Genomic DNA, 230,686 nt, shown 5'->3' with positions numbered 1-230,686 from the left:
CTTTGATCCGAACTTGTTCGTGCGCGGGATTTCCGGCGCCGATTACGGCGCGCTGATGGAAAACGACCACCGGCCGCTGGCCGACAAGACGGTGCAGGGCGTCTATCCGCCCGGCTCGACCTTCAAGCTGGTGACGCTGCTCGCCGCGCTCGAAGCCGGGGTCGTCAGCCCCGAGGAGACCGTCTATTGCCCGGGCTACATGACCGTGGGCGGGCGGCGCTTCGGCTGCTGGAAACATTCGGGCCATGGCCGGGTGAATGCGGTCTACAGTCTCGAGCAAAGCTGCGACACCTATTACTACGAGGTCTCGCAGCGCGTCGGCATCGAGGCGATCGCGGCGATGGCGAAGCGGCTCGGCATCGGCGTCAAGCATGACCTGCCGATGTCGGCGGTGGCCGAGGGCAATGCGCCGACGAAGGACTGGAAGCTGAAGCGGCACGGCAAGGACTGGCTGATCGGCGACACGATCAACGCCTCGATCGGGCAGGGTTACGTGCTTGCCTCGCCGTTGCAGCTGGCCGTGATGGTGTCGCGCGTCGCCTCGGGCCGGGCGGTGGTGCCGCGGCTGGTGCGGGCGCGCAACGGGGTCGAGGTGCCCGCCCCCGAGGCGCCGAAGCTCGACATCGATCCGGCGCATCTGGCCGTGGCGCGGCGCGGCATGTGGGCCGTCGTGAACGGCTCGCACGGGACCGCGGGCGGATCGAAGGTCGTCTTGCAGGACTGGCTTATGGCAGGCAAGACCGGCACCTCGCAGGTGCGCTCGGCCGTGGTCAACAACAAGGCCGTGCCCTGGGAGCAGCGCGACCATGCGCTCTTCGTCTGCTTCGCCCCGGTGGCCGATCCGAAATATGCGGTGGCGCTGATCGTCGAACATGGCGGCGGCGGCTCGTCGGCGGCGGCGCCGATCGCGCGCGACATCCTGCTGTTCGCGCTGGCGGGCGGGCTGCCGCCTCTGGCCGCCTATCCGGCGGCGCAGCGCGAGACGGTGAAAAGCCGCTTCGAGGGGCTGGACCTGATCGATCCGGCGCATTTCGCCGCGCCGACCCGTGGCCGGGCCTGAGGGGGCGCGATGAGTTACCTTGAAAACAACCTCAAGACGATCCCCTCCGGGCCGACGAAGATCCTGTTCCTGAACTGGCCGCTGATCTTTCTTTTGACCGCGGTGGCGGGGACCGGCTTTCTGATGCTCTATTCCGTCGCCGGGGGCAACGTCGAGACCTGGGCCGAGCCGCAGATGAAGCGCTTCGGCGTCGGTCTGGTGGCGATGATCGCGGTCGGGCTGACGCCGATCTGGTTCTGGCGCAACGTCTCGGGGGTGATCTACACGATCGCGCTGTTGCTGCTTCTGGCGGTGGAATTCGTCGGCGATATCGGGATGGGGGCGCAGCGCTGGCTCGATCTTGGCCCCCTGCGGCTGCAACCTTCGGAGATCATGAAGATCGGTCTGGTGATGCTTTTGGCGGCCTATTACGACTGGCTGCCCGCCGAAAAGGTCTCCAGCCCGATCTGGGTGGCGCTGCCGGTGGCGCTGATCCTGATGCCGACATTCCTCGTGCTGACCCAGCCCGACCTTGGCACGGCGGTGATGCTGACCTTGGGCGGCGGTTTCGTGATGTTCGCGGCCGGGGTCAGCCTTTGGTATTTCGGCACCATCATCGCGCTGGTCGTGGGGCTGGTGGCGGCGGTGCTGGAAAGCCGCGGCACCTCGTGGCAGCTGCTGCATGACTATCAGTTCAAGCGCATCGACACTTTCCTGGACCCATCCGCCGATCCCTTGGGCGCGGGCTACAACATCATGCAGGCACAGATTGCGCTGGGCTCGGGCGGCTGGTCGGGGCGGGGCTACATGCAGGGCACGCAAAGCCATCTGAACTTCCTGCCGGAAAAGCACACCGACTTCATCTTCACCACGCTGGCCGAGGAATTCGGCTTCATCGGCGCCTTTGGGCTCTTGTCGCTTTATGTCGGCATCATCGCCTTCGCCACCTATACCGCGCTCTCGACCAAGGACCGCTATGCCTCGCTCGTCTCGCTCGGCGTCGCGGGGACGTTCTTTTTCTTCTTCGCCATCAACATGGGAATGGTGATGGGGCTGATGCCGGTGGTGGGGGTGCCGCTGCCGATGGTCAGCTATGGCGGCACCGCGATGATGATCCTTCTGGCCGCCTTCGGCCTTGTGCAAAGCGCCCATGTCCACCGACCGAGGTAAATCATGCTGACCGTCCTTTTCGCCGACCGGATCGAGAATTGGCCCGCCTATGAGGGGGCGCTGACCGCCGCCCTGGCCGAAGCGGGCCTCGCCGCGCGGCTGGTGCTGCCGCCGGTCGATCCGGGATCGGTCGATTACATCGTCTACAGCCCGCGCGGCCCGGTGCAGGATTTCACCGCCTATACCCGCACGAAAGCGGTGCTGAGCCTTTGGGCCGGGGTGGAACGCGTCGTGGGCAACCCCACGCTGACGCAGCCCTTGTGCCGGATGGTCGATCAGGGGCTCGAACGCGGCATGGTCGAATGGGTGACGGGCCATGTGCTGCGCGCCCATCTGAACATCGACTTTTTCCTGTCGCATCAAGACGGTATCTGGCGGCAGGCGGGGCATGTGCCGCCCTTGGCGCAAGATCGCTCGGTCGTGGTACTGGGCCTTGGCGCCCTGGGTGGCGCCTGTGCGACGACGCTTGCGGCGCTGGGCTTCAAGGTGACGGGCTGGAGCCGGACGCCGAAGATCCTGCCCGGGATCACCTGTCTTGCGGGGGCCGAGGGGCTGCGCGAGGCGCTCTCGCGCGCCGAAATCCTCGTCACCGTGCTGCCGAACACGCCCGAGACGACCGACCTTCTGAACGCGACAACGCTGGCGCTGCTGCCCCGCGGCGCGGTGATCCTGAACCCCGGCCGCGGCACGCTGATTGACGATGCCGCGCTTCTGGCGGCGCTGGAGACCGGACAGATCGGCCATGCGACGCTGGATGTGTTCCGGGTGGAACCGCTGCCGCCCGAACATCCCTATTGGGCGCATCCGAAAGTCACCGTCACCCCGCATATCGCGGCGGAAACCCGCCCCGCCTCGGCCGCGCGGGGGATTGCGGAAAACATCCGCCGTTTCGAGGCGGGCGAAGTGCCGCTGCATCTGGTCGATCGCGCCCGCGGTTACTGAGGGCGGGGGGCGCTGCCCCCCTCGGCCTGCGGCCTCCCCCCCGGGATATTTGTCCCAAGGTAAAAGCCGGGGTCTTTTCAGAGCTTCGGCGCGTTCACGCCAAGCTGCGCGCACAGCGCCGCAAAGGGGGTCTCCAGCCCGGTCCAATCGGCCGCCCGCGCCGCAAAAAGCGTCGCCTGGCTTTGGTGGATCAGCCCGTCCGACAGGATCCTCAGGTGATTGGCGCGCAAGGTCTCGCCCGAGGAAGTGATGTCGGCCACCGCCTCGGCGGTGAGGTTCTTCACCGTGCCCTCGGTCGCGCCCTGACTGTCGACCGACTGCCAGTCGGCCACGCCCTCGCGCGCCAGAAACTCGCGCAAGAGCCGATGATATTTCGTCGCGATCCGCAGCCGCTGCCCATGCGCGGCGCGAAAGGCATGCGCCACGGCATCGAGGTCTTCGAGCGTGTCGACATCGGCCCAACAGGCGGGCACGGCGATGATCAGATCGGCATGGCCAAAGCCCATCGGCGCCAGATCGGCGACCTGGGTTTCCCAATCGGCCAGTTTCTCACGCACCAGATCCGAGCCGGTGACGCCCAGATGAATGCGCCCCGCGGCCAGCTCGCGCGGGATTTCGCCTGCCGAAAGCAGAACAAGTTCAACGGCTTCCGCGCCCTCGACCGCGCCCGCATATTCGCGGTCTGACCCGGTGCGCTTGAGCCGCAGCCCGCGCGCGGCAAACCAGTCGAAGCATTGCTCCATCAGCCGCCCCTTGGAGGGCACACCGAGTTTGATCGCGCTCATGCAAGCCCCCCGAGATCTGCGACAAGGCCCGGACGGATCACGCCGCCCACCGCCGGGATCGCGCGCCCGCCGCCCAGCACCCGGGTCAGCGCGTCATAGCGCCCACCCGAGGCGATCGGCGGAAAGCCCGGATCGGCGGTCTCGAAGCTGAAGACGAAACCGTCGTAATATTCCATCGTGGCGCGGCCGTGGCTGGCTTCGAAGGCGAGCGCCGTCAGGTCGATGCCGCGCGCGTCCAGCGCCGCCAGCCGCCGTTCCAGCCGGGTGATGGCCGGGGCCAGCGCCGCGATACCAAGATCGTTGAGCTGCGCGGGCGCCCGGTCGGCGGTGCAGCGCAGCGCGAAGAGCGCATCAAGCCGGGCCACATCCGCGGCGGCAATCGGCGCGGTTTCGGCATCGGCCTGCAGCACGGCGATGCGGGCGGCCATTTCCTCAGGCGCGCGCAGCCCGATCCAGGGGGCGTCAGAGCGCGCCCCCAAAAGCAGCGCGGCGCGGCTTTCCGGCACCGGGCTCAGCCCCGCATAGCGCTCCATCAGCCGATGAAAGCGCTGCGGGCGCCAGATGTGCCGGGCCAGCGCCGCCTTGCGCGCAGGCAGGGTATCAAGCCCCCCGACCGCCGCACGCAACAGGCCGATATCGCCGATGGTGGCGGACAGATCGAGCGGTTTCAGAAGTTTGGCGAAAAGCGCGAAAACCTCGGCATCGGCGGCTTCGGGGTCTTCGCGGTCAAAGATCTCGTAGCCTGCCTGAAAATACTCGGCCACGCGGGCGCTGCCGCGATGATCCTGCTTGCGGAAGACCTCGCCCATATAGGCGTAACGGGCGGGTTCCGCCCCCTCGGCCATATGGGCCTGCACCACGGGCACGGTGAAATCGGGGCGCGCCATCATCTCGCCGCGCAGGGGATCGGCGGTGACATAGGCGCGGGCGCGGATGTCCTCGCCGTAAAGGTCAAGCAAAGCCTCGGCCGGTTGCAGGATGTCGGGGGTGACTTCCACCGCCCCCGCAGCCTCGAAAGCGGCCAGAAGCCGCTGCCCGACGGATCGCGCCTCGGCCTTGGATGCCATCACTTCACCCCGTAGCGCGCAAGAACCTCTTGCACTTTTGCAACCATTTCCCCGGTCGAAACCTCGAATTGCGCCGGTTGCGCTCTCCATTCTTCAACACTGGCAGAAGCCGCGATCTTGGCGCCCAGGATCAGGTCCTTGATCTGCACGACACCGCGGGCGGCCTCGTCGGCGCCCTGGATGATCGCCACCGGGCTTTGCCGCTTGTCGGCATATTTGAGCTGGTTGCCGAAATTTTTCGGATTGCCCAGATAGACCTCGGCCCGGATCCCCGCCCGGCGCAGCGTCGCGGCCATGGCGAGATAGTCGCCCATCCGGTCGCGATCCATCACGGTGACGACGACCGGCCCCTGCGCCGTGCCGCCGATCCGCCCCTTGGCGCGCAGCGCCGCCAAAAGCCGGTCGACGCCGATCGAAACGCCGGTCGCGGGCACTTCCTGCCCGGTGAAACGTTTCACCAGATCATCATAGCGCCCGCCGCCCGCGACCGAGCCGAAGCTGCGCTTGCGGCCCTTTTCGTCCAGGATTTCAAAGGTCAGCTCGGCTTCGAAAACCGGGCCGGTGTAATAGCCAAGGCCGCGCACGACCGAGGGGTCGATCACGATCCGGTCCGGGCCATAGCCCTGCCCGTCAAGGATTTGCGCAATGAATTCAAGTTCATCAACGCCTGCCGCGCCGAGCGCCGAGCCCGCAACCAGCTCGCGCAAACGCGCGGCCGTGGCGGCGCCGGTGTCGCGTTTGGCCGCCATGAAGCCCATCACCACATCGGCCTGAGCATCAGAAAGCCCCGCGCCCTTGGTGAAATCGCCCGACTCGTCCAGCCGACCCTTGCCCATCAGCGCGCGCACGCCCGCCTCGCCGAACTTGTCGAACTTGTCGATGGCGCGCAGCACGATGCCGCGTTCCTCGGCGAAGCGATCCGGGTCGGAGGGGTCCAGCACCCCCGCCACTTCCATCACGCCGTTCAGCACCTTGCGGTTGTTCACCCGCACCACATAATCGCCGCGCGGAATGCCCACGGCCTCCAGAGCGTCCGAAAGCATGCCGCAGATCTCGGCATCCGCGGCGACCGAGGCCGCCCCGACCGTATCCGCATCGCATTGATAAAACTGACGAAACCGCCCCGGACCGGGCTTTTCGTTGCGCCAGACCGGGCCCATCGTGTAGCGCCGATAGGGGCTGGGCAGGTCGTTGCGGAACTGCGCCGCGACGCGGGCCAAGGGCGCCGTCATGTCGTAGCGCAGCGCGAGCCAGTCGCCGCCCTCGTCCTGCCAGGCAAAGACGCCCTCGTTCGGGCGGTCGACATCGGGCAGGAACTTCCCCAGCGCCTCGACCGTTTCCACGGCCGAGGTTTCCAGCGGATCAAAGCCATGCGCGCGGTAGACCTCGGCGATGGTGGCGAGCATCGCGGCCCTCTCGGTCACCTCGGCGCCGAAATAGTCGCGGAACCCCTTGGGCGTCTCGGCCTTCGGACGGCGCGGTTTCTTCTCGCTGGACATGGTCTTGCACCCGATCGTTTCTCGGGCGAGGGTGTAGCGGATGGGGGCCACCCCGGCAAGCACGAGAGGGCAAATGAGCGACAGGATCGAGCGCGCCGAGGAAGAACTGGCGCATCTGCGCAAGACCGTGGACGAACTCAGCGACGTTCTGGCGGCGCAGGGCCGCGAGATCGCGCGGATGTCGCGGCTTCTGGGGCTGTTGATGGAGCGCGAGGCCGAGCGCGAATTTGCCGCAGGCGGGGCGATCCCGCTGGCGGATCAGAAGCCGCCGCATTGGTGAGCGGGCTCAGACCTCTTCGACCTGCACGACACCGCGCAGGCTGCGCAGCGCGCCCTTGACCTGCGGGTTCACCGGCAGCTCGCGTCCGGCGGTGATCTGGTAGCGGCGACGCTTTTCCGGGTCGAAGACGGAAAAGGTCACTTGTCCGCGCGATTTCACCCGCCCTTCGGCGGCGATACGTTCGAAAAGTGCAGCCACCGAGGAGACCGCCTCGGGCGTTTCAAGGTGGATCAGCAGCCCCGATCCGGCCCCGGCATCGCTGGCCACGGTGTCGATCGGCGCCGCAGTCTGGCACAGCATCTTCACCGTCTCGCCCTCGACATCGACCTTGACCGTCAGCACCACCGCCAGCCCGGGCTCCAGATGCGCGCGGCAGGTTTCGAGCGTGTCGGAAAAGACCGTGACCTCGTAAGGCCCGGTGGGGTCGGACAGCGAGACGAAGGCAAAGCGGTTGCCCTTGGCGGATTTGCGTTCAGACCGCGCCGCCACCTGCCCCGCGATTTTGCCGATGAAAGGCCCCTGCCCCAGCGCCTTGGCCGTGACCTCGGCCAGGGTCAGCACTTTTTTGCGTTTTAAAGCAGGCAGATAGTCATCGAGCGGATGGCCCGAGAGATAAAAGCCGATGGCCTTGTGCTCCTCGGCCAGACGTTCGCCCGGCAACCAGTCGTCGGTATCGGCCAGCCGCGGCGGCGGCAGATCGTCGCCCGCCTCGCCAAACAGCGAGACCTGCGCCGAGGCTTTCGCCTCGGCCACCGCCGCCGACCAGGCCATCAGCGATTCGAGGCTCTCGAACACGCGTTTGCGGTTCGGATCAAGCTTGTCGAAGGCCCCGGCCCGCGCCAGCATCTCCAGCGGCCGCTTGCCGATCCGCTTGAGGTCACAGCGCCGCGCAAACTCGACCAGATCGCGGAAGGGCTTGTCCTCACGGGATTTTTCGATCAGCCGCATGGCCTCGACGCCGACATTTTTCAAAGCGCCCAGCGCATAGATCAGCTTCTGATCGACGACATCAAAGGTGGCGAGCGAGCGGTTCACGCAGGGCGGAACCACCTCGATCCCCAGCCCCCGCCGCGCCTCGGCGGTGTAAATGGCGAGCTTGTCGGTCAGATGGATATCGCAGTTCATCACCCCCGCCATGAATTCGACGGGGTGGTTCGCCTTCAACCAGGCGGTCTGGTAAGACACGATCGCATAGGCGGCGGCGTGCGATTTGTTGAACCCGTAGTTCGCGAATTTCTCAAGCAGATCAAAGACTTCGCCCGCCTTTTTCGCCTCGATGCCATGCGTGGCCTTGGCGCCTTCGATGAATTTCGGGCGCTCCTTCGCCATTTCCTCGGCGATCTTTTTCCCCATCGCGCGGCGCAAAAGGTCGGCGCCGCCAAGGCTGTAGCCCCCCATGACCTGCGCGATCTGCATCACCTGTTCCTGATAAACGATGATGCCCTGCGTCTCTTTCAGGATCGGGTCGATGGTCACATGCAGCGATTCGAGCGGCCGTTGCCCGTGTTTCACCTCGCAATAGGTCGGAATGTTCTCCATCGGGCCGGGACGATAGAGCGCCACCAGCGCCACGATATCCTCGATGCAGGTCGGTTTCATCCGCCGCAGCGCATCCATCATGCCGGTGGATTCGACCTGGAACACCGCGACCGTCTTCGCCGCGGCGTAAAGCTCGTAGGTCTTCGCGTCGTCGATCGGGATCAGGTTGATCTCGTTCGCGGCCCCCTCGGCGGGCGTATAAAGTGTTTCCCCCAAAGGGTTTACATGCAGCGGACGGCCGGATTTCAAAATCAGGTTGACGGCGTTCTGGATGACCGTCAGCGTCTTGAGCCCCAGAAAGTCGAACTTCACCAGCCCCGCCTGTTCGACCCATTTCATGTTGAACTGGGTCGCGGGCATGTCGGAGCGCGGGTCCTGATACAGCGGCACCAAAGCATCCAGCGGCCGGTCGCCAATCACCACACCGGCGGCATGGGTCGAGGCATTGCGCAACAGCCCCTCGATCGCCTGCGCATAGTTCAGCAGCCGCGCCACCACCTCTTCGGATTTCGCCGCCTCGCGCAGGCGCGGCTCGTCGGCCAGCGCCTTCTCGATCGAGACCGGCTTCACCCCTTCGACCGGGATCATTTTCGACAATTTGTCGACATGTCCGTAAGACATCTGCAAGACGCGGCCGACGTCGCGCACCGCGGCCTTCGACAGAAGCGCGCCGAAGGTGATGATCTGCCCCACCTTGTCGCGGCCATATTTGCCCTGCACATATTTGATCACCTCCTCGCGGCGATCCATGCAGAAGTCGATGTCGAAGTCGGGCATCGAGACCCGCTCGGGGTTGAGGAAGCGTTCGAACAGAAGCGAGTAGCGCAACGGGTCAAGGTCGGTGATCGTCAGCGCATAGGCGACCAGCGAGCCCGCCCCCGAGCCCCGCCCCGGACCCACCGGAATCCCCTGCGACTTGCCCCATTTGATGAAGTCGGCCACGATCAGGAAGTAGCCGGGAAAGCCCATCTGCTCGATGATGCCAAGTTCGAATTTCAATCTTTCTTCGTATTCGGCCACCGGCACCGCATGGGGGATCACGGCGAGCCTTGCGCGCAGCCCCTCCCAGGCCTGACGGCGCAATTCCTCCACCTCGTCATCGGCGAAGCGCGGCAGGATCGGCTTGCGCTTGAACGCGGCAAAGGCGCAACGTTTGGCGATTTCGACCGTGTTTTCAAGCGCCTCGGGCAGATCGGCAAAAAGGGCGGCCATCTCGGCCTCGGTTTTCAGATAATGCTGCGGCGTCAGGCGGCGACGCGGCTCGATCTGATCGACATAGGCGCCCTCGGCGATGCAGATCATCGCATCATGCGCCTCGTACATGTCGGATTTTGGAAAGTAGACGTCATTCGTGGCCACCAGCGGCAGGCCGAGGTCATAGGCCATTTCGACAAAGGGCCGCTCGGTCATCCGCTCGCCCTCGGTCAGCTGACCGCCCTCGCCCGGATGGCGCTGCAGCTCGACATAAAGCCGGGTCGGGTAACAGGCCGCCAACCGCTCCATCAACAACCGCGCCTTGCCCGCCTGAGACTGCTGCAAAAGCTTGCCCACCGGCCCTTCGGCCCCGCCCGAAAGGCAGATCAGCCCTTCGGCATGGGCCTCCAGATCTTCAAGCGTCACCTGCGGCAGCTGCCCGCCCTTGTCGACGTAAAGACAGGACGAGAGCTTCATCAGGTTCATGTAGCCCGCTTCGTTCTGCGCGAGCAGCACGACCGGCGCGGGCAGACGCGGCCGCTCGCCGGGCGCCGCGACCTCATAGGCGACCGAGACCTGGCAGCCGACGATCGGTTGCAGCCCAGCCCCTTGCGCCAGAACGGAAAATTCCAGCGCCGCGAACATCGCATTGGTGTCGGTCACCGCAACGGCGGGCATGTTCATCGCGTCGCAAAGCTTGATCAGCTTCTTCACCGGAACCGCGCCCTCAAGCAGCGAATATTCGGTGTGCACGCGCAGGTGGATGAATCGGGGATCACGCATTGCCGCAGACTACGGGCAGCAAAGGGGCGGGGCAAGCCGCCCAATAATTGACCATGCGGTGCATTTTCAGCCCCCCGCCGCCCGAAATCCTTGCCAGAGCGTCCCCCCTGCGCAAAGCTGATTGCAGGAAAGCCCCCCGCTCTACGCCGCATCGGGCGGGGGAGGCCGGAAACCGGTATCGCGGCGGAAGACGCCATGGAAATTGCGTTTCTTCTCAATGGAGAAACCCGGCGGTTGCGGATCGGGGATCCGACGCAAAGCCTGCTGGACTGGCTGCGCGCCGAGGGTCTGACCGGCACCAAGGAGGGCTGCAACGAGGGCGATTGCGGCGCCTGCACGGTGATGGTGACCGACGCGGCAGGCCCCCGCGCCGTCAATGCCTGCCTGATGATGCTGCCGCAGATCGCGGGCAAGGCGCTGCGCACCGTCGAGGGGATCGCCGCGCCGGACGGCCGCCTGCACCCGGTGCAACAGGCGATGATCGACCATCACGGCAGCCAATGCGGCTTTTGCACCCCCGGTTTCGTTGTCTCGATGGCCGCGGCGCATGGCCAAGGCCGCCGGGATTACGACGACTTTCTGGCGGGCAACCTCTGCCGCTGCACCGGCTACGCGCCGATCCTGCGCGCCGCCGAAGCCGCCGAAGCGGAACCGCCCGCCGAGTGGCTGCAAGCCGATGCCCTTTTCACTTTGGCGGAAATATCCTCGGGCGTGCGGGGGCAGACAGCCCCCGCGGTCCTGCCCGAAACCGGGGATGCGCTGGCCGCATGGTATCTCGCCCATCCCGAGGCAACGCTGATCGCGGGCGGAACCGATGTCAGCCTCTGGGTGACGAAAGCGCTGCGCGACCTGCCCGAGGTGGCGTTTCTCAGCCATTGCAAGGACTTGGCGCAGATCCGAGAGACCGCTGATGGGGTCGTGATCGGCGCGGGGGTCACCATCGCCGCCCTGCGCGCCTGGGCCGAGGGGCCGCATCCGGCGCTGGCGGATCTGTTGCGCCGCTTCGCTTCGGAACAGGTGCGGCAGGTGGCGACGATCGGCGGCAACATCGCCAACGGCTCGCCGATCGGCGACGGCCCGCCGGCGCTGATCGCGCTGGGGGCAAGCCTGACACTCCGGCGCGGCGCCGAACGCCGCACGATGCCCCTTGAGGCTTTCTTCCTCGATTACCGCAAGCAGGACCGGCGTCCGGGCGAGTTCGTCGAAAGCGTCACCCTACCGAAATCCGCGCCGGGTCTGCGCTGCTACAAATTGTCGAAAAGGTTCGATCAGGACATTTCTGCGGTCTGCGGATGCTTCAATCTGACCCTGAAAGGTTCGATAATTGAAACTGCGCGCGTGGCATTCGGCGGCATGGCGGGGATCCCGAAACGGGCCGCAGCCTTCGAAGCGGCGCTGATCGGGCAGGATTTCAACGAAGACACGATCGCCGCGGCGCTGCCGCTGCTGGAGCGCGATTTCACGCCGCTTTCCGACATGCGCGCCTCGGCCGCCTATCGGATGAATGCGGCGCAGGCGATGGCCTTGCGCTATGTCCGCGACCGCGCGGGCCTGCCCGTCTCGGTGCTGGAGGTGACGCCATGAGCGTTGGCAAGCCGCTGCCGCACGACTCGGCGCGGGCGCATGTGACCGGGCAGGCGCGTTACCTTGACGACCTGCCCTGCCCCGCGACCACGCTGCATCTGGCCTTTGGCCTGTCGACCGAGGCCTTTGCCGCGATCACCGCGCTGGATCTGGACCCGGTGCGGCAAAGCCCCGGTGTGGTGGCCGTCTTCACGGCAGCCGATCTGCCGCATGACAACAATGCCTCGCCCGCGCCCAGCCCGGAACCCGTTCTGGCGACGGGCGAGGTGCATTTCATCGGCCAGCCGATCTTTCTGGTCGCCGCCACCAGCCACCGCGCGGCGCGGATCGCTGCCCGCAAGGCGCGCGTCATCTATGCGCCGCGCCCGGCGGTTCTGACGCTTGATCAGGCACTTGCGGCCAATAGCCGGTTCGAGGCCGGGCCGGTGATCTGGGCGCGCGGCGATGTCGAAACCGCCCTGGCGGGGGCCGCGCATCTGGTCGAAGGCATGGTCGAGATCGGCGGGCAGGAGCATTTCTACCTCGAAGGTCAGGCGGCGCTGGCCCTGCCTTCGGAAAGCGGGGTGGTGATCCAGTGTTCGAGCCAGCATCCGTCGGAGATCCAGCACAAGGTGGCGCATGCTTTGGGGCTGGCGTTCCACGATGTGCGGGTCGAGATGCGGCGGATGGGCGGCGGCTTTGGCGGCAAGGAAAGTCAGGGCAATCACCTGGCCATCGCCTGCGCGGTGGCGGCACAGGAGACCGGGCGGCCCTGCAAGATGCGCTATGACCGCGACGACGACATGGTGATCACCGGGAAACGGCATGATTTCCGCATCCGCTACCGGATCGGCGCGGATGCTTCGGGCAAGCTGGTGGGCGCCGATTTCCTGCATCTGGCGCGCTGCGGCTGGTCGGCGGATCTGAGCCTGCCGGTCTGCGACCGCGCGATGCTGCATGCCGATGGCAGCTATTTCGTCCCCGCGCTGCGCATCGAAAGCCACCGGCTGCGGACGAACACGCAATCGAACACCGCCTTTCGCGGCTTTGGCGGACCGCAAGGCGCGCTGGGCATGGAACGCGCGATCGAGCATCTGGCGCGGAGGATGGGCCGGGATCCGGCCGAGTTGCGGGCACTGAATTTCTATGATGCACCAGAAGCGGGGGGGCTGTCTGCCCCCCCGAGCCCCCCCGAGCGTAGTGAAACCAAGAAAAAGCAGACGACGCATTACGGCCAGGAAGTGGCGGATTGCGTCCTGACAGAGCTGGTCGCGCGCCTGCAGAAATCTGCGGATTTTGTGGCGCGAAAGGCCGAAATTGCGGAGTGGAATAGCAGAAATCGAACCTTGGCGCGGGGTATTGCACTTTCGCCGGTGAAATTCGGGATTTCCTTCACGCTGACCCATCTCAATCAGGCCGGCGCGCTGGTGCAGATCTATACCGATGGCTCGGTGGCGCTCAATCATGGCGGCACCGAGATGGGTCAGGGGCTGCATGCGAAGATGGTGCAGGTGGCGGCGGCGGTGCTGGGCATTGATGCCGCGCAGGTGCGGGTCACCGCGACCGATACGTCGAAAGTGCCCAATACCTCGGCCACCGCGGCCTCTTCGGGCGCCGACATGAACGGCATGGCGGTGAAGGACGCCTGCGAGATCCTGCGCGGGCGGCTGGCCGGTTTTGTCGCTGCGCGCGAGGGTTGCGCGGAGCCCGAGGTGGTTTTCGACGCCGGGCAGGTGCGGGCGCAGGGCAAGCGCTGGAGCTTTGCCGAGACCGTCGCGGCGGCCTATATGGCACGGATTTCCCTTTCTGCGACAGGGTTTTATGCGACGCCCAAGCTGTCCTGGGACCGGCTGCGCGGTCAGGGGCGGCCGTTTTTGTATTTCGCCTATGGCGCTGCGATCACCGAGGTGGTGATCGACCGGCTGACCGGCGAAAACCGCATCCTGCGCACCGATATCCTGCACGATGCCGGGGCCAGCCTGAACCCGGCGCTGGATATCGGGCAGATCGAGGGCGCCTATGTGCAGGGCGCGGGCTGGCTGACGACCGAGGAACTGGTCTGGGATCAGCGCGGGCGGCTGATGACCCATGCGCCCTCGACCTACAAGATCCCGGCCTTTTCCGACCGCCCGCGCATCTTCAATGTCGCGCTGTGGGACCAGCCGAACCGCGAGGACACGATCTTTCGCTCGAAAGCCGTGGGCGAACCGCCCTTCCTGCTGGGCATTTCGGCCTTTCTGGCGCTGAATGACGCCTGCGCCGCCTGCGGGCCGCATTGGCCTGACCTGCAGGCGCCCGCCACGCCCGAAGCGGTGCTGGCCGCCGTGCGCCGCGCCGAGGGCCGGGCATGAGCCTTGATCTTCAAGGACTTGCGCAGGCGGCGGCCAAGGGGCCCTTTGTCCGGGTGCTGGTGGTCGAGACGAAAGGCTCGACCCCGCGCGAGGTCGGCGCCGAGATGCGGGTCTGGCCGGATCACATGCAAGGCACGATCGGCGGCGGCACGCTGGAGGCCGAGGCGATCACCATCGCCCGCAGCCTGCGCGCCCCCGCCCTGCGCCGCTTTCCGCTGGGCCCGGCGCTGGGTCAATGCTGCGGTGGCGCGGTGACGCTGGCCTTCGAACCGCTGGACGCCGCAACTCTGACGCGGATCGAGGGGCCGTTTCATGCCCGCCCCCTGACCCGCCCCGCGATGCCGCTTTCGGTGCAGCGCGCGCTGAGCCGGGCGCGCAACAGCGGCGAAGCCCCGCCGCTGCTGCTCGACGGCTGGTTGATCGAGCCGCTCACCCCCCCGGCGCAGGAGCTGTGGATCTGGGGCGCGGGTCATGTCGGGCGCGCGCTGGTCTCCACGCTCGCCCCCCTGCCCCACTGGTCGATCCGCTGGGCCGATATCGACGAAAGCCGATTCCCCGCGGCGATTCCCGACGCAGTCACCCCGGTCATTGCCGAAAATCCCGCCGATCTGGTGCCGCTTGCCGCAAGGTCAGCACACCATCTGATCCTGACCTTCTCGCATGCGCTCGACCTCGAGTTGTGCCACCGGGTTCTGCGCCACGGCTTTGCTGCCTGCGGGTTGATCGGTTCGCAGACCAAATGGTCAAGATTCCAGCGCCGCCTGCGCGATCTGGGGCACGCCCACGCGCAAATTTCGCGCATTGCCTGCCCGATAGGCGATCCTGCATTGGGAAAGGAGCCGCAGGCCATTGCGATTTCCGTCGCCGCCGCGCTACTGAGAGAGCGGGTCGGCCATGCCGGGCTGACCGTCAACACGGAAGGACAGACCGGGTGACAGGGTCGCTGCTCAAGATCGAGGGCCTGACCAAGGCCTATCCCGGGGTCGTGGCGAACGACGGGGTGGGTTTCGAGGTCGCGCCGGGCAAGGTGCATGCGCTTTTGGGCGAAAACGGCGCGGGCAAATCGACGCTGGTGAAGATGATTTACGGGCTGGTGAAGCCCGACGCCGGGCGGATGGAACTTTCGGGCCGCCCCTATACGCCTGCCGAGCCGCGCGCCGCGCGCGCCGCGGGCGTGGCGATGGTGTTTCAGCATTTCTCGCTGTTCGAGGCGCTGAACGTCGCGGAAAACGTTGCCCTTGGCATGGAAAATCCGCCGCCGATGCGCGATCTGGCGGAGCGGATCCGCGCGATCTCCGCGGCTTACGGCCTGCCGCTGGATCCGGCGCGGATCGTTGGCGATCTCTCGGCGGGGGAACGCCAGCGGGTCGAGATCATCCGCTGCCTGCTGCAGGATCCGAAGCTTCTGATCATGGACGAACCGACCTCGGTGCTCACGCCGCAAGAGGTCGAGATCCTGTTTCACACCCTGCGCAAGCTGGCGGCCGAGGGCACGGCGATCCTTTATATCAGCCACAAGCTGGAGGAAATCCGCAGCCTCTGCGACGGCGCGACGATCCTGCGCGGCGGCAAGGTGGTGGCCAGCTGCATGCCCCGGGAAAAATCGGCGCGCGAGCTGGCCGAGCTGATGGTGGGGGGCGAATTCGCCGCGACCGACCGGGCCGGGCGGAAAAGCGGCGCGGTGATCCTTGAGGTCGATCACCTGAACCTGCCGCCGATGACGCAATTCGGCCCGGCGCTGAAAGACGTCTGTTTCACCCTTGCGGCGGGCGAGGTGCTGGGCATCGGCGGCGTCGCGGGCAACGGGCAGGAGGAATTGCTGGCGACGCTTTCGGGCGAGCGCCCCTCGGGGCCGGGCACGGTCAGCCTGCACGGGCAGGACATTTCCGATCTGGGGCCGAACGACCGCCGCCGTCTGGGGCTTCTGGCGGCGCCCGAGGAGCGGCTGGGCCATGCCGCCGTGCCGAACCTGAGCCTGACGGAAAACGCGATCCTCACCGGCACCGTGCGCAGGCCCCTGACGCGCAACGGGTTTTTGAACATGGGCGCGGCACGGCGCTTTGCCGAGGAGGTGATCAAGGGCTTTGACGTCCGCACGCCCGGGCCGCATGTGGCGGCGCGGGCGCTGTCGGGCGGCAATCTGCAGAAATTCGTCATCGGCCGCGAGGTGCTGCAGGCGCCCGAGGTTCTGGTGGTGAACCAGCCCACCTGGGGCGTCGATGCCGCCGCCGCCGCGGCGATCCGGCAAGCGCTGCTGGATCTGGCCGCAAAGGGCGCGGCGGTGATCGTGATCAGCCAAGACCTTGACGAGCTTATGGAAATCGCCGATCGCTTCTGCGCGTTGAACGAGGGGCGGCTGTCGGACCCGCGCCCGACCGAGGGGCTGACGATGGAAGAGATCGGGCTGATGCTGGGCGGCGCCCATGGCATGCAGGAGGCGGCGCTGTGATCACGCTTGTCAAACGCCCGATGCCCTCGCGGTTCTGGTCCTTCACCACGCCGGTTCTGGCGGTCATCGCGACGATGATCGCGGGCGGGGTTCTCTTCGCCATTCTGGGCAAGGATCCGGTCGCCGCGATCAAGGTGATCTTTTACGACCCGCTCTTCGGCCCGAATGCCGCCTATTTCCGCGGCCAACTGCTGGTCAAGGCGGGGCCCTTGATCCTGATTGCGGCGGGGCTTGCCGTGGGCTTCCGCGCGGGGATCTGGAACATCGGCGCCGAGGGGCAATATATCATCGGTGCGCTGGCCGGGGCCTCGGTCGCCCTTGCCGCCTTTCCCGCAGAAAGCCACTGGCTTTTCCCGGCGATGGTGGTGGCGGGCGCGCTTGGCGGCTGGATCTGGGGGATGATCCCGGCGGTGCTGCGGGTGCTGTTCGGCACCTCGGAAATCCTTGTGTCCTTGATGCTCGTCTATGTGGCGCAGAGCTTTCTGGCCTGGGCGGCCTTTGGCCCGCTGAAGAACCCCGAGGGCTACGGCTTTCCGGGCTCGCGCAACCTGCAGCAATATCCGTCCGCGCATAACCCCGAACTGATCGCGGGCACCGGCATGCATTGGGGCGTGGTCGCGGCCTTTGTCGCGGTCATCGCCACCTATGTGCTGATGAGCCGCCATATCGCGGGCTTTCGCATCCGCGTCGCGGGCGAGGCGCCGCGAGCGGCGCGGTTCGCAGGCGTGCTGCCCGCGAAACTGGTGATGTTCTGTCTGGGGCTTTCGGGCGCACTGGCGGGGCTTGCGGGGATGTTCGAAGTGGCGGGCCCCTCGGGTCAGATCACCGACAGTTTCAACGCGGGCTATGGCTTCACCGCGATCATCGTCGCCTTTCTGGGGCGGCTGAACGCGATCGGCATCCTGCTGGCGGGCCTTTTGATGGCGCTCACCTATATCGGCGGCGACATGGCGCAGCTGATGCTCGGCCTGCCCACCGCGGCGATTCAGGTGTTCCAGGGCATGTTGTTGTTTTTCCTCTTGGGATTCGACCTGCTCACGCAGTACCGTCTGCGCGTCGGAAAGGGCTCGAAATGATTGGCGGCATCGATATCGTCACCCTGATCGCGGCGCTGATGGCGGCCTCGACGCCGGTTCTTCTCGCGGCGACGGGCGAGCTGGTGGCGGAAAAGGCAGGCGTGCTGAACCTCGGCGTCGAGGGGATGATGATCGTCGGCGCCGTCGCGGGCTTTGCCATGGCCGTCACCACCGGCAGCCCGGTGCTGGGCTTTGCGGGCGGCGCGCTGGCGGGGGCGCTTCTGGCCTGCCTTTTCGCCCTGCTGACGCAGGTTTTCCTGTCGAACCAGACCGCCACCGGCCTGGCGCTGACGCTGTTCGGGCTGGGTCTTTCCGCCCTTGTCGGCAAGGGCTTCGAGGGCGTGCGCCCGCCGCCGACCGGCAAGATGCCCTTCGGGCCGCTGGCCGATCTGCCGGTGATCGGCCCGATCCTCTTTGGTCATGACTGGATGGTCTATGTCTCGCTCGCGCTGGTGGCCGGGGTCTGGGCGTTCCTGAAATATGCCCGCCTTGGGCTGATCCTGCGCGCGGTGGGCGAGAACCACGATGCCGCCCATGCGCTGGGCTACCGCGTCATCGCCCTGCGCTGTGCCGCGCTGGCCTTTGGCGGCGCGCTGGCGGGCCTTGGCGGCGCTTACCTGTCCCTCGTGCGGGTGCCGCAATGGACCGAGGGGATGACCGCGGGGGCGGGCTGGATCGCGCTGGCCATCGTCGTTTTCGCCAGCTGGCGGGCCGAACGCGTGCTGATCGGCGCCTATATGTTCGGCGGCATCACCGCGCTGCAGCTGCAGCTGCAGGCGGCGGGCTATGCGATCCCGGTGCATTTCCTGACCATGGCGCCCTATGTGATCACCGTGCTGGTGCTGGTGATCCTGTCCGCAACCCACCGCCACGGGGCACCGGCCGCGCCGGCGGCGCTGGGGCGGTCGTTCCACGCCTCGAGCTGAGGCCAAACCCGGGCATCCGCCCGCAAAAAGGAAGCTCAAATGGACCGCAGATCCTTCCTGAAGACCACCGCCGCCACCGCGACGCTTGCCGCCGTCGGCCTGCCGGTGGCCGCCGCCGATCCGATCAAGATCGGCTTCATCTATGTCGGCCCGGTGGGCGACATGGGCTGGTCGTATCAGCATGACGTCGCCCGCCGCGAAATGGAAACGGCGCTGGGCGGCAAGGTCGTCACCTCCTTCATCGAGAACGTGCCCGAAGGTCCGGATGCCGAACGCGCCCTGACCCAGCTGGCGCTGGAGGGCAACCAGCTGATCTTCGCGACCTCGTTCGGCTTCATGGATGCGACGGTGAACGTGGCCGCGAAATTCCCGAACGTGAAATTCGAACACGCCACCGGCTACAAGCGCGCCGAGAACCTCGCCACCTATGACGCGCGCTTCTACGAAGGCCGCGCCGTGCAGGGCACGATCGCGGGCCGGATGACGAAGACGAACAAGATCGGCTATATCGGGTCGTTCCCGATCCCCGAGGTCATTCAGGGCATCAACGCCGCCTATATCCACGCGAAAAAGGTGAACCCGGATGTCGAGATCAAGGTGGTCTGGGCCTACAGCTGGTTCGACCCGGCGAAAGAGGCCGACGCCGCCGCCGCGCTGATCGCCGAGGGCTGCGATTTCATCCTGCAGCACACCGATTCGACCGCGCCGCAGGCGAAGGCGCAGGAAGCGGGCACGGTCTTCACCTTCGGGCAGGCCTCGGACATGGAAGCCTTCAAGCCCAGCCCGCGCATCTCCTCGACGATCGACAACTGGGCGCCCTATTACATCAAGCGCGCCCAAGCGCTGGTCGATGGCAACTGGAAATCCGAAGGCACCTGGGGCGGCATCGGCACCGGCATGGTGGGCATCGGCGAGATCACCTCGGCCGTGCCGGCCGAAGTGAAGGCCGAGGCCGAGGCGCTGATCGCGAAGATCTCCGACGGCTCCTATCACCCGTTCACCGGCCCGCTGAAGAAGCAGGACGGCTCGGACTGGCTGGCCGAGGGCAAGACCCCCGAAGATGCCGAGCTGGCCGGTCTGAACTTCTTCGTCGAAGGCATCTCGGCCGAAATGCCGAAGTGACCTGACGCAAATTCATGCTAAGGTTGTGGGGCGGACGCTTGTCCGCCCCTTTCTTTTTCGCCGGTTCCGCGGGCGCGATCTTCCCGCTTGACAGGTCATACTTTCATATTCCCATATATGCATCTGAGGGCTGCGGCCCGACAGCCAGTTCGGGGAGGGACATATGGCTCATATCGTGGTTCTGGGCGCCGGTTTGGGCGGTGCCATCATGGCGTACGAGTTGCGCGAACAGGTGCGCAAGGAAGACAAGGTCACCGTCATCACCAAGGACCCGATGTATCACTTCGTGCCCTCGAACCCCTGGGTGGCGGTGGGCTGGCGCGACCGCAAGGAGATCACCGTCGATCTGGCACCGACGATGGCCAGGAAGAACATCGACTTCATCCCGGTGGCGGCGAAACGCCTGCATCCGGCCGAAAACCGGGTCGAGCTGGAGAACGGCCAGTCGGTCAGTTATGACCAGATCGTCATCGCCACCGGCCCGGAACTGGCCTTCGACGAGATCGAGGGCTTCGGCCCCGAGGGCCACACCCAGTCGATCTGCCATATCGACCATGCCGAGGCGGCAGGAGCGGCCTTTGACCGGTTTTGCGAAAACCCCGGCCCGATCCTCATCGGCGCGGCGCAAGGCGCCAGCTGCTTCGGCCCGGCTTACGAATTCACCTTCATCCTCGACACCGCGCTGCGCAAGCGCAAGATCCGCGACAAGGTGCCGATGACCTTCGTCACCTCGGAGCCCTATGTCGGGCATCTGGGGCTGGACGGGGTGGGCGACACCAAGGGACTGCTGGAAGGCAACCTGCGCGACAAGCACATCAAATGGATGACCTCGACCCGGATCAAGCGCGTCGAGAAAGGCAAGATGGTGGTCGAGGAGGTGACCGAGGACGGCACGGTGAAGCCCGAGAAAGAGCTGCCCTTCGGCTATGCGATGATGCTGCCCGCCTTTCGCGGCATCAAGGCGCTGATGGGGATCGAGGGGCTGGTCAATCCGCGCGGCTTCGTCATCGTCGACCAGCACCAGCAGAACCCGACCTTCAAGAATGTCTTCGCGGTGGGGGTCTGCGTGGCGATCCCGCCGGTCGGGCCGACGCCGGTGCCCTGCGGCGTGCCGAAGACCGGCTTCATGATCGAAAGCATGGTCACCGCCACCGCCCACAACATCGGCCGGATCGTGCGCGGCCTTGAGCCCGACGAGGTCGGCAGCTGGAACGCCATCTGTCTGGCGGATTTCGGCGACAAGGGCATCGCCTTCGTCGCACAGCCGCAGATCCCGCCGCGCAACGTGAACTGGTCGAGCCAGGGCAGATGGGTTCATTGGGCCAAGGAGGGCTTCGAGCGCTATTTCATGCACAAGCTGCGCCGCGGCACCTCCGAGACCTTCTACGAAAAGGCCGCGATGAAGCTTCTGGGCATCGACAAGCTCAAGGCCGTGAAGAAGGGGTAAGCTCGCCCCGCTCCCCTTGTCACGGAGGCGAGGGACAGGCGCGGGACACCGCGCCTGTTTGCTTACCGTCAGTTCGCAGGCGCCGAATTGGCGGGAGCGGATCTGGCGGGCGCCGGTTTCGCCGTCGCGGCGGCAGTGGCGGCGGCGGCGGCCTGGGCCTTGGCGCGTTCCTCATGGCGCCAGATGCCGAAGAACTCGAACCCGCCCAAGGCCAGGGCCACGCCGATCGCGATCAGGTAATTCTTCGAGGTGCCAAGCGGCGAGGGCGGCAGGTTCGACATGATCTTGCTCCTTTCGGGCCGGGATTTGCAACTGTCCCAAGGATAGGGCGGCCGCAACGAAAGGACAGGGGACGAAAAGACTGGGGACGAAAGGGGGGCCTAGGCCGCCGGACGCAGGAACCGCGCCTCGAAGGCGGCACGGGCCAGCGGCGGCGACAGCAGGAACCCCTGCCCCATGTCGCAGCCCATCGCCGCCAGCGTCGCCGCCTCGGCCTCGGTCTCGATCCCCTCGGCGAGCGTCGCATAGCCGAAACGCCGCGCCAGCCCGGTGATCGCCTCGACGATCAGCCGGGCATTGCGGTCCGCCTCGATGCCGCGCACGAAATGCGCGTCGATCTTCAGCATCGAGACCGGCAGCCGCGCCAGATAGGCGAGACAGGAATAGCCGGTGCCGAAATCGTCAATCGCCAGCCGCAGCCCGCGCGCGCGCAGCCGCCCCAAAGCCTCGACCGCGCCCGGAACCCGGTCGGCCAGCTGATCCTCGGTCAGTTCGATCTGCAGCCCGCTGCAGGCGCAGGCGCAGCCCGCACAGCCCGTCAGCGCCTCGGCCCAGTCGGGCGCGACCAGATCGGCGGCGGTCTGGTTGATCGACATCAGCCAGTCCGCCCCCACCAGCCCGGACTTGCGCCAGCGGCACAACGTCCGCGTCGCCTCGGCAAAGACCCAGCGGTCAAGTGCCGGCATCAGCCCCGCCCGCTGCGCGACGGGCAGGAAATCCCCCGGGGGGATCAGGCCGCGGCCGGGCCGGTTCCAGCGGATCAGCGCCTCGCAGCCGCGCAGGCCCCGGTCGGCCAGCGCGAAGAGCGGCTGGAACTGCAACACCATCTCGCCGCGCTCGACCGCGCCCGCCAGCGCATTGCGCAAATCCAGCTCCCGCGCCGCCTCGACCCCCATCTGCGGCTCGTACAGCATCACCGTGCGGCGGCTCATCTTGCCCGCGTACATCGCCAGATCGGCATTGCGCAACAGCGCGTCGCGGCTTTCGCCATGGGCGCCGAAACAGGCGATCCCCACCGTCGCCGCCGGGCGATACTGATGCAGCCCCGGCAGGTCGATCGGCACCGCCAGCGCCTCGAGCAGCGCCAGCGCCTGCCGCTGCGCCGCCTCGGCGCCGGTGTCGCCCAGAAGCAGCACGAATTCGTCGCCGCCGATCCGGGCGATGAAATGATCCGCCCCGGTGCCGATCCGCAGCCTTTGCGCCACCGCCGACAGCAGCATGTCGCCGGTCTCGTGGCCCAGCGTGTCATTGACCGCCTTGAACTGGTCAAGATCGATGAACAGCACCGCAAAGCCGCGCCCGCTGCGCGCCGCCAGATCGATCCAGCCGTCGATCCGCTCGCCCAGCAGGTTGCGGTTCGGCAGGCCGGTCAGCAGGTCGTAATTCGCCAGCCGCAGATTGTCCGCCTGGGCCTGCCGCAGCGGCGTCAGGTCGGAGAACATCGCCACATGGCCCAGCACCCGCCCCGAGGCATCGGCCAGACGGGTGATCCGGCTCCAGCAGATCACCGACTTGCCCTCGGAGGAGCGCAACACCGCCTCGCCGCGCCAGATCCCCCGCGCCTGCAGCTCGGCCAGCCAGGCCTCCTGCGGCCCGGCCGCCTCGGGCAAGGCCCCCAGACCCGGAGCGGCCATCGCGCCCCAAAGCCCCTCCAGGAGCCGCCCGACCAGCCGCGCCTGGCCAAAGCCCGCCACCTGTTCGAAAGCGACATTGGCACGCAGGATCCGCAGATCGGGATCGGTCAGCACGATCGCCTCCGAGGACTGGTCAAAGACCATCTCGGCCAGCTCGCGGGCCCGGACCTCCTCGGTCACGTCATGGCTGCGGGTCACGACGCCGACAACAGCGCCGAAATCGTCGAAAAGCGGCGTCTTTTCCGTGCGCAGCCGCTCCCATCCGCCCGTCGTCTCCGCCCCGGACGGCGTCACGCGCCCGTCGGCCGGGCGCTGCCGCGTCTGTTCCAGCGTGATCCCGCTTTGCGTCTTGCGCACCCGGGCATCCAGCTGCGCCCCGTGCAAGGCCTCGATCAGCGGCAGGAAATCCTGCGGCAGCTGGCCGATCACCTCGGCCTCGCTGCGGCCGTTGGCGCGCAGGAAGGCCCGGTTCGCCAGGCTGATCCGGCCGTCGGCATCGGTGACGCTGACCGGGTCGGGGAACGTGTCGAGCAACAGCCGCCGCAGATCCGCGCCCGCCTGCGCCAGCGCCGGTCCGGTCCCGGCTTCGGGCAGCAACATCAGCCACCACAGCCCCGCCGTCCCGGCCTGCGGCTTGCGCGCCCGCAACAGCGTGGCCTGCGCCGTCCGCGGCTGCCCCGGCGCCGGGCTGAAGACCAGGGTCAGATCGCGCCCGGGCGCCGTCGGCTCGCAGGGCTGCGCCAGCGCCGCCGACAACCGCCCGATCTGCGGCCGCGTCAGCGCCCGGCGCAGCGCCGCGCCGCCGTTCTGCTCGAAGCTCTCGCCCAGAAACCGCCGCGCCGCCTCGTTCGAATAATGCAGGCCCAGCGTCGCATCGATGCTGAGGATCGGCACCGGGGCGTCGCGCAGGAGCTTGTGCACCGCCTCCAGATCGGCTTGCTGGCGCGCCCCCTCCTCGATCAGCTGACCCAGCGCGGCGGCCTGTTCCACGACGCCCAGACGCAGCCGGTTGAAGACCAGAAGCACCGTGTCATCAAGACCGGCCGCCGTCAGCGCCGCCGCGACCTGACGGAACTGCAGTTCGGTCAGCGTCACCAGATCGTGGCCGAAGCCCCCCGCCAGATCGGCATCGATCATTCCGGCCGAGGGCCTCATGCGCGCGGCGCCCCCCCATCCGCTTCGGGCGCATCCGGTTCGGGTCCAGCAGATCCGGCCGCGCCCTGGGCCTCGGTCTGGCTGTGCCAGCGGGTGATCTCGATATGGCTGACCACGGCGCCGCCGCGGGCGCCATCGAGCGGGCGCGCATGCATCACGAACCAGCGCGGCAGACCCGGCGCATCGCAGGGATATTCCATGGTGAAATGCCGCTGCTTGCCGGTCAGGACGCTGCGGATCCCCTCGACCGCGCGTTTCGCATAGCTCGAATCGACCGCCCCCTCGCCGATGTCGCAGCGGCCGACGTAATTCGTGCCGACCCCGGTATGGGCCAGCGCCGGATCGCCATTGTCGGTCGCAAACCGGGTCCAGGCGGCGTTCACCAGCAGAATGTCGCCCTGCCCGTCCAGCACCGCCACATGTTCCGCCAGCCCGTCGATCACCGCCTGCAAAAGCTGCAGATTGCGGGTCTGGGTGATGTCGACAAAGGTCACCACCGCGCCCTGCGCCGAGGAGGACGGCACCCGGTAAGGCAGCATCCGCACCAGATAATGCCGCCCGTTCAGCCCCGAGACCTCGCGCTCGGTGCGCGACTGGCCCTGCAGCGTGCGGCGCAGATCATCGAGCAGCGCCGGATAATCCAGCCGATGCGTCAGATCGCCGAGCGGGCGGCCGACATCGACATCGCGGATGCGGAACAGCTCGGCCGCGTCGGGGCTGAACCGCGTCACCGTCAGCTCGCTGTCGACAAAGATCGTGCTCATCGCCATGATCTCGGTCAGGCTGTCCAGATCGGCATTCGAGCGGTTCAGAAGGTCGATCTTTTCCTGATATTCCGCATTGAGCGAGTTCAGCTCCTCGTTGACCGACTGCAATTCCTCGTTCGCCGATTGCAGCTCCTCGTTCGAGGCCATCATCTCCTCGTTCGTCGCCTGCAATTCCTCGTTCGAGGTTTCCAGCTCCTCGATCATCGCCTGCAGGCTTTCGCGCGTCATCGCCAGCTCGGCTTCCAGCATCTCGATCCGCGCGCCGACCTCGCGGTCGATGTCGATGCCGGAAATGCCGTCATCGACGCCTTCGTCGGGTTCGAAGGCGAGGATGTAAAGCCGCCCCTCGTCGCTGTCGGCGCCCTGCTTGACCGGCATGACCCGCAGCCGCAGCCGGGTCGGATCGGGGCCGATCACCCCTTCAGCCAGCGGGATCGAATCCGAGGCCGCCTCCTCGCCCAGCCGCGCCGATTTGAACAGCAGCGCCGAGGCGACGGGCAGAAGCGGCTCGACCAGCATCCGGCCGATCTCCAGCGAGGCGGCGCCTTCGCGCATCTGCATGAAGCGGCTGACCTCGCCATAGGAATGCAGGATCTCGTGGTGGCTGTTGACCAAAAGCGCGGGCGGCGGCGCATAGCTGCGCGAGAGCGTGGCAAAGCCGCGCTCGACCGCGGTGAGCGGCGCATTGTCGGCCCGCGTGCGCGGCGGGCGCGGCGTGACGTAAAGCCCGGCGCGACGGTCGGTCAGCGGCGCTGCGCCCGGGCGCAGCGCCTGCCAGATCCGGTGCCGCGCCGACATCACGGAAAAATCGTCCTGCACCTGCACCAGCGCCTCGGAGCCGCCGAGGAACAGATAGCCCCCGGTGCGCAGCGCATAATGCATCCGCCGCAGCGCGCGTTCCTGCGCCTCGGGGCGGAAATAGATCAGCGTGTTGCGGCAGGTGACCAGATCCATCCGGGTGAAGGGCGGGTCCGACAGCAGGTTGTGACGGGCGAAAACGATGGTTTGCCGGATTTCGGGGCGGATCGTGTATTGGCCGCCGCGGGTGGTGAAGAAACGTTCCAGAAAGGTCGTCGGCAGATCGGCGGCGATGGTTTCGGGGAAGAACCCGGCCGCCGCCGTCTCGATGTTCACCGGCTCGACATCGGTGGCAAAGATCTTCAGCGTCGGCCAGCGCCCGGCACGCTCGAAGGCGTCAAAGAACAGCATCGCCAGCGTATAGGCTTCCTCGCCCGTCGCGCAGCCCGCCGTCCAGACCCGCAACGTCGAGCCCACCGCGGCCTGCGCCACCAGCGGGTCGATGACCTTTTCGGCCAGTTCGGCAAAGGACTCCGGGTCGCGGAAGAACGAGGTGACCGGGATCAGCATTTCCCGGCGCAGGCAGGCCAGTTCGGTGCGGTCATGCGTCAGCAGTTCCAGATAGGAGGTCAGGTCCGGCACCTGCCGCACGCCCATCCGCCGCTCGATCCGGCGCTGCACCGTGCCGGGCTTGTAATCCAGAAAATTGACCTCGCCCGAGAGCGACAGGATCTCGACGATCCGGCCCAAAGCCTCGGCCGGTTCGAGCCCGTCGAACTGCCCCACGGCGACGCGGTCATCATCCACCGCCACCCCCGTCGCGGCATCGGGACGTTCGGCCCCGGTCAGCTGCCCCAGCCGCGGCCGGCGGATCAGATAATCGGCGATCCAGGGGCCGATCCGCTCGATGCCCAGCGCGGAATCGATGAAGCCCGTCGCGATGGCCGAACGCGGCATGCCGTCAAAGCGTGCGTCGCGCGGGTCTTGCGCGATGGCGACGCCGCCCGCCGCATGCACGGCACCGACGCCGCGGGTGCCGTCCGAGCCGGTGCCCGACAGCACCACCGCCACCGCGCGGCTGCCAAAGCCCGCCGCCATCGAGGAAAAGAACGCGTCGATCGGCAAGGACAGCACGCGCCGATCCTTGGGCGCCAGCCGCAGATGCCGCCCCTCCAGCGTCATGATCGTCGCGGGCGGGATCAGAAACACCGTGTCGGCGGCCAGTTCCATCTCGTCCTCGACGGTGACGACCGGCATCCGCGTATGCCGCGCCAGCAGCGAGGCCATGATCGACTTGTGGTCGGGCGAGAGGTGCTGGATCACCACATAGGCCGCGCCGGTATCGGCCGGCAGCCCGTCGAAAAGCCGCTCGAGCGCGTCAAGCCCCCCGGCCGAGGCGCCGATGGCCACCACCGCCCGCGGTCCCGGCGCAGCCGAAACCTCGGCCCCCGGCACGCTCTGCATGTCCGTCTCTGGCGCAGGAACGTCCATCATGATCGCTCCTTTCCGGGCCCCGCCCTTGCGTCTTCGCCGGATCCGAGCGCCTTCGCTTTCTGCGAAGACCCTGCGAAACCAACAAATTTTCCTCGAATGAGAGGCCTTCGGCCCCTCGCTGCAACGTCTTTCGATCTGCCTCCGGCGCAGCGCCCGCCGCCCCGGCCCGCCGCTCAACAAATCCGCGGCAACTGCTCACCCACCAGCATGTCGACGATCCTTGCCCCGCCAAAGGCCGTGCGCATCCGCACCTGTCCCGCGTGGTCTGCCACCGCCCGCCCGACGACGCAAGCCCCCGCGCCCTCGGGTCGCGCCCGCATCGCCGCGAGCGCCGCGGCGGCCTCGGTCTCGGGCACGAAAACCACCAGCCGCCCCTCGTTCGCCAGATAAAGCGGGTCCAGCCCCAGGATCTCGCACAGGCCCACCACCTCGGGGCGCAGCGGCAGCGCGGTTTCCTCGATCACGATGCCGCAGCCCGCCGTCTGCGCGATTTCATTCAGCGCCGAGGCAAGGCCGCCCCGGGTCAAATCCCGCGCCGCGCGGATCCCCGGCGCCGCCGCGATCACATCGGCCATCAGATGGCCCAGCGCCGCGCAATCGCTCTCGATGTCGGAGCGCAGCGCCAGATCGCCCCGCGCCGCCAGAATCGTCGCGCCGTGATCGCCCAGCACGCCATTGACGATCGCCACATCGCCCGGCCGCACCCGCCCCGCCGCGATCTCGCGCCCCGCAGGGATCACGCCCACCCCCGCGGTGGTGACGAAGACGCCATCACAGGCGCCGCGCCCCACGACCTTGGTGTCGCCGGTGACGATCCGCACCCCGGCCGCTTCCGCCTCGCGCGCCATCGTGGCGACGATCCGGCGCAACAGCGCCACCTCGGTTCCCTCCTCGAGGATGAAGGCGGCCGACAGCCACAGCGGCCGCGCGCCGCCCACGGCCAGATCATTGACCGTGCCGCAGACCGCGATCTTGCCGATGTCACCGCCCGGAAATTCGACCGGCGTCACCACATAGCTGTCGGTGGTAAAGGCCAGCCGCGCGCCGGGCTCGGCCAGCGCCGCCTCGGTCAGCCGCGCCTGATCCTCCATCCCCGGCGGCTGAAAGACCGAGGTGAAGACCTCCTCGATCAGATCCCGCATCGCCTTGCCGCCACCGCCATGGGCCAGCGTCACCCGCTCATCTCTCAACGCCATCTCATCTTGCTCCAGATTTCGCAGGGGTCCGGGGGAGATCGCATCTCCCCCGGTCGGTGGGGGGCCCGGGGGGAGGCGAGGCCTCCCCCCGGTTGGGGCGGGGGGTGCGGGGGGCGGCAGCCCCCCGCCGGGTCGGGGGCGACGCCCCCGAAACCTACTCCGCCGCCCGCGCCCCGCCATATTGCCAGTAGGCCGCACAGGCCCCTTCCGAACTCACCATCAAGGCGCCCAGCGGCATCTCGGGCGTGCAGCCCTTGCCGAATTGCGCACAGGCGACGGGTTTCATCCGCCCCGTCATCACCGCGCCACAGGCACAGCCCTCGGCCTCCGCCACCTCGGCGCGCTGGCCCGCATAACCCACGCCGAATTTCTCCTCGGCATCATGGGCGCGATAGGCCGCCCGGATCCGCAGCCCCGAGGCGTCGATCTCCCCCAGCCCCCGCCATTCGAACGACGGCCGCCGCTCGTAGACATCGGCGATCGCCGCCAGCGAGACCTTGTTTCCATGTTCGGGCACGACGCGGGCATATTGGTTTTCCACCGCCGCCCGGCCTTGCGCGATCTGGCGCAGCACCATCAGCACCGACTGCAGAAGATCGGTCGGCTCGAACCCCGCGACAACCAGCGGCTTGCCATAGTCTTGTGCAATGAAATCATAGGGATGAATGCCGATCACCATCGAGACATGGCCCGGCCCGATGAAGCCATCGAGCCGCATGTAAGGGTCGTCAAGCAGCGCCCTGATCGGCTCGGGCACGGTGATATGGTTGCAAAAGACACTGAAATTCGCCAGCCCCTCGCGCGCCGCCTGCTGGATCGCGAGCGCGGTCGAGGGCGTCGTCGTCTCGAAGCCCAGCCCGAAGAACACCACCTCGCGCCCGGGGTTGCGCCGGGCCAGTTCCAGCGCATCCAAGGGCGAATAGACCATGCGGATATCCGCCCCCGCCGCCTTGGCCTGCAAGAGCGACAGTTTCGAGCCCGGAACCCGCATCGCATCGCCGAAGGTGCAAAAGATCACCTCGGGGCGCCGGGCGATCTCGATGCATTCATCCACCCGCGCGCGGGGCAGCACGCAGACCGGACAGCCCGGCCCGTGGATGAATTCGATGCCGGGATGAATGAGCTTGTCGAGCCCGTAGCGAAAGATCGAATGCGTATGCCCGCCGCAGATCTCCATGATATGGACGGGCTTTTCCGCCGTCGCGCCGATCTGCCCGGCCAGCCGGGCGATCTCGGCCAAAAGCCCCTTCGCCAGCGCGGGATCGCGAAATTCCGAGGCGAATTTCATCCCCGCCCCTCCAGCGCCGCGGCGCCCTCGGCGATTTGCGCCAGCGTCTCCTGCGCCTCGCCCAGATCGCGCAAGGCCTCCAAAGTCCGCGCGGCCTCCGCCTCGTCAATCAGGCTCATCGCGAAACCGACATGGATCAGCGCCCAATGCCCCAGCAGCGCGTCAAGCGGACCCTCGGCCACGCAGGCCACGTTCACCTCGCGCTGCACCCCCGACACATCGGCCAAGGCCATCATCCGACCGGCGTCGGTGATCGCCACGATCTGCCCCGGAATCCCCAGACACATCAGTCTTCCTCCTCTTCCTGCACCCGGCCCGCCGGATGCTCGATGCCGTAGCGGTCAAGCTTCGCGCGCAGGCCGACCCGGCTCAGCCCCAGCTCCGCCGCCGCCCGGCTCTTGTTCCAGCGGTTGCGGGTCAGCGTCTCGCGCAGGATCCGCATCTCGATCAGCTCGATGCGATCCTTGAGCGTGCCATCCGCCGTCATCACCTCCTCGGCCGAGCGGTCGGCGCCGCTGTCCGAGGGCGCGGCCTGCAGGATGTGGCGCGAAATCAGCTCGGCGCCGAGCACATTGTCCTGCGCGAAAATCAGCATCCGCGTGACTTCATTGTGCAATTCCCGCAGGTTGCCGGGCCAGTCGTAGTTTTCCAGAAACTCGAGCGCGGCCGCGTCGAAGCCCAGCGCCTGCTTGCCATGCCGCACCGCCGCCTCGGCCAGCATCGATTGCGCCAGAACCGCGACATCGCCGCGCCGCGCCCGCAAGGGCGGCAGCGCGATTTCCCCCGCCGACAGCGCATAGTAAAGATCGGCGCGAAACCGCCCCTCGGCCACCATCGCGCGCAGATCGGCTGCCGCGCCAGTGATCAGCCGCAGGTTGGTCGAGGCGGTTTCCTGCCCGCCGAGCGGCGTGATCGCGCCATCGGCCAGCATCCGCAACAACGCCAGCTGCAGCGCCGGGCTGGCCGCCTCGACCCCGGCGACAAACAAAGTGCCGCGGTCGGCCTTTTGCGCCAGACCGATCTTCGCCACGCCGCCGGGCAGCACGCCGCGGCGCGCGCCGAAGAGCTCGATCATCGCCAGATCCTCGGGCAGACCGGCCAGGTTCAGCTCGTAAAACGGCTTGTCCGAACGCAGCGACACGTAATGCATCGCCCGCGCCAGCTGCGCCCGCCCGGAGCCCGGTTCGCCGCGCAAAAGCACCGGCACGTCGAAACTGGCAAATTGCCGCGCCAGCGCAATGGCCGCATTCATCGCGGAATTCGGCGTGCGCAGGATCGTCTCGAACCCCATCCCCTCGCGCAACGCGCGGCGGCGCTTCTCGACCCGGCTTTCCGAGGTCGAGTTCAACAGCCGCATCTCCAGCGAGAGCCGCTCGTTTTCCCGCGCCAGGGTGAACATCCGCGCCGCATTGCGCGCCGAGGACAAAAGCTGCTCGGGATGCCAGGGCTTGGTCAGGAACTGATGGATGCCCGCATCGTTGATCGCCGCCATCATCGAGGCGCTGTCGGTATAGCCGGTGATGATGATGCGCACGGTTTCGGGCCAGCGCTCGCGCACCTCGGTCAGGAAATCGACGCCGGTGCGGCCGGGCATGCGCTGGTCGCAGATGATGACCTGCACCCATTCCTCTTCCAGAATGGCGATCGCCGCCTCGGCGCCCTGCGCGGTCAGCACGTCGAAATCGTCTTCCAGCGCCAGCTTCATCGCCGCCAGCGAATGCGGCTCGTCATCGACCAGAAGGATCGCGGGGGCCGTGGCAGCCATCACCGCGCCTTCCGCGCCAGACCCGCGCCGAGCCAGTCGATCCAGGCCGCCATGCCCTCGCCGGTGCGCGCCGAGACACGCAAGACTTCGATGTGCGGATTCACCCGGCGGATATTGGCCTCGTAAAGATCCAGATCGACGTCGCAATAGGGCGCCAGATCGACCTTGTTGAGGATCGCCAGCCCCGCCGCGGCAAACATGTCGGGGTATTTCAGGGGCTTGTCCTCGCCCTCGGTGACGGACAGGATCGCCACCTTGGCATCCTCGCCCAGATCGAAGGCGGCCGGGCAGACCAGATTGCCGACGTTTTCGATGAACAAAAGCGCGCCCTCGGGCAGCGGCAGATGCGCCAGCGCCTGTTCAACCATCGCCCCGTCCAGATGGCAGCCCTTGCCGGTATTGACCTGAATGGCCGCCGCCCCGGTGGCGCGGATGCGGTCGGCGTCATTCGTCGTCTGCTGATCGCCCTCGATCACCGCAAGAGGCTGCGCGCCCAGCATCTCGATCGTCCGCACCAGCAGCGTGGTCTTGCCCGAGCCGGGCGAGGAGACGAGGTTGGTTGCAAAAATGCTCTTTTGTGCCAGTGCGGCCCGGTTTCGCGCCGCGTATTGGTTGTTTTTCGACAAGATGTCGGCCTCGATCTCGATCAGCCGCGCCTGGCTCATGCCGGGCACTTCGGTGCCCGCCGGGCCATGGCCCAGATGGATGTCATGGGCGCAAGCGCCATGGGAATGGCCGTGATCGTGACCATGCGCATGCGGGTGATCGCTGTCGGCCTCGGCGCCGTGACCGGCGGCGTGGCTGTGGCTGTGCGCATGGCTGTGGGGGCCCTGCGGCTCGGCCAGCACGGCAAAGGGGGCGGGCTTGTGCGCCGCGTCCTTGCCGGTCTTCTTCAGATGATCCTTGAACTGGTCCTCGACGCTGTGACCGCCACAGCCGCATACCGTGCACATCAGAGCACCTCCAAATCCTTGATCCGCATCTCGTCACCGCCCTGCACCAGAAGCCGCGTGCCGCCGCACTGCGGGCAGATATCCAGCCGATGATCGATTTCGACAGTTTTTCCGCAGTCAAAGCACGCGGCCTGCCCCGGAATGTCGAAAATCTGCACCTCTGCCCCCTCGGCCAAAGATCCGCGCAGCACCACGTCGAAGGCGAAGTCCAGCGCCGCGCGCTCCACCCCCGCCAGCCGCCCGATCTCGAGCCGCACCCGCGTCACCTTTGAAAACCCGTTGGCGCGGGCAGACTCCTCGATCGCCGTGCGAATCCCCTCGACGATCGACATTTCATGCATGCGCCAGCTCCTGCAGCGAGACTGCCACACAGGGGTCGAGAATGTCGATGACCAAAACCGCCAGACCGGCCTTGGCAGCGGGCAAGTTGGCCAGCGACAGCGTCAGCGCGCCGCCCGGGGCCAGCAGGTGATCGGTGGGGGTGACGCGGGAAAGCGCCGTGACCATCCCCGCCTCGGCCCGGGCCGACAGCGCATAGGTGCCGCGCGCCGCCGCCACCAGCGCCAGCCCCGGCCGCGGCGTTGCTGCGGCCAGCGGCGCCAGCGCCAGAGCATGCAGATCGACGACCCGGCCCAGCGCGCGCCAAAATGGGCCCCGGCCGAACCGCGCCTCGGCCTGGCGCATCAGCGGATCATCGGCCACCCGTCCGGCGGGGGAATTTTCCTGCGCCGTCAAGGCCATGGGATCGGTGAGCGGGGGCAGGACCGCCACCGCCTCGCCCGGCGCAAAGGCATGGCCCAGCGATGCCAGAAGCGGTGCCACCCCCTGCCCCGAGGTCAGGAACGGCCACAGATCACCGGGTTTCGCCCCGCCCCACAGCCAGTGTTGCAGCGCCGCGCCACCCTCGGCCCAATGATCGGGCAAGGGCTGCGGGGCAAGGCCCAGCAGCTTCGGCCAGATCAGGCAGAGCTTCGCCAGATGATCGCGCAGGATCTCGCGGCGCGACGGCGTCTCGTCCGCCGCCAGCCCCAGCGCCAGCCGCGCCGCATGGCCCTGCGCCGCGCCGCACAGATTGAAGAGCCGCGGCAGCAGCTCTGCCACCTCTTCGGGCGGTCTGCCCAGCAGCAGCGCCGCCACCGGCAAGGGATCGGGCGGGGTCAGGTTGACCGCCAGCCGCGCCCCCTCGGGACGCAGCACGATGCCCAGCGCCGCGCTCATTCCGTCTCGCCCTCGCCCGCAAGCCCCGCCGAGATCAGCCGCCGCCGCGTCGGTTGCGCCAGCGCCTCGGCTCGGGCGGCAGTCTCGGCCGCCTCGGCCGCGGCCGCCTCAAGCGCCGCCAGTTCCGCCGTGCGGGTGGCGCGGATTTCCGCCGCCCGGTCGGTCTCGGCGCGGTTTTCCGCTTTGAAGAGTTCGATCATCACCGCCCGCGCCAGATCGACCGCCTGCATCTGGGTCTGGAAATCGCCCATCGTCGGATAAAGCGAGCAGGCCTTGTAGCCGCCCACCATCTCGCGCCGGTTGTGGATGAATTCATAGATGCCCGAGGGGAATTCCAGGTCTTCCTTGGCGCCCGGAATCAGGCCCGACCAATCCTCGCCCTCGGCGGGCAGCTGGATCAGGTTCATGAACCAGGGGCTGACGAGCACGCCAAGGCCGCGCCCTTCGTGGCTGCGAAAGCCCACGGCTTCGATCGACAAAGCCTTGTTCACCAGCGGCACGTCGCGCATTTTCGCATGCCAGATCTCGCGGAAATCGGCGACCAGCGCCGACACCTGCGCATCAATGCGGTTCTGTTCCAGCAACGCGGGGGCGCCGGGGTCGCTTTGCACGATGAACTGCGCTTTCGGCGCATCGCAATTCGGGCAGTGCCAGTCCTCGGGCAGGTGGGTGAAGGGCGTGCCGGGCAGAACCTGGCGGAACTCGTCGCCCGAGGCCGGATCATAGGGCGTCCAGCAGATCTTGCATTCCATGATCGCCAGATCGGAAATCCGGTCATTGGCACCCAGATACGACCCCTCGAACCCGGCGCGGGGCGCATTTTCCCCGCTCAACGGCCCGCTCAACGGATCGCCTCCAGCACTTCGCGGATGCGGTCCGCCGAATCCTCCAGATCTTCGCGCGCGGCGAGCGCCACCTCGGGCATCGTCGTCACCTCGATCGTGTCAAGGATCAGCGCATCGGTCGAATTGTAGAACTGCACGCGCCAGACATGCGGCGTCGCCGTCGCGGTGATCCGGCAATTGCCATAGCCGCGCGACAGGATCGTCACCGCGCCCTCGCCCAGCATGGTGTCCAGCAGCGTCAGGTCTTCTTCCGTATGCGGCAAGAGCGTCAGGTTGATGACATCGGCCGCGCCGCCGACATAAGCCGCGGATTTGTCGAAAAGTTCCGCGATCAGCGCCGGGGCGTTCACCACCCCGTCCGCCAGCGGCGGCAGCGCGGTCTGACCCTTGCGGAAGGGCTCGAAAGCGCGCGACAGCGCCGCGGCGGGCACCGCCCCCACCTCGATCCGGTCGACGCCCGCGGCCGCCACCGACCAGACCCCGGCAAAGACCGATTCCTGCACCATCAGCGCCGGGATGCCGCGGATCTTCATCGCGACCTCGCCCTGCCCCATGGTTTCCGCAATCAGCGCGCGGTTTTGCGCATCAAGCCCCGCCAGCTCAAAGCTGGCCATGCCGCCCTGCACGCAGGCCTCGGCCGCCGCGGCGATGTCGGAGAGCAGCTTCAGCGCCGGGGCCACGGAAGACGTATCCTCGACCTCGGGCAGATGCGCCGCATAGGTCCGCATGCCGGAGGGCAGCTGCATGTAGCCCAGTTCCTCGTCCTCGTCGCTCTGCGAGCCGGGGCCGAAACCGACGGGGGGCAGGTGGAAATTCGAGACCATGGCTCAGCCTTTCGCGGCAAGGATATGAGAGGTGCGGGCGATGTAATCGTCCCAGTCGCGGATCTTCTCGATGCCGCCCAGAAAGTCGCCGTCGCGGAAGAACAGGAACGAGGGGGTTTTCAGAACCCGCGTCGTCTCGCGCAGCTCGGTCTCGATGCCGTCGCCGACCACGGCGCAGTCAAAGGCGTTCTGGAAGGCCTGGCGCAGTTCGGGCAGCACCACGGCGGCATCGGGGGTTTCCAGATTGCGCGCGCCGTCGCCCGGCACGAAGAGGCAATGCGCCCCCGGCCGGGTGGTGAATTCGCGCAGGTCATGCGCATTGTCGAGCCGCGGCCAGCCGAAATCGGTGGTCAGCCGCGCCACCAGCGGATGGATCTTGCCCGAGGGCGGCGCGGTGTCGGGCATGGGGAAGTCGTGCATCGGAACCTCAGGCGCGGGTCTTGCCGGCGTCAAGCGCGGCTTGAAGATGGGGGGGAAGCTGGGGCGAACGGGCTTCGAGATCGGCGAAGGCATCGCCAAGATCGCCGCCCGCCATCAGCGACCGCAGCCCGGCAAGGGCGGCGGTGATCTGCGCGGCGGCCTCGGGCGTCAGCACCTCGCGGGCGGCGCCGAGAAAGGCCAGAACCCAGTCGCCGGGCCGCGCCTCGGGGGTGAGCGACAGATCGACAAGGCCCGGACGGCCGTCCTCGATCACGTCACCGCGGATGCCATCGACCGACAGCAGTTGCACGGGAATGCCGACGCACATCAGGCGCGGACCTTGGCGGCCGAGGGGAAGAAGCGGTGATCGCCGATCCGGCAGGCCTCGTCCTCGGTGGGGCGGCCGCGCTCATAGACATCGCGGGAAAGCGAGGGATCGAGCAGATCATTGCTGATCGTCGCGCCCTTGCCCACCTCGATCCCCCAGGCGCGCAGCTCGCGCACCGCCTCGGCGATCGCAGGATCGACCTGTTCCGCCACGGCCGGGCGCAGGGAGCCGCCGTAATCTTCCAGCTCGACCGGCTGGCAGCCGATCAGCGTCATATGCGCGGGGCAATAGCCCATCAGTTGCGCCGTCGCGATCACGTCCTGAAAGCCGGTCTGATGCAGGCTCATCTTTTTCGCGCCCATGAAGGCGGGAACATCGCCGTCGCGCAGGGTGAGCAGCCTGCCCGGCGCAAGGCCGAAATCGACCGCGTCAAAGACGATCAGCGCCTCGGCCTCTTCCAGAAACGGCAGCAGGTAAAGCCCCTGCGTGCCGCCATCGAGCAGCCGGACATTGGCGGGCAGCGCATGGGTTTCGGCCATCCGCTCGACGCAGCGCACGCCGAAGCCCTCGTCGGCCCAAAGCACATTGCCGATGCCCAGAACGAGCACCCGTTCAGGTGTGAATGCTGGCATGGTTCCCTCCCTAGACCGTGGCTCGCGCGGGCGCTCGGCCCCGATGATGATCCAGCCCCCAGACCGGCAAAACCCGGCAAGAGAGTCGGAACATCGCGAATTTCGGAAACTTTCTTACCAGTTTTATGATGTATTTGGAAGAACTATTTCCACAAAAAACCGGGCGCAGAGCCTTCTGCGCCCGGTTCCGCCCCTGGTCGGGGTCACTCGATCCGGTCGTCCTTGAAGGTCCGGTGCCCCGAGATCATCGTCGAGACCATCGACTGACGGCTCATCACGTCTTCGCGGACGGCGGCGTAGATATGGATGATCGCGAAGATCACGATCGCCCACATGCCCAGATGGTGCAAAGTGTGCAGCCGCTGGCTGTTTTGCACATAGCCCAGCACCCAGCCGAACAGGCTGTCGGTCACGCCGCCCTGCCCGGCGCCTTCGGCATAAAGCGCCCAGCCGGTGATCATCATGAAGGTGATGCCCAGCGTGATGAAGGTGAACATCGCCGCATGCGCCAACGGGTTGTGGCCGATGTATTTCTTCGGCTCTTCTTCCAGGAAGAAATACCAGCGCAGCTCGAAGACGAATTCCTTCCAGTAGCGCTTGTTGAAGATCGGGATGTAGAACATCTGCCAGGCGTGGCGGTTGCCCACGAAAGCCCAGTAGATGCGGCCGAAAAAGCCCACCGACATCACCACCCCGGCGGCGAAATGGGCAAAGCGGATGTAGCCCATCACGAACTGGTCGGTGGCCTCGCCGATCTGCATCGAGGGCAGCGGCGAGGCGATGAGATAGCCGGTGACCACCAGAATGGTGATCGCCAGCGCATTGACCCAGTGCCAGACCCGCACCGGCGCCTCGTAGACATAGACGGAGGTGCGCCGCCGGATGCTTTCAAGGTCTTCGCGGGTGGCGTCGCCGGTCAGTCGCGAGGCCTCGAAGATTTCATCCGGGCCACGGACGGGGGCATTGATCCTTTCGTCGGAAACTCCCTTCATGGCATCCCCCTACCGGACCTTGACGGTGGTCAGGGGGGCGCCTTCGGCCGACATCACATGCGTCGAACAGGCAAGGCAGGGATCGAAGCTGTGCAGCGTGCGCAGGATTTCGACCGGCTCCTCGGGGCGCTCCATCTTCGTGTTCAGCAGCGAGGCCTCGAAGGCGCCGATATTGCCCTTGCTGTCGCGGGGCGAGCCGTTCCAGGTCGTCGGCACGACGCATTGATAATTCTCGATGCGGCCGTCCTTGATCCTGACCCAGTGGCCGAGCGCGCCGCGCGGCGCCTCGGTCATGCCCACGCCCTTGGCTTCCCTGGGCCAGGTCGAGGGATCCCATTTTTCGACATTCGCGGTCGAGCTGTCGCCGTTCTTGATGTTGGTCATCATCTTGTCGAAGAAGTGCTTTTGCAGACGGCAGCAGTATTCCGCCTCCAAAGCCCGCGCCGCGGTCCGGCCCAGCGTCGAGAACAGCGCCGAGACCGGCAGGTTCATGTCGCGCAGCAGGCCCTCGACCTGGTTCTTGATGTCCTCGTGACCCTTGGCATAGCCGACGATATAGCGGGCGAGCGGCCCCACCTCCATCGCATTGCCGCGCCAGCGCGGCGCCTTGATCCAGGAATATTTCGCGCCTTCGTCGATGTTCTCGATATTGGTGCGGGTGCCTTTCAGGTTCGGGCCCAGCTCGAATTTCGGCTCGGTCCGGCCATCCCAGGGATGCAGCCCCATCCCCGGCTCGCCGTAATCATACCAGGAATGGTCGACGAATTCCTGCACCTGTTCGGGGTCGGTCGTGTCGACGTCATGCACCTCGTTGAGGTTGCCGTTGATGATCGCGCCCCGCGGCAGATGCAGCTGTTCGGCGCTGAAATCATTCGGGTTTTCCGGGATGTCGCCATAGGACATCACCGATTGCCCCGCCAGACCGCCGCCGTAAAGCCAGTCCTTGTAGAAGCCGCCGATGGCTTTCAGGTCGGGCAGATAGACGTTGCGGGTGAATTCGGTGCAACGGTCGATGATCGAGGAGACGAGGTTGAGCCGCTCCATGTTGATCGCGCCGACCGCGCCGACGCCATGGACGTTGATCGGACAGGGCACGCCGCCCACCAGCCAGTTCGGATGCGGGTTCTTGCCGCCGAAGATCGTGTGGACCTTGACCACTTCCTTTTGCAGATCAAGCGCTTCGAGATAATGCGTCGTCGCCATCAGATCGGCTTCGGGCGGCAGCTTGTAGGCCGGATTGTCCCAGTAGCCGTTCTTGAACAGACCGAGCTGCCCGGATTCGACGAATTTCTTCAGCCGGTTCTGCACGTCGCGGAAATAGCCGGGCGAGGACAGCGGATGGCTGGGCGAAACCATCTGCTGCAGCTCGGACGTCGCCTTCGGATCGGCCCGAAGCGCATTGACCGGGTTCACCCAGTCCAGCGCATGCAGGTGATAGAAGTGCACGATATGGTCGTGGATCTGCAGGTTCAGCTGCATCATGTTGCGGATCGAATTGGCATTGTCCGGGATGGTGATCCCGAGCGCGCTTTCGACCGCGCGGACCGAGGTCAGCGCATGCGTGCCGGTGCAGACGCCGCAGATGCGTTCGGTGAAGGCCCAGGCGTCGCGCGGATCGCGGCCCTTCAGGATGACTTCAAGGCCGCGCCACATCGTCCCGGTCGAAACCGCATTGGTGATGATGCCCTGATCGTTGACGTTCACTTCGCAGCGCATGTGGCCCTCGATCCGGGTGACCGGATCGACGACGATGCGTTTGCCCGCATTATCAAGGGTAAAGCCATTCGGCGTCTGGGTCGTCATGGCTTACGCCTCCTCGTTCTTTTTCTGCGCCCGCTTGAGCACGGAGACCGCGGCATGCGCGGCGACACCGGCGCCCACAAGGCCGGTGGCGGTCCAGCCGATCTTGTCGGCGGTGGCCTCGATGCCGAATTGCTTGATCGTGGTCAGCCGGTCATAGAAGCTGCCCTGATCCCAGAACCCGTCCTCGGAACAGCCGATGCAGCCATGGCCGGACTGGATCGGAAAGCTGACGCCGCCGTTCCAGCGCACGGTCGAACAGGCGTTGTAGGTGGTCGGGCCCTTGCAGCCCATCTTGTAAAGGCAATAGCCCTTGCGCGCGTTTTCGTCGTCCCAGTGTTCGACGAACTGGCCCGCGTCGAAATGCGGGCGGCGGTAGCATTTGTCGTGGATGCGCTGGCTGTAGAACATTGCCGGGCGGCCCTGACGGTCCAGTTCCGGCATCCGGTCGAAGGTCAGCATGTAGGTGATGACGCCGGTCATCACCTCGGCGATCGGCGGGCAGCCCGGGACCTTGATGATCGGCTTGTCGGTGATCACCTTGTGCACCGGCGTCGCCCGGGTCGGGTTCGGCGCCGCGGCCTGCACGCAGCCATAGGATGCGCAGGCGCCCCAGCTGATGATCGCCTTGGCCCCTTCCGCGGCGTGGCGCAGCTTCTCGACAAAGGGCTTGCCGCCGGTGATGCAGAACATCCCGTCTTCATTGAGCGGCGGGTTGCCCTCGACGGCCAGGATGTAGTTGCCCTTGTATTTGGCGATGGTTTCCTCGAAGGCCGCTTCGGCGGCATGCCCCGCGGCGGCCATCAGCGTGTCGTCGTAATCGAGCGAGATCATCGACAGCACGACATCCTTGGCCAGCGGATGCGCCGAGCGGATGAAGCTTTCCGAACAGCAGGTGCATTCCAGCCCGTGCACCCAGACGACCGGCGTGCGCGGCTTCGTCTCCATGGCTTCGGCGATTTTCGGCACGAAGGAGGGGCCAAGACCCAAGGCTGCCGCGGTGAGCGAACAGAACTTCATGAAACTGCGCCGGGTGATCCCCTGACGCCGCATCACGTCATAGAAAGTTTCGATGTCCGACAATTGTCCCTCCCTTGCCTTGTGACGTCCGTGACCTCCTCGGCCGCCCATGGGTAGAGTGGAATTCTCATGGTTGGGCCGGTTTCCGCCAATGAGAAACGGCAAATTGTCGCAGAAAAATTTTTCCTTGCCTTTCAAGGGTGTGTGATTTTGTCACGCAAAAAATCCGAAAGGAATTTGATCGATTCCATTTCCACTTCGATCAGAAGCTTTCCAATTTTGCCGCCGCGACAAGGGCCTGACCCAGCGCCAGCCCGCCATCATTGGCCGGGATGCTGCACTGCGTCAGAATCCTTTGATCGGCAAGGATTTTCCGCGTCATGGTTGCAATTCTGGAATTCTGAAAACAGCCGCCCGTCAGCGCCACCGCCGCGGCCCGTCCGCTGTCGATCAGCGCCACGGCCTCAGCGGCAAAAGCCTGCGCAAGGCTGGCGTGCAGCGCATGGGCGACGTGGTCGGGGCGTTCGCCTGCCGCCAGAAGTTGAAACAGCGGCGCCGGGTCGATTGCGCCCGCAAGGACCGGCAGATCCAGCACCGGACCGGTCTCGGCAGCAAGTGATTCCAGCCGCATCGCCGCCTCGCCCTCGTAGCTTTGGCGCATCGGGCAGATGCCGAGACAGGCGGCGACGGCATCGAAAAGCCGCCCGGCAGAAGACGACAGCGGCGCGTTGATCCCCTTGGCCGCCATCTGCCGGGCCAGATCGCGCGGCGCTTCGCGGAAGAACCGGTCGGCCAGATCCGGCAGCCCCGCCGCATCCAGCCGCACCAGCGCATTGCGCCAGGGCTCGCTCTGCGCCCGGTCGCCGCCGATGAGGGGCGCGGGCTTCAGCCAGGCGATGCGCTCGAAACCCGCGTAATCGCCCAGCAGCAGCTCGCCCCCCCAGACCGTGCCGTCAGGCCCAAGGCCAAGCCCGTCGAGCACGATCGCCGCCACCTTGCCGCCGTCCTTCGGCCAGAGGTTTTCGCCCAGACAGGCGGCCAGATGGGCGTGATGGTGCTGCACTGCGATCAGCGGCACGCCAAGCCGCCCGGCCCGGGCGGCACCGTGGCGGCTGGCGCGGAACTCGGGGTGCAGATCAACGGCCACGGCCTGCGGGTGATGGTCGAAAAGCGCCGCATAATCGGCATCGGCCTGAACGAAGGCCTCCCAGGTCAGCGCCTCGTCCAACGCGCCCAGATGATGGCCCAAAAGCGCCTGGCCGGTCTTGATCAGACACAGCGCCGCCTTCATCTGCCCGCCATAGGCGACAACCTGCGGCGCGGTCTCAAACCCGGGCGGCAGCGGCAGCGTGCCGGGCACCTGCCCGCGCGCCCGGCGCAGCACCATCGGCGGATCGGCCCGCAAGACCGAGTCATCCAGCCGCCGCGCAATGTCGCGATCATGCATCAGGAAAGCATCGGCAAAGGCGGAGAGTTTTTCGCGCGCCTCATCGTTGCCGATCACCTGCGGCGCGCCCGAGAGGTTGCCGCTGGTCATCACCAGCACACCGCCGAACGCATCCAGCAGCAGATGATGCAACGGCGTATAGGGCAGCATCACCCCAAGTTCCGTCATGTCGGGGGCAAGGGTCTCGGGCAGCGCGCCCCGCGCGGGCATCAAGACGATCGGCGCCGCGGGATCGCGCAGCGCCGCAAGGGCCGCGGGGCTGACCGAAACGATGCGCGCCAGATCGGCTTCGCGCGCCATCAGCGCAAAGGGCTTGGCCGGGCGGTGCTTCCTTGCGCGCAGCCGGTCGACGGCTTCGGCATTGCCGGCATCGCAGGCCAGATGAAAGCCGCCAAGCCCTTTCACCGCAAGGATTTCCCCGGCCTGCAACCGCGCGGCGGCCTGCGCGATCGCATCGCCCGGCAGCTCTGCCCCGCCCAGTTCCAGCCAGAGCCGCGGCCCGCAATCGGGACAGGCGATCGGCTGGGCGTGAAAGCGCCGGTCGGCGGGGTCTTCGTATTCGGCCCGGCAGGCCGGGCACATCTCGAACCGCGCCATCGTCGTGCGGGCGCGGTCATAGGGCAGGCTTTGCAGAATGGAAAACCGCGGCCCGCAATGGGTGCAGTTGGTGAAGGCATAGCCGCGCCGCCGCCCCTCCCCCCGGATCTCCGCCAGACAGGCCGGACAGGTCGCGGCATCGGGCGTCACCCGCGTCTCGGCCCCCGCGCCCCCCGAGGCGCCGATCCGAAACCCCTCGGGCAGATCGTCAAAGACCGCCGCGACAACCTCGACCGCATCGACCCGCGCCAAGGGCGGCGCCTGATCCCGCAAGGCCGCGGCGAAATCGCCCAGATCTCCCGCGACCCGGATCAGCACCCCCTCGGCATCGTTCAGCACCACCCCGCGCAGCCCGCGCGCCTGCGCCAATTGCCAGACGAAGGGCCGAAACCCCACGCCTTGCACCTGTCCGCGCACCCTGATCTGCCAAGCCTGCATTTCATCTTGCCTCAAATACCTCGGGGGTGTGGGGGCAGAGCCCCCACCGCGCTCAATGCACGGTGCAGACCATGCAGGGATCGAAACTGCGCACGACATGCTGCACCGAAACCGGACTGTCCTCGCCGGGCGCGACCGGGGCGCCGACCAGCGCCGCCTCCAAAGGCCCGGGCACGCCCCGCGCATCGCGGGGGGAAAAGTTCCAGGTCGTCGGCGCGATGATCTGGTAAGACGCGATCTTGCCGCCCTCGATGCGCAGCCAATGGCCCAGACTTCCCCGCGCCGCCTCGACGAGCCCGGCGCCCGCGCCCGCCTCGGGCATTCGGCCCTGCACCATGAAGACCGCGCCGGGATCGAGCGCCGCCGCCCAGCCCTCCATCAGAAACTGCGTCCGCGCCAGCTCCAGCAGCCGCCCGGCGACCCGCGCCAGCACGCCGCCGCCCGCCAACTGAACCGCCAGCGGATGACCGTCGATCAGCTGCCGCGCCAGCGCCCCCACCTCGACCGGCGCGCCCTCCAGCCGCGGCGCCTTGCACCAGCTGTAGGCGCCCGCGCGCATCGTCTCGTCGGGGCGGGTGACGCCGTCAAAGGGATGCGCCGTGCCGCCCAGCATCCAGGCATGGCTGAGGTCTTCGGCAATCGTCGCCATGTCGGGCGCCGTGACCGCGCCCGCCTGCCAAAGACCGGGGGCGAAGCCATGCCCCTCGGCCAGCGGATAGGCGCCGAAACTCAGATAGCGCCCGGCGCCGCGGCCAAGCCGGTCGAGGTCCAGATCGGCGGCGATCTCCACAAAAAGCCCGGCATCGCCGCGATCCCAGCGCATCAGATCGGCGACCGTGGCAAGCGCGGCGAAATCTTCAAGCCGCCCGCCGAAAACCTGCGTTTCCAGATGCTTGCGGAACATCCGCAGCTCGGTCTGAATGCGCAGCACCTCGCGCGGGCCGGGCGTGCGGGTGACACCGCCCGGTTGCAGCGCCAATGTATGCGGCCATTTCCCCGCCACCAGCCCCAGAATGTGCATCAGCCCCGAACGCGCCGCAATCGCCGCCCGGGCCGCCTGCCCCTCGATCGCGGCAAAGCGCGCGACGGCGCGCGGATACCACGGCCGGGCGGCGTAACAGGGCCGGGTGAAATCGGGCATGAAGAACAGGTTGAAATGCACCAGATGGTCCGAGACATTCTCGACCGCATGAATGAGCGCGGCCAGCCGCGCGCCCTGGTCGGTCGGCGAAAGCCCCATCGCCGCGCCCAGCGCCCGCGCGGCGGCAGCCGATTGCGAGATCGAGCAGATGCCGCAGATCCGCGGCGTCAGCGTCAGCGCGTCGCTGGGGTCGCGCCCCTCCAGCATGCGCTCGAAGCCGCGGTACAGCGGGCTGTTGACCCGGGCCGCGGCCACCCGCCCCCCGGCCAGATCGAGATGCACTTCCAGATCGCCCTCGACCCGGTTGAACGGGCCGACGACCAGCCGCGGCCTGTCGCTCATCGCCGCCCCCCGGGTTTGCGGATCGTCGGCGGCACGGCAAGGCGCGGGGCGGTGGCGTTTTGCGCGATCCGCGCGGGCGTGGCGGCTTTCGACAGCGAGGCCAGCGCCATGAACCAGGCCTTCGGCATGTCGGCCGGAAGCCCCACCGGAATGCCCGCGACCTTCGGGGTTTCGGTGAAAGGGTGGCGGGGTTCCTCGAACTCGGGCGCGGTGCAGGCGATGCAGGGATAGCCGCCCCGCGTGCAGGACCCCTCGCCGTTCCAGGGGCGGATGTTGCAATCGCCCACGGCCTGCGTGCCGACGCAGCCCAGATGTTCCATCATGCAGCCCAGATCGGACAGCTGCAGCGCCGAGGCCTTGTATTCATAGAATTCGTTGCGCGGGCAGCCGTGATGCACCAGATGTTGCGCATAGAACAGCGGACGCCCCAGCGCATCCAGATCGGCCTCGGACAGTTTGCGCTGCGCAAGCAGCATCAGCGTCTCGGTGACCCAGCCCGGATGGGTCGGACAGCCCGCGATATTGACGACGGGCAGGCCAGAGCGGCCGCGGAACCCGGGCGCCAGCACGCCGCCCGGATGCGCGCCCTCATAGACCAGCCCGACCGCATCCGAGGGGTTCCCCCCGGCCGAGGTCACGCCGCCATAAGCGGCACAAGACCCCACCGCCACCACATGTCCCGCCAGCGGCGCCAGCGCCCGCACCCAGTCGAGCATCGCGCGCCCGGTGCCCGAGAGCATCTGAAACCGCCCCGTGCCCATCGGCCCGCGGGCGATCGCGCCCTCGATGGCCAGACAATCCAGCGCGATCTCTCCGGCCTCGATCGCCTGCAAAAGCTGCCTCACCTCGCCGCCGGTGGCGAGGCTGAGCGCCGGATGCCACAGGAACTCCACCCCCGCCGTGGCCAAAGTGTCGATCAGATCGGGGGCCTCGGCACAAAGCGCCGACATCGTGCAGCCGCCGCAGCCCGAGGCCTGCAACCACAGAACCTTCATGCCGGTGCCCCCGCCAAGGCCAGATCGAAGCCGAAACAGGCGCCGCCGAGCGGGCTTTCGGGCAAAAGCCGCAGCCGCCCGCCGTGTTCCTCGACGATCTTGGCGCTGATCGACAGGCCCAGCCCGGTGCCCTTGCCGACATCCTTGGTGGTGAAGAACGGGTCGAAAATCGTCGGCGCCACATCCTCGGCCACGCCCGGCCCGGTGTCGGAGACGACCAGCTCGCCCCGCCCGGCCGCGATCCGCGCCTCGATGCGGATGCGGCCGTCCTGAAAATCGCCCATCGCATCAAGGGCGTTTTGCACCAGATTCATCACCACCTGCTGAATATGACCCGGCCGCCCGATCACCTCGAGCGCGGCAAGGCCGGTGAACTCGACCGCCACCGCGGTTTTCGAGCCGCGCCGGACCCAATCCGCCGCCACCCCGGCAGTGGCGACCAGATCGAAGACCACCTGCGCACCGGTGCCCTCCGAGGAGAGCCGACGCAGATCCTCGACGATGGCGCGGACCCGCTCGGCCCCGTCGCGGGCGCCATCAATCGCGGTGCGCAGATTGCCGACCTCGCGTTCCAGTTTCAGCCGCTCGCGCAGCGCCACCAGCTCCGCGCGCGTGGCCCCCGCCTGCACCGCGGCGAAATAGGTCTCGAATTTCGCGGCATAGCGTTCCATCGCATGGGCATTGGCGTAAACGAAGGAAATCGGGTTGTTCAGCTCATGCGCGACCCCCGCCAGCAGACGGCCAAGCGAGGCCAGCTTTTCATTGCGCACCAGCTGCGCCTGTGCCGCGATCAGCGCCGCATGCGAGCGTTCGAGCTCGGAATAGGCCTGGCGCAATTCCCCCAGCGGACGGCCGGTCAGCACATAGCCGATGATGCGATCCCGCTCGTCCAGCCGCGGGCTGACCGAGAGTTCCAGCGGCGCCGGGCCGTCCGGGCCGATCAGCGCTGCCTCGACGGTGACCGGGGCACGGCGGTTCGCCGCCTCGGCCAGCACGCGTTCGAGCCGCGGCCCCGAGGCCGGATCGAACAGCGCCGAGAGCGGCCGCCCCTGCCAGACCCCCGTCCCCTGCCCGGTCAGTGCCTCGACCGAGGCCGAAGTGCCCAGCACCTCCCCCGCGCGCGAGACGACGATCAGCGCATCCGAGACCGAGGCGAAGATCGAACCGAGATAGGAGCGCAGGTCTTCCAGCTCGTGGTTCTGCCGCTCCAGCCGTTCCTGATAATCGACAAGTTCCGCATAGGTGCGATCAACGGCCGACAGCACATCGACCCAGACCGCATCGCCCGCCGCGTGACCGGGCAGCAGACCGGCCAGAGCGGCCGGATCGAAACGGGGCGGACTGTCCTTGACAGGCAGTCGGGACATGGCGCGGCTCCGGTGGGGGGGCTGCGTCAGCATATCGGGCTTGACGCCCCGCGCAAGGGGAGAGCCCGCCCTGCTCCTGCGGGCTCACTCGGCGGCCGAGCGGCGATCGTCGCTGGCGGGGAACAGATCCTCGGCCGGGCCGGTCAGCGCCGCCTGCCAGCGGTCGATCCCGGGCCAGGAGAGCAGCGGGATCAGAAAACCCCAGGCCTGCGCCAGATGCGCCCGGGCCGTGGCGCTGAGACCTTCCTCCAGCGCGAAGCTTTCGCCGCGCAGGCACAGCACGAAGGCGGGCGGCGGCTCGTCATGCATGACCTGGCGATAGGCTTCCAGAACCCCCTCGGGGCCGATGCCAAGGCTGGTCGAGGGCCCCAGAAACCGGCGCGGCATCGCCTGCACAAAAGCGAAGGGCGCGGGTGTGCCCATGCCCGCATCGATGAACAGCGCCAGATCCTGACCGACCAGATCCAGCGCATGTTCAACCTGCAGCTGCGCATCCTCGATCAGAGTGATGTGGCTCCAGCCCGCCCGGGCGATGCGCGCGGCCAGCCGCGGCCCCAGCGCGTCATCGCCGCGGCTTTCATTGCCCCAGGCAAAGACGACCAGACGCGGTCCTAGGATCGAACGCAGCATGACACCCCCCCGTCCGCGCCCCGGCGCAGCCCCGAAACGACCGCCCCCGCGGCATCGATCAGCTCGACCGACAGCGGCATCTGCCCCAGCGCATGGGCGGCACAGGACAGGCAGGGGTCAAAGGCGCGGATCGCCACCTCGATATGGGCCAGCAGACCTTCGGTGACCCGGCTGCCGTCGCAATAGCGCGCCGCCACCCCCTGCAGCGCCGCATTCATCGCCCGGCTGTTGTTGCGGGTGGACAAAAGCAGCGTGCAGCGCCGGACCCGTCCGGCCTCGTCGACCTCGTAGCTTTGCAACAGCGTGCCGCGCGGCGCCTCGATCACGCCGACGGCCGCGCGCTGCGGGGCGCCGCGCTCGGCCATCAGATCGGCGCCCAGCAGCTCGGGATCGTCCAGAAGGTCGCGGATCAGCTCGGCCGCATGCAGCAGTTCGACCAGCCGGGCGCCGTGATGGAACACCGCCCCCTGCAACGGCTTCCCGTCCGCGGGGGCGAGAAGCCGCTGCCGTTCGGTCTCGGCCTTCTCGGAGGTCAGAAGGTCGCAGACCTGCAAACGCGCCAGCGGTCCGACGCGATACCAGCCCATCTCGGGGCCCAGCGCGCGCAGATGCGGACCGCCCGGGCCGGAGGGTTCGGCCAGAACCCCGCGATAGGCCGCGGCGGGGATGGCGTCGAAGAGCGTCGCCCCCCGGGCATCGCGGGCCCGCAGAAGGCCATCGTAGAAATCCACCGCGCCAGAGGGCCCGACCAGCGCCAGCAGGTTGCCGTCGACCGCGCCAAAATCGTCGTAAAACGCCGGATTGGTGCCATGCAGCCGTTCCAGCACCCGCAACGCCCCCACCGCCCAGTCGATCACCTGATCGACATCGGCGCGCAGCTGATCGCGGGCCTCGCGCGCCAGACGGCGCCGCATCCCCCCGGGCACAGCCCCGGCGCCGCGCAACCGCCCGCCGGTGATCGCCCGCACCACCTCCTGCCCGAAGCGGCGCATCAGCACCCCCTCGGTCGCCAGCTGCGGAAAGGCGCGCGCGACATCGACCAGACCGCGCCGGGCGCGCTCGCTGTCGAAGCCCAGAAGCAGGTCCGGCTCGGCCAGATGATAAAGCTGCACCGCATGGCTTTGCACGATCTGGCCGTATTGCATCAGCCGCCGCAGCTTTTCCGCCGTGGGGGTCAGCCGGTCATAGCCCGCGATCCGGTCCATCGCCTTGACCGCGGCCAGATGATGGCTGACCGGACACAGGCCGCACAGCCGCTGCACCGCCTCGGGGATCTCGGCGATCGCGCGGCCCTCAAGGAAGGTCTCGACGCCGCAATGGTCCAGAAGCTGCAGCTGCACCTGCCGCATCCGTCCGCGCGCATCAAGGCGGATCGTCACCCTGCCCTGGCCCTCGCGCTCCGGGCCGGGGCAGGCCGGGCGGAGTGCCGATGTGACCGGGATCGGCGGCAGGCGGACGGGGGGGGCAGTCTCGAAGGCAAGCATCGGGGAACTCGGCGGCAGCAGCGGGCGGGGCCCCGCGGGTCGAAGAAACAGAATCGGCAGGACACGGGACGCGGAACCGGGGCGCCGAGGTCCGGCCGAGGGTCATGGAGAGGTCAGGCACGATCGCCGCGGTTCCGTGGTCGGGCGGGATCTCTCCCGGTCTCGACGCGATGTTCGGGGGCCATGTGTCCGACCCTGACCCCGTCGTCATCTTCCCGGATCTGCGGCCCTCTGCGGCCCGAACCCCTCCATCCTCCACCCTTCCCTTGGGATGGGCCAAAATTGCGCCAACCCGGCAGGCGGGTCAAACGAATTGCCCGCTGCGCCCGAAAGCTTTTCAACATGCTTTCCAGAGGCTTTCCGGGACGGCAACCGCCCGCCCCGGCCGCGCGCCGAATTGGGGAATAAAAGCTGACCCTGATTTGCAGCGAAATCCTCACATCCAAAGACAAAGTGGCCAGCTCGCCGCAGTCCTGCGCCAAAATCCGACATCGACAGGCCATATCGGACAATATCCACGCCCCATACCGCCGGACGAACGCCCCGCACAGGCAGGCCATACCAGGCCGGATCGAAAATGCCGCCAAATCATGGCCGCATCGGCCCTTTATGCCAACGCGAAAATTGCCATGACGGACCCCGCAAAAGGCGATTTTCACAGATGAAACCGCGACCGGTTCCGAGCCTGCCAACGTTTTGCGTCGTCGCCATGACAGCCCGCAAAAGACATCGCGATCAGAGACATGCCAGTCGATCGAAAAAATGGAAACCTGCTTACCATCCCGAATTTCAGCGGGATTCTCGGCCCGCTTTCGGGCCTTTGCCGCCTGCTGCAGGGCTTCGGAATCGGCGCTCGGGGGCGGGGCTCGAAGGCGGGGCTCGGGGGCGAGCGCCCACAGCCGCAGCGGGTATCGCTCAAGCTAAAACAAATCCAGAACTGTAAGAGAAAATTGACGGATGGCTGCCAGATTGGGGGCTCCACTCGGCCCGTTTCCTGTCTTGTCGCGTACCGTACCTGGCCAGGCTTTCACCTTCCCAGACCTCAAGGCCCCATGAAAAACAAATTCTTCGGTATCTCCGCCCGCATCTACGCGATCGTGGCCCTTGCCGCCCTTTCGCTGATCATCCTGTCCGAGACGCTTTTGCGTTTTGCGGTCTCGAACGCTTATGAGATGCGCGAACAGCATCTCAGCGACGTCACCGACACCGCCATCGGTGTCCTGATCGATCTGGAAGCACAGGTGCAGGCGGGCACGCTTTCCCCCGACCAGGCCCGCGCCGAGGGCGCCCGGCGCCTGACTGCGCTGCGGTTCGACAATTCCGGCTATTTCTACGTGCTCGACCACGAAGCGGTGATGCTGGTCCATCCGACGATGCCCGAGTGGATCGGCAAGTCGCAGATCGGCTTCACCGATCCCTACGGCAAGAAGATCTTCGTGGAGATGATCAAGGTCGCCGAGACCGCGGGCAGCGGCGAGGTGCATTACCATTTCAAGAAGCCCGACAGCGACACGCCCGAGGAAAAGATCGGCTTCGTGCGCGATTTCGCGCCCTGGGGCTGGATCGTCGGCACCGGCTCTTATGTCACCGACATCACCGCGGCGCTGGCGCATCTGCGCAATACCTCGCTGATCGCGATGGCGGTGGCGCTGGTGGCGTTGGGCGGGGCGGCGACGGCGCTGGCGCGCACGGTCACCGGCCCCTTCGGCGCGGTGAATGACCGGATGCGGCAGATGACCGGCGGCGATACCGAGAGCCCGGTCCCCTGCACCACCGCGCGCGGCGAAGTGGGCGAGATGGCGCGGGCGCTGGAAGTGTTCCGGGCCTCGCTTGCGGAAAAGGCGGAGCTGGAGCGGCAACGCCGCGCCCAGGAGGCCGAGATCGCCAAGGCCGAGGCCCAGGCCCGCGACCGCGAAGAGGCGCTGCGGCGCCGCGAACAGGAGGCCGAGGCGGAATTGCAACGCGCCGAAGCCGCCCGCCAGAGCGAGCGCGAGGCGGAACGCCAGCGCACCGAGGCCGAACGCGAAGCGCAGATGCGCGAGCAGATGAATATCGTCTCGGCGCTGGCGCAGGGCCTGCAGGCGCTCTCGGCGGGCGATCTGACCGCCCGGATCACCGAGACCTTCCCGCCCGCCTACGAAGGGTTGCGCCATGATTTCAACGGCGCCATCGACAAGGTCGCGGGGCTGATCGCCTCGATCGTGCAGACGACCGACGTGGTCGAGACCGAAGCGGGCCAGCTTGGCTCGGCCTCGATGGAGCTGGGTCGGCGTACCGAAACGCAGGCCGCCTCGCTCGAAGAGACGGCGGCGGCGATGAACGAGATGGCGGCCTCGGTCGCGCAATCGGTCGAGGGGGCGCGCTCTGCGGCGCAGGCGGTGAACCGCACCCGGGCCACCACCGCCACCGGCCGCGAGGTGGTGCGACAGACGCAACGGGCGATGGACGACATCGCGCAAAGTTCGGACAAGATCTCGCGCATCACCCATGTGATCGACGACATCGCGTTTCAGACCAATCTTCTGGCGCTGAACGCCGGGGTCGAGGCGGCGCGGGCAGGCGAAACGGGCCGTGGCTTTGCCGTCGTCGCCTCCGAGGTGCGGGCGCTGGCGCAACGCTCGTCGGAAGCCGCGCGCGAGATCGCCGCCTTGATCGACACCTCGTCGCGACAGGTTGCCGCGGGGGTGGATCTGGCGGCGCGCTCGGACACCGCGCTGGGCGAGATCGAGACGCTGGTGACCGAGCTGGACGGGCTTCTGGACGGGATCGCCAGCGCCGCGGCCGAACAGTCCTCCGGCATCTCCGAGGTGACAGCGGCGGTGAACCAGCTCGATCAGGTGACGCAGCACAATGCCGCGATGTTCGAGGAAAATTCCGCCGCGACCCAGGGTCTTTTGCACGAGGCGCGCACGCTCAAGGAGTTCAGCGCCGTGTTCCGCATCGCCGGCCGCGCAGGCGGCGCGGCCTGGGACCAGCGGATGGCGGGCTGACCGCCGCCCGGTTGCGCGGAACCGCCCCCCGGCCACAGGGCCGGGGGGCGGTTGCCGCATCGCCCGATCCCCGGATCTGACAAAGATACAAGTTTACCAATCTCCGCGCAGCTTCACCTGCCCTTAATTCCTTTGCGTGATTTTGCGGGAGCGATCTTTCGGAGCAACCGCATGGCACGCGCAAGTACATCCCGCAGCTTTCTCTCCTACCTGGTCCGCATGGGCCTCGTCATCGTCGTCTGCACGACGGCGGTCTTGGCCACCGTCTTCTATTCAGCGCTCGTCGACCGCAGGGCCGAACAGCAAAGCCTGGACATTGCGCATCTGAACGGCGAACTGGCCAAGCTGGAGCGCACCCTGGCCTCGGCCCGCGACATCGAAGCGAAGTTCCGCATCGACCGCAAGGAAACGCGAATCGGCGATCACGCGCGGCAAATCCTGGACGCCTCGACGCAGCTCAAGGAGCTGGTGGCCGACGAAGCCGCCCTCGGCCTTGCCGACAGCGCCAGCAGGGCCGGTGCGCTGCAGGATCTGCTCGACAGCTACGAGGAGAATTTCGCCCTCTTTGCCGATACCCGGGTGGTGCTCGGGCTTGATGCCGATTCCGGGCTGGAAGGGCAGCTGCGCGCTTCGGTGCATGCCGCCGAGAAGATGGTGGGCGCGCTCGCCCTGCCGAAGGTCGAGCTGACCTTGCTGAAGATGCGCCGGTCCGAAAAAGACTTCATCATGCGTCTTGATCCGAAATATGTCGAAAAGCTCGACAAGGAGATCGAGACCTTCAAATCCTATCCCGAAACGATGTTCGTTTCGGCGCAGCACCGCGAACGGACCCTGGCGAAGCTGACCGAGTATCAGGACGCCTTCCATCAATATGCCGATCTCGCGCTGCAGATCGACGGCATCCTGCGCGCCTGCGACGAGAGCTATGACGCCATGCCGCTGGCCCTTTCCGCCCTGCGCCAGGACCTTGAAGCCGATGTCCTGCGGATGACGGCGGCGACCGATGCGGCGAAGATGCGCGGCTATATCCTGATGTTGCTGGCGGGCGGGATCGGGATGCTGGTGCTCGGGGTCTCGGCGGTGCGGCTGTTCCGCGCCACGGTGACGCCGCTGCGCGCGGTGACGACGGCGGTGCAGGAACTGGCCGAGGGGCGGACCGAGATCACCGTGCCCGAGACCCGGGTCAGCGAAGTGCGCTCGATCGGGGCGGCGCTTGAAAGCTTCCGGACCACGATCCTCGAACGACAGCGGCTCGAGGCGGAAAGCATCGCCGCCACCGAGCGGGAAGCCCAGGCCCGGATCGCGGCCGCCGCACAGGAACGCGCCGAGATGGCGGAACGGGCCCGCCAGGCCGAGGAAGAACGTGCCGCCGCCGCCGCCGCCCAGGCGCGCGAACATGCCGCCGCCGCGGAAATCGCCGCCGTGGTGGCCGCCTGCGCCGAGGGCGATTTCTCGCGCCGGCTGCGCACCGATGACAAGACCGGCATCTTCGTCGATCTCTGCGCCGGGATGAACCGGATCGGCGAGGCGGCGGATGACGGGCTCAGCGCCGTGCGCGTCGCGCTGGAACGGCTGGCCGAGCGCGACCTGACCCATCGCATGCCCTCCCGCTTCCACGGCATCTTCGCCGAGATCGCGGAGACGATGAACCGCACCACCGAAAGCCTGACCGGCACGCTGGGCGACATTTCGGTGTCCGCCACCGCCGTCGATACTTCGGCGCGCGAGATCGCCGGGGCCGCCGACGACCTGGCGCGGCGGTCGGAACGCAATGCCGCGATGCTGGAACAGACCGCTTCGGCGCTGGAACAGATGTCGGCCACCGTCCGTTCGGCCGCCAGTTCGGCGCAGGTCGCCCGCAGCGCGGTGACCGAGATCTCGAACCGGGCCGGGGCCGGGCATCAGGTGGTGTCGCGGGCCGTTTCGGCGATGGACGAGATCAAGGCCTCGTCCGAGGCGATCGGGCGCATCCTGCAGGTGATCGACGACATCGCCTTCCAGACCAACCTTCTGGCGCTGAATGCGGGGGTCGAGGCGGCACGGGCGGGCGATGCCGGGCGCGGCTTTGCCGTCGTCGCCTCCGAGGTGCGGGCGCTGGCGCAGCGCTCCTCCGAAGCCGCCCGCGAGATCGCCCGGCTGATCGAGACCGCGTCGAACAACGTCAACCAGGGCGTCGGGCTGGTGCATGATTCCGGTCAGGCGCTGCGCGAGATCGTTGCCGGGGTCGAGGATGTGGCGCAAAAGATCGCCGAGATCGTCACCGCCTCGCAGGAAACCGCGACCGGGATCACCGAGATCTCGAATGCGACGACGGAACTGGACCGCACGACGCAGCAAAACGCCGCCGTCTTCGAGGAGACCAATGCCGCGGTGCGCTCGTTGCAGGGCGAGGCGACGGCGCTGGCCGAGGCCGTGGCGACCTTCCAGTTGCAGCGCGAGGAGAGCTGGGCGCCGCGCGCGCCTGAGGCCGAGGAGCCCCGACCGGCGCTGTTCGTGTCGCGCCGCAGCGCCTGAGCCGAGGGGCCCTCAGCGCGGCGCGTCGAGCCAGTCGCGCAGCGCCTCGGAGACGAAAAGCGGCTGTTCGAGCGGCGCCAGATGACCGGCGCCGGGGATCAGCCGGAACGTCGCCTGCGGCATGAGTTCCGCCAGGAATTCATGCCGCCGCGGCGGGCAGATCGTGTCGTGTTCGCCGCAGATCAGCAAGGTCCGCACCCGCAGATTGCGCAGCGCGCGCTGCTGATCGGGGCGGCGCATCAGGGCGCGGGACTGGCTGGTGAACAGCTCGGGGCCAAGCGTTCCGGCCATCTCCAGAAGCATCGCCTGCACCTCGGCCCGGCCCTCGCCCGGGGCCAGCGCGGCGGCGGGAATTTCTTCCAGCATCACCTCGTCCAGCCGTCCGGTGCGGGCGCGGATGATCCGCGGCTCGCGGCTGGCCGCCTGCGCCGGGGTCTCGGCCAGCGGCGAGACGTCGATCAGCCCCAGTCCCGAGACCCGTTCGGGCACCCGGCGCGCCACCTCCATCGCGACAAGCCCGCCCAGCCAATGCCCGACCAGACTGAACCGCGGCGGCGCGACCGCAAGGACATGCTCGGCCATCTCCTCGACCGTCGCGCCGGAAAGCGGCACGGCGATCACCGCGCGATCGGCGGAAAAGGCAATGATCTGATGCCAGTAGAGCCGCGCATCACACATGAAGCCCGGCAGGAAGATCAACGGATCGGCAGACATGCTCACCCCAGCAACGCGCGGTTTCGCGCTTTTTGCCCTAGGTAGCGCGAAGGGGGGGCGAGGGAAAACCCCCCTCGCGCAAAGGTTAGCGCCCCGGATCTGTGCCCGGATCCGCACTCCGGGCTCAGAGCGGCGCGATCTCGTCGATTGCCGCCTTGATCAGCGCCAGATTGTCGGGGGCGGAGAAATTGTGATCCGCGCCCTTCACCAGCGTCAGCCGGATATCGGGCCCCGTGGCATGGTGGAAAAGCTTCACCGCCCAGTCCGGCGGCACGGCGCGGTCCTCCGAGCCCTGCAAAAGCCGCGTCGGGAAGGGCAGCGCCAGGGGCTTGCGCAGCACGAAATGGTCGCGGCCATCGACGATAAACTTGCGGCTGATGCGATAGGGCACCGGGCCGCCGTGATGCAGGTCAAGATAGCCCTGGTCCATCAGCAAGGCCTGCTGCTCGGGCGAGAAACTGGCCCAATAGCCGTCCTCGGTGAAATCGGCCGCCGCCGCGATCGTCACCAGACCCGCGACCTTTTCCGGGCAGTCCCGCGCCAGCAACAGCGCCAGCCAGCCCCCCATCGAGGAGCCCACCAGCACCTGCGGCCCCTCGGCCAGGTTCAAAAGCACCGAGCGCGCGTCCTGATACCATTCCGCGATCGAGGTTTCGGCATAAACGCCCGAGGATTGCCCGTGCCCCGAACAATCAAAGCGCAGGAAACCGCGGCCGGTGTCCGCCGCCCAGGCGTCGAGCGCCGTCGCCTTGGTGCCGGTCATGTCGGAATGCAGCCCGTGCAGGAACATCACCCCCGGCCCCTTGCCCGGACGGCGGTCATAGGCGATGCGGCGGCCCTCGGGGCTGTCGAAGAAATCAGTCATGGCGGTCTCCTGTAAGGTCGGGCCTGAAGGTTTCGGCAAGCCTAATCCGCAAGCGCGCCCGCCCTCAACCCGGCAATGCGGGTCGCGGCAAATCGCCCGCCGCCCGTCGTTTTCAGGATGGACGCCCCCTGCCCCGCAGGCTAGGCGAAAGCATGAGCCATCAAGACCGTATCCTGCCCGGCATCCTTTTGATGCTTGGCTTTTGCATCATCGCGCCGCTGATCGACGTCGCCTCGAAACTGGCGGCGCAGGCGGTCCCCGTCGGCACCGTCACGCTGGGCCGCTATGTCGCGCAACTGCTGTTGATGGTGCCGATCGTGGCGCTTCTGGGCCATCCCTGGGGCATGAGCCGGCGGGCGCTGGCGCTGACCTTTGCCCGCGCCGCGGTCTCGGTGCTCTCGACCTATTCCTTTGTCGCCGCCGTGCAGCACATGCCGATCGCCGATGCGCTGGCCATCGCCTTTGTCGAGCCCTTCGTGATCCTGTTCATCGGCCGCTTCGTCATGGGCGAGGAGGTCGGGCCGCGCCGGATCGGCGCCTCGGTCGTGGGCTTCATCGGCGCGCTCTTCGTGATCCAGCCGTCTTTCGCCGTCTTCGGCGCGGTGGCGCTTTACCCCCTGGGCACCGCGGTCGGTTTCGCGCTTTACATCCTGCTGACCCGGGCGCTGTCGCGGCACATGCATCCGGTGCCGATGAACCTGCACACCGCCTGGGCCGCGATCGTGATCCTGATCCCGATCCTGACGCTGGGCGGGCAATTCGACCTCGGCCAGATGCGCTTCGAGCTGCCCGAGGGGATCTTCTGGCTTTGGTGTTTCTGCGTCGGGCTGGCCTCGACCGTCAGCCACATGTCGATGAGCTATGCGCTGAAATACGCCCCCTCCTCGACGCTGGCGCCGCTTCATTACTTCGAGATGCTGACGGCGACGCTGTTCGGCTATCTGGTTTTCGGCGATTTCCCGAATGCGCTGACCTGGGTCGGCATCGGCATCATCACCGCCTCGGGGCTTTACATCATCCACCGCGAGCGTCTGGCGGCAAAAGCGCGTGCAGCACGGGCGTAAGCTGATCCTTCGGCAGCAGCACCAGCATCGGGCCGTCGATCTCGAGCGTCACCGGCCCCAGCGCCTCGTTCGAGGTGCCGGTGCGGCTTTCGGGGGCGAAAGCGAGCCCGTCGATCGGCCAGCGCAGCCCGGTCGAGCGCCCGGACACCGGCCCCATCGGATGCAGCGACACCCGCGTGCCCGGAGGCAGATCCAGTACCAGCCGGGGCGGGGCGCGAAAGATCACCTCGTCCTCGGCGATCAGGATCACGGTCTGGTCCGGTCGCGCCGTCAGTTCGGTCAGCGCCGCCAGCGTGTGATCGAGCCGCAGCCCGGTGAAGCCAAGGCACAGATAGAACCGCGCCGCGACATGGTGCAGGCATTTGCCGAAATCGGTGCTGTCCTGCTCGGCCACCGGATGCAGCCGGTCCTCCAGCGCCGCCCGGCCCGCAGCCGAGAGACTGTCCATGTCGCCGATCACCGCCGCGGGCGTCAGACCCAGCGCCAGCGCCCGGTCGGCGCCGCCATCGGCCGCCACCAGCACCGGCGCGATCGTCAACGAAATGGCAACATCGGCCGGAGCGGCGATTCCCCCGCCCAGCAGCGTGACCCCGCCTTCACAATGGACAATTTCCGCATTCATGGCATGATTGATGAGGATTAAGGCAAAGACATGCAACCGATATCGCTAAAATTCCCTGCATTTGCCTTTTTTCGTTCACCGGAAAGCACCAGTTCCCAAGCATGGTGAACGCAATGAGGTTCAGGAGAGGCGAAACGCCCATGGTTGGAGCGAGCAAGATCTTAACCGTCTCCTACGGCACCTTCTCGTGCACGCTGGAGGGGTTCGACGAGCCCTTCACGACGATGAAGGCGATTGCGGAATATTTCCGCGATCTGGCCGCGGAAGACCGGTATTTTGGCGCCGAGCCGCCGCAGCCCGATGCCGAGATGCTGCATCGCATCGCCGAGCGCGAAATGGCGCGGCGGGTCGATGCGAAGATCGAAAAGAACAGCGTGGTCTTGCGGCCCGGCGCTGCGGCGACGCCGGAACCGGCGCCTGCCGTGGTGGCGATGCCCGCCGTGGTGCAGGTTGCGGTGACGCCGGTGGGGCCCGCCGCCGCCGCGCCCGAGGGTGTCGGCGATCCGATCAGCGAATCGGTGGCGGCGAAGCTGCAGCGCATCCGCTCGGCGGTGGCACAGGCGCGCGCGGCGCAGGGACCGGCCGACCCCGAGCCGGATCTTCCCGCCCCCCCGCAAGCCGCCCCCGCCGTCACGCCCGATCCTGCGCCCGAAACTGCGGCCGAGCCGATCGCCGCGCCGGAAGACTTCGGCTTTGCGCTGGATATCTCCGGCCCGCTGCGGGCGGAGGAGTTGAGCGCCGAGGAGCCCTCCGCCGAGGCGACGCAGCCCCCGCGCGCCGACCCGGCCGCCGAGAGCGAGGACGAGGACGAAGACGAGACCCCGGGCGGCAGCATGGATCCCGAAAAGATCGAACGCATGCGCCGCCGCGCCGAACGCCGCGCCGCCCGGCAGCTGCAGGCCGAGGCGCAAGGCACCGCCGAGGATGCGGTCGAGGATGCGGCCGAACCGGGGACCACGCCGGAGGCCGAAGCCGTGCCAGCGCCCGCCGCCCCCGTGACGGCTTCCCCCGAGATGGCTTCCCCCGAGACGACCGCGCCCGAGGTGGCGGCTGCGGAAGCCGCCGCATCGCCCGAGGCGCCGCGCCCGGTGATCCGGGCCCGGGTGATCAAGCTGCGCCGCGCCGAGCCGCTGGCCGCCGCCGCGGCGGTGCCCGCGCCCGAAGCCGAAGTCCCCCCCGAAGCTGCCGAAGACATCGACCGGATGCTGGCCTCGGTCAGTGCGACGATGGCCGAAGCCGCTGCCCCCGAAAGCCCGGCCGCGCCGGAACCGGCGGCGCTGAGCGCCGAGGCGGAAGCCGAGCTGATGGCGGATCTGGCCGCGTTGACGGAAGATCTGGGCGATGTCGATTGGGGCATCGAGGGCTGGAGCACCGAAAGCGCCGAAGCCGACCCTGCCCCGGCTGAAACCGAACCTGCCGCAACCGAAGCCGCGCCGGAACCCGAGGTCGACCTCGAGGCGCTGGTGGTCGAGCTGGATCCCGAACCGGAGCCCGAACCGGAGGAAGACGCCCCCGCGGCGGCTGCCGCGCCCGAAGCGCCTGCGGTCAGGACGCCCGCGATCGATCTTGACGCGCTTTTCGCCGAAGACCCGCCGGAGCCTGCGCCCGCCGCCTTGACCGTTGTCCAGGTGCCGCCCGACGCGCTGCCGCCCGGCGTCACCGACCGCCGCACCCACCCGACCGAGCCGCTGATCCTGCCCGCGCGCCCGGCCGCGAAAGCCCCGCCGCTGCCCGAGGGCGACCTGCCGCGGCTGCTGGAAAAGGCCGATGCGCAGATGGCAGGCAACGAGAACCGGCGCCGGATCTCGGCGATCGCGCATCTCAAGGCCGCCGTGGCCGCCACCGTGGCCGAACGCCGGGCCGGAAACGAGGCTGTCGAAAAGGACGAGACCGCGCCCTATCGGCAGGATCTGACGCAGGCGGTGCGGCCGCGCCGTCCGGTGCTGCCCGGGGTCGGCGAAAGCCATCATCAGACCGCCGCCCGCCCGGAAGCCCGCCCGGCGCCGCTGGTGCTGGTCTCCGAGCAGCGCGTCGACCGCGCCCCCGCCGAGGCCGTCGCCAAGGCGCAGGCGGTCCGTCCGCGCCGGATCGTGGCCGCGACCCTGGTGCAGGAAACCGCGCCCGAGGCTGCCGATGACGAGATCGAGCTGCCGCTGAGCCCTGAGGAAGCCTCGAGCTTTGCCGAATTCGCGCAAAGCCGGGCGCCGCAGGGTCTGGCCGAGCTGCTGGAAGCCGCCGCCGCCTATACCGCGCAGGTCGAGGGGCGGCCGCATTTCTCGCCGCCGCAGATCATGAGCAAGGTCTCGGCCGTGGGCGACGCCAGCTTCAGCCGCGAAGACCGGCTGCGGATGTTCGGAACCTTGTTGCGTCAGGGCAAGATCGCCAAGGTGAAGCGTGGCCAATATGCGATCACCGAGGCGAGCCGGTTCTATCAGGCCCGCGCCTGAGCCATCGGAGGACGCGATGCGGAAACGGAGGGGCAAGCCCCTCCGTTTTCATTTCTGTTCAGGCGGTTGCGCGTCCGGGTCGGGTTTGCCGACGCCGATGAAGACGGGCTTCATCGGCGCGATCCAGAGAAATCCCAGCCCGACATAGACCAGCACCGATCCCCACCACGGCAAAACGCCCCAGCGCGCCTCGGCCCAGGCCACGGCGGAAACCGCCACGACGATATAGGCCGGAAGGCCGACGACCAGAACGAACAGCGCCAGGCGGCGGCGGGTCTTGTAGGGGATCGGCACCGGCTCAATCCTCGAAGGGGTCGGTCACAAGGATGGTGTCATCCCGCTCGGGCGAGGTCGAGAGCATCGCCACCGGGCATTGGATCAGCTCTTCGATGCGGCGGACATATTTCACCGCGGCGCCGGGCAGATCGTTCCACGACCGCGCGCCCTGCGTGCTTTCCGACCAGCCGTCCAGCTCCTCGTAGATCGGTTTCGCCTTCGCCTGCAGCGCGGCTTGCGTCGGCAGATAGTCGTAGCGCACGCCCTCGACATCGTAAGCGACGCAGATCTTCAGTTTCTCGAAACCGTCGAGCACGTCAAGCTTGGTCAGCGCGATGCCCTTCATGCCGGAAATCGCGCAGGTCTGGCGCACCAGCACCGCATCGAACCAGCCGCAGCGGCGCTTGCGCCCGGTGACGGTGCCGAATTCATGGCCGCGCGTGCCCAGACGCTCGCCGTCGTCGTCCTTCAGCTCGGTCGGGAACGGGCCTTCGCCGACGCGGGTGGTATAGGCCTTGACGATGCCGAGCGAATAATCGACCGCATTCGGCCCGAGGCCCACGCCGGTCGCCGCCTGCCCCGCGATCACGTTCGAGGAGGTGACAAAGGGATAGGTGCCGAAATCGATATCGAGCAGCGAGCCCTGCGCGCCTTCGAAGAGGATGCGCTTGCCCGCCTTGCGCAGCTCGTTCAGGACTTTCCAGACCGGCTTGGCATATTGCAGGATCTCGGGCGCGATGGCGCGCAGATCGGTCAGCACCGCCTCGCGGTCGATCGGGCCAAGGCCCAGCCCGGCGCGCAGCGCGTTGTGGTGGACAAGCGCGCGATCGACGCGCAGCTGCAGCGTTTCATCATCGGCCAGATCGGCGACACGGATGACCCGACGGCCGACCTTGTCTTCATAGCAGGGGCCGATGCCGCGGCCGGTGGTGCCGATCTTGGCCACCGCGGCATGGGCCTCGCGCGCCCGGTCCAGCTCGCCGTGGAACGGCATGATGAGGGGGGTGTTTTCCGCGATCATCAGGTTGTCGGGATTGATCTCGACGCCCTGTTCGCGGATCGCCGCCACTTCCTTGACCAGATGCCAGGGGTCCAGCACGACACCATTGCCGATCACCGAGAGCTTGCCGCCGCGCACGACGCCCGAGGGCAGCGCATTCAGCTTGTAGACCTTGCCGCCGATGACGAGCGTGTGGCCCGCATTGTGGCCGCCCTGAAAGCGGGCGATCACGTCGGCCCGTTCCGAGAGCCAGTCGACGATCTTGCCCTTGCCTTCGTCGCCCCATTGGGCGCCGACAACCACCACGTTGGCCATTCGCATTCTCCGCAGGTCTGAAAACCGCGCGACATATAGCGGGGTGAGCGCCCGGGGGAAACCGATTTTTCGCCGCAAGGACCCGCCCCGGCCCGGCAGCGGCAGAAAACCGGGTTGCGCGCCGTGGCCCAAGCGCCTAGATAGGCGCGTCGAATGAAAAAAGGCGCGTCCCCCCCATGGAAAACGTCCAGAACGTCATCCTCGTCGTCCACCTCGTGCTGGCGCTCCTCCTGATCGGGGTGGTGCTGTTGCAGCGCTCGGAAGGTGGCGGCCTTGGCATGGGCGGCGGTGGCGGCGGCGGCGTGATGACCGGGCGGCAGGCGGCCAATGCGCTGACCAAGCTGACCTGGGTCTTTGCCATCGCCTTTCTGGCCACCTCGATCACCCTGACGGTGCTGTCGGCCCGGGCGGACAAGGGGACCTCGGTCATCGACATCACCCCGGCAGAGGCGCCGGAAAGCACCGGCAGCTCGCCGCTGATTTCGGCCCCGCCGCCCACGACCGACGAGCCGGTCGTGCCGCCGGTTCTGCCGCCCGCGGCGACCGAGGCCCCGGCCGAAACGCCCGCGGCGACCGAAACGCCGGCGCCGGAGGCGCCTGCCTCGAACTGAGCCCACTATAACTGGGCGTTCGGCTCTTAGTTTACTCCAAGTCTTGCGGTCTGGTTGCGGGCAGGCTGCGAATCGTGTATCAGTCAAATCCCGTGGTTCCGGTCGATCCCGACCGGAACAAGCCTTTTCTTTTGCTTGTCACGGGGGTCTCATGGCGCGTTATGTCTTCATCACCGGGGGCGTGGTTTCCTCGCTGGGCAAGGGGCTGGCTTCGGCCGCTCTGGGTGCCCTTCTGCAGGCCCGCGGCTTCTCGGTGCGACTGCGCAAACTCGACCCTTACCTGAACGTCGATCCGGGCACGATGTCGCCGTTCGAACACGGCGAGGTCTTCGTCACCGACGACGGCGCGGAAACCGACCTCGATCTGGGCCATTATGAACGCTTCACCGGCGTCAGCGCCCGCAAGACGGATTCGGTCTCCTCGGGGCGGATCTATTCGAACGTGCTGGAGAAAGAGCGCCGCGGCGCCTACCTGGGCAAGACGATCCAGGTGATCCCGCATGTCACCAATGAAATCAAGGACTTCATTGGCGTCGGCGATGACGAGGTCGATTTCATGCTCTGCGAGATCGGCGGCACGGTCGGCGATATCGAGGGCCTGCCCTTCTTCGAGGCGATCCGGCAATTCGCCCAGGAACGGCCGCGCGGGCAATGCATCTTCATGCATCTGACGCTGCTGCCCTATCTGGCGGCCTCCGGCGAGCTGAAGACGAAACCGACGCAGCACTCGGTCAAGGAACTGCGCTCGATCGGGCTGCAGCCCGACGTGCTGGTCTGCCGCTCGGAACATCCGATCCCGGACAAGGAACGCGCGAAGATCGCGCTGTTTTGCAACGTGCGGCCCGACAGCGTGATCCCGGCCTATGACCTGCGCTCGATCTACGAGGCGCCTCTGGCCTATCACCGCGCCGGGCTGGATCAGGCGGTGTTGAACGCCTTCGGCATCTCGCCCGCGCCGCGGCCGGACATGAGCCGCTGGGAAGACGTGATGGACCGGCTGACCCATGCCGAGGGCGAGGTCCGCGTCGCCATCGTCGGCAAATATGTGCAGCTGGAAGACGCCTACAAGTCGATCGCCGAGGCGCTGACGCATGGCGGCATGGCAAACCGGGTGCGGGTGAAAGCGGAATGGATCGACGCGGAAATCTTTGAACGCGAAGACCCGGCGCCGCATCTGGAGCCCTTCCACGCCATTCTGGTGCCCGGCGGCTTTGGCGAGCGCGGCACCGAGGGCAAGATCCGCGCGGCGCAATTCGCCCGCGAAAAGGGCGTGCCCTATCTGGGGATCTGTCTGGGCATGCAGATGGCGGTGATCGAGGCCGCGCGGAACATGGCGGGGCTGACGAATGCGGGCTCCGAGGAATTCGATCATGAGGCGGGCGAAAAGCGTTTTACGCCCGTGGTCTATCACCTCAAGGAATGGGTGCAGGGCAACCACCGGGTGGAGCGGAAACTGACCGACGACAAAGGCGGCACGATGCGGCTGGGCGCCTATTCGGCGCATCTGACGGCGGGCTCGCGCGTGGCCGAGGTTTACGGCAAGACCGAGATCGAGGAACGCCACCGCCACCGTTACGAGGTTGACATCACCTATCGCGAAGCGCTGGAAAACTGCGGTCTGGTGTTCTCGGGGATGAGCCCGGACGGCCGTCTGCCCGAGATCGTCGAGCACAAGGACCATCCGTGGTTCATCGGCGTGCAGTTCCACCCGGAGCTGAAGTCGAAACCCTTCGCGCCGCATCCGCTCTTTGCGGGCTTCGTCAAGGCCGCGCTGGCGCAAAGCCGTCTGGTCTGAAACTGTTGCGCCCGCTGTCGCGGGCGCCCCAAAAGGGGGGCTCTGCCCCCCTCGCGGCTGCGCCGCTCACCCCCCGGGATATTTGCGCCAAGGTGAAAGGTGAAACCTTTTCTTAACCAGTTTGGCGAAGGATGGGGTCACGGTACAGGCGGGGACGCCGATGACCATCCAAGGTGAAACGCCCGGTTCCCCCTCCTGCCCGAGGCCCGAGCCGGGCGTTTTCGTATCTGGCTCGACGCGATACCCGCCCTCCCCTTTCACCTTGGCGCAAATATCCTCGGGGGGTGAATGCTCCGCAGGAGCAGAGGGGGGCGGAAAGCCCCCCATCCGCGGCGTCCGCGAGAGCGGGCGCAATCATTCGACGCGCAACGATGCCTCAAGCCAGGGCGCTTCGAGCAGCGCAGGCGCGACGATCCGCTCCGCCAGAAGGCCGCGCAACCGCTGCGCCACCGCGCCGGGCAGCTCCCCCATCGTGCGCGCCCGCGCGCTCAGCACGATGCGGCGGCTCAGCCCCGGCCCTCGCAGCGGCGCCAGCGCCACCCCTGCCCGCTTGCCATGCAGCACGCCCGAAGGCGTCAGGATCGACCATCCCTGCCCCGCCGCCACCATCGCCAGAATCGCCGGGGTGCTGTCGATCTCGAAGCGATGGCCGGGGCTCTCGCCGATCCGCCCGAGATAGGCGGCGATCAGCTGCCCCATCAGCGTGCGGCGCGAATAATGCAAAAGCGGCAGATCGGTCCCCACCATCCTCTCGGGCCAGACCGCGATCAGGGGTTCGGAGAGAAGCGGATGCCGTTCCAGCCCCTCCTGCGCGCCCTCGATCTCGGCCGCCACCACCATGTCAAGCGCCCGCGCCTCGAGCTGCGCCGCCAGCCGATGGCTCGGCCCGGTCTCGAGCAGGAACCGGCAGGCGGTCAGCTCCGCCCCCATCCCCGCCAGCAGAAGCGGCGTCACCTCGGCTTCGAAATCCTCGATCATGCCCAGACGGAAACTGCGCAAGCCCGCCGGATCGGCCAGCCCCACCCCGGCCCGGCCCCGCGCCAGCTCGTCCAGCATCGCCTCGGCATGGGGCAGAAAGGCCCGCCCCGCCGCCGTCAGCCCGAAGGGCCGCGCCGTGCGGTCGACCAGCTCCGCCCCCAGCGCAGTTTCCAGCGCCACGATCTGCTGACTGACCGCCGAGGCCGAGACCCCCAGCCGCCGCGCCGCCGCGGTGATCGCCCCTTCTTCGGCCGTCGCCACCAGCATCTCGACCGCCCAGAGGCTGATCTTCTCGCCCCGCCCTTTTGCCTTGCCCGTCATCACCGCTCCCTGTCGAGGCCAGAATGGGGGCCCGGACCTTGCCTTGGCAAGCCCGGGCGCATGGCAGAGCCCCGGTTTTCAGAAATACGGCCCGGATCCTGGCCGGGGGTCTCGGGGGCCTGCCCCCGAGCGGGGGGTTCCGGGGGGCAGCGCCCCCCGGCCTGCTCACAGTTTCGACAGTTTCGACTGCAACTCGGCCAGTTGCTTCTTGATCGCGTCGAGTTCGTCGCGCCCGCCCGCGCCCTCGCCGCCCGCCTCGGGCGTGGTGCCGACCGTCGCGCCCCAACCCGCCAACATCGTCTTCAGGAACGCTTCCTGCTGGCGTTGCAGCGCCTCGAAGCCGGGCACCGGCGGGAAGGCGGTCAAATTCTCCATCATCTTCGACTGACCCTCGCGCAGCATCTCGAAGCTCGCGGCCAGGAATTGCGGCACCACGGATTGCGCCTGCGTCGCGTAGCTGCGCACCAGATCGGTCAGCACATCCACCGGCAGCACGTTCTCGCCCCGGCTTTCATGTTCCGCGATGATCTGCAGCAGATATTGCCGCGTCAGGTCGTCGCCCGATTTCAGATCGACGATCTGCACCTCGCGCCCCTGCCGGATGAAGGAGGCGATATCCTCGAGCGTGACATAATCGCTCGTCTCGGTGTTATAAAGCCGCCGGCTCGCATAGCGCTTGATCAGCAAGGGCTTCGCCTCTTCGGCCATGGTGTCTCCTCCCGTGGGTCTTATTGGCGCCGCAGCAATGTTTAGGCTGCGCCGCGGCAAAAGCAACAAAAGAAAAGGGCGCACCGAAGTGCGCCCATGGTCAACCCGGCAGGGAGGAGGAAACCGGGCCGATCCGGTTCACTTCGCCGCGACGGTCTTTTTCGCGGCGGCGGTGACTTCGTCGGTCGCCTTTTTCACGGCCGCGGTGGTTTCCTCGGTCATTTCCTTGCCCGCGGCCAGCATCAGCTCGACCGTGTCCATCTGCACCTTCTTCGCCACTTCGGCAAAGGCGGCCAGGTTTTCCGTGGCCATCTCGACCGAGGCCGAGGCGAAATCGCTCATCACCTTGGCGTAATCGGCCGGTTCGGCTTTCGAGGCGGTCAGAGCGCCGACCTTGGCCAGCGAGTCCTTGGCCCATTTCGCCGAGATGTCGGTCGATTTCTCGGCGGCGTCGATGGCGACCCTGGCCATCTTTTCGGTCAGCACGGTCTGCGCCTTGAACGCGTCCTGCATCTTCGACATGTCCATCGGCATCGAGGCCATCATGTCCTGCATCATCTTGGTGAAGTCCTGGGTCTTGGCCATTTCAGTCGCTCCGGTCAGAGGGCCCATCGAGGCGGCGGGGCCCGTTCGCTTGACTCAGATATAAATGCTGCAGTGCAGCATTGCAAGGGAAATTTTCTGCGCCGCAGCGCAATATTCGCGCCCAGGTTGATCTGCGTCATGGAGAATCACCTTAGGAAAGGGGGCCAAAGCCCCCTCTCCGCGCCGTGCGAGCCTAAAGCGGCACAACCTCCACGACATAGGTTCCGGGGGCAGGCGCCAGCGGCGGATGCGTCGCATCGCCCGGCGCGCGCGCGGGAACCTTCTTGCCCGAATGCCCGGCCAGCCATTCCCCCCAGCGCGGCCACCAGCTGCCCCGGGTATAGGTCGCTTGCGCCTTCCAGGCCTGAGGGTCCGCGATCGGCGCCGCCGAGGTATAATGACCGTATTTGTCCTTCGTCGGCGGGTTGACGATCCCGGCGATATGACCCGATTCCGACAGGATGAAGGTCTTGTCCTGCGAGCCCATCTGCGCCACGCCGTTGAAGCTGACGATCCAGGGCGCGATATGGTCGGTCTCGCAGGCGATGGCGCAGAGCGGCACCTTGACCCCCGAGACATGCAGCCGTTCCCCCATCAGCTCGAACCCGTCCTTGGTGAAGGCATCGGCCTGACAGAGCCCGCGCAGATATTCCACCGCCATCTTGCCCGGCAGGTTGGTGCTGTCGCCGTTCCAGAACAGCAGATCGAAGGCGGGCGGCGATTCGCCCATCATGTAGCTGCGGATCGCGGGCTGATAGATCAGGTCATTCGCCCGCAGATAGGAAAAGGTCCGCGTCATGTAATAGCTCGAGAGCACGCCATCGAGCCGCACCTGCCGCTCGATCCCGTCGACGAAATCATCCTGCAGGAAGGGGGTGAATTCGCCCTGATCGGAAAAGTCGGTCAGCGTGGTGAAGAAGGTCGCCGACTTGATCGAGCGGTCCTTGCGCTTCTCCAGCAGCGACAGGACCAGGCTCAGCGTCGTGCCCGCGATGCAATAGCCGACCGCGTTCACCTGTTTCTCGCCGGTGATCGCCTTCACCTCCTCGATCGCCGCCAGATAGCCGTCGCGGATGTAATCCTCCATCCCCACATCGGCATAGGACCGGTCCGGGTTCTTCCAGCTGATCACAAACAGCGTGAAGCCCTGATCGACGATCCAGCGGATCAGGCTGTTTTGCGGTTTCAGATCCAGGATGTAGAACTTGTTGATCCAGGGCGGAAAGATGATCAGCGGGGTCTTGTGCACCTCGGGGGTGGTGGGCTCGTATTGGATGATCTCCATCAGCCGGTTGCGCCAGACCACCTGCCCCCTGGCGGTGCCGATGTTGTGCCCGACGCTGAAGGCCTTCTTGTCGGCCAGCGTCACCACCAGATCGCCGTGGTTCGCCTCGATGTCGCGGACCAGGTTTTCCAGCCCCCGCACCAGGCTTTCGCCCTCGGTCGCCACCGCCTTTTCCAGCGCATCCGGGTTCGTCGCCAGAAAATTCGTCGGCGCCATCATGTCGATGATCTGTTTGGAAAACATTTCCAGCCGCCGCCGGTCGACCGGGTCCAGCCCCTCGATCTTCGAGAGCGCCTCCTCGATCGAGGTCGAGGCGATCAGATATTGCTGCTTGATGAAATTGAAATAGGGATGGCTGTCCCACAGCGGGTTGGAAAAGCGGCGATCCTTGGGCCCCGGATCGGCGGGCGGCTTGAAGGTGCCCTGGGCAAAGGCATGGGTGGCGTCGATGTAATGCGTCATCGCCTGCGACCAATAGCTGACCTGCGCTTCGAAGATCTTCGCCGGATTCGCCGTCATCTCGCGCAAAAGCGCCGTCGAGGAGGCGACGTAAAGATCGAGCCCCGGCCCCTCCAGGGCCGGATTGGGCGCGCGCTTTTGCGCAAAGGCTTCAATCATGCGTTGTGTAAGTGTTTCAATCCGCGCCAGATTGTCCCGCATTTGCTGCGATGCAGCAGATTCGACCTTTTCAGGCGTTGTCATAACGAAATTTCCTCCCTATCCTTTATGATGAAACATAACGTCCGCTTGCACGGGAACAAGCGACGATTGTGCGGTTTCTTGGGGAGTGCCGATGAAGGGCATGATGAGCTACGACCTGATGGAAACCATCAGGAACACCAATGAATGGATGGGCGCGTCGGCCCGTGCCATGGCCTCCTATCCGGTCTGGGGGCTGACGCCCCATCCGATGTTCAAGCTGATGTCGGCCTGGGGCCGGGTCACCGAGCGCAGCTTCGCGCGCATGGTGATCAAGCCCGACTGGGGCATCCGCTCGATCCCCGCCGCCGATGGCAAGGACCACCTGATCGAGATCGAGACGCTGATCGACAAGCCCTTCGGCGCGCTCATTCATTTCAAGGTCCAGGGCCGGGCGCCGATGCCGCGGCGTATCCTTCTGGTTGCACCGATGTCGGGCCATTACGCGACGCTTCTGCGCTCGACCGTGGCCAGTCTGCTGCCCGATGCCGACGTTTACGTGACGGATTGGCACAATGCGCGGGACATTCCGGTCAGCGCGGGCAAGTTCGACATCGAGGATTACACGCTTTACCTCGTCGAATTCATGCGCCGACTGGGCCCCGACATCAACGTGATCGCGGTCTGCCAGCCCGCGCCGCTGACGCTGGCCGCGACCGCCTATCTGGCCGAGGAAGAACCCGAGGCGCAGCCGCGCACGCTGACGCTGATCGGCGGGCCGATCGACCCCGATGCCGCCGCAACCGAGGTGACCGATTTCGGCCGTCGCGTCACCATGGGGCAGCTGGAACACATGGTGATCCAGCGCGTCGGCTTCAAATACAAGGGCGCCGGGCGGCTGGTCTATCCGGGGCTGATGCAGCTCGCCTCGTTCATCTCGATGAACATGGACAAGCACACCAAGGCGTTTTCCGACAAGATCCTGATGGAATCGAAGGGCGAAGGCTCGGAACACGACCATCACAACATCTTCTATGATGAATATCTGGCGGTGATGGACATGACCGCGGAATTCTACCTCTCGACGGTCGAGCGGATCTTCAAGGGCCTTGAGATCGCACAGAACCGCTTCGAGGTCGAGGGCAAGCGCGTCGATATCGGCAAGATCACCCGCGTCGCGGTGAAGACGGTCGAGGGCGCGAATGACGACATCTCGGCGCCCGGACAATGCGTGGCGGCGCTGCGGCTGTGCACCGGTCTGCCCGAGGAAAAGAAGGCGCAGCATCTGGAACCGGGCGCGGGCCATTACGGCATCTTCGCGGGCTCGTCCTGGCGCAACAACATCCGGCCGCTGGTGCTCGATTTCATCGACGCCAATGCGGGCGAGCCGAAATCGAACGTGACCGCGATCCGCGCCGTCTGATCCGCCGGCAAAGCTTTCCGAACGCGCGCCCCCGGGCGCGCGTTTTGCGTTGCGCCCCGCCCTGCCCCCGCCGAGACATGAAAAAACCCGGCCGAAGCCGGGTTTTCTGTCTTTGCTGTGGCGCGGCTCAGTTCAGCCGGGTTTCCACTTGAGCGATCGAGGCGTCGATCATGCCCGACTTGTCGGCCGCCGACATCTGGTTCGCCAGAACTTCTGCCGCGGCGGCAACCGCCACCTGCACGGCCCGGTCCTTGACGTCCTTCAGCGCAGCGGCTTCCGCCGAGGCGATCCGGTCTTCGGCCCCCTTCAGGCGGCGCGCGATGGCCTCCTTCAGGTCGGCCTTGGCCTGATCGGCCGCCAGTTGCGCGTCGCGCTTGGCGGCGACGACGATCTGGTCGGCCTGACCCTGGACTTCGCGCGCCTTGCGCTCGTAGCTCGCCAGGATCTTCTGCGCTTCGTCACGCAGCGCCTTGGCCTCGTCCAGATCCGCCTTGATGCCCTCGGCACGCTTGTCGAGCATGCCCAGCAACATCGAGGGAACCTTGAACTTGATCAGCACGCCGATGAAGATGAGGAAGGCGACGAGGATCACGAAATGCGCGTTGCGCAGCGAGACGAACGGGCCTTCGGAAGCGAAAGCCGGGTTCGCCGCCAGAGCAACGAGCAGGAACGTCAGTTTCTTCATCGCCTTACCCCTTCACCCGCTGACCCACGGCCGCGTTCACCGCGCCCATGTCGGCTTTGCCGCCCAGCGCCGTGACGATGGCCGTGGCGGTCTCGGTGGCGACGATCTGCACCGCCTCCAGCGCACCCGCGCGGATCTCGGCGATCTTCACCTCGGACTGCGCGACCCGTGCCGCGATATCCGCATCGGCTTTCGCCGTGGCGGCATCGAGGTCCTTCTGGATCGCCGCACGTGCTTCGGCGATGATCTTTTGCGCCTGCGCCCGGGCGTCGGCCAAAGCTTTGGCATAGGCCGCTTCCGCGTCCTTGGCCTTCAGCTTGTATTGTTCCGCCGCTTCGAGATCACCGGTAATGGTGCCCGCACGATCGGCCAGAATCCCCGCAATGCGCGGAATGGCGATGTTCTTGAGCAGCCAGTAGATGGCGCCCAGAGCCAACAGCAGCCAGAAGATCTGGTTCGGGAAGGTCGAGAAGTCGAGCTGCGGCATCCCGCCCTTTTCCGCAGCCTCGGCAGCGTGTCCGGCGACAGCAGCAGCGGCCTCGACCGCGTGTGTTTCGTTTGCCATGTCGTCCCCCTGGACCCTTCAGTTACCGGGTGGGTGCGAACACCCACCCGACCGCAAGGTTTCTCAGCAGGGATCAGACGGCGAACATCAGCAGAAGCGCGACGAGGAACGAGAAGATCCCCAGCGCTTCGGCGAACGCGATACCGATGAACATGGTGGCGGTTTGCGAAGCGGCCGCCGACGGGTTGCGCAGCGCACCCGAGATGAAGTTGCCGACAACGTGGCCCACACCGACGGCGGCGCCGCCCATGCCGGTGCACGCGAGACCAGCACCGATGTAGGCACCCATTTGAACGATATCGCCTTCCATGATGGACACTCCTTGAGGTTGGAATTGGCTGAATTGAGGTTTTCAGATCGACCCGGGCTGCGGGTCCGGGCCTCAGTGGCCCGGATGCAGCGCGTCTTTCAGATAGACGCAGGTCAGGATGGTGAAGACATAGGCCTGAACGAAGGCCACGAGGATTTCGAGCGCATACATCCCGACGATCGCCAGCAACGCGAGCGGCGTCACCACAACACCGACGAAGGAGATCAGGATCACCGGTGCGAAGGCGGCAAAGACCTCGATCACGGCATGGCCGGCCATCATGTTGCCCGCAAGCCGGATGGAGTGGCTGACCGGACGCACGAAGTAGGAGATCACCTCGATCACGGCCAGGATCGGGCGCAGCGGCAGCGGCGCGGCCGAGACCCAGAACAGGTTCAGGAAGTGGCTGCCGTGCTTCATGAAGCCCAGCGCGGTCACGCCGATGAACACGCCCAACGCCATCACGCCGGTCACCGCGATATGCGAGGTCGGGGTGAAGGCCATCGGGATCAGGCCAAGGAAGTTCGAGAACAGGATGAACAGGAACATCGTGAAGATGTAGGGGAAGTAGACCAGCCCGTCCTTGCCCGCGACATCTTCGACCATCTTGTGGACGAAACCATAGGCAAGCTCGGCCAGCGACTGGATGCGGCCCGGCACGAGGGCGCGGCGCAGCGTGCCCACGACCATCAGCAGCGCGATCATCACGACGCCGATCGCCATCCACAGGGTCGCGTTCGTCGGCACGAAGAACTCGAACCAACGGATCGGCTCGCCGTCGAACATCGAGTGAATCTTGAACGGTTCCATCGGGTGGAACACAAGGCCGGTGCCAGCTTCTTCTGCCACGACTATTTCCCCTCTTTGCCAGCTGCGGCCGCAGCTGCCTGTGCCTTTGTCAAGTCCGCGGCCGAGCGAAGCATCACCTTCACCCCCGCCGCGAGACCGAGGAAGACGAAGATCAGCATCAGGAAAGGCTGCGTGCCGAAGATGGCATCCAGCCCCAATCCGATGCCGAAGCCGATCCCCAGCCCCGAAACCAGTTCGATGACCATCCGCCAGGCCATGTCGGCCATGCGTAGATCGCCATCCGCTGCGCGTTTGGGCGCCTCCTCGGTCTTCTTCAGTTGCGACAACCGTTTCTCAAGCGCCGCCAAGCGCTCGGGATCAGGTTCTCCGCCAACTTCCTCCGACATGGATGCTCCCCGCAGGTTGAGGCCGTGTGTAACGGTGCAAGCCCGATGAGTCAACGCCGTTGACAGAGTCTTTCCGCGCCAACAAGCTCTTGTTTTCGTTATCGTTTGCGCAACCAGCCGCGGGCATCAAGGCGCGGTTTTGCACGCGCCGGACCAAAGTCATATTCAACCGATCGGTTGACGTTTTGCCGCAGGATGCGCAATGTGGCCGCATGGACCTTTCCGCCTCCCCCCGTCTTGATGCCGTCTTCGCCGCGCTGGCCGACCCGACGCGGCGGGCGATCCTGACCATGCTGCTGGAAGACGACATGGCGGTGACCGACGTGGCCGCGCCGTTTCAGATGTCGCTTGCGGCGATTTCGAAACATCTGGCGATCCTCGCCGAGGCGGGGCTGATCAGTCAGGAAAAGCGCGGCCGGGTGAAATGGTGCAAGCTCGAACCCGCGGCGATGGAGGGGGCGATCATCTGGATCCAGAGCTTCGGCGCCTTCGAGCCGCTGGATCTGGACGCGTTCGAGCGCTTTCTGGAAACCGAGCTGCAGGCGCCGCAAGCGGAGTAAGGGGGGCGCTGCCCCCGTCCCTGCGGGACGCCCCCCGGGATATTTGCCCCAAGGTGAAATCAGATCCGGCTTTGCCTTTCACCTTGGGGCAAATATCCCGGGGGGTGAATTGGCCGAGAGGCCAAGAGGGGGGCAGCGCCCCCCTGCCCGGCTCAGTCCAGATCGCAGCCGTGGGTCCGGTCGTAGCCGTTCCGCGCGGGCGAGACCCAGCCCTCGGGCCTGTCCTGCGGCCGATAGATCTCGACCTTGAGCGGATGACAGGCGGCAGCGTCCGAGGAATGTTCCGAGGAACAATCGCCGCCCGGACAGGCCGAGAGCGCGCAGCCCAGATCGATCTCGGCGAAGAATTCCAGATAATCGCCCGGCCGCACCGGGCTGGCCTTCATGAAATACTGGCCGGTGTCGCGGGTGAAGCCGGTGCACATGAAGACATTGAGCACGTCATGGACGTGGAATTCGCAAGTATGTTTCATCAGCCCGGTTTCCTCGGCCAGCGCGCGGGTCAGGTTCGAATGGCAGCAGTGGTGGTAATTCTCCCCGCCCGAGAGCAGATGATGCGTATAGGGATCGCAGCGGGTGCCGATCACGTCATGCACCGAGCCGCCGTGTTCGTCGATGCCATACCAGTCGAGCGTGTCGTCGGTGATCGTCGCCATCGGTCGCAAGTAAGGGATCGAGGACCAGAGCTGATCGCCGGTCGACAGATGCGTGCCGTGCAGCGCGCGGGTCTTGCCGGAATAGAAGCGCTCGTTCAGATCCTGAGCCGACCAGAGGTTCAGATCCCCGACCTGCGGCCCCTCGATCGAGACGATGCGGAAAAAGCCCCCCGCGGGGACTTCAAAGAACCGCGCCTCACGCGCCGGAACGATCAGTTCGTCGATCTTCGTCCAGCCCTCGCGGGCGGCGCGCAGCGCGGCCAGATCAGGGCGCGGCAAGGTTTCGACCGGGTAGCAGATCACCGGCTTGATCGCGCGGCGGGCGGCGGCATCGGCGGGGGCTTGGTGCTCGGGTCTGGACGGTTTCACGGGGGCGGTCTCCTTTGCCCCAGTCTCACCCGGCCCCGGCGAAAAAGAAAAGCCCCCGCCGACCGGCAGGGGCGCTTTCGCGACAGATCCGGCTCAGGCCGCGTAATATTCGAACATCTGCTCGATCTCGGTCTCTTCGACCAGATCCGCCTTGCCCCGGGCGGGGGTGTAATAGGCGTAAGCATCGGTCAGAATCCTCAGCGCTTCGGCGGCTTTTTCCTGCTCGGATTTTTTCCGGAAGGTGACGATCTTCGACATGGCTTGCTCCTGTGGGTGCGTGGTCTCCCCTGCGACAAACTATCCCATGCGCGAAGCGCCCGACAGCTTAAATGCTGCAACTGCGATATGCATTTTCCGCAACGCAGCAAAAAGGCCCCGGCAGTGCCGGGGCCTTTCGTAGAAACAGAGCCGGATCAGACGTGCCGGCTGACCATCAGCCGCTTGATCTCGGCGATCGCCTTGGCCGGGTTCAGCCCCTTCGGGCAGGTCTTGGCGCAGTTCATGATCGTGTGGCAGCGGTAGAGCTTGAACGGGTCTTCCAGCTCATCGAGACGCTCGGCCGTGGCTTCGTCGCGGCTGTCGATGATCCAGCGGTAAGCATGCAAGAGCGCCGCCGGGCCAAGGTAGCGGTCCGAGTTCCACCAGTAGCTCGGGCAGGAGGTCGAACACGACGCGCACATCACGCATTCATAAAGACCGTCGAGCTTCTTGCGGTCCTCGATCGATTGCAGCCACTCTTTCTCGGGCTTGTTCGTCGTCGTCTGCAGGAAGGGCATGATCGAGGCATGCTGCGCATAGAAATGCGTCAGGTCGGGCACCAGATCCTTGACCACCGGCATATGCGGCAGCGGGTAGATGCGGACATCGCCCTTGATCTCGTCGAGCCCGTAGATGCAAGCGAGCGTGTTGATGCCGTCGATGTTCATCGCACACGAGCCGCAGATCCCCTCGCGGCACGACCGGCGGAAGGTCAGCGTCGGGTCGATCTCGTTCTTGATCTTCAGAAGCGCATCCAGAACCATCGGCCCGCAACGGTCCATGTCGAGGAAATAGGTGTCCACCCGGGGATTTTCCCCGGTGTCCGGATCCCAGCGGTAGATCTTGAACTTGCGCACGGTCTTGGCGCCCTCGGGCCGCGGCCAGGTCTTGCCGACGCGGATCTTGGAGTTTTTCGGAAGCGTGAACTGAACCATTGGGCGTCCTTTCAGTGCGAAGCGGACCGGGCCGGGGGCGGCTCGGCCAAGTCGAGAAGCTCATCGGGGGTGGAAATCTGCTCGATGAGGCGGATGAGATTGGGCAGCGCCTGGGTCACCGGGGCGGCCTGGGCCAAAAGCCAGCGCAGGGCATCGTCCAGCACGGCCGCGCGCCAGGCGTCGTGGTTCCAGTGCCGGGCCAGCGGCACGCCCAGATCGGCGAAGGCGGCGAAAAGCGCGGGCAGATCATAGAAGGTCGCGTAAAGATGGCGCAATTCGCGCGGGGCGGCATGCGCGGGGCCCCGGAACCGGCCCGAGACGGTCAGATGACCGGCCACGACATCATGCGCGCGCAGGCTGCGGCAGCGCGGGGTCAGCACCGCCGTCCAGGCATCCGGCCCGGTGCGGCGGCGCAGGATGTGGATATCCTGATCGAGGCGGCCGAGCAGCTGGCGGCCATGCAGCGCCGAGCCCTCGGCAAAGACCAGCGCCTCGGCCCGGGCATAGGCCTGCATCTGCGCGCGGATCGGCAGGGTTCCGGGGTCGATCACCGTCACGCCCAGCTCGGCCAGAAGCCCGGCCAGATAGGTCTCGCCCAGATGGCCGCCGCGGCCGGTCGCCACCAGCCCGGCCCGGCTGACATAGATCAGCGGCAGGCGCGGTTGCAGGTCGATCCCGTGGCGGCCGGGCAGCGCGTCGAGCAGATCGAGATAGGCCGAATCGGGGGCGGTGCCGCCCAGCATCTCGCCCTGGGCGCAGACCCGCAATTCCGGCGCAAGGCTGGGTTCGGTGACGAAGCGGGCGCGACGCGCGGGCATCGTCAGCCAGTCGAACACCTGATGCACCCAGGGCGCCAGCGCCTCGGGGGCGGTGCCGGTGGGCAGGGTGAACAGCACCACATCCGTATCGCGCTGGCTGACCGCGGGCAGAAGCCGGGTGATGTGTTCGGCGATCAGATGGCCGAATTCATGGCTGAGATAGCCGCCCCAAAGCGCCGGGCGGCGGAACTGCCGCACCGGCTTGCGCAAGGGCGGCGCGGTGTCGGCGGGACGGCCGGAATAGCAAAACCGGGCCGCGGTCTGACGCTCGAACTCGGGCCAGACCGGACCGCCCAGCGGCACATGTTCGCGCATGCGGGTGACCGGCATCACGGGGACATCGCGGAAGCACAGAAGCTCCATCATCCCCTCCCCTGCGGCACGGTGTAATAGGGGCGGTTGGGCGCTTGCCCCGCGCGGGCGCGGACGCAGCGGTCATAGGCCGCGCCGGGATCGCCGCCGCCGCTGCCCATGGTGAAGGTCAGCTTCACGCCGCTTTCGAAAGTGCCGCCCGAGGTGACGCCCATCCGGCCTTCGCCGGAGAGGGGCGCTTTCGGGGCGACGGTTTCGGCGCAAAGCTTCTCGGCTTCGGGCAGGGCCATGGGGCCGCAACCGGCCAGGGCAAGCCCCGCCGCCGCGATCCCATATGCCCAGACCCGCGCCATCTCAGAAGGTCCGCGCTTTCGGCGCGATCTTCGCCAGGCTGATGCCACCTTCCGCCTCGGTGGTCAGCGGTGCGGTGATCACCGGGCGATAGCTCAGGTCAACCTTGTTGTCCTCGACCCGCATGATCGAGTGCTTGCGCCAGTTGGCGTCGTCGCGCGTCGCATGGTCTTCCGAGGCATGGGCGCCGCGGCTTTCCTTGCGCGCTTCGGCGCCGACGATGGTGGCCAGCGCGTTCGGCATCAGGTTGGTCAGTTCCAGCGTTTCCATCAGGTCGCTGTTCCAGATCAGCGAGCGGTCGGTGACCTTCAGATCGGCGACCTTGGCCGCGATCTCGGTCATCTTCGCCTTGCCTTCGGCCAGCGTCTTGTCGGTGCGGAAGACGGCCGCATCGGCCTGCATGGTGCGCTGCATTTCCAGCCGCAGGTCCGCCGTGGGGGTGTGGCCCTTGGCATGGCGCAGCCCGTCGAAGCGTGCAAAGCACTTGTCGACCGAGGCCTGGTTATAGGCCGCCGGACGCGCCTTCGGATCGACGATTTCCCCCGCCCGGATCGCCGCGGCCCGGCCGAAGACGACAAGGTCGATGAGCGAGTTCGAGCCAAGGCGGTTCGCCCCGTGCACAGAGGCGCAACCGGCCTCGCCCACGGCCATCAGACCGGGCACGATCGCGTTCGGATTGTCGGCCGTCGGGTTCAGCGCCTCGCCCCAGTAGTTCGTGGGGATGCCGCCCATGTTGTAGTGAACCGTCGGCAGAACCGGGATCGGCTCTTTGGTGACATCGACGCCGGCAAAGATCTTCGCCGATTCCGAGATGCCCGGCAGACGTTCGGCCAGCGCCTCTTTCGGCAGGTGCGACAGGTTCAGGTGGATGTGGTCTTTATGCTCGCCCACACCGCGGCCTTCGCGGATTTCCAGCGTCATGCAGCGCGAAACATAGTCGCGCGGCGCCAGATCCTTGTAATGCGGCGCATAGCGTTCCATGAAGCGCTCGCCCTGGCTGTTCGTCAGATACCCGCCCTCGCCGCGCGCGCCTTCGGTGATCAGGCAGCCCGAACCATAGATGCCGGTCGGGTGGAACTGCACGAATTCCATGTCCTGCAGCGCCAGACCCGCCCGCGCCACCATGCCGCCGCCGTCGCCGGTGCAGGTATGGGCCGAGGTCGCCGAGAAATAGGCGCGGCCATAGCCGCCCGTCGCCAGCACGACCATCTTGGCGTTGAAGACGTGGAAGGTGCCGTCGTCAAGCTTCCAGCACACGACGCCCTGACAGACGCCATCCTCGGACATGATCAGGTCGAGCGCGAAATATTCGATGAAGAATTCCGCGTTGTTCTTGAGGCTCTGGCCGTAAAGCGTGTGCAGGATGGCGTGGCCGGTGCGGTCGGCGGCGGCGCAGGTGCGCTGCACCGGCGGGCCGTCGCCGAATTCGGTGGTGTGACCGCCGAAGGGGCGCTGGTAGATCTTGCCCGCCTCGGTGCGGGAAAACGGCACGCCGTAATGTTCCAGCTCATAGACCGCGGCAGGCGCCGAGCGCGCCAGATATTCCATCGCATCGGTGTCGCCGAGCCAGTCCGAGCCCTTGACGGTGTCGAACATGTGCCATTGCCAGCTGTCCGGGCCCATGTTGCCAAGGGACGCCGCGATGCCGCCCTGCGCCGCAACGGTGTGCGAGCGGGTCGGGAAGACCTTGGTCACGCAGGCGGTGCGCAGCCCCTGTTCGGCCATGCCGAGCGTCGCGCGCAGGCCCGCGCCACCGGCACCGACCACCACCACGTCATAGTTGTGGGTTTCGTAAGTATAGGAAGCCATTGTCCGGTTGCCCCTGTCAGTTCGTGATCTGTTGCGCCGCGGCGGCGAGGAACATCATCTTCGCCAGCGCATAAAGCACCAGGGCCGAGATCAGCCACGACAGCGAATAGACGAAGATCACCAGCCCCTTGCGCAGGCTGCCCTGGGTGTAGTCTTCCAGCATCACCTGCGCGCCCTTGGCGAAATGGCGCATGCCGACGATGGTGACCAGCGCGGTCAGGATCGCCGGGAAGGGCCGGGCGAAATAGGCCTGAAGCTCGGCCTGGCTCATGCCGATGGCATGACCGAAGACGAAGATGAAGGCGGGCACCAGAAAGGCCAGCGCCACCGAGGACATCGTCATCCACCAGAAATGTTCGGTGCCGGACCCCGAGGCCCCCTTGCCGACGGCGCGTTTGCGATCGGTCAGATAGCGCATGGTGGCCTCCTCAGAAAATCGCCAGAATGATGAGCGTCAAAAGCGTCAGCACGACCGAGCCGATGATCGCCCCCCAGCCGAGTTTCTCGGCGGTTTCGACATCCAGCCCGCGGCCGGTGTCCCACAAGAGATGCCGCAGCCCGGTCAGGTAGTGATACCACATCGCCCAGGCCATGCCCGCGAAGATCAGCCAGCCCAGCCAGGAGGTGACGATCCAGTTCACCACGCCGAAATAGCCGGGGCTGGAGACGGCGGCGATCAGCCACCAGGCGCCAAGCAGGAAGCCCGCAATCAGCGCGTTGCCGGTGATCCGGGTCAGGATCGAGCTCATCGACGTCATCTGCGGACGGTAATACGGGCCGATCATGAAGGGGGAAAGGGGTCGTTCGACCCGTTTCGGTTCAGCCATTTGGGGTCCCTCACTCGCTGGGCCGTCTGCGCGGGCCAGAGAGTGGAGGCAGACGGGTTGGCCGGAATTGTGAGACCTGAATAGGCGGTCACGGCGGGCAAGTCACGCATTCAGATCAAATTTCGCCTTCGCAGTTGCAAAAAAGCGGCGGAAATTTCGCTTTGTGATCACAAAAACCGACGCCGGGCAAATGTCGTCCGGTAACATTCGGATGCCGCTTTTCGTGCCGCACAAGGCAGCCTTGAGCCATCTGCGGGAGAGTGCAAAAGGAAAGGGCGGAAACCGTGCCCCGGTTTCCGCCCCGTCTGTCCGACTCACCCGCGCGCGGGCGGATTTGCGATCACAAAGGCATCAGCGCCCAGTAATCGAGATCCAGAAGCACCTCGGGCGCGTATTTCCCGTCCGCGCCCTTCAGCGCGAAGGGCGCCGCGCCCTGCTTGACCGCAACCAGCCGCAGCCGGATCGCGCCAACGCCCGGGGCCTCGGTCTCGGCCTTGTCCAGCACCTCGGACCAGGCCTTGACGGTATCACCCGCAAAACAGGGGTTGGCATGGGCGCCGCCGTTCAGCGCCACGATCATCTGCGCATTGGCGAGCCCGTTGAACGACAGCGCGCGGGCCATCGAAATGACATGACCGCCATAGATCAGCCGCTTGCCATCCTCGCGGAAGGTGGCGTCGAAATGCACCTTGGCGGTGTTCTGCCACAGCCGCGTGGCCAGCATGTGCTCGGCCTCCTCGATCGTCACGCCGTCCACATGGTCGATCTTTTCGCCGATCTCATAGTCCGAAAGCCGATGCGGCTCGCCCGCCAGGGTGAAATCGTAATCCTCGAAGCTCAGCCCCTCGGGGATCACCAGATCTTCGACCGGAACGACCTTGCGCAGCTCGGGCAGCACCGGCGCGGGCGCGGGGCTGGCGGCGTCGCGCTTGCGCACCATCACCCAGCGGACATAATCCAGCACCACCTCGTCATTCTGGTTGAGGCCCCGGGTGCGGACATAAACGTTGCCCGACTTGCCGTTCGAGTTCTCCTTGATCCCGATCACTTCCGAGACCGCGCGCAAGGTATCGCCCGGATAGACCGGAAGCACCCAGCGCCCCTCGGCATAGCCGAGGTTGGCGACGGCATTCAGCGAGACATCGGGAACGGTCTTGCCAAAGACGGTGTGGAAGGCCAGCAGATCATCGAGCGGCGAGCCATCCAGCCCGCAATTGGCGGCGAAGACATCGCTGGAATACAGCGCATGCCGGGCGGGATAAAGCGCGTGGTAGAGCGCCCGCTCCCCCTCGGCCACGGTGCGGGGAACGGCATGGCCGATCACCTGCCCCACCGCGTAATCCTCGAAGAAACGGCCCGGATTCGTCTTCGTCGCCATCTTACTGCTCTCCCAGTTTCAGATCGGGGTGGTAGTCCCCCGGCACATCCTTCACCACCGCCTGCGCACAGCGCATCACGCCGCGCGCCGCGTCGAAGCCATAGGCGGGGCTGCCGTGCAGCTCCCAGCCCTTCGCCAGCGCCATCGAAACCTTGTGACAGAAGGCCGAAGTGTCATCCTCGGTCAGGAGCCGATACAGTTTCACGGATAGGTCCCCAGAAACAGGCTGTGACCGAGGATCAGCCCATGCAGCCAGACGATGATCCCATAGATCGCCAGCGTGCCGATCAGGTTCTTCAGATCGCCCTTGAGCGAGCCGGGTTTCGGCCGCTTCCACGGACCGGCGCGGTTGATCACGACCATCTCGGCCACGGCCCAGACGCCCAGCGCGCCAAACAGGATCACCGAGACATAATCGCCGTTCACCAACAGATGCGAGACCGACCACAAAAGCATCCCCGTCAGCATCGGATGGCGCATCTTGTCGATCAGGATCGAGCGCGAGCCGCCGACGCCGAACAGATAGATGGCGATCAGCATCAGCAGGTTGTTCAGATGGCCGATCCCCGGCAGCGGCGTGTAAAGGTTGTCGTCGGGCGTCACCTCGACCGAGCGGTAACCGATCACCATCAACGCGGTGCCGGTCAGGATCAGCGCCGCGACGATCGCCTTGATCTGCGGCATCAGCATCAGATGCCGATGCGGCGCCAGGCGCTTGAAGGAATGGGGCAGCACCCAAAGCAGGATGCCGAGGATCATCAGGGACATGGCTTGCCTCTCAACTTGCGAGTGCGGCAATCGCCTCCGCTTTCGCAAGGACTTGCCGCGCCGTCACGATATGCAGGTTTTCGACGATCTTTCCATCCACAACCGCAACCCCCTGCCCCGCGGCCTGCGCCGCGTCAAAGGCGGCGATCTGGCGCCGGGCGAGGTCGATCTCGGCCTCGGAGGGCGCAAAGGCGGCGTTGGCGATGTCAAGCTGCGCCGGGTGGATCAGCGTCTTGCCGTCAAAGCCCATGTCGCGGCCCTGATCGCATTCGGCGCGCAGGCCCGCGTCATCCTTGAAGGCGTTGTAGACGCCGTCGACGATGATCTTGCCAAAAGACTTGGCGGCCAGCAGGCACAAGCCCAGCCCGGTCTGCAGCGGCAGCCGATCGGCGCGGAAGCGGCTTTGCAGCTCCTTCGCCAGATCGTTGGTGCCCATCACCATGCCTTCAAGCCGCGGATGCGCCGCGATGTCGGCGGCGTTCAGCATGCCCAGCGCGGTTTCCATCATCGCCCAAAGCGGCACGGTCGGAATGAGATTCGCAACGGCATCCAGATCGGATTTGGTCGAGACCTTGGGGATCAGCACGGCGTCGATCTTCACGCCGTCCTTCAGCGCCGCGGCCATGGCGAACGCATCGTCGCGGCCCCAGTCGCTGTCGAGCCCGTTGATCCGCACGATCCGCATCCGCGCGCCGAAATCGGCCTCGCGCAGCGCCTTGATCAGAATGGCGCGGGCATTGACCTTTTCATCGACCGCCACCGCGTCTTCCAGATCGAAGATGATCGCGTCGCAGGCAAGACCCGTCGCCTTTTCCAGCGCCCGTTCCTTGGAACCGGGGATGTAGAGCACCGAACGGGTGGGGCGGGCAGCGGTCATGATTCTCTCCTCGCAACAATCTTGCGCGATGAAGCACAAGCCGGACAGAATCAGCAAGCCCAGATTTGCCGCAGCGCAGAGAATTGGCCCCGGCGGTCCGAAAGCGGCCCCGACCGAAGCCGGGGCCGGTCCGTCTCAGGCGTGGATCGCACCGTCGCCACAGGCCAGCGCCGCCTCGCGCACGGCTTCCGAATAGGTCGGATGGGCGTGGCAGGTCAGCGCCATATCCTGCGCCGAGGCGCCGAATTCCATCGCGACGCAGATTTCATGGATCATGTCGCCCGCCGAGGGGCCGATGATATGGGCGCCCAGAATCCGGTCCGTCGCCGCATCGGCCAGAATTTTCACGAAGCCCTCGGCCTGGAACACGGCTTTCGCCCGGCCGTTGCCCATGAAGGAGAACTTGCCGACCTTGTAGGCCCGGCCTTCCTGTTTCAGCGCATCCTCGGTCTTGCCGACGCAGGCCACCTCGGGCGTGGTGTAGATCACCCCGGGGATCACGTCGTAATTCACATGGCCATGCTTGTCCGCGATCACCTCGGCCACCGCCATCCCCTCGTCCTCGGCCTTGTGGGCCAGCATCGGGCCGATGATCGCATCGCCGATCGCATAGATGCCGGGCACATTCGTCGCCCAATGGCTGTCGGTCTTCACCTGCCCGCGCGGCAGCATCTCGACGCCCAGCGCCTCAAGGCCCAGCCCCTTGGTGAAGGGCTTGCGGCCGGTCGCCACCAGCACCACCTCGGCTTCGATCGCATGGGCGCTCTCGTCCTTGCGCAGGCTGTAGCGCACGGTGTTCTTGCCCTTCGCCTTGTCGACGCCCTGCACCGCGGCGCCCAGAACGAATTTCAGCCCCTGACGGGTCAGGATGCGCTGCAGCCCCTTGGCCACCTCGGCATCCATGCCGGGCGTGATCGCATCGAGATATTCGACCACCGTCACCTCGGCGCCCAGACGCGCATAGACCGAGCCAAGCTCCAGCCCGATCACCCCGGCGCCGATCACCACCATCGATTTCGGCACCTTGGCCAGCGACAGCGCCCCGGTCGAGGTGACGACGGTCGCCTCGTCGATCTCGATGCCGGGCAGGCCCGCCGCTTCCGAGCCGGTGGCAATGACGATGTTCTTCGCCGTGTGGATGTCCTCGCCGACCTTCACCTGACCCGGCGCCGGGATCGAGCCCCAGCCCTGCAGGTAAGTGACCTTGTTCTTCTTGAACAGGAACTCGATGCCCTTGGTGTTGCCGTCGATGACGTCCTTCTTGTAGGACTGCATCTTCGCCCAGTCGACCTTCACCTTGGCGCCCATCAGGCCCATTTTCTCGAAGTTCTCATGCACCTCGTGCAGCTCATGCGTGGCATGCAGCAGCGCCTTGGACGGGATGCAGCCCACGTTGAGGCAGGTGCCGCCCAAGGCCCCGCGCCCCTCGACGCAGGCGGTCTTCAGCCCCAGTTGCGCGCAGCGGATGGCGCAGACATAGCCGCCCGGGCCGCCGCCGATGATGATGACGTCGAATTCTGCCATGGTCATTCCCCTGACGAATGGCGGGGGGCGCTGCCCCCCGGGCCCCCCGAGGTATTTTCAGCAAGATGAAAGGGGGGCGGTTTGCGTGAAGGGGGCGGGTTTCCGCCCCCTGCGGCATCGGGCGGGATCAGAGATCCATCAGCAGGCGGCGCGGATCTTCCAGCGCCTCTTTCACCCGGACAAGGAAGGTCACCGCGCCCTTGCCGTCGACGATGCGGTGATCGTAGGAGAGCGCCAGATACATCATCGGGCGGATCACGATCTGGCCGTTCACCACCACAGGGCGGTCCTGGATCTTGTGCATGCCCAGAATGCCCGATTGCGGCGGGTTCAGGATCGGCGAGGACATCAGCGAGCCGTAAACCCCGCCGTTCGAGATGGTGAAGCTGCCGCCCTGCATTTCCTGCATCGTCAGCTTGCCGTCGCGGCCGCGTTTGCCCAGTTCGGCGATCTCGCGCTCGATATGGGCGAAGCCCTTTTGATCCGCGTCACGCAGCACCGGCACCACAAGGCCCGAGGGCGTGCCAACGGCCACGCCCATGTGGACGTAGTTCTTGTAGATGATGTCGCCGCCGTCGATCTCGGCGTTCACCTCGGGGATTTCCTTGAGCGCGTGGCAGCAGGCCTTCACGAAGAAGCCCATGAAGCCCAGCTTGACCCCGTGTTTCTTCTCGAACTGGTCCTTGTAGACATTGCGCAGATCCATCACGCCCGACATGTCCACCTCGTTGTAGGTGGTCAGCATCGCAGCGGTGTTCTGCGCGTCCTTCAGGCGGCGCGCGATCGTGGCGCGCAGGCGGGTCATCTTCACCCGTTCCTCGCGCGCCGCATCTTCGGCCGGGACCGGGGCGCGCGGCACGGTGGCGGGCGGCGGCGCGATCGAGACTTGCGCCGTCGCGACCGGGGCGGGCGCGGCAGGGGCCGGGGCGGCGGCCGGGGCAGCCGCGGCGGCGGCCACGTCTTCCTTCATGATCCGGCCATCGCGGCCGGTGCCGGTGACCTGATCGGGGCTGAGCCCCGCTTCGGCCATCGCCTTTTTCGCCGCCGGGGCATGTTCGACATCCTTCGCGGGCGCCGCCGCCGGGGCGGGCGCGGAGGCGGCCGCGGCCGGGGCGGCAGTGGCTGCCGCGCCCGCCGTCAGGATCGCCAGACGCCCGCCCGCGGCGACCGAAACGCCCTCGGGCGCGAGGATCTCGCTCAGCACGCCCGCGACCGGCGCCGGAACCTCGACCGAGACCTTGTCGGTTTCCAGCTCGCACAGGATCTCGTCCTGCGCGACGGCATCGCCCGGCTTCTTGAACCAGGTGGAGACCGTGGCTTCGGCAACGCTTTCGCCCAGCGCGGGGACCATGACATCCGTCATCTTGACCTCTTGAACAGTCGGCGCGGCTTTTTGAGGGGCAGCCGGGCCTTCGGATTTGGGTTGCGCGGGCGGCATCGCGCCCGCGGACAAAAGCACGGCCAGCAGGGCGTTCACCGCCACCGTCTCGCCTTCCTTGACGACGACCTCGCTCAGCACCCCCGCCGAGGGGGCGCGGACTTCGACCGTCACCTTGTCTGTTTCAAGCTCGCAGAGCATCGCATCGGCCACGACCATCTCGCCCGGTTTCACGAACCAGGTGGCGACAGTGGCTTCCGAGACGCTTTCCCCAAGCCCGGGAACGCGGATCTCGGTCATCTCAGCCCTCCAGCGCGTCTTGGACGAGCGCGTCCTGCTCGGCCTTGTGGCGGGACGCCAGACCCGTAGCGGGCGAGGCCGAGGCGGCACGGCCCGCATAGCGCGCCCGGCCATGCTTGGCCCCGATCTTCGCAAGCACCCATTCCAGGTTCGGCTCGATGAAGCTCCAGGCGCCCTGGTTCTTCGGCTCTTCCTGACACCAGATGATCTGCGCCTCCTTGAAGCGGCCCAGTTCCGTCACCAGCGAATGCGCCGGGAAGGGGTAAAGCTGCTCGATGCGCAGGATGTAGACATCCTCGAGCCCGCGCTTGTCGCGTTCGGCCAGCAGATCGTAATAGACCTTGCCGGTGCACATCACGACACGGCTGATCTCGGCATCGGGTTTCGTCGTCATCTCCGAATTGCCGTGGTGCTGCGCATCGGCATCGTCCCACATCACGCGGCGGAAGAACGAGCCGGTGGTGAATTCCTCGGCCGTCGAGGTGCACAGCGGATGGCGCAGCAGCGATTTCGGCGTCATCAGGATCAAGGGCTTGCGGAAGTTGCGGTGGATCTGCCGGCGCAGGATGTGGAAGTAGTTCGCCGGCGTCGAGCAGTTCGCGACGATCCAGTTGTCTTCGGCCGAAAGTTGCAGGAAGCGTTCCAGACGGGCCGAGGAATGTTCCGGCCCCTGCCCCTCGAAACCATGCGGCAAGAGGCAGACCAGCCCCGACATCCGCAGCCATTTCCGTTCGCCCGAGTTGATGAACTGGTCGAACATGATCTGCGCGCCATTGGCGAAATCGCCGAATTGCGCCTCCCACAGGGTCAGCGCGTTCGGTTCCGCCAGCGAATAGCCGTATTCGAACCCGAGCACGGCATATTCCGAGAGCATCGAATCGATGACCTCGTATTTCGCCTGACCGGGCTTGATGTGGTTGAGCGGATAATAGCGTTCCTCGGTCGCCTGGTCGATCAGCCCGGAATGACGCTGGCTGAAGGTGCCGCGGGTGCAGTCCTGACCGGCCAGACGCACCGGGAAGCCCTCGGCCAGAAGCGAGCCGAAAGCCATCGCCTCGGCCGTGGCCCAGTCAAACCCCTGGCCCTTTTCGAACATCGCCTTTTTCGCCTCGAGCTGGCGGGCGACGGTCTTGTGGATGTCGAAATCCTCGGGGTAGGAGGTCAGCGCCTTCCCCACCTCGGCCATCAGCTCGGGCGAAATCGGGGTCACCCCCGCGTCGTAATCACTGCTTTGCCGGTCAAGGTGCTTCCAGCGGCCATCGAGCCAGTCGGCCTTGTTCGGGCGGAACTGCTTGCCCGCCTCGTATTCCTCGTTCAGCTTCGCCTGAAACGCCGCTTTCATGTCCTCGATCTCGCCCTCGGGGATCAGCCCGTCGGCGACCAGACGTTCGGTGTAAAGCTGCAGCGTGGTCTTGTGGCCCTTGATGTTCTTGTACATCGCCGGGTTGGTGAACATCGGCTCGTCGCCTTCGTTGTGACCGAAGCGGCGATAGCAGAAGATGTCGATGACCACGTCCTTGTGGAATTTCTGCCGGAATTCCGTCGCCACTTTCGCGGCATGCACGACGGCCTCGGGGTCGTCGCCGTTGACGTGAAAGATCGGCGCTTCCACCATCAGCGCGATGTCGGTCGGATAGGGCGAGGTGCGCGAGAAATGCGGCGCCGTGGTGAAGCCGATCTGGTTGTTCACGACGATATGGATGCAGCCGCCGGTGCGATGCCCCTTGATGCCGGAAAGTTGCAGACATTCGGCGACGATCCCCTGCCCCGCAAAGGCCGCGTCGCCGTGCAGCAGCACCGACAGGACCTGGGTGCGGTCCTCGTCATGGGCCTGATCCTGCTTGGCGCGGACCTTGCCCAGAACGACCGGGTTCACCGCTTCAAGGTGGCTCGGGTTCGCGGTCAGCGACAGGTGCACGGTGTGGCCGTCAAACGAGCGGTCCGAGGAGGCGCCAAGGTGATATTTCACGTCGCCCGAGCCGTCCACATCTTCGGGCTTGTAGGAGCCGCCCTGAAATTCGTGGAAGATCGCCCGATAGGGTTTCGCCATCACCGTCGCCAGAATGTTCAGCCGGCCGCGGTGCGGCATGCCGAAGACCACTTCCTTCAGGCCAAGGGCGCCGCCGCGCTTGATGATCTGTTCCATCGCCGGGATCAGCGCCTCGGCCCCGTCCAGGCCGAAACGCTTGGTGCCGGTGTATTTCACGTGCAGGAATTTCTCGAAGCCCTCGGCCTCGACCAGCTTGTTCAGGATGGCGCGGCGGCCTTCGCGGGTGAACTGGATTTCCTTGCCGTAACCCTCGATCCGTTCCTTCAGCCAGGCGGCTTCCTCGGGGTTCGAGATATGCATGTATTGCAGCGCGAAGGTGCCGCAATAGGTGCGCTTGAGCACGTCGAGGATCTGCCGCATCGAGGCCACTTGCAGCCCCAGCACGTTGTCGATGAAGATCATCCGGTCCATGTCGGCATCGGTGAAGCCGTAGGAACGCGGGTCAAGCTCGGGATGCGACTCGCCCGAGCGCATACCAAGCGGATCCAGATCGGCGATCAGGTGCCCCCGGATCCGGTAGGCGCGGATGATCATCAGCGCACGGATGGAATCAAGGACGGCGCGCTTGATCGCCTCGTCCGAGACCTGCACCCCCGCGGCCTTGACGGCGGCGGCGATCTTCTCGGCCGCGGCCTTGTTTTCCCTGGGCGCGACGGGCATCGGCCATTCGCCGGTCATCGCCGCGGTCAGATCGTCCGAGGGCGTCGGCGGCCAATCGGCGCGCGCCCAGCTCGGACCATGCGCCGAGCGCTTGGCGTCCAGTTCCGTATCGCCAAGGCTTTCGAAGAAAGAGGCCCAGTTCGGATCGACCGAGGTCGGATCGGCGGCATAGCGGGCGTAAAGCTGTTCGACATAATCTGCGTTCGCCCCTTGCAGGAAGGACGAAGCGTGGAACTGGTCGTTCGGTGTGTGGTCGTTCATGGGATGATCCTTGCGAGATCGGCTGCGGGACGGCCGGAGGGCCGGAGGGAACGGGGGCCCGGCGCGCCAGCGACGCGCCGGAGCGGATCAGGCGCGGAGGGGACGCGCCGTCGACACCGGGGCAGACCGCAGCCGGGGCGCCGAAGCCGGGGCACGGGCCGCGGCAGGCGGCCGGGGGAGGATCGGACCGAGCGTGAGGGGACGCATCGACTTTCCTTTCATCTCAAGGCCTTGCGTGCCTATTTGCACGCCACCACCAGCGCCTTCATGCCGGGAACGCGGTCGCCGGGATCGGTGACATGCGAGGTTTTCAGGCTTTTGCCATAGTGGCGGCACAGCCGCTCCGGCGCGGCGGCCACTGCCTCCTTGTTGGCGGCGAACAGATCGAAATAGATGTAGGAGCGCGTCGCATCGCCCGAGATCGCGGCGACGGCATCGCTGTTGATGCCGGTCATCCGCGCGAAATCGGCCTTGGCGCGGTTGTCGACCGGGATCGGCGGCGCCAGCGCCGGGGCGGCGGCGGCGACGGGAAGCGTGGGAGCGGTCTCCATGCAGGCGGAGAGCAACAGTGTCAGAAGGGCGGCCAGAAGGGCCGATGCGGTACGGGACATGCTTTGCCTCGGGCAGGTCAGCGACGGTAAGGGCTTGCGGTGCCGGGCAATCCGGCGGCTTCGGAACAGGCGATCTCGTAGCGGCCGCCTGCGCTTTCGGGCCCGCAGGGGGCGGCGGTGCCCGTGATGATGGTGCCGTTCGTGCGCGCGGAATTGGCCAGCGCATAGCCGGTCGCGCCGGTCGGCGTCCTGCCTGCGGGGACCTTTTGCGTCGTCACGATCGGAGTGGTGGTGATCGGGCCCGACGCCTGCGGATCGCCCGGCGTCGGATCGGTACAGCCTGCAAGGGCCAGCGCGAGGGCGTCCCCCCCCGTCGTCAGTGAAAGCTTCATTCGACCCTCCCGTCTGGCTTGCGGCCGCTCGTTGCACTCGTCACGCCTTGGGGGCCCGACAACCCCGCCCGGAACAAAGATGGGACCGCGGCCTCCTCTGCCGCGGCCCCGAAGGGCCTCAGCCCTTGATCGCTTTCAGCACGGCTTCGCCCAGATGTGCGGGGCTGTCCGCCACCACGATGCCCGCGCGTTTCATCGCTTCGATCTTGCTTTCCGCATCGCCCTTGCCGCCCGAGACGATGGCACCGGCATGGCCCATGCGGCGCCCGGGGGGGGCGGTGCGACCGGCGATGAAGCCCGCGGTCGGCTTCCAGCGGCCCTTTTTCTTTTCCGCCATCAGGAATTCGGCGGCTTCTTCCTCGGCCGAGCCGCCGATTTCGCCGATCATGATGATCGAGGTGGTTTCCGGGTCGGCGAGGAACATTTCCAGCACGTCGATATGCTCGGTGCCCTTGATCGGATCGCCGCCGATGCCCACGGCCGAGGATTGGCCCAGACCGACATCGGTCGTCTGTTTCACCGCCTCATAGGTCAGCGTGCCCGAGCGCGACACGACACCGACCGAGCCGCGCTTGAAGATCGAGCCCGGCATGATGCCGATCTTGCAGGCGTCGGGCGTCATCACGCCGGGGCAGTTCGGCCCGATCAGGCGCGATTTGCTGTCAATGAGCGCGCGTTTCACCCGCATCATGTCCAGCACCGGGATGCCCTCGGTGATGCAGACGATCAGCTCCATCTCGGCGTCGATCGCTTCAAGGATGCTGTCGGCGGCAAAGGGCGGCGGCACGTAGATCGCCGTCGCATGGGCGCCGGTGACGTGTTTCGCCTCGTGGACCGAGTTGAAGACCGGCAGGCCAAGGTGCTCGCTGCCGCCCTTGCCCGGGGTCACGCCGCCGACCATTTTCGTGCCGTAGGCGATAGCCTGTTCCGAGTGGAAAGTGCCCTGCGAGCCGGTGAAGCCCTGGCAGATGACCTTGGTGTGTTCGTTGACGAGGACTGCCATCTTCTTAGCCTTTCACCGCTGCCACGATCTTCTTCGCGCCGTCGGCGAGATCGTCCGCGGCAATCACATTGAGCCCCGACTTGGCGATGATGTCCTTGCCAAGTTCGACGTTCGTGCCTTCAAGGCGCACCACCAGCGGCACCTTGAGGCCGACTTCCTTCACCGCGGCCAAAACGCCTTCCGCGATGATGTCGCAGCGCATGATGCCGCCGAAGATGTTGACCAGAATGCCCTTCACCTTCGGGTCCGAAGTGATGATCTTGAAGGCCTCGGTCACTTTTTCCTTCGACGCGCCGCCGCCGACATCGAGGAAGTTCGCCGGTTCGGCGCCGTACAGCTTGATGATGTCCATCGTCGCCATCGCCAGACCCGCGCCGTTCACCATGCAGCCGATTTCGCCATCAAGCGCGATGTAGTTCAGGTCGAACCGCGAGGCTTCCAGTTCCTTCGGGTCTTCCTCGGTCACGTCGCGCAGATCCATCACCTCGGGCTGACGGTAAAGCGCGTTGTTGTCAAAGCCGAGCTTCGCGTCGAGCACCTTGAGCTGGCCCTCGGTGGTGACGATCAGCGGGTTGATCTCCAGCATCTCCATGTCCTTCTCGAGGAAGGCCTTGTAGAGCTTCTTGATCAGCGACACGCATTGCTTGACCTGATTGCCTTCCAGCCCCAGCGCAAAGGCGATGCGGCGGCCGTGGAAATCGCTCAGCCCCGTGGCCGGATCGACCGAGAAGGAGAGGATCTTTTCGGGCGTGTGGGCGGCGACTTCCTCGATGTCCATCCCGCCCTCGGTCGAGCAGACAAAGCTCACGCGCGAGGATTTGCGGTCGATCAGCAGCGCCAGATACAGCTCGCGCGCGATGTCCGAACCTTCCTCGATATAGATGCGGTTCACCTGTTTCCCGGCCGGGCCGGTCTGGTGGGTGACAAGGGTGCGGCCCAGCATCTGCCGGGCCAGCGTTTCGGCCTCGGCCACCGAGCGGGCCAGACGCACGCCACCCTTTTCACCGGCTTCGGCTTCCTTGAAATGACCCTTGCCGCGGCCCCCGGCATGGATCTGCGCCTTGACCACCCAAAGCGGGCCGTCAAGCTCGCTGGCGGCTGCCTTGACCTCGTCCGCCTTGAGCACGATGCGGCCGTTCGAGACCGGGCAGCCGTAGCTCTTGAGCAACTGCTTGGCCTGGTATTCGTGGATATTCATGGCATTGATCCCATGCTGATGTGTTTGGGGTGGTGTGGCATATTCCGCCCCGGCCACAAACCCAAAACTGCGCCTTTCCCCGGCGCCGGGGCAGAAAAATCAGCTTTGTGATCACGGCCCGCAAATGCGTGATCACAAATTGCCGCAGAGCAGCGAACTTGATTGCGATAACGGAATCGGCTTTGCTTTGCGCAAGGAAATTTCAAATCAGGGGTCGGCATGGCAAGCTGGGGCGTGGTGGCGATGGTGGACGAGCCTGCGCCTCTCGTCGCGGCCTTTGTCGGCCATCATCTGGGGCTGGGCGCGGCCGAGGTGCATGTCTGTCTGGACCGGCCCAACCCCGCGGCGCGGGACCTTCTGGCGGGGGTGCCGGGCGCGGTGCTGCACGCGGACGGCGCGGATGGCTGGCGCTATCGCGATTTCGGCCGCCGCCCCGAGACCATGAATGCGCGGCAGAAATATCATGCCAGCCGGATCCTGGCCGAGACCCGGCTGGACTGGATCCTGCATTGCGATTGCGACGAATATCTGCAGCCCTCGGGCGATGCGATCGGCACCCTGCTCGACCGGGTGCCGCACAAGGCCGCCTGGGTGCAGGTGCCGGTGGCCGAACGGGTGGAGATCCGCGGCCAGCCGCTGGCCGATATCTTCGGCGGCGCCTTTCGCCTGCCCTGGGAGAGGTTCGCCGCCGAGGGCGGGCAGGTCTATGACGCGCTGACCCGGCAGCTGCTGCAAAACGGGGTCTGCGGCCACACGATGGGCAAGGCTTTCGTGCGCGCGGGGCGGGGGCTGTTCATCGGCGTGCATCACGGGTTGACGCAGTATTCCGCGGCGCGGCGCAGCCCCGACATGGTCAAGGGCGGCGGGATGCGGCTTTTGCATTTCGACGGGCTGACGCGGCTGCACTTCGCGCTGAAGATGCTGCGCTACGGGCTGGCGGACCGGCCCGACAATCCGGCCGCGCACAGCCGCGCGCGCTGGACGCAGATCCGCGCCATGGGCGAGGATGCCGGAACCGAAGACTGCCTGCTTGCGCTTTACCGCGCGGCGAAGACGATCTCGGAAAAGCAGGCGCAGGCGCTGAGCGACCGCAAGCTGTTGCGCGGCTGGGCGCCGGGCATCGGCCCGCGCGCCGCCAGCCTGCTGCCCCGCCCCCCCGATCTGAGCGCCGCCGCCTTCGACCGGGCGCTGATCGCGCGCGAAGGGGCGATGTTCGATCTGATCCGGGCGCGCACGGGTTTTGACCCGCAAGCGCTGGCCGCAAAATGAAAAGGGCGGGGAAATCCCCGCCCTTTCATACCTTTGGCGCCGATCACGCCAGCGTCGGATCGATCGCCTTGCAGGCGGCGACCAGACCTTTGACCGCATCGACCGATTTGTCGAACATCGCCTGTTCGGCGTCGTTCAGCTTGATGTCGATGACTTTCTCGATGCCACCGGCGCCGATGATCGTCGGCACGCCGACATACATGCCATCAAGGCCAAAGGCGCCATCGACCCAGGCCGCGCAGGGCAGCAGGCGTTTCTGGTCGTTGAGATAGGCTTCCGCCATCTCGATCGCCGAGGTGGCGGGCGCATAAAAGGCCGAGCCGGTCTTCAGCAGGCCGACGATCTCGGCGCCGCCATCGCGGGTGCGCTGGATGATCGCGTCAAGCTTGTCCTGCGTGGTCCAGCCCATCGACACCAGATCCGGCAGCGGGATGCCCGCAACGGTCGAATAGCGCGCCAGCGGCACCATCGTGTCGCCATGGCCGCCGAGCACGAAGGCGGTGACATCGCGCATCGAGACGCCGAATTCGACCGAGAGGAAGTGACGGAAACGGGCGCTGTCGAGCACGCCGGCCATGCCGACGACTTTTTCCGCGGGCAGACCCGAGAATTGCTGCAGCGCCCAGACCATCGCGTCAAGCGGGTTGGTGATGCAGATGACAAAGGCGTTCGGCGCGTATTTCGCGATGCCTTCGCCGACCGATTTCATCACTTTCAGGTTGATGCCCAGCAGGTCATCGCGCGACATCCCCGGCTTGCGCGGCACACCGGCGGTGACGATGCAGACATCGGCGCCCGCGATGTCGGCGTAGTCATTGGTGCCCCTGAAGCAGCCGTCGAAGCCCTCGGAGGGACCGGATTCGGCGATGTCGAGCGCCTTGCCCTGCGGCGTGCCCTCGGCGATGTCGAAGAGGACGACGTCCCCCAGTTCTTTGATCGCGGCGAGGTGGGCAAGCGTGCCACCGATCTGACCGGCGCCGATAAGGGCGATCTTGGGTCGGGCCATGGGTTCCTCCACAGGTCGGGAATGGTGTAAGCGTGGCGAAGGACTAGCGTCTTACCCCCCGGCTGGCAAGGGTGCTGCGGGGCAGCAAAGCCGGTTCCTGCGTGATGTATGCGACTGCATACTTCCCCGGCCCGCTGTTTGCGCTAAACATTTCCTTGCGGCAGGCCCCGGGATGCGGAACAGCCCAAGCCGCGCGCAGATGATTCTCGGAGGGGCGATGGAACTGGATGCGTTTGGCTGGGTCATGGCGGTGCTGGCCGCGGTCAGCGTCGGCATGGCCAAGGGGGGTCTGCCGATGATCTCCTCGCTCTCGGTGCCGCTTCTGGCGGGGGTGATGAACCCGGTGGCGGCGGCGGGGCTTTTGCTGCCGGTCTATATCGTCTCGGACCTGTTCGGGCTGATTGCCTATCGGCGCGATTTCGACGCGCGGGTGCTGAAGATCCTGGTGCCAGCGACGGCTTTGGGCGTGGGCTTCGGCTGGGCCACCGCCTCGGTCGTGCCCGAAGCGGCGGTGACGGCGCTGGTCGGTCTGATCGGCGTCGTTTTCGCGCTGAATGCGCTCGCGCGCCCGCGCCTTGGCGGTGCGCGCACGGCACGGCTGGCGCCCGGGCTTTTCTGGGGCACGATCACCGGCTTCACCAGCTTCGTCAGCCATTCCGGCGGCCCGCCCTATCAGGCCTACACGATCCCGCTCAACCTGCCACGCACGGTCTTTGCCGGAACTTCGACGCTGCTCTTCGCCTGGGTGAATGCGATCAAGCTGATCCCCTATGCGGCGCTGGGGCAGATCAATGTCACCAGCCTCGGCACGGCGCTGAAACTGGCCCCGGTCGCCGCAGTCTCGGTCTTTCTCGGGGTGAAACTGGTACGGCTCCTGCCGCACGAGACCTTTTACAAGCTCGTCACCTGGGCGCTGCTGCTGATCTCGCTCAAGCTGCTCTGGGACCTTCTTCCCTGAGCCCCCCGCTTTCACCTTGGGGCAAATATCCTGGGGGTCCGGGGGCGAAGCCCCCGGCGGGTCGCCCCTGCTGCGCCGGGGCGAAAGGAAAACCCCGCCGTTTCCGGCGGGGCTCTGTCACGGGATCAAAGGCGGCTCAGTGCCGGATCAGATGCAGCAGTTCTTCCAGCGACTTCTTCGCGTCGCCATAGAACATGCGGGTGTTTTCCTTGTAGAACAGCGGGTTCTCGATCCCCGAATAGCCGGTGCCCTGACCGCGTTTCGACACGAACACCTGTTTCGCCTTCCAGCATTCCAGAACCGGCATCCCGGCGATCGGCGAATTCGGATCTTCCTGCGCCGCCGGGTTCACGATGTCGTTCGAGCCGATGACGATCGCCACGTCGGTCGTCGCGAAGTCCTCGTTGATCTCGTCCATCTCCAGAACGATGTCATAGGGCACCTTCGCCTCGGCCAGAAGCACGTTCATGTGCCCGGGCAGACGGCCCGCCACCGGGTGGATGGCGAAACGCACAGTCTTGCCACGGCCGCGCAGCACCGAGGTCAGTTCCGACACCGCCATCTGCGCCTGCGCCACCGCCATGCCATAGCCCGGGATGATGATGATGCTGTCAGCCTCGTTCAGCGCATCGGCAACGCCCTGCGCATCGATCGCCACCTGCTCGCCCGCCACTTCCATCGCCGGACCCGAGGTGTTGCCGAAGCCGCCCAGGATCACCGAGACGAACGAGCGGTTCATCGCCTTGCACATGATGTAGCTCAGGATCGCGCCCGAAGAGCCCACCAGCGCGCCGGTGACGATCAGAAGATCGTTGCCAAGCGAGAAGCCGATCGCCGCCGCCGCCCAGCCCGAATAGCTGTTGAGCATCGACACCACCACCGGCATGTCGGCGCCGCCGATGCCCATGATCAGGTGATAGCCGATGAACAGCGCCAGAAGCGTCATCACCAGAAGCGGCCAGGTGCCATAGCCCAGCATGAACAGAACGAGCATGGCGATCGAGGTCAGCGCCGCCGTCGCGTTCAGCAGATGCCCGCCCGGCAGTTTCTTCGCCTTGGTGTCGACCTTGCCCGCAAGCTTGCCGAAAGCGATGATCGAACCGGTGAAGGTCACGGCGCCGATGAAGACGCCAAGGAACAGCTCGACGCGCAGGATCGCAAGCTCGGTCGGCGTCTTGTGCGCGACAAGCGCCGCGAAGCCTTCAAGCGCGGCTTTCGCCGCCTCGTCCATGCCCGGCACGCGCACCGATTCAATATAGGCGTTGTAGCCGACCAGCACGGCCGCCAGACCGACAAGCGAGTGCATCGCCGCGACCAGCTGCGGCATCTCGGTCATCTGGACCTTTTTCGCGACCTTCATGCCATAGAAGCCGCCCGCGCCCAGAAGCAGCAGCGACAGGACCCAAAGCCCCTGCCCCGGCCCGACCAAGGTCGCCGCCACGGCGAGCGCCATGCCGACGATGCCGTACCAGACGGCGCGTTTCGCGCTTTCCTGCCCCGAAAGGCCGCCCAGCGAAAGGATGAACAGAACTGCCGCAACGACGTAAGCGGCCGTGGTGAAACCGAATTCCATTGTTCTTTCCTCCGCTTACGACTTCTGGAACATCGCCAGCATGCGCCGGGTGACCATGAAACCGCCGAAGATGTTGATGCCCGCCATGAAGACCGACACGGCCGAGAGCAGGATGACGAGGAACGAGCCCGACCCCATCTGCAAGAGCGCGCCCAGAATGATGATCGAGGAAATCGCGTTCGTCACCGCCATCAGCGGCGTGTGCAGCGAATGGCTGACGTTCCAGATCACCTGGAAGCCGACGAAGCACGACAGCGCGAAGACGATGAAATGCGCCATGAAGGACGCGGGCGCCACAAGGCCCAGCGCCAGCAAAGCCACGCCGCCCACGCCCAGCATCAGGATCTGGTTGCGGGTTTCCTTGCGGAAGGCGGCCTTCTCGGCGGCGCGGATTTCCTCGGGCGTCAGGACCTTGGCCTTTTCCTTCGGCTTTTGCGCCGCGATCGCCGCGATTTTCGGCGGCGGCGGCGGGAAGGTGATCGCGCCGTCAAAGGTCACGGTGGCGCCGCGGATCACGTCGTCTTCCATGTTGTGCACGACGACGCCATCCTTGCCGGGCGTCAGGTCGGTCATCATGTGACGGATGTTGGTCGAATACAGTTGCGACGACTGCTGCGCCATGCGCGAGGGGAAATCGGTGTAGCCGATCACCGTCACGCCGTTCGGGGTGACGATCTTTTCGTCCTTCTTCGTCAGCTCGCAGTTGCCGCCGCGTTCGGCCGCCAGATCGACGATGACCGAACCGCGTTTCATCGCCTCGACCATGTCGCGCGTCCACAGGATCGGCGCATCGCGGCCCGGGATCAGCGCCGTGGTGATGACGATATCCATCTGCGGCGCCAGTTCGCGGAATTTCTTCAGCTGCGCTTCGCGGAATTCCGGCGAGGAGGGCGCGGCGTAACCGCCCGTCGCGGCGCCATCCTGGGCCTGTTCCTCGAAATCGAGATAGACGAATTCGGCGCCCATCGATTCGATCTGCTCGGCCACTTCGGGGCGCACGTCAAAGGCATAGGTGATCGCGCCGAGCGCCGTCGAAGCGCCAATCGCGGCCAGACCGGCCACGCCCGCGCCGACGATCAGCACCTTGGCCGGGGGCACCTTGCCCGCCGCCGTCACCTGGCCGGTGAAGAAGCGGCCGAAGTTGTTGCCCGCCTCGATCACCGCGCGATAGCCCGAGATGTTCGCCATCGAGCTGAGCGCGTCCATCTTCTGCGCGCGCGAGATCCGCGGCACCATGTCCATCGCGATCACATTCGCCCCGGTGGCCTTCGCGGCCTCGAGCAGATCCTTGTTCTGCGCCGGATAAAAGAAGGAAATCAGCGTCTTGCCCGCTTTCAGCCGGGCCACTTCGGCGTCAACCGGCGGGCGCACCTTGGCCACCACGTCGACCGCGTCGAAAAGCGCCTCGGCGCCCTTCACCACGGTCACGCCGACGGCTTCGTAGGCCGAATCCTCGAAGCCGGCGGCATGACCCGCCCCCGCCTCGACGAAACAAATGTGCCCCAGCTTTTGCAGCTGGACCGCAGAGTCGGGGGTCAGCGCGACACGCGCCTCTCCCTCGAAAATCTCCTTCGGAGCGCCGATTTTCACTTCTGTCTCTCCCAATGCTGCCCCGGGACGATTTCAGCCCGGGGACAAAACGTGGCGAGACCTCTTAACACCGCGTAAGAAAGTTTCACAAGCGATTGATCACACGTAAGACTTGCAAATCTGTCGCGGCCCCGGGGCTTATCTTCGGCATACCGCGGCATACCATGTTACCGCTCGCATTTCCTGCGCCGTTTCAAGGGTTTGGCGAGGCCCCCTTGCCCCTGCGGGCAAAGCTGCCGGGGGCGGGCAAATGCCCGGCTGCGACGATTTTTCTGCAATGCAGCAAATCGGTCACAGCCAGCGGCGGGTGCGGGCGCGATAGGCTTGGTATTCAGGCCCAAAGAGCGTGGCGATGGCGACCTCTTCGCCGCGGATGTAGCGCCGGGTGATCAGCGCCATGAAGGCGGGCACCAGCGGCGCGGCCAGCGCGGCATCCCAGACCAGCACCAGCCCGGCCAGGATCAGCGCATCGGCAAGATAGATCGGATTGCGTGACAGCGCGAAGACACCCCCCGTCACCAGCCGCCCCGGCTTGCGGCGCGGAATGAGAGGCGTGCGCGCCAGCACCATCTGCGCTGCCGCAACCATCGTCAGCACAAATCCGCACAGAACCAGCGCGTAACCGATCGGATGGGAAAAGGGAATCGGCAGCGGCAGCGCCCAGCCCACGGCCCAGACGGCGGCGGCAAACAGCGCCAGCCAAAGCGGCGGCAGGTCGATCTCTCTCAGCGCATTTTTCACGGTCATGGCACTCCCCTGCCCCAGGGTGACGCGGGTTCCTGCGGCGCGCAACCCCCTTGCGGCCGCCGCGCCCCCGCGCCAGTCTGACCGAAAGGAGACCCTGATGACCACCGATTTCACCGCCACCAAGGCGCTTTTCGATCTGCCCGCGGGCGTGATCTATCTGGACGGCAACTCGCTGGGGCCGCTGCCGCGCGCCGTCGCCCCGCGGGTCGAGGCCGCGATCCGCGCCGAATGGGGCGCGATGCTGATCACCGCCTGGAACAAGGCGGGCTGGATGGACCTGCCCGAGCGTCTGGGCAACCGGATCGGGCGGCTGATCGGGGCGGAGCCGGGGTCGGTGACGCTGGGCGACACGCTCTCGATCAAGGTGTTTCAGGCGCTGGATGCCGCCTTGCAGCTGCGCCCCGAGCGCCGGGTGATCCTGTCTGACAGCGGCAATTTCCCCACCGATCTTTACATGGCGCAGGGGCTGACAGGGTGTCTCGGCCAGGGCTATGAGCTGCGCGTGGTCGCCCCCGAGGCGGTCGCGGCCGCGATCGACGAGACCGTGGCGGTGACGATGCTGACCGAGGTCGATTACCGCACCGGCCGCAAGCACGACATGAAAGCGCTGACCGCCAAAGCCCATGCCGCCGGGGCTCTGGCGTTCTGGGATCTGGCCCATTCCGCGGGCGCGCTGCCGGTCGATCTGGCCGGTGCGGGCGCCGATTTCGCGGCGGGCTGCACCTACAAATACCTGAACTCCGGCCCCGGCGGCCCCGCCTTCATCTATGTTGCCCCCCGCCATGCGGGCCAGCTGCGGCCGGTGCTGTCGGGCTGGCTCGGCCATGACGCGCCCTTTGCCTTCGAGCCCGGCTACCGCCCCGCCCCGGGCACGGCGCGGATGCGCGTCGGCACGCCGCCGGTGCTGCAACTCGCCGCGCTCGAGGCCGCGCTGGATGTCTGGGACGGTGTCTCGATGGCTGAAATCCGCGCCCGCTCGATTGCGCTGACCTCCCGCTTCATCGCCGCGGTCGAGACCGCCTGCCCCGATCTGACCCTGGTCACCCCGCGCGACCCGCAGGCCCGCGGCAGCCAGGTCAGCTTTGCCCATCCCGAGGGCTATGCGATCATGCAGGCGCTGATCGCGCGCGGCGTGATCGGCGATTTCCGCGCCCCCGACATCCTGCGCTTCGGCGTGACGCCGCTTTACATCGGCGAGCCCGAGATCGACCGCGCCGCGGAAATCCTGACCGAGGTGATGGCGACGCGGGCCTGGGACCGGCCCGAATTCCACGCCCGGGCAAAAGTGACCTGAGGTCGCCAAACCGCGACAACCCGCCGCAGCCGGTGCTTGCCGGGCTGCGGCGCATCGCCTAATTTCAAGACATGGAACATCTGACCGACCCTTTCGCGCGGGCGATCACCTACCTCCGGGTCTCGGTGACCGATCGTTGCGATTTTCGCTGCAGCTATTGCATGGACGAGGGCACCCGGTTCCTGCCGCGCGCCGATCTGCTCTCGCTCGAGGAACTGGACCGGCTCTGCGCCGTCTTCGTCGGGCTGGGGGTGCAAAAACTGCGCCTCACCGGCGGCGAGCCGCTGTTGCGCCGCAACGTGATGAGCCTGTTCCGCGCGCTGTCGCGACATCTTGAAACCGGCGCGCTGCACGAGCTGACGCTGACCACGAACGGTTCGACGCTGGCCGCCCATGCCGCCGATCTGGCCGCCTGCGGGGTGAAGCGGGTGAATGTCTCGCTGGACAGCCTGCGGGCGGAGCGGTTCAAGGCGATCACAAGGCGTGGCGATCTGGCGGATGTACTGGCGGGCATCTCTGCCGCGAAATCGGCCGGGCTGCGGGTGAAGATCAACACCGTCGCCCTGCGCGGGGTGAACGAAGACGAGCTGCGCGATCTCGCCGCCTGGGCCGGGGCCGAGGGCCATGACCTGAGCTTCATCGAGGTGATGCCGGTGGGCGAGATGCCGATGCAAGATCGCGCCGCCACCTTCCTGTCGCTGGCCGAGGTGCGGGCGCGGCTGTCCGATCATCTGACCCTGACCGACCTGCCCGAGACGACGGGCGGCCCCGCCCGCTATGTCCGCGCCACCGAAACCGGGCAAAGGATCGGCTTCATCACGCCGCTCTCGCACGGCTTTTGCGCTTCCTGCAACCGGGTGCGGATCAGCGCCACGGGGACGCTTTTCCCCTGTCTCGGACAGGAGGGCGGCACCGATCTGCGCGCCCCGCTGCGCGGCTCGGAAAGCGACACGGCCCTGACCCGCGCGATCCGCGCCGCGATCGGGCGCAAGCCGCGGGGCCATGATTTCGGCTATGGCGCCACCGGGATCTCGGGCCGGGTCGGGCGCGGCATGAACCAGACCGGGGGGTAAGTCCGGAAACGGGCAGAAAGCGTGACCTGCATCAAGGCGCCCGCCTGTTTCCCGGGCAGAATGAAAACATCCGAAACGACGCCTTGAAGGGAGTCCGCCATGTATTCCAACCTCATCGTGCCCGTCGCCTTCGACGAGGAACACAATCCCGACACGGCGCTGAATGTGGCGCGGACGCTGGCCGCGGCGGGGGCGCGGGTGACCATCGTGCATGTGATGGCCGATGTGCCGGGCTATGCGATTTCCTACATGCCCGAGGGTTATGACGCCGAGTTGCGCCGGGCGCTGCAGAACCAGCTCGACGCGCTGGCGGCCGAGTTCGAGAATGGCGCGGGCGTGCTGCGGCAAGGCCATGCGGCGAACGAGATCCTCGATCTGGTGGACGAGATCGGCGCCGATTGCGTGGTGATCGCCGGGCACCGGCCGGGTCTGGGCGATTACCTGATCGGCTCGACCGCGGCGCGGGTGGTGCGCCATGCGCCCTGTTCGGTCATGGTGCTGCGCTAAGGCAAGGGGGGCTCTGCCCCCCGCGGCCTCCCCCCGGGATATTTTTGCCAAGGTGAAAGGAAAAGGGCGCTCCGCGCGGGGCGCGCCCTTCTTTCCGCCTTGGTTTCACCTTGGTGCAAATATCCCGGGGGGTGAATTGGCCGAGAGGCCAAGAGGGGGGCAGCGCCCCCCGCCCCGCTCAGGCCGCGGGCATCCGGCTTTCGACCATCCCGGCATACCAGCTTGACCCGAAGGGGATCGCGTTGTCGTCGAAATCATAGGCCGGGTGGTGCACCATCGCGCTGTCGCCATTGCCAAGGAAGATATAGGCGCCCGGCCGCGCGTTCAGCATGTAGGAAAAATCCTCGCCCCCCATCATCGGCGCCACCGCGGTGTCGACCTGGCCCGAGACCGCCTGCGCCACTGCGACGGCATAGTCGGTGTTCTCGGGCGTGTTCATCGTCACCGGATAGCCGCGGATGTAACTGATCCCGACCGTGGCGCCATGCGCCGCCGCGATCCCCTCGGCCACCGCTTTCACCCGTGCCTCGGCCAGATCGCGAACGCCGGGGTCGAGCGAGCGCACCGTGCCGCGCAGCACCACCGTCTGCGGGATGACGTTGTAAGCCTCGCTTTCCGTGCGGAAGGTGCAGATCGAGACCACTACCTGTTTCAGCGGATCGACATTGCGCGACGCGATCTGCTGCATGGCGACGACGATATGCGCGGCCACCAAGGTCGTGTCGATGCAGTCATGCGGTTTTGCCGCATGGCCGCCCTTGCCGGTCACCACGATATCGAACTGATCGGTCGCGGCCATCATCGGGCCCGGACGGATGGCGAAGCTGCCGACCGGGAAGCCCGGCATGTTGTGCATGCCGTAGACTTCCTGAATCCCCCAGCGCTCCATCATGCCATCGTCGACCATCGCCTTGCCGCCGCCGCCGCCCTCCTCGGCCGGTTGGAAGATGACGACCGCGGTGCCGTCGAAATTCCGCGTCTCGGCCAGATATTTGGCCGCGCCCAGAAGCATCGCGGTATGGCCGTCATGGCCGCAGGCATGCATCTTGCCCGGCACTTTCGAGGCATGCGCCGCCCCGGTCTGTTCCACGATCGGCAGCGCATCCATGTCGGCGCGCAGCCCCACCACCCGGCCCGCCGTATCGCTGCGGCCGCGGATCACGCCGACGACGCCGGTCTGGCCGATACCCTCGACCACCTCGTCGCAGCCGAACTCGCGCAGAAGCCCCGCGACCTTGGCGGCGGTGCGGTGGACCTCGTAAAGCAGTTCCGGGTTTTCGTGGAAGTCGCGCCGCCAGGCGGTGATCTCGGGCAGCAGTTCGGCGAAGCGGTTCTTGACGGGCATGGTCCTGTCTTTCTTGGCAAAGATCGTCGAAGCGTCGCAGGCTTTGACCGCGGCGACAAGGTCAGAAGGTGGGGCCGAGGTCGATTTTTGATCCGTCGGTAAAACGCCGCCAGCGGAAGCGGCTCAGGTCATGGCCGGGGGCCGCGCCGGTCATCAGGCTGGCCATCACCCGCCCGACCCCCGGCCCGATGCCGAAGCCGTGCCCCGAAAGCCCGGTGGCGACGTAAAGCCCGGGCAGCGGCGCGGCATCGAGCACCGGCACGGTGTCGGGCATCACGTCGATCATCCCGGCCCAGTCGCGCACCAGCTTCGGTTCGCCCAGGGACGGGAAAGCCCGGCCAAAGGCGCGCTGCACATTGTGCAGAAAGACCCGGTTCGGCGCGGGGTCCAGAATGCGGCAGCGCTCGAACGGGCTTTCGCGATCCTCGGCCCACATCCGCGCCGTCGTCCAGCCATCGGGCCAGCCCGGTTCGGGCGCGCGCAGATGGATCGCGGTCTTCGACAGGTCGCGGCGCATCTGCGGCGTGTATTTGAGGAAATGCCGCAGCCCATCCGGCCCCATGTAGAAATCATGCGAGGTCCCGGGCGCCACCGTATAGCTGCCATCGAGCCGCCGCCGCCAGGCAAAGACGTCATCGACGCCCGAGACTTGCGTGATCTCGGGCAGCGGCACCGTCTGCGCCACGGTCGAGCGGACCAGCAGCTGCGGCAGGCTCAGCCCGTGGCGGCGCAGGAACAGCGACGACCAGGCCCCCGCCGCCACCAGCACCTGCTCGCAGCGGATGCGGCCGTTTTCGGTGATCACCCCCGCCACCTGCCCCGCGGCAATATCAAGCGCGCGCACCGCGCAATGCTCGATCACCGTCACCCCCGCCCGCCGCGCGCGCTCGGCCAGCATCGGCACCGCCACGAAGGGCTCGGCCCGCGCATCAGACGGCGTGATGAGGCCGGTCACCCAATTGGTGGCATGGGGAATCGCCGCCGCCAGCTGCGCCCGGCCCAGATGGTGGCTTTCGAGCCCATGCGCCCGCGCCAAATCGACCCAGGCGGCAAAAGCCTCGGCCGTGGCGGGCTTGTCGGAGAGATAGGCGACGCCAGAGCGGCGAAAGCCCAGCTCGGGGCCGAGCTCGGCGGCGAGCCCCTCCCACAGCCGCATCGCCTCCTGCATGATCGGCAATTCGGCGGGATCACGGCCCTGTTGCCGGATCCAACCCCAGTTTCGCGAAGATTGCTCGCCCGCGACCCGGCCCTTTTCCAAAACCACGACCCGACGCCCGGCCAGCGCAAGAAAATGAGCCGCCATCACCCCGGCGATGCCCGCGCCCACCACCACCACATCGGCGGCCTCAGGCAGGGCGGCGGAAAAACGGACCGGGTCCTTGAGCGAAATCACAAACGGCATCGGCAGCTCCTTCGGGTCGGGATGGTGCAGGCTTGACCGGCGCGGCCGCAAGGTCAAGCCCGGCGCGCGCAGGGCTGCCGCCGCGTTAGCGCTTGCACTGGGCGCGAAAATCTCTAACAATCGGTCAAATATCTTCACCTATCCGTGAAGAAACGCAGAACAACGCCGGAAAACGGCGCAAGTCAAAGACTGGGGGACGCAATGCGCAACGGCGCGCAGCCCGTGCTCGAGGTGACGAACCTCAAGACCATTTTTCGCACCCGTGGCGGCGAGGTGCATGCGGTCAATTCCGTCTCGTTCGATCTGAAGCCCGGCGAATTGCTGGGCGTGGTCGGCGAGTCGGGGTCCGGCAAATCCGTCACCATGATGTCGCTGATCGGGCTTCTGCCCAGCCCCCCCGCCGAGGTGCGCGAGGGCCGGGTGATGTTTGACGGGCTTGACCTGCTCAAATGCACCCCCGCGCAGCTGCGCGCGGTGCGCGGCCCCGGCGTCGGCTTCATCTTTCAGGACCCGATGACCTCGCTCAACCCGGTCTTCACCGTGGGCTATCAGCTGCGCGAGCCGCTGATGAAGCACATGGGGATGACCAAGCCGCAGGCGCAGGTCCGGGCGCAGGAACTGCTGGAGCTTGTGGGCATCCCCGATGCCGGGCGGCGGCTGAAGGATTTCCCGCACCAGTTTTCGGGGGGCATGCGGCAGCGGGTGATGATCGCGATTGCGCTCGCCTGTGACCCGAAGGTCTTGATCGCGGATGAACCCACGACCGCGCTTGACGTGACGATTCAGGCGCAAATCCTGGAACTGGTGAAGGATCTTCGCCAGAAACTGGGCATGGCGATTGTCTGGATCACCCATGATCTGGGCGTGATCGCAGGCATCGCCGACCGGATCATGGTCATGTATGGCGGCCAGATCGTCGAACATGGCACGGTCAAGGAAGTCTTCGCCAAGCCCCGCCACCCCTATACGCGGGCGCTGTTGCAAACGGTGCCCTCGGTGCGCGGCGAGCGGGCCGAGAAACTGAACGTGATCGAGGGCCAGCCGCCGATCCTGCGCGCCGCCCCCACCGCCTGCCCGTTCCGCGACCGCTGTTCCTTGCGCTTTGCCGCCTGCGATGCCGCCAATCCGGCGCGGTATGAGGTGGGGCCGGGCCATGATGCGGCCTGTTTTTGGGATTTCGAAACGAATGCCCCGCGCCGGGAAGTGACGGAGAAAGCCGATGTTTGACGGCGGCAAGCGGCCTCTGGTCGAGGTCGAAGGGCTGAAGATGTATTTCCCGATCACGGCGGGGCTGTTCCGCGCCAAGGTCGGCGACGTGAAGGCGGTCGATGACGTGACCTTCACCATCTTTGAGGGCGAGACCCTTGGTCTGGTGGGGGAATCGGGTTGCGGCAAATCCACCTGCGGGCGGGCAGTGCTGCGGCTTTACGAACCCACCGCGGGCTCGGTGCTGATCGACGGCGAGGATGTTCTGGCGGCGCCGCCGGGCGAATTGCGCGCGCTGCGGCCGAAGATGCAGATGGTGTTTCAGGACCCGCAGGCGTCCTTGAACCCGCGCATGACGGTGGCGGGGATCATCGGCGAGCCGCTCGATGAACACACGACGCTGAACCGGGCGCAGAAACTGGCCCGGATCTATGAGCTGATGGACAAGGTCGGGCTGAACCGCGATTTCGCCAACCGTTATCCGCATGAATTTTCCGGCGGCCAGCGCCAGCGCATCGGCATTGCCCGGGCGCTTGCGCTCAACCCCCGCTTCATCGTCTGCGACGAGCCGATCGCCGCGCTGGACGTGTCGATTCAGGCGCAGGTGGTGAACCTGCTCGAAGAGCTGCAGGACAGCCTTGGTCTGACCTATCTCTTCATCAGCCACGACCTGTCGATGGTGCGCCATATCGCCGACCGGGTGGCGGTGATGTATCTGGGCCGGATCGTCGAGCTGGCCTCGCGCGATGCGCTTTATGAAGCGCCGCTGCATCCCTACACGCAGGCGCTGCTTTCGGCCGTGCCCGAGCCCGACCCGAATGCCGAAAAGACCCGGCAGCGGATCATCCTCAAGGGCGACGTGCCCTCGCCCGCCAATCCGCCCGAGGGCTGCAATTTCTGCACCCGCTGCCCGAAGGTGATGGATCTGTGCCGCAAGGTGGAACCCGAGTATCGCGAAGTCGCGCCCGGGCATTTCACCGCCTGCCATCTGCACAATCAGACCGCCGGGTAAACGGCGGCGTGACACGCGGGCAAGAGCCCGAGCACACGTGATCCCTGCATCCATGAAGGAGAGGACGCATGAAACTCAAGACCGCTTTGATGGGGGCCGCGGCCCTGCTGGCCTTTGCGCCCGCCGCATTCGCCGAACGCGGTGCCGACGGTGAGCTAAAGATCATCCAGTCGCAGGCCGCCTCGACGATGAACCAGTACCTGTCCTCGGGCACCAAGGACATCAACGCCTCCTCGATGGTCTCGGAGCCGCTGGCCTCCTACAAGCCCGATGGCACGCTGATGGCCCGCCTCGCCGCGGAGATCCCGACGCTGGAAAACGGCGGCGTCTCGGCTGATGGCAAGACCATCACCTGGAAACTGCTGCCCGGCGTGAAATGGTCGGACGGCAGCGATTTCACCGCCGATGACGTGGTCTTCACCGGGCAATATTGCATGGATCCGGCGGGCGGCTGCGCGCAGCTGTCGAAATTCGAGGGCATCGAGAAGATCGAAGCCGTCGATCCGCTGACCGTGAAGATCACCTTCCTGAAGCCGAAGACGAACCCCTATTCCGCTTTCGTCGGCGCGCTGGCACCGATCCTGCAGAAGAAGCAGTTCGAGAAATGCCTGGGCGCCAATGCCTCGAGCTGCACCGAGGCGAACTTCATGCCGATCGGCACCGGCCCGTTCAGGATCACCGACTTCAAGACCAATGACGTGGCGGTGTTCGAGGCGAACCCCCATTACCGCGATCCGGCCAAGCCTGCCTTCGCCCGTGCGACGCTCAAGGGCGGCAACGACGCGATGTCGACGGCGCGCGCCGTGATGGAGACGGCCGAATACGATTACGGCTGGAACACCCAGATCGAGCCCGAAGTGCAGGCGCAGATGATCGCCGCCGGCAAGGGCAAGTTCATGAACGCTTACGGCGGGCTGGTCGAGCGGCTGGAGCTGAACATGACCGACCCCTCCTCGGCGCAGCCCGAGGGCGAGCGCTCGACCACCAAGCATCCGCATCCGGTGTTCTCGGACCTGCGCGTGCGGCAGGCGCTGTCGATGGCGATCGACCGCTCGCTGCTGGTCGAAATCGGCTATGGCGAGGCCGCGCGGCCGACCTGCAACCTGGTGCCCGCGCCCGAGATGTTCGCCTCGGACAACACCGGCTGCCTGACGCAGGATGTCGACGGGGCGAAGAAGCTGCTCGATGAGGCGGGCTGGACCGATACCGACGGCGACGGCATCCGCGACAAGGACGGCAAGAAACTGAGCCTGGTGTTCCAGACCTCGGTCAACCCGATCCGGCAGAACTTCCAGGCGATGATCAAGCAATGGTGGAACGATGTCGGCATCGAGGTCGAGCTGAAACAGATCGACCCCTCGGTCTTCTTCGGCGGCGATGCGGGCTCGCCCGACACGTTCCAGAAATTCTACGCCGATGTGCAGATGTTCGCCAACGAATGGGACGGCACCGATCCGCAAGCCTATCTGGCGCAGCTGACCTGCGAAAAGGCGCCCAAGCCCGAGGATCAGTGGCAGGGGGAAAACATCCCGCGCTTCTGCAACCCGGATTACGATGCGCTGATCAAGGAGATGCTGACGACCGCCGATGCGGGCAAACGCGCCGACATGATCAAGACGCTGAACGACATGGTGACCAAGGATGCGATGGTGACGGTACCGCTGGCGAACCGCGCCCGCTTCTCGGCGGTGTCGAACACGCTTCTCGGCGTCGAGATGAACGCCTGGGACAGCGAATACTGGAACGTGGCCGACTGGTCGCAGGCGAAGTGATCGCGGAATAAGAGACCGTGAGGTCGGACCGGCAGGGCCGGTCCGACCTGGGCGGGGGGGGCGCCGGGCCGCAGGCCCGGCGCCCCCCCCCGCCACCCCCCCGAAGGAAAGAGAGACGAGCCGAGGCGCCGATGTTCCAGTATACGATGCGACGATTGCTGATTGCGATCCCGACGCTTCTGATCATTTCTCTGGTGATCTTCCTGCTTCTGGAGGCCGCCCCCGGCGACCCCCTGGGCGAGGTTCCCCTGACCGTGCCGCCAGAAGTGAAGGCGAAGATGCGGACCGCGCTCGGCCTCGATGCATCGTGGTATGTGCGCTATTTCCTCTGGCTCAAGCAGATGTTCTGGATCGAGCCGATGCATCTCATCGACACGCTCTTCGGCACGCATCTGGCCGATGACATGCAACGCGTGATCTCGTTCCAGTCGCGCCAGCCGGTGATGGACATCATCGCCGAGCGCATGCCGCAGACGCTGATCGTCGTCGGCTCGGCCTATGTGATCGGCGTGCTGATCGCCGTGCCGATCGGCATCCTCTCGGCCTATCGGCAATATTCCTGGTTCGACAACCTCGGCACTTTCATCTCGATGATCGGCTTTTCGGTGCCGACCTTCTTCACCGGCGTCGTCCTGATCGTGATCTTCGCGGTCAAGCTGCAATGGTTCCCGATGGTCTATGACACCACGCTGCAGGTCACCGACTGGGAAAGCTTCACCAAGCAGCTCCGGCAGATGGTGATGCCGGTCACGGTGCTGTCGCTCTTCAACGCGGCGCAGATCTCGCGTTTCATGCGCTCGTCGATGCTCGACAACCTCGGCCAGGATTACGTCCGCACCGCCCGCGCCAAGGGCCTGACCGAGCGCGTCGTCGTGCTGATCCACGTGCTGCGCAACTCGCTCATTCCGGTCGTGACCGTGATCGCGCTCGGCGTGCCCTCGATCTTCGGGGGCGCGATCATCACCGAACAGGTGTTCAAGGTGAACGGGCTCGGCCAGCAGCTGATCCTGGCCATCCACGCCAACGACCTGCCGATGGTGATGACGCTGACCTTCATCTTCGCCGTGCTGATCGTGCTTTTCAACCTGATCGCCGACCTGCTTTACGGCATCCTCGATCCCCGGATCCGCTATGACTGACACCACCGCTGCCAAAATCCGCCCGCCGCGCAACCAGTGGTGGGATGTCTGGGACCAGTTCAAGACCCACAAGGGCGCGCTGGTCGGCCTGACGATCTTCGTCGCGATCCTCGGCCTGATCCTGATCGGGCCGCTCATCTGGCACATCGACCCGACCTATGTCGATTTCCGCGCCCGCAACAAGGGCTTCTCGCTTGCCCATCCCCTGGGCACCGACCAGCTGGGCCGGGATCTGCTCGCGCGGATGATGGCGGGGGGCAAGGTCTCGATTTCGGTCGGGCTCACCGCGATGTCGCTCTCGATCTTCCTCGGCGCCGCCATCGGCGTGCTGGCGGGTTATTTCAGGCGCCTTGACGGGCATCTGATGCGGCTCACCGACCTCTTCCTGGCGCTGCCGCTGCTCCCCTTGCTGCTGTTGATGGTGACGCTGTTCCGCGAGCCCTTGTCGAAGGGCTTCGGCCCCGAGGGCGGGATCTTCCTTCTGATCGTCACCGCGATCGGGGCGACGTCGTGGATGCAGACGGCGCGGATCGTGCGCGGCGAGGTGCTGGCGCTGAAGGAGCGTGAATTCGTGCTGGCGGCGCGCTCGATCGGCACGCCCTCGCATCGGCTCGTGCTGCGCCACATCCTGCCCAACGTCATGAGCCCGATCATGGTGTCGGCGACGCTCGGCATCGCCTCGGCGATCATCACGGAATCGGCGCTGTCGTTCCTGGGCCTCGGCTTCCCGCCGGACTTCCCGACCTGGGGGCGGCTTCTGTTCGATGCCGTCGATCAGATCCAGCTTTACCCCTGGCGGGTGATCCTGCCCGGCATCGCGATCTCGCTGACGGTGCTGAGCGTGAACTACATCGGCGACGGTCTGCGCGACGCGCTGGATCCGCGCATCCGCGGCCGCTGATCGGTCTTGGCCGAGGCCATCGCCTCGGCCAGACGCACCATATCCCCCTGTCTGACCGAGGGCCCAAAGGCCCTCGGTCAGCGCCCGCCCCGCCCTCGGCGGGCGCTTCTCGCCCACCGGGGCAGGCGCTGCCCTCTGTCGCACTTGGGGAAACGGTCCTGCCGCAGCCCGTGCGCACCGGGCGGGGAAAGGCAGTGCCTTTCCTGATCCGCCCGAAACGACTTACACCCCCAGCGACAACTGCCCCGACGGCGCCTCGGGCCCGTCCATCCGCGCGAAGAACCCCTCGGCCTCGGAGACAATTGCCGCCCGCTCCCCCTCCCCCATCGCCGCAAGCGCCTTGTAGGGCAGCGCCATCCGGGGGTTCTTTCCGAACCGGTCCTGATGGGTGATCAGGAAATTCCAGTACAGATAATTCATCGGACAGGCGTTCCGCCCGGTCCGCGCCTTGGCATCATAGCCGCAACCGCGGCAGTAATCCGACATCCGCCCGATATAGGCCGCCGCCGCCGCATACGGTTTCGACCCCAGCCGCCCGCCATCGGCATGGGCCACCATCCCGTGCACATTCGGCAGTTCGACCCACTCGAAGGCGTCCGCATAGACGGCCAGATACCAGTCCTCGATCTGGCCGGGCGCGATCCCGGCCAGAAGCGCGAAATTCCCCGTCATCATCAGCCGTTGAATATGATGCGCATAGGCATTGTCGCGCGTGCCCCGGATCACCTCGGCCAGACAGCGCATCCGCGTTTCGCCGGTCCAGTAGAAGGCCGGAAGCGGCCGCACCGCATTCAGCGCATTCGTCGCCGCATAGCCCGGCATCCCGGTCCAATAGATCCCGCGCACGAATTCGCGCCAGCCGATCACCTGCCGGATGAAGCCCTCGACCGCGTTCAGGGGCGCCCTGCCCGCGTGATATTCCGCCTCGGCCGCCTGCGCGACCTCGAGCGCGGTCAGAAGACCGATGTTCAGCGCGGGCGCGATCAGGGCATGATAGAGGAAATCCTCGCCCGCCTGCATCGCATCCTGCCAGTCGCCAAAAGCGGGCAGCACGGTCAAGAAATCATCCAGCGCCAAAAGCGCCTCAGTGCGCGTCACCGGCCAGCCGAAGCGATCAAGCCTGCCAAAGTGATCGCCAAACCGCGCCTCGACCAGCGCCATCACCTCGGCCGTCAGCGCATCCGGGACGAAGCGTTTGCGCTGCGGGCCTTGATGGCCGCGCGGCAGGGCCTTGCGGTTCTCGGCGTCGAAATTCCATTTGCCGCCAAGGGGTTTCGCCCCCTCCATCAAAAGCCCGGTGCGCCGCCGCATCTCGCGGTAGAAATATTCCATCCGCCCGGTCTTGCCCGCCGCCGTCAGCCGCGCAAATTCGGCGGGGGAACACAGGAAACGGTCGTCCTCGCGGATCTCGACCGGCACACCGATCCCCTCGGCCCAGCCCCGCATCAGCTGCAGCACCCGCCATTCGCCCGGATGGGTGACCACCACGGCCTCGGGCCGGTGCCGCGCCACCGCCCGGGCCAGTTCGCCGGTGAAATCCTGCAGATTGCCCGGATCGTCCAGCCGCACGTAATCGACGGTGATCCCTTCGGCGCGCAGCTCATCCGCGAAATGCCGCATCGCCGACAGGACCAGCAGCAGCTTCTGCTTGTGATGGCGCACATAGGTCGCCTCGGCCGCGACCTCGACCATCAGCACCACATCCCGCGTGGGCTCGATCCCGTCCAAAGACGCGATCCCCCGCGTCAGCTGATCGCCCAGGATAAAAACCAGCCTCATCGCGCGCGGCGGCAGCGGTCAGAGCAGAACCGGACGTTCTCCCAGTCCCGCGCCCATTTCTTGCGCCAGCTGAACGGGCGGCCGCATCCGGCGCAGATCTTTTGCGCCAGATCGCCCTTGCGCAGCATCTTCGCCACTTACGCCCCCGGCAGAAGCGGTTCGAAGGAGGCGCGGATCGCGCTGCTTTCGGGCTTCGTCATCGAGCCCCAGGTGGCGACCACCCGGCCCTCGCCATCCAGCAGCACCTTGTTGAAATTCCAGCGCGGCACGAAGCCCTGCGTCTCCTTCAGCCATTTGAAGAACGGATGCGCGCCCTCGCCCAGAACCGGGGTGATATCGGTCATCGGCACCGTCAGCCCATAGGTCAGGGTGCAGAATTCCGACACGTCCTTGCCGCTCTCCAGCTCCTGCTTGAAATCATCCGAGGGCACGGCGAGCACGATCAACCCCTTCGGCCCCCAGATCTTGTGCAAGGCCTGCAGCCCCTCGAGCTGCGGGGTGAAGCCGCACAGCGACGCCGTGTTCACGACCAGCACCGGATGGCCGCGATAAGCGGCGGTGTCGATCACGCCGCCTTCGATCGAGACAAAGGTGAAGGTCGGCGCCTCGGCCTCGGTCGCGCGGGCAGCGGGGGCGGCAAAGGCGCCGAAGCCGCTCAGCACCGCGGCCGCCATCAGCTTGAGTTTCATTGCAGTTTCCTCCTGCGCAAAAGAAGCGTTGCCGCGACAAGCAAAAGCCCGACAAGGGCGAGAGCGAGCACCGGCCAGTCCCCCGCCCGGGCATTCGACACGATCACCCCAAACAGCGCCCAGCCCGCGCCAAAGGCGTAGCTTGGCACATCGGGGCGGCGCCAGACGACCACAAGCGCGGTCAGGGTGACGCCGGTCAGCGACAGATAGGCCGCCTGCTGGCCGGTCAAGACCCCCTGCCCGCCCAGCGTGATGGCGATGGCGACACCGCAGGCCGCCGTCACCCAGCCCGCATAAAGCCCGACCGGCCCCGCGCCCCAAAGCCCGGCCCCGCCTCGGCCCCTTGGCGCGCGCAAAAACGCCGCAATCGCGGTCGCCGCCATGAAGATCAGCATCACCGTCGCCAGAACCGGCTGCAAATTCGCCACGGTGATCCAGAAACTGCCCACCGCCAGCGACAGGATCAGCGCCGGGCGCATCTCTTGCCAGCCCTCGTCCCGCCAGGCCCGGACCAGCCCGTAAGCCGCCCCGGCGATCAGCCAAAGATAGATCGCCCCCCAGATCGAGAACGCCCAGCCGATCGGCTGCACCGGCCAACGATCCGCCACGACCGGGAATTGCGACGGCGTGAAGCCGCGAAAGCCGTCGGTCAGGAACGGCGATCCGGCAAAGGTCAGCGTCGTGATCAGCACCAGGGGCGCAAGCAGCCTGCGGTCCATCCATGTCCTCCGTTTTCACCATCCTGCGCGTCCGAAGCGACAAGCGCAACCGGGGCGATTGTCATCGCGGCCGGGCTCGTGTCATTCTTCTTTTGACAAGACGCGGCCGACAGGCAAAAGGTTGCGTCCGAAACGACGAAAGCGGCGAAAGGCGACCGGATCAGATGGCGGATGCAGGACAGGATCTGGGGGAATTGCTGGCGCGGGTGGCGCTGGCGGACCGGGCCGCTTTCGAACGACTTTATTCCGTGCAGGGCGCGAAACTTTTCGGCCTCTGCCTGCGTCTCCTCAAGGACCGCCGTGAAGCGGAGGATGCCTTGCAGGATGTCTTCGTGAAGATCTGGATGAATGCCGATCGTTATGTGCCCGCGGTGGCCAGCCCCGCCGCCTGGCTCAATGCGGTCACCCGCAACCTGTGCCTCGACCGGCTGCGGCGACGCAAGGGCGGCGAGGTGGGTGTGGAGGCGCTGGAAGACCTGCCCGCCGAGGCCCCGGGCCCCGAGACCGCAGCGATCCGCGCCTCGGAGGGGCGGCAGATCGAGACCTGTCTGGACCGTCTGGACAATGCCCGCGCCGAAGCCGTGCGCCGCGCCTATGTCGAGGGCGAAAGCTATCTGGAACTGGCGGAACGCTTTGCCGTGCCGCTCAATACGATGCGGTCCTGGCTGCGCCGGTCGCTGATCTCGCTGCGGGAGTGTCTGGAAGGATGAGCGGGCTGACGCAGGACGATATCGCGCTAGCGGGGGAATATGTGCTGGGCACCCTGCCCGGCCCCGAGCGGCTGACCATGACGCGGCGGATCGCGACCGATCCCGATTTCGCCCGCGAGGTGGCGCGCTGGGAAAGCCGCTTCGATCCGCTCGCGGCCGAGGTGACGCCGGTGGCGCCGCCCGCGCGGCTCTGGTCGGGGGTCGAGGCCCGGGTCTTCGGGCGACCGCAGCAGGCGGGCTTTGGCCTTTGGCGCTGGCTGGCCGGGGCTTCGGGGCTGTCGGTGGCGTTTCTGGCGGCGCTTTTGACGCTCGGGCAGCCGCTTCTGCCAGCGCGCGGACCGATGCTGGTCTCGGACATGGTCTCCACCGATGGCACGGTGCGGCTGGCGGCGCTTTATGACAGCGAGACCGGCGAGATGCGGGTGTCGGTGGGGGGCAAGGCCCCTGCGCCGGGGCGCGATTTCGAATTGTGGGTGATCGCGGGCGAAGCGACGCCGATTTCGCTCGGCGTGATGCCGCGGCAGGGCCAGGCGGCGATGCCGATCCCCGAGGCGATCCGGCCGATGCTGGCCGAGGCGGTGCTGGCGATCACTGAAGAACCGCTGGGCGGATCGCCCGAAGGCGTCGCCACCGGCCCGCTGGTCGCCAAGGCGGCGCTGCGCCGGATCTAGGCTGCGCCCGGGCCGAAGCCGCCGGTCATCGGCGTGCCGGGCGCCCGGCGCTGGCGCAGGCTGGCCACAGCCTCCTCGATCTGCGCCGCACAGCCCGGGCAGACGGCGTAATCGACCGCTGTCGGATGCGCTGCGCCCAGATCCTCGGCGAAGGTCCAGCCGCGTCCGGGCAAGTGCACCGCCCCGCAGAACGAGCATTTCCGCGCCGCGGCCGACGCTTCGGCATGCCACGGCGGCAGCGCCTCCTCGAAGGCGCGGGCATCGCGCAGATCATGCACCATCAGCACGCGATCCTCCTTCATCGGCTGAATCGTCAGCTGCACGCGGCGCAGAAGCTTCGGGCTGTCGCAGCGATAGTCGATGCGCAGCGGTGCCGCGGCGTCGCGCACGGCACCGATCATCCGCACCAGCGCGGCACGTGTGGTCTCGCCCGCGACATGGCGCGCAAGCGGCGTGGCCAGCACGCGGTTCGAGCCCGCGCCCGAGCCGCCATTTGCCAGCGCGAATTCGTCCCATTCGCCACCGATCCAGAGGATCCGGTCCTGCGGGTCAAGCACGTAATAAACCTGTTGGAATTTCAAGAGCTTCGTCCGACTGCAAGTCCCGCCCGACCGCGAGACCCTGCCCGACTGTGTCATGGTCAGCTTGTCGCAGGCAAGCCAAATGCACGAACGCGGCGAATTAATGCCTTGTCCGTGCATCTTTGCAGTGTCTCGCGCGGTCTTACGCGCTGTGCACGACCCGCACCGCCTTGGCAGGCCGCGCCGCGGCAAGGGCTGTGTCGCGGATGTCATGCGCCGTCAGCCCGGCCCAGGCATACATTTCCTCGGGCGAGCCGTGGTCGATGTAGCAGTCGGGCAGCGTCATCGTGCGGATGGCGCGGCCCTTTTCCAGCTGGCCGGTGCGGGCAAGGTAATGCAGCACCATCGCGCCGAAACCGCCCATCGCGCCCTGTTCAAGGGTGATCAGCGCCGCGTGGCCCTCGATCAGCCGGTCGATCAGATCGGTGTCGAGCGGACGGCAGAAGCGGGCATCGGCGACAGTGGTCGAAACCCCCTCGGCCTCAAGCATCTCGGCCGCTTTCAGCGCCTGCGAAAGGTGCGCGCCAAAGGACAGGATCGCGACCTCGGTGCCTTCCGTCAAAACCCGGCCCTTGCCGATTTCCAGCACTTCGCCGCGGTCGGGCATCTCGACGCCCCGGCCCTCGCCGCGCGGATAGCGCAAAGCGATCGGCCCGCTGTCATGCGCCGCCGCGGTCACGACCATGTGGCACAATTCCGCCTCGTCCGCCGCCGCCATCACGGTGAAATTCGGCAGGTTCGCCAGCATCGACACGTCGAAGGCCCCGGCATGGGTCGCCCCGTCCTGCCCCACCAGCCCGGCGCGGTCGATCATCAGCCGCACCGGCAGGTTTTGCAGCGCCACATCATGCACAAGCTGGTCATAGCCGCGCTGCACGAAGCTGGAATAAAGCGCGAGGAAGGGTTTCAGCCCCGAGGCCGCCATGCCCGCGGCAAAGGTCACCGCATGCTGTTCCGCGATGCCGACGTCAAAGACCCGGCGCGGAAAGCGTTTTTGCATGATGTCGAGGCCGGTGCCGGTGGGCATCGCCGCCGTCACCGCGACAATCGCCTGATCGCGCGCGGCTTCCTCGGTCAGACGCTCGCCGAAGACGGCGGTGTAGTTCGGCGCGTTCGGGATCGATTTCTTCTGCTTGCCGGTCTCGATGTCGAATTTCGACACGCCATGCAGCTTGTCCTCGGCGCCCTCGGCGGGGGCATAGCCCTTGCCCTTGGTGGTGCAGACATGGATCAGGACCGGACCCGAGGCGCGGGCGCGGGTGACGCGCAGCGTCTCGACCAGTTCCGCCATGTCATGGCCGTTGACCGGGCCGATATAGTCGAAGCCGAGTTCTTCAAACAGCGTCGCGCCGCCGGGCATCGCCGTCACCATCTGCCGGGCACGCCGCGCGCCATCGCGCACCGGGCCGGGCAGATGCATCTCGATCCCCTCGGCCGCGGCTTTCAGCGCCGCAAAGGGCGCCTGCCGGGCGATGGTGTTCAGATAATGCTGCAACGCCCCCACCGGCGGCGCGATCGACATGTCATTGTCGTTCAGGATGACGAACATCCGCGATTTCAGATGGCCCGCGTGGTTCAGCGCCTCATAGGCCATGCCCGCGGTGATCGAACCGTCGCCGATGATGGCAATGGTGTCGCCGACCGGCTGGCCCAGTTCCCGACCGACTGCAAAGCCGAGCGCGGCCGAGATCGAGGTCGAGGAATGGCCCGCGCCAAAGGCGTCATGCGGGCTTTCCGACCGTTTCGGGAAGCCCGAGATCCCCCCCGCCTGGCGCAAGGTCAGCATGCGCGCGCGGCGGCCGGTCAGGATCTTGTGCGGATAGCATTGGTGGCCCACGTCCCAGATCAGCTTGTCGCCGGGCGAATTGAAGACCGCATGCAGCGCGACCGTCAGCTCGACGACGCCCAGCGAGGAACCAAGATGCCCCCCGGTCTGGCTGACCACTTCGACGATCTCGTGCCGGACTTCGGAGGCGAGCGCCGTCAGATCGGCAATGCTCATCGCCTTGAGATCGGCAGGACCGGTCACGCGGTCAAGATGGGGGGTGCGGGATGGCGTGGCGCTCATGGTTGCGTCCTCCGATGAGCTGTCTGGTCCAAAAGGGTGCCGCGGGGGTCGGACCTGCGGCACCAGGTGCCTGTCATCAACAGGGAAGGGATCGGGGCTGTGGGGCCCCGGAGTTTCCGGGCCTTGACCCGGAACGGAATACCCCGGCCGCGCGACACGGGCGCGGCCGGGGAAAGCGGTCTCAGACGACTTCGGTCGCGTGTTGAACGACGACTTCGGTCGTGTAGGGCGAGGGCGCCTGGTGCGCGCGCTCGGGAAGCATCAGGCCAAGGCCGTAGGACCCCAGCACCAGACCCAGACCGAACAGGAACGGGATCGAGCCAAGGAAGGCACCATAGGCCATCTGACGACCGATCCAGATCCCCATCGCGAACTTCGAGCCGTTTTCGTAGTCGAAGGGTTTGTCGAACATGGACATGGTCTCTTCTCCTTACGGGGTCACGGGGGCGTAGCCGTGGACTTGCGCCCAGACATACCAGTTGTCGACAACGGTGCCCGAGAGCAGGATGCCGATACCGCCGGTCAGCGTCACCATCACGGCCATCCAGATCGCCCAGCGGTGGATGCCTTCCATGGTGGCGTTGAAGCCCATCGTCCAGCGCCAGAACAGGGCGGCGCGTTCCGAGGCGGTGCCGCGGTCAGCGATCTGTTCCAGCTCGCGTTCGCCGCCGAAACGGGTCACCGCGAGGATCGTCGCGCCGTGCATGGCGAACAGGAGCGCCGAGCCGTAGAGGGCGGCGATCGAGAGGCCGTGGAACGGGTTGTAGAACAGGTTGCCGTGGTCGAGCGAGAACTGGTTCGTCCAGTCGAGGTGCGAGAAGATGCCGTAGGGCACGCCAACGCTCCACGACCCCATCAGGATCGGACGCCAGAAGCCGAGAACCGACCACAGCCAGATCGCCGACAGGAAGGCCCAGGCCATGTGCTTGCCCATGCCGAGCTGGTCGGCGCGGGTGTAGACACGGACCCACCAGGCAATGACCGAAATCGCCATGAACAGCGACGCGATCTGCCAGACACCGCCCTGTTTCAGCGGAGCAAGCGCAAGACCATATTCGGCCGGCGGCGGCTCCAGGCTGAAGAAGAACAGATCCCGCATGAAGATGAAGGGATCGAACCCGGCCTGATACCAGTACCACACACCGATGGTGAAGAACCAGGCCGCACCGAAGACCAGCGAGACGGTGCCGGCGATGCCGAGATAGATCGGCCCGATCTGGGCGTTCCCCATCCAGCCGAGGATGCTCAACATCCCCGCAGGCGTGCGTTCGTAGGTGTCGACGTCTTCCTTGAGGCCCATTTCGGGCGCACCGGCGACCTGAACCTGGTTAAAGAAGTTCTGATACTCAGCCATTGATGCCTCCTGCCATGTCGACCCAGAACGGCATGTTCACCCACCAGTACCACCAGTCACTCCACAGATCGAAGTAGATGGTGCCGGAGACGAGCATGCACATGGCCGACCAGAACACCGCGTTCAGCGCAAGCAGCAGGCCGAGGCGGTGAATGCCGAGCGTGCCGACCGAATAGCCCATGAGGTCACGGAAGTAGGTGTCCTCGTGGTCCGGCGTCCGCATCGTCTTGCCTTTGACCGGGTTGGCGGCCGAAAGGACCAGAGCCCCGTGCATCGCCAGCGCCCAGGCGGTGGTGAAGAACAGGCTGATGCCCAGCATGTGGAACGGGTTGTAGTGGAAGTTGCCGTAGGTGTAGCCGGTGTTCGACACCCAGTCGAGGTGCGTCCAGATACCATACGGGAAGGCGTAGCCCCACGACCCCATCATCATCGGACGGATCACGACGAGGACCAGATAGGCAAAGATCGCCATCGAGAAGGCCACCGGAATGTGGAAGCCGATCCCGAGCTTGCGGCAGATTTCGACCTCACGCAGAGCCCAGCTGCAGAAGGCGCCCGTCGCGCAGACGGTGATGACCTGCCAAAGACCGCCCTTGTCGAGGGCTGCCACGTTCAGACCATTTTCCACCGGCGGCGGAAAGATGGAGATCAATTGGGGGTTCCACGTGCCCTGCATCGCGGCTCCCCAAAGGATAAGCAAAAAGCCGAGCGTGGCGAAGAAGATGGTGGTGACCCCGAAGAACCCGACATAGAAGGGTCCGACCCAGAAGTCGAAAAGGCTCCCGCCAATCAAGGTGCCGCCCGGCACACGGTATTTTCGTTCGAAGCTGAGCAAAGCCATGCCCGTGTCTCCGCTGTTGCGGGACGGTCCTTGGCCCGGCAAAAGGCCTCAGATCGTGCCGATGGGTTGCGTCTTGCGGTATGGTCGCGGGCGGGGCGAGACTCTCGCCCCGCCCGCAACGCTCAGTAACGCTTACTGGGCAGCAGCCACGTAGCCATGCTTGGCGGTGGCAACGGTCAGCCAGTTGAAAGCGGGGGTCGAGAGCAGGATCAGGTGGATCAGCACCGCGAGCAGGAACAGGAACACGCCCTGAGCCACGAACACGCGACGGGGGTCGAAAACGAGCCAGATTTTGTAGAACTTGGACATTTTCAGTTTCTCCTCAGAACCACGGACGCCAGATCATGACCGCCAGATGGGCGAGCACCGCGACGGCGATGAACGCCGACAGCCCGCTCATGTAGACGGCATGCAGTTCTTGCGCTTGCTCGTCGGTAAGACCTGTGAAGCTCAGGTCGTTCTTATCAGCCATAACAACCTCCGGATTGGCAGACTGACGCCGCATTCCCTGCGGCTGGGCAAACGAAATGGCACCTGCCATCCCGCATTTCCACCACGAGGGGCTCATCCCGCCCGTGGAGAACTTCGACCGACGGGGCTATGGCCCCCGCCGGAATTCCTTACCGGCTCAGGGCCGGAAAATCTCGGGCGTGATCTCGCCGGCCTCGCGCCAGGCGCGGGCGAAGGGCCCGCACTCGGGGACACGGCGTTCCCGCACCAGGGACATGACCCAGCCGACCAGCGCGAAAGGCACTGCGACGATCAGGATCAGCGAAAAGTAAAGAGCGAACTCGGGACGCGGCACACGGTCGACATGTTGGACGCCATGAGCGCGAAGACGCTGGCTTTGCATTTCAGTTCCCCCCCTTCCGATCCGTGGTCGCATCCCCAAGGGCTTCGACCATTTCAAGAACCACTCTTTCAGCCCCCTGATCGAGAGCCGCCTTCTCGGCCGCGTCACGCAGCGACTTGGCCGCCGAAATCCTTGTCAGGATCGGATGCTGCGACACGATCCGATCCAGAGCCGCCTGCGCATCCGCATCCCAGGGCATGTCACGACGCAAGGTTGCCGGTGTTGCCGCGGCGCTGTCCATTTCGGAAGCGAGCGGCAGGATATTGAACAGCGCGTCGAACAGTCCGTTACAGATTTCTTGCAGCAGGTAGACGCTACCCATGTAACCCATGAAGGGGGTGCCCGTCGCGCGGCGGATCGCCGCGCCGGGGAACGAGGCGGGCACGAACGAGGCCGCAGGGCCATGACCGGCCTTGGTTTCAGCCAGATAAATCTTCTCGTTGATCGATCCGAACACCACCAGAGGGCGAGTTTGGCGGATCAAACCGCGAACTTCGTCGCTTTTCGTCTTCTCTCCGGCCTTTCGGGCCACCGCAAAGGCGCAAGGCAGGCCCAGATCGCCCTCGAGATAGGCTTTTATGCCGCGGGCATAGGTCTCGGTGGCGACGATTCCGAAGCTGGCCGTCGCGAAGAAGTCTTGCGTGACAGATCGCCACAGATCCCACAAGGGCTTCAAAGTTGCATGTTTTTCGCGCTCGATGAAGGGCTCGGGGTCAAGACCGAGCAGCTCGCCAAGGCGGCGCAGGAACTTTGTGGTGCTTTCGAGGCCAATCGGCGCCTGCAGATAGGGCTTGCCGAGAATCTCTGCCAGGTTCCGGCCGAATTCGCGGTACATCACCACGTTCACATCGGCATTCACCAGGTTGCGGACCTCGCTCAGATGGGTGCCGAGGGGGAACACCATGTTCACCTCGGCGCCGATTCCCTCAACCAGACGGCGAATCTCGTGCAGGTCCGAGGCCATGTTGAAGGCGCCATACATCGGACCAAGGATGTTGACCCGCGGCTTCGCCCCTTCGGGGCGCAAACGCTCGCCCGGCATCCGGCCTTTGGTCATGCCGTATTCGGTGAAAAGCCAGGTCATCGCGCGATCGGCGCATTGCCACTGGTCCTCGTCGATGGTGCGGGCCAGGAAGCGTTGCAGGTTCGTGCCCTGCGGCGTCACGCCGCCGCCGATCATCTCGGCAATTGAGCCGGTGACAACGACCGAGGGCAGAAGCGGATCCAGCGTCTTCCACGCCCGGCTCATCGCGCCTTCGGTGCCCTCGCGGCCCAGTTCAGCCTCGCCCAAGCCCGTGACGACGATCGGCAGCTCATGCGGCGGCAGCCCGTCGGTGTAGTGCAGCACCGAGGTCACCGGCAGGTTTTCACAGCCCACCGGACCGTCGATGACCACCTGAAGACCCTTGACGGCGCAGAAGGTGTAAACCGCGCCCCAATAGCCCCCTGCCCTGTCGTGATCGAGGAGAAACATCAGATCATCTCCTCGGCTTTGGCCAGTTTCGCGGCTTTTTCCATCTTCTTGCGCTGTTGTTCGCGGAAGTCGGGGTAAAGCTTCGGCGTGTCCTGCCAGATCCCGGCGGTGTCGCCCTCGCCCACGCCCTCGAAGAACGCCTTCATCTTGCCCATGCGTTCGCGGTTGCCCATCGCCGCAGTCATCACCTGCGCCAGCGATCCGGCGCCCGCAGGCCCCATCAGCGGCCGGGCCGAGATCAGGTTGGTGAAGTAAAGCGCCGGAATGCCAAGCGCTTTCGCCTTTTGCACCAGAGGCGTCGTGCCGATCGCCAAATCGGGTTCGAACCCCTCCATCGCGGCGCAATCGTCTTCGAGGCTGGCGCGGTATTTCACCACGACGCCGCGCTCCTCGAGCCAGTCCTTGTCCCAGGCGCTCCAGGGCGTGCGGGGGGCGGCGGTGCCGACATAGGGCACCTCGGCGCCGGATTCGATCAGAAGACGCGCCACCAGCAGCTCCGAGCCCTCATAGCCCGAAACGGTGATCCGCCCCTTGATCGGCGCGCCCGCGATGGCGCCCTTGATCGCGGGACCAAAGGCATTCTGAGCGCTAGCGATCTTGTCGGGCGAGACGTCATAGGCGCGGCCGATATTGGCCAGCCATTCCATCGTCCCGTCATGGCCGACCGGGGCCGAGCCGACGATGGCGCGGCCTGCGGCTTCGAACTGGCGAATGGCCGCGGTGTAGAACGGATGGATGGCGGCGATCACCTTGCTGTCGAGCGCGGCATAAAGCTCGCGCCAGTCGCGCATCGGCACGGTCGGACCGACAGCCAGCCCCATCGGCGCCAGCATCGCGCCAATCACCATCGGATCGGCCGGGAACATCTCGCCCAGAAGCGTCACCGTCGGACGGTCGGACCGGCCCGAGATCGGCGCAGGCACCGGCCCCGCCATGACCTCTTGCCGGGCATAGTTCAGCATCGCGCCCGAAAGCACATCTTTCGCCTCGGCATGGGTCGGCACGCCAAAGCCCGGAACATCGATGCCGACAACGCGGACACCGTTGATTTCGTTCGGCAAAAGCTGCAGCGGCACGCCCGAAGCGGTGGGCACGCAGAGGTTGATGACAACGATGGCATCGTACCGCGCGGGGTCGGCCAGATCATGCACCGCGGCGCGGACGTCTTCGAAGAGCTTGCCCGTCACCAGCGTTTCCGAATCGAAGGGCACGTAGCCCACCGAGCGGCGCGCGCCATAGAAATGCGAGATGAACGAGAGCCCATAGACGCAGCAGGCCGAGCCACACAGCACGGTCGCCACCCGACGCATCCGCAGCCCGACGCGCAGCGCGCCAAAGGCCGGACACATGGTTTGCGGCTTGTCATGCGGCCCGACCGGATAATCGGCCTTGAACCGCGCCATCAGCTCGGCATTGCCCGCGGCGGCGGCCTGCGCAGCCAGACGTTCATTGCCCGCGCCACAGCCGCCTTCGGCTTGCGGAAGATCGGTCATGCCCGGCCCTCCGTGCAAGCGGCCCGGGCTCTCGCAGCAGTGCGGTCACACATCGTCGTAGATCACTTCCAGAGATTTCTTCGGCGCGGCATTCGAGCCACGCAGGTCTTCGTCGGTCGCGGGGACCAGTTCGACGACGCGGGTTTCCTCGTCGGTCTCGAACAGGCCCAGCAACGCATCGGGCGAGAGCGGGCGCGGCCGCAAGGGCGGCGCATCGGCGACATTGCCCGCCAGTTCCTCGAACAGCTTGCCCCAGGGCGTCGCATGGGTGCCGACGATCTGATAGGCGGCCGATTTGCGGCGCAGCTCTTCATCAGCCGGGATCGCGGCCAGGATCGGAATCCCCACCTCGCGGGCGAAAGCTTGCGCCTCGCCGGTGCCGTCATCCTTGTTGATGACGATCCCCGCCACGCCGACATTGCCGCCGAGCTTGCGGAAATATTCGACCGCGTTGCAGACGTTGTTCGCGACGTAAAGCGATTGCAAATCGTTCGAGCCGATCACGATCACCTTTTGGGCCATGTCGCGGGCGATCGGCAGGCCGAAGCCGCCGCAGACCACGTCGCCAAGGAAATCAAGCAGGACGAAGTCGAAATCCCAGTCATGGAAGCCGAGCTTTTCCAGAAGCTCGAAGCCGTGGATGATGCCGCGACCGCCGCAGCCGCGGCCGACTTCCGGCCCGCCCAGCTCCATCGCGAAGACGCCGCCCGACTTGAAGCAGACATCGCCGACTTTCACTTCCTCGCCCGCAAGCTTCTTCTTCGTCGCGGTCTCGATGATCGTCGGGCAGTTCTTGCCGCCGAACAGAAGCGAGGTCGTGTCCGATTTCGGGTCGCAGCCGATCAGCAGCACGCGCTTGCCCATTTCGGCCATCATGTGGGACAGGTTGGCCAGGGTGAAGGACTTGCCCGAACCGCCCTTGCCGTAGATCGCGATGATCTGCGTCTTCTTGGTCGGCGGCTGCTCGGGGATTTCGAGCGTGGGCTCTTCGGCGGCTTCTTCCCGCAGACGGGCGTCAAATCCCTTCAGGTTGGGTGCGTCAGTCATTATTTTGCATCTTTCCAGTCAAGGATCATCTTCAGGCAGTCGGGGTTTTCGAAAGCGGTCTGATAGGCCTCGGCCGCTTCCGCCGCGGGGCGACGGTGGGTGATGAGACCGTCGAGCGAGAGCGCCCCGCTTTCGATCAGCGCGCGCGTCGCGGAGAGATCCGCAGGCTGCCATTCGGCGGCGATGCGCAGGCGCATTTCCTTCATGAAGGCGGGAACGAAGGCGAAGCTGACCGGCACCGTATAGAAGCCGCAGAGCACCAGTTCCCCGCCCTTGCCCAGACGCCCGACGAGCTGGTCGATCAGACCGGGCGCGCCCGAGGCGTCATAGATGGCCTTGTAGTCGCGCCGGGGATCGGCTTCGGGGTCCAGAACCTCATAGCCGACCGCGCCCGAGCGCCGGGCAGGATTGGTTTCCCACACGGTCGGCGGCTTGCCCCCGGCGGCGATGGTCAGACGAGCCAGAAGCCGCCCAAGGGTGCCATGGCCGACGATCAGATCGGGCAGCGCATTGTCGAAGCCCGCCAGCGCATGCCGCGCGGTCGCGGCCAGTGCCAGCAGCGCGCCCTCGGGGCCGATGCCGGGATCAAGACGGCAGACCCGCGAGGCGGCGGTGACAAGACGCCCGGAGGCGCCGCCAAACAGCCCGCGCAGGCCGCCGGTGAAGCAGTTGGCGCCGGGAACGAAGACGTGATCGCCCGGTCGGAAGCCGGTGTCGGGGGCGGCTTGAACGACCTCTCCGAAGCTTTCGTAGCCGGGAACAAGCGGATATCCCATGCCCGGGAAGGGTGGCATGGTGCCGAGCCAGAACAATTTCTCGGTGCCAGTCGAAATGCCCGAATAGGCGATATCCACGACGAGGTCCCCCGGTCCGGGGTCGGTCAGACCGGCGATGCCCGTCGAGATGGCCTTGGGCCCGGACATTATGACGACTTGCGTTTCCATTACGTGCTCCCGGTATGATCACGCCGGAGAGTCGGGCTGATCACGCCTATGTGTATCATTGAACTTACACGCCCGACTGTCAATTTGATTAGACACTTTTGCGACAGACGGATGTGCGACTTTCTGACCCCCGGGTCAGAACCGGGCCCGAACGCAACCGTGTCAGCCGCGTTCGGCCTCGATCACCGAGGTGATGAAGGGGCGCAGGGCACGCGGCTTGGAAACCTTGGCGAACCCGGCCTTTTCAAGCATTTGCTTGATCTCTTCGGGGGATCTTGTGCGCCCCGAACTCATCGCCATCGTGTAGAAGGCGAAATAGACATCGCAGGCGCGGTCGGGTTTTGCGCCCCCCGCCATCGCTTCCGAGATGATCAGACGGCCGCCCGGCGGCAGCGCGGCATGGACCTTGGCCAGAAGCGGTTCCACCACGCTGTCAGGATGATCATACAGCACGCGCACCAAGGTGATGACATCGGCGCCCTGCGGGATCGGATCGTCGCGGAAACTGCCCGGCGCGAAATCCAGCTTCGGGCTGAAGCGGTCCGCCACCGCCAGCACATGCGGCAGGTCAAAGAGCGTCAGCGGCAGCTCGGGATAATGCTTGGCGACCGAGCGCAGGAAAGCCCCGGTGCCGCCGCCCACATCCATCACCCGCTTGGCATCGCGCAGATCGACAAGCCGCAAGGTATCATCGGCGACGACGCGCTGGCTGTCGGCCATCAGCTGCGAATAGCGCTCGGCCAGACCCGCGTCTTCCTGCGCCAAAGGCCCGAAGACATAGGGCCAGAAGCCCGCCAGCTCGGGTTCGATGTCGCCTTTCAGGAAAGCCACCGGATCGGCCAGATCGCGATAGAGAACGGGGTGATGGCGCACCATCGCCTCGAGCCCCGGCACGGTGATGAAGGCGGCGCCGCGCGGCGCGAGTTGCCAGAGCCCGCGGCGGAACTTCACCAGCTTGAGCGCGGCGGCGGCCTGCATCAGCACCGCCAGCCGGTCCTCGGCCAGGCCGGTGCGTTCGGCCAGCGCGGGCAAGGGCCATGAGGCCCCGGCCAGAATGTGCAGCACCCGGAATTCGACGATCGCCAGCAGAACCTGACTTTGCACGAAACCCGAAACGATGTCGAACAGCGCCTCGCCCTCGCGCCGGGTGACGCGGTTCATCAGCGGCAGGCGCTCGAAGATCTCATGCAGCCGTTGCGAGAGCGCGATCCGGGTGAAGAAATTCACCCGCCCCGGCTGCACCGGCACCGCCCCGGGCTGGCCCGGAACCAGCGGTTGCTTTCCCGTTCCCGTCGGCTGCGCGGTCCGGTCGGCCGTCGCGCCCGTGTGGTCGTCCTTCGGCACGATCAGCCCCTCTCGGCGCTGGCCGGGATGTCCATGATCTTGTGGGCGTAAAGCTGCACCATCTGCGCCAGCTTCGCCTCACCGGGGCAGGACGGGATCGAGGCGATCGCCCCCGCCAGCACATCTTGCAGATGTTTGCGCGCCCCTTCGATCCCCATCGTCTTGACCGCATTCGGGCGTTCATTCGCGATGTCCTGCCCGGCAGGTTTGCCCATCGCCTCGGCCGACATCAGCGCGTCTTTCAGATCGTCGGCGATCTGGAAGGCAGAGCCGATCCGCATCCCCAGATCGAACCAGGGCTCGGCCTCGTAGCCCGCCGCAATCGCCCCCATCTGGGTCGCGGCAATGAAGAGCGCCCCGGTCTTCGCCTGATGATAGGCGGCCAGATCGACCTTGGATTCGCTTTCCCAGGCCTGACCGGCACAGATCCCGCCGCGCGCGCCCGACAACTGACCGAGTTTCGAAATCAGCTTCAGCGCCCGCTCGGGGTTCACGGGGCCGACATCGGCCAGAACCTCGAAGCCGCGGATCAGCAGGCTGTCACCCGCCAGAACCGCCAGCGGCTCGTTATAGGCCTTGTGCAGCGAGGCCTTGCCGCGCCGGATGTCGGCATTGTCGAAGGCGGGCAGATCGTCATGCACGAGGCTGGCGCAATGCATCAGCTCCAGCGCCACGGCCGCGGCATCGGTGATGGCCGGGCAATCGTCGCCACAGGCGAGCGCGACCGACACAAGGATCGTCGGCCGGATCCGCGCGCCGCCGGGAAACACCCCGTAAGGCAGCGCGGCGGCAAGCAACGGCGGAGATTCGCCCAAAGCTTCGGGCGACAGCGCCTTGACCAGCGCCGACTCGATACGTTTATCCAGAGACATGACAGAGCCCTCCGCTGCGTCACGACGCACATTGGCATTCGCACCTACCTGTGTAAACTGAAAGTTACACCCAAGAATATGGGACAAAATTGCACTCCCAGGCGGGTGCGGACGGCGGTGCGTGCGGGAGCGAGAGATGCGAAGTGAAACGGACGTCGTGGTGATCGGCGCCGGAATGGGGGGCCTTGCGGCCGCCATCGGTGCGGCGGCGGCGGGCCTTCGGGTCACGGTGGTTGAGGCGGGCGATGCTCCGGGCGGCAAGGCAAGGGCGGTTCCGACGCCGGGCGGCCCTGCGGATACGGGGCCCACGGTCTTGACGATGCGCCACGTTCTGGACGGGCTTTTCGCCGCCTGCGGCACCCGCGCCGAGGAGCATCTGACGCTGATCCCCCTGCCCCGACTCGCCCGGCATTTCTGGCCCGACGGCTCCAGCCTTGATCTGTTCACCGACACCGAGGCCAATATCGAGGCGATCCGCGCCTTTGCCGGCGACAAGGAGGCTGCGGCATTCCGCCGCTTCGATCACCTGACGACGGGGCTGTGGGAGGCGTTCCACCGCTCGGTCATCGCGGCGCCGAAGCCGGACCTTTTGCGAATCGCTGCGGCAACGATGACGCGCCCGCAACTGTGGCCCGCGCTGCGCCCCGGTCTGACGATGCGCGATCTGCTCGCCCATCACTTCAAGGATCCGCGGCTGGCGCAGCTGTTCGGCCGTTACGCCACCTATGTCGGCGGCCGTCCGGGGGCGACGCCCGCGGTGCTCTCGCTGATCTGGCAGGCCGAGGTGCAGGGCGTCTGGGCGATCCGCGAGGGGATGCATGGCGTCGCCGCCGCGCTGGCCCGGGTGGCCGAGGCGAAGGGCGTGCGGTTCCATTACGGCGCCAAGGCCAAGCGCATCGTGCGCAAGGAAGGCCGGGTGAGTGCGGTCGAGATCGAGACCGGCGCCTCGATCCCCTGCGGCGCCTGCATCTTCAACGGCGATCCGGGCGCGCTGCGCGACGGGCTTCTGGGCGCTGCCGCCCGCGCCTCGATGGAGAAATCGCCCCGCCCCGCCCCCAGCCTCTCGGCCTGGGTCTGGGCCTTTGGCGCCACCCCGATCGGCGTCGATCTGGCGCATCACAACGTCTTCTTCACCGCCGATCCGGAGCTGGAATTCGGCCCGATCGGCGCGGGCGAGATGCCCGAGGAGCCCACGCTTTACATCTGTGCACAGGACCGCGAGATGCAGGCCCCGGTGCCGGAGATCGAACGTTTCGAGATCATCATGAACGGCCCCGCAGGCCATCAACCCTTTCCTCAGGAGGAGGCACAATGCAGGGCACGCACCTTCCCGATGCTCGCCGCGATGGGACTGACCTTCAGCCCGGATCCGGAAACCCGGGCGCTGACGACACCGGCGCTTCTGTCGCGGCGGTTCCCGGGCTCGCTGGGGGCGATCTACGGCGGCTCGCCAGAGGGGACGCTGGCGACGTTCCGGCGGCCTCTGGCCCGGACGGGGCTCAAGGGGCTCTATCTGGCGGGTGGGGGAACGCACCCGGGTGCCGGGGTGCCCATGGCGCTGACTTCCGGGACGCATGCAGCACGGGCCTTGCTGGCGGACCGGATTTCCGCCGCGAAGTAGGGCCGAACGGCTACGCCTGGTGGTATTGCGACGGCATCTCGGACGACGGCGAAAAGGCCTTCTCGATGATCGCCTTCATCGGCTCGGTATTCAGCCCGTGGTATCGCTGGTCGGGCCGTCGCGAGCCGCAGAACCACTGCTGCATCAACATGGTGACGACCGGCACCGACGGGCGCTTCACGATGACCGACCGCGGGCGGTCCGCGCTGCGGCAATCGCGCGACGTGTTTCAGGTCGGGCCCTCGAAGCTGACCTGGACCGGCAAGGAGCTGGTGATCGATGTCGATGAATGGGGGGCTTTGCCGAAGCTTGGCAAGCTCAAGGGCCGGGTCGTGCTGACGCCGCGCGCGGTGACCGGGGTCGAGGTACGGCTGACCCCCGATGCGGGCCACACCTGGCGGCCTTTCGCGCCCATCGCCGATGTCGAGGTCGATCTGGCGCCCGGGCACAAATGGACCGGGCACGGCTATTTCGACGCCAATTTCGGCACCCGCGCGCTGGAGGAGGATTTCTCGTTCTGGACCTGGGGGCGGTTCCCGCTGAAGGATCGGACGGTCTGTTTCTATGATGCGACGCGGCTGGACCGGACCAAGGTCGCCCTGGCGGTGCAGATCAATCCGGACGGCTCGGTCTGCGAGATCGACACCCCGCCGCCGCTCGTGAAGATGAAACGCACGCCCTGGTTCGTGCGGCGTGAAACCCGCTGCGATCCGGGCGCGCATCCGGCGGGGGTCCATTCCCTGCTGGAGGCGCCGTTCTATTCCCGCGCGCTGATGCGCACGACAATCGACGGCGAGGAAACGGTGGGGATGCACGAGGCGCTGGATCTGGTGCGGTTCCGCCAGCCGGTGTTGAAGCCGATGCTGGCCGTGCGGGTGCCACGCCGGGCCGGGTGGAAGCACAAGGACTGACGAAAAGGCCCCGCCGGTGCTGCCGGCGGGGCCTTCAATCCTCGGGGTCGGGCCCGCCGGTCAGAGCGTGACCGGCTTTTCGCCCGGATTGAGCCGCCAGACGCTGAAGTTCAGCGCGCCCGCCACCGTCACCCAGATCACATAGGGCACGAACATCAGCCCCGAGACCCAATCGACGCTCCAGAACAGGACGCAGGTGGCAAAGACGCTCAGCCAGAGCAGCGTCAGCACCAGCATCCCCCCGCCCAGACGCCGCAGACCAAAGAAGATCGGCGTCCAAAGCGTGTTGACCGCGATCTGCACCGCCCAGAAGGCCAGCCCCAGAACGGCCAGTTCGTTTTCGCCAGCCAGCCCGGAAATGCGGGCGGCCGAAATCGACATCAGGATGTAAAGCGTGGACCAGGCGACGGGAAACAGCCAGTTCGGCGGCACCCAGCTCGGTTTCTTCAGGCTCTCATACCAGGCGCCCGGGCTGAAGATCGCTCCGGTCGCGCCCGCACAGGCGCAGGCGACGAAATAGACGGCAAACAGGGTCAGGCTCATGATGGCCTCCGGTTGTGGACACGCCCCGTTGTGGACCCGGGGCGCGCACACGTCCAGTGACGAACCGTCGCGGCCCGTCAGGAAGCCCGGTCGATCACCAGCCCGCGATCCCGCGCCTTCAGCGCCATCAGCGCCGAAATCAGCACTTCCGAGCGCTCGGGATTCAGGTTGCGATGCGCCGCGGCATCGACCAGATAGGCCACCTCGGGCTCGGGTTTGGCATGCACCCGCGGCGACAGCGGCAGCATCGAACCCGCCGTCGCCGTCATCGCGGAATTCGCCACCAGCCACAGCTTGCGGCCCTTGGTGGTGTGGGCGCGCCGGGTGATGTTGTCGTATTTCGCCTTCGCCACCTCGGCGCCGATCGCGGCATAGATCTTGCCCGCGGCCATGATCCCCGGCCGACAGTCAAAGGGCAAAAGCCGCACGCCGGTCGCCGCACGCCAGTAAAGCCGGTCGGCGCGGTTCAGCAACCGCTCGGTCACCCGGCGGATGCCCTTGCCGGGCTGCGGATCGCGCAGGAAGGCGTGCGGATCGACGCCCTCCTCGAGCATCCAGTCGGTGGGCAGGAACAGCCGCCCGGCGCGCGCATCCTCGCCGACGTCGCGGGCAATGTTCGACATCTGCATCGCCAGACCCAGATCGCAGGCCCGCGCCAGCGCATCGGGGTCGCGCACCCGCATCAGCACGCACATCATCGCGCCGACAGCGGCCGCCACCCGCGCCGAATAGGACTGCACGTCGGAAAGCGAGTGATACCACCGCCCCTCGGCATCCCAGGCCAGACCCTCCAGCAGCGCCTCGGGCAATTCGCGCGGCATCTCGAATTCCTCGACCACCGCGGCAAAGGCGCGATCGCAAGGCGTGTTGCGCGGACGGCCGGAATAGATGTCCTCCAGCCGATCCCCCAGTTTGCACACCGCCGCCGCCTTGTCGCGATGGCCGACTTCGTCCACCTCGTCATCGGCGATCCGGCAAAAGGCGTAAAGCGCCAGCGCGGGGTCTCTCACCCGCGCTGGCAGAACCCTCGACGCCGCATGGAAGGAGTAGCTGCCGGTGCGGATCAGCTCCCGGCAGACCACCATATCCTCGGTCGAGATCATTGCGCCGCCTTGGCCCGGGGGGTCCGGGCCTTGGATGCCGCCGCCGGAGCCTCCGCCGGGGTCTCGGGCCTCGGCGCATCGGGGATCATCTGCGCGACGATCTCGCCCGAGCCGATCACCGAGGGCACACCGGCGCCCGGATGGGTGCCTGCGCCGACCAGATAGAGCCCGTCCACCTCTTCCGAGGCATTGTGCGGGCGGAACCAGGCCGATTGCAGGATCCGCGGCTCAAGCGAGAACCCGGCGCCCAGCGGCGACAGATAGCGGTCGCGGAAGGTTTCCGGCGTGAAGACCACTTCCTCGGTGATCTTGTCAGTGACCCCCGGCAGCAGCCGTTCCTCGATCACCTTCAAGACCTTGGCCTTGTATTTCTCGGCCTCGACCGACCAGTCGACGCCATTGTCGAAGCCAAGGTTCGGCACCGGCGAGAGGACGTAGAACGTGTCGTCGCCCTTCGGCGCCGCGGTCGGATCGGTGACCGAGGGACGGTGGACATAAAGGCTCATGTCCTCGGCCAGCTCGCCCTTGATGAAGATGTCGGCAACATGTTCCTTGTAGCGCGGCCCGACGACGACGGTGTGGTGGCCCACATCCTTCCACATCTTGGCCGTGCCCTTGGTGCCGAAATACCAGACGAAAAGCCCCATCGACCAGCGTTTCTTGTCGAGCTTCTCGTCGGTCCAGCGCCAGCGGTCGCGGTTGCGCAAAAGCCGCTTGTAGGTGTGGCCCGCATCGGCGTTCGAGACAACGACCTGCGCCGGAAGCTCGGTCCCGTCCATCAGCCGGATGCCGGTGGCCTTGCCCTCGCGCGACACCAGGATCTCGTCGACCTCGGTCGACATCCGCATCTCGCCGCCCTGATCGGTGATCACCTTGGCCATCGCATCGGCAATCGCCTGCACGCCGCCGATCGCGTAATGGACGCCGAATTTCTTCTCGAGCTGGCTGACGAGGATATACATCGACGTCACGTGGAAGGGGTCGCCGCCGATGAAGAGCGGGTGGAACGACAGCGCGAAGCGCAGATGTTCGTCCTTCACCATCTTCTTGGCATGGCCATAGACCGAGCGGTCGGCGCGCAGCCAGCCGAAGGTCGGCAGAACCTTGATCAGGTCCCACAGCTTGCTCATCGGCTTGCGGCCGAGGTTTTCGTAACCGAATTCGTAGCGGGCCTTGGCGTCCCACATGAAATGGCGGAAGCCCTCGACATCGCCGGGGCTGATCCGCGCCACCTCGGCCTTGACCTTGGCGTCATCGCCATAGGCGGTGTATTTCTCGCCATCGGGGAAATCGATGGTGTAAAAGGGCTCCATCGGGACAAGGCTCACGTCCTTGTCGAAATCGCGCCCGCAATCGGCCCAAAGCTCGCGCAGCCGATCCGGCACCGTGACGATGGTCGGGCCAAGGTCGAATCGATATCCGCCCTTGGTGATCGAAGACCCACGCCCGCCGGGCCGATCCAGACGATCGACGACCGTCACCTTGTAACCTTTTGCGCCCAGCCGCATCGCTGCGGCAAGACCGCCAAGGCCGGCACCGATGACAACGGCGCGACCCATACCTTCTGTGTTCTTGGACATGGTCTCTTCGGTAGTTTTTGGTTGCATTGGGGGGATGATAGGTCGTCAATTCCGATTTACAACTGTCGACGCTGTCTCGCGACAAAACGTCTGAGGCCTTCCATTACAAGGGCCCGACATGTAAATATCCCGTTACACTTCATAGGGGAGGACGTAGATGCCTGTCGCCTCACTCAGCCTGTTCCGTTTTGACGGCACAAGCTCGCTGCCGTGGATCATCAGCCAGATGATCCTGTCCCGCCGCCCCCTTCACGACGAGCCGCGGGTCAAGTTCTACAAACTGTGCGGATCGGGCACCGGCGAGGGCTTCACGCCCAAGCCGAACTGGCGCGTCTGGGCGATCATGGCGGCCTTTGACAATGAGGCCGATGCCCGCGACGTGACGACGAACCATCCGGTCTGGAAGCGCTGGCGGGCGCATGCCACGGAAACGCTGGTCTTTCACCTGCAACCGCTGTCGGCGCGCGGCACCTGGGGCGGCGTGAACGCCTTCCTGCCCGAAAAACCCGCCGAACCCAGCCCGGACGAGCCCGTCGTCGCGCTGACCCGCGCCTCGATCAAGCCGCACAAGGCGGGCGCCTTCTGGTCGCATGTGCCGAATATTTCCCAAAAGGTCGGCGAGGATCAGAACTTGATGTTCAAGATCGGGATCGGAGAGATTCCCCTTTTCCATCAAGTGACTTTCTCGATCTGGCCGGATGTGGCAAAGATGAACGCCTTCGCCCGCGGCGACACGCCGCATGGCAGGGCGATCCGCGCTGCGCGTGAAGAAGGTTGGTTCACCGAAGAACTCTATGCCCGGTTCCGTCTGCTCGGGACCGAGGGAAGCTGGATGGGCAAGGACCCGCTCGCCAGCCAAGTCTTGGAAAGGGAAACTGCATGACTACCGCCGACGCTCGACTTCAACCCTCTGCTTCGGGCGCGAAGACGAGACCCGTCTTTCCCTTTTCGGCCATCGTCGGTCAGGAAGACATGAAACTGGCGCTGCTGTTGACCGCGGTTGATCCCGGCATCGGCGGCGTTCTGGTCTTTGGCGACCGCGGCACCGGCAAATCGACCGCGGTGCGGGCGCTGGCGGCGCTTTTGCCCGAGATCGAGGCGGTCGCGGGCTGCCCGGTGTCCTCGCCGAACGTGGACATGATCCCCGACTGGGCCACCGTGCTCTCGACCGAGATCGTGCGCAAGCCGACCCCGGTCGTCGATCTGCCGCTCGGCGTGTCGGAAGACCGCGTGGTGGGGGCGCTCGACATCGAGCGCGCGATCTCGAAAGGGGAAAAGGCGTTCGAACCGGGCCTGCTGGCCCGGGCCAACCGCGGCTATCTTTACATCGACGAATGCAACCTGCTGGAAGATCACATCGTCGACCTGCTGCTGGACGTGGCGCAATCGGGCGAGAACGTGGTGGAACGCGACGGGCTGTCGATCCGCCACCCGGCGCGTTTCGTTCTGGTCGGCTCGGGCAACCCCGAAGAGGGTGACTTGCGGCCGCAGCTGCTCGACCGTTTCGGCCTCTCGGTCGAGGTTCTGTCGCCCCGCGACGTCGAGACCCGGGTCGAGGTGATCCGTCGCCGCGACACCTATGACGCCGATCCGAAAGCGTTTCTGGAAGAATGGCGGCCGAAGGACATGGAGATCCGCGCCCAGATCCTTGCGGCGCGCGAGCACCTGCCGAAGGTCGAGGCGCCCAACACCGCGCTTTATGACTGCGCCGCGCTCTGCATCGCGCTTGGCTCGGACGGTCTGCGCGGCGAGCTGACGCTGCTGCGGTCTGCCCGTGCCTTGGCGGCGCTCGAAGGCGCGGCGGCGGTCGGTCGCGATCACCTGAAGCGGGTGGCGACGATGGCGCTCTCGCACCGTCTGCGCCGCGATCCCCTTGATGAAGCTGGCTCGACGGCCCGCGTGGCCCGGACGGTCGAAGAAACGTTGCCGTAACATGGACCACGAACGCCTGAAGTCGGCCCTTGCGGTGCTGACGGTCGACCCCGCCGCGGTCGGCGGATTGTGGCTGCGCTCGCGCGCGGGTCCGATCCGGCTGGCCTTCACCGACACGCTGGCGAAGCTGCCCTTCCCGATGGCGCTGCGTCGTTTGCCGCCGAACGTGGACGATGGCGCGCTTTACGGCGGGCTGGACGTCGCCGAGACGCTGCATTCCGGCAAGCCCGTCCTGAAGGGCGGGCTGCTGGATCGGCCCAGCGTCTTCATCCTGCCGATGGCGGAACGCTGCACGGCGAAACTGGGCGCGCGCTTAGCGCAGGCGCTCGATCTGCGCCAGCATGCGCTGATCGCGCTCGATGAAGCCGCCGAACCCGACGAGGCCTTGCCGCATGCGGTGGCCGACCGGCTCGGGCTGTTCGTCGATCTCTCCGAGGTGCGGTCGCTTGACGGGCCGGGGCTTTTGCCCGACACCGCGACGGTGGAACGCGCCCGCGCCCTGCTGCCGCAGGTGCAGATGCCCGCCGAGCGGGTGGGCGAGATCGTCGAGGGCTGTCGGCAGCTGGGCATATCGAGCCTGCGCGCGCCGATGCTGGCGCTGACCGCGGCGCGGATCCTGACCGCTCTGGCGGGCCGCACCACGGTCGAGGCCGAGGACGTGCTGCATGCTGCGGAACTGACGCTGGCGCATCGGGCGCTGCCGCTGCAAGAGGCGCCGCCGCCCCCTCCGCCGCCGCCGCCGGAACCGCCCGAGCCGAACGAGGGCGAAAACCAGCAGGACGAGCAGGATCAGATCGACCCGCTTGACGGCATCCCGCCCGAGATCGTGGTCGAAGCCGTCCGCGCGATGCTGCCCGACAACATCTTGCAAACGCTGAACATGGGCAGCCGGTTGCGGGCCGCGTCGGGCGGTCAGGGCGCCGGGCAAGAGCAGATCGGCAACCGTCGCGGCCGCCCCCTGCCCTCGCGCAAGGGCAAGCTCGAAGATGACGCCAAGATCGATCTGGTGGCGACGCTGCGCTCGGCCGCGCCCTGGCAGGGGCTGCGGCGGCGTCAGGCGCCTGCGGGCACGGAACGGGTGCTTCTGGTCGAATCCTCCGACATCCACATCAAGCGGCGCAAGGAAATGTCCGACCGCGTGCTGATCTTTGCCGTCGATGCCTCGGGCTCGGCGGCGGTGGCGCGGCTGTCGGAAGCCAAGGGCGCGGTCGAACTGCTGCTGGGCCGGGCCTATGCGGCGCGGGACCATGTGTCGCTGATCACCTTCCGGGGCACGGCGGCGCAGGTGCTGCTGCAACCCTCCCGCTCGCTGACGCAGACGAAGCGGCAGCTGCAGGGCCTGCCGGGGGGCGGTGGCACGCCGCTTGCCAGCGGGATGGAAATGGCGATGGCGACGGCGAAACAGGCGCGAAGCCGCGGCATGACGCCGACGATCGCGCTTCTGACCGATGGGCGCGGGAACATTGCACTCGACGGCACCGCGAACCGGGAGCTGGCGGGGGAACAGGCGACCAAGGTCGCCCGGGCGATCCGCGCCTGCGGCATGCCCGCGGTGATCATCGACACGGCGATGCGGCCCAATCCGGCGCTGGTCGAGCTTGCCCGCACCATGGACGCCCATTACATTGCCCTGCCAAGGGCGACGGCGCACAAGATGGCCGACGTTCTGGGGGCGGCTCTGGAGGCATAGACATGGACCCACGCGCGTTGCCGGCGAACTGGCCCTATCGGTCGGCGGCGGCGCGACACCGGGTCGGGCCCATCGACTGGTGGGTGATCGACACCGGCCCTGCTGACGGGCCGGTGTTGCTTTTGTTGCATGGGCTTGGCGCCTCGGGGCACAGCTTTCGCCGCATGATCCCGGGGTTTTCCGCGCGCTATCGGGTGATCGTGCCCGATCTGCCGGGGCATGGCTGCTCGCGGTCAACCGCGCGCCACCGCTTTGGCCTGAAACCGATGGCCGAGGATCTGTGGAAGCTCTGCCAGCACATGGGCGTGATGCCCGACGCGGTGATCGGCCATTCCGCGGGCGGCGCCATCGCGTTGCAGATGGCGCTCGACACGCCGGTGCCGCGGGTGGTGGGGATCAACGCGGCGCTGGATCATTTCGAGGGCGTTGCTGGGGTGATCTTCCCGATGATGGCGCGCGGTCTGGCCGCCCTGCCCTTCACCGCGCCCTTGGTGACGCGCTTTGGCGCCTCGCGCCAACGGATCGGGCAGCTTCTCGACATGACCGGCTCGGTGATCGACGCGGCGGGCAAGGCGCAATACACGGCGCTGATCCAGAATCCCGAGCATGTCGATGGCGGGCTGCGGATGATGGCGCAATGGGAGCTGGGGCCGCTCATCGGCGCCCTGCCCCGGATCGCGAAACCGGTGTTCCTGATCGCGGGCAATGGCGATCGGGCGGTGCCCGCCCATGTCTCGGCCGATGCGGCGCGGTTCCTGCCGATGGCGACGCTCAAGCGGATCGACGGCGGGCATCTGATCCACGAGGTGGCGCCGGACGGGCTTTCGGGGATGATTCTGGACTGGCTCGAGGGGTGAGATTTCGCCTCGGGCAGGCCCGAGGCGACCCGCGGGGGGCTCCGCCCCCCGCACCCCCCGAAAAGAAACAAGTGCGTATTTTGCCAAGGAAAAGGCGGGGGTATGGCTGAACCGTCTCAGACGGAAAGTCATTCATTTCATCTTGCCCCAAATATCTCGGGGGTCCGGGGGCGGAGCCCCCGGCGGGTCGCCCGGGGCGCAAGCGCCCCGGGCGAAATCTCAGGCCGTCACCGGCGGAAAGATCATGTCGCGGTGCTGCTCGATATAGATCTTCAGCCAGGGCGTGAAGCGTTCGGGATTGGCGTGGATCTCCGAGCGCAGCGCATCAATGCGCACCCATTCGGTATCGGCCACTTCCTCGGGATCGGGCTGCGGCTCGATCCCCTCGGGCGCCTCGGCGGTGAAGACCTCCACCACCTCATGCTCGATCATGCCGTTGTTCACATCGGCGCGGTATTCGAGCTGCCCCATGTGGCGCAGCTTCAGCCCGACGATGCCCAGCTCCTGCCCCAGACGGCGGGCGGCGCAGGTCGGCGCATCCTCGCCCCAATAGGGATGGGTGCAGCAGGTGTTCGCCCAAAGCCCCGGCGTGTGATATTTCGACAGCGCGCGTTGTTGCAGCAGCACCTTGTTGCCGCGCGTCACGAAAACCGAAATCGCCAGATGCCGCAGGCCCTTGCGGTGGGCCTCCAGCTTCTCGACGGGTTGCAGCACGCCATCCACCCAGGCGGGGATCATATCCTGAGCCATGGTCAGGTCCATTGCGGCGGCACGAGGCCGGAGAGATGCGCCAAGTTCTTGAAGCCGATCTTCAGGTTCTTCATCGGCTGGAACTTCGTCATCTTCTTGTTCATGTAGCTTTCGAACGTCATGCGCTGCACATCGACGTCATGGCAGAGCGAGACGAAACGTTCGCGCCGGTCGTCGGAGTGGTAATACTTGTCCTGCATCATCCGCAGCACCTTGAAGACCGTGCCGTGCTCTTTCATGAAACCCGCCCGCGCGCGTTTCAGATCGGCGGGCTTGCCCGATTTCAGGAAGGCCATCGCGGCCTCGGCGGCGTAGCGGCCACCGGCATGGGCGTAATAGATCCCCTCGCCCGAGGAGGGCGCCACGACGCCCGCGGCATCGCCCGAAAGCACCACGTCGCGGCCATTGTCCCAGACATCGAGCGGTTGCAGCGGGATCGGCGCGCCCTCCTTGCGGATCGTCTCTTCCTTGTCGAGCCCCGACATCTGCCGCAGCAGCGTCGTGCAATCCTTCAGGCTGACATCGGGCAGTTCCGTGCCCATGCCGATCGAGGCGGTCTTGCCATGCGGGAAGACCCAGCCGTAGAAATCCGGGCTGATGCGGCCGTCATAATAGACGTCGCAGCGCGTCGGGTCGTAATTCGCCACCGTCGTCGGCGCCTTGATGATCTCGTGATAGGCGAAAACCAGCGGAATTTTCGTCGCGGGCACTTCGTTGCGCACCTGCGAATTTGCCCCGTCCGCCCCGATCACCACCCGGGTCTCGGCCTTCATTTCCTCGCCCGTGACCTTGTCGCGCCAGACGACGACGGTCTTGCCGCTGTCGCGCTCGATCCGCAGCCAAGTGCCGGTGATCCGCTCCGCGCCCGCCTTGCCTGCGCGTTCGCGCAGCCATTCGTCGTAATCCTCGCGGTCGACCATGCCGACGAAGCCGTTCTCGATCGGGATGTCGACGAAGCGGCCCGTGGGCGAGATCATCCGCGCCGAGGTGATCTTGGCCACCAAGAGGTGATCGGGAATGTCGAAATCGCGGATCAGCCGCGGCGGGATCGCGCCGCCGCAGGGCTTGATGCGCCCTGCGCGGTCCAGCAGGGCCACCTTGAGACCCGCGCGGGCCATATCCCATGCCGCCGTCGATCCCGCAGGACCGCCCCCGACAACGAAAGCATCATATTGCATCTCATTCACCCGCCATGACCGTGGGAACCCGTGCCGCGCCCCGTGCGGCGACCACTCCGGTCGCCATCACGGCCGCGACGATGAAAAGGAGCGCCTGCGCCCCGAAAACCAGCCCGAATGCCGTGGCATCGGGCAGAAAGAGCCGCATCAGATCGGCCGCGCCCGCCCCCAGCAGGCCGCCGAAGCCCGCCGCGATCGCCTGCGCCGCGCCCCAAAGACCCATCCGCGTGCCCTCGCGCGAAGACCGGCCCTCGCCCGCCAGCGCCATCATCGCGCCGATAGCGGCGACGGCGAAGATACCGTTGAAAAAGCCAAGCCCGATCACCGCCGGAACCAGCGCCGCGCCGGGCAGATGGCCGAGCACGACGATTGCGGCAAGCGCGACGGACGACCCAAGGCAGCCCGTCACCACCCAGCCGCGCAAGGAGCCGATCTTCAGCCCCGAAAGCGCAAGGCCCACCGTCAGCATGCCGAAGAACACGCCGCCGTTCTGCATCCCCGAAAGCTTGGTCGTCTCCCCGGCGGTGAAGCCGAAGACAAGCCCCGCATAGGGTTCAAGGATCAGTTCCTGCAGGAAATAGGCGGTCATCGACAGGAACAGGAAAAAGGTGAAGGCGCGGGCCTGCGGTTCGGCCCAGATCTCGCGCAGCCCCTCGAGCAGCCGCGGCGGGGTGTCGGCGGGCACCGGATGGGCCAGCCGACGTTCGATCCCCCAGACGGCGAGCGTCGTCAGCACGACGGCGCCAAGGGTGACGATGCCGACAATCCACAACAGGCGGGCGGGGGAATAGGGGTCGAGGAAATGCCCGACCGTGCCCGCGGTGACGGCGATGCCGAAGATCATCAAAAGCCAGGTGATCGTGGCTGCGGCGGCGCGGCGGCGCGGCTCGGTCGCCGAGGCGAGCAGCGCCAGCAGCGAGGTGCCCGAGGCGCCAACGCCAAAGCCGATCAACACATAAGCGAAGACCGAGAGCAAAAGCGCCTGCCCCCAGGAGAGCGGGAAGAGCACGACGGCGAGCGCGGCCAGAAAGGCGCCAAGCGCAAGAACCGCCATGCCGAGGATGACAAAGAAGGTGCGGTTGCCCTTGGTATCGGAGCGCAGCCCCCAGGCGGGACGGGCGATCTGCAGCCCGTAATGCAGCGCCACCAAAGCGCCGGGCAGCACCGCGGGCAGCGCCAGTTCCACGACCATCAGCCGGTTCAGCGTCGAGGTGGTCAGCACCACCACCGCGCCGATGCACAGCTGCACCAGCCCCAGCCGGAAAATCTGGAGCCAGCCCAAAGTCATACCGTGAAGCCCCGCAGTGCGAAGGCGGTGATCATCATGCCCGAGACATACATCACCACGCCGGTGCCGTTATACCAGGGCGCCTTGCCCTCGGGGTCGCGCATCCAGACCGACATCGCCCAGAACTGGCCAAAGAGCAGGACCAGAACGGCGGTGGCGTGAAAGGGTTTCGAGAACAGATAGAGCATGGTGATGACCAGCGACTGCGCCAGCCCCATCACCGTGCAGGCGATCTTCGCCGCGACCTCGGGGCCGTAGACGGCGGGCAGCGACTTGATGCCCAGCTTGCGGTCGCCCTCGATCGCCTTGAAATCGTTGATCGTCATGATGCCATGCGCGCCAAGCGCGTAAAGCGTCGCCATCATCACGATGGGAAAGCCCGGGGCGCTGTCGGCGGTGGCCAGCAGCACGGCGGCGCCGGTGATCCAGGGCAGGCCCTCATAGGCCAGACCCACCAGCCCCGGCCCCCACCAGCCCGAGCGTTTCAACCGGATCGGTTCCACCGAATAGGCCCAGGCGGCCGCAACGCCCAGAAGCGTCGCCACAAAGCCCCAGCTGCCCAGCTGCCAACCGACGACCAGCGACAGAAGCGACATGGCGATGGCGATATAAAGCCCCCAGAGGCCCGGAATGCGCCCCGAGGGGATCGGCCGGTGCGGCTCGTTGATCGCGTCGACATGGCGGTCGCACCAGTCATTCGCCGCCTGGGACATGCCGCAGACGATCGGACCGGCCAGCACGATGCCCAGCACGACGACGCCTTTGTTGTCCCAGATCGGCACGTTCGACGACACCGCGCCGCACAGATAGGCCCACATCGGCGGGAACCAGGTCACCGGCTTGATCAGTTCCAGCATCGCCCGCGGTTCGGGGATGCTGCGGCGGCTGGGCGAAAGGTCTTGGGCGCTCATGGGGTCAGGTCACCGGAAGTTGCGGGGCAAGGCCCGAAGGGGCCTCAGCCGGAGTGGACAGAGCTGGGCATAGCCGTTTTCTTGCCCTGCGGATGCAGGACAAAAAGGCACGGGCCCCCGCTGACCGAGGCGCAGGAGATTTCCTCCACCGTCACCTCGGGCCAGACGAGCCTGCCGAAAAGCCGTTCGAACACCGCTGCATGCCAGAAGCACGAAGGGCGTTCGGCTGCGTCGGCGCGCAGCGGATTGTCATCGATGCGGAAGGTCAGCGGGCGGAAGCTTTCGACCCGGAACCGCCCCGACCCCACAAAGGTCCAAGCGTGTTTGGTGATCGCCGCCGCCAGAAGGCGTGCGCCCAGAAACCCGGGCAGCACGCGGATGATCGCCTTGGCGAAGCCGGGGATACGGTTCGCCAGGATATAGTCGCCGGTGGCCAGCCCCGAGAGCCACAACAGGCCCTCGGCGGCTTCGCCCTGATCGACGCGCAGCGCCTGATGCACGGCGCGGCACTGGCTTTCCGGCAGCATCCCCGAGTCAGGCGGCGGGACGGGCACGCCCGCCAGCCGCATCACCCGGTCACGCTCGGCACGGCCAAGGTGGCGGTCGAGCACGCCGATCGTTTGCAAGATGGCATTCGGCCCGATCCGGGGCTCGTCATCTTGCGGCGCAGGCGCGGCACCGCTCATGGCCGTCACTCCTTCTTATTCCGCGGCGTCGACCATCTGGTCCTTGCCGCCCCCGCAGGCCATCGCCGCATGTTCGGCGCTGCGCGCCTCGTGCGTCTCGGCCGAGAGGTCGAACTCGTCTTCCGCATCCGCGGGCATCACGAAGTTCGCGGTGTTGCGGTCGGCGGCGCGGTCCTTCATCTGGGCGCGCAGCGCTTCCTGCCGTTCCTTGTGCTTGCGCGACCGGTCGGCGGCGGCTTCCCAGTCGGCGACCTGCGCTTCGGCGATCTTGCGGGTCTCGTCGAAGTGGAAATCGACCGTGTCCTTGGTTTGCGGGCCCCAATAGCCGGCCTTGCCGAGGTCATAGAAGGTGCGCCCCACCCCGGCCTTGAGGAAGGCCTTGAGGCAGCCGAGCAGATAACGGCGGCGGAAGCCGGTGCCGCGCCACGGATAGTGGAACAGCGCCTTGCGCATGTAGAAGCGGCGGTAGTTCTTCATCACGCCATCGAGCAGCTCGCCGCGGGTCAGCGCCTTCGGCTTCATGATCGGGGTCACGAAGTTGTATTTCGAGAAGTCGAAGACCTCGACCTGATCGCGCAGCTCCTGGAACAGCGGCGTGAACGGCCAGGGCGTATACATCGACCAGTTCGCCAGATCCGGCTGCCAGTCCCAGGCCATCTGGAAGGTTTCTTCCAGCGTGTCCTTGGTCTCGTTGTCGAGACCGACGATGAACTGCGCTTCGGTGAAGATGTCGGCTTCGCGCAGAAGGCGGATCGCCTCCTTGTTCTCGGCGACCGTGGTTTCCTTGTTGAACAGGTCCAGCTTCAGCTGCGCCGCGGCTTCGGTGCCGAGCGAAATATGCACCAGACCGGCTTCGCGGTAGAACTTGAGCAGGTCGCGGTCGCGGTAGATGTCGGTCACGCGGGTGTTGATGCCCCATTTGACCTTGTGGTTCAGACCGCGGTCGATCATCTCCTGGCAGAATTCGACGAATTTCTTCTTGTTGATCGTCGGTTCTTCGTCGGCAAGGATGAAGAAGCCCACGTCGTAGTTGTTCACCAGATCTTCGATCTCGTCCACCACGGCCTTGGGCGAGCGGACGCGGTAATCGCGCCAGAATTTCCATTGCGAGCAGAACGAGCAGGTGAAGGGGCAGCCCCGCGCCATGTTCGGGATCGCCACGCGCACGCCCAGCGGGATATAGATATAGTGTTTCCAGTCGATCAGCGACCAGTCGGGCTTCAGGCTGTCGATGTCCTTGACGGTCGGCGCGGCTTGCGTCGCGACGATCTCGGTGCCGTCATGATAGGCCAGACCCTTGATCGAGGCGCGGTCTTCCGGCCAGCGGCCTTCGGAGACGCATTTGGCCAGCTCGACCATGATCTCTTCGCCCTCGCCGCGCACGATCACGTCGACCCAGGGCGCCTCCGAGAGCACCTGACGGAACATGAAGGTCGCATGCACGCCACCCAGCATGCGCACCGCATTCGGCACGACTTCCTTGGCGATCTTCAGCGTCTCTTCCGCCTCGTAGATCGAGGGGGTGATCGAGGTCACGCCGATGATGTCGGGTTGCAGCTCGGCGAATTTCTTGCGCAGCTCGTCATGCGAGACGTTGAGCGTCATCGCATCGATGAAATGGATGTCGTCAAAACCCGCTTTTTTCAGGTGACCCGCAAGATAGGGGACCCACGACGGGGGCCAGTTCCCCGCGATCTCGGCCCCGCCGGAGTGGTAATTGGGGTGGACGAAAAGGATGCGCATGGCTGACCCTCCAGGGCGTAGGTGTAAACCTCAGTTGACATGCATCCCAACCACATTAAATCGCACAGGTCAAATGCAGAAAATTGCCGCACCCCTGTCGCGGAGCGCAAGTCGCGCTCGCAAGCTTTTGATATCCCTTGATTCTGCTTGAGCCCCCCGGCAGGGGCAGGGGGGCCTGCGACGGGGTGGCGCAGCCGGGAAAAGGCGGGGGGAAAGCGGGAACACCGGGGCCGGAAAGCGGCCGCAGCGGCGCTTGCGGCGGCGCGGAATTGCAAAGATGAATCAGGCATGAGGGATTTCGGCCATGGCGGGCCTGACGCCTTGGGCGGAACAGGAAACGCAACGCGTTTCCCCGCCCGTCACGCTTCGGCCGTCGCAAGACCGCTTCCCCAGGCACGACAAAGGCCTGCGCCCAGCCCCGGCGGCGCGAATGCGCCCGCCGATGGCAGGCGCAGGCCGAGGGCCTTTGGGCCCCCGGCGGTCACGGGACTTCTGATCCGCATGACCTCGGCGATGGCCTCGGTCAAACCGGCCGGGGTGTCATTCCGCGTCCTTCGACAAAAGCCCGAACTTGCGCAGCTTCACGTAAAGCGACTGCCGCGACAGCGACAGAAGCTCGGCCGCAGCCACCCGGTTGTTGCCGGTCAGCTCAAGCGCCGTCTCGATGCACATCTTCTCGATGATCTCGGTGGTTTCCGAGACGATGTCGCGCAGCGTCGCATAGCCGACCATCTGCATCACGTTGCGCAGCCCCTCGTTGCTGGCCATCCCCGGCATGATCCGCGTCGCATCGGCCAGATTGCTGTCGCGAATGACCAGCGCGATCGTCGGCGTCGCCCGGTCACGGAACAGCGTCGCCGACAGCTCGACCGTGACCTGCCCCGAGAAATCGGTGTTCAGCCGCGTCACGTAATGGCGCAGATGGCCGATGCGCTTGACGTTGTCCAAAAGCACGTTGAGGTCGATGGCCCCGCGCGACAGGAAATCGGCAAAGGACCGCCCCTGCACCAGCGCCGCCGAGCCCGCATCGGTCAGATACAGGAAGGCATCGTTCGCCGCCCGGATCGTGCCCTCGGCATCCAGAAACACCATCGCATCGATGCCCTTGAGGAAGAGCCGTTCGCTCAGCTCGACCGTGTCGTCGACACGCGTGCGCCGGGCCTCGGCCTCGCCCAGACGGCACAAAAGCAGCCGGTCGCCCGCGGCGCGAAAGAGCGTCGCCGTCACCGTCACCTTGCGGCGCGAGCGGCGGACCGTCAACTCGACCCCGCCCAGCGGGTCCGAGCCCGCCAGCTTGGCCAGGTTTTCCAGGAATTCGCCGCGGCGGCGCCCGTCCAGCTCCTGCCCCACCGGCGCGTCGATCAGTTCCGCGCGGGTGGCGCCGATCATCTCGGCCGCGGCCAGGTTCAGATCGGCAATCCGCCCGGTCGACATCGACACGATCAGAAGCGGCGCCGGATGCGCCTCGAGCAGCACGCGATACCGGGTCTCGATCTCGCGCTGCGCCTCGTAATCGCGTTCCAGCGCCAGCTGCGCCTTGACCAGCTGCTGCTGCAGCTCGGCGAGCGGTTGCATGTCGCGCCCGATCAGCAGCAGCGTTCCGTCCTCGCCCGAACGGGTGATGGTGTAACGCACCGGCAGGGTGAAGGCCTCGGCGGAATGGGTCAGCTCAAGCTGCAGCGAGCGGCCGGGTTCCGGCCCGTCGGCGAGCCGGTTTTCCAGCTTCTGCGCGCTTTCCGGACTGAAGAGCTGCGAGAGCCGCGCCCCCTGCCAGACCGCGAACCGTTCCGCGGATCCGAACTGCGGGCTGACCATCACCGATTCGACGACACGCCCGGGGGAGACCACCAGGGCAATGTCGCAGGCCGACGTCACGATGTCAGCCAACAGGTCGGGAGAGACCCTTTGCAAGGCCTCCCGTCGCATCAAGAAGCTTCCATCAGATGTCACGGCCGCAACCTTTCCACAACCCGTGTCTCTTCGTCAGCCTTCCCTCGTCATCCTCGACCCACAACCGTTTTCAGTCATACCAGAGAAAATTCCGAAATGACGAGCGAAAGATCGTTCGTCACCAGATCCGCCCCGGTTCTTGCGAGTGCTTCGGCGCGTTGCGACACGATGGCGCCACCGATCGCAACCCGCATCCGCCCCTTCGTCAGGCTGGACAGGGTTTTGACAAGTTTGGCGCAGATTTCAACCCTGTCCATGCTGCCAACAGTGATCAAAGCCGCATCAAACCGGGTTGTCGCCATCAAACGCGACAGATCACTCAACCCCGGCGCGAACAGCATCCGCACCGACACCCCCCTGCGACGAAGTTCCATCGCCACGATGAGCGCGCCAAGCGTGTGCTGCTCCCCCGGCGGCACAACCACAAGGACGGTCGCCCCGTTAGCGCAACCAACCGAGTCGGCCGTGACCCTCGTCTGCAGCGCATGCAGCAATTCCTGCAGCCGCGAGATCGCGATCGTCACCTGCGCGAAGCCGATCCGGTCGCTGTCCCAGGCGGCGCCGATCTGGCGGGCCGCCTCGGGGATGTAATGGGGGGCCATCTCCTCGACCGGGACATGTGCGGCACGGAATTCGTCGAACAGCAGGTCCATCGCGCCAAGCTCCGGTCCCGTTGCCAGCTCGACCATCCTGTTCACAAGCACGGTCTGCAGTTCCGCCACTCCGTTCATGCGCCGTGCGACAAGCCGCCCGATCGCTTCGAGAGCAAGGCCGACGAAACCGTCAAGGCATCCCGTCGCGCCATGCTCGAGTTCAACACTTATATCCCGCATTCGAGTCCCCGAAACCCAATGTCGCGAAGGATCATTCCTCATCCTTGACGCGCGGAACATGACATGGGTCAATAAACCCACATCTATTACACATCAACACGCCTTTCCCGCCCCCGCATCGGCCGGATCGGCGATGGCTCCATCGTCGCGGCGCAAGGCACGGGCCAAGTTGAGAAAAGGCGCATCCCGCCCCGCCCGGTTTCTGCCCGCACGAGTCGTGACCGCGGTTTAGCCGGGGGCAGGCCGTTGCATCAAGGCGCCCTTGCGCGCAAGGGCAGCGGCGTTTCGTCCCGCCCCTGAGTGTAAGTTTTCATTGACACTTTCTCGTGACAAGCCCAGTTTCACGGCAGAGTGCGCTCACGAAGAAAGGCTGGCTGCCACTATGCCAAACTCCCCCCAAAACCCGTCGCGAAAAGCACTCTACACCGAGGAAGAACGCGCCCGCAGGGACGCTACTCCGTGGACCGTGGTGCAGGCCATCCTGGCACCGCTGCAGTTCCTGGTCTTCGGTATCTCGCTCGTGCTCGTGGTGAGATTCCTTTTCACCGGAGAGGGTTACGAGGCTGCGACGATCTCGATCCTGATCAAGACGCTTTTGCTTTACACGATCATGGTGACCGGAGCGATCTGGGAAAAAGTCGTGTTCGGGCAGTATCTTTTCGCCCCCGCCTTCTTCTGGGAGGACGTGTTTTCCTTCGGGGTGATCGCGCTGCACACGGCCTATCTCTGGGCGCTTTTCACCGGCCAACCGCATGAGCTGCAGATGTTCATCGCGCTGGCCGCCTATGCAACCTATGTCATCAACGCCGGACAGTTCCTGTGGAAACTGCGTCAGGCGCGGCTTCAGGCAGCTTCCGAAGACGCCGGCTCCCTGGTGATGGAACGGGGGACGCGATGAGCCTCGATTCGCCGACTTTCGGCTGCACCGATTCTCCGGTGCGGCGCGAGCGTGGCCAGAAAGCCGTGTTTTGCGGCCTGACCTCGATCGTCTGGCTGCACCGCAAGATGCAGGACGCCTTCTTTCTGGTCGTGGGCTCGCGCACTTGCGCGCATCTGCTGCAGGCCGCCGCGGGCGTGATGATCTTTGCCGAGCCGCGTTTCGGCACCGCAGTTCTGGAAGAGCAGGATCTGGCGGGTCTCGCCGATGCGCACAAGGAGCTTGACCGCGAGGTGGCGAAGCTGCTGGAGCGTCGCCCCGATATCCGGCAGCTGTTCCTTGTGGGCTCCTGCCCCTCCGAAGTGCTCAAGCTGGATCTGGACCGCGCGGCCGAACGGCTGTCGGGCCTGCATGCGCCGCATGTGCGGGTGTACAGCTACACCGGCTCGGGCCTGGATACGACCTTCACGCAAGGCGAGGACACCTGCCTGGCCGCGATGGTGCCGACGCTGGACGCGACCGATGCGGCCGAGCTGGTCGTCGTCGGCGCCCTGCCCGATGTGGTCGAGGATCAGTGCCTGTCGCTTCTGACCCAGCTGGGCGTCGGCCCGGTGCGGATGCTGCCCGCGCGGCGCTCGGACATCGAGCCTGCCGTGGGGCCGAACACCCGGTTCATTCTGGCGCAGCCCTTCCTGGGCGAGACCTCGGGCGCGCTGGAACGGCGCGGGGCAAAGCGGATCTCTGCCCCCTTCCCCTTTGGCGAGGAAGGCACGACGCTGTGGCTCAGGGCCGTGGCCGATGCCTATGGCGTTTCGGCCGAAAAGTTCGAAGCCGTCACCGCCGCGCCCCGGGCCCGGGCGAAAAAGGCGATCGCCGCGCATCTTGAGACGCTTTCCGGCAAGTCGCTTTTCATGTTCCCCGACAGCCAGCTGGAAATTCCGCTGGCGCGGTTTCTGGCGCGTGAATGCGGCATGAAGACGACCGAGATCGCCACCCCCTTCCTGCACAAGGCGATCATGGCGCCTGACTTGGCGCTGCTGCCCTCGAACACCGCCCTGACCGAGGGGCAGGATCTGGAAGCCCAGCTGGACCGGCACGAGGCGATCAACCCCGATCTGACCGTTTGCGGTCTGGGGCTGGCGAACCCGCTCGAGGCCAAGGGTCATGCGACGAAGTGGGCAATCGAACTGGTGTTCACGCCGGTGCATTTCTACGAGCAGGCGGGGGATCTGGCCGGGTTGTTCTCGCGCCCGTTGCGCCGTCGTGCATTGCTGAACGGAGGCGCGGCATGAAGCTGACGCTCTGGACCTATGAGGGCCCGCCGCATGTCGGCGCGATGCGTGTTGCCACGGCAATGAAGGACCTGCAGCTGGTGCTGCACGGGCCACAGGGCGACACTTACGCCGATCTTCTCTTCACGATGATCGAGCGCCGCAATGCCCGCCCGCCGGTGAGCTTTTCCACCTTCGAAGCCTCGCATATGGGGACTGACACCGCGATCTTGCTGAAGGACGCGCTGGCGGCGGCCCATGCGCGCTACAAGCCGCAGGCGATGGCCGTCGCGCTGACCTGCACGGCGGAACTTTTGCAAGACGATCCGAACGGGATTTCCCGCGCGCTGAACCTGCCCATCCCGGTCGTGCCGCTGGAACTGCCGAGCTATTCGCGCAAGGAAAACTACGGCGCGGACGAGACCTTCCGCGCGCTGGTCCGCGCGCTTGCCGTGCCGATGGAGCGCACGCCCGAGGTGACCTGCAACCTGCTCGGCGCGACCGCGCTTGGCTTCCGGCATCGCGACGACGTGGCCGAGGTGACGAAACTGCTCGCAACGATGGGGATCAAGGTCAATGTCTGCGCGCCCTTGGGCGCCAGCCCCGATGATCTGCGCAAGCTCGGTCAGGCGCATTTCAACGTGCTGATGTATCCCGAAACCGGGGAATCGGCGGCGCGGCATCTGGAACGCGCCTGCAAGCAGCCCTTCACCAAGGTCGTGCCGATCGGCGTCGGCGCCACCCGTGATTTCCTGGCGGAAGTGAGCCAAATCACCGGCCTGCCCGTCGTCACCGACGAATCGACGCTGCGGCAACCCTGGTGGTCTGCCTCGGTCGACAGTACCTATCTGACCGGCAAACGCGTCTTCATCTTCGGCGACGGCACCCATGTGATCGCCGCCGCGCGGATCGCCGCGAAGGAAATCGGCTTCGAAGTCGTCGGCATGGGCTGCTACAACCGCGAGATGGCGCGGCCCCTGCGCACGGCTGCCGCCGAATACGGGCTCGAAGCGCTCGTCACCGACGATTATCTGGAAGTGGAAAAGGCCATCGAGGCCGCCGCACCGGAACTGATCCTTGGCACGCAGATGGAGCGCAACATTGCGAAAAAGCTGGGCCTGCCCTGCGCGGTGATCTCGGCGCCCGTCCATGTGCAGGACTTCCCCGCCCGCTATGCCCCGCAGATGGGCTTTGAAGGCGCGAACGTCCTTTTCGACACCTGGGTGCATCCGCTGGTGATGGGCCTTGAGGAACACCTGCTGACGATGTTCCGCGAAGATTTCGAATTCCACGACGCGGCCGGGGCCAGCCATCATGGCGGCAAGGCTGTGGCGCGCGAAGAAACCCCTGTTGCCCCGGCCGAAACGGCCCCTGCGGCGACCTCCGACACCCCGGCAGCGCCCTCGCCGGTAGTCGATGCCCAGGCCCGCGGCGAAATCCGCTGGCGGCCCGAGGCCGAGCGCGAATTGCGCAAGATCCCGTTCTTCGTGCGGGGCAAGGCCAAGCGCAACACTGAACTTTATGCCGCGCACAAAGGCGTGTGCGACATCTCCGTCGAAACCCTCTATGAGGCCAAGGCCCATTATGCACGATGAGTCGATGAGCGGAACCATGCCGCTGCCGCCGCACCGTCCGGGCGGCTATAACGTCGTGATCATCACGCTCGACCAGCATGCCGCCGGTCCGGCTGCCCGCGCTTTGCCGCGGCTGCAACACGACTTCCCCGACATCCACATTTCCGTCCACGCCGCCGCCGAATGGTCGGAAAACCCGGCCAAGCTGGCGGCTGCGAAAGCGGCCGTGCTGGGCGCGAATATCGTCGTCGCGAACCTTCTGTTCATCGACGAACACCTGCAGATGATCGTGCCCGAGATGCAGGCGGTGCGCGACAATCTGGATGCCTTTGTCGGCATGGTCGCCGATCCGCAGGTGGTCCGTCTGACGAAGATGGGCGATCTGGACATGACCAAGCCCGCTTCGGGGCCAATGGCGCTGCTGAAAAAGCTGCGCGGCAAGTCGGAACCCGGCGCGGGATCTGCCGAAAAGCAGATGTCGATGCTGCGCACGATCCCGAAGATGCTGAAATTCATTCCGGGCAAGGCGCAGGATCTGCGCGCCTGGTTCCTGTGCATGCAATATTGGCTGGGCGGGTCCGAGGACAACATCGAATCGATGGTCCGCTATCTGGTGGGCCGCTATGCCGACAACCGCGACTGGCGCGGCATCAAGGCGGCGGCGCCGATCGACTACCCCGAGGTCGGGCTTTACCACCCCGACATGCCGGGCCGGATCACCACCGATCCCGCCAAGCTGCCGCAGCCCGCGAACCCGGTCGCGACGATCGGCCTGTTGATGCTGCGCAGCTATATCCTGGCCAAGGACACCGCGCATTATGATGCGGTGATCCGCGAATTGCAGGCGCATGGCGTCGCCGTTCTGCCCGCCTTTGCCGGTGGCCTTGATAGCCGCCCGGCGATCGAGGAATTCCTGCACGGCAAGATCGACACGCTTCTGTCGCTGTCCGGCTTCTCGCTGGTCGGCGGCCCGGCCTATAACGACAGCGATGCGGCGGTCGAAACGCTGAAAGCGCTGGATGTGCCCTATGTCACCGCGCAGCCGCTGGAATTCCAGACGCTGGGGCAATGGCGGGCCTCGGGCGGCGGGCTTGGCCCGGTGGAAACCACCATGCTGATCGCGCTGCCGGAAATCGACGGCGCGACGAACCCGACCGTTTTCGCGGGCCGCCACGATCCGGCGGGCTGCGTGACCTGTGCGCGCGGCTGCAAACCCGACCCGGAGGCGGAGAGCCACGCCATGGCCCCCTGCCCCGAGCGGATCGAGACGCTGGTGGACAAGGTCGTCCGCATGGCGAAGCTGCGCCGCTCCAAGGTGGCGGAACGCAAGGTCGGCATCGTGCTTTACGGCTTCCCGCCGAATGCCGGCGCCGCCGGGACCGCCGCTTATCTCTCGGTTTTCGAAAGCCTTTTCAACGTTCTGCACGCGATGAAGGCGTCGGGCTACCAGATGGGCGAGCTGCCCGAAAGCGTGCAGGATCTGCGCGATGCGGTGCTGTGCGGCCCGAACACGACGCATGGGCAACCGGCGCAGATCGCGGCCCGGATTCCGGCCGCCGAATTCGTCGCCCGCACGAAGTGGCTGAAAGACATCGAGGCCGCCTGGGGCTCCACCCCCGGCAAGCACCAGACCGACGGGCGGGACGTCTTCGTTCTGGGCCGTCAGTTCGGCAATGTCTTCGTCGGCCTGCAGCCGGTCTTCGGCTACGAGGGCGACCCGATGCGGCTGCTCTTTGAAAAGGGCTTCGCGCCGACCCATGCCTTTGCGGCCTTCTACCGCTGGCTGCGCGAGGATTTCGCCGCCGATACGCTGTTGCATTTCGGCATGCACGGCGCGCTGGAATTCATGCCCGGCAAACAGGCGGGCATGTGCGAAACCTGCTGGCCGGACCGGCTGATCGGCAACCTGCCGAACGTCTATCTTTATGCCGCCAACAACCCGTCCGAAGCGACGCTCGCCAAGCGCCGATCGAACGCGGTGATCGTGTCGCACCTGACCCCGCCGCTGGCGCAGTCGGGGCTTTACAAGGGCCTGTCGGAAATCAAGGAAAGCCTTGGCCGTCTGCGCGCCCTGCCGCCCGACTCGCCCGAGGCCGAAGACCTTGAAGCGCTGGTGCGCGAACAGGCCAAGGGCGTGAACATGGACGCCTCGGACCTTTCCACGCTGTGGGAGAAACTCCTGGAGACCGAGGGCGCGCTGATCACCGAGGGGCTGCATGTCGTCGGCCGTCCGATGACCGCCGAGGCCCGGGCCGAGATGCTGGCCCTGATGCCGGAAAATGCCGACCGGGCACGGGCGGACAGGCTGCTTCAGGAAGAGCATGAAATCGCGGGGCTTTTGCACGCGCTCGATGGCCGCTTCGTGCCGCCGGTGCCGGGCGGCGATCTGGTGCGCTCGCCCGAGATCCTGCCCACGGGGCGCAACATCCACGCCTTCGACCCGTTCCGCATGCCGACCGCCTTTGCGATCCGCGACGGCGCGGCGCAGGCGGCGCGGCTTCTGGCCACCCACCCCACCCTGCCGCGCTCGATCGCGCTGGTTCTGTGGGGCTCGGACAACATCAAATCCGATGGCGGTCCGATCGGTCAGGCGCTGGCGCTGATGGGCGCGCGGCCGCGGTTCGACAACTACGGGCGTCTGGCCGGGGCGGAGCTGATCCCGCTTGCGGAACTGGGTCGTCCGCGGATCGACGTGGTGATGACGCTGTCGGGCATCTTCCGCGACCTGCTGCCGTTGCAGACGAAGCTTCTGGCCGAGGCGGCTTATCTTTGCGCCAGTGCCGAAAACGAGCCCTTGGCGCAAAACTTCATCCGCGCCAACACCCTGACCTGCATGCAGGAAACGGGGATGGACTTCGACACGGCGTCGCTGCGGGTCTTCTCGAATGCCGAAGGCGCCTATGGCTCGAACGTCAACACGCTGGTCGGCTCGGCGGGCTTTGGCGACGAGGACGAGCTGGCCGATGCCTATGAAGCCCGCAAGTCCTTTGCCTATGGGCGCGACGGCAAGTCGACGAAACAGGTGAACCTGCTGCAAAACGTGCTGTCCAAGGTCGATCTGGCCTATCAGAACCTCGAATCCGTGGAACTGGGCGTGACCACCGTCGATCACTATTTCGACACGCTGGGCGGCATCGCGCGGGCGACGAAACGGGCGCAGGGCGGCAAGGAAACGCCGGTCTATATCGGCGACCAGACCCGCGGCGCGGGCACGGTGCGCACGCTGCAAGACCAGATCGCGCTGGAAACCCGGGCCCGCAGCCTGAACCCGAAATTCTACGAAGGGCTGTTGAAACACGGCGCCGAAGGCGTGCGGCAGATCGAAGCGCAGGTCACGAACACCCTTGGCTGGTCTGCCACGACAGGGCAGGTTGAACCTTGGGTCTATCAACGGCTTTCGGAAACCTTTGTCCTTGACGACGAGATGCGCGAGCGGCTGGCCAGCCTGAACTCGGCCGCGTCAAGCCGGATGGCGCAACGGCTTCTGGAAGCTTCGGACCGCAACTACTGGCAGCCGGATGCTGCAACTCTGGCCGCGCTGCAAGCCGCCGCGGACGAGTTGGAGGACCGGATGGAAGGCGTTGCGGCAGAATGACATGGACGACGACGAAAAGGAGGGCCGCATGAGCCCGCGCGACGATATTCCCGACCTGAAGGGCTTCGACGGTGACGGCGAGGGCTCGGTGCAGGTGCACGACAGCGAAGACATCGGCCTCGATGTCGGCGGCGCGCGCGTGTTCTCGGTCTATGGCAAGGGGGGGATCGGCAAATCGACCACCTCCTCGAACCTCTCGGCCGCGTTCTCGCTTCTGGGCAAGCGCGTGCTGCAGATCGGCTGCGATCCGAAACATGACAGCACCTTCACCCTGACCGGGCGGCTGCAGGAAACCGTGATCGACATCCTCAAGCAGGTGAACTTCCACCCCGAAGAGCTGCGCCCCGAGGATTACGTCACCGAAGGCTTCAACGGCGTGATGTGCGTCGAAGCCGGGGGCCCGCCCGCGGGCACCGGCTGCGGCGGCTATGTCGTCGGCCAGACGGTGAAGCTGCTCAAGCAGCATCACCTTTTGGAAGATACCGACGTGGTGGTCTTCGACGTGCTGGGCGACGTGGTCTGCGGCGGCTTTGCGGCGCCGCTGCAACATGCCGACCGGGCGCTGATCGTGACCGCGAACGACTTTGACAGCATCTATGCGATGAACCGCATCATCGCCGCGGTGCAGGCGAAAGCGGTGAACTACAAGGTCCGTCTGGCGGGCTGCGTGGCGAACCGCTCGCGCGAGACGAACGAGGTCGACCGCTATTGCGAGGCCGCCAATTTCAAGCGCATCGCGCATATGCCGGATCTGGACAGCATCCGCCGCTCGCGGCTGAAGAAGCGCACGCTCTTTGAGATGGACGACGCCGAGGATGTGGTGATGGCGCGCGCCGAATACATCCGTCTGGCCGAGACGCTCTGGCGCTCGACCGGCGAGCCGGGCCTGACGCCCGAGCCGCTGACCGATCGCCATATCTTCGAACTTCTGGGATTCGATTGAGATGGCCTCCGATTACGCAGAGATCCGCAACCGCGTCGAACACTATTTCGACCGCACCGCCACCCGCGCCTGGGCGCGGCTGACCACCGCGGACGAGAAGGTAAGCAAGGTGCGCCAGACCGTGCGCGAAGGCCGCGACACGATGCGCGCCGTCATGCTGTCGCGGCTGCCCGACGATCTGACCGGCTGCCGCGTCATGGATGCGGGCTGCGGCACCGGGCTGACCACGGCCGAGCTGGCGAAACGCGGTGCCGAAGTGGTGGCGGTGGATATCTCGCCGCAGCTGATCGACATCGCCAAGGACCGCCTGCCGCCCGAATTGCGCGGCAAGGTCAGCTTCCATGTCGGCGACATGGCGGACCCGGCTTTGGGCCAGTTCGATTATGTCGTGGCGATGGACAGCCTGATCTACTATCGCGCGCCGGATATCGGCCGGGTGCTGACGGAGCTGGGCAAGCGCACGCATAGCGCCATCGTCTTCACCGTCGCGCCGAAAACCGCCTTCCTGATGGCGTTCTGGTGGGCGGGCAAGCTTTTCCCGCGCTCGAACCGCTCGCCGGTGATGATCCCGCATGCGCTCGACAAGCTGCAACGCCATGCGGGCGACAGCCTGATCAAGATCGACCGCGTCGCGCGCGGTTTCTACATCTCGGAATGCCTGGAGTATCGGCCATGATACTCTCCCGCCGCATGATCGGTTCGCTGGCGATGACCTGGCTGCCCTTCGCCGATGCGGCGTCCGAAACCCTGCCGCTGCGGCAATTGCTGCGGCTGTCGCTGTTTCAGGTTTCCGTCGGCATGGCGCAAGTCCTGCTTCTGGGCACGCTCAACCGGGTGATGATCCTGGAACTGGGCGTGCCCGCGCTTGTCGTCGCCGCGATGATCTCGATCCCGGTGCTGGTGGCGCCCTTCCGCGCCATCCTCGGCCACCGCTCCGACACCTACCGTTCGGCGCTTGGCTGGAAGCGCGTGCCCTATCTGTGGTTCGGTTCGCTCTGGCAGATGGGCGGGCTGGCGCTGATGCCATTCGCGCTGATCCTGCTCTCGGGCGATCAGACCATGGGCCCCGACTGGGCGGGCGAGGCCTTCGCGGCCGTGGCCTTCCTGATGGCGGGCGTCGGCATGCACATGACGCAGACCGCGGGGCTCGCGCTCGCCGCCGACCGCGCGACCGAGGAAACCCGGCCGCAGGTGGTGGCGCTGCTTTACGTGATGTTCCTGATCGGCATGGGCATTTCGGCGGTGATCGTCGGCTGGCTGTTGCGCGATTTCGACCAGATCACGCTGATCCGGGTCGTGCAGGGCTGCGGGGCGATGACGCTGGTTCTGAACGTCATCGCGCTGTGGAAACAGGAAGTGATGCGGCCGATGACCAAGGCCGAACGCGAAGCCCCGCGTCAGACCTTCCGCGAGGCCTGGAACCTCTTGGCCGCCGAGACCGGCGCCCTGCGGCTTCTGGCCACGGTGATGGTCGGCACCCTTGCCTTTTCGATGCAGGACGTGCTTCTCGAACCCTATGGCGGGCAGGTGCTTGGCCTGGCGGTGGGGCAGACGACCTGGCTGACCGCGGGCTGGGCCTTTGGCGCGCTTGTCGGTTTCATCTGGTCGGCGCGGCGCCTGTCGCAGGGCGCCGTGGCGCATCGCATCGCTGCGCGCGGGCTTCTGGTCGGCATCGTCGCCTTCACGGCGGTGCTGTTCTCGGCGCTTTTCGCCAGCAAGGTGCTGTTCTTCGCGGCTGCCATGGGCATCGGCCTTGGCAGCGGCATGTTCGGAATTGCCACGCTGACCGTGGCGATGATGGTGGTCGTGCGGGGTGCTGCCGGCATCGCGCTCGGCGCCTGGGGTGCGGCGCAGGCCACGGCGGCGGGGCTTGCGGTCTTCATCGGGGGTGCGACGCGTGACCTCGTTGCCCACGCCGCCGCGGCGGGTTATCTGGGGTCACTCGATAGCCCGGCGCTCGGCTACACGGTGGTCTATGTCACCGAAATCGGACTGCTCTTCATCACCCTTGCCGTGCTCGGACCGCTCGTTCGCCCCGGCAGCCTTTTCCCCAAGAAGCCGGAAACCGGCGAGGCTCGGATCGGCCTTGCCGAATTTCCAACCTGACAAAGGAGGACCACAATGGTCGGTGTCAATTTCTTCGGAGACTTCGATCTGGCCAGTCTTGCAATCTGGTCGTTCTGGGCGTTTCTCGCCTATCTGATCTACTATCTGCAAACCGAGAACATGCGCGAAGGCTATCCGCTCGAAAACGACGACGGCCTGCCTTCGGCCAACCAGGGTCCGTTCCCGGTGCCGTCGCCGAAGACTTTCGAGCTGGCCGATGGCCGCAAGATCGTCGTTCCCTCGGTCGAGAACGAAGAAGCCCACCGTCGCACCGACCTCGCGCTCGAGCGCACCTCGGTCAACGAAGGCTATCCGTTCCGTCCGACCGGCAACCCGATGCTTGACGGCGTGGGCCCGGCTTCGTGGGTGCCGCGGCGCGACGAGCCCGAGGTTGACGCGCATGGTCACAACAAGATCCAGCCGATGCGCAAGACCGAGATGACGGTTTCCGCCGGTCGCGATCCGCGTGGCATGCCGGTGCAGGCCGGGGATACCGAAGTGGTCGGCAAGATCGTCGACATGTGGGTGGATATCCCCGAGCAGCTGGTCCGTTACCTCGAGGTCGAACTGAACTCGGGCAAGAAGAAGCTGCTGCCGATGACCATGCTGAAGATCTGGTCGGACCGCGTGCGCGTCAACGCGATCACCTCGGACCTGTTCGACACCATCCCCGACATCAAGTCGCCGGATGTGGTCACCAAGCTCGAAGAAGACAAGATCTCGGCCTATGTCGCCGGGGGCTACATGTACGCCAAGGGTGTCAAACCCTACGCGCTCTGATGCGAGCCTACGGGGACGGCGCGCGCCCGCGCCGTCCCGTCTGACCGCACTACTGGAATACGGAGGTCTGCATGTCAGACCATGACTTCGACTTCGAACCCCAGCCGGGGATCCCCGCCCCCCTGCCGGAAGGCGAGGAGATTCTCTGGCAAGGCAAGCCCGACATGTGGATGCTGGCGCGCGACGCGTTCAAGATCCGCTGGATGACGGGCATCATGCTGTTTGCCGCCGCCTGGCGCACCGTGCTTTTGTGGCACGAGGAAGGCGCCCGGGTGGCGCTGCCCACCGCCGTGCTGTTCCTTTTGATGGCCGCTGTCGTCTACGGGCTGATGCTTCTGCTCGCCTGGGCGCAGGCCCGTGCCGCGATCTACACCATCACCTCGGCCCGCGCGATCCTGCGCATCGGCGCCGCGCTGCAGGTGACCTTCACCATTCCCTTCACCGTGATCGAATCGATGTCGCTGGCCAAGCTCGGCCGCAAGGGCTTCGGCACGATCGCGCTGCAGAACCGCTCGGACATGCGCCTGTCCTATGGCGTGCTCTGGCCGCATGCGCGCCCCTGGCATTTCCGCGCGCCGCAGGCCGCCTTCCGCTGCATCCCCGAGGCCGAAAAGGTCGCCCGCATCCTCTCCGAGGCGGCGCAGGCGAAACTGAACGAACCGCAGGTCGCCGCCGCGCCGAAAGCCGGCGCCGGTCTGGCCGTGGCGGAATAAGGGCACCCCGATGGCACAGCTTCCGCTCTCCCCTGCCCCGCAGCGCCCCGAGGCGAAAACGCCAGGCAAGCCCGAGGCCGAACTGATCCCGAAACCGCTTCTGCGGGCGATGATCGGCATCGCGCTTCTGGCGCTGGCACTGACCACCTATGCGGTGCTGACCGACCGCCCGCACGAGGGCGTGCCCGCCCCGGGCAAGGTCGTCGCCGAAAAGCTGGTCGTGCTGAAGGATATCGATTCGCGGCATGTCACCGTCTCCGATCCGGCGGGCAATCTGCTGCTCGATCTGCCCGAGGGCGGGTTCGTCGACGTGATGGCGGCCGCCGTGCGGCGCTCGCGCGCCGTGGCGCGGATCACCGACAACCCGCCGGTGCGGATCGTGCGCTATGACAACGGCCGTCTGGCGATGGAAGACCCGGCCACCGGCTGGTCCACCGAACTTTACGCCTTTGGCGCCGACAGCAAGGCCGCCTTCGAGCGTATTCTCGACATGAAGTGAGGAACCCATGCCCGCTTTGATCCCCCACTGCCTTTCCAGATCCGCCGCAGCGCAAGCGCGGCGGGAGGCGTGGGCCTGCGGGCCTTGCGTTACCGCCCCCGTGGCGGTTCGGATCGGGGCGATGGGCGCGTCCCCCGGTCCAGCGCGGCGCCCCCGTAATCGGGGGTGCCGCGCATGAACAATCCCTGGCTCGTGGCGCTGACGACGATCTTCGTGTGGTGGTTCTCCACCGGCGCGATCCTGTGGCGCATCCGCCGCGCCGATCTGTCGGGCCGGGCGGCGCATATGCGCTCGGTCGTGGGCGGGCTGCCGCTGCTGATCGGCGGCTATATCGCGATGGCCAATTCCGCCGATGACACCTCGGTGCGGGGTGCCCATATCGCCTTCCTGTCCGCCGTCTCGGTCTGGGGCTGGTTCGAGCTGGCGTTCCTCTCGGGCGTCGTCGCCGGGCCGAACCGCGATCATTGCCCGCCCTTCGCCTCGATGACGGAACGGTTCATCCGCTCGGTCGGCACGCTTTTGTGGCATGAAATCGGCCTGATCTCGGCCTTGATCCTGTGCGCGGTGCTGGTCTGGGGCGGCGAGAATCATTTCGGCCTCTGGACCTTCGGCACGCTGTTCTTTGCCCGGGTCTCGGCGAAGCTGAACCTGTTTCTGGGCGTGCCGCGGATCAACACGCAGTTCCTGCCGAAACCGCTCGCCCATCTGGCCAGCCATTTCTGTCACGCCCGGATGAACTTTCTTTTTCCGGTCTCGATCACCGTTCTGACCTTTGCCACCGGCTGCTGGATGGAACGGGCGGCGGATGCGCAGACCGACGGCATCTTCATCGGCTTCGTGCTGCTCACCGTGCTGACGGCGCTGGCGCTGCTGGAACACTGGTTCATGGTGCTGCCGCTGCCCGACCAGAAACTCTGGACCTGGATGCTGCCTTCGGTCGAGGACCCGGTCGAGCCGACCGCCGATCCGGCGCAAGCGCGCGTTTCGCTGGGCGAGTGACGCGCGACTTCGTGAACGGGGTGTCGCGCAGAATGTGACGACGTCACAGACACCCCCTGCCCCACCGGCTTATCTGCCCGCATCCGGAATTACACGAGGTTTCCGCCGATGCGTGTTTCGACCCTCTGTCTGGCCATGGCCCTCAGCCTGCCGCTGCCCGCCCTTGCGGGAAATCCCACCGCCGACTGCATGGCCGGGGCGACGACGCCCGAGGCGCAGGCGGCCTGCATCGGCCTTTCGGCCGAGGCCTGCCGCAAGCGTCCCTCCACCACCCAGCCCACCGATGTCGCGGCCTGCTATACCGATGAATACGGCTGGTGGCGCAAGCGCATGCTGACGGCGGCCGAGACGATGAAGGCGCGGGCGGAAAAGCTGGACGTGCCCTATTCGAAGCAGATCGCCGCGGGCATGCCGCGGCTCGTCGACGATACGCAGATCATGCTTGACGCCTGGCAGACATGGGCCGAGAAACGCTGCACCTTCGAGGGGATGGTGCATCGCAATTCGCCCCGCCGGATGGTCTATGCCGCCGCCTGCCACATGCGGCTGACCGCCGAGCAGACCCTGTTCCTCGAAGCCTCTGCCAAAGCCAATTGACCCCCGAGGAACGCCCATGCTGATCGCCGTTGCCAGCCAGAATTTCCGCACCATCACCGGACATGCGGGCAAGACCCGCCGCTTTCTCGTCTATGAGGTGACGGAAGGTCAGGCGCCGGTCGAGGTGGATCGCCTTGACCTGCCGAAAGAGCTGGCGATGCATGACTTCCACGGCGACGGGCCGCATCCGCTTGATGCGATGACGGCGGTGATCTCGGCCGGCGCGGGCGAGGGCTTTGCCGAGCGCATGGCCGAGCGCGGCGTCTTTGCCGTGGTGACCGAGGAAGAGACCGACCCGGCCAAGGCCGCGGGCACGCTGGCCGTGGCCATTGTCGAGGCGCTTTCGGCGGCGGGAATGCGGCTGGAAGATCTCGACGGTTGCGGCTGCGGTTGCGGCGATCACGGCCGCGAAGGCTGCGATGGTCAGGGCGGCTGCGGCGGCCATGACCACGATCACGCCCATGATCACGACCATGGGCACAGCGGTTGCGGCTGTGGCGGCGGCGGGCAGCGGCGCGGCCAGGGGCGCCGTCGCGGCGGCTGCGGCTGCGGCGGTCACGACCAAGCGGCCGAGGCCGCGCCGGTGCTGCGCGATGCGCCGCGCCAGAGCGGCGGCGGTTGCGGTTGCGGCGGCTCTGGCAAGCACTGACCCCCGCCCTATCTGATACGAACCAAGAATCGGAGCGACCATGACCGAGCGCAAGCCCGAAATGAAACCCATGCCCGTGCCCTCCTCGCGCTTCGTGCGTGCGGCGAAGCTCGGCGGGCTTGCCTCGAGCATCGCAGGCTCGGTGATGGCCGAGGGGGCGAAGAGCCTTGCCCGCGGCCAGCGCCCGGTGATGAGCGATCTGCTGCTGACGCCGCAAAACGCGCTGAAGGTCGCCGACAAGCTGGCGCAGATGCGCGGCGCGGCGATGAAGATGGGGCAGCTGATGTCGATGGACGCGGGCGAAATGCTGCCGCCCGAGCTGTCGCAGATCATGGCCCGGCTGCGCGCCGAGGCGCATTTCATGCCGCCCGCGCAGCTGAAAAAGGTGCTGATCACCGCTTGGGGGCCGGATTTTCTCAAGCATTTCAAGAAATTCGACGTGCACCCGATTGCCGCCGCCTCGATCGGGCAGGTGCATCGGGCCTGGACCAAGGACGGCCGTGATCTGGCGATCAAGGTGCAATATCCGGGCGTGCGCAAGTCGATCGATTCGGATGTCGACAATGTCGCCGGGCTGATGAAGATTTCCGGGCTGGTGCCGAAGGGGCTCGATATCTCGCCGATGCTGGAGGAGGCGAAGCGGCAGCTGCACGAGGAAGCCGATTACGAGCGCGAGGGCAAGTATCTGGCGCTGTTCGGTCAGCTCAAGGAGAACAGCGCCGATTTCACCGTGCCCGCGCTGCATGCCGATCTGACGACGCGCGAGGTTCTGGCGATGTCCTTCGTCGAGGGCGTGCCGATCGAAAGCCTCGAAACCGCGCCGCAGGCGGAACGCGACCGGGTGATGCGGCTGATCGTCGATCTGATTTTCCGCGAACTCTTCGAATACCGGCTGATGCAGACCGATCCGAATTTCGCCAATTTCCGCTATGATCCGACGACGGGGCGGGTGATCTTGCTCGATTTCGGCGCGACGCGGGAATTCCCCGAAGAATTTGCCGCCCGCTATCGGCGGCTTTTGCGCGCGGGGCTGGATGACGACTTGACCGGCGTGCGCGATGCCGCGCGCGAGATCGGCTTTCTGCATGCCGAAATGCCCGAGGATCTGGAGGCGCTGCTGCTGGACATGTTCCGGATGTCGGTCGAGCCGCTGCGTCAGCCCGGGTTTTACGATTTCGGCCAGAACGATCTGGCGCTGCGGATGCGCGACGAAAGCATGGCGTTGCAATCGCATCGGCATCATTTCCGCTTCCCGCCGGTGGACAGCCTGTTTCTGCAGCGCAAATTCGGCGGCGTCTATCTGCTGGCCACGAAGCTGCGCGCCCGGATCGACCTGCGCAACGTCGTCGAAAGCTGGCTTTAAAACCGCACCACCACCCGCGCCTGACCGGACCGGATCGACTTCTCGACACTTGCCCCCATCGCCGCGGCCAGCGCCGCGACGATGGAAAGCCCCAGCCCCAACCCGCGCGAGCCCGGGCCCTTGGCAAAGGGCGCCTCGACAAAGGCCGCCTGCGCGGTCGGGTTCTCGATCATCAAGGCCGCGCCCGTCCCGGCTTCGGCCGGGCAGATCACCACCCGCACCGGCCCGCTGCCGTGTTCGAGCGCATTTTCCAGCAGGTTGCGGATCAGGATCGCCAGCGCATCGGCATCGACGGGCAGGCTGAGGTGTTCCAGATCGCCATCGTCGAAACGCACCTCCGCGCCCGGCCGCCGCGCCTCCTCGACCAGAAGCCGCGCCACCTGCACCAGATCCGAGGGGCCCCGCCCCAGACCGAGCCCCGCCTCGGACCGCGACAGCTGCAACAGCCGCTCCACCCGCCGGGTCAGATCATCGAGCATCGGCAGCGCCGCCGCGGCCCCCGGACCGCCCAGCAGATCAAGCCGCCCGCGGATCGCCGCGATCGGCGTGCGCAGCTCATGCGCGGCATTGGCGACAAAGCGGCGCTCGATCGCGCGCAGATCGTCGATCCGGGCGAGATAACCGTTCAGCCCATGCGCGAGCGGGCGCAATTCCCGCGCCAGACCGGCCTCGGGCAGGGGCGAGAGATCATCGGGACCGCGCCCGGCAATCGTTTCCGCCAGATCATCGAGCGGCGCCAGCGCGCGGCGCAGCGCCCGCCGGATGCCCCAGATCAGCAGCGCCACCACCGGGCCGACCAGGATCAGCAGCGACACCGCCGCCTCGGCCATTTCCGAGCGCCGCCAGGCCTGATTATGCGCCACCTCGACCACTTCGTGATCGCCGCTGCGCCGCAGCACGCGCCAGCCCGCCTGTTCGAAAAAACCGTCCGTCGTGGGCGAGACCCAGGGCACCGCGGGCTCGGGCGCGCCGGGGCGGATGATCCGCAACAGCCGCTCGTCATGATCGGGCGAGACCCCCACCAGCCGCGGCACCACCGCATCGGTCCCGGTCTCCAGCGCCACAAGCGTGGTCTCGGCGACCAGCTCCAGCTCCTCGTCGAAGCCCTCGCTCATCTCGCGGTCGAGGAACAGCGCCGTCAGCGCCACCGTGCCCAGCCAGCCCAGCGCCACCACCCCCAGCACGGCGCGCAGCAACCGGTTGCGGATCGAACGCGGCGCGGGGCTCATGGCAGCACATAGCCCAGACCGCGCCGGGTCTTGATCACCGCGGGGCCCAGCTTCGCCCGCAACCGCGAGACATAGACCTCGATCGCATTGCCCTCGATCCGGTCGTCAAAGGCGTAAAGCGCCTCCTCCAGCGCGGATTTGCCCAGAACCCGGCCGCGCGCGCCCAAAAGCGCCTCGAACAGCGCCCATTCCCGCGCCGTCAGCCGCACCTCGGCCCCCGCCCGCCAGACCCGCGCCAGCGCCCGGTCCACCTCCAGCTCGCCCAACACGATCCGCGCCTCGGGCACGCCCTGGGCGCGCCGGGCATGGGCGCGAATGCGGGCGGAAAGCTCGTGCAAATCGAAAGGCTTGACCACGTAATCATCGGCCCCGGCATCCAGCCCCGCGATGCGGTCGGAAATCTGGTCGCGGGCGGTGGCGATGATGAAAGGGGTGCGGTCGCCGCAGCCGCGCCGGTCGCGCAGCACCGCCAGCCCCGAGCCGTCGGGCAGACCCAGATCCAGGATCACGCAGGCATAGTCGCTGACCGCCAGCGCCGTCAGCGCGCCCTCGACATCGCAGGCCAGATCGACGGCATGGCCCTCGGCGCGCAGATGGCGCGCAAGGGTCTCGGCCAGATCGGCGGTATCTTCGACCAGAAGCAGACGCATGTTTCCGGCATAGCCGCGCAGACGGGCTTTGACGAGCGCTTTCCGCGCCGAAGTTTTTCGCCTGCGCCGCGCGACTGTAAGCTGGGCGCAAGGCGGCGCGGCGAGAGGGGGGCAAGACCCGCAAGGAGACGGACCAGATGTCGAGCCCCCCCCTTCCCTTTTCGCCGCCCGGCCCCGGCACGGCCCCCGCCCCGACGCGGTTGCAGCTGAGCCCCTGGGGGCTCAATCTGCTGGTCGCGGCCTATCTGCTTTTGGCGCTGAACGGCGGCCTGTGGGCGGCGATCTTCCGGGTCTTTGCCAAGGATCCGGTGGCGCTGGTGGCCTTTGGCACCTCGGTCAGCCTGCTGCTGCTGGCGCTGATGGCCTTTGTCACCCTGCCCCGGCTGCAGCGTCCGGCGCTGGCCTTGATGATCCTGACCGCCGCCGTGGCCGAGCATTTCCGCGCCGCCTATGGCGTGCTGATCGACCGCGACATGATCCAGAATGCGATGCTGACCACGACGACCGAAAGCAAGCATCTGTTCACGCTGCAGTTTTTCCGCGACATCGGGCTTTGGGGCGTGCTGCCCGCGGCGCTGATCTTTGGCCTGCCGCTGAAACCGGTGCGGTGGCGCAGCCTGATCTGGCGCTGGCCGCTGGGCGTCGCGCTGATGCTGGGGCTGCTGTTGGCGATGGTCGTCGGCAATTACCGCAGCTTCGCCCCCGCCGTGCGCAACCACCGCGAGATGCTGGCCGCGTTCCAGCCCGGGGCACCGCTGCGGGCGATGGTGCGCTATGGCCTGCTGCGCTTTGCCACCGCCGACATCACCGCCGCCCCCCATGGCCGCGACGCCCGCCCGGGGCCCTTGCTGCAAGCCGCGCCAAAGCCGGTGCTGTTCGTGCTCTTCGTCGGCGAGACCGCGCGGGCGCAGAATTTCGGGCTGAACGGCTATGGCCGCGACACCACGCCGGAACTGGCCAAGCTTGACGTGGTGAATTTCACCGACACCGCGTCTTGCGGCACCTCGACCGCGGTGTCGGTGCCCTGCATGTTTTCCGATCTGGGCACCGAGGGCTATACGCAAAAGCGCTTTCTGGGGCGCGAGAATCTGGTCGACATTTTGGCCCATGCCGGGCTGAAGGTGGAATGGATCGACAACAACACCGGCGATCAGCAGGTGGCGAAACGGCTGGGCCCGGTGACGCGGATCGATGCGACGCTGGATCCGGCCGCCTGTGCGGGCGGCGAATGCACCGATGCGGCCTTCCTGCCGATCATCAAGGCGCGGATGCAGACGATCACCGAAAACACCGTGCTGGTCCTGCACATGATCGGCAGCCACGGGCCCGCCTATTACCTGCGCTACCCGGCCGATCAGGCGGTGTTCAAACCCGATTGCCGGTCCTCGGCCTTTGCCGATTGCCAGCCCGGGGAAATCGTCAACGCCTATGACAATTCGATCCGCATGACCGATCATGTGCTGGCCGGGACGATCCGCATGATGGCGGCGCAGGACCGGGTGATCCCGGCGCTGTATTTCGTCTCGGATCATGGCGAAAGCCTTGGCGAGAAAGGGCTTTATCTGCATGCCGCGCCGATGTTCATGGCGCCGGACGAACAGCGCAAGGTGCCCTTCGTGATCTGGCTGTCGCAGGCCTTTCAGGACGCGATGCAGGTGCCGCAATCCTGTCTGGCGGCGCAATCCGGGGCGGCGGTGTCGCAAGACAACCTGTTTCATTCGGTGCTGGGCCTGCTCGACATCCGGACCTCGGTGCGCAAGGATGCGCTGGATCTGAGCCACGACTGCCGCAAGGGAGGGGCGTGATGGCCAAGCCGGAAAAACCCGCGCCGCAGGTGGTACCGCCGCGGCCGGGGCTGGGGCATCTGATCGATGCGACCGGCTATTCGATCGCCGGGATGGGGCGGCTTTGGCGCGAGACCGCCGCCCGGCAGGAACTGATCCTGGGCACCGTCGCGCTGGGGCTTTTGGCGTTCTTCGGCGCCTCGGTGGCGCAGTTTCTTGGCTTTGGCGTGCTTTTCGCGCTGCTTCTGGCCATCGAGGCGCTCAATACCGCGATCGAGGTGCTGACCGACCGGATTTCCCCCGAATGGTCGCAAGCGGCGAAAGATGCCAAGGATCTGGGCTCGCTGGCCGTCGGGCTGATGGTGCTGTGCAACGTGGGTTTCGTCGCCGCCGTCGGGCTTGGTCTTGTCTGAGCCCGCCCGGATGGACAAATCCGCCGCGCCGCCCTAGGGTCCGCGCGGTTTTGCTGCCCGATGGAGAGGAGCGCCGTGACATCCCCCCGCCCCCGCCCTGACGGCTGGCAGCTGCGCGCCTATCTGGCGGCGCGGCCGCTGTTGCAACCGCTGATGCGCGCGGTGCTGGCGCGCAGGCTCAAGCAGGGCAAGGAAGACCCCGCCCGTCTGCCCGAAAAGCTGGGCCGACCGACCGCGGCGCGGCCTGCGGGGCGGCTGGTCTGGCTGCATGCGGTGGGTCTGGGCGAGGTGCTGGCGCTGCGCCCGCTGATTGTGGCGCTGCAGGCGGAGGCCCCCGATCTGGCGGTGCTGATCACCTCCACCGCGCGGTCTTCGGCGCAGGTGCTGGGGACGAACCTGCCCGCGGGCGCGGTGCATCAGTTCCTGCCGCTCGACGGGCCGGATTTCCTGCGCGGCTTTCTGGATCACTGGCGCCCCGATCTGTCGATCTGGTCGGAACAGGATCTCTGGCCGGGCGCGATCTGCGACACTGCCGCGCGCGGTGTGCCGCTGGCCTATGTCAATGCAAGGATCGGCGCCGGGGCGGCGGCGAAACGGGCGCGGCTGGGCGGGCTTTACCGCGACGTGCTGGGGCGGTTTTCCCTGATCGCGGCGCAGGATGCGGGCTCGGCCGGGCATCTGCGCGCGCTTGGGGCCGAGAACGTGCGGGTGATGCGCTCGCTCAAGCCCGCCGCCGCGCCGCTGGGCGTCGATCCGGCCGAACTATCCCGGTTTCAAGCCGCGCTTTCGGGCCGCAAGGTCTGGGTCGCGGCCTCGACCCATGCCGAGGACGAGGCGGTGGTGATCGAAGCCGCCAAGGCGCTTGCCGCGCAAGACCCGGCCTGGCTTTTGATCCTGGCCCCGCGCCTGCCCGCCCGGGCCGAGACGATTCAGGACGCGCTGACCCGGGCCGGGCTGAGCAGCTCGCGGCGCAGCACGGGCGGGATGCCCGATGCCGCAACGCAGGTCTATCTGGCCGACAGTTTCGGCGAGCTTGGTCTTTGGTATCGGCTGGCCCGCGTCGCTTGCGTCGGCGGCAGTTTCGGCCCCGTTGGCGGCCATAATCCCTGGGAGGCCGTCTGTCTGGGCCTGCCGGTACTGGCAGGCCCCGTGACCCATAATTTCGCCGCCGATTACGCCGATCTGGCCGCGGCGGGCCTTGCGCAGCGCATCGAAACCGGCCCGGAGGCAAGCGCCACGCTGGCGCGGGCGGTGGCCGAAACCGCCCCCGCCGCGCAAGACCGCGCCCGCGCGCTGGTCGCCACGGCCCGGGCCGAGCTGGAGCCTTTGGCCCGCGAGCTGCTGGCGCTGAGGAAGACCGACCGATGATCCTGCGGCTGTTCATGGGGCTTTACCGGCTGTTGTGGCTTGTCGGCCTGCCTGTCGTGCTGCTTTATCTCTGGCGGCGCGGCCGCCGCGATCCGGCCTATCTGCAGGCCCTGCCCGAGCGCTTCGGCTTTTACCGCCGGGCGCTGCCGCAGGGCGCGCTTTGGGTGCATGCGGTCTCCTTGGGCGAAATGCGCTCGGCCCTCGCGCTGGTGCGGCGGATGCTGGATCGCGGCGAAACCGTGGTGCTGACGCATTTCACCCCGGCCGGGCGCGGCGAATCCGCCCGCGCCTTCGGCCCCGAGATCGCCGCGGGGCGGGTCGTGGTGGTCTGGGTGCCGCTCGACATGGGCTGGTGCTGGCGCCGGTTCCTGCGCGCCTGCCGCCCGCGGCTGGGCCTGACGCTGGAAGTCGAGATCTGGCCCGCGATGATCACGGCCAGCCGCGCCGCGGGCGTGCCGCTTTTCGCCGCGAACGCGATTTACACGCAGGGCCGTTTTGCCCGCGACAGCAAGGGCTTGCGGCTGCGCCAGCGGGTCATCGCGCAGCTGGCCGGGGCCTTCGTGAAATCCCGCCTGCAGGCAGAGCGTTTCGCCGCCACCGGGCTTGGCGAGATCACCGTCACCGGCGAATTGCGCTTTGACCAGCCGGTGCCCCCCGCCCTGCCCGCCGCCGCCGAGCGCCTGCGCCCCCTGCTTGCCGCCGGGCGCGAGGTGATCACCATCGCCAGCTGCGTCGAGGCGGAGGAGGCCCTTTTCACCGGCGTCATCGCCGAAATCACCGCGCGGGCCCGCGCCGAAAACCGCCCCGCGCCGCTGTTCGTCCATGTCCCCCGCGCGCCGGAACGCTTCGACGCGGTGGCCACCGGGCTGACGGCGGCGGGGCTGAACGTCCTGCGCCGAAGCCGCACCTTGGGCCCCGATCTGGCGCCCCGCGGGCCGATCCTGCCGCCCGATGTGGTTCTGGGCGACAGTCTGGGCGAGATGTTCTTCTACCTCGCGCTGGCCGACCGGGTGATCGTCGGCGGCGGCTTCAGCCCGAAGGGCGCGCATAACGTGATCGAGCCGCTGATGCTGGGCAAGCCGGTGCTGACCGGGCCGCAGGTGCATACAATCGAATATCCCTTTGCCGAGGCCGCCGCGGTGGGCGTGGCGCGAAGCCTGCCCGACCGGGCGGCGCTGCTGGCGGCGCTGGCCGAGCCGCCGCGCGACAATCGTGCCGCGATCGCGGCCTTTCTGGCCGAACATGCGGGGGCCAGCGCCCGGACCCTTGCCGCGGCGGATGCGGCGCTGGCCCGGCTGGACTTGGCCGTCCGATCGCGCCAGAACCGCGCGAGGTCGAAACAGCACGAGACAAGCCATGATCGAGATTGAACTTTCTTCGCCGTTGGCGCCGGAGCTGGCGCTGTTGCACGAACGGCACACGGTTGCGATGCATGCCGACACGCCGCCCGAATCGATCCACATGCTGCCCGCCTCGGCGCTGGCGGCCCCGGGGATCTGGTTTTACGTGCTGCGCTTCGAGGGGCGGCCGGTGGGCATGGGCGCGCTGAAGCGGATCGACGCCCATCATGCCGAGGTGAAATCGATGCATGTGCTGTCCGAAATGCGCGGCATGGGGCTGGCGCGGGCGCTGGTCGTGCATCTGGTGGGCGAGGCCCGGCGCCTGGGATTTGCCCGTGTCAGCCTCGAGACCGGATCGCAAGACAGTTTCGGCCCGGCGCGGGCGCTCTATCTGGCCGAGGGCTTCGTCGAATGCGGCCCGTTCGAGGGTTACGGGCATGATCCGAATTCGGTCTTCATGACGCGGGCGCTGTGAATGCTTGCATGCCTTTCGCGCTTGGCGCAAAAGGGGGGCATGCGGTCCCGTAGCTCAGCTGGATAGAGCAGCTGCCTTCTAATTCCAGAATCCGACCATGCTAACCCGTGCTGACGGTTGGATTACCTAATAAAATCAGCATCTTCGGTTGATCAGACCGGGTGATGGGTGACATGCAATTGCATAGACAATTGCATGAGGCCGATCATGGCAACGCTGGAAATGACATTCACGAAGGGCGCGCTCGACAAGGCGGCCCACACTGGCGGCGCAGCGACCCGCTACCGCGACAGCCGCTACCCCAACCTCTACCTTGAAGTCGGCGCACGGTCGAAGACGTGGCGCTTCCGCAAGTTTTGGAAGGGGCAAAACTTCACGGAAACCCTTGGGACATGGCCTGCCATGACCGTGATCGAGGCGGCGCAGACGGCGGCCGAGTTCAACACCCGCATCGAAGACGCAGGCGTGATCGTCCGCAACGATGCCCCGCGCAACGCACCCGAGATCACCCTGCGGGTCGCGCTTGAGCAGCATGTCACGAAGGCCCTCGACCCGCGCCAGCGTCATGTGTCGGAGGAAACGGCGGCGGGTTATGCCGCCATGCTGCGCCTTCACACGCCCCGGTGGCTCGACATGCCCATCACGGACATCACGCGGCAGATGGTCAACGAGAAGATCAAGGCGATGGCGAACAAGCCTACCACGGCAAGCTGTCTGCTGCGCGCGCTGGGCGCGATCTACGGCACCCAGCTTGCATACCGGGACGACGGTTATGAACATGACCCCACCTATCGCGTGAAGGGGTATGAGGCGCGGACACGGGAACTGCTGTTCGACGAGGCAAAGCGTTGGCCCGCGATGGAAGCGATCTCGAAGGTGCCGAACATGACGCGGCGGGCGGCGTGGCTGGCGCTGCTGTTCACGGGCTTTCGGATGTGCAACATCCGCGCCCTGCGCTGGCAAGACATCGACTTCGACGAGAAGATGCTGACCCTCGGGCGGATGAAGAACGGCCTTCGGCGCACGTTCCCCCTGTCGGACGCTGCCCTCGACGTTTTCCGCCTGACGCCGCGGACACATGATCAGATCGTCTTCGAGGGGCGGCACTACAATAAGCCCATCACGGGCCTTCGACAGATCGACATTGACGGCAATGACGTGGACAACGGAGGGGTGCTGCGCCCCCATGACACTCGCCACCTGTTTTCGTCGGCGGCGGCAAAAGCGGGTCTTTCAGGTCCAGTAATCAACTGGATGCGCGGCGACGTGACCATCATGCAGGGTGCCGCTGGCCGCTATATGCACGATCTTGGGTCACATGCCGATGCAAACGCCATCGCGAACCAGATCGTTTCCAAAAGCGCACCTGCCTTGTCGGTTGAAGACATGCTCAGACGTGCTTAGATTGGATATACCTTGCCTCCACTTGCGGGAAACCCCCTGTCGAGTGAGGCCGTGACGCGACTGCGAAACTGACAGGCCGAGGAACCCGAAGCAGCCCAAGGGCGTGTGAAGGCGGTCAGTGGAGAGGATGGGAGGAAAGCGCGCGGTCATCAGGTGCCCTCAATGTGAGAACACCCATGACTCCAGACTCCCTCCTTGCCGAGTTGCGCACGGCTATCGAAGCGCAGAGTTTCCCTGAAATCATGACCCCGGCGCAGGCCGCGCAATTCCTTGGCGTGTCCGAGGACTATCTGCGTGACCACCGCAAGCGCAGGTCGGGGCCGCCCTACAGCCAGCCCGCATCGAAGATCGTCCGCTACATGCGGTCGGATTTGATCGCTTGGCTGAACCGTTCGCGCATCGCCGCATGAATTGACCGAGGCAAGCTGGCACTCGCCTCGGTCGTAATCATGCGCGTAGAGCATCGAAAGCGCGTTAAGTCGGGATAACTTGCTTATATCAGATGCTTGCGAACTGATCGACCACGGAATGAGGAACCTGCTTGTCCGCTCCTAGGACAAGATGATGAATAGACAAGCAAAAACCAAAGCGTGGATCTCGGAAATCGAGGTCTACGACCAGTTGGGCGGCCATGTGCTTGCGCTGCAATGCCAAACCCCTGACCTGAAACCCTTCGAGTTGACCCTCGTTTTCAACCCTCAGTCACCGCGCAATTCGACGCGCGGGCATAACTGGTGGCTGATTCAAAAGATGATCGGTGACGGCTTCGCCGCCGAATTTGAGGCCGTCCACTTCGACGCGAAGGCTCTCGCCGCGAAGGTGCGCAACACGTTCCACTGGTTCCGGCTGGACGTCGATGGCAAGTCGATCTGGCTGCGTGATGTCAGGCCGTGCGAACCGTTCGCCTTGCATGACGAGACAGCGGCAATCCTCGCGCTCGAGGAGTTGTTCCATGTTCGCTGACGTCGCGGCCAAGATGGTGCCGAACGGCTGGCACAATATCATCCCCCTGACCATCGACACGGGGCAGAAGAAGCCTGCGGTCAAGTGGGCAGCTTACCAGCACGAAGACATCCCCCTCGATACGCTGCGCGAATGGTATCGCGGGCGCATGGGGCGGATGCCTCTGACGGGCATGGTGTTCGGTGAATGCCGCGAGATCGTTGCCCTCGACATTGACCTGACTGATCCGGCGCTCAACCGCCGCATCACGGAGATTGGCGGCTACGATTGCGGCATCCAGTCGGAATTCGTCCGCGTCGGCAATCATCCGAAGTACATGGCGTTCTTTCGGGGCGCCGTGCGGTCGCAGAAGCTGAACGGGGTCGAAGTGTTCGGCTCGTCCGGTCAGGTCGCCATCTTCGGAACGCACCCCACAACCAAGAAAGCCTATGACTGGCCGGGCAGGTCACTTCTCGACGTGACCCCCGGCGATCTGCCCGAGGTGACGCAGGAGCAGGTGACGGCGTGGCTCGACACCATCAAACCGCTGTTGGAAACCCGCGACCATCATGGCCGCAAGCTCGGTTGGACGGGAATTGACGAACTGCGGGAGTCGCTGCGAAAGGACGGCATTGATGCGGCGCAGCGCGCAATCATCGGCCTTCATGATGGATCGCGACACCCGACTTGTCTGACCGTCACAGCGTGGCTCGTCTCGCAAGGCTATTCGCCCGAAGACATCGCAACCTTCATCGAAAACAACTTCCCGGCGCACCTGCGGACCGATGATTGGCGCAAGCTGCGCCCGCGCATCCGTCAGATGGCCGAGGACGCCGTGAAGAAATTCTTCGGCGAGGAGAAATGGTAATGGAAGACATCACTATGCGCACGCCCGAGAACGTGCCCGCCGAACCGCTGGTGATCACGCGGTATGACTTGGACTCGAAAACCTCCATCGAAATCCGCGAGGATGGCGTTTGGTTCATCGAAAGCAAGGTGTCGAAGGCCGGAAAGGCGTATGACGAAACGGTCAGGGTCGCCTCGTCCATCATCGACATTGAGGGCCTTGTCGATCCTATCGACTCAGAGGTGGACGCGGGGCTGCTTGTCCGCATCGACGACCGCCGCGCGACCGTCAAACGCGAAGACCTGATCCAAGCCCAAGACATCGGCAAGTGGCTTGCCGCGCGCAAGGCGTACTTCAACCCGAAGCACCTGTCCCTGCTCGCCCGCATGTTCATGGAAACGCGCCCGCCAGAGGTGATCGGCTACACCCGCAACGGCTGGCAGCGCAACGGTGCCTTTGTCGTCGGTGACACGGTGTTGCTTGGCGTCGGCCATGTCCTGAAAACCGAAGCCAACCTTGCCGTCTATGATCGCCGCTCGACCTTCGATGACTGGGAACGCGAGGTGCTATCACGGGCGCAGCAGAAGCCTGCTTGGCTGTTCGCCATCTTGGTCGGCCTGTCGTCCGTGCTGCTTGAGCCGTTGGGCATTGAAACGGGCACGGCGTTCAACGCCTATGGACCGTCAGGGTCGGGCAAGACCGCAGCGTTGAAGGCAGCCGCTGGGTGCTGGGGGCGGCCTGATGCGTCAGGGTGCCTCAAGTCATTCATCACCACGGAAAATGCGCTGGAAGGCCTGTTCGAGGGTGGCAATGGTATCGGCCTGTCCCTCGACGAGTTGAAGACCGCGAACAAGAACATCCTCGGCCAGTTCGCTTATCTGTTCGGTAACGGCATGGGCAAGGAGCGGATGAAATCGAACGCAGAAATGCAGCGCCGTCGCCGTTGGCTGCTGAACTGCATCATGTCGTCCGAGAAGTCGGTCGAAGGCATCTTCGAGGCGATGGAACAGCAGCAGGCGGCAGGCATGGTTACGCGGCTGGTGGACATTGACATGACGGATTGGTTGCCGATCATCGACGGGGCGGCGGTCAACGAGTTCGAGGCAATGCTGCGGATGCACTACGGCACGGCAGGCCCTGAGTTTGTCCGGCGCGTGGTGGGTATGGCCGATCTGAAAGAGCGGCATGGGCGGGCCGCGCAAGCGCTCTATGCGGGCGATGATCCGAAGTTGGGCCGCGCCGCAAACGCCTTCGCCCAGTTGAAACTGACGGGCGAGGTCATGGGCATCGACACGGCGGTTGTCGATCAGGTTTGGGCGCAATGGTCGAGCGAGGTTCGCGAAGTGTTCGACGACGACTTGCAGATTGGCCGGGCTGTCTTGGCCTTCATCGAGCGTAACCTGCGCGTTTCGATCATGCAGTTGGCGGAAGAAGATGGCGACGATGATGGCTCGCCGTTCGGCCAGGACGAGGGGGAAATCGGCAATTCCTACAAGGAGCGCGATGGCTGGTTTGATAGCGAGTTCGTCTATCTGCGCGCCGAGGCGATGGCCAAGATCATGGATGGTTTCGGCAGGGCGCGGCTTTACGGCTGGCTGCACCTGCGGGGCATCCTGCATCGGCCAGCCAAGGGCGACAAGTGGACGGTGCGCGTGCCACGGTTGGCGCATCGACCTTCTGCGCTGCGCATCGACTTGACGCGGTTGCAGGACGTGGTTGGCTCGGGCGAGTGACACGGTTTAGGGCGTGACAGGCCGTGTCGTGTCACGGTTTGTCACGCTTTGCCGAGGCAGTAGTTGAGCAAAGCGGTTGGGCTTTCAGCGGCGTGTCACGCTTAATCCGTGACGCGTCACGGTGCGGAAGTGGAAACCGTGACAGGGGATTGCGCTTGGAAAACATGGGTTTGCTGCGCGCTGTCACGGTTGTCACGGTATATAATATAAGAGAGATGATGATGATGATGATGATGACGGTTTCGCGTGTGTTTTCGTGAAAAAACTCTCTCTTGTCGAAACCACCGTGACAACCGTGACAACCGTGACACGAGGGCAATGCTGTCGATGCGGTGGCGAAGCCGTCTGTGCAGCGATCCACACTTCCCCCGAAATCTCCGCATGTCTGCGCGCAGATGATACTGTGCTTTCGGTCTGATTGCATCGGTATGCAATTGGCCGTCGAAAATCCCCAATGAAATCAACGTAGACCATCTAATCATGTATTGTTTGACCCATGGCACACATGGCTCGCGAATAGTCGGTCAATTAGGTCGTCTTTAACCTACATTACCTCAGGAACATGGCGGTATCCTCATACTCCGCTTGTTGACCGCCGCGGACGCCCCGCATCGTCGCGGCGTCATTCCCATCGGCTACCAAAGGCATCGAGATGAAAACTGAATACCTCGTCGGCAGTTCGTGGCTGACCCGTGATCACATGCGCAACTGCGACGTTTACCCCGAGTACCTCAACCGCATCGCCACCTTCGAGCAGCGTCTTGGCGCAAAGCTGGTGCGCCCGCGTCATGCCAACTGGACGTTCTTCGGTGATCTGCGCGGCCATCGCAGCCACTATACCCACCTTGGCTTCGAGTGGACGGACCATCCCGCCGCCTTCGACGGCGGCAATATGCGCTATCTCGTCACCCAACCCTATCTTGGCACACAGGACTGGCAAACCTGCCCGAAGATCGACCTCGCACGCCATTGGGCAGGCGTGATGGGTTTCGACACGTTCGAGGCCCTTGACCCGTCTCTTGGCTTTTGGAACCCGCCCGCCTGTCATGTCTTCGTCCTGACGAAAGCCCGTCCCTGATCCCTGTCACGGCAACTCGACAGCGCCCCACGATCTGCTGAGGCGCTGTTCGGTTCGATGCCCCATGCCCTATGCCGATGCCCGACACAGCACACCGCCCGCGCTGACGCGCTGCTGCGCCACCTCATTCCCTGCCTGCTCTACCTAACGTCCGCGCCAACGCCCCGAAGCAAGATGATACGCATTGTCGTGGGTGCCGTTTCGATCACGCGGCAGGGGTGCGCCCACGTTGCCCATGCCGCCTGAAAGGGAACAATCCCCATGACCTTCTCGGCCACCCTCAGCGGCACGACCGCCACCATCGTCTTGGTCAACCTCAACAGCACGGCCAATCTCAAGATCGACGGCGCGACCAACCTCGGCAACGAACTGCTCGCCTTCGTCAACGACCCTTCGACGGCGCCCGTGGACAACACCCCGGCCTATCAGGTGTATCCCGTCGAGACGGGCCTGCGCATCACTGCCATGCACGGTCACATCGACCTGCCGTGGCGCTGGATCACCCCGGTTGCGAACGCCTTGAACGCCTAAGCGATGGGCGACTCTACCCCGGAGGTGAAGCTGGCCGCTGCCATCCTCGCCCAAGCATTCTCGGATATGACCACGACCGACTCCCGCGATGGCGAGTCTGCCGACACCGCCGCCGTCGCGGCCATCAGGTTCCTGACCGACCGCGCAGGCACGTCGGCGCAGTGGCGCAACCTCTGGTGCGCTGCCGTCAACCTCGACGGTGATCGTTTCGCCGCACGGGTGCGCAAGCTCCTAGACGGCGAGATTGAACCGACCGTCGAAATGCGCGGGCGGGCGCATATCAGCGCCTTTGATAAGGGCATTGCCCGCGCCCGCGAGCGTTGGGCACGGATCAAGCCCGCCGCACCCAAGGCACCTCCAACACCTGCGCGCCCGCCGACGATCAAACGCCCGTCACCCCCTCCTGCCGCGCCTGTCACTCGCCCCACCATCGAACCCGAAGACGTCGATCTGCGGCATGTCCCCGACGACCCCTTCTTCGTCAGCCAGTCGGGGCACGTCGTCGCCTCTCGCCCGTGGTCTGACGGCGAACGTTCCCGCATCCTTGGGCCGCTGCCTCCCTTCCACAGCAAGGCGGGGCAACTGATCTGGCAGATCAGCCAGCGGTCGCGCAGTGGCAAGAGTGCAATCGAAACCCTCGGCCACACCACCGATGCGGCCATTCGGATGGTGAAAGACACACTGCCTCAATGCGACGTGCTTTGGTCGGCGAAGGGTGAACGCCTGCCCGATTACCAGCTCAACGCGGGCCTGCGGCTCTACCTCAAACAGTTGCCCAAAGCCGCCTGATCCCGCAACTACTCCTTGTTCTTTGCTTGTTCCTCCCCAAAGCGGACCCAATCATCAGGGCAAGACGGGATGGGTTCACGTCACTCCAAAAACAGCGGAGGCGGGTTCCCATTCGGACCCGTCTTTGTTTTTGGAGAAACAAATGAGCGAAAACGAAAAGCAGATGGCGGCCTTTATCGAGGCGCTGAAACCCCATATCCAGTCGCTTGTCGAAGAACAGCTTGGCGGGTTCAAGAAGCACGCGGAAAAGCTGCTCGACGAAGTGCAGGACGCCAAACGCGCGGCCAAAGCGGACCCGCTGTTCGAGAAGCTGGAGCAGCAAGAGCGCGACCGTCGCCGCGAAAGCCTGAATCTCGTCACCCAGCCGGATGGGTCCGTGCGCCTTGCTTCCGGCAAGGGCGATCACGGCAACGCGGTCGTCCTCGACCGTGAAAGCGCGCGAAACCCGCAGAAATACCGGGAGGCGAAAGCAGCCGCTGCCGCGCGTGGCGTGCCCTTGGTCATCGCGGAAGACGGCATCGACCCGACGATCCGCAACACCGACCGCCGCGAAGTGATGCAAAGCAAGGTGTTCACCTTCGACGACCGCCACGAAATGGTGCGCTGGCTGCGGGCCGACATGCAGACGGATTCCGGCCTCGTCAATCGCCGCCTCGCCGCCGAACGTGAAGGCTTCAAGGTGCGCACGTTCCACACCCTCGACGACCTTCCGGCCCATGCGCGGCAGAAATTCGAGATGATGGAGGCCGCGGCAAATGCGCAAGCTGACTCCTGAGGATCAGGCCTGTCTCGAGGCAGCGCGCCGCATTGTCTGCGGTGATCAAGACGACATTCTCGTCTTCGAGGACGGCTCGCTGCTTGTCCACACCGCCCACTTCAAGCTGCGCCCGTCACGCGATGCGACGGACGCCTTGATCATCGCGACGGCGAAGGTGATGAAGCTTCACCTTCGTGGTGTCGATCTTGGCGACCTGCGCGAGAAGCTGCTCGGGCGTGACGTCAGCGAAGACCTCGCAGACTTCGCGAATTTCGTCCATGAACATCTGGTTTCCTTCTCCGTTGAAGACTGGGACGCAATCCGCGCCCGTGCTGGGTGGTATGCCGAATTTAACGTGGAAACGGCGCTGCCTGACACCGATAAGGCAGGAGACTCCTGAAATGCAGGGCGGCAACAAGAACAGCGGTCGGCGCGCGGTCATCGACATGCGCCCCGACAAGCAGGAGATCATCAAAGACATTGTGCTTGGGCGGCGCACCCTGACCGAGATCGCGAAGCGGATCGGCGTCGATTACACGACCATTCAACGCTACCGCGACAGCAAGATCACCGAGGAAATGCGCCGTTCGATCATGGCGGAGCAGCGCATCCGTCAGGTCGAGGCGGAAACCGAGGTGATCAATCAGGATCGGATGGACGTCGCCACTACCTACGAGTCTCTGGCTCGTCGGGTGGAAAAGCTGATCACGAAGGCCGAGGCGAACGAGGACGACGCTTTCGCCCTGGCTGCGATGGAGGGGCTGCGCAAGGTGTTGCGCGACATTGCCACCATGCAGGGCAAGCTCGCCACCGCCCTGACCGTCAACGTCACGCTGGCCGAGGCGAAGGAATGGGTGACACTGCGCACCATCCTGCAAGAAGTCTGCGACGAGGTGCCTGCCGCCCGCGAACCGCTCCTTCGGCGGATGCGCCATCACGTCCTTTCGGTCACGCGGGAGGATGCGGGCGTTGGCATTTGATGGCTTCCGGCAATGGTGCGAACAGGTCGAACGCGACCTCGACCCCGGCGCGCAGATGCTGCACTTCCTGCGTCAGGAGGTGCCTTCTGCGACCGAGGCCGAGTGGTATCAGGTCGAGGCGCTGACCTCGACGGCATCGACTCTCGCCCTCAACATCTGCCGTCAGGCGGGCAAATCCTCGACCCTTGCCGCGATGGGGGTGCGGGAGTTGCAGGCGGGCGGCACGACGATTGCCCTGTGCCCCGCAGAGCGGCAGGTGCGCGAACTGACGCGTAAGGTGCAGCTCTACCTTCGCGCCACTGACCTGATCGTGGAACGCGGGACGCAATCCGAGATCGAGTGCAACACGGGTGGGCGGTTCATCGCCGTGCCCGCGTCGGGCGCGACGATCCGGGGTTACACGGCTTCGCGCTTGCTGGTCGATGAAGCGGCTTGGATTCAGGACGATGAATCCATCATCACCGCCTTGCTGCCCATGCTGACCGATAACGGAACCGTCGTGTATGCCTCGACGCCCGCAGGGCGAAATAACTTCTTCGCCCGCCTGTTCCTCGACCGCAAGCCGAATGACGGCATCCACCGCATCACTGTGCCCGGCACGTCAATCCCCCGGCTTGCCTCCCGTGTCGAACGGCTGCGGCAGCAGCTTTCGGCCACGCGCTTCCGACAAGAGGTGTTGGGGGAATTCTTGGCCGACGGCACCAGCTACTTCGATCTTTCGGCCATCGAGCAGGCCACTAATCCGCAGGAGGGCGCTGTATGTCCGCGCATGTGATCCCCAAACTCGACCTGATCTATCTGCCTGACGGGCGGGTTGTGAACGAGACGAACCAAGACCCGGCCATCCCGCGCGTGACGGGTTACAGCCGCTTTCAGATTGCCGCCGACTTGGGGCAGGCGAACGACTATTCCGCCGTGGTGGTGATCAAGGACGAGGCGCTGCCCATTGTGGATGACGGCGCGGTCATCGTCGGCCCGCGCAAGCGCACCGTCGTCTATGCCGACCGCTTCCGGGGCGTGTCCTACGTCGCGGTCGTGGATCATCTGATCCGCCTTACCAACGCGCCGCCGTTCGGCGGCAAATCGGAATTGGCAATCGACGGCACTTCTATCGGTCGCGTCGTGTCGGACATGCTCTGGGATCAGAACATCGACCACAAGGCCGTGCAGATGACGGGTGGGCAGGATTGGACGCGGAAGGGGCGCTACGTCAACGCGGGCAAGACCTTCATGATCGAGAACCTCGCTGTCCTGTTCGCTGCCGGGGAAATCCGCTTCGCCCATGACCTGCCGTTGCGGGCAGAGATCGAGCAGGATTTGGCATCATTCACGACGCAGACGACGGCGGCGGGTAATCAGATCATCACGCAGTCACGGTCGGCGGCAGGGCACGGCGACCTTGGGATTGCCCTGATCGTTGGCGCGTTCGCCACCCAGTACCTCAGCAATCAGGTCGTCGGGCAGTTCAAGCTTCGGGGTGCCTTCTGACCCCGTGCAGCGCCCTCGGAGAGCCGGGCGAGCAGACGCCTGATGCCCGCTAGCCCCGCGACGATACCGAACAGCCGCAACCCCGCCTAGAATCGACGCTGCTGCGGGGTCACTCTGCGGCGATCAGTCGGTAGGGAGCAGGTCGTGCGTAAGCGGTGCATATACCCCATGTTCCAATGAAATAAGGGTTTTGCGATGATCGCCCTCTCTCTGTTCGAAGGAGGTCGAGATGTTGGACGAGAAGGAGGGCGGCGATGTGGTGGTCTGGGGAATCCCGGTGATCACCGCCGACAACGGGCGTCGGATCTGGCCCGATGAGCTCAAGGCGATGGCGGTGAAGAAGATCGAGGCCGGCACCAAGATCGTCACCGTCGCCAAGGAGATCGGGGCCAACGAGTCCCTGGTCGCGAAATGGGTGCGCGCCGAATTGCCCGAGCTGCCGCGCCGGGGAAGGCCGCAAGGCAAGAGTGCGTCGGAGCGCAATGCGCCGCAATTCGTCGAGGTGATGGCGCCCTCGGAACCGGTGCGCGCCACGAGGCAGACGGGCACCCCGGATACGGCGGCCTGTCAGATCCGGATTGGCGACGCCGAGATATCGGTCGGTGGTGATTTTCCGGCCGAGCAGCTGGCCGAGATCCTGCGTGCGGTGAGGGCCTCGCAATGAGTTACCACACCCCGAGCTACCGCATCTACCTCGCCACCGAGCCGATCGATTTTCGCAAGGGTATGGACGGGCTGGTGGCGCATGTCGCGAGCCAGTTCCAGCTCGACCCGTTCGACGGGGCGATCTGGGTGTTCCGGTCGCGGCGCGCCGACAAGCTGAAGATGATCGTCTGGGATGGCACCGGGCTGGTGCTGACGATGAAGCGCCTCGACGGCAAGCGCTTCGTCTGGCCCAAGGCCCAGTCCGGGCCGATGATGCTGAACCAGGTACAGTTCGACGCCCTCTTTGCCGGGGTCGATTGGCGCGGCATCGCGGTCAACGCCCCGCGCAAGCCGGTCATCGCCTGAGCCCCCCAAAATGCCCTTCAAGGCGGGTCGGGATTTTCCCGGCCCCCGGTAAGGCTTTGCCTGAAAAGGAAATCCCATGCTCCGCCACAAGATATTGCTGGTCAAATATCCGTCGGACCAGACTCAGAAATCGATCGAACTGCGCCTGTCCGAGCACCTCAAGAACCTTCGGCGGGCGATGATCCACGTCGAGTTGGACGCAATCCGGGACGAGGATCCGCCCCGCCCCACGGGCCCAGAGGTGGACATTATCATCAAATTGGAGGACGCGGATTGCCGCAAGATTGCGCGCCGAGCAAAGCGGTTGATCGAGCGCCGCGAGGCCGCCTCGGGGCTCGCTCACTTGCGCAAAGAAGATCGGGACCGGCTTGCGGCCCTGCGCGACGGTGTCAATCTGATCCGCCTCCCGTCGGAGCACCGCGCCGACGAGATCGCGGCAGAATTGCATGCGGAGTATCCTTGGATGGCACCCGCGACCGAAGTTGTCTGGCACGCGTTGCGGAAATCGGTGCGCGAAGGCTGGCCGGGTATCCGCTTGCCGCCGCTCCTGCTCGACGGGCCGCCCGGGATCGGCAAATCGACTTGGGCACGTCATCTGGCTGCCGCGCTGCGCATGCCGTCGATGTCAGTCGAAGCGACGGTCGAGAACGCCAGCTTCGGAGTTCTCGGCTGCCAGCGCGGCTGGGCCACCGCAGGACCCGGGCGGCTGCTCCAGCTGATCCTTCAGGAGAGGGTTGGCAACCCGATCGTCGTGATCGATGAACTCGAAAAGGCCGGTCGTGTGACAGGGACGAATGGCGGGTCCTATGATCTGTGCGGCGGACTGTTGCCGCTGTTGGAGCCTGCAACCGCAAGTCATTGGACTTGCCCGTATTTTCAAGTGCCATTTGACTTGGGACAGGTGTCATGGGTGATGACCGTCAACGCGACGCGCCCCTTGCCGGAGCCGCTCTTGAGCCGCTGCCCGCCGATCCGGCTGCCGCACCTGACAACGCGGGACCTGACCGGCTTTGCCCGCCGCCAAGGCGCGCGGCGTGGCCTTTCCGACGTCGGCATCGAGGTGATCGTTGAGGCCATCGAGGCGAGCGCGGGACCCGTCCAGCCGATCTCGCTGCGCACCGTGATGAGGATGATCGCGCGTGCCGAGACGCTTGAGGCGGGGCCGCGGCAGCACTGACGGGCGCCGCAACGCATTGGAGAGATTATGATAAACCCAGTGGAGGACGGAATGGCATTTTCATTTGAGGACCGCGCAAGGCAAAAAGCCGAGGCGCGCGCGAGAGATGAAGACCGTCTTGCCAGAGGCGAGATATCAGCCGCGGATCTGCAGAAAGAGAATGCGCATTTCGCACGGGCACTCGGTGGACAGAATGGGCCGCTCAGGGTCGGGTTTCCGGTCAAGGGCAAGCCTGGCAAGCGGCGGTATGTGGAGTTTCCTCCGAACAAGCTCCCCAAGGATGACAGCTGATTGATCACGATCACCATCTATTCCCGCATGAACCCCGGGGCCGGAACCGACTGAGGTGCTGATGCGTAGGCCGCCAATCAAGACCAATCAGAGCAACATGACTAAGCGGATCTACCTTGATGCCATCGAGACTTCTTCGTAGAGTGAAAGAAGCGAAGTCGCTAATCTGTGCGATTTCTCTTATTGTATGCACGAAAATCCACCTAATCGCCCGCTCGAGTTGAGAAGCTGAGGAAATAAATTTGGATCAAGAGACATCGTATAAATTAAAGGCGGACGCGGCCATCAGGGATCTATTACTTGAATTCGAGTGTCAGCCCATCCTGTTCATCGGCAGCGGTATTTCACGGCGTTACTTTGGATACCCAAGTTGGTCGGAGCTTCTTCAGGCCATGTTTGAAAAGCTCCCAGCAGGAGCGGACGCATATGAGTACTGGAGGCAAAAGCTGGATGATGACATGGTTGCAATCGGGTCTGTTTTGGCGGAGATGGCCTTCGAATGGGCGTGGAAAGAGGGGAGGAACCACTTTCCGCCGGAATACTATTCATCCAGAGTGAATAAGGACATCTTCCTTAAGCACATGGTATGCGGACACATCCAAACGGTAACCCCAAGAACTAAAGATGTCACCGGCGGAGATCTTGAGGATGAGCTGGCTGCTTTCGCTGAAATAAAGCCTCACGCAATCATAACCACGAACTATGACATGTTCTTAGAGCAGGTGTTTGATGGATATGAACCCGTCAGCGGGCAAACGATTCTTCGATACAACACCAATAGCTTTGGCGAGATATTCCATATTCACGGAGATGTCTCAAATCCTCCCTCGATTGTTCTCACTCGTGCAGATTACGACGAATGGTCTGAAAAGAAAAAATATGTTTCCGCTAAACTTCTGACCTACTTCGCGGAGCACCCCGTGTTCATCATGGGATACGGATTGGGTGATCCTAACGTGAAGTCCATCCTCAGAGACATTGGAGAACTTGTTGCAGGAGAGGATGGGCTGATCCCCAACGTTTATCAGATTGTCTGGAGACCTGATAGGATCGAAAGGCACCCGCCTGATCAGGCAATTTTTGCCGTCGACGGCAAGGAATATCGTATTCGCGCTATTCACACGAACGAATTCGACTGGATATTTAGAGCATTGAAGAGCCAGTCCGCCCTAAAGTCGATCAACCCTAAGCTGGTCCGGGCGCTTGCTGCTCGCACTATGAAGCTTGTTCGCCATGACATCCCGTCAGGGGCAGTCGAAGTTAACTACGAGACGCTCGAAAAGGTGGCAGACGAGAAGGACTTCCTGCCAACTCTATTAGGGATAACGGCAGTGAGTAACCCAAATTTTTCTCATCCATTGACGATCAGCCAACTTGCGCAGCGCGTCGGTCTTCCCAACTGGCAAGCCCTGAATAAACTGATCCATCGGGTTAGGGAGGAAAAGGGAATAGACCTTCGGTCAAGTGACAATCGCTATCAATGCCGGATCAAGACTGGAACAAAGGCGACCAGTGTAGCCCGAAAATGGTCTCACGATGCTGTTAGTCTCTTCAAGAAAGTTGCCGCAGGAGAGAAATATGATCTCGCCATGTGACATTGATATTGACTTTGGCTGACGGTGGACACGATATGTCCGGCACCGCATCTTGTGCGGCCAACCCGCCCTTGCTCTGCGCTTAGCACGAATGGCCGTTTCGGGGATCAACGCCGCGTAGCATTCAAGGCGCACTATCGGCGGCTCTGGGCTGAGCGCGTGGTTCTGGCCGTCGCCTTCGCGGAGGGCGGACCTTCGCTGCGCTTAGGATCAATGACATCTAAGTACAAAATCTTGGCTAGGCAGCGTACAATTCAATCTGGCAGATTGAGCTTTTGTGATGAACTTACGAAAGATATGTTGTAGCGTGAAGCATGACCGTTTTTACGCTGACTCGACCTACAATTTATCAAGCTCCAAAAGGCCTGAAGTTTGAGGAGTTCAAATCCCTTATCCCTGATTCAGGTCGGCGACGACTTCTTTGCACGCACGGTGACTTCGATACTCGTGCTGCACTCTTGGGGACCAAAATTGAAGATCACTGGGAGCCCGAAGTAAAAGAAACTTGGATGAGAAATCATGCAGCTATAATGAAAGGCCTTGCTTACGAATTTGGCGAAAATGAAATTATCGAAAAGAGCGAAAGATTTATTGAGATTGATACGAAGCCAATGTCAATAATTTCATATCACAATGAGTTTTTCGCGCAGGTGCGTTCAGCTTATGTGATGGGGCACTTTTACCCGTCATTGGTGGGAGCGTGTGCCTTAGGTGAGAGGATACTCAACCATCTTATTATCGACATGCGCCCAATGTTTCAAAATACTGCCGAGTATCAAAAAGTCTATCGAAAGAACTCATTTGATAACTGGGACGCGCCAATATCCACATTGGAGGCTTGGGGCATTCTCCTGCCTGAAGTGGCAAAAGAGTTCAGGGAGCTTAAAGTACTTCGTCACCGGTCCATTCACTTTAATAAAAGTACCTATGAAACATTGCGGAAGGATTCGATCAGTGCGGTTCTCCATATGCGCAAAATCATTGACTGTCAATTTGGAACTTGGGGCATTCGCCCTTGGTTTATAAGCGGGACAAAAGGAAGCACGTTTGTAGCTAAGGATTTTGAGCTACACCCCTTTGTGCGAACTTATTTTGCGCCACAATTTCCCTATGTTGGGCCGTTGTTTGGAATTAGGAATTTCGAAGGTCACGGTTTAGAAGTGATGGATGTACCCGATTACGGCGATGGTGAATGGACGGATGAGGAATTTGCGCAACAGTTTAATAACCGAAATGAGGATAAAGTAATAAAGGAGCCGCCCGAAATGATATTGGCCGAAGATGCGCCGTTATTCAATAAGCAACCTTCTAAATAACTCTGCTGCACTCCACTCTCACTTTTGGATTGGTCTTGGTGGGTTAACCAGACCTTGGCTGTTGACCGCGCCAATGTCGGCTTGGAGTTGGCCATGTCTACGATGCCAAGATCAACGTCAGGGGCAGTAATCCTTGCACCACCGTTGGCCGTCTCCCAGTCAACGACCGGTTGTCCACATCTTTCGGAGTAGTTTGGTTTGCATTCGATGGCGACAATGCAAATACTTCGATTTACGGAGATCGACGCGCTTTCCGGATTTTGATGACGCCCAACGGAGACACGATTGGAACACCTGAACGAATTCAACCAGGAACTTCTTGCCGATATCCGCGAGGAGAGTGCGGTTTCCGGGCTTGATGCGCAGGATCTCGCGTTCGAACGCATGTGTTCGACGCTGGAAGCGGAGGGTGAACTCGAGACATCAGATCGGATCAAGTACCGGGGAGCCGCATCGGGCAAGACATTGCGCATCGACGGACATGGCGGGGATCCGCGTGATGCCGAAGGCATCCTCAGTGTCGTGGTCTGTGAGCTTTTCGAAGACGACGCCCCCGTCAGCGTGAACGCCGCGGACGTGAAAAAGCTCTTCGGTCACCTCATCAACTTCGTGGCGGCCTGCCGTCGGCGCGAGTTCAGGGACCAATTGCCTCTCGGAACCCCTGAATTCGGGACGGCGACGATGATCGCCGAGGCGTGGCCCGCCGTGTCCAAGGTGAAGCTCATCCTGGTCACGAACGGCGCCTACAATGCCCGCACCGACGCGGTGCTTGCGGGTAAAATCGACGACATTCCGGTGACCTACAACATCTGGGACCTGGGCCGTTTGCATCGGGTCTAAACCACGTGCTCGAAGGAAAAGATTGTCGTGAACTTCGCCGATGACTTCGGCGGCGCGCTCCCGGCATTGGCCGCTTCGGGTCCGGAAACCGCCTTGCCTGCCTATCTCGCAGTGATCAACGGCCGACAGCTCGCGGATCTCTATGACAAATGGGGGGCAAGGCTGCTTGAATCCAACATCCGGAGCTTCATCCAGGCGCGACGAAAATCGGTCAACGAGGGGATCCGCGACACGATCAAGGGCGAGCCCGAGATGTTTTTCAGCTACAACAACGGTCTCTCTGCAACGGCCGACAGCGTCGAAACCGTGGTGGACGGGGCCGGGGTGCGGATCCTTTCGGCGAAAAACCTTCAGATTGTGAACGGCGGCCAGACGACGGCATCGCTTCACGCAGCGCGGAAACACAGCCCGGATGCCTTGGCGAATATCCATGTCCAGATGAAGCTGACAGTGGTTCCTGCGGAGGCGTCGGAGCAGGTGGTGCCAAACATTTCCAAGTTCGCCAACAGCCAGAACAAGGTGAGCGCCGCGGATTTCTTCTCGAACCATCCGTTCCACATGCGGATGGAGGGATATTCGCGTCGGGTGTTCGCGCCACCGGCGCAGGGCGCCAGTCGGCAGACGCGCTGGTTCTATGAGCGCGCCCGGGGGCAATATCAGGTCGAGCGCAACAAACTCGGCACCGCCGATCGCCGACGCTTCGACAACGAGCATCCGAAATCCCAGTTGTTCAGCAAGACCGATCTCGCGAAGGTCGAACTGTCGTTCCGGATGAAACCGGACACGGTCAGCAAGGGTGCCCAGAAAAACTTCGCCGCATTCGCCTCGGACATCGGTGAGGCATGGTCCGCCAGCGATCGCAAATACGACGAAACATGGTTCAAACGCCTCGTGGCCAAGGTGATCATCTTCCGTGCGCTCGAACGCGCCATTCCCAAGCAGGAATGGTATCCTGGTGGCTATCGGGCGAACATCGTGACCTATGGCATCGCCAAGATGGTTCAGGATGCTGACGAAAAAGGAAAACTGCTCGATCTGGACTCGGTCTGGAATGCTCAACAGGTTCCGGATGTCATGATGGCAGCTCTGCTTGCGTCATGCGAAGCCGCTGCCAGCGTGATCACCGTGCCGGAGAGCGGGATCCGCAACATAACCGAATGGGCGAAAAAGCAGGCTTGTTGGGCCGCGGTGATGCGGCTTGAGGTCGACCATGCCGAAAACTTTGACGATTGCCTCGTAGAGCCCCAAGATGCGAATGCGGCTCAGCGAGACGGCCGCCGCGAGGCTGCGATGGTCTCCGGCATCGAGGCGCAAGCGAAGGTCATCGAACACGGTGGCGCCTTTTGGGAACGGCTCCGGCAATGGGCGGCGCCGAACCGTCAGTTTTCGCTCAAGGACGACGGTATCCTGAAGGCATGCGCCCAGCAGGACCGTCGGCTTCCCTCGGAGAGGCAATGCGTTGGCGCGGTCGAAATTCTTGGGCGTGCAAGGGCTGAGGGGTATTTCGACATCGAGGAAACGCCACGGATCCGGATCTCCGGCGGATCACGCGTTCACTGAAGATTGCGGGATGGCGGCGCGTCAGTGGACGCGACGCCATCCCGTCGTGAGCCTGATCCGGACCGGGCCATCATCGTCTGTCGGCTCGGGCATCGCCGCCTCGCGCGAGATCACCCGGATGCGGTAGGTACCGGCATCGTCGTCTTTCGAGATCTCGAAGGTGTCGCCTTCCTTGGCGCCAGCATCCCTCAGGAACTTCGTCAGATAGGTGATCCGGTATTCGTTCCGGGTTCCTGTCGGCGCGTGAAGCCGGTTGTTGTAATAGACGAACCGCAGGCGGAGCACCTCGCCATCGGGCGTCACGCAATTGATCCAGGCGTCCGGATTCAGGACACCGGGATCGAGAGGCGGCAGAAAGGCGAGCAACTGCCCATCGCCCCGCGGGACGAGAATGCCGCCCATGTGGCCGCCTGTGGTGCCCACGTCATTGGCGCTGAGGGTCTTGATGAAGGTCTGCGTGCTCATGTCCTCACCGGAGATATTTCGAGTGCCCGTTTCAGGTCGTCCGCGTCACGGCTCGACACGGGCACGGTTTCGTTTGCCAGATCGCTTTTCCATGCGGACCGTTCGAGCATCACCTCCTCGACCGTGTTCTTGTAGAACAGCCGGTAGATCGTGACCGGTTCCGTCTGCCCCCGCCGATGCGCGCGGGCGCTCGCCTGCGCTTCCAGTGCCGGGTTCCATACGGGGGTGAAGTGGATCACCACCGTGGCCGCCGTGATGTTCAGCCCGGCGCCCGCCGCCTTGGGGTTCAGCACGAGACAGGCCGCGCCGTCGAATTCGGTGAAGGCGTCGACGATCGCCTGGCGCTCCTGTTGCGGCGTCGATCCGTTGATCGCCCCCCAATGGACACCGGTGAAGTCCTTGCAGGCTTGCCGCAGCAGATCGCCGATCCGGTTGAACAGGGCAAAGACGATGACCTTGCGCCCGTTCTGGAACGCCTCGCGCAGCAGATCGATCACCCTTTCCATCTTGGGGGTGATCAGGGGCAATTCGTCGTGGGTGACGATTTTCACATCGTCCCAATCGGCGGTCTCGGCGTCAGGAACCCGGAGCCACGGGTGCGCACAGACGAGTTGAAGCTGAAGCGTGGCCACGAGGGCACCGGCGACCGGATATTTCTGGAGTGTCGCCTCGCGCACATCGTCATAGTGCCGCGCGAGGCGGTCATCGAGTTCGACGGGCAGGTCGATATCGATCCGCTCCGGCAGGTCCGCGGCGACATCGCGCACGCGCCGCTTCAGGATCACGGGATCCGTCAGCGCACCGAGCGCCTTGCCGGCCTCGACGGTGTCCGGGAATTCAGCCTCGAATACCGTGCGGTCACCCAGCATCCCGGGAATTGCGAAGTCGGCCAACGACCAGAGGTCGAGCAGCGTGTTCTCCACCGGCGTTCCGGTCATCGGGATCGAGTGGCGCCGCGGGATGGTGACGATCGCCTTGCGGCGGTTCGAATGCGGGTTCTTGATCGCCTGCGCCTCGTCGCAGATCACCCAAGACCATTCGAAAGAGGAAAAGATCGAGACGTCGTTGACCATCGTCTCGTAGGTGGTGATCACGACGCTCGCCACCTGAAGGTCGCGATAGATCCCGGCCCGGTGCGCCCCGCGATGCACCATGATGCTGATCCCGGGGGCGAACTTTTGAAACTCCCGGACCCAGTTGGCGATCAGGCTGGTGGGGCAGACGATCAGGGCCGGCGCGGTCTTTTCGGGCGGGTCAAGAAGCAGAAGGGCGATGATTTGCAAGGTCTTGCCCAGCCCCATCTCGTCGGCGAGAATGAGGCCGCCCGTCCGGTTCACGGTTTCCCACATCCATTGCACGCCGCGCGCCTGATAGGGGAAAAGATCGGCGTGGAGCCCCGGAATGTCGACCTCCGCGCTCAGCTCCTCCGCGGCGAGCTTGCCTGCATGCAACACGTCCGGGGCAGCTTGGACGGCGATCTCGTCGGAGCAGGCACGAAGCAGACGGATCGCCGTCGGATAGCTGATGTTCTCCGCAGGCTCCCCCCCGAGCATTCGGGACAGCAAAGCCGGAGCGTCGGCAGGGATCGGCCGCAACACGTTGCCATCTGCAACCCAAGCATGGCCGGGCGATGGTGCCACGAACACTTTTTCTTCGCCGCGCACGACGCGACGCCCGCCGAGGCGGACCTGAATGCGCCCATCCTCACGCCCGATGAGGATCACCGGCTCAAGGATGCGCTCCGAGACGGAAAAGCCGTCGGGAACCGATGTCGCCATCGCCTCGAACGAGGGTGGTTGGGCCGCGAGGTCGATCATCCGTTCACCTCCCGCGCATCGCCAAGACCGAGCAGCCGCCGGATCTCCTCGAGGGAATATGGCGCGGGGCGACGGGTATGAACTGCGCGGTGACAGTTCGGGCAAAGCGGAACGAGATCGGTCGCCGGATTGTAGGGCCGAGGGGCGGACAGCAAGGACAGCGCCTCGAGGTGATGCACCTCGATGATGCCCCCCGCCGCACCATAGGCCTGGCGCGGCTCGAAGCCACAGCAGGCGCACTTTTCCCCATGCAGGCGGATACACAGCAGACGGTTTCGCGGGTTGCGCTCCCGCCGCCGCACGGTCGAGAGCAGGATTGCCCCCTCGAACTCCCCTTCCGCCTCGTCCTCGGCCTCGATCACGTCATAGCCGATCAGTTCGGCCATGGCCGCCATCATGGGGACGATCGCGTCCTTGCACATGGCTGTCAGCGCGGCTTCCGGCTCCTGCGGCAACCTCCGGGCGGTGGCGATCACCTTCGTCTGACCCGTCTCCACCCGCCAGGAGGTGACATCCTGCCCGCCCAGATCGAGTTCGATCGACGAGGGGATCGACCCCAGCAGAGCCTGTGCGAGGCGGACGTCCTCGTCGCTCGCCGCGCGGATTTGCCGGACGACATCGCCGGCGAATGTTCCGAAGCCCAGCGTCACCTGGTAACCCTTAAGGCCGACAGGGCGCAGTTCGGCGACCGGGCCGTGCCGTTCGTCGAGATCGGAAAACCAGATGCTCAGCCGTGTCCGCGTTCCGGTCGGGTCCACCCGCATCCCGATCGCGGCGCCTGTGCCGTTCTCCAGTTCTTTCCGGATGAGTTCCTGCTGGGCCGAAAGCATCTCAATCCTCGTCGGCCTCTGTCAGCTCCGAAGGTTCCGGATCCGGCATGTTGCGCAGCAATTTCCGAAGGTTGGAGGAAATCTCCTCGCGAATGTCCTCGAACACCGGCTCCAGTTCCGGATCGGTATTGTTCTGCTCGGCCATCGCGAAGGCGTAAAGGAGCAGGTCCATCCCCTCCACCGCATAGCCGTTCGCGGCGGCGCGCTGGTAGATCTTCTGGTAAAAGTCGTGATGCTTGTTCAGGATCACGCCCGGAACGTGTCCCGATGCGCCTGGGCTGCGATAGGCCGGTTCCCAGAGATGCCCATTGGTGATGGTGGTCACCGCCTCGACGTGGATCGAGTCCGGGCTGACATCGTTCTGGATCGGGGCCTTGATCCTGATCTTCACGCCACGGTTGTTGTTCACCTCGGCGGTCTGCGTGGCCACATCGACGCCCGCAACCTGCGGTTTGGCGGTGTTGGGCGTATTCGCGATGTTCTTGTTCGCGCTGGAATGGTCAACCGTGTTCTTCTTGTTCGCATCCTCGCGGGAGATGCGCCGATACCGCGCCTCTGCCTCTCGACGGATCGGAGAAAGGAATTTCTCAAGCCCGTCGCCAAGATCGGGGTGGAAGAGTATCCGGGATTTCTTGACGTCGATGCTGAAGGCGTCGTCCAGCTCGTGGCCGAAGTCGAACTCGATCCGCAACAGGGACGTGTGCGGTTCGGGCGGGCCGAAGACATCCATCCAGCCGCCGTCCTGGATGAGACGCCCTTCCCGATAAACGTAGAACCCTTGGGCCCGGTTGGTGATCCGGGCGAATTCCGCCTCTTCGTCTTTCTCCATGTCGCGCCGGTGCGGGAGGATCCATGCCTTGATGCCCGCCGTCTCCTCGCTCCCGTCAGGAAGCTCGACGATCAGCTTTTGCTTGTTGGCCGCGAGAACCTGTTCGGACCGTTGCGGATAGAAGGGGTTCCAGGGCTTCGCGGGCGTGCCGTCGATGCGGATCACGACGTCTTTTTCACGTTTGTCGGTCACATCGAGAAACCGATGGAAGACGAGCGAAACATGTCGGCTCAGAGCCTCCGTCATGCGCTTGAGTGCCGCTTTTTCCTTCGTCTCGTCCATGTAATCCTTGGAGAGGATCCGGTCGCAGTTCTCCCAGACGACGAGAGTTCCGGTCGGGCCGCACAGATCTTCGAAGAGGTCGATCTCGTCGGCTGTCACGGGCGGGGCCAGCATTTCCCAGGCATTCTGCGCCGCGACATGCTCAAGGTCCCATGTATACTTGGCGAGATCTGCATCCGGGCTCTTCCGCGAGATCACGCTGAAACGTTTGCACACCGAAGTCGACGCCGTCTTGAGCCCCAGTCCGAACTTGCCGAGACTTTTCGGGTCCGGCCGCTTGTTCGCGCCATAGCGCATGGCATCCCTGATCCCGGCCGCATCCATGCCGTGCCCGTTGTCCCCGAAGCTGACGATCTTGCGCCCGCCCGTGAGCATCTGGACGTCGATGTTGATCTCTGTGGCGCCCGCCGCGATGGAGTTGTCGATGATGTCGGCGGCGGCGGTCTTGACGTTATAGCCGGTGTCGCGCAGGCCGTAGATCAGCCGGGCGGCATTGGGATTATTGATAAGGTCGCTCATTCTTCCAATTCCTTGCTGTCCCGCGCCTGCGCGCAAATTCCGGATCGCCTCAGGAGAGGCCGCTCGATGTCAATTCTGCACCTGCTTCAATGCCTTGCAACCATGCTGCGACAGTCCGGACAAGACAATCCACAGAAATCGACCTTGTCGCGCATTCCCAGACGACCAGCACCCGCCAGCCAGACCGTTCAAGACTTTCGCGCGCGGAGAGATCACGTTCGCGGTTCCGGAAAATCTTTTCGGTCCAGAATTCTCGGCGCGTGGTCGGAATGCGGAAATTGGCGCATCCCTCGTGACCGTGCCAGAAACAGCCATGAACAAAAATCGCACTCCGGTATTTCGAAAAAACCAGATCGGGAGACCCCGGCAGATCGCGCGCATGAAGGCGAAAGCGGAAACCCGCCGCATGCAGCCCCCTTCGCAGCACCATCTCCGGCTTGGTGTCCTTGGACTGGACCCGCGCCATCATCTCGGACCGCGAAAGGGGAGCTTTCTTTTCAGGCAATCTTGTTCCTTCTGCCCCTGATCGCGATCACGTTGCCCAGCCAAGGCGCCATCGCCTCGGCAATGGCAACCGACACGGGCGCCGCCACGGCATTGCCGAACTGGCGATAGGCCTGGGTGTCGCTCACCGGGATTTTCCACGGATCGTTCGAGCCGGGGCGGTCGAAACCCATCAGTCGCGCGCATTCGCGGGGCGTCAGGCGCCGCGGGTTCTTGCCGGGCTGCGCCACCAGGATTTCCGACCCGTCCTTATGGTAGCGGGCGCTCAGGGTGCGCGCCACGCTGTCCGGACCGACGAGGCCGAAACCGAAGCCGTTGCCGGCGGCGCGATGTTTCGCGGCATAGCGTTGCAGATAGGACCAAAGGCCGTCGGTCAGCGTGTAACGGTCGCTCACCTTGGCCTCCGGGCCGACGGTGAAATGGGCGTCGGGCGCCTCGGAGCCGTCCTCGGGGTGCAGGATCGACGACAGCGTCGGATTGGGCCCGGCCGGGATCGAGACGTCGTTGAAGGAGAAGGTCGTCTTGTGGTCACGACGGAAGCCGGCGATGAAAATCCGCTCGCGATGCTGCGGCACCCATGACCGCGCGTCGATCACCTTGTGGTCGACCTCGTAGCCGAGCTCGTCGAGGGCGTGCAGGATGACGCGCATCGTGTTGCCACGATCATGGCTCAGCAGGTTCTTGACGTTCTCGAGCAGGAAGGCCTTCGGCTTGTGGTGACGCAGGATGCGGACGACGTCGAAGAACAAGGTGCCCTGCGTCTCGTCGGCGAATCCGTGCGCACGGCCCAGCGAGTTCTTCTTGCTGACACCCGCCAGCGAAAACGGCTGGCAGGGAAACCCGGCCAGAAGAAGATCATGCTCCGGGATGTCGGCCGCGTCGACCTTGGTGATGTCCCCGGCAATCTCGTGATCCTCGCCGAAATTCGCCCGGTAGGTCATCTGCGAGTATTTGTTCAGCTCGCTGGTGAACACGCACTGCCCGCCGATCGCGTCGAAGCCGCGGCGCAGGCCGCCGATCCCCGCGAAGAGGTCAATGAAGCGGAAGCTGTTGGTCTGGGTCTGGTCCATGCGCGTGTCCTGCTCGTTGCCCCACAATATCCTGGGCTCAGGCTGTGGGCTATCGCAAATCTTCTTTCATGCAGTCTCATGGATGCTCATGAAAAAGTCCAGGCAGAGCGTGGCACTGATTTCAGGCGGCCAATCGAAAAATGTGGAAAACCCGTTTCCGAGGACTTCCTGACGCCTTGCGCCGCTTCCGGCATGACTATCGGGTTTGCTGTCGGCCGGCATCCACGCCTACTTGCGAGCGCCATCACGCAATCGGCTGCAGGAGGTTGCCTTTGCCCGGAATTTCAAACATGGACCCGCCGCGCACCAGAGGCACTTGCTTCTCGATCGTGTCCCAGACCGCCATGAGGCGCTCCATCTTCTTCAACGTGGGCGCCTTTTGAAGGCTCGGCGCAAAGAAAAACCCGATCAACCGGGACTCGGTAAACACGCGCTTTTCCGAGCGGTTTTTCGATATCCTGCGATCGGCGGAGAGGATGACCCATGCACCATCCCGTGCAAGTTCCGTCATCCATGCGATGTCCGTCACCCCGGAGCCGAAGCGATCGCGAAGGTGGATGATCTGGTGCTCGTTGACGAAAAGGGCGGCCAAAGCCTTGGCCATCGCCGGGGGAAGATTTTCGTCGAGCATCATCCTCAAGCGGCTGCGAGCTCCTTGTGGAAGGTCACCGCATCCTGAACGGCCGCACGATCCACCTCGTAAAGGGCGGCCACCCGCGTCACAGAGCCCTCGGCGACGACGGCTTCCGCCAAAACGATCGTCGGCACGCCGGATTCTGCCGCGATCGGCTGACCGAAGGCGCGCTTCGGATCGACGACGATGCTGGCCCTGCCATGGAACGGGCGCCAGCGGGTGACGATGTCATCCTCGAGATCGAGATCCTTGAAGGTGCGCTCGACGATCTGATGAAACACGAATTGCTTCCGCTTCAGGTCGATCAGGACGGGCGTGTCATCCTGTTCGAGACTTTGCAGAAAGATCCGCTTGCCATCGGTGCGGAAGCGGCCGGACGAGAATGGTCGATCCGACTGGATGCATTCGCGAGCGGTCTCAAGGCAGGACCGGACAATTCGGATATCGAGCCCCATCTCGACGAAGGCGCGCACGAAGCGAAGTTCGACGAGATCGCGGAAGCTCAGCTCGGCCGCCCCATCGGCATGAGGAAGATCCGTGGCCCAAAGAGGAGGAGAATGCCGCGTCTCGCCATTTCTCGCCTTGAAGTCATGACCGAGCAGCCACCGCCGGACGGTCCGGGTGGGCGACTTGAGGAGCTTCGCGGCCTCATCGATCGTATAGAGACCGATGCCGACGAACTCGTGCGGTGACTTGTGTGCGGTCATGGTGTTTCACAGGCAGGTCCGAGGTCGCGCGTCGACGACATCTCGGGATCATGGGGACAGGGTGCCGATTCTGTGCCCCCCGTCAAGCATCTCCGCCAAAGTGCTTCGAAGATGAGGTTTTCAACTCGGCTCGGCCGCCACCCGTTCGGTGGAAGCGGATAGGCGCTCCGAAGGCCATAGACGCGGCCATACGCCTTACGGTTGAGATTTGTACCGGTCGCCCCAGAATTTCAGGCTGTGATTGTCAAGCCCGCAGCCAAACCGGCTCGGGATGGCCCGAAACTCGGCGGGAATATCCTTGCCATCGCCCCCCGCCCTGAAGAAGTCGCGGACGGAACAGAGGGCATTCAGCACCATATCATCCCACTCCTTCTCCAGCCTATTCTCATTTTCACGCGCCTGCTGGGCTTTGCTGACCTTCCTAGGGGAGGTTTGCGAACCAAGGTGCGGCCATGGCGTCGATTTGTGCAGGAAAGTGATATGGCCGAACTTCCATTCATCCTCTGCGGAGGCCCGCCAACGATAGCCGATACCAACCTTCAGCTCGTCGCGATTGATGAGCGGTCGCCCGACGTAGTCATCGACGACAAACAGAAGCGCATCACGCTCTTCCTCGAGGACCCGTGCCTTCATCATGCTGACGGCGTAAAGGATGTCATCTCCAGCCTTGCGCGCCTCTCTCTCGGTCCGCTCTGTTTTCGCCTGCGACTTGGCTTGACGAAAGGTATCAAGGGCTTTTGCAAAAATCTGTCGCTTGCCTTCAATGAACTCCCCGCATTGCCAAAGCGAATACTCGCTCAGGGCGCCTGCCCCGCGGCGCTCGATTTCTCTCTCGATTGACCCGCGGAGAAGGTCGGCGTTGATGGCAGAGATCGCAGCTTTCTGACTTTCAGGTAGATTGATCATGACCTTGCCCGCCCTCGATAGGTTCACGGACGCAAGGTGGGGACGCGATCAGAACAATTCAATCGCCTCCTCTGAACGCTTCAGACGATTGTGCCACGTGGTTGCGGCCCCTTCCGATCACATGAGCAAACTGCCCGCCCAAGCCGCCAGGATGACCAGAACCAGCCCCGGCACGACGCGCAGGGCAAAGCTGCGCCCGCCGCTGATGGTGGCGACCAGGATCTTCGTCGCCGTGTTCGCGCTCAGCCCGGCGAGGATCGGCACCGCCGCCGCCTCGGGCGCAACCTTGCCTGCAGCGACCAGCGTCGCCACCGAGATCGCCGAGGCATGGGTGTCGACCAGCCCCGCCACCGTCGCGGCAAGAAGCACGCCGGAACCCCCGAAATTTGCCTGCAACCCGGCCGCGAGGATCAGCACCAGCGCCAGCACGGTGCCGAAGATCAGCGCCGTCTTCAGGCTGAAGGCGCTGCCGGGACCGGGCGTCTCGGGCGCGGGATGGCGCATCGCCGCCAGCGTCAGCACCACTCCGTAGGCCACGGCGGTGAAACCGGCAAAGACCAGCGGCAGGATCAGCTGGCGCAGCGTCGGCAGGCTGACCGCCGCCAGCACCAGCGCCATCTGCAGCACCGTCGCCACGGTCGAGAGCACCGCCGCCGCGACGCAGGCGGCACGCATCTCGGGCGATTGCAGCGCCCGCGCCCCCATCGCGCCGATCGTCGCGGTGCTGGAGACGAACCCCGAGAGCGCCCCCGACAGCGGCAGCCCGAACCTCGCCCCGAAGACCCGCACCGCCAGATAGCCCGCCGCGCCGATCGCCATCACCAGCACGATCACGATGCCCAAGGAATGCGGATTCAGCGCGAGCCAAGGCCCCATCGGCCGATCCGGCACCAGCGGCAGGATGACCAGCGTCGCCGCGGCAAAGATCAGCGCATCGTCGAGTTCATCCTTTGAAATCAGCGTCGTGACCAAGGTGTGCAGCCACGCCTTGAGATGCAGCAGCACCGTCACCGTGACGGCGATCGCCGCCGCCATCTGCGGCGCGGGGATGCAGAGCCCGCCCAGCAGCACCGTCAGCAGCAGCACGATTTCCGTGGTCAGCCCCGGGTCCTGATGCGGCCGCTTGCCGTAAGACACGGCCAGCAGCCCCGCGACCGAGGCCGCGACGACGGCCAGAAGCACCGCCCCGCCCAGACTGAAGGCCACCGCCCCGGCGGTCGAGGCGATGGCGAAAGTGCGCAACCCCGCAGGCGAGCGCGCCGGTCCCTCGCCCTTGCGCCGCTCGCGCTCGGTGCCGATGAGCGCGCCCACGGCGATCGCACTCACCAGGTTCAGGGCGGGCGGAACGAGGATCGGCAGCGTGTCCATGCGGGCCTCCGGAGCAATTGGCTCCATGACAGCACAGTCTGCCGCCCCGCGCCTTGATCTGGAACGCCATGGACAGCGGATATATTCGCGCGGCTCGTAGATCGCCGTCACGGCCTGTCCGGCGGTTGACACGACAAAACGCAACAGACTTTGTCGGCATGGTGAAAATCTGAAAATCCGGATTTTCAATGTGTGATCTCCGGTCATCTGGAAATAAAATATGATATCTTTTCCGAAATGATATTCAACGCGCAGCATTGTGCCGCCTGAAGATGCCTAAATCAACAGTTTTGCGAAATTGTTTTTCCGAGATTGGCGGCAAATTCGACTTATTTCGCCGTTTCATGTGAATTTCCGTCTCATCTTGTTTGGTTGCTTTCGTTCGCGTGATTACAATGGAGAAAATGGTCCCCAGTAGACGAGGCGTAATCATGGCGCGCAATATGACGACACAACTCTCTCGCATCGCCCCCGAAGGAGATCGGGCTCGGTCGGGGCTGACCGGCGTCGCGCGCCATCTGCTTTCGGTCTCCGTCATCGCCCTTCTGTTCGGTCTTTCCCCGGCCGCGGCGCAGTTTCGGATTGATCGGGCCGGTGAGGTGACAGAGGAGAGTTCAGGCGTGATCCAGAGCACGGTCGGCTATCTGGCCGACACGACGACTGGAGGCGGCGACAACCTTGGCGATCACATCGCCACCCAGGGCCTGAACATGGCCGGGTTCGGGATCTCCGGCATTCTCACCCCGGATGGCAGCGACCCGGGCGCCGGCGTCAACGTGCAATATGTCGAGGACATGTTCGGCGCCTATACGCCGCCGGAGCCCGACCTGTCCGACTATGTCACGAAATCGGGCATGCCTCAGACCATCACCAGTGCGAAAACCTTCGATGGGCCGGTGCTGTTTTCCGACGACGTGCAGGTGACGAAGGTGCCGGCCTCGACGCGCGATGTCACTAACAAGGCCTATGTCGACGATGCGATCGACGATCTGGTCACCCTGACGACGAACCAGAGCGTGAGTGGCGACAAGAGCTTCACCGGTTCCGTCGCGGTGCGAACGCCCACCGGCGACATGGGGGCGGCGAACAAGCTCTACGTCGACAACGCGATCTCGGCTGCGGGCGGCAGCTATGTCACGATGGGTACGAACCAGATCATCGGCGGCACGCCGATCACCGGGGCCAAGGGCTTCACCGGTGCTGTCACCTTCGGTGGCGAGGTCAATGTTACAAGCACCCCTGATGATGCGAATGATGCCGTCAACAAGGCCTATGTCGACAATCTGACCGACGGGCTCGCTGGACGGGTGACCGTGCTCGAGGGCGATGTGACCGCGCTCACCGCCTCGGTGACGACCCTGCAAGGCAATGTCGTCTCGTTGCGGAGCGACGTGACCACGCTGCAAGGCGATGTTTCGACCCTCGACACCCGTGTGACCAATCTCGCAAACAGAACGATCACCGCGGGATCGGGGATTACCGCTTCGGGCACGCTCGGCGGCGGGATCACGGTGTCGGTGGATCCGACCGTCGTGCGCACCTCGGGCAATCAGACGCTGGCGGGTGTGAAAAACTTCTCGTCCCTGCCGACGGTCCCGACCGCGGCCCCGACGCTTGCGGGCCAGGTGGCCTCGAAGGCCTATGTCGACGCCCAAGTTGCGGGCGCGGTCGGCACCACCTATGCCGCGGGAGACGGCCTGTCTCTTGCGGGCACCACTTTCGCAGTGAACGGCACGGTGGTGCGCACGACGGGCGATCAGACGCTGGCCGGCGTAAAGACCTTCTCCGCGCCGATCGCGGGCTCGATCACCGGCAATGCGGCGACGGCAACGAAGCTGGCGGCGGCGAAAACCATCAACGGCGTGGCCTTCGACGGTTCTGCTGCGATCACGCTGCCGACGGTGAATACCACCGGTGCTCAGGCGGTGGCAGGGGTGAAGACCTTCAGCGATATCCCGGTCATCCCGATCACGGCACCGACCGTGGCGGGCCAGGTGGCCTCGAAAGCCTATGTCGATGCGCAGGTCGCGAGCGCAGAAGGCACCACCTATACCGCAGGCTCCGGGCTGTCGCTCGTCGGCACCACCTTTGCGGTGGATGGCTCGGTGGTGCGCACCTCGGGCGATCAGACGCTTTCGGGGGTGAAGACCTTCTCGGCGCCGATCGTGGGTTCGATCACCGGCAATGCGGCAACCGCGACGAAACTGGCGGCGGCGGCGAATATCAATGGCGTGGCCTTCGATGGTTCCGCTGCGATCGCGCTGCCGACGGTGAACACCACCGGTGCCCAAACGGTGGCCGGGGTGAAAGCCTTCTCCTCGCCGATCGTAGGCTCGATCACCGGCAACGCGGCGACGGCAACGAAGCTGGTGGCGCCGAGCGCCATCAATGGGGTGGCCTTTGACGGTTCCGCTGCGATCACGCTGCCGACGGTGAACACCACCGGTGCCCAAACGGTGGCCGGGGTGAAAACCTTCTCCTCGCCGATCGTGGGTTCGATCACCGGCAATGCGGCCACCGCGACGAAATTGGCGGCGGCGGCGAATATCAATGGCGTGGCCTTTGACGGTTCCGCTGCGATCACGCTGCCGACAGTGAACACCACCGGTGCCCAAACGGTGGCCGGGACGAAAACCTTCACCGGCACGCTGACGGGAACGGGAACGGTGAACCTGCCCCCGGCAACCTATATCCCGGCGATGGGCACCACCTCGACCGCGGTGGCCAACAAGGCCTATGCGGACACCAAGGTGTCCCTGACCGGCAACCAAGCCATTGCGGGCGTGAAGGATTTTGCCGCCTTTCCGACGGTGCCGATCGCGACGGATCCGACCGCGGACAATCAGGTCGTCAGCAAGAAATATGCCGATAGTCTGGCATTCAATATTACGAGACGGTTGGATCTCGGAAATATCCGTATGCTGATCCCAGCTGTAAAGGGAGACGGGGCGACTTCAAATATGTACAAAAATTATTATACATCGGATAGATCCATGACCATCAATGTCGGAAACCCACCGTCCGGGTATGAGTGGATCTTGAAAGCTACTCTTTCTTCTGCGGCACCCATAACGTTCTCTGCGACCCGCTATTTCAAGGCTCTTCCGGGAGACGTCATCACTTCGGATGGGTCATCTCTCCATTTTAACAGCAACCCATGGACTACATCCGCACTGGCTCAGAACGGGAACGGGCTGTATATAACTGATCCTTTGAACAGGTCAGTTTCCGGACACTTCATTGAAGCAAACAGCGAAGATCCTTTGATCATTTCTGGGAAACCCTCACTCGGAGATGTAAACGGTATTTATTATTCTGGGAGCTTGGAGCTTTTTCTGTCTCCGATCTGAAGAATTGCGAATTGTCAACGACAGACGACATAGACAAGCCATGCGCGAGAGGGTTGCCGTTGCGTTGTGCCAGCCGCTCGAAGATCTTCTCGCCGCCGTCGGTGCCGGTCTTGGCACCGACCTCAAGCTTCATCAGTCACTCGGCTGCGAAACAGCTCATCTCGCGCAGCAGATCCGCATCGCCGCTCTTCTCCATATGCGCGCTGAGGTTCAGCCATCAGCAGGTGCCTCTTGACGCCGCACTCGCCTTCGCCACTATGAGTTGATCCTGGGCAGAGGCACAGCATTCCAATGAAGCTGATAAAAGCGCACGCGACTAATTATCGTAATATCATCGACTCGAATCCGGTCGAGATTGGCCGATCAACCTGCTTGGTTGGCAAGAACGAAGCGGGAAAGACGGCTTTCCTGAAAGCACTTGAATGTCTTCGATCAACAAACTCAGAATTCAAGAGCTACGGAAAGACCGAGAATTATCCGCGGCGATATCTGAGCGAATACGACAGTAAGCACGAGGATGGCGATGCAGTCGTCATGCGAACTGAGTGGGAATTGGAGCCGGCCGATATCAAGGCAATGGAAGCGACGTTTGGCGAAGGGGTTCTGAATTCCAAGACCATCACAATTCAGAAGGCTTACGATCAGGACAACGCAACGTGGTCCGTTCCTCTGGACGAGGAAAAGGTATTCGACAATCTTGTAAAGCGCTTCGCGCTGGACCAAGCGGATCGGGGTCCCCTTGTCGCCGCGAAATCGACCAAAGCCGCGATGAAGATCCTTGAGGCTCTGCCGACACCGACCGAGCGCCAGACTGAGCTTCTGGCGGCGATCAAGAAGTTTCGTGACGGATCAGCCAACCTCCACGCCATCGACACACTGAACGCCCGCACTCCGAAATTCCTCTACTTTTCTCACTATGACCGCATGAGCGGTGCGCTTTCCATCAACAAGATGAACACGGACAAGCAGCATGGTATACCGCTGGAAAGCGGTGACCGGGTGTTCCTCGATTTTCTGGAGTACGCAGGGACGACGATTGACGAACTGGCCGCACTCGACAGATTCGAGGAACTCAATGCCAAATGCGAGGCTGCGGCCCTTAGGATCACCGAGCAGATTTTCGAGTATTGGACCCAGAACGATGATCTTGAGATAACGGTCGTTCTGTCCGAGGGAAAGGCAGCGGACCCAGCGCCATTCAACAGTGGCCCGGTCGCCCGCGCCCGAGTTAAAAACAAGCTACACGGTGTCACCGTTCCCTTCTCGGAGCGATCCGCTGGCTTCATCTGGTTCTTCTCGTTCCTCGTGAAATTTGCCCAGATCAAGAAAAGCCACGGCAACGTCATTCTGCTTCTCGATGAACCTGGGCTAACCCTGCACGGCACCGCTCAGAAAGACCTCTTGCGATACTTTGCAGAGCAGATCGCCCCCAAGCACCAGCTGATCTACTCGACCCACTCGCCCTTTCTTGTGCCGGCCGATGATCTTTCCAGCGTGAGGACCGTCGAGGACGTTGTGGTTCGGGATGATCGAGGCAGGAAGCAGTCCAAAGGTACCAAGGTTCGCTCAGATGTTCTGACGACTGATCCCCAGACAAACTTTCCGATTTTCGGCGCGATGGGCTTTGAAGTCACCCAGACACTGGTGATTGGAAAGAATACCCTGCTGGTCGAAGGACCAAGCGATATCCTTTATCTGCAAGCCGCATCGGCTGCCCTCAAGGCAGCAAAGCGCACACACCTTTCGGCCCATTGGGCGATCTGCCCATCCGGTGGCATCGATAAGGTGCTGCCTTTCGTGCGGCTGTTCTATGGGAACAAGCTGAACGTCGCTGTGCTTACGGACTTTGACCGAGGCCAAAAGCGAAAGCTCGAGGATCTTCACAAGTCGGCCCTGCTCGAAAACGAGCGGATCATCCTTGCCACTGAGATTGCGGGAAAAGACGAGGCCGACATTGAGGATTTCTTCGATCCTCGGTTATTCGTGGATTTGGTCAACAAGACCTATCAGCTCGGCAAGGCGCACCAGCTCACCGTGAAAAAGCTGATGGATGCGGACGCGACAACCGAGCGGCTGGTCAAGAAGGCCGAGGCCTATTTCCGTGTGCTGCCTCCGCAATGCCCCGAATTCAGCCACTTCGACCCGTCGGTGTATCTCTTGCAGCATCCTGAGCTTCTGAGCGGCACTGATGATCAAGTGGTGAAGACTCTCGAGCGGTTCGAGGCGGCGTTCGAGCGGATCAGCAAACTAATTTAAGGTTTGAGGCGTCAACTGGGGCAGCGCACGAAGGACTGCGTTCCACCCTGTAGGTTGATGGCTTCGATCAGCTCCGGGCCATCGTCTTGCAGTCCGAACGGGGCGACCGGGTGGCACGCCAGCTTCACCCCGGTTCCGAGCGGTGCAACGTCGTCCGAGCCTCCCAGCCACGCGTCGCGCTCGTCGGCATTCAGGATGACCGGCATCCGATGGTGAAGCCCGGCCATTGCCCCCGTCGCCTCCCGCGTCAGGATGGTGCAGGTCAGAAGATCGCGCCAGCGGCTCGCCAGCCCGGCCAGATAGAGGTTCGCCTCGTTTCCGGCGGGGTGGAAGAAATGCGGCTGGCGGGCGCCCCTGGGGCCGCTCCACTCGTAAAAACCGCCGACCGGCACAAGGCATCGGCCATGCCGCCAGACCTGCCGAAAGGCGGGCTTTTCGCGCGCATCCTCGATGCGGGCGTTGAACGTCGCGGCTTTCCACGCCTTCGGGCTGTCGCCCCCGAACCATGACGGGATGAGGCCCCATCTGGCCTCCATCGCGATCAGCGGAGATTTTGCGAGGATCACCACCGTCTCGGTCGGCTTGACATTGAACCGAGCCCCGAACGGATCGAGCTTGATCTGCGACATGTCCACTTCGGTGTTGCGCAGATTGGGATCGACGAACCGCCCGCACATTTTCCGTTCCCCGCGTGATGCCAGACCTCGGCTCAGGATGCGCACGGCCGGGGCCTGACGCGAATCAAATCCTGCCAAAAACCAGCGCGCAGGGGCGAGATTCTGGCCGTGATCAAGCAGCCTGCGCCTCGAATGCCAAAAGGCGCCGAAAGACACCTTCGCGAATCGCCAATGAAATAAAGTCAAGACCGAAACGGCCAATGATGACGATTTTTCCGGGGCGCATTTTTATGGGAAGTTAGGTGGCACCTGTCGATCCGTCGCCGGTCGGTCGGCCCTTCCTTTAATCGAGTAGAAGTAAGTAGGAAGGGACTTTTGGCAAGCCCCCATTTGGCGCCCGCAATTCAATAAATTCAGACCGTTGCGGATTTGCACAGACCCGAAAAATCGACAGGTTCGCCCCGTCGACCCCATTGTTCGGGCGACATTTCTGCCCTTATCTCATCGCCATGATGACCCAGAACACGCATATCACCCCCGCCGCCTCCCGGCTCATACGCTGATCCCTCCGGATCGGACGTGGGGTTTCGTGTCTCGCATCGATGCTCTCCTGACCGACTTCTCGCCCCGAATCACGCCCGTAAAATCGGACGTCGCGCGGCTTGAAACGGTCATCGAGAGGTTCTCTTGCCGCCCGAGCGCCGAAACTTTGTGAGGACCGTCCCGAAAGGGACCCGGAATTCGCAAGGTTTCAGCACCCCCTCCGACCCGGTTCAGACGCCGCGCAGCCCGCTTTCGGGGGCTGCCGGTCGTAGAGCGGGATCAGTCGGACACAAGACCTGAGGTGGCGAAAATGAACGGCGAAGCGAAAAACGAAGAAAAAGACGGAAAAGGCATCAAGTGCTTGTTTATTAACGATTTCTTCCGTTTTGAGCGCTCTCGCGCTATGACTCTGCCGGATCCTCGCCCCCATCCTGGAGATCGCAATGACCTGCACTTGAGCCCTGAAAACGAAAACGCCGGGATGTTGGCGCATCCCGACGTGGACGTGATGTGGAAGGCCGAAGCCCACCAGCATTGACGACTGGTTCATAGCATTTCCTGCGGCTCGCCGCAAGGAAACGCCCGGCTTCAGCCCTCCTCGAACCGGACCCTACGACAGCAAGAGAAGCATCGCTTCGGGCGCGTTTTTTCGCATGTCCGGAGGCTGGCCTCGTCATGCCTGTCGATCGGGTCCGCCTCCCACGGACCGCCCGACCCGGGCGGCTCTGCCCCGAAGAATGAGGACACCGGAAATGGCTGACAAAGACCAGACTGACAAACCCCTGAAGGACGAGATCCTGCCGCCCGAGGACACCGCCCCCTTGATCGCGCAAGAGACCGTCCAGACCGAGGAAACGGTCGAGGGCGAGCTCAGCCCGATGGGGGAGATCATCACGGAAATCACCGATTTGCTGGCCGCGCTGCCCGGCGACTGCGCCGAGATCAAGCATGGCATCGAGGAGTGCCTGATCGGCGTACATCTGGAATTCGAAGACGTGGTGTCCCGCGAGAGCATCGCCCGGCGTCAGATCGCCACCCTCAAGCGGAGCCTGCGCCAAGAGAAGGAGCAGGCGAAGCTCCTGCGCCACAAGATCTTCGTCGGCGGATCGGACAACAATTACCAGGACATCGAGGACGGCACCCTCGATCTGCCCGACGACGACATCGACGAGGAGGAAGAGACGCCGAAAGCGCGCAAGGGCAAGCAGAAGCGGAAAATGCCCAAGGACATCAAGACCATCGAGATCAAGCATTATCCGGAGCAGACGCACTGCCCCTGCGGGGGCGAGTTGAAGGAGATCGGCCACTGGATCTCCACCCTGCTCAGGGTCATCCCGGAGCATTACGTGTGGGAAAAGCACATCTACTTCCGCTGCGCCTGCAACCGCAGCGCCGCCTGCAAGGAGCACAAGCCCGTGTCCGCACATGCCGAGGGCTTCATCGGCCGGAGGCGCACGATCACGCCGAGGACCGTGGTCGAGGCGGTCTGCCAGAAATTTTACGAACACTCGACGCATTACCGCCAACGGCGTCGACTGGACAACGCCGGGTTCAACGTGGCGCGCCAGACGCTTAGCCGCAACGCGACCCACATCGCGGGCTTTCTGGAGCCGGTGTGCGATGAAATCTGGCGGCACGTGACCAGCGGGCATGCGGCGCACATGGACGAGACGCCGTTGCGCACCCAAGCCAAAGGGGGCTGCGAGACGACCTGGCTCTGGGGTCTGTGCCGCGATGAACGTGGCTGGAACAAAGAGGCCGAACCGGCGGTTTATTTCGAGCACGACGCCTCGCGTGGCGGGCATGTCGCGGAGCGCATGCTCGAGGGCGCGCTGATCGACACCCTCCAGATCGACGGCTGGAAGGCCTACAACCGGATCCGCCGGGTGCCGGGGCAGAACGACGGGGTGGAGATCGCGCGCTGCATGGCGCATGCGCGCCGCAAGTTCACCGACAGCCAAAAGGCCGCGCCGAGCACCCTTGCGAAGCGCGTGATCAAGGGGCTCAAGGCCGTCTATGAGGTCGAGGAACGGGTCTATGGCTGCCCGCCCGAGGAGCGCCAGGCGCTGCGCCTCGCCGAGGCGCTGCCGGTCCTCGAAAAGATCCGTGCGGACCTGCTGCGGGTCCAACCCGATCTGGCCAAGGGCAGCCTGAAGACTGCCGTCAATTACTTCCTGAGCGGCTGGGAGGATCTGACCCGGTACGTTTATGACGGTCGGCTCGCGATCGACAACAACCCCGTCGAACGCTGCATGCGCGGGATTGCCCTTTCGAAAAAGAACTCGCTCTTTGCCGGCAACCTCATGGCTGCGAAGAACTGGGCCATCTTCTATTCCTTGATCGAGACCGCGCGCCTGAACGGCGTCGACCCCTTCCGCTATCTGAGCTGGGTCATCGATCAGATCGAAAAGGGGCGTGAGCTGACCGATTACAGCCAGCTGATGCCCTGGCATTACAAGGCCGCCAACGAGGCCCCGTCGCAAGGCAAGGCGGCCTGACCTCGCTCCGGATCGCCGCTTTCTGGGCGGCGATCCCACCCCCGCGCCACGCGGATATCGTGTTTTGAGCCGGGCCCCGGGATCGGGGTACCGGCCAAAAGCCGTGCGCGCTGGCCTTCTGCAAGCCGATGCGCCGCGTTGCCCGTGCCTTCAGGCTCCAGAGCCCTTCGCACGCTCCCCGACACATTTGACCGCCGCCGCGCCCACCGCAGGGCCTCGCGTTCGAGGCGCACGCCGGTTGCGCTCATTTTCATTCCATTTTGCGCCCCGCAGGCAGGCCGACACGCCGTCCGGTCCGCGGGAACAGCACCGCCATCGCCCCATATGAGGGCCGAGGGGGGGCGGCATCCGCGTGGCGACAGCCCACGACACGGGTCTCGAGCCGACCGTAGCCGGTTCGCGCTCCCTAACTCCATCACATCCTGAGCGCCGCAGGCGGTCCGGCATGCCGTGGGGTCCGCAGGAGCATCATTGGCATCGCCCCGTATGAGAGCTGGGCGCGGTATCAGCGACCCGCGGCAGCAGTCCCGAACCCGGCGCTCAGCCGATCAGCGCCCACGTCCACCACCGTTCCGATCATCGCTCGATTCGACCCCAGGCGCGGAATTGCGCCAAGAATCTTTCCCCTCAGGGGCCGAAAATCGGGGTTTATCGGGCCGATGCACCGCTTACGGTCGTGCCGCCTTCGGGCCAGTGACGATCAGCGCCAAGGCGCGCAGGACAAGCGGGAAGGGTCGCTCGGGCAGCGCGGGCGGGCGTCGGGTGAACATTGGTGTGCCTCCGTTGATGGTAGAGGCTGACACAACGAGAACAGAACCGCCGGGGACGTCAACCGTGGTTGCGGCGATGGATATGCTTCCGTGGGAATCGCCGTTGCTCCGGCTGTGCCACTATGCGAGGCTGTCTTGTCACCGTAGTGCGGAAATTTCTAATGAACGCTTCCACCGAAAAAGAAACGCGCGGCGCATGGATAGTTCATCATGCACGAAAAATCACAATGGATGTAAGCGCCCCGGCTGAATATTCCGCGCTCGATGAGGCGGGGAAAGCCGCTGAACTGCTAATGCGACTGGGAGCGTCTGCCGAAAGCAACCTTACGACAGACGAAGTGAGCGCAATAGCCCGCGCTGCCAACCTAAACGCAAGGACCGAGCTCCCCCATTATCTGAATCTACTTAAGCAACGTCGGTTGATTGACACTTCCAATTCAGAAGTTCAGGTGCTTGGTGTGAACGCCCGGAGTGTTTTGCGGCACGCATCCGACATTTTTGAAGATGCGAACCCAAGCAATAGTGAAATTGCCGCTATTGAGCTGGGAGAGGTTGCTTCCCGTGCGCCGATATTGCGCTCGGACGCGGCGCAGTACTTTGGCGACACCTATAAGATGAAATCTGCCGATGCGTCAGAGTTTATCAGGCGAGCGGGTGAGATCGGCTTCGTTGATCAGGAGGGCGACGATCCCAGCAACGTCCTTTTGTTCAACGGTAATCTCTTCAAACGGGATAGTGTGGGAAAAGCGGCAAAGGTTCTGTCGTCGCTTGGTTCAGCGGAGCAGGCAAAGCTTGTGGAGTTGAACGGCCTGCTTAGTTCAAGCGGCTGCATGTTGGCATCAAGGTGTGAGAACATACTGGGCAACCAACTCTTTGAGAAACTCAAAGCCGCAGGAGTGCTTGAAGTTAACACCGTTGCCAACGAGCAGGGAGACCATGCGTTTGTCACGCTCCCGGGTGCCTTCCACAAATTCGTAAACCCCTTGATCGACGACAGCTTTGACATGGCAAAGGCGTTGGTTTCGGCGTTGGCGTATGGACTTCATCTTCGACCGTCTTCGCAGGGTCGAATTGTCAGTGTCGATTGGATTCTGGGCGCGCTTATCGCAGGGAGAACAATTGGCCCTGCGACAGCTATTGCGAACGACTACAGGATACTAGAGCAGAACCGGGTCGTTCAATTGATACCCGCACATAGTGGAATGTATCGGATGAAACTGCTCAAGCGGGAGGTTGGCGAGCTAGCACTCCAGGTACTCAAGCGGGGCGACGCAAACGCTGAAACTATCCAGACCCCGCCGAGCGCGCCAATCACTGGTTACGTTGGGCCGGAGCGCACGCGAGAGCAGGCGCGTAAACATCAGTCGAAGCCCAGTAGGCAGCAGACGCATGATATTCTTAGCGCCCTCCGGGGTGGACGGGGGCTGTGATGGGAGAGCGCAAGGACCAAAAGGGTTTCCGTCTGGAAGAACTTCTGAGAGCATATTTTATCCGAGCCGGGGTATATGCAGTGCGAGGTGTTCCGTTGAAGTTTGATGGCGATGATCTAACGGACATCGACATTTGGCTTTATGAGCGGCCCACTGGATCGTCGCGCCGAAGGCAGATCGTGGACGCGAAGTCCAAAACGAAACCAAAAGCTATCGAACGACTGCTCTGGACGAAAGGCCTCTTTGAATTACTTGACGTTGATGGAGCATACATCGCCACTACTGACACAAGGCCGCTTCTTAAGGACATGTCTCGACGGCTTGGTATCTCTGTTCTTGACGGATCCGACATTAAGCGCATGGCAGAAAGCGACAAGGTTGTGTTTCCTGACCGCCTTGCGGAAGAAGAAATAGACGATGCTATTCGTCGTCGGGACACTGATAGGAGGAATAAATACCTCCAAACGGGTTATTCAGATTTGAAGGGCGCACTGATCGACAATTTTGGTGGCGGCACAGCAAACCGGGCGCTTGAGCATGTCCATCGCTTCTCAAATGAGTTGGTCGCAAGCCATCCTAACTCCCCAAGTGCAGAAATTTGCCTGAGACTTACTTACATCGCTGCATCAATTTCGGCGATTGCGATTGATGCCGCATTGAGTAAGGTTTCGTTTAAGTCAACCGATGAGCGGCGACATGCCATAATCAATATAATCCGATATGGAGATGAGGACGAGGCCAGAGGCCTTGAGAAGGTGCGAATTGCTACCGCGCTAATAGAGAGATACGCGCCTAATGGAGGCGCGCTGTCTCAGACTGTGGCCCAAGCCGTCAGAAAAGACTATGCCAAGATACCGGCAGAGATTATCGCGGATCACGTTGTAGGCAATATCCGGGCAGATGGCCTATTTAGGATTGCACGGAGCCTCGATCTGCGTGCTTTCAATCGACAACTACTGGGCTTCGACGACTTGTCTCAAGAGGAAAAGGCATTCATCGGCGTCCTTGTGGATTTTGTAGATTGTGATCGCGCGGCCGTTGCGAAAAGCTGGACTCCCAAACCGTCTGTCAAGCCGGACGCCACAAAGTCAGGTATTGAGGTAGTGGACGAGTTGGGCCCCCTTTTCGACAATCGAAAAGGGGAGTGATCGCCTGCGCGGAGCGTTGTCAGCCCTCCGCCAGCCAAAGGCGTTTGCCCTCCTTGTAGAGCCGGATCACTGTCGAGGCGAGCGCATCACGGTCCCCCGCCATCCGCTCTTGGATATAGAGCTTTGCCGCAGCCGCAGGCCCGGTCACGTCGGGCCATGCCTCGCCGTCAATCCATTCCTGCATCGCGAGATAGACCACGATGGGCGAGTGTTCCGGCCATGCCTTCCCGTCGATGCCAAGTGCCGATGAGGCGTCCTCTCGGCTCAAGGCACCCTTTGGGCCAAGGTTCGATGCAATGTGCTTGGCGACCGCTTTGAGGTAGCCGATGACCCAGTCGGGCAGCGGTTCCTTGGCTGACCCGTAATCTGCGATGTACTTCCACGCGCTCAAGGCAAGATGCCGTCGGAAGCGTTCAGGTGGAACGCCGCCCGTCATGTCGTCCGATGATAACGGCCTTTCTGCTGCGCCTAGCTTGGCCAGTTCGTCCAGCCAATCGGGCGGCATGTTGGCAGGTTCTCGCCCGTCCCGTCCCATATCAAGTCCTTCTCCGTTCAAGGTAATTCTAGGAAGCCACGATGAACGTGGCGACTGAATGGCAAAATGGAAAGGATTCCCAGCCATGACTACTGAACTTGTTGCGTCAATCTTGACGACCGTTCCCGATGACTGTGGCGGCATGACCGACAGCATCGTTGACCCTGTGAAGGCCGAGATGGAGGCCTACGACCGTGACGTCAAGACCGCCGAACGCGTCCTGTTTGACATTCGAGCAGGTGGTGAGGTTGAGATCATGTATGACCCCATGACCGGCTGGGAAATGTCGGGGGAAGACGTTTCCGTCTACATGCCGCTGGAAACCGCCGAGCGGGCGGTGAACATGATCCTTCGGCGGCTCACCCGCCACTATCGTAAGTTGTCGGCTTTGCGCGGCAACCCGGACCTGTTCGACATGATGCAGCTTGAACCCAAGTGATCCATCAGCCGAGGGCTGGGCGGCGGGGCAACTCGTCGCCCGCTCTCGCTTTGCCGATAGCCCTCAATGGCTTGCCCAACGGCGACTGACCGTTTAAACGTCGCAGACGTGGCCCCTTAGCTCAGCTGGATAGAGCATCCGCCTTCTAAGCGGAATGTCGCACGTTCGAGTCGTGCAGGGGTCGCCAATTGCATCGCAATTGCATACCGTCAAAATCGGCCACTGAAAAAGCTTGCTTTACAAGCGGTTGGGGACGTAGACCAGTGACCTTCTAAGCAGCGGGTCGGGGGTTCGAGTCCTCCCGGGATCGCCACGCCTCAGAAACCACTTTGGTTCACAAGGGGTATTTCGCGTTTTTACAGGCAGATCGGAACGTTTTACAGAGTTCCGGTCTTGTTCTGTTCCGGTAACCGCTGCCCGGCGGTTGGCGGATTCGGTGTAGTGCTGCACCTCTGACAAGCTCTGATGCCCCGTCCAGGCGGCGATCTGATGCGTGGTCGCCCCGGCCTCGGCCAGCTGCTGCGCGCGGGATTTGCGCAGGCCGTGGGCGCTGCGGCCGGTGATTTGCGCCGATCTCGCGGCGTCGGCAATCACTGTCCCGAGAGCCTTGTGGGACCGCGTCCGCCCGCCATGCGTGGCGAGGAATGTCATGTGCCCGCCGAGGCAGGCGATCGCCGCGTGCATCGTGTCGCGGTCCTCGATCATCCCCTCAGCATAGGCAGGCAGTGGGCAGGCCCATGGCACAAAGGCCTCGTCGCCGGTTTTTTGCTGCCGGAACGCCAGCACCCCGTCGCGGCCGACCATGCCCGGGCCGATCCTGACCGCGTCCGAGATCCGCGCGCCAGTCCAGAACAGCAGCTCAAAGCAGGCGCGCGGCACGGTGCCGATCGACCAGCGCGCGCGGAACCGCTCAATCTCGGCGGCTGACCATGGCGGATGCCCATCTGTTTTCGGAGCTTTTGGTTTTATCACCGCGTGCGACGGATCGGATTTCAGCAGCCGCTTTTCGACGCCAAATTTGCAGACTGCCCGCCATGCTTTGAGGCGCGCGCCAGCGACGTTTGGCTTTAGAGGCGCGAGGTCGTCGGCAATGTCATCGGCGCGCAGGTGGCTGGCCAAGGCGTCCTCGGCCTGCTCGCGGATTGCCTCAATGTGGCGGCGCAGGGTCGCACGGTAGTTGGCTGAGTGGGCCAGGTAGGAGTCCGAGCGCAGATAGGCCTCGCAAAGCGCGGCGATGGTGCCGGTGGTAGCGCGAACCTGTTTTGGTGCCGCGGCGCGAGCGGCGGCATAGGCCGCCAAAAACTCTGGGTGGTCGAGCGGCAGATCGGGCAGTTTTACGCGCGGCTGGCCCGGGATGCGCAGGTAACGGTAGATCTTGCCTCCGGCGTGGACGGTCTGGATATGCTCCAGCGTCACCGTGCCCTCCCGAATTTTCCCGCGCATGTGTTGACGACCTCCGATTCGATCGCGTCGCCCTCAATGGGCAGCGCCGAGGCGAAGGCGTCAAGGTCGTAGCGATCATAAAGGCGCTTGGCGCCAAGGATCCGGCGCGGGATGTCGAGGCCGCGCAGTGTCGTCTGGCTGACGCCAAGATAGAGCGCGGCCTCTGGCGCGGGCAGCAGGCGCGGCACAAAATGGGGCTCGTGTTTACCCATCTGCGTCCCTTGTGATAGAATGCCGTTGCCCGGTCGCAGTGGGAGCCATGTCGGCACTGCGCTTTGCAGGTCGCACGTCAGTAATCCGCGCCTGCCGGGTCTCCAAATCAACCATCACGCACCCCCCGGCATCTCGTCGCAGGTGCGCCCGTCGAGCAGGCGACCAGCGGCGCGCTTGCCAATGCGGGCCATGCCGGGGCCAACCACAGGTCCGCCGTTAAATTTGTGCAGATAATTGTTCCCGATCCAGCGATGCGTCACCGCAATGCCGATTGCAGGTGCCCATTCCCCCCATTGCTTGAAGTGGAACGACACGCCCGCGCTTACGCACTGGTCGCGCAGGCTGCGCACCCAATCGGGGTGCATGGGCCGCGCGCGCGGGCCGCTTTCGCCGCCGACAATCACGAGGTCAAGCGCAACCTCATTGCCCTTTCCGGTGCCGTCACACCTCGGGCAGTCGACCAATCCGGTTTCAGGGTCTGTTGATCCGTCTGCGCAGTAGGGGCACGGCGCGCAGGAAAGACCATCCAGCGTCAGATCCACCGGCCCCAGCAGCGGCTCGGCCGAGACGAACCGCACCGCCGCCGGGGTGTCCAGCAAATGCGGAATGCGCGCAGGCGCATGATGCCGAGACCGAACTGATGCTGGAGCTTGAGCGCGAGGCTGCGGGGCATGTCCGCAACTGAGGCGCTGCCGCGCTTTGCCTGCCCGGACTGGTGGGAGCGGATGCAGCAGGGACTCCCACCGATGGCGTCCGTACCGGTCAACGAGGAGCGCGCGCAGAAGGTCGTGACGTTTTTCAACCGGCTGCGCCTGCCGGACGTTGCCGGGGCGCCTTCGCTGGCAGATGCTTGCGGAGACTGGTTTCGCGATATCCTGGTGGCGTTTCTGGCAAGCGAAGATCCGCAGACGCTGCAGCCGATTGTCTGGGAACTGCTGTGCGAGGTGCCCAAGAAGAACTCGAAGACGACCTATGCGGCGGCGCTGGGGTTGACGGCGCTTTACATGGAGGACGCGCCGAATCGGAAAATGCTTCTGGTCGGCCCGTCGCAGGCAATCGCCTGTCGCTGTTTTGACCAGGCGCGCGGGATGATCGATGTCGATGAGACGCTGAAGAAGATCTTCCACGTTCCGGACTCGGACACCGTGATCACCCGACGCAAGACCGGCACCAGCCTGGCGGTGAAGACTTTCGGCACCGCCATCGTGACCGGCGAAATCCCGGTGCTGACCATCATCGACGAGCTGCACGAGCTGGGGAAAGTGCCCCGCGCCGCGGCGGTGATGCAGCAGATCCGCGGCGGCGGGATCACCAAGCAGCGCGGCAAACTGCTGATGATCACGACGCAGAGCGACGAAAGCCCTGCCGGGGTCTGGCGCACCGAACTGGACAAGGCGCGCAAGATCCGCGATGGCCGCGCCGGACCGTCGCCCATCATGTTGCCGGTGCTGTACGAGTTTCCGCTGGAACTGCAGCACAAGCAGGAGTTCTGGCGCGACAAGCGCAACTGGGGTCTGGTGCTGCCGAACCTTGGCCTGTCGATCGACCCGCAGGCGCTGGCCGACGATTACGACAACAACGGCAAGGCGACGAAGCACGCCGAACAGATCTGGGCGAGCCAGCATCTGAACATCGAAATCGGTGTCGGGCTTTCGGCCGGATGGCTGGGGGCGCAATACTGGGAAGGCTGCGTCGAAACCGATCTGACGCTGGACGAGCTGATCGAGCGATCAGAGGTCGCGGTGCAGGGCATCGACGGCGGCGGGCTGGATGACCTTTTTGCCGAGGCGGTGATCGGCCGGTGCCGTGAGACGGGCCACTGGCTGCACTAGGCGCGGGCTTTTGCGCATCCGGAGGTGTTCAAGGAGCGGCCCGAAATCGCCCCGCGGCTTTTGAATTTCGTCGAAGACGGCGATTTGATCGAGCTGGGTGATGACGACACCTCAGGCGATGTGCGCCGCGTGGCGGAAACGGCAGCGCGCCTGTCGGCGGCAGGGCTGCTGCCGCAACAGGGCGCGATCGGCGTCGACACGACGAACAGCGCCGCGATTCAGTTCCAGATGTTCGGGGCCGGGATCACTTATGAGCAGCTGGTGATCGTCGGTCAGGACTGGCGCCTGTCGCCCGCGATCTGGGGGCTGGAGCGGATGCTGAAGCAAGGCACGTTTCGGCACTGCGGGCAACCGCTGATGGCCTGGGCGGCTGGGAATGCAAAGCCAGAGATCAAGGGGTCTGCGGTGCGGATCACCAAGGAAATCGCGGGCAAGGCGAAGATCGACCCGCTGATGGCGACCTTCAATGCGATCATGCTGATGCTGCGCGATCCGGTGGCCGCCGGGCCGCAGGAATTTGAATATACGGGGATGTAACCATGGGGCTTATGCGCTACTTTCGGACCGGTGCTGCCGCCCCGGCCCCGGTGGCCGCGCGCGTGGAGCCGCCTCTGGTTGCCTCGGCCCCGGCCGTGCAAAGCGAATCGCAATGGCGCGGTTTTTCGGTTGGCAGCGGGGTCAGCAAGGCCGGTGTGCGGGTTGATGAGCGCACGGCGCTGACGATACCGGCGACGCTGCAGGCGCTGCGCATCATCAGCGGGGTGTTTGCGATGGCGCCCCTGCACATGTATGGGCGCACCCCGGAAGGGCGCACGCGGCTGGATGATCACCCGGCGGAAATCCTGCTGGCCGAGCGGCCGAATGCGCACCAGTCGCCGTTTGCGCTGTTTGAGCTGATCATGTCGGATCTGCTGCTGGCGGGAAACTTTTACGCCTATGTCTCGCTGAATGCCCGCGGGGAGCCCGTTGCGCTGACCCGGCTGCGGCCCGGTTCGGTGGTCGTGGCGGAGTATTTCGACCGGGCCGAAGGCCAAATCCTGTTTTACGATGCCACGCTGCCGGACGGATCGCGCGAGCGGTTTGCGGCGCGCAACATCTGGCATATCGCGGGTCTGTCGCGGGATGGGCTGATCGGCCTCAACCCGGTGCAATATGCCCGCGAGGCCCTGGGCGGGGCGTTGGCGACGTCTGAACATGCGCATCGGTTCTGGTCGCGCGGCGGAAAACCGTCCACCGTCTTGACCACCGAACAGAAAGTGAGCCCTGAAGACAAGACCCGCATCCGCGCTGACTGGGAGCGGTTGCATGCGGGCTTGGAGGGGAGCGCCACCGCTGTTCTGGACCAGGACCTGAAGGCCGCGTTTCTGTCCCACAACTTCAAGGACAGCCAGTTCCTCGAGACGCGGCAGTTTCAGGTGGTGGATCTGGCGCGCATCTGGGGTGTGCCGCCGCATCTGATCTTCGAGCTGTCGAAGGCGACGTTTTCAAACATCGAGCAGCAGAGCCTTGAATTCGTGACCTATCACCTGGGCCCGCATTTCGCGCGGGTGGCGGGGGCGGCAACGCGGCAATTCGGCGGGAACGGCACCTATTTCGAGCATCTGACCGATGCGCTGGTACGCGGCGATCTGAAAAGCCGGATGGAGGCCTATTGGCTGCAACGGCAGATGGGCATGGTCAACGCCAATGACCTGCTGCGGCGCGAAAACCAGAACAACCTGCCGGGCGAGGCAGGAACCGAATACTGGCGCCCGGCGAACATGGCGCTGGCAGGTCAGCCGGTGACCCCGGCGCAAAATCAGGGGGCAAGCGATGCGCAATGAGGCAGCGGCGCTGATCGCGGCAATCCGGGCGCAGCCCTGGGCGATCATGCCGGAATATCTCGAGGCGATCGAGGCAATCGCGGTGCGGGCGCTGGCCGCCGATGTGCTGCAGCTGCTGGCCCGTGACGGGCATGCCGAGCGGATGCCTGCCAATCTTGAGGCGGTGGCGGCCGTCGGCACGCGGCTGGACGGGTCGCGGGGCAGCACGATCCGCAACGGCAATGCCGTGGTGCCGATGATCGGCACGATTTTTCCGCGGGCGTCAATGATCAACGCCTCGACCGGCGGCACGTCGCTGGACGCGCTGATGCACGATGTGCGCGTGGCCGAGGCCAGTGCCGATGTCGAGCGGATCGTGATGGTGATCGACAGCCCTGGCGGCGTGGTGTCGGACGTTGGCGCCGCGGCGGACATGCTGCGCGCCATCACAAAACCGATCACCGCTCATGTCGCGGGCATGGGGGCATCGCTGGCCTATTGGCTTGGATCGCAGGCGGCAGAGCTTGTTCTTGACCGTGCCGCCTCCGTTGGCTCGATCGGGGTTGTTGCCACAACGACGCGGCAAGAAGGCGCGGATGCCCGCCTTGGTTCACGGGCTTGAAGTGGTCCACCGCCACGGCATCCTCGATCTCGCCACGCCGCGCGCAGATCTCGCACAGCGGCGTCTCGGCAAGCTTGGCCTCTCTCAGCCTTGCCCACTTCGAGGTGTTGTAGGGCCAATGAGCCATCAGCGCAGTCCCACCACGTCGAGACGATGGGACACGAACCGCAGCGTCACCCGAGTTTCGACAGCATCGCCGGGAGCGGGCGGCATGCGGTAGGTCCATGCGCCAGATCAGGGCCAATTCGGGGGCAGCATTCGCAAGCACTCTCGCGCGGGTCTTCGTCAGCACAGTGGGCGGCAGCGGGTCGCGTTTCTCCGACGCCTTCTGTCCCTGTCCCTTCGCCACCCGCGCCACAGGCAAGCGGCTGAACGGGTTCGGCATCGTGTCGGGCATCCCGAATTCGACCTTGGCGAAGTTGATGACGGCGGACAGGATCGACAATTCCCGCGACACCGTTGCCGCGCTGACCTTGCCTCCGGCCCCTCGGCCTGTCGCCTTCACCCGGTCAAGCATGTGATCGCGGACGGCGCGGGCATCTTCGCGGGTGATTGCGGTCAACAGCGGATCGCGCCCGATGGCAGCGATTGCCGCCTCCACAACGCGGGTTGCAAGCCCCGTGACGCGGCTGTCCGTCTCCGGGCTGTCCGCTTTCAGATGCTCTTTCAGATAGAGCCGCAGGGCGTCCCCCAAGGTGGGCTCCGGGGGCCTGTAGCGTTCCGGCCCAAGGCGCAGAAGGTTGACCGTGTGGCGGTCCACCGGGGGCGCTCCGACAGGCTCATAGCCTTCCTGCGGGAAGCTATCGGCCAGAGAATCGGCGGCAAGCTCTAGGACCTCCTCCGTCGCCCCGCGCGCCACCAGATCAGCCCGACGCCGCAACGCCTCGGCATAGGCTTCGCGCTCCGACGCACTCGGCCCCGACGCAGCCACGGCCCCGGCCATCCTTTTCTTCGCAGCATCAATCACGCGCTCCACTTGGGCGTGATACTGCGGATAGGCGGCAAGGGCTTCCTTCTGAGAATCGCCCAGCTTGCGCTTGAATTCGCGCTTGGTGATAACCTCGGAAACGTCCTTGGGAACCCTGCGGCGGTATTGCCAGCTTCCCGATTTGGTTTGCTCAACGTGCTTCAAGACAAGTCCCATGTGTGCCCCGTGCGTGCTTGAATGTGCACCGGAAGGGACGCAAGGGCCAGAAGATATTGAGAAATTTGACCCGGATAGGGGTCAGATGGAGCGGGTGACGGGAATCGAACCCGTGTCTCTAGCTTGGAAGGCTAGGGTCTTACCATTACACAACACCCGCGCTCTGCGCCTCTTACAACCCGCAGTCGCGGCTGGCAAGAGCCGGGACACAGCCGGACCCCGCGACAGCCCCGAAGCCGCGCCCTGCTCCGGCCCGCCCTCCGCCGCGCGGCCGCGTTAATAAATCGTTAATTTTTCATTAACCAAATTATGGTCCCTTTCCAGCGAGGGGAAATGTCCCCGCCTCGGCCGAGCAGGGCACTGGGGGTCATCTATGCTCACTGCACCGGATTTCGGAGGCGCTGCCGGAGAAGCCGCAACCGAGACCTGCGACGGCCCACCGCCGCCGGTGACGATCGATTTCGACGCCGCGGGCCGGATCATCGCGCTGGCCGATCCCGCCGGGCTGCTGAACCTTGCCGACCCGGCTGCGGGCGCGGCGCTGGCGGATCTTTTCGCCCCCGCCGACCGGAGACGCCTTGCGACCTGGCTTGCCTCGGAGGCGACGGCCACGACATTGCGCCTCGGGGTTGCGCGCGGCCGCAGGCCCGCCCTGCCCTGCCATGTCACCCTGTTGCGCCCGGGTCCGGCCCAGCCCGGCCGCGCCGTCCTGACCGAGGCGGCAAGCGCCGAGGCGCTCGCCCGCAGTCGGGCCGAACGCGACGAGATCTCCCGTTATCTGGACCAGACCCTGCTGGGCACCTGGGCCTGGAACCTGCAGACCGGCGCCACCCGGATGAACGACCGATGGGCCGCGATCCTCGGCTATCGGCCGACCGATCTGGCCTCCCGGGGTCGCGACACCGGCCCCGACGCTGGCCCCGACACTGGCCTCGACACCTGGCGACGGCTTTGCCATCCCGACGATCTGATCCGGGCGCAACAGGAATTGCAGCGCCATCTGGCCGGCGAGACCCCGTGGTATGACGTCGAGGCGCGGATGCGCCACCGCGACGGCCGCTGGATCTGGGTGCGCGATGTCGGGCGGTTGCAGCTGCGCGATGCGCAGGGGCGGCCGGAATGGATTTATGGCGTGCGCCGCGACATCGACGCGACCAAGGCGCGCGAGGGCCAGCTGCGCCGGGTGCAGGGGCTTTTGGAAAAGGCCGGGGCGCTGGCGGGCTTCGGCTGCTGGGAACTCGACCTGCGCAGCGAGGAAATCTACTGGTCCGACGAGACCTGCCGGATCCATGGCATGCCGCCCGGCACGGTGCCGCCGCTGGACAGCGCGATCGACTTCTATGCCCCCGAGGCCCGCCCGGTGGTCACGGCCGCGGTGGCGGCGGCGATGCGCGACGGCACCTCCTGGCAGTACGAGCTGCCGCTGATCCGCGCCGACGGCACCCGGATCTGGGTGCTGTCGCTGGGCGAGGCGCAGTTCGAAGACGGCCAGCCGGTGCGCATCTGCGGCGCCTTCCAGGACATCACCGCCCGCAAGGAAACGGAAAAACGGCTGGCCGAGGCGGCCGAGGCGGCGCGGATCGCGCGCGACCGGCTGAACACGCTGGCCGACAAGGCGCCGGGGGCGCTGTTCGAACACCGCGAACATCCCTCGGGCCGGATCGACCTGCCCTATTTCAGCGCCCGGCTGCCCGATCTGCTGGGCGTCAGCCGTGCCGCGATCGAGGCTGACGGCGCCGCCGCCGCCGCCAATATCCACCCCGAAGATGCGCCGATCCTGACCGCCGCGATCCGGACCTCGCGCGAAAACCTGGCGCCGCTCGTCGTCGTCTACCGGCTCGTGCATCCGCAAAAGGGCCTGCGGCGGATGCAGCTGTCCTCGATGCCGGTGCGCCAGGCCGATGGCGCGGTGATCTGGTACGGTTCGGTGCTGGACGTGACCGAGCAAAGCGCGATGCAGGCGCGGCTGGCCGAAACGCTCGAGGAGCTGCGGCTGGCGCATGAACGGCTCGACACGATCGCGCAGAACGTGCCGGGGGCACTGTTCGAGATGCAGCGCCTCGGCGACGTCGTGTCCTTCCCCTATTTCACGCACAAATTCGCCGAGCTTCTGGGCGTCACCGAGGAAGACATGCTGACGGGCGGTCCGGCGGTGTTCCGCAACATCCCGCCCGCGGAATTCGATGCGGTCTTCGACGCCTTCTGGTGCGCGCGCGAGACGCTGTCGCAGGTCGAGGCGCGGCACCGGGTGCTTTTGCCCGACGGCAGCACGCGCTGGATCAACCTCTGGGCCTCGCCCTCGGTGCAGGCCGATGGCCGGGTGCGCTGGTTCGGCAAGGCGCTCGACATCACCGAGCGGCTGGAGATGGAGGCCCGGGCCAGCGCCGACGCCGAGGAGATCCGGCAGGCGCATGCGCGCATCGCCTCGATCCTCGACATCGTGCCGGTGGGGCTGTTCGAATACCGCCGCCACCCCGACGGACGGGCCGATTTCCCCTATACGAGCGGCCGGTTCAGCGAACTTGTGGGCCTGGACCGCGCCGCGATCGACCGGCTCGGCGGCGGCCTGCTGGCGCGGGTCGTGCCCGAGGATCGCGCCGCGATGGAGGAGATGACGCGACACAGCGCGGAAAGCCTGACGCCCTGGCGGATGCGGTTCCGCTTCCTTCATCCCGAGCGCGGGCAGATCTGGCTGATGGCGGCCTCGCTGCCCGAGGCGAAGCCCGACGGCACGCTGGTCTGGACCGGCGCGCTTTACGACGCCACCCCCGACGTGCTGCGCGAGGCCGAGCTGGAACGCGCCTATGCGCTGGCCGAACGGATGCGCGGCGAAAACGAGCATCTGGCGCTGCATGACGGGCTGACGCGGCTGCCGAACCGGCGCTATTTCGACCGCCACATCGAGGCCCGGCTGCGCGCGGCGGGCGGCGGCGGGCCGCGCGATTGCGTGCTGATCCAGATCGATCTCGATCATTTCAAGCAGATCAACGACACGCTGGGCCACGAGGCAGGCGATCGGGTGCTGCTGCGGGTCGCCGATCTGATGCGCAGCACCCTGCAGGCGGATGATTTCGCTGCCCGGCTTGGCGGTGACGAATTCTGCCTGCTGCTCGCCCCCGGCAGCACCGAGGTGCGGGCCCGCACCGTGCTGGAACGGCTGCGCAAGGGGCTCGACGAGCCCTTGCGCTACCGCGGCCATCCCTGCCGGATCAGCGCCTCCTTTGGCGTGGTGATCGCGAAGAACATCACCGATCTGGCCGAAGAGTTGCAGCTTTACGCCGATGCGGCGCTCTATCGGGCGAAGGCGGCGGGGCGCAACCGGGTCGAGATCTTCGACCATGCGATGGCCGAGCAGATGCATCTGGACCGGCTGATGGCGGCGCAGTTCAGCGCCGCCTTCGAGCGGGACGAATTCGAACCCTGGTTTCAGCCGCAGGTCCGGGCGCAGGATCTGCGGCTCGCCGGGGTCGAGGTTCTGGTGCGCTGGCGCAACCCCGAGCGCGGCCTGCTGACGCCGGACGCCTTTTTGCGGGTGGCGCGTGATCTGCGCATCGTCGCAGAGATCGACCGGGTGATGATGGAGAAGACCGCGACGGTGCTGGAGCGGCTCGAGGCGACGGGGATCGTGCTGCCGCGGATCAGCTTCAACGTCTGCACCGGGCGGCTGCGCGATCCGGCCCTGCCCGCGGCGGTGCGGAGGGTCGGGCGCGGCCGCACCCGGGTGGCGCTGGAACTGATCGAGACCGGCGACTGGCAGGAGGAGGGGCGCAACCTCAGGGACACGCTGACACGGCTGCGCGCCGAGGGGATCGAGATCGAGATCGACGATTTCGGCTCGGGGCAGACTTCGATCCTCGGGCTGATGGAAATCCGGCCCGCGGCGCTGAAGATCGACCGGCGCATCGTGGCGGCGCTGCGCCGCGACACGCATGAGGCCGATCTGGTGCGGCAGATCGTGCAGATCGCCCGCACCCTTGGCGTCGCCACCGTCGCCGAGGGGGTGGAAACCATGGCCCAGGCCGAGACGCTGCGGCTGATGGGCTGCGACATCCTGCAGGGCTATCTGTTCGCGCCGCCGCTCGAGGAAGCGGCCTTTCGCGACTATCTGGCCCGACAACTTGCCCCCGCCTTCGACGCTCCGGCGTAAGCGGCGCCGGAGGCCGTCGGCGCCGGGTCAGGCGGCGCGGCCCCGCAGCGCCGCCTGATCGTTCTTGTCGGTGCGGAACTGCGCCACATTGGCCACCAGCGCATCGGCCTCGATCCGCAGGGCGCCCAGCGCGGCATTGGTTTCCTCGAACATTGCCGCATTCTGCTGCGTCACCCGGTCGAGTTCGGTCGTCGCCTTGGAAATCTCGGCGATGCCGACCTCGGTCTCGCCCACGGCCCCGGCGATATGCTCGATCCGGTCCAGCGCCTCGCGGATCGTGCCGACGATCTGCCCCAGCGCCCCCGCGGTCTGATCGACCATCTCGACGCCGCGGCCGACATCCTGCGTCGCCGTGCCGATGATCTGCGCGATCTCGCGCGAGGCTTCGGAGGAGCGCTGCGCCAGCGCCCGCACCTCGGAGGCGACGACGGCAAAGCCGCGCCCGCTCTCGCCCGCCCGCGCCGCCTCGACGCCCGCGTTCAGCGCCAGAAGATTGGTCTGGAAGGCGATGTCGTCGATCACCTGCAACACCCCGGCGATGCGTTCGGAAGACTGGCGGATGCTGTCCATCGCCTCCATCGCCTGGGAGGCGATGCCATTGCCGGTCTCGGCCCGGCGCGAAATCTCGCGCATGCGGTTCTTGGCATCATTGGCGATCCCCGCCATCGAGCCGATCGAGCCCGACATCTCTTCCAGCGCCGAGGCGGTCTGTTCCAGCATCGCCGCATTCTGCTCGCTGCGCCGCGCCAGATCGTTGGCGGCGGTGCTGATCTCGCTGCTCGATCCGTCGATCGTCACCGAGGCCGCCTCGATCGCCAGCACCGTCCGGGCGATGCTGTCCTTCGCCGCCCGCACCGACCGCGCCATCTCGCCGAAAACGCCGACAAAGCCGTCGCGGATCCGATAGGTCAGATCCCCCTCGGCCAGATGACGCAGCGCGGTGTTGACCTCGGCGATCCCGGCGTCGGTGATCTCGCCGATCCGGTTCAACCCGGCGCAGATCTGAGCCAGGATGCCCTCCTTGTCGTCAAGCGGGATCCGGCGCGAGAAATCGCCCTCGGCACAGGCCGTCACCACAGCGGAAATCTCGGCGGCGATCTGCCGGTCGCGCTCGGCGGCAAGCCGCGCCGCCTCGGCCTCGCGCGCCAGCCGCGCTTCCTTGCCGGCCCGCGCGGCGGCCTCGCGTTGCGCCTCGGCCTGGCGATGCGCCTCTCGGTCTTCCTCGGCCTTGCGGGCGATCTCCCGGCCCTCAAGGATGCTGACCCGGAAACTGTCGAGCGCGCGGCCCATCTGCGCCGTCTCGCGCAGGCGCGGCTCCGGCAGATCCGCCTCCAGCTGCCCCCCCGCCATCGCATCGGCCGCCCGCACCAGCGCGCCCACATCCGCCTCGGTCCGCAGCACCGACCGCGTCCCGGTCAGCATCGACAGCAGCAGCGCCCCGGCAATGATCGCGCCATAACCGAGAAAGCCGATCAGCGCCATCTGCGCCCGGTCCGCCGCCGCCGCGGCGATATGCGTGCCGATCTCGATCTCGAGCTGTTTCATCGCCTCGATCCGCGTCGTGCTGGTGGCGAAGAAGGCCTCTCCGGTGACGCCACCGGCATCCTGCGTCTCGGGGAAGCGGAAGGCGATCTCGCGCATCCGCGCAAGCTCGACCGAAGCGGGCAGCTCGTTCAGCCGTGTCACCGTCGTCCGGTCCTCGTCGGTGGCGAAAGCGGCGAAGAACTGCAGGGCCTGATCCTGCTGCGCCACCATCGCGCGCATCTTCAGCAGCACCGCCGTGTCGAAGACACCCTTGCGGAACGCCCCCGCGCCCAGCGCGCGTTCAAGCCCGGCGCGTTCCTTCGCCGTCATGAAGGCGGCATAGGAGGTGATCCGGGCATTGACCTCGGCATCGGCGCTGGCACCGGCCACCACCTCGACCAGCTGCAGCACGTCGTCATTCATTTCGGTGTAATAGCCGATCGCTTCGGGCGCGGGGATCGTGCGGGCATCGACCGCGGTGCGCAGACCGGCGCTATTCTCGAAATCGCCGCGCAGCTCCTCGATCAGCGCGCCCACCTGCGGCGGCAACCGGTCCAGCCCGATCGTCTCGGCCCGCGTGATCAGCGCGGCCCGCGCGGCATCGGTCTGCCCCCGCTGCGCCGTCAGCTTGTCGGGCACCGCCGTCTCCTGGCCGTTCAGAAACAGGCTCGTCAGACCGCGTTCAAGCGCGTGGTCATGCGCCACCGCCGCGGCCGTCTCGGCCAGGGCCATCAGCCGCTGCACCTGCCGGGCATCGCCAAGCGCCGTCCAGCGTTCCACGATCAGGAAGACCCCGAAGAGCAGCGCCAGAAAGGCAGGCATGCCCAGCGTCATCACCATCACGCGCCGCAAGGAGTTCCGGGGCAGCGAAGTCCGGGCCGGCGAAGTCTGGGCCAGAGAAGTCCGGGGCAGCGAAGTCTGGGGAAGAGTTTTTTCCGACATCTGAACGCATCCATTTGCAACCTCCGCGAGCGTGCCGGGGGTTTCCTAACGCTTTGCGAATCCCGCCCCGCCGCAAGGCCCCGCAAGGCCGAAATGCCAATTTTTCTTCGTTAAAATGCAACGAACCCCGGCCGAGAGGGGCATTTCCGGAAGCCCCACTGCACATCTTTTGCGCGAGCCGTCGCCTGCGCGCGAAAACTGCCAAGTTGACAGATGGTCGCGGTTCCCCATTCATGTCGGAACAAAGATATCGATCCGACTCACTTTTCACGACGCCAAGGAGCGTCCTTTCATGAATTGGAAGCCCCCTTCATCCCCCGCAGCGAACCCGGCGGCCCGCCTTTCGCCGTCCGTCGGGCCGCGTCCGAAGATCTCGGAGACCGTCAACAACCCGATGGCCGAGATCGAGACGCGCCTGTGCGCGCTGGAAGCGGCGCTGTCGCAGCCCGCGGCGGCGCAGGCCGAGCTGCGCGCGGCGCTCGACCGGCTGCGGGTGAGCTGCGCGGAACAGGCGGCGGCGCTGGAGCTTGCGCTGCACCACCCGGTCGAGCAGATGCATCTGCCGGGCGAATTGCTGCGCCTTCTGCCGGTGCCGGTGCTGCAGCTGACCCATGCGCTGCGCGTCGTCGATGCGAATGCGGCGGCGCGGGCGCTGCTGGGCGATGGCGGCCCCGGCGGGCGTTCGGGCGTGTTGCGGGCGGTGCTGTCGCGCAGTCAGGCGCGGGCGCTGACCCAGGCGCTGGATGCGGCCTTCCTGCGGCCCGACACCGCGCCCGCGGCGCCCGCGGTGACGCTGCGGATCGGACGGGCCGACGGGCGGCGGCAAAGCTTTCACGCTCATGTCATCGCCGCGCCCGGCAAGCTCGAGGCAGAGCGTGCGACCTGGTGGCTGGTGCTGTTTCCGCTCGAAGCCGGAACGTCGGCCGGCAATCCCGAATTGTTGCGCCTGCTGATCGAGAGCACGATCGACCCGGTGGCGCTGACCGACACCGATGGCCGGGTGGTGATCGCCAACAAGGCCTATGCCCAGCCCTTCGGCCGCATCCCCGCCGAGATCGAGGGGCGGCGGCGGTCGCAGTTCATGGACGAGAAGCTGGCCCGCCATCTGAACGGGCTGGAGACCGGGGTGATCGCGAAGCGCACGGCGCTGATCGTCGAGGAGACGGTGCTGCGTCCGACCCGGGCCCATGATGGCCAGCCCGGCACACCACGCCCGGCGCATCTGCTGACCGAACGCCGCCCGGTCTTCGACGACGACGGCGCGGTGATCGGCGTCTTCACTCGCGCCCGCGACGTCACCGAGGAATTGCGCACCCGCGAGGTGGAAGGGCTGGCCGACAGGGTCTTCGAACAATCCTCGGATGCGATCGTGATCACCGATCCGGAGCTGCGGGTGATGCGGGTCAATCCGGCTTTCGAGCGGATGAGCGGCCTCGCCCCCGGCGCCAACCCGGAGCTGCGGCTGGATGCGCTGGTGACGCCGCGCACCGGCACGCGCTGGATCATGGCCGGGATGTCCGAGACCGATTCCTGGCTGCGGCAGGTGCTCGCGCGCGCCGAGGGCGCCTGGCAGGGCGAGGTGGCGCTGCACAGCCACGACGACCGCCAGCTGACCTGCTGGGCGCGGATCACCCGGCTGACCGATGCGTCGGGCACCAATCTGGGCCATGTGGCGATGCTGGCCGATCTGACGCTTCTGCGCCAGACCCAGGCCGACAACCAGCGCATGGCGCAGTTCGACCAGCTGACCGGCCTTGCCAACCGCCGCCTGCTGGCGGAGCGGATCGACGACTGGATCGGCTTCGCCTCGCGCGCGGGGCAAAGTTTCGCGCTGATGTATCTGGATCTGAACAAGTTCAAGTCGGTGAACGACTCGCTTGGCCACGAGACCGGGGATCTGCTGCTGACGGTGATCGCCGACCGGTTGCGCGCGGCGCTGACCGAGGGCGAGCTGGCGGCGCGGATCGGCGGCGATGAATTCGTGGTGCTGATCGGCCATGCCGACGAGGCGGCGGCGCAGCGCCGCGCGGGCGAATTGCTCGACCATCTGGCGCGGCCGCTCGATCTGCCGGGGCTGCACAATTACCGGCCCTCGGCCTCGGCGGGGATCGCCTGCTATGGCCGCCATGGCGACAGCCGCGACGCGTTGTTGCGCAACTCCGATCTGGCGATGTATGCGGCGAAATCCGACCGCCGGGCGGTGATGGTCTACGAGCCCTCGATGGGGGCCGAGGCGCTGCGCGAGCTGGAAACCCGGGTGGCGCTGGTCAGCGCGCTGGAAAACGACGAATTCGAGCTGCATTTCCAGCCGATCTTCGCGCTCGATGACAAGCGCCCGCGCGGCTGCGAGGCGCTGGTGCGCTGGAACCGGCCCGGGCACGGGCTGGTGATGCCGGGCGCGTTCCTGCCGGTGGCCGCCAAGGCCGGGCTGATGCCGGCGATCGACCGGATGGTGCTGCGCCGCGCGGTGGCGGTGCAGGCGCGCTGGCGCTGGGCGGGGCTTGTCCATGCCGACTGGACGCTGTCGATCAATCAGACCGCCTCCAGCCTTGCGGCGCAGGACTGGGCCGAGGTGCTCGAGGCGGCGCTGGTGCGGGTGGGCTGGAAGACCTCGGACGATGTGGCGCCGCCCTTCGGGCTGCAGATCGAACTGACCGAGGATCAGCTGGCCGTCGACATTCCCGGCGCGATGGAGGCGCTGCAGCGGCTGCGCAAGATGGGAATCGCGCTGGCGATCGACGATTTCGGCACCGGCTATTCCAGCCTGACCTATCTGCGCCGGATGCCGGTGACGACGCTGAAGATCGACGCCAGTTTCGTGCGCGGCATCGAGGCCGACGGCGACGCCCGCCAGATCGTCGAGGCGATCATCGGTCTGGCGAAGAAATTCGGCTTCGTCGCGCTGGCCGAGGGGATCGAATCCGAGGCGGCGCTGCAGACGCTGATCGAGCTGGGTTGCGATTACGGGCAGGGCTATCTGTTCGAGAGGCCGCTGCCGCAATCCGCCTTCGAGGCGCGGTTCTTCGGCTGCGAGCCTGCGCAGGTGCCCAACCTAGATGTCGCGCTGCACGCGCGCCCCTGACGGCAGGGGCGCCCCGAAGCCGCGGCGCAAGGGCCGATTTCGGGCGGTGACAGTCGGTCCGCGGCACCAGGGACACCGGTCAAAACGCGCGGGACGCAAACCGGAACCGGTTTGCCTTTTCCGTTTCCACGGCTCTGTTGCACAAATCCGGTGACGGTCGGACACCGCCTTTCCCGGGACAAACCTGTCGTGCGACCTCTGTGACGGCTGCGCCGAGGGCAATGAACCGGTTGAGGAATGCGCCATTGTCGCGCCCCGGGGCCGATCGCCGCGCGCCGCCGTTACCGGATGTAAAATCCGCGCAGGGATCCTCTCTCCCGTGCAATCACAGGAGATCGTCATGACCCATCGCATATCGCCTGCCCCCGGCCGCCTGCCCCCTGCCCCGGAGCGGCTGTGATGTTGGGTCTTGGCCTCGGCGGGCTTGGGCTCGCGGCAGCGGCGCGGGCGCAGGGCTTTGATCCGTCCGGCCTGTTCGCCTCGGGCGAAATCGGCTGGGTCGAGCCGATGATCCCCGGCGTGACGCTGTTTCAGGATGCGGCCGGGACGATCCCGGTCACCGCGGCGGGGCAGCCGGTGGGGCTGTCGAAATTCACCGCGGGCGGGCAGATCGGTTTCGTGCAGGCGACGGCGGCCAATCGCCCGATCTATCAGCTCGATGCGCAGGGCCGCGGCTGTCTGGCCCATAACGGGCTCAACCAGTGGATGGCGGCGGCCGCGATCGCCTGGGGGTCGGACGAGGCCACGATCTGCGCGGGGGTGCGCAAGCTGTCGGATGCGGCCCAGGGCGTCGTGTTCGAGACGGGCACAAACTCTGGCGG

The 230,686-nt window shown here is 65.4% G+C and carries 207 protein-coding genes, 2 tRNA genes and 2 pseudogenes (1 of these 211 cut by a window edge); 94 read left to right on the top strand and 117 right to left on the bottom strand.

Going from position 1 to position 230,686, the window contains the following annotated elements:
- The 3 genes in view from mrdA to LY44_RS07590 are tightly spaced (at most 9 nt apart) and all read left to right on the top strand, a layout consistent with a single transcriptional unit that may run on beyond the window.
- On the top strand, nt 1–1,060 hold the 3' portion of the coding sequence (gene mrdA / locus LY44_RS07600) for a penicillin-binding protein 2 (protein WP_055213546.1). The gene continues 878 nt to the left of window position 1, outside the view; 1,060 of the gene's 1,938 nt are visible here — the last part of the coding sequence; its start codon lies off the left edge, out of view; it ends in the stop codon at nt 1,058–1,060.
- A 9-nt stretch (nt 1,061–1,069) separates the two neighbouring features.
- Complete coding sequence (gene rodA / locus LY44_RS07595; RefSeq protein WP_055213548.1) at nt 1,070–2,209, top strand: rod shape-determining protein RodA; 1,140 nt, start codon at nt 1,070–1,072, stop codon at nt 2,207–2,209.
- A gap of 3 nt (nt 2,210–2,212) precedes the next feature.
- Complete coding sequence (locus tag LY44_RS07590; protein ID WP_055213551.1) at nt 2,213–3,151, top strand: 2-hydroxyacid dehydrogenase; 939 nt, start codon at nt 2,213–2,215, stop codon at nt 3,149–3,151.
- Nucleotides 3,152–3,228: 77 nt separating this feature from the next.
- On the opposite strand, the gene hisG is transcribed toward LY44_RS07590, so the two are convergent.
- The 3 genes from hisG to hisS are packed head-to-tail and all read right to left on the bottom strand — an operon-like array spanning nt 3,229 to nt 6,502.
- Nucleotides 3,229–3,936, bottom strand: a complete 708-nt coding sequence (hisG, locus tag LY44_RS07585) for an ATP phosphoribosyltransferase (protein ID WP_055213553.1) — start codon at nt 3,934–3,936, stop codon at nt 3,229–3,231.
- Complete coding sequence (locus LY44_RS07580) at nt 3,933–5,003, bottom strand: ATP phosphoribosyltransferase regulatory subunit (RefSeq protein ID WP_055213555.1); 1,071 nt, start codon at nt 5,001–5,003, stop codon at nt 3,933–3,935. Before LY44_RS07580 ends, hisG begins: the two co-directional genes overlap by 4 nt.
- The gene (gene hisS / locus LY44_RS07575) at nt 5,003–6,502 is read right to left on the bottom strand and encodes a histidine--tRNA ligase (protein ID WP_055213597.1); all 1,500 of its coding nucleotides are present in this window, start codon (nt 6,500–6,502) and stop codon (nt 5,003–5,005) included. Before hisS ends, LY44_RS07580 begins: the two co-directional genes overlap by 1 nt.
- Nucleotides 6,503–6,575: 73 nt before the next feature.
- Here hisS and LY44_RS07570 point away from each other — a divergent pair, with 73 nt between their 5' ends.
- Nucleotides 6,576–6,782 carry a SlyX family protein gene (locus LY44_RS07570; protein ID WP_055213557.1) on the top strand — a complete coding sequence of 69 codons (207 nt, stop codon included), beginning with the start codon at nt 6,576–6,578 and terminating at the stop codon, nt 6,780–6,782.
- A gap of 6 nt (nt 6,783–6,788) precedes the next feature.
- Here LY44_RS07570 and dnaE read toward each other — a convergent pair whose 3' ends face one another.
- Nucleotides 6,789–10,298, bottom strand: a complete 3,510-nt coding sequence (gene dnaE / locus LY44_RS07565) for a DNA polymerase III subunit alpha (RefSeq protein ID WP_055213559.1) — start codon at nt 10,296–10,298, stop codon at nt 6,789–6,791.
- 195 nt (nt 10,299–10,493) lie between these two features.
- Here dnaE and xdhA point away from each other — a divergent pair, with 195 nt between their 5' ends.
- From xdhA to LY44_RS07525, 8 genes are all read left to right on the top strand, one after another.
- On the top strand, nt 10,494–11,882 hold the full coding sequence (xdhA, locus tag LY44_RS07560; protein ID WP_055213562.1) for a xanthine dehydrogenase small subunit: 1,389 nt from the start codon (nt 10,494–10,496) through the stop codon (nt 11,880–11,882).
- Nucleotides 11,879–14,212, top strand: coding sequence for a xanthine dehydrogenase molybdopterin binding subunit (gene xdhB / locus LY44_RS07555; protein ID WP_055213564.1), 2,334 nt, complete (start codon nt 11,879–11,881; stop codon nt 14,210–14,212). The genes xdhA and xdhB overlap by 4 nt, the downstream gene beginning before the upstream one ends.
- On the top strand, nt 14,209–15,147 hold the full coding sequence (gene xdhC / locus LY44_RS07550; RefSeq protein WP_055213566.1) for a xanthine dehydrogenase accessory protein XdhC: 939 nt from the start codon (nt 14,209–14,211) through the stop codon (nt 15,145–15,147). Before xdhB ends, xdhC begins: the two co-directional genes overlap by 4 nt.
- Nucleotides 15,144–16,661: an ABC transporter ATP-binding protein gene (locus LY44_RS07545; protein WP_055213569.1), complete on the top strand. Its 1,518-nt coding sequence runs from the start codon at nt 15,144–15,146 to the stop codon at nt 16,659–16,661. Before xdhC ends, LY44_RS07545 begins: the two co-directional genes overlap by 4 nt.
- Nucleotides 16,658–17,737 (top strand): ABC transporter permease, encoded by a 1,080-nt coding sequence (locus LY44_RS07540; RefSeq protein WP_173644541.1) that lies wholly within the window; start codon nt 16,658–16,660, stop codon nt 17,735–17,737. The genes LY44_RS07545 and LY44_RS07540 overlap by 4 nt, the downstream gene beginning before the upstream one ends.
- Nucleotides 17,734–18,663 (top strand): ABC transporter permease, encoded by a 930-nt coding sequence (locus LY44_RS07535; RefSeq protein ID WP_055213571.1) that lies wholly within the window; start codon nt 17,734–17,736, stop codon nt 18,661–18,663. Before LY44_RS07540 ends, LY44_RS07535 begins: the two co-directional genes overlap by 4 nt.
- Before the next feature lie 39 nt (nt 18,664–18,702).
- The gene (locus tag LY44_RS07530) at nt 18,703–19,785 is read left to right on the top strand and encodes a BMP family ABC transporter substrate-binding protein (RefSeq protein ID WP_055213573.1); all 1,083 of its coding nucleotides are present in this window, start codon (nt 18,703–18,705) and stop codon (nt 19,783–19,785) included.
- A gap of 163 nt (nt 19,786–19,948) precedes the next feature.
- Nucleotides 19,949–21,232 carry an NAD(P)/FAD-dependent oxidoreductase gene (locus LY44_RS07525; protein WP_055213575.1) on the top strand — a complete coding sequence of 428 codons (1,284 nt, stop codon included), beginning with the start codon at nt 19,949–19,951 and terminating at the stop codon, nt 21,230–21,232.
- Between the two features lie 68 nt (nt 21,233–21,300).
- On the opposite strand, the gene LY44_RS07520 is transcribed toward LY44_RS07525, so the two are convergent.
- The 24 genes from LY44_RS07520 to LY44_RS07405 form a co-directional block, all read right to left on the bottom strand.
- Nucleotides 21,301–21,513 carry a hypothetical protein gene (locus LY44_RS07520; protein ID WP_055213577.1) on the bottom strand — a complete coding sequence of 71 codons (213 nt, stop codon included), beginning with the start codon at nt 21,511–21,513 and terminating at the stop codon, nt 21,301–21,303.
- Nucleotides 21,514–21,612: 99 nt separating this feature from the next.
- Nucleotides 21,613–24,282 carry a putative bifunctional diguanylate cyclase/phosphodiesterase gene (locus LY44_RS07515; RefSeq protein WP_055213579.1) on the bottom strand — a complete coding sequence of 890 codons (2,670 nt, stop codon included), beginning with the start codon at nt 24,280–24,282 and terminating at the stop codon, nt 21,613–21,615.
- A gap of 14 nt (nt 24,283–24,296) precedes the next feature.
- Nucleotides 24,297–27,359: a CheR family methyltransferase gene (locus LY44_RS07510; RefSeq protein WP_055213581.1), complete on the bottom strand. Its 3,063-nt coding sequence runs from the start codon at nt 27,357–27,359 to the stop codon at nt 24,297–24,299.
- A gap of 173 nt (nt 27,360–27,532) precedes the next feature.
- On the bottom strand, nt 27,533–28,555 hold the full coding sequence (hypE, locus tag LY44_RS07505) for a hydrogenase expression/formation protein HypE (RefSeq protein WP_055213583.1): 1,023 nt from the start codon (nt 28,553–28,555) through the stop codon (nt 27,533–27,535).
- Nucleotides 28,556–28,709: 154 nt separating this feature from the next.
- Nucleotides 28,710–29,843, bottom strand: a complete 1,134-nt coding sequence (gene hypD, locus LY44_RS07500) for a hydrogenase formation protein HypD (RefSeq protein WP_055210701.1) — start codon at nt 29,841–29,843, stop codon at nt 28,710–28,712.
- Nucleotides 29,840–30,130 carry a HypC/HybG/HupF family hydrogenase formation chaperone gene (gene hypC, locus LY44_RS07495; RefSeq protein WP_055210703.1) on the bottom strand — a complete coding sequence of 97 codons (291 nt, stop codon included), beginning with the start codon at nt 30,128–30,130 and terminating at the stop codon, nt 29,840–29,842. Before hypC ends, hypD begins: the two co-directional genes overlap by 4 nt.
- A complete protein-coding gene (locus LY44_RS07490) occupies nt 30,130–31,608 on the bottom strand; it encodes a sigma-54-dependent transcriptional regulator (protein WP_055210705.1) in 1,479 nt (492 codons plus the stop codon). The genes hypC and LY44_RS07490 overlap by 1 nt, the downstream gene beginning before the upstream one ends.
- Nucleotides 31,608–32,561, bottom strand: coding sequence for a hydrogenase nickel incorporation protein HypB (gene hypB, locus LY44_RS07485; protein ID WP_111395992.1), 954 nt, complete (start codon nt 32,559–32,561; stop codon nt 31,608–31,610). Before hypB ends, LY44_RS07490 begins: the two co-directional genes overlap by 1 nt.
- On the bottom strand, nt 32,561–32,902 hold the full coding sequence (gene hypA / locus LY44_RS07480; RefSeq protein WP_055210706.1) for a hydrogenase maturation nickel metallochaperone HypA: 342 nt from the start codon (nt 32,900–32,902) through the stop codon (nt 32,561–32,563). Before hypA ends, hypB begins: the two co-directional genes overlap by 1 nt.
- Nucleotides 32,895–33,779 (bottom strand): hypothetical protein, encoded by an 885-nt coding sequence (locus tag LY44_RS07475; RefSeq protein WP_065118397.1) that lies wholly within the window; start codon nt 33,777–33,779, stop codon nt 32,895–32,897. The genes hypA and LY44_RS07475 overlap by 8 nt, the downstream gene beginning before the upstream one ends.
- Nucleotides 33,776–34,531, bottom strand: coding sequence for a [NiFe]-hydrogenase assembly chaperone HybE (locus LY44_RS07470; RefSeq protein ID WP_055210800.1), 756 nt, complete (start codon nt 34,529–34,531; stop codon nt 33,776–33,778). The genes LY44_RS07475 and LY44_RS07470 overlap by 4 nt, the downstream gene beginning before the upstream one ends.
- Before the next feature lie 89 nt (nt 34,532–34,620).
- Entirely contained in the window at nt 34,621–35,448 is an 828-nt protein-coding gene (locus LY44_RS07465) for a hydrogenase expression/formation protein (protein WP_055210708.1), read from the bottom strand.
- Between the two features lie 3 nt (nt 35,449–35,451).
- On the bottom strand, nt 35,452–35,868 hold the full coding sequence (locus LY44_RS07460) for a thioredoxin domain-containing protein (protein WP_081024482.1): 417 nt from the start codon (nt 35,866–35,868) through the stop codon (nt 35,452–35,454).
- A gap of 7 nt (nt 35,869–35,875) precedes the next feature.
- Nucleotides 35,876–36,196, bottom strand: coding sequence for a HypC/HybG/HupF family hydrogenase formation chaperone (locus LY44_RS07455; RefSeq protein WP_055210711.1), 321 nt, complete (start codon nt 36,194–36,196; stop codon nt 35,876–35,878).
- Nucleotides 36,196–36,828, bottom strand: coding sequence for a HyaD/HybD family hydrogenase maturation endopeptidase (locus LY44_RS07450; protein WP_055210713.1), 633 nt, complete (start codon nt 36,826–36,828; stop codon nt 36,196–36,198). The genes LY44_RS07455 and LY44_RS07450 overlap by 1 nt, the downstream gene beginning before the upstream one ends.
- A 203-nt stretch (nt 36,829–37,031) precedes the next feature.
- A complete protein-coding gene (cybH, locus tag LY44_RS07445; protein WP_055210715.1) occupies nt 37,032–37,820 on the bottom strand; it encodes a Ni/Fe-hydrogenase, b-type cytochrome subunit in 789 nt (262 codons plus the stop codon).
- A 9-nt stretch (nt 37,821–37,829) separates the two neighbouring features.
- Nucleotides 37,830–39,623 (bottom strand): nickel-dependent hydrogenase large subunit, encoded by a 1,794-nt coding sequence (locus LY44_RS07440; protein ID WP_055210717.1) that lies wholly within the window; start codon nt 39,621–39,623, stop codon nt 37,830–37,832.
- 3 nt (nt 39,624–39,626) lie between these two features.
- Entirely contained in the window at nt 39,627–40,703 is a 1,077-nt protein-coding gene (locus LY44_RS07435; protein ID WP_055210719.1) for a hydrogenase small subunit, read from the bottom strand.
- 199 nt (nt 40,704–40,902) lie between these two features.
- A complete protein-coding gene (hypF, locus tag LY44_RS07430; RefSeq protein WP_055210721.1) occupies nt 40,903–43,122 on the bottom strand; it encodes a carbamoyltransferase HypF in 2,220 nt (739 codons plus the stop codon).
- A 52-nt stretch (nt 43,123–43,174) separates the two neighbouring features.
- Nucleotides 43,175–44,605, bottom strand: coding sequence for a nickel-dependent hydrogenase large subunit (locus tag LY44_RS07425; protein WP_055210724.1), 1,431 nt, complete (start codon nt 44,603–44,605; stop codon nt 43,175–43,177).
- A complete protein-coding gene (locus tag LY44_RS07420; protein ID WP_055210726.1) occupies nt 44,602–45,600 on the bottom strand; it encodes an NADH-quinone oxidoreductase subunit B family protein in 999 nt (332 codons plus the stop codon). Before LY44_RS07420 ends, LY44_RS07425 begins: the two co-directional genes overlap by 4 nt.
- A complete protein-coding gene (locus LY44_RS07415; RefSeq protein WP_111395990.1) occupies nt 45,597–46,967 on the bottom strand; it encodes a sensor histidine kinase in 1,371 nt (456 codons plus the stop codon). Before LY44_RS07415 ends, LY44_RS07420 begins: the two co-directional genes overlap by 4 nt.
- Before the next feature lie 84 nt (nt 46,968–47,051).
- Nucleotides 47,052–47,597, bottom strand: a complete 546-nt coding sequence (locus tag LY44_RS07410; RefSeq protein ID WP_055210728.1) for a hypothetical protein — start codon at nt 47,595–47,597, stop codon at nt 47,052–47,054.
- Nucleotides 47,579–49,081, bottom strand: a complete 1,503-nt coding sequence (locus tag LY44_RS07405; protein WP_055210731.1) for a Ni/Fe hydrogenase subunit alpha — start codon at nt 49,079–49,081, stop codon at nt 47,579–47,581. Before LY44_RS07405 ends, LY44_RS07410 begins: the two co-directional genes overlap by 19 nt.
- Nucleotides 49,082–50,133: 1,052 nt before the next feature.
- On the opposite strand from LY44_RS07405, the gene LY44_RS07400 reads away from it, so the two are divergent.
- Nucleotides 50,134–52,071, top strand: coding sequence for a methyl-accepting chemotaxis protein (locus LY44_RS07400; RefSeq protein WP_055210733.1), 1,938 nt, complete (start codon nt 50,134–50,136; stop codon nt 52,069–52,071).
- A gap of 171 nt (nt 52,072–52,242) precedes the next feature.
- Nucleotides 52,243–54,585, top strand: a complete 2,343-nt coding sequence (locus tag LY44_RS07395) for a methyl-accepting chemotaxis protein (RefSeq protein WP_081024483.1) — start codon at nt 52,243–52,245, stop codon at nt 54,583–54,585.
- A 12-nt stretch (nt 54,586–54,597) separates the two neighbouring features.
- On the opposite strand, the gene LY44_RS07390 is transcribed toward LY44_RS07395, so the two are convergent.
- On the bottom strand, nt 54,598–55,299 hold the full coding sequence (locus LY44_RS07390) for an alpha/beta fold hydrolase (RefSeq protein WP_055210737.1): 702 nt from the start codon (nt 55,297–55,299) through the stop codon (nt 54,598–54,600).
- A 124-nt stretch (nt 55,300–55,423) separates the two neighbouring features.
- Entirely contained in the window at nt 55,424–56,164 is a 741-nt protein-coding gene (locus LY44_RS07385) for an alpha/beta fold hydrolase (protein WP_055210739.1), read from the bottom strand.
- A 152-nt stretch (nt 56,165–56,316) separates the two neighbouring features.
- Here LY44_RS07385 and LY44_RS07380 point away from each other — a divergent pair, with 152 nt between their 5' ends.
- Complete coding sequence (locus LY44_RS07380) at nt 56,317–57,228, top strand: DMT family transporter (RefSeq protein ID WP_055210741.1); 912 nt, start codon at nt 56,317–56,319, stop codon at nt 57,226–57,228.
- Here the strand turns inward: LY44_RS07380 and LY44_RS07375 are convergent.
- A complete protein-coding gene (locus tag LY44_RS07375) occupies nt 57,179–57,850 on the bottom strand; it encodes a thiamine diphosphokinase (protein ID WP_055210743.1) in 672 nt (223 codons plus the stop codon). The genes LY44_RS07380 and LY44_RS07375 overlap by 50 nt on opposite strands.
- Before the next feature lie 140 nt (nt 57,851–57,990).
- On the opposite strand from LY44_RS07375, the gene LY44_RS07370 reads away from it, so the two are divergent.
- On the top strand, nt 57,991–60,297 hold the full coding sequence (locus tag LY44_RS07370) for a hypothetical protein (protein WP_055210745.1): 2,307 nt from the start codon (nt 57,991–57,993) through the stop codon (nt 60,295–60,297).
- 48 nt (nt 60,298–60,345) lie between these two features.
- On the opposite strand, the gene LY44_RS07365 is transcribed toward LY44_RS07370, so the two are convergent.
- Both LY44_RS07365 and LY44_RS07360 read right to left on the bottom strand, forming a co-directional pair.
- Nucleotides 60,346–60,591: a DUF2842 domain-containing protein gene (locus LY44_RS07365; protein ID WP_055210747.1), complete on the bottom strand. Its 246-nt coding sequence runs from the start codon at nt 60,589–60,591 to the stop codon at nt 60,346–60,348.
- Nucleotides 60,592–60,595: 4 nt separating this feature from the next.
- Nucleotides 60,596–61,888 carry an adenylosuccinate synthase gene (locus LY44_RS07360; RefSeq protein WP_055210749.1) on the bottom strand — a complete coding sequence of 431 codons (1,293 nt, stop codon included), beginning with the start codon at nt 61,886–61,888 and terminating at the stop codon, nt 60,596–60,598.
- Between the two features lie 176 nt (nt 61,889–62,064).
- Here LY44_RS07360 and secG point away from each other — a divergent pair, with 176 nt between their 5' ends.
- Together secG and LY44_RS07350 are read left to right on the top strand one after the other, a co-directional pair.
- On the top strand, nt 62,065–62,499 hold the full coding sequence (secG, locus tag LY44_RS07355; RefSeq protein ID WP_055210751.1) for a preprotein translocase subunit SecG: 435 nt from the start codon (nt 62,065–62,067) through the stop codon (nt 62,497–62,499).
- A gap of 151 nt (nt 62,500–62,650) precedes the next feature.
- Entirely contained in the window at nt 62,651–64,294 is a 1,644-nt protein-coding gene (locus LY44_RS07350) for a CTP synthase (protein WP_055210753.1), read from the top strand.
- 354 nt (nt 64,295–64,648) lie between these two features.
- On the opposite strand, the gene LY44_RS07345 is transcribed toward LY44_RS07350, so the two are convergent.
- From LY44_RS07345 to LY44_RS07330, 4 genes are all read right to left on the bottom strand, one after another.
- Nucleotides 64,649–65,593 (bottom strand): LysR family transcriptional regulator, encoded by a 945-nt coding sequence (locus LY44_RS07345; RefSeq protein WP_055210755.1) that lies wholly within the window; start codon nt 65,591–65,593, stop codon nt 64,649–64,651.
- Nucleotides 65,594–65,758: 165 nt separating this feature from the next.
- Nucleotides 65,759–66,301 carry a polyhydroxyalkanoate synthesis repressor PhaR gene (gene phaR, locus LY44_RS07340; RefSeq protein WP_055210757.1) on the bottom strand — a complete coding sequence of 181 codons (543 nt, stop codon included), beginning with the start codon at nt 66,299–66,301 and terminating at the stop codon, nt 65,759–65,761.
- 138 nt (nt 66,302–66,439) lie between these two features.
- Nucleotides 66,440–66,886, bottom strand: a complete 447-nt coding sequence (locus tag LY44_RS07335; protein ID WP_055210759.1) for a hypothetical protein — start codon at nt 66,884–66,886, stop codon at nt 66,440–66,442.
- 193 nt (nt 66,887–67,079) lie between these two features.
- Entirely contained in the window at nt 67,080–68,873 is a 1,794-nt protein-coding gene (locus tag LY44_RS07330) for a class I poly(R)-hydroxyalkanoic acid synthase (protein WP_055210761.1), read from the bottom strand.
- A gap of 91 nt (nt 68,874–68,964) precedes the next feature.
- Here LY44_RS07330 and phaZ point away from each other — a divergent pair, with 91 nt between their 5' ends.
- Nucleotides 68,965–70,233, top strand: a complete 1,269-nt coding sequence (phaZ, locus tag LY44_RS07325) for a polyhydroxyalkanoate depolymerase (RefSeq protein WP_055210763.1) — start codon at nt 68,965–68,967, stop codon at nt 70,231–70,233.
- Nucleotides 70,234–70,360: 127 nt separating this feature from the next.
- Here the strand turns inward: phaZ and LY44_RS07320 are convergent, their stop codons facing one another.
- The 5 genes from LY44_RS07320 to LY44_RS07300 form a co-directional block, all read right to left on the bottom strand.
- Nucleotides 70,361–70,918: a F0F1 ATP synthase subunit B gene (locus LY44_RS07320; protein WP_055210765.1), complete on the bottom strand. Its 558-nt coding sequence runs from the start codon at nt 70,916–70,918 to the stop codon at nt 70,361–70,363.
- A gap of 4 nt (nt 70,919–70,922) precedes the next feature.
- Nucleotides 70,923–71,483, bottom strand: coding sequence for a F0F1 ATP synthase subunit B' (locus LY44_RS07315; protein ID WP_055210767.1), 561 nt, complete (start codon nt 71,481–71,483; stop codon nt 70,923–70,925).
- A gap of 73 nt (nt 71,484–71,556) precedes the next feature.
- Entirely contained in the window at nt 71,557–71,793 is a 237-nt protein-coding gene (locus LY44_RS07310; RefSeq protein WP_013066486.1) for a F0F1 ATP synthase subunit C, read from the bottom strand.
- Nucleotides 71,794–71,865: 72 nt separating this feature from the next.
- The gene (locus LY44_RS07305) at nt 71,866–72,642 is read right to left on the bottom strand and encodes a F0F1 ATP synthase subunit A (protein ID WP_173644535.1); all 777 of its coding nucleotides are present in this window, start codon (nt 72,640–72,642) and stop codon (nt 71,866–71,868) included.
- A 2-nt stretch (nt 72,643–72,644) separates the two neighbouring features.
- Nucleotides 72,645–72,989, bottom strand: a complete 345-nt coding sequence (locus LY44_RS07300; protein ID WP_055210771.1) for an AtpZ/AtpI family protein — start codon at nt 72,987–72,989, stop codon at nt 72,645–72,647.
- Nucleotides 72,990–73,201: 212 nt separating this feature from the next.
- On the opposite strand from LY44_RS07300, the gene LY44_RS07295 reads away from it, so the two are divergent.
- A complete protein-coding gene (locus tag LY44_RS07295; RefSeq protein ID WP_055210773.1) occupies nt 73,202–73,549 on the top strand; it encodes an ArsR/SmtB family transcription factor in 348 nt (115 codons plus the stop codon).
- Between the two features lie 152 nt (nt 73,550–73,701).
- On the opposite strand, the gene LY44_RS07290 is transcribed toward LY44_RS07295, so the two are convergent.
- The 19 genes from LY44_RS07290 to sucC form a co-directional block, all read right to left on the bottom strand.
- Entirely contained in the window at nt 73,702–74,574 is an 873-nt protein-coding gene (locus tag LY44_RS07290) for an urea carboxylase-associated family protein (RefSeq protein ID WP_055210775.1), read from the bottom strand.
- Nucleotides 74,575–74,667: 93 nt separating this feature from the next.
- The gene (locus LY44_RS17890) at nt 74,668–74,832 is read right to left on the bottom strand and encodes a hypothetical protein (protein WP_160320044.1); all 165 of its coding nucleotides are present in this window, start codon (nt 74,830–74,832) and stop codon (nt 74,668–74,670) included.
- Between the two features lie 155 nt (nt 74,833–74,987).
- Nucleotides 74,988–75,767 (bottom strand): succinate dehydrogenase iron-sulfur subunit, encoded by a 780-nt coding sequence (locus tag LY44_RS07285; protein WP_055210777.1) that lies wholly within the window; start codon nt 75,765–75,767, stop codon nt 74,988–74,990.
- An 11-nt stretch (nt 75,768–75,778) separates the two neighbouring features.
- Complete coding sequence (locus LY44_RS07280; protein ID WP_081024484.1) at nt 75,779–76,951, bottom strand: glycosyltransferase 61 family protein; 1,173 nt, start codon at nt 76,949–76,951, stop codon at nt 75,779–75,781.
- Nucleotides 76,948–77,187 (bottom strand): hypothetical protein, encoded by a 240-nt coding sequence (locus tag LY44_RS07275; RefSeq protein WP_146707219.1) that lies wholly within the window; start codon nt 77,185–77,187, stop codon nt 76,948–76,950. Before LY44_RS07275 ends, LY44_RS07280 begins: the two co-directional genes overlap by 4 nt.
- A gap of 64 nt (nt 77,188–77,251) precedes the next feature.
- A complete protein-coding gene (gene sdhA, locus LY44_RS07270; RefSeq protein ID WP_055210782.1) occupies nt 77,252–79,057 on the bottom strand; it encodes a succinate dehydrogenase flavoprotein subunit in 1,806 nt (601 codons plus the stop codon).
- A gap of 16 nt (nt 79,058–79,073) precedes the next feature.
- A complete protein-coding gene (gene sdhD, locus LY44_RS07265; protein ID WP_055210784.1) occupies nt 79,074–79,475 on the bottom strand; it encodes a succinate dehydrogenase, hydrophobic membrane anchor protein in 402 nt (133 codons plus the stop codon).
- 10 nt (nt 79,476–79,485) lie between these two features.
- On the bottom strand, nt 79,486–79,884 hold the full coding sequence (gene sdhC / locus LY44_RS07260) for a succinate dehydrogenase, cytochrome b556 subunit (protein WP_055210786.1): 399 nt from the start codon (nt 79,882–79,884) through the stop codon (nt 79,486–79,488).
- A gap of 340 nt (nt 79,885–80,224) precedes the next feature.
- Nucleotides 80,225–81,262, bottom strand: coding sequence for a MaoC family dehydratase (locus LY44_RS07255; protein WP_055210788.1), 1,038 nt, complete (start codon nt 81,260–81,262; stop codon nt 80,225–80,227).
- A gap of 1 nt (nt 81,263) precedes the next feature.
- Nucleotides 81,264–81,467, bottom strand: a complete 204-nt coding sequence (locus LY44_RS07250; RefSeq protein ID WP_055210790.1) for a DUF1737 domain-containing protein — start codon at nt 81,465–81,467, stop codon at nt 81,264–81,266.
- Nucleotides 81,464–82,030, bottom strand: coding sequence for an NnrU family protein (locus LY44_RS07245; RefSeq protein WP_055210792.1), 567 nt, complete (start codon nt 82,028–82,030; stop codon nt 81,464–81,466). Before LY44_RS07245 ends, LY44_RS07250 begins: the two co-directional genes overlap by 4 nt.
- Before the next feature lie 10 nt (nt 82,031–82,040).
- Entirely contained in the window at nt 82,041–82,907 is an 867-nt protein-coding gene (locus LY44_RS07240; RefSeq protein WP_055210794.1) for an HpcH/HpaI aldolase/citrate lyase family protein, read from the bottom strand.
- Nucleotides 82,908–83,042: 135 nt separating this feature from the next.
- Nucleotides 83,043–84,431, bottom strand: a complete 1,389-nt coding sequence (gene lpdA, locus LY44_RS07235; protein ID WP_055210804.1) for a dihydrolipoyl dehydrogenase — start codon at nt 84,429–84,431, stop codon at nt 83,043–83,045.
- Between the two features lie 127 nt (nt 84,432–84,558).
- Nucleotides 84,559–86,109, bottom strand: coding sequence for a 2-oxoglutarate dehydrogenase complex dihydrolipoyllysine-residue succinyltransferase (odhB, locus tag LY44_RS07230; RefSeq protein ID WP_111395989.1), 1,551 nt, complete (start codon nt 86,107–86,109; stop codon nt 84,559–84,561).
- A 1-nt stretch (nt 86,110) separates the two neighbouring features.
- Entirely contained in the window at nt 86,111–89,080 is a 2,970-nt protein-coding gene (locus LY44_RS07225) for a 2-oxoglutarate dehydrogenase E1 component (RefSeq protein WP_055209535.1), read from the bottom strand.
- A gap of 239 nt (nt 89,081–89,319) precedes the next feature.
- Nucleotides 89,320–89,691: a hypothetical protein gene (locus LY44_RS07220; RefSeq protein ID WP_146707218.1), complete on the bottom strand. Its 372-nt coding sequence runs from the start codon at nt 89,689–89,691 to the stop codon at nt 89,320–89,322.
- Between the two features lie 17 nt (nt 89,692–89,708).
- A complete protein-coding gene (locus LY44_RS07215; RefSeq protein WP_055209537.1) occupies nt 89,709–90,023 on the bottom strand; it encodes a hypothetical protein in 315 nt (104 codons plus the stop codon).
- A gap of 118 nt (nt 90,024–90,141) precedes the next feature.
- The gene (gene sucD / locus LY44_RS07210) at nt 90,142–91,026 is read right to left on the bottom strand and encodes a succinate--CoA ligase subunit alpha (protein ID WP_013066465.1); all 885 of its coding nucleotides are present in this window, start codon (nt 91,024–91,026) and stop codon (nt 90,142–90,144) included.
- Nucleotides 91,027–91,030: 4 nt separating this feature from the next.
- Nucleotides 91,031–92,224 (bottom strand): ADP-forming succinate--CoA ligase subunit beta, encoded by a 1,194-nt coding sequence (gene sucC / locus LY44_RS07205; RefSeq protein ID WP_055209538.1) that lies wholly within the window; start codon nt 92,222–92,224, stop codon nt 91,031–91,033.
- Between the two features lie 219 nt (nt 92,225–92,443).
- On the opposite strand from sucC, the gene LY44_RS07200 reads away from it, so the two are divergent.
- Entirely contained in the window at nt 92,444–93,493 is a 1,050-nt protein-coding gene (locus LY44_RS07200; RefSeq protein WP_055209539.1) for a glycosyltransferase family 2 protein, read from the top strand.
- A gap of 43 nt (nt 93,494–93,536) precedes the next feature.
- Here LY44_RS07200 and mdh read toward each other — a convergent pair whose 3' ends face one another.
- Nucleotides 93,537–94,499 (bottom strand): malate dehydrogenase, encoded by a 963-nt coding sequence (gene mdh / locus LY44_RS07195; protein ID WP_055209540.1) that lies wholly within the window; start codon nt 94,497–94,499, stop codon nt 93,537–93,539.
- Nucleotides 94,500–94,722: 223 nt separating this feature from the next.
- On the opposite strand from mdh, the gene LY44_RS07190 reads away from it, so the two are divergent.
- Complete coding sequence (locus LY44_RS07190; RefSeq protein WP_173644532.1) at nt 94,723–95,457, top strand: sulfite exporter TauE/SafE family protein; 735 nt, start codon at nt 94,723–94,725, stop codon at nt 95,455–95,457.
- A gap of 136 nt (nt 95,458–95,593) precedes the next feature.
- On the opposite strand, the gene LY44_RS07185 is transcribed toward LY44_RS07190, so the two are convergent.
- The 3 genes from LY44_RS07185 to LY44_RS07175 form a co-directional block, all read right to left on the bottom strand.
- On the bottom strand, nt 95,594–97,030 hold the full coding sequence (locus LY44_RS07185; protein ID WP_055209541.1) for an NAD(P)(+) transhydrogenase (Re/Si-specific) subunit beta: 1,437 nt from the start codon (nt 97,028–97,030) through the stop codon (nt 95,594–95,596).
- 15 nt (nt 97,031–97,045) lie between these two features.
- Nucleotides 97,046–98,620: a Re/Si-specific NAD(P)(+) transhydrogenase subunit alpha gene (locus LY44_RS07180; protein ID WP_055209542.1), complete on the bottom strand. Its 1,575-nt coding sequence runs from the start codon at nt 98,618–98,620 to the stop codon at nt 97,046–97,048.
- A 291-nt stretch (nt 98,621–98,911) separates the two neighbouring features.
- A complete protein-coding gene (locus LY44_RS07175; protein ID WP_055209543.1) occupies nt 98,912–99,367 on the bottom strand; it encodes a methyltransferase family protein in 456 nt (151 codons plus the stop codon).
- 97 nt (nt 99,368–99,464) lie between these two features.
- Between LY44_RS07175 and kynU the strand changes: the two genes are divergently transcribed.
- From kynU to LY44_RS07160, 3 genes are all read left to right on the top strand, one after another.
- Nucleotides 99,465–100,661 (top strand): kynureninase, encoded by a 1,197-nt coding sequence (gene kynU / locus LY44_RS07170; RefSeq protein WP_055209646.1) that lies wholly within the window; start codon nt 99,465–99,467, stop codon nt 100,659–100,661.
- A 71-nt stretch (nt 100,662–100,732) separates the two neighbouring features.
- Nucleotides 100,733–101,734: a GTP 3',8-cyclase MoaA gene (moaA, locus tag LY44_RS07165; protein WP_055209544.1), complete on the top strand. Its 1,002-nt coding sequence runs from the start codon at nt 100,733–100,735 to the stop codon at nt 101,732–101,734.
- A 99-nt stretch (nt 101,735–101,833) separates the two neighbouring features.
- Entirely contained in the window at nt 101,834–102,241 is a 408-nt protein-coding gene (locus tag LY44_RS07160) for a universal stress protein (RefSeq protein ID WP_055209545.1), read from the top strand.
- A 178-nt stretch (nt 102,242–102,419) separates the two neighbouring features.
- Here LY44_RS07160 and LY44_RS07155 read toward each other — a convergent pair whose 3' ends face one another.
- Nucleotides 102,420–103,586 carry a M20 aminoacylase family protein gene (locus tag LY44_RS07155; protein WP_055209546.1) on the bottom strand — a complete coding sequence of 389 codons (1,167 nt, stop codon included), beginning with the start codon at nt 103,584–103,586 and terminating at the stop codon, nt 102,420–102,422.
- Nucleotides 103,587–103,647: 61 nt separating this feature from the next.
- Nucleotides 103,648–104,988, bottom strand: a complete 1,341-nt coding sequence (locus LY44_RS07150) for an NAD(P)/FAD-dependent oxidoreductase (RefSeq protein WP_055209547.1) — start codon at nt 104,986–104,988, stop codon at nt 103,648–103,650.
- Nucleotides 104,989–105,189: 201 nt separating this feature from the next.
- On the opposite strand from LY44_RS07150, the gene LY44_RS07145 reads away from it, so the two are divergent.
- The 5 genes from LY44_RS07145 (at nt 105,190) to LY44_RS07125 (ending at nt 111,018) form a co-directional block, all read left to right on the top strand.
- Nucleotides 105,190–106,215: an ABC transporter ATP-binding protein gene (locus LY44_RS07145; RefSeq protein WP_055209548.1), complete on the top strand. Its 1,026-nt coding sequence runs from the start codon at nt 105,190–105,192 to the stop codon at nt 106,213–106,215.
- Nucleotides 106,208–107,206 carry an ABC transporter ATP-binding protein gene (locus LY44_RS07140; protein ID WP_055209549.1) on the top strand — a complete coding sequence of 333 codons (999 nt, stop codon included), beginning with the start codon at nt 106,208–106,210 and terminating at the stop codon, nt 107,204–107,206. Before LY44_RS07145 ends, LY44_RS07140 begins: the two co-directional genes overlap by 8 nt.
- Before the next feature lie 68 nt (nt 107,207–107,274).
- Nucleotides 107,275–108,978 carry a peptide ABC transporter substrate-binding protein gene (locus tag LY44_RS07135; protein WP_055209550.1) on the top strand — a complete coding sequence of 568 codons (1,704 nt, stop codon included), beginning with the start codon at nt 107,275–107,277 and terminating at the stop codon, nt 108,976–108,978.
- 131 nt (nt 108,979–109,109) lie between these two features.
- The gene (locus LY44_RS07130) at nt 109,110–110,117 is read left to right on the top strand and encodes an ABC transporter permease (RefSeq protein WP_055209551.1); all 1,008 of its coding nucleotides are present in this window, start codon (nt 109,110–109,112) and stop codon (nt 110,115–110,117) included.
- Nucleotides 110,110–111,018 carry an ABC transporter permease gene (locus LY44_RS07125; RefSeq protein ID WP_111395988.1) on the top strand — a complete coding sequence of 303 codons (909 nt, stop codon included), beginning with the start codon at nt 110,110–110,112 and terminating at the stop codon, nt 111,016–111,018. Before LY44_RS07130 ends, LY44_RS07125 begins: the two co-directional genes overlap by 8 nt.
- 222 nt (nt 111,019–111,240) lie before the next feature.
- On the opposite strand, the gene LY44_RS07120 is transcribed toward LY44_RS07125, so the two are convergent.
- Genes LY44_RS07120 through LY44_RS07105 form a run of 4 tightly spaced genes read right to left on the bottom strand, consistent with a single transcriptional unit; the run spans nt 111,241 to nt 114,205 of the window.
- Nucleotides 111,241–112,797: a cryptochrome/photolyase family protein gene (locus LY44_RS07120; RefSeq protein WP_055209553.1), complete on the bottom strand. Its 1,557-nt coding sequence runs from the start codon at nt 112,795–112,797 to the stop codon at nt 111,241–111,243.
- Entirely contained in the window at nt 112,794–112,934 is a 141-nt protein-coding gene (locus LY44_RS07115; protein WP_065118346.1) for a DUF2256 domain-containing protein, read from the bottom strand. The genes LY44_RS07120 and LY44_RS07115 overlap by 4 nt, the downstream gene beginning before the upstream one ends.
- A complete protein-coding gene (locus tag LY44_RS07110) occupies nt 112,935–113,486 on the bottom strand; it encodes a glutathione peroxidase (protein ID WP_055209554.1) in 552 nt (183 codons plus the stop codon).
- Nucleotides 113,483–114,205: a hypothetical protein gene (locus tag LY44_RS07105; protein ID WP_055209555.1), complete on the bottom strand. Its 723-nt coding sequence runs from the start codon at nt 114,203–114,205 to the stop codon at nt 113,483–113,485. Before LY44_RS07105 ends, LY44_RS07110 begins: the two co-directional genes overlap by 4 nt.
- A 164-nt stretch (nt 114,206–114,369) precedes the next feature.
- On the opposite strand from LY44_RS07105, the gene LY44_RS07100 reads away from it, so the two are divergent.
- A complete protein-coding gene (locus LY44_RS07100) occupies nt 114,370–114,915 on the top strand; it encodes a sigma-70 family RNA polymerase sigma factor (RefSeq protein WP_055209556.1) in 546 nt (181 codons plus the stop codon).
- Nucleotides 114,912–115,586 (top strand): anti-sigma factor, encoded by a 675-nt coding sequence (locus LY44_RS07095; protein WP_055209557.1) that lies wholly within the window; start codon nt 114,912–114,914, stop codon nt 115,584–115,586. The genes LY44_RS07100 and LY44_RS07095 overlap by 4 nt, the downstream gene beginning before the upstream one ends.
- On the opposite strand, the gene LY44_RS07090 is transcribed toward LY44_RS07095, so the two are convergent.
- From LY44_RS07090 to LY44_RS07025, 14 genes are all read right to left on the bottom strand, one after another.
- Nucleotides 115,583–116,167 (bottom strand): hypothetical protein, encoded by a 585-nt coding sequence (locus LY44_RS07090; protein ID WP_055209558.1) that lies wholly within the window; start codon nt 116,165–116,167, stop codon nt 115,583–115,585. The two genes, LY44_RS07095 and LY44_RS07090, sit on opposite strands and share 4 nt — an antisense overlap.
- A gap of 142 nt (nt 116,168–116,309) precedes the next feature.
- Nucleotides 116,310–118,235: a 1-deoxy-D-xylulose-5-phosphate synthase gene (gene dxs / locus LY44_RS07085; protein ID WP_055209559.1), complete on the bottom strand. Its 1,926-nt coding sequence runs from the start codon at nt 118,233–118,235 to the stop codon at nt 116,310–116,312.
- A 181-nt stretch (nt 118,236–118,416) separates the two neighbouring features.
- Entirely contained in the window at nt 118,417–118,653 is a 237-nt protein-coding gene (gene pufX / locus LY44_RS07080) for an RC-LH1 core complex protein PufX (RefSeq protein ID WP_111395987.1), read from the bottom strand.
- Between the two features lie 12 nt (nt 118,654–118,665).
- Complete coding sequence (pufM, locus tag LY44_RS07075; RefSeq protein WP_055209561.1) at nt 118,666–119,589, bottom strand: photosynthetic reaction center subunit M; 924 nt, start codon at nt 119,587–119,589, stop codon at nt 118,666–118,668.
- The gene (gene pufL / locus LY44_RS07070; RefSeq protein ID WP_055209562.1) at nt 119,582–120,430 is read right to left on the bottom strand and encodes a photosynthetic reaction center subunit L; all 849 of its coding nucleotides are present in this window, start codon (nt 120,428–120,430) and stop codon (nt 119,582–119,584) included. Before pufL ends, pufM begins: the two co-directional genes overlap by 8 nt.
- A gap of 132 nt (nt 120,431–120,562) precedes the next feature.
- Nucleotides 120,563–120,739, bottom strand: coding sequence for a light-harvesting antenna LH1, alpha subunit (gene pufA / locus LY44_RS07065; protein WP_013066436.1), 177 nt, complete (start codon nt 120,737–120,739; stop codon nt 120,563–120,565).
- 13 nt (nt 120,740–120,752) lie between these two features.
- Nucleotides 120,753–120,902, bottom strand: coding sequence for a light-harvesting antenna LH1, beta subunit (gene pufB / locus LY44_RS07060; RefSeq protein WP_013066435.1), 150 nt, complete (start codon nt 120,900–120,902; stop codon nt 120,753–120,755).
- A gap of 156 nt (nt 120,903–121,058) precedes the next feature.
- The gene (gene pufQ, locus LY44_RS07055) at nt 121,059–121,283 is read right to left on the bottom strand and encodes a cytochrome PufQ (RefSeq protein ID WP_055209563.1); all 225 of its coding nucleotides are present in this window, start codon (nt 121,281–121,283) and stop codon (nt 121,059–121,061) included.
- A gap of 1 nt (nt 121,284) precedes the next feature.
- Entirely contained in the window at nt 121,285–122,757 is a 1,473-nt protein-coding gene (bchZ, locus tag LY44_RS07050; RefSeq protein WP_055209564.1) for a chlorophyllide a reductase subunit Z, read from the bottom strand.
- Nucleotides 122,757–124,250: a chlorophyllide a reductase subunit Y gene (gene bchY / locus LY44_RS07045; protein ID WP_055209565.1), complete on the bottom strand. Its 1,494-nt coding sequence runs from the start codon at nt 124,248–124,250 to the stop codon at nt 122,757–122,759. Before bchY ends, bchZ begins: the two co-directional genes overlap by 1 nt.
- Before the next feature lie 45 nt (nt 124,251–124,295).
- Entirely contained in the window at nt 124,296–125,297 is a 1,002-nt protein-coding gene (locus LY44_RS07040; protein WP_055209566.1) for a chlorophyllide a reductase iron protein subunit X, read from the bottom strand.
- Nucleotides 125,297–126,241 (bottom strand): chlorophyll synthesis pathway protein BchC, encoded by a 945-nt coding sequence (gene bchC, locus LY44_RS07035; protein WP_055209567.1) that lies wholly within the window; start codon nt 126,239–126,241, stop codon nt 125,297–125,299. The genes LY44_RS07040 and bchC overlap by 1 nt, the downstream gene beginning before the upstream one ends.
- Before the next feature lie 162 nt (nt 126,242–126,403).
- Nucleotides 126,404–127,585: a methyltransferase gene (locus LY44_RS07030; protein WP_055209568.1), complete on the bottom strand. Its 1,182-nt coding sequence runs from the start codon at nt 127,583–127,585 to the stop codon at nt 126,404–126,406.
- A 2-nt stretch (nt 127,586–127,587) separates the two neighbouring features.
- Nucleotides 127,588–128,457, bottom strand: coding sequence for a polyprenyl synthetase family protein (locus LY44_RS07025; protein WP_055209569.1), 870 nt, complete (start codon nt 128,455–128,457; stop codon nt 127,588–127,590).
- A 136-nt stretch (nt 128,458–128,593) separates the two neighbouring features.
- Here LY44_RS07025 and crtD point away from each other — a divergent pair, with 136 nt between their 5' ends.
- Nucleotides 128,594–130,078: a 1-hydroxycarotenoid 3,4-desaturase CrtD gene (crtD, locus tag LY44_RS07020; protein ID WP_055209570.1), complete on the top strand. Its 1,485-nt coding sequence runs from the start codon at nt 128,594–128,596 to the stop codon at nt 130,076–130,078.
- 65 nt (nt 130,079–130,143) lie between these two features.
- The gene (gene crtC / locus LY44_RS07015) at nt 130,144–130,989 is read left to right on the top strand and encodes a carotenoid 1,2-hydratase (RefSeq protein WP_081024433.1); all 846 of its coding nucleotides are present in this window, start codon (nt 130,144–130,146) and stop codon (nt 130,987–130,989) included.
- Nucleotides 130,990–131,049: 60 nt separating this feature from the next.
- On the opposite strand, the gene tspO is transcribed toward crtC, so the two are convergent.
- The 3 genes from tspO to LY44_RS07000 all read right to left on the bottom strand — a co-directional run bounded on the left by tspO (nt 131,050) and on the right by LY44_RS07000 (nt 134,215).
- Nucleotides 131,050–131,532 carry a tryptophan-rich sensory protein TspO gene (gene tspO, locus LY44_RS07010; protein WP_055209571.1) on the bottom strand — a complete coding sequence of 161 codons (483 nt, stop codon included), beginning with the start codon at nt 131,530–131,532 and terminating at the stop codon, nt 131,050–131,052.
- Between the two features lie 77 nt (nt 131,533–131,609).
- Nucleotides 131,610–132,635 (bottom strand): 15-cis-phytoene synthase, encoded by a 1,026-nt coding sequence (crtB, locus tag LY44_RS07005; protein ID WP_055209572.1) that lies wholly within the window; start codon nt 132,633–132,635, stop codon nt 131,610–131,612.
- Nucleotides 132,632–134,215, bottom strand: a complete 1,584-nt coding sequence (locus LY44_RS07000; RefSeq protein ID WP_055209573.1) for a phytoene desaturase — start codon at nt 134,213–134,215, stop codon at nt 132,632–132,634. Before LY44_RS07000 ends, crtB begins: the two co-directional genes overlap by 4 nt.
- Before the next feature lie 157 nt (nt 134,216–134,372).
- Here LY44_RS07000 and crtA point away from each other — a divergent pair, with 157 nt between their 5' ends.
- The 4 genes from crtA to bchO are packed head-to-tail and all read left to right on the top strand — an operon-like array spanning nt 134,373 to nt 138,694.
- Nucleotides 134,373–135,098, top strand: coding sequence for a spheroidene monooxygenase (gene crtA / locus LY44_RS06995; RefSeq protein ID WP_055209574.1), 726 nt, complete (start codon nt 134,373–134,375; stop codon nt 135,096–135,098).
- Nucleotides 135,095–136,147, top strand: coding sequence for a magnesium chelatase ATPase subunit I (gene bchI / locus LY44_RS06990; protein WP_055209575.1), 1,053 nt, complete (start codon nt 135,095–135,097; stop codon nt 136,145–136,147). Before crtA ends, bchI begins: the two co-directional genes overlap by 4 nt.
- A 1-nt stretch (nt 136,148) precedes the next feature.
- Complete coding sequence (locus LY44_RS06985) at nt 136,149–137,837, top strand: magnesium chelatase subunit D (RefSeq protein WP_055209576.1); 1,689 nt, start codon at nt 136,149–136,151, stop codon at nt 137,835–137,837.
- Nucleotides 137,838–137,839: 2 nt separating this feature from the next.
- A complete protein-coding gene (gene bchO, locus LY44_RS06980) occupies nt 137,840–138,694 on the top strand; it encodes an alpha/beta fold hydrolase BchO (protein ID WP_055209577.1) in 855 nt (284 codons plus the stop codon).
- Nucleotides 138,695–138,913: 219 nt separating this feature from the next.
- Here bchO and idi read toward each other — a convergent pair whose 3' ends face one another.
- The 8 genes from idi to LY44_RS06940 form a co-directional block, all read right to left on the bottom strand.
- On the bottom strand, nt 138,914–139,456 hold the full coding sequence (gene idi, locus LY44_RS06975; protein ID WP_055209578.1) for an isopentenyl-diphosphate Delta-isomerase: 543 nt from the start codon (nt 139,454–139,456) through the stop codon (nt 138,914–138,916).
- Entirely contained in the window at nt 139,447–140,622 is a 1,176-nt protein-coding gene (locus tag LY44_RS06970) for a geranylgeranyl diphosphate reductase (protein ID WP_055209579.1), read from the bottom strand. Before LY44_RS06970 ends, idi begins: the two co-directional genes overlap by 10 nt.
- 1 nt (nt 140,623) lies before the next feature.
- Complete coding sequence (locus LY44_RS06965; RefSeq protein ID WP_055209580.1) at nt 140,624–141,910, bottom strand: BCD family MFS transporter; 1,287 nt, start codon at nt 141,908–141,910, stop codon at nt 140,624–140,626.
- Nucleotides 141,907–142,821 carry a chlorophyll synthase ChlG gene (gene chlG, locus LY44_RS06960; RefSeq protein WP_055209581.1) on the bottom strand — a complete coding sequence of 305 codons (915 nt, stop codon included), beginning with the start codon at nt 142,819–142,821 and terminating at the stop codon, nt 141,907–141,909. Before chlG ends, LY44_RS06965 begins: the two co-directional genes overlap by 4 nt.
- A gap of 44 nt (nt 142,822–142,865) precedes the next feature.
- Nucleotides 142,866–143,507: a bacteriochlorophyll 4-vinyl reductase gene (bchJ, locus tag LY44_RS06955; RefSeq protein WP_055209582.1), complete on the bottom strand. Its 642-nt coding sequence runs from the start codon at nt 143,505–143,507 to the stop codon at nt 142,866–142,868.
- Nucleotides 143,508–143,522: 15 nt separating this feature from the next.
- Nucleotides 143,523–145,250 (bottom strand): magnesium-protoporphyrin IX monomethyl ester anaerobic oxidative cyclase, encoded by a 1,728-nt coding sequence (gene bchE / locus LY44_RS06950; RefSeq protein WP_055209583.1) that lies wholly within the window; start codon nt 145,248–145,250, stop codon nt 143,523–143,525.
- A gap of 540 nt (nt 145,251–145,790) precedes the next feature.
- A complete protein-coding gene (gene ppsR / locus LY44_RS06945; RefSeq protein WP_081024434.1) occupies nt 145,791–147,176 on the bottom strand; it encodes a transcriptional regulator PpsR in 1,386 nt (461 codons plus the stop codon).
- A 98-nt stretch (nt 147,177–147,274) separates the two neighbouring features.
- Complete coding sequence (locus LY44_RS06940; protein WP_139182396.1) at nt 147,275–148,105, bottom strand: cobalamin B12-binding domain-containing protein; 831 nt, start codon at nt 148,103–148,105, stop codon at nt 147,275–147,277.
- 310 nt (nt 148,106–148,415) lie between these two features.
- Between LY44_RS06940 and bchF the strand changes: the two genes are divergently transcribed.
- The 14 genes from bchF to LY44_RS06870 all read left to right on the top strand — a co-directional run bounded on the left by bchF (nt 148,416) and on the right by LY44_RS06870 (nt 163,999).
- Entirely contained in the window at nt 148,416–148,931 is a 516-nt protein-coding gene (gene bchF / locus LY44_RS06935) for a 2-vinyl bacteriochlorophyllide hydratase (protein WP_055209586.1), read from the top strand.
- Nucleotides 148,928–150,202 carry a ferredoxin:protochlorophyllide reductase (ATP-dependent) subunit N gene (locus LY44_RS06930; protein WP_055209587.1) on the top strand — a complete coding sequence of 425 codons (1,275 nt, stop codon included), beginning with the start codon at nt 148,928–148,930 and terminating at the stop codon, nt 150,200–150,202. The genes bchF and LY44_RS06930 overlap by 4 nt, the downstream gene beginning before the upstream one ends.
- On the top strand, nt 150,199–151,776 hold the full coding sequence (gene bchB, locus LY44_RS06925) for a ferredoxin:protochlorophyllide reductase (ATP-dependent) subunit B (protein WP_055209588.1): 1,578 nt from the start codon (nt 150,199–150,201) through the stop codon (nt 151,774–151,776). Before LY44_RS06930 ends, bchB begins: the two co-directional genes overlap by 4 nt.
- A gap of 4 nt (nt 151,777–151,780) precedes the next feature.
- Nucleotides 151,781–155,350 (top strand): magnesium chelatase subunit H, encoded by a 3,570-nt coding sequence (locus LY44_RS06920; protein WP_055209648.1) that lies wholly within the window; start codon nt 151,781–151,783, stop codon nt 155,348–155,350.
- Between the two features lie 28 nt (nt 155,351–155,378).
- Complete coding sequence (gene bchL / locus LY44_RS06915; protein WP_055209649.1) at nt 155,379–156,293, top strand: ferredoxin:protochlorophyllide reductase (ATP-dependent) iron-sulfur ATP-binding protein; 915 nt, start codon at nt 155,379–155,381, stop codon at nt 156,291–156,293.
- Nucleotide 156,294: 1 nt separating this feature from the next.
- A complete protein-coding gene (gene bchM, locus LY44_RS06910; protein ID WP_055209589.1) occupies nt 156,295–156,969 on the top strand; it encodes a magnesium protoporphyrin IX methyltransferase in 675 nt (224 codons plus the stop codon).
- A complete protein-coding gene (locus LY44_RS06905) occupies nt 156,966–158,399 on the top strand; it encodes a PucC family protein (RefSeq protein ID WP_055209590.1) in 1,434 nt (477 codons plus the stop codon). Before bchM ends, LY44_RS06905 begins: the two co-directional genes overlap by 4 nt.
- Nucleotides 158,400–158,414: 15 nt before the next feature.
- Nucleotides 158,415–159,179 carry a photosynthetic reaction center subunit H gene (gene puhA, locus LY44_RS06900; protein ID WP_055209591.1) on the top strand — a complete coding sequence of 255 codons (765 nt, stop codon included), beginning with the start codon at nt 158,415–158,417 and terminating at the stop codon, nt 159,177–159,179.
- A gap of 71 nt (nt 159,180–159,250) precedes the next feature.
- Nucleotides 159,251–159,892 carry a photosynthetic complex putative assembly protein PuhB gene (puhB, locus tag LY44_RS06895; protein WP_055209592.1) on the top strand — a complete coding sequence of 214 codons (642 nt, stop codon included), beginning with the start codon at nt 159,251–159,253 and terminating at the stop codon, nt 159,890–159,892.
- A gap of 10 nt (nt 159,893–159,902) precedes the next feature.
- A complete protein-coding gene (gene puhC / locus LY44_RS06890) occupies nt 159,903–160,391 on the top strand; it encodes a photosynthetic complex assembly protein PuhC (RefSeq protein ID WP_055209593.1) in 489 nt (162 codons plus the stop codon).
- Nucleotides 160,392–160,565: 174 nt separating this feature from the next.
- The gene (gene puhE, locus LY44_RS06885; RefSeq protein ID WP_055209594.1) at nt 160,566–161,390 is read left to right on the top strand and encodes a putative photosynthetic complex assembly protein PuhE; all 825 of its coding nucleotides are present in this window, start codon (nt 160,566–160,568) and stop codon (nt 161,388–161,390) included.
- Nucleotides 161,391–161,498: 108 nt separating this feature from the next.
- The gene (locus tag LY44_RS06880) at nt 161,499–161,987 is read left to right on the top strand and encodes a lysozyme inhibitor LprI family protein (RefSeq protein ID WP_065118350.1); all 489 of its coding nucleotides are present in this window, start codon (nt 161,499–161,501) and stop codon (nt 161,985–161,987) included.
- 16 nt (nt 161,988–162,003) lie between these two features.
- Nucleotides 162,004–162,636 (top strand): NifB/NifX family molybdenum-iron cluster-binding protein, encoded by a 633-nt coding sequence (locus tag LY44_RS06875; protein ID WP_065118351.1) that lies wholly within the window; start codon nt 162,004–162,006, stop codon nt 162,634–162,636.
- A gap of 40 nt (nt 162,637–162,676) precedes the next feature.
- On the top strand, nt 162,677–163,999 hold the full coding sequence (locus LY44_RS06870) for an ABC1 kinase family protein (protein WP_055209596.1): 1,323 nt from the start codon (nt 162,677–162,679) through the stop codon (nt 163,997–163,999).
- Here the strand turns inward: LY44_RS06870 and LY44_RS06865 are convergent.
- Both LY44_RS06865 and LY44_RS06860 read right to left on the bottom strand, forming a co-directional pair.
- Nucleotides 163,996–165,228, bottom strand: a complete 1,233-nt coding sequence (locus LY44_RS06865) for a two-component sensor histidine kinase (RefSeq protein ID WP_055209597.1) — start codon at nt 165,226–165,228, stop codon at nt 163,996–163,998. The genes LY44_RS06870 and LY44_RS06865 overlap by 4 nt on opposite strands.
- Entirely contained in the window at nt 165,225–165,878 is a 654-nt protein-coding gene (locus LY44_RS06860; RefSeq protein WP_055209598.1) for a response regulator transcription factor, read from the bottom strand. The genes LY44_RS06865 and LY44_RS06860 overlap by 4 nt, the downstream gene beginning before the upstream one ends.
- 137 nt (nt 165,879–166,015) lie before the next feature.
- Here LY44_RS06860 and LY44_RS06855 point away from each other — a divergent pair, with 137 nt between their 5' ends.
- The 26 genes from LY44_RS06855 to LY44_RS06740 all read left to right on the top strand — a co-directional run bounded on the left by LY44_RS06855 (nt 166,016) and on the right by LY44_RS06740 (nt 189,597).
- Nucleotides 166,016–167,683, top strand: a complete 1,668-nt coding sequence (locus LY44_RS06855) for a phosphoethanolamine transferase (RefSeq protein ID WP_055209599.1) — start codon at nt 166,016–166,018, stop codon at nt 167,681–167,683.
- On the top strand, nt 167,683–168,075 hold the full coding sequence (locus LY44_RS06850) for a diacylglycerol kinase (RefSeq protein WP_055209600.1): 393 nt from the start codon (nt 167,683–167,685) through the stop codon (nt 168,073–168,075). Before LY44_RS06855 ends, LY44_RS06850 begins: the two co-directional genes overlap by 1 nt.
- A gap of 75 nt (nt 168,076–168,150) precedes the next feature.
- Nucleotides 168,151–169,443 carry a 3-deoxy-D-manno-octulosonic acid transferase gene (locus LY44_RS06845; protein ID WP_055209601.1) on the top strand — a complete coding sequence of 431 codons (1,293 nt, stop codon included), beginning with the start codon at nt 168,151–168,153 and terminating at the stop codon, nt 169,441–169,443.
- On the top strand, nt 169,440–170,813 hold the full coding sequence (locus LY44_RS06840) for a 3-deoxy-D-manno-octulosonic acid transferase (protein ID WP_065118354.1): 1,374 nt from the start codon (nt 169,440–169,442) through the stop codon (nt 170,811–170,813). Before LY44_RS06845 ends, LY44_RS06840 begins: the two co-directional genes overlap by 4 nt.
- Complete coding sequence (locus LY44_RS06835) at nt 170,800–171,258, top strand: GNAT family N-acetyltransferase (RefSeq protein ID WP_055209602.1); 459 nt, start codon at nt 170,800–170,802, stop codon at nt 171,256–171,258. Before LY44_RS06840 ends, LY44_RS06835 begins: the two co-directional genes overlap by 14 nt.
- 207 nt (nt 171,259–171,465) lie before the next feature.
- Nucleotides 171,466–172,662 (top strand): tyrosine-type recombinase/integrase, encoded by a 1,197-nt coding sequence (locus tag LY44_RS06830; protein WP_160320030.1) that lies wholly within the window; start codon nt 171,466–171,468, stop codon nt 172,660–172,662.
- 176 nt (nt 172,663–172,838) lie between these two features.
- Nucleotides 172,839–173,072, top strand: a complete 234-nt coding sequence (locus LY44_RS06825) for a helix-turn-helix transcriptional regulator (protein WP_055209604.1) — start codon at nt 172,839–172,841, stop codon at nt 173,070–173,072.
- 154 nt (nt 173,073–173,226) lie between these two features.
- Nucleotides 173,227–173,625: a hypothetical protein gene (locus tag LY44_RS06820; protein ID WP_146707217.1), complete on the top strand. Its 399-nt coding sequence runs from the start codon at nt 173,227–173,229 to the stop codon at nt 173,623–173,625.
- Complete coding sequence (locus tag LY44_RS06815; RefSeq protein WP_055209606.1) at nt 173,615–174,472, top strand: hypothetical protein; 858 nt, start codon at nt 173,615–173,617, stop codon at nt 174,470–174,472. The genes LY44_RS06820 and LY44_RS06815 overlap by 11 nt, the downstream gene beginning before the upstream one ends.
- Complete coding sequence (locus LY44_RS06810) at nt 174,472–176,184, top strand: DUF927 domain-containing protein (protein WP_055209607.1); 1,713 nt, start codon at nt 174,472–174,474, stop codon at nt 176,182–176,184. Before LY44_RS06815 ends, LY44_RS06810 begins: the two co-directional genes overlap by 1 nt.
- Nucleotides 176,185–176,836: 652 nt before the next feature.
- A complete protein-coding gene (locus tag LY44_RS06805) occupies nt 176,837–177,262 on the top strand; it encodes a hypothetical protein (RefSeq protein ID WP_055209608.1) in 426 nt (141 codons plus the stop codon).
- 261 nt (nt 177,263–177,523) lie between these two features.
- Nucleotides 177,524–177,793: a hypothetical protein gene (locus tag LY44_RS06800; RefSeq protein ID WP_055209609.1), complete on the top strand. Its 270-nt coding sequence runs from the start codon at nt 177,524–177,526 to the stop codon at nt 177,791–177,793.
- A 3-nt stretch (nt 177,794–177,796) separates the two neighbouring features.
- Entirely contained in the window at nt 177,797–178,582 is a 786-nt protein-coding gene (locus LY44_RS06795) for a hypothetical protein (RefSeq protein ID WP_055209610.1), read from the top strand.
- Nucleotides 178,583–178,724: 142 nt separating this feature from the next.
- Nucleotides 178,725–179,357, top strand: coding sequence for a hypothetical protein (locus tag LY44_RS06790; RefSeq protein WP_055209611.1), 633 nt, complete (start codon nt 178,725–178,727; stop codon nt 179,355–179,357).
- Nucleotides 179,338–179,739 carry a hypothetical protein gene (locus LY44_RS06785; RefSeq protein ID WP_055209612.1) on the top strand — a complete coding sequence of 134 codons (402 nt, stop codon included), beginning with the start codon at nt 179,338–179,340 and terminating at the stop codon, nt 179,737–179,739. The genes LY44_RS06790 and LY44_RS06785 overlap by 20 nt, the downstream gene beginning before the upstream one ends.
- Before the next feature lies 1 nt (nt 179,740).
- Nucleotides 179,741–180,319 (top strand): hypothetical protein, encoded by a 579-nt coding sequence (locus LY44_RS06780; RefSeq protein ID WP_055209613.1) that lies wholly within the window; start codon nt 179,741–179,743, stop codon nt 180,317–180,319.
- Nucleotides 180,309–181,094, top strand: a complete 786-nt coding sequence (locus LY44_RS06775) for a terminase large subunit domain-containing protein (RefSeq protein WP_223230731.1) — start codon at nt 180,309–180,311, stop codon at nt 181,092–181,094. The genes LY44_RS06780 and LY44_RS06775 overlap by 11 nt, the downstream gene beginning before the upstream one ends.
- Nucleotides 181,079–181,807 (top strand): hypothetical protein, encoded by a 729-nt coding sequence (locus LY44_RS06770; protein WP_055209615.1) that lies wholly within the window; start codon nt 181,079–181,081, stop codon nt 181,805–181,807. Before LY44_RS06775 ends, LY44_RS06770 begins: the two co-directional genes overlap by 16 nt.
- A 229-nt stretch (nt 181,808–182,036) precedes the next feature.
- Nucleotides 182,037–182,471 (top strand): transposase, encoded by a 435-nt coding sequence (locus LY44_RS06765; RefSeq protein ID WP_055209616.1) that lies wholly within the window; start codon nt 182,037–182,039, stop codon nt 182,469–182,471.
- Complete coding sequence (gene tnpB, locus LY44_RS06760; RefSeq protein ID WP_055209617.1) at nt 182,468–182,818, top strand: IS66 family insertion sequence element accessory protein TnpB; 351 nt, start codon at nt 182,468–182,470, stop codon at nt 182,816–182,818. The genes LY44_RS06765 and tnpB overlap by 4 nt, the downstream gene beginning before the upstream one ends.
- Nucleotides 182,819–182,894: 76 nt before the next feature.
- The gene (locus tag LY44_RS06755) at nt 182,895–183,995 is read left to right on the top strand and encodes an AAA family ATPase (protein WP_055209618.1); all 1,101 of its coding nucleotides are present in this window, start codon (nt 182,895–182,897) and stop codon (nt 183,993–183,995) included.
- A 51-nt stretch (nt 183,996–184,046) separates the two neighbouring features.
- Nucleotides 184,047–184,286 carry a hypothetical protein gene (locus tag LY44_RS06750; RefSeq protein ID WP_162491419.1) on the top strand — a complete coding sequence of 80 codons (240 nt, stop codon included), beginning with the start codon at nt 184,047–184,049 and terminating at the stop codon, nt 184,284–184,286.
- Nucleotides 184,287–184,528: 242 nt separating this feature from the next.
- A complete protein-coding gene (locus LY44_RS06745) occupies nt 184,529–185,881 on the top strand; it encodes an SIR2 family NAD-dependent protein deacylase (RefSeq protein ID WP_055209619.1) in 1,353 nt (450 codons plus the stop codon).
- A gap of 314 nt (nt 185,882–186,195) precedes the next feature.
- The gene (locus LY44_RS17645; RefSeq protein WP_146707216.1) at nt 186,196–187,197 is read left to right on the top strand and encodes a hypothetical protein; all 1,002 of its coding nucleotides are present in this window, start codon (nt 186,196–186,198) and stop codon (nt 187,195–187,197) included.
- Between the two features lie 285 nt (nt 187,198–187,482).
- Nucleotides 187,483–188,037, top strand: coding sequence for a hypothetical protein (locus LY44_RS18140; RefSeq protein ID WP_055209620.1), 555 nt, complete (start codon nt 187,483–187,485; stop codon nt 188,035–188,037).
- Between the two features lie 27 nt (nt 188,038–188,064).
- Nucleotides 188,065–189,597, top strand: coding sequence for an AIPR family protein (locus tag LY44_RS06740; protein WP_055209621.1), 1,533 nt, complete (start codon nt 188,065–188,067; stop codon nt 189,595–189,597).
- 21 nt (nt 189,598–189,618) lie between these two features.
- Here LY44_RS06740 and LY44_RS06735 read toward each other — a convergent pair whose 3' ends face one another.
- The 10 genes from LY44_RS06735 to LY44_RS06690 all read right to left on the bottom strand — a co-directional run bounded on the left by LY44_RS06735 (nt 189,619) and on the right by LY44_RS06690 (nt 199,528).
- On the bottom strand, nt 189,619–190,062 hold the full coding sequence (locus LY44_RS06735) for an EcoRII N-terminal effector-binding domain-containing protein (protein ID WP_055209622.1): 444 nt from the start codon (nt 190,060–190,062) through the stop codon (nt 189,619–189,621).
- On the bottom strand, nt 190,059–191,879 hold the full coding sequence (locus LY44_RS06730; RefSeq protein ID WP_055209623.1) for a DEAD/DEAH box helicase: 1,821 nt from the start codon (nt 191,877–191,879) through the stop codon (nt 190,059–190,061). The genes LY44_RS06735 and LY44_RS06730 overlap by 4 nt, the downstream gene beginning before the upstream one ends.
- Complete coding sequence (locus LY44_RS06725; RefSeq protein ID WP_055209624.1) at nt 191,876–192,709, bottom strand: HNH endonuclease; 834 nt, start codon at nt 192,707–192,709, stop codon at nt 191,876–191,878. The genes LY44_RS06730 and LY44_RS06725 overlap by 4 nt, the downstream gene beginning before the upstream one ends.
- 1 nt (nt 192,710) lies before the next feature.
- Nucleotides 192,711–194,339 carry an ATP-binding protein gene (locus tag LY44_RS06720; protein ID WP_055209625.1) on the bottom strand — a complete coding sequence of 543 codons (1,629 nt, stop codon included), beginning with the start codon at nt 194,337–194,339 and terminating at the stop codon, nt 192,711–192,713.
- A gap of 49 nt (nt 194,340–194,388) precedes the next feature.
- Nucleotides 194,389–194,844: a very short patch repair endonuclease gene (locus LY44_RS06715; protein ID WP_081024438.1), complete on the bottom strand. Its 456-nt coding sequence runs from the start codon at nt 194,842–194,844 to the stop codon at nt 194,389–194,391.
- The gene (gene dcm / locus LY44_RS06710; RefSeq protein WP_081024441.1) at nt 194,837–195,913 is read right to left on the bottom strand and encodes a DNA (cytosine-5-)-methyltransferase; all 1,077 of its coding nucleotides are present in this window, start codon (nt 195,911–195,913) and stop codon (nt 194,837–194,839) included. The genes LY44_RS06715 and dcm overlap by 8 nt, the downstream gene beginning before the upstream one ends.
- 244 nt (nt 195,914–196,157) lie before the next feature.
- Nucleotides 196,158–196,547, bottom strand: coding sequence for a PIN-like domain-containing protein (locus LY44_RS06705; protein WP_223230730.1), 390 nt, complete (start codon nt 196,545–196,547; stop codon nt 196,158–196,160).
- A gap of 2 nt (nt 196,548–196,549) precedes the next feature.
- Nucleotides 196,550–197,254, bottom strand: a complete 705-nt coding sequence (locus LY44_RS06700) for a hypothetical protein (protein ID WP_055209628.1) — start codon at nt 197,252–197,254, stop codon at nt 196,550–196,552.
- A gap of 195 nt (nt 197,255–197,449) precedes the next feature.
- Nucleotides 197,450–198,160: a hypothetical protein gene (locus tag LY44_RS06695; protein ID WP_055209629.1), complete on the bottom strand. Its 711-nt coding sequence runs from the start codon at nt 198,158–198,160 to the stop codon at nt 197,450–197,452.
- Between the two features lie 117 nt (nt 198,161–198,277).
- Nucleotides 198,278–199,528 (bottom strand): MgtC/SapB family protein, encoded by a 1,251-nt coding sequence (locus LY44_RS06690; RefSeq protein WP_055209630.1) that lies wholly within the window; start codon nt 199,526–199,528, stop codon nt 198,278–198,280.
- 431 nt (nt 199,529–199,959) lie between these two features.
- Here LY44_RS06690 and LY44_RS06685 point away from each other — a divergent pair, with 431 nt between their 5' ends.
- Nucleotides 199,960–202,878 carry a beta strand repeat-containing protein gene (locus LY44_RS06685; RefSeq protein ID WP_111395985.1) on the top strand — a complete coding sequence of 973 codons (2,919 nt, stop codon included), beginning with the start codon at nt 199,960–199,962 and terminating at the stop codon, nt 202,876–202,878.
- Nucleotides 202,879–202,933: 55 nt separating this feature from the next.
- Here the strand turns inward: LY44_RS06685 and LY44_RS06680 are convergent.
- Nucleotides 202,934–203,074: pseudogene (locus tag LY44_RS06680) on the bottom strand (IS256 family transposase); the annotation flags it as partial.
- A 95-nt stretch (nt 203,075–203,169) separates the two neighbouring features.
- On the opposite strand from LY44_RS06680, the gene LY44_RS06675 reads away from it, so the two are divergent.
- Nucleotides 203,170–205,134: an AAA family ATPase gene (locus LY44_RS06675; RefSeq protein ID WP_055209633.1), complete on the top strand. Its 1,965-nt coding sequence runs from the start codon at nt 203,170–203,172 to the stop codon at nt 205,132–205,134.
- 11 nt (nt 205,135–205,145) lie between these two features.
- Here the strand turns inward: LY44_RS06675 and LY44_RS06670 are convergent, their stop codons facing one another.
- A complete protein-coding gene (locus LY44_RS06670) occupies nt 205,146–206,012 on the bottom strand; it encodes an SOS response-associated peptidase (RefSeq protein WP_223230729.1) in 867 nt (288 codons plus the stop codon).
- A gap of 592 nt (nt 206,013–206,604) precedes the next feature.
- On the opposite strand from LY44_RS06670, the gene LY44_RS17640 reads away from it, so the two are divergent.
- The 4 genes from LY44_RS17640 (at nt 206,605) to LY44_RS17635 (ending at nt 212,140) form a co-directional block, all read left to right on the top strand.
- Nucleotides 206,605–206,832 (top strand): hypothetical protein, encoded by a 228-nt coding sequence (locus LY44_RS17640; RefSeq protein WP_146707215.1) that lies wholly within the window; start codon nt 206,605–206,607, stop codon nt 206,830–206,832.
- Nucleotides 206,833–207,046: 214 nt separating this feature from the next.
- The gene (gene tnpC / locus LY44_RS06660) at nt 207,047–208,792 is read left to right on the top strand and encodes an IS66 family transposase (protein WP_055209636.1); all 1,746 of its coding nucleotides are present in this window, start codon (nt 207,047–207,049) and stop codon (nt 208,790–208,792) included.
- Between the two features lie 931 nt (nt 208,793–209,723).
- A complete protein-coding gene (locus LY44_RS06655; RefSeq protein WP_055209637.1) occupies nt 209,724–210,992 on the top strand; it encodes a hypothetical protein in 1,269 nt (422 codons plus the stop codon).
- Nucleotides 210,992–212,140, top strand: a complete 1,149-nt coding sequence (locus LY44_RS17635; protein WP_146707214.1) for a hypothetical protein — start codon at nt 210,992–210,994, stop codon at nt 212,138–212,140. The genes LY44_RS06655 and LY44_RS17635 overlap by 1 nt, the downstream gene beginning before the upstream one ends.
- A gap of 19 nt (nt 212,141–212,159) precedes the next feature.
- Here LY44_RS17635 and LY44_RS17630 read toward each other — a convergent pair whose 3' ends face one another.
- Nucleotides 212,160–212,831: a hypothetical protein gene (locus tag LY44_RS17630; protein WP_146707213.1), complete on the bottom strand. Its 672-nt coding sequence runs from the start codon at nt 212,829–212,831 to the stop codon at nt 212,160–212,162.
- Here LY44_RS17630 and LY44_RS06645 point away from each other — a divergent pair.
- Together LY44_RS06645 and LY44_RS06640 are read left to right on the top strand one after the other, a co-directional pair.
- Nucleotides 212,818–213,114 carry a hypothetical protein gene (locus LY44_RS06645; protein WP_111395984.1) on the top strand — a complete coding sequence of 99 codons (297 nt, stop codon included), beginning with the start codon at nt 212,818–212,820 and terminating at the stop codon, nt 213,112–213,114. The genes LY44_RS17630 and LY44_RS06645 overlap by 14 nt on opposite strands.
- A 110-nt stretch (nt 213,115–213,224) precedes the next feature.
- Nucleotides 213,225–213,301, top strand: a tRNA-Arg gene (locus tag LY44_RS06640).
- A gap of 50 nt (nt 213,302–213,351) precedes the next feature.
- On the opposite strand, the gene LY44_RS06635 is transcribed toward LY44_RS06640, so the two are convergent.
- The 3 genes from LY44_RS06635 to LY44_RS18245 form a co-directional block, all read right to left on the bottom strand.
- Nucleotides 213,352–214,530, bottom strand: a complete 1,179-nt coding sequence (locus LY44_RS06635) for a tyrosine-type recombinase/integrase (RefSeq protein ID WP_223230728.1) — start codon at nt 214,528–214,530, stop codon at nt 213,352–213,354.
- Nucleotides 214,527–214,769 carry a helix-turn-helix domain-containing protein gene (locus LY44_RS06630; RefSeq protein ID WP_055209640.1) on the bottom strand — a complete coding sequence of 81 codons (243 nt, stop codon included), beginning with the start codon at nt 214,767–214,769 and terminating at the stop codon, nt 214,527–214,529. The genes LY44_RS06635 and LY44_RS06630 overlap by 4 nt, the downstream gene beginning before the upstream one ends.
- Before the next feature lie 114 nt (nt 214,770–214,883).
- The gene (locus tag LY44_RS18245; RefSeq protein ID WP_055209641.1) at nt 214,884–215,369 is read right to left on the bottom strand and encodes a DUF5131 family protein; all 486 of its coding nucleotides are present in this window, start codon (nt 215,367–215,369) and stop codon (nt 214,884–214,886) included.
- Between the two features lie 72 nt (nt 215,370–215,441).
- Here LY44_RS18245 and LY44_RS18240 point away from each other — a divergent pair, with 72 nt between their 5' ends.
- The 4 genes from LY44_RS18240 (at nt 215,442) to LY44_RS06610 (ending at nt 219,026) form a co-directional block, all read left to right on the top strand.
- Nucleotides 215,442–216,602, top strand: a complete 1,161-nt coding sequence (locus LY44_RS18240) for a hypothetical protein (RefSeq protein ID WP_223230770.1) — start codon at nt 215,442–215,444, stop codon at nt 216,600–216,602.
- A gap of 24 nt (nt 216,603–216,626) precedes the next feature.
- Nucleotides 216,627–217,139 (top strand): hypothetical protein, encoded by a 513-nt coding sequence (locus LY44_RS18125; RefSeq protein ID WP_074553180.1) that lies wholly within the window; start codon nt 216,627–216,629, stop codon nt 217,137–217,139.
- 155 nt (nt 217,140–217,294) lie between these two features.
- Nucleotides 217,295–218,425, top strand: coding sequence for a phage portal protein (locus tag LY44_RS06615; protein WP_223230727.1), 1,131 nt, complete (start codon nt 217,295–217,297; stop codon nt 218,423–218,425).
- Complete coding sequence (locus tag LY44_RS06610) at nt 218,415–219,026, top strand: S49 family peptidase (RefSeq protein WP_223230726.1); 612 nt, start codon at nt 218,415–218,417, stop codon at nt 219,024–219,026. Before LY44_RS06615 ends, LY44_RS06610 begins: the two co-directional genes overlap by 11 nt.
- 961 nt (nt 219,027–219,987) lie before the next feature.
- Here the strand turns inward: LY44_RS06610 and LY44_RS18510 are convergent.
- A pseudogene (locus tag LY44_RS18510) lies at nt 219,988–220,170 on the bottom strand (DUF6538 domain-containing protein); the annotation flags it as partial.
- Between the two features lie 86 nt (nt 220,171–220,256).
- Nucleotides 220,257–220,330: transfer RNA gene (locus LY44_RS06600), tRNA-Gly, on the bottom strand.
- A gap of 213 nt (nt 220,331–220,543) precedes the next feature.
- Here LY44_RS06600 and LY44_RS06595 point away from each other — a divergent pair.
- Nucleotides 220,544–224,317 carry a sensor domain-containing protein gene (locus tag LY44_RS06595; RefSeq protein WP_111395983.1) on the top strand — a complete coding sequence of 1,258 codons (3,774 nt, stop codon included), beginning with the start codon at nt 220,544–220,546 and terminating at the stop codon, nt 224,315–224,317.
- A gap of 27 nt (nt 224,318–224,344) precedes the next feature.
- Here LY44_RS06595 and LY44_RS06590 read toward each other — a convergent pair whose 3' ends face one another.
- Nucleotides 224,345–226,663 (bottom strand): methyl-accepting chemotaxis protein, encoded by a 2,319-nt coding sequence (locus LY44_RS06590; protein WP_160320047.1) that lies wholly within the window; start codon nt 226,661–226,663, stop codon nt 224,345–224,347.
- Here LY44_RS06590 and LY44_RS18420 point away from each other — a divergent pair.
- From LY44_RS18420 to LY44_RS06580, 3 genes are all read left to right on the top strand, one after another.
- The gene (locus LY44_RS18420; protein ID WP_262985706.1) at nt 226,662–226,787 is read left to right on the top strand and encodes a hypothetical protein; all 126 of its coding nucleotides are present in this window, start codon (nt 226,662–226,664) and stop codon (nt 226,785–226,787) included. The genes LY44_RS06590 and LY44_RS18420 overlap by 2 nt on opposite strands.
- A 288-nt stretch (nt 226,788–227,075) precedes the next feature.
- Nucleotides 227,076–229,865: a sensor domain-containing protein gene (locus LY44_RS06585; protein ID WP_055209700.1), complete on the top strand. Its 2,790-nt coding sequence runs from the start codon at nt 227,076–227,078 to the stop codon at nt 229,863–229,865.
- 399 nt (nt 229,866–230,264) lie between these two features.
- Nucleotides 230,265–230,686 (top strand): hypothetical protein (locus tag LY44_RS06580; protein ID WP_146707212.1); only part of this gene is annotated, 422 nt, incomplete at its 3' end.

This window comes from Rhodobacter capsulatus, assembly GCF_003254295.1.
GTDB lineage: Bacteria > Pseudomonadota > Alphaproteobacteria > Rhodobacterales > Rhodobacteraceae > Rhodobacter > Rhodobacter capsulatus.
The sequence above is the reverse complement of the archived record's forward strand: the minus strand, read 5'-3'. Positions and strand labels throughout refer to the sequence as shown.

Coding starts and splice junctions, on each gene's coding strand:
- chlG (WP_055209581.1), bottom strand. CDS start 142,821: ATGAGCGCCCAAGACCTTTCGCCCAGCCGCCGCAGCATCCCCGAACCG.
- crtD (WP_055209570.1), top strand. CDS start 128,594: ATGCGAAGTGAAACGGACGTCGTGGTGATCGGCGCCGGAATGGGGGGC.
- LY44_RS07175 (WP_055209543.1), bottom strand. CDS start 99,367: ATGACCGTGAAAAATGCGCTGAGAGAGATCGACCTGCCGCCGCTTTGG.
- bchL (WP_055209649.1), top strand. CDS start 155,379: ATGAGCCCGCGCGACGATATTCCCGACCTGAAGGGCTTCGACGGTGAC.
- LY44_RS07570 (WP_055213557.1), top strand. CDS start 6,576: ATGAGCGACAGGATCGAGCGCGCCGAGGAAGAACTGGCGCATCTGCGC.
- hypC (WP_055210703.1), bottom strand. CDS start 30,130: ATGTGTCTGGGGATTCCGGGGCAGATCGTGGCGATCACCGACGCCGGT.
- LY44_RS06655 (WP_055209637.1), top strand. CDS start 209,724: ATGAACGCTTCCACCGAAAAAGAAACGCGCGGCGCATGGATAGTTCAT.
- rodA (WP_055213548.1), top strand. CDS start 1,070: ATGAGTTACCTTGAAAACAACCTCAAGACGATCCCCTCCGGGCCGACG.
- puhC (WP_055209593.1), top strand. CDS start 159,903: ATGGCACAGCTTCCGCTCTCCCCTGCCCCGCAGCGCCCCGAGGCGAAA.
- crtB (WP_055209572.1), bottom strand. CDS start 132,635: ATGATCTCGACCGAGGATATGGTGGTCTGCCGGGAGCTGATCCGCACC.
- LY44_RS07280 (WP_081024484.1), bottom strand. CDS start 76,951: ATGATGGAGCTTCTGTGCTTCCGCGATGTCCCCGTGATGCCGGTCACC.
- LY44_RS07220 (WP_146707218.1), bottom strand. CDS start 89,691: ATGTCCCGTACCGCATCGGCCCTTCTGGCCGCCCTTCTGACACTGTTG.
- LY44_RS07240 (WP_055210794.1), bottom strand. CDS start 82,907: ATGACCGCTGCCCGCCCCACCCGTTCGGTGCTCTACATCCCCGGTTCC.
- LY44_RS06770 (WP_055209615.1), top strand. CDS start 181,079: ATGTCCGCGCATGTGATCCCCAAACTCGACCTGATCTATCTGCCTGAC.
- LY44_RS07455 (WP_055210711.1), bottom strand. CDS start 36,196: ATGTGCGTCGGCATTCCCGTGCAACTGCTGTCGGTCGATGGCATCCGC.
- pufQ (WP_055209563.1), bottom strand. CDS start 121,283: ATGCAAAGCCAGCGTCTTCGCGCTCATGGCGTCCAACATGTCGACCGT.
- LY44_RS06840 (WP_065118354.1), top strand. CDS start 169,440: ATGATCCTGCGGCTGTTCATGGGGCTTTACCGGCTGTTGTGGCTTGTC.
- LY44_RS17640 (WP_146707215.1), top strand. CDS start 206,605: ATGAACGGCGAAGCGAAAAACGAAGAAAAAGACGGAAAAGGCATCAAG.
- bchO (WP_055209577.1), top strand. CDS start 137,840: ATGGACCCACGCGCGTTGCCGGCGAACTGGCCCTATCGGTCGGCGGCG.
- LY44_RS07300 (WP_055210771.1), bottom strand. CDS start 72,989: ATGTCGGAGGAAGTTGGCGGAGAACCTGATCCCGAGCGCTTGGCGGCG.
- pufA (WP_013066436.1), bottom strand. CDS start 120,739: ATGTCCAAGTTCTACAAAATCTGGCTCGTTTTCGACCCCCGTCGCGTG.
- sdhD (WP_055210784.1), bottom strand. CDS start 79,475: ATGCGCTATCTGACCGATCGCAAACGCGCCGTCGGCAAGGGGGCCTCG.
- LY44_RS06610 (WP_223230726.1), top strand. CDS start 218,415: ATGCGCAATGAGGCAGCGGCGCTGATCGCGGCAATCCGGGCGCAGCCC.
- sucD (WP_013066465.1), bottom strand. CDS start 91,026: ATGGCAGTCCTCGTCAACGAACACACCAAGGTCATCTGCCAGGGCTTC.
- LY44_RS07580 (WP_055213555.1), bottom strand. CDS start 5,003: ATGGCATCCAAGGCCGAGGCGCGATCCGTCGGGCAGCGGCTTCTGGCC.
- hisS (WP_055213597.1), bottom strand. CDS start 6,502: ATGTCCAGCGAGAAGAAACCGCGCCGTCCGAAGGCCGAGACGCCCAAG.
- LY44_RS07130 (WP_055209551.1), top strand. CDS start 109,110: ATGTTCCAGTATACGATGCGACGATTGCTGATTGCGATCCCGACGCTT.
- LY44_RS06875 (WP_065118351.1), top strand. CDS start 162,004: ATGCTGATCGCCGTTGCCAGCCAGAATTTCCGCACCATCACCGGACAT.
- bchF (WP_055209586.1), top strand. CDS start 148,416: ATGCCAAACTCCCCCCAAAACCCGTCGCGAAAAGCACTCTACACCGAG.
- LY44_RS07460 (WP_081024482.1), bottom strand. CDS start 35,868: ATGCACGACTTCCCCATGCCCGACACCGCGCCGCCCTCGGGCAAGATC.
- LY44_RS18420 (WP_262985706.1), top strand. CDS start 226,662: ATGCCCAGCGTCATCACCATCACGCGCCGCAAGGAGTTCCGGGGCAGC.
- sdhC (WP_055210786.1), bottom strand. CDS start 79,884: ATGGCTGAACCGAAACGGGTCGAACGACCCCTTTCCCCCTTCATGATC.
- LY44_RS06815 (WP_055209606.1), top strand. CDS start 173,615: ATGTTCGCTGACGTCGCGGCCAAGATGGTGCCGAACGGCTGGCACAAT.
- LY44_RS06905 (WP_055209590.1), top strand. CDS start 156,966: ATGATACTCTCCCGCCGCATGATCGGTTCGCTGGCGATGACCTGGCTG.
- LY44_RS07000 (WP_055209573.1), bottom strand. CDS start 134,215: ATGTCCAAGAACACAGAAGGTATGGGTCGCGCCGTTGTCATCGGTGCC.
- LY44_RS06585 (WP_055209700.1), top strand. CDS start 227,076: ATGAATTGGAAGCCCCCTTCATCCCCCGCAGCGAACCCGGCGGCCCGC.
- hisG (WP_055213553.1), bottom strand. CDS start 3,936: ATGAGCGCGATCAAACTCGGTGTGCCCTCCAAGGGGCGGCTGATGGAG.
- LY44_RS06730 (WP_055209623.1), bottom strand. CDS start 191,879: ATGATCGACCTCGCGGCCCAACCACCCTCGTTCGAGGCGATGGCGACA.
- mdh (WP_055209540.1), bottom strand. CDS start 94,499: ATGGCCCGACCCAAGATCGCCCTTATCGGCGCCGGTCAGATCGGTGGC.
- LY44_RS07215 (WP_055209537.1), bottom strand. CDS start 90,023: ATGAAGCTTTCACTGACGACGGGGGGGGACGCCCTCGCGCTGGCCCTT.
- LY44_RS07360 (WP_055210749.1), bottom strand. CDS start 61,888: ATGGCCAACGTGGTGGTTGTCGGCGCCCAATGGGGCGACGAAGGCAAG.
- LY44_RS07420 (WP_055210726.1), bottom strand. CDS start 45,600: ATGAAGGTTCTGTGGTTGCAGGCCTCGGGCTGCGGCGGCTGCACGATG.
- LY44_RS06865 (WP_055209597.1), bottom strand. CDS start 165,228: ATGAGCCCCGCGCCGCGTTCGATCCGCAACCGGTTGCTGCGCGCCGTG.
- puhB (WP_055209592.1), top strand. CDS start 159,251: ATGTCAGACCATGACTTCGACTTCGAACCCCAGCCGGGGATCCCCGCC.
- LY44_RS06820 (WP_146707217.1), top strand. CDS start 173,227: ATGAATAGACAAGCAAAAACCAAAGCGTGGATCTCGGAAATCGAGGTC.
- bchI (WP_055209575.1), top strand. CDS start 135,095: ATGACTACCGCCGACGCTCGACTTCAACCCTCTGCTTCGGGCGCGAAG.
- LY44_RS07100 (WP_055209556.1), top strand. CDS start 114,370: ATGGCGGATGCAGGACAGGATCTGGGGGAATTGCTGGCGCGGGTGGCG.
- LY44_RS07415 (WP_111395990.1), bottom strand. CDS start 46,967: ATGTCCCGACTGCCTGTCAAGGACAGTCCGCCCCGTTTCGATCCGGCC.
- odhB (WP_111395989.1), bottom strand. CDS start 86,109: ATGACCGAGATCCGCGTTCCCGGGCTTGGGGAAAGCGTCTCGGAAGCC.
- LY44_RS07395 (WP_081024483.1), top strand. CDS start 52,243: ATGGCACGCGCAAGTACATCCCGCAGCTTTCTCTCCTACCTGGTCCGC.
- LY44_RS07335 (WP_055210759.1), bottom strand. CDS start 66,886: ATGGCCAAGACCCAGGACTTCACCAAGATGATGCAGGACATGATGGCC.
- cybH (WP_055210715.1), bottom strand. CDS start 37,820: ATGAAGGGAGTTTCCGACGAAAGGATCAATGCCCCCGTCCGTGGCCCG.
- LY44_RS07155 (WP_055209546.1), bottom strand. CDS start 103,586: ATGCCCGTCAAGAACCGCTTCGCCGAACTGCTGCCCGAGATCACCGCC.
- dnaE (WP_055213559.1), bottom strand. CDS start 10,298: ATGCGTGATCCCCGATTCATCCACCTGCGCGTGCACACCGAATATTCG.
- tspO (WP_055209571.1), bottom strand. CDS start 131,532: ATGAGCCTGACCCTGTTTGCCGTCTATTTCGTCGCCTGCGCCTGTGCG.
- LY44_RS07025 (WP_055209569.1), bottom strand. CDS start 128,457: ATGTCTCTGGATAAACGTATCGAGTCGGCGCTGGTCAAGGCGCTGTCG.
- LY44_RS07535 (WP_055213571.1), top strand. CDS start 17,734: ATGATTGGCGGCATCGATATCGTCACCCTGATCGCGGCGCTGATGGCG.
- LY44_RS06705 (WP_223230730.1), bottom strand. CDS start 196,547: ATGATGCTCGACGAAAATCTTCCCCCGGCGATGGCCAAGGCTTTGGCC.
- LY44_RS07450 (WP_055210713.1), bottom strand. CDS start 36,828: ATGCCAGCATTCACACCTGAACGGGTGCTCGTTCTGGGCATCGGCAAT.
- LY44_RS07275 (WP_146707219.1), bottom strand. CDS start 77,187: ATGGCCCTGCCCGAAGCCGAGAAGCTTTGCGCCGAAACCGTCGCCCCG.
- LY44_RS17645 (WP_146707216.1), top strand. CDS start 186,196: ATGACCGTTTTTACGCTGACTCGACCTACAATTTATCAAGCTCCAAAA.
- LY44_RS17890 (WP_160320044.1), bottom strand. CDS start 74,832: ATGTCGAAGATCGTCACCTTCCGGAAAAAATCCGAGCAGGAAAAAGCC.
- LY44_RS06645 (WP_111395984.1), top strand. CDS start 212,818: ATGACCGACAGCATCGTTGACCCTGTGAAGGCCGAGATGGAGGCCTAC.
- bchC (WP_055209567.1), bottom strand. CDS start 126,241: ATGGAAACGCAAGTCGTCATAATGTCCGGGCCCAAGGCCATCTCGACG.
- LY44_RS18240 (WP_223230770.1), top strand. CDS start 215,442: ATGTCCGCAACTGAGGCGCTGCCGCGCTTTGCCTGCCCGGACTGGTGG.
- xdhC (WP_055213566.1), top strand. CDS start 14,209: ATGAGCCTTGATCTTCAAGGACTTGCGCAGGCGGCGGCCAAGGGGCCC.
- LY44_RS07370 (WP_055210745.1), top strand. CDS start 57,991: ATGGTTGGAGCGAGCAAGATCTTAACCGTCTCCTACGGCACCTTCTCG.
- LY44_RS07375 (WP_055210743.1), bottom strand. CDS start 57,850: ATGAATGCGGAAATTGTCCATTGTGAAGGCGGGGTCACGCTGCTGGGC.
- LY44_RS06785 (WP_055209612.1), top strand. CDS start 179,338: ATGCGCAAGCTGACTCCTGAGGATCAGGCCTGTCTCGAGGCAGCGCGC.
- hypA (WP_055210706.1), bottom strand. CDS start 32,902: ATGCATGAAATGTCGATCGTCGAGGGGATTCGCACGGCGATCGAGGAG.
- LY44_RS06780 (WP_055209613.1), top strand. CDS start 179,741: ATGCAGGGCGGCAACAAGAACAGCGGTCGGCGCGCGGTCATCGACATG.
- idi (WP_055209578.1), bottom strand. CDS start 139,456: ATGGACCTGACCATGGCTCAGGATATGATCCCCGCCTGGGTGGATGGC.
- LY44_RS06805 (WP_055209608.1), top strand. CDS start 176,837: ATGAAAACTGAATACCTCGTCGGCAGTTCGTGGCTGACCCGTGATCAC.
- LY44_RS07475 (WP_065118397.1), bottom strand. CDS start 33,779: ATGAGCGCGGCGCTGGGCATCGTGCTGCGTCCCGAGGGGGCGCGGCTG.
- crtA (WP_055209574.1), top strand. CDS start 134,373: ATGCCTGTCGCCTCACTCAGCCTGTTCCGTTTTGACGGCACAAGCTCG.
- sdhA (WP_055210782.1), bottom strand. CDS start 79,057: ATGGCTTCCTATACTTACGAAACCCACAACTATGACGTGGTGGTGGTC.
- kynU (WP_055209646.1), top strand. CDS start 99,465: ATGACCACCGATTTCACCGCCACCAAGGCGCTTTTCGATCTGCCCGCG.
- LY44_RS07345 (WP_055210755.1), bottom strand. CDS start 65,593: ATGACGGGCAAGGCAAAAGGGCGGGGCGAGAAGATCAGCCTCTGGGCG.
- LY44_RS07105 (WP_055209555.1), bottom strand. CDS start 114,205: ATGGACCGCAGGCTGCTTGCGCCCCTGGTGCTGATCACGACGCTGACC.
- ppsR (WP_081024434.1), bottom strand. CDS start 147,176: ATGCGACGGGAGGCCTTGCAAAGGGTCTCTCCCGACCTGTTGGCTGAC.
- LY44_RS07520 (WP_055213577.1), bottom strand. CDS start 21,513: ATGTCGAACCTGCCGCCCTCGCCGCTTGGCACCTCGAAGAATTACCTG.
- LY44_RS06735 (WP_055209622.1), bottom strand. CDS start 190,062: ATGAGCACGCAGACCTTCATCAAGACCCTCAGCGCCAATGACGTGGGC.
- hypB (WP_111395992.1), bottom strand. CDS start 32,561: ATGTGCACGGTATGCGGCTGTGGCGGTCACAGCGTCGAGGACCAGTTC.
- LY44_RS07255 (WP_055210788.1), bottom strand. CDS start 81,262: ATGGCGACGAAGACGAATCCGGGCCGTTTCTTCGAGGATTACGCGGTG.
- LY44_RS06630 (WP_055209640.1), bottom strand. CDS start 214,769: ATGGGTAAACACGAGCCCCATTTTGTGCCGCGCCTGCTGCCCGCGCCA.
- dcm (WP_081024441.1), bottom strand. CDS start 195,913: ATGGACCAGACCCAGACCAACAGCTTCCGCTTCATTGACCTCTTCGCG.
- LY44_RS07200 (WP_055209539.1), top strand. CDS start 92,444: ATGGCAAGCTGGGGCGTGGTGGCGATGGTGGACGAGCCTGCGCCTCTC.
- LY44_RS06920 (WP_055209648.1), top strand. CDS start 151,781: ATGAGCGGAACCATGCCGCTGCCGCCGCACCGTCCGGGCGGCTATAAC.
- LY44_RS07470 (WP_055210800.1), bottom strand. CDS start 34,531: ATGGAATGCAAGATCTGCTGGACGCCCTATGATCCGGCCTCGGGCGAC.
- LY44_RS07145 (WP_055209548.1), top strand. CDS start 105,190: ATGCGCAACGGCGCGCAGCCCGTGCTCGAGGTGACGAACCTCAAGACC.
- LY44_RS07410 (WP_055210728.1), bottom strand. CDS start 47,597: ATGCTGCGTTCGATCCTAGGACCGCGTCTGGTCGTCTTTGCCTGGGGC.
- LY44_RS06795 (WP_055209610.1), top strand. CDS start 177,797: ATGGGCGACTCTACCCCGGAGGTGAAGCTGGCCGCTGCCATCCTCGCC.
- LY44_RS06675 (WP_055209633.1), top strand. CDS start 203,170: ATGAAGCTGATAAAAGCGCACGCGACTAATTATCGTAATATCATCGAC.
- LY44_RS07245 (WP_055210792.1), bottom strand. CDS start 82,030: ATGTCCCTGATGATCCTCGGCATCCTGCTTTGGGTGCTGCCCCATTCC.
- xdhA (WP_055213562.1), top strand. CDS start 10,494: ATGGAAATTGCGTTTCTTCTCAATGGAGAAACCCGGCGGTTGCGGATC.
- LY44_RS07185 (WP_055209541.1), bottom strand. CDS start 97,030: ATGGAATTCGGTTTCACCACGGCCGCTTACGTCGTTGCGGCAGTTCTG.
- LY44_RS07110 (WP_055209554.1), bottom strand. CDS start 113,486: ATGAAACTCAAGCTGATGGCGGCCGCGGTGCTGAGCGGCTTCGGCGCC.
- LY44_RS07515 (WP_055213579.1), bottom strand. CDS start 24,282: ATGATCGATGCCGATCTGGCGGGGGGCTTCGGCCACGATCTGGTGACG.
- pufL (WP_055209562.1), bottom strand. CDS start 120,430: ATGGCTTTGCTCAGCTTCGAACGAAAATACCGTGTGCCGGGCGGCACC.
- LY44_RS07350 (WP_055210753.1), top strand. CDS start 62,651: ATGGCGCGTTATGTCTTCATCACCGGGGGCGTGGTTTCCTCGCTGGGC.
- pufB (WP_013066435.1), bottom strand. CDS start 120,902: ATGGCTGATAAGAACGACCTGAGCTTCACAGGTCTTACCGACGAGCAA.
- LY44_RS07225 (WP_055209535.1), bottom strand. CDS start 89,080: ATGAACGACCACACACCGAACGACCAGTTCCACGCTTCGTCCTTCCTG.
- LY44_RS07320 (WP_055210765.1), bottom strand. CDS start 70,918: ATGAAGAAACTGACGTTCCTGCTCGTTGCTCTGGCGGCGAACCCGGCT.
- LY44_RS07135 (WP_055209550.1), top strand. CDS start 107,275: ATGAAACTCAAGACCGCTTTGATGGGGGCCGCGGCCCTGCTGGCCTTT.
- phaZ (WP_055210763.1), top strand. CDS start 68,965: ATGAAGGGCATGATGAGCTACGACCTGATGGAAACCATCAGGAACACC.
- LY44_RS07465 (WP_055210708.1), bottom strand. CDS start 35,448: ATGGTCTCGAATTTCCACCTGCCCCCCGTCGGTTTCGGCCCCGGCTCG.
- LY44_RS06720 (WP_055209625.1), bottom strand. CDS start 194,339: ATGAGCGACCTTATCAATAATCCCAATGCCGCCCGGCTGATCTACGGC.
- tnpB (WP_055209617.1), top strand. CDS start 182,468: ATGAGTTACCACACCCCGAGCTACCGCATCTACCTCGCCACCGAGCCG.
- LY44_RS07530 (WP_055213573.1), top strand. CDS start 18,703: ATGGACCGCAGATCCTTCCTGAAGACCACCGCCGCCACCGCGACGCTT.
- LY44_RS07295 (WP_055210773.1), top strand. CDS start 73,202: ATGGACCTTTCCGCCTCCCCCCGTCTTGATGCCGTCTTCGCCGCGCTG.
- puhA (WP_055209591.1), top strand. CDS start 158,415: ATGGTCGGTGTCAATTTCTTCGGAGACTTCGATCTGGCCAGTCTTGCA.
- LY44_RS06810 (WP_055209607.1), top strand. CDS start 174,472: ATGGAAGACATCACTATGCGCACGCCCGAGAACGTGCCCGCCGAACCG.
- LY44_RS07385 (WP_055210739.1), bottom strand. CDS start 56,164: ATGACTGATTTCTTCGACAGCCCCGAGGGCCGCCGCATCGCCTATGAC.
- LY44_RS07310 (WP_013066486.1), bottom strand. CDS start 71,793: ATGGAAGGCGATATCGTTCAAATGGGTGCCTACATCGGTGCTGGTCTC.
- LY44_RS07510 (WP_055213581.1), bottom strand. CDS start 27,359: ATGATGGACGTTCCTGCGCCAGAGACGGACATGCAGAGCGTGCCGGGG.
- crtC (WP_081024433.1), top strand. CDS start 130,144: ATGATCGCCTTCATCGGCTCGGTATTCAGCCCGTGGTATCGCTGGTCG.
- LY44_RS07440 (WP_055210717.1), bottom strand. CDS start 39,623: ATGACGACCCAGACGCCGAATGGCTTTACCCTTGATAATGCGGGCAAA.
- bchY (WP_055209565.1), bottom strand. CDS start 124,250: ATGACCGATCTTCCGCAAGCCGAAGGCGGCTGTGGCGCGGGCAATGAA.
- LY44_RS07380 (WP_055210741.1), top strand. CDS start 56,317: ATGAGCCATCAAGACCGTATCCTGCCCGGCATCCTTTTGATGCTTGGC.
- dxs (WP_055209559.1), bottom strand. CDS start 118,235: ATGAGCGCCACGCCATCCCGCACCCCCCATCTTGACCGCGTGACCGGT.
- LY44_RS06595 (WP_111395983.1), top strand. CDS start 220,544: ATGCTCACTGCACCGGATTTCGGAGGCGCTGCCGGAGAAGCCGCAACC.
- LY44_RS07285 (WP_055210777.1), bottom strand. CDS start 75,767: ATGGTTCAGTTCACGCTTCCGAAAAACTCCAAGATCCGCGTCGGCAAG.
- LY44_RS06870 (WP_055209596.1), top strand. CDS start 162,677: ATGACCGAGCGCAAGCCCGAAATGAAACCCATGCCCGTGCCCTCCTCG.
- puhE (WP_055209594.1), top strand. CDS start 160,566: ATGAACAATCCCTGGCTCGTGGCGCTGACGACGATCTTCGTGTGGTGG.
- sucC (WP_055209538.1), bottom strand. CDS start 92,224: ATGAATATCCACGAATACCAGGCCAAGCAGTTGCTCAAGAGCTACGGC.
- LY44_RS07490 (WP_055210705.1), bottom strand. CDS start 31,608: ATGGCTGCCACGGCCCCCGCGATCCTTCTGGTCGATGACGAGCCGCAT.
- LY44_RS06855 (WP_055209599.1), top strand. CDS start 166,016: ATGTCGAGCCCCCCCCTTCCCTTTTCGCCGCCCGGCCCCGGCACGGCC.
- LY44_RS06755 (WP_055209618.1), top strand. CDS start 182,895: ATGCTCCGCCACAAGATATTGCTGGTCAAATATCCGTCGGACCAGACT.
- bchZ (WP_055209564.1), bottom strand. CDS start 122,757: ATGTTTCTCCTCGATCACGACAGGGCAGGGGGCTATTGGGGCGCGGTT.
- LY44_RS06830 (WP_160320030.1), top strand. CDS start 171,466: ATGGCAACGCTGGAAATGACATTCACGAAGGGCGCGCTCGACAAGGCG.
- LY44_RS07425 (WP_055210724.1), bottom strand. CDS start 44,605: ATGAGCGACAGGCCGCGGCTGGTCGTCGGCCCGTTCAACCGGGTCGAG.
- LY44_RS07330 (WP_055210761.1), bottom strand. CDS start 68,873: ATGACAACGCCTGAAAAGGTCGAATCTGCTGCATCGCAGCAAATGCGG.
- LY44_RS07160 (WP_055209545.1), top strand. CDS start 101,834: ATGTATTCCAACCTCATCGTGCCCGTCGCCTTCGACGAGGAACACAAT.
- LY44_RS07590 (WP_055213551.1), top strand. CDS start 2,213: ATGCTGACCGTCCTTTTCGCCGACCGGATCGAGAATTGGCCCGCCTAT.
- LY44_RS06825 (WP_055209604.1), top strand. CDS start 172,839: ATGACTCCAGACTCCCTCCTTGCCGAGTTGCGCACGGCTATCGAAGCG.
- LY44_RS17630 (WP_146707213.1), bottom strand. CDS start 212,831: ATGCTGTCGGTCATGCCGCCACAGTCATCGGGAACGGTCGTCAAGATT.
- lpdA (WP_055210804.1), bottom strand. CDS start 84,431: ATGGCAGAATTCGACGTCATCATCATCGGCGGCGGCCCGGGCGGCTAT.
- LY44_RS07040 (WP_055209566.1), bottom strand. CDS start 125,297: ATGACTGACGCACCCAACCTGAAGGGATTTGACGCCCGTCTGCGGGAA.
- phaR (WP_055210757.1), bottom strand. CDS start 66,301: ATGGCCGAAGAGGCGAAGCCCTTGCTGATCAAGCGCTATGCGAGCCGG.
- LY44_RS06750 (WP_162491419.1), top strand. CDS start 184,047: ATGGCATTTTCATTTGAGGACCGCGCAAGGCAAAAAGCCGAGGCGCGC.
- LY44_RS06800 (WP_055209609.1), top strand. CDS start 177,524: ATGACCTTCTCGGCCACCCTCAGCGGCACGACCGCCACCATCGTCTTG.
- LY44_RS06765 (WP_055209616.1), top strand. CDS start 182,037: ATGTTGGACGAGAAGGAGGGCGGCGATGTGGTGGTCTGGGGAATCCCG.
- LY44_RS07405 (WP_055210731.1), bottom strand. CDS start 49,081: ATGCTTGCCTTCGAGACTGCCCCCCCCGTCCGCCTGCCGCCGATCCCG.
- bchM (WP_055209589.1), top strand. CDS start 156,295: ATGGCCTCCGATTACGCAGAGATCCGCAACCGCGTCGAACACTATTTC.
- bchB (WP_055209588.1), top strand. CDS start 150,199: ATGAAGCTGACGCTCTGGACCTATGAGGGCCCGCCGCATGTCGGCGCG.
- xdhB (WP_055213564.1), top strand. CDS start 11,879: ATGAGCGTTGGCAAGCCGCTGCCGCACGACTCGGCGCGGGCGCATGTG.
- pufM (WP_055209561.1), bottom strand. CDS start 119,589: ATGGCTGAGTATCAGAACTTCTTTAACCAGGTTCAGGTCGCCGGTGCG.
- hypE (WP_055213583.1), bottom strand. CDS start 28,555: ATGGCGTTGAGAGATGAGCGGGTGACGCTGGCCCATGGCGGTGGCGGC.
- hypD (WP_055210701.1), bottom strand. CDS start 29,843: ATGAAATTCGCCTCGGAATTTCGCGATCCCGCGCTGGCGAAGGGGCTT.
- LY44_RS06970 (WP_055209579.1), bottom strand. CDS start 140,622: ATGCAATATGATGCTTTCGTTGTCGGGGGCGGTCCTGCGGGATCGACG.
- LY44_RS17635 (WP_146707214.1), top strand. CDS start 210,992: ATGGGAGAGCGCAAGGACCAAAAGGGTTTCCGTCTGGAAGAACTTCTG.
- LY44_RS06985 (WP_055209576.1), top strand. CDS start 136,149: ATGGACCACGAACGCCTGAAGTCGGCCCTTGCGGTGCTGACGGTCGAC.
- LY44_RS06685 (WP_111395985.1), top strand. CDS start 199,960: ATGGCGCGCAATATGACGACACAACTCTCTCGCATCGCCCCCGAAGGA.
- secG (WP_055210751.1), top strand. CDS start 62,065: ATGGAAAACGTCCAGAACGTCATCCTCGTCGTCCACCTCGTGCTGGCG.
- pufX (WP_111395987.1), bottom strand. CDS start 118,653: ATGTCCATGTTCGACAAACCCTTCGACTACGAAAACGGCTCGAAGTTC.
- LY44_RS07095 (WP_055209557.1), top strand. CDS start 114,912: ATGAGCGGGCTGACGCAGGACGATATCGCGCTAGCGGGGGAATATGTG.
- LY44_RS07150 (WP_055209547.1), bottom strand. CDS start 104,988: ATGCCGTTTGTGATTTCGCTCAAGGACCCGGTCCGTTTTTCCGCCGCC.
- LY44_RS07525 (WP_055213575.1), top strand. CDS start 19,949: ATGGCTCATATCGTGGTTCTGGGCGCCGGTTTGGGCGGTGCCATCATG.
- LY44_RS06690 (WP_055209630.1), bottom strand. CDS start 199,528: ATGGACACGCTGCCGATCCTCGTTCCGCCCGCCCTGAACCTGGTGAGT.
- LY44_RS06700 (WP_055209628.1), bottom strand. CDS start 197,254: ATGACCGCACACAAGTCACCGCACGAGTTCGTCGGCATCGGTCTCTAT.
- moaA (WP_055209544.1), top strand. CDS start 100,733: ATGGAACATCTGACCGACCCTTTCGCGCGGGCGATCACCTACCTCCGG.
- LY44_RS06835 (WP_055209602.1), top strand. CDS start 170,800: ATGATCGAGATTGAACTTTCTTCGCCGTTGGCGCCGGAGCTGGCGCTG.
- LY44_RS07120 (WP_055209553.1), bottom strand. CDS start 112,797: ATGAGGCTGGTTTTTATCCTGGGCGATCAGCTGACGCGGGGGATCGCG.
- LY44_RS07140 (WP_055209549.1), top strand. CDS start 106,208: ATGTTTGACGGCGGCAAGCGGCCTCTGGTCGAGGTCGAAGGGCTGAAG.
- LY44_RS06880 (WP_065118350.1), top strand. CDS start 161,499: ATGCGTGTTTCGACCCTCTGTCTGGCCATGGCCCTCAGCCTGCCGCTG.
- LY44_RS06725 (WP_055209624.1), bottom strand. CDS start 192,709: ATGCTTTCGGCCCAGCAGGAACTCATCCGGAAAGAACTGGAGAACGGC.
- LY44_RS06790 (WP_055209611.1), top strand. CDS start 178,725: ATGAGCGAAAACGAAAAGCAGATGGCGGCCTTTATCGAGGCGCTGAAA.
- LY44_RS07400 (WP_055210733.1), top strand. CDS start 50,134: ATGAAAAACAAATTCTTCGGTATCTCCGCCCGCATCTACGCGATCGTG.
- bchE (WP_055209583.1), bottom strand. CDS start 145,250: ATGCGCATCCTTTTCGTCCACCCCAATTACCACTCCGGCGGGGCCGAG.
- LY44_RS06860 (WP_055209598.1), bottom strand. CDS start 165,878: ATGCGTCTGCTTCTGGTCGAAGATACCGCCGATCTGGCCGAGACCCTT.
- hypF (WP_055210721.1), bottom strand. CDS start 43,122: ATGCAGGCTTGGCAGATCAGGGTGCGCGGACAGGTGCAAGGCGTGGGG.
- LY44_RS07125 (WP_111395988.1), top strand. CDS start 110,110: ATGACTGACACCACCGCTGCCAAAATCCGCCCGCCGCGCAACCAGTGG.
- LY44_RS07390 (WP_055210737.1), bottom strand. CDS start 55,299: ATGTCTGCCGATCCGTTGATCTTCCTGCCGGGCTTCATGTGTGATGCG.
- LY44_RS06965 (WP_055209580.1), bottom strand. CDS start 141,910: ATGACTTTGGGCTGGCTCCAGATTTTCCGGCTGGGGCTGGTGCAGCTG.
- LY44_RS07315 (WP_055210767.1), bottom strand. CDS start 71,483: ATGGCAAACGAAACACACGCGGTCGAGGCCGCTGCTGCTGTCGCCGGA.
- LY44_RS06590 (WP_160320047.1), bottom strand. CDS start 226,663: ATGCCTGCCTTTCTGGCGCTGCTCTTCGGGGTCTTCCTGATCGTGGAA.
- LY44_RS06850 (WP_055209600.1), top strand. CDS start 167,683: ATGGCCAAGCCGGAAAAACCCGCGCCGCAGGTGGTACCGCCGCGGCCG.
- LY44_RS06695 (WP_055209629.1), bottom strand. CDS start 198,160: ATGATCAATCTACCTGAAAGTCAGAAAGCTGCGATCTCTGCCATCAAC.
- LY44_RS06930 (WP_055209587.1), top strand. CDS start 148,928: ATGAGCCTCGATTCGCCGACTTTCGGCTGCACCGATTCTCCGGTGCGG.
- bchJ (WP_055209582.1), bottom strand. CDS start 143,507: ATGAGCGGTGCCGCGCCTGCGCCGCAAGATGACGAGCCCCGGATCGGG.
- tnpC (WP_055209636.1), top strand. CDS start 207,047: ATGGCTGACAAAGACCAGACTGACAAACCCCTGAAGGACGAGATCCTG.